This window comes from Streptomyces viridochromogenes, assembly GCF_001270495.1.
Classification (GTDB): domain Bacteria; phylum Actinomycetota; class Actinomycetes; order Streptomycetales; family Streptomycetaceae; genus Streptomyces; species Streptomyces viridochromogenes_A.
Genome location: NZ_LGUR01000002.1, coordinates 230,934 through 461,619 on the forward strand (window position 1 = coordinate 230,934; position 230,686 = coordinate 461,619).

Sequence of the window (230,686 nt, forward strand, 5' to 3'; positions counted from 1 at the left end):
ACCACAAGGTGGCCGGATCCGTGCTGTTTCCCGCGACCGGTTACGTCGAGATGGCCCTGGCCGCCGGCCGGCGGGTGCTGGACGGACCCGTGGAGCTGGACTGGCTGGAGGTGAGCCGCCCGCTGGTGGTCCCGTGGGGCAGGGCCGGGGACGTCCGCGTGCAGCTGGCGTTCTCACCCGACGACGGCATGGTGTCCGTCACCAGCACCGAGGCCGTCGACGGCACCGAAGCCGACGGCACGCTGCCCCGCCCGCACGCCCGGGGCCGGGTCCGTGAGCTGATCGGCCGCCCGCCCGCGCGGGTCGACCCGGCCCGGGTGCGCGCCCGCTGTGCCCGCCGCGGCGACGTTGCCGCCCTGTACCGCGAACTGGCCGTGAGCGGCCTGGAGTACGGGCCCGCGTTCCGGCAGCTCGTGCGGCTGCACCTCGGGGAGGCGGAGGTGCTGGCCGCCTACCGGCACACCACGGACGCGGCCGACACCGCGCGATACGTGGCGCATCCGGCGCTGCTCGACGGTGCGCTGCACGCGTGCGTGCCCCTCGCCGCCGCCCGCGCGGATGCCGGGGAAGCCTGGCTGCCCGCCTCGATCGGGGCCGTACGCGTCTGGCGGAGCCCGTCCCCGACGGGGCTGGTCCATGTCCGCGACCGCACGCGCGGCACCGCCGAGCTCTGCTTCGACATCACCGTCACCGACCCGGACGGCAGCGTCACCGTCGAACTGGACGGTGTGCGCATGCGGCGCCTGCCCGGCCCGGCCGACCGGGCTCCGCGGCGGTACGAGACGGTGCTGCGCGCCACGCCGCACCTCCACCTGCCGGCCGCGCCCTCTCCGCTGCCCGGCAACCACGACCTCGCCGACGCCGTCGCGGGCAGCGTCGACGCGGCGCGGGCAGACTCCCGCTCGGTGCGCTCCGCGGAGTTCATGGACCGGCTCAAGGAGCTGACCGCCCATGTGACCGCGGTCGCGTTCGCGGACCTGCTGCCCGCGGGCAGGGCCGGGTTCACGCCCGCCGACCTGGTCCGGCAGGGCATGCTCCCCGGACACGAGCGGTTGGCGCGGGCCCTGCTCCGGCTGACGGCCCGGCACGGCCTGGCCACCGTCGCCGAGGACGGCACGTGGCGGCTGTCCGGCACCGCGGCCCCGGCGCCCCTGCTGTCCCGGCTGCCGCTGGACTTCCCGGCCTTCACCGCCGAAGTACAGCTGGCCGTCCGTCAGTTGACGCATCTGCCTCAGGTTCTGCGCGGCGGGCAGGAGGCACTGCACCTACTCACCGACCAGGGCTCACGCGGGGCCTTCGAGCAGTTCTACGACCTCGCGCCGACCTGCCGGGGCCACAACCGGGTCCTGGCCGCGCTCATGGCGGAGGTCGTGCGGGTCTGGCCCCGGGACCGTCCCCTGCGGATCCTGGAGATCGGCGCGGGCACGGGTGGCGCCACCGGCGCCCTGCTCCCGCTGCTGCCGCCGGAGCGCGCCGTCTACCACTTCACCGATGTCTCCGCGGGCTTCTTCGCCCGCGCCCAACGCCGTTTCGGTGACCACCCCTTCGTCGACTATCGCCCGCTGGACCTGAACGCCGACCCCGGCGAGCAGGGCTTCGCCGAAGGCGCCTACGACCTGGTCGTCGCGGCCAACTCCCTGCACACCGCGGCCGACCTGCGCACGGCCCTGGGCAGGGTGCGCGGGCTGCTGGCACCCGGTGGCCGGCTGCTCGCCTTCGAGACGCACGACACGGACTATCTGCTGCCGTTCTTCGGCACGCTGGACAGCTTCTGGGACCAGGACGACGAAGTGCGGCCGGATTCGCCCTTGCTGGGCCGGGACCAGTGGCTCGACGTGCTGCGAGCGGGCGGCTTCACCGATGTCGTCTGTCTGAGGGAGATCATCGCGCCGGCCGAGGAGGTCGCCTCGGTGCTGCTGGCCTCGGCACCCGGGTACGAGACCGCTCAGCCCGTGGTCGCCGGCCCGGACAACGGCGCCCGGTGGATCGTGGCCACCGAGAGCAGTGCGGACACTCTGCTGGCCGAGCACCTCGGGGCGTTGCTGACCGGCGGCGGAACGCGATCCGTTCCGGTGCTGCCCGCTCCCGTCGACCCGGTGGCCTGGACGGCGGCGCTCGCCGAGGACGGTGACCCGGCGGTCGTACTCCTGCTCGGCGAGGCACCGGCCGCCCCGGAGCCGATGCTCGACCAGGCAGTACGCCGTGCGGCCGTACTGCGCGCCCTGGCCTCGGCCTGCCGGAGTCTGCCCGACGGCAACCGGCCGGCGCTGTGGCTGGTGACCCGGCCCAGCGGCGCGCTGCCCGCTCCCGAACGGGCCGACCAGCCGCAGGACGCCGCCGCCTGGGGCATGGCCCGCACCCTGGCCAACGAACACCCCGGCCTGCGGGTGACCCGGCTGTCCCTGGAGCGCCTCGGCGACCCGGCCGCCGACGCGCACCGGCTGGCCCGTGAACTGCTGGAGCCCCCCGCCCCGTCCGGTGACGACGCCGGCACCGCGGCACGTGAGGACGAGATCGTGCTCACCTCGGGCGGCCGTTTCGTAGCCCGGGAGCGCGAACTCCCGTCCGGTGAGCACACCGTGCCGAGCGGCGACGAGCCCTTCGCACTGGAGATCGGCGCACCCGGTCTGTCGTACGAGCCGGTCTGGGCGCGGGCCCGGCCCGTCGCCCCCGGGGTGGGCGAGGTGGTGATCGCCGTACGTGCCGCCGCGCTCAACTACCGCGACATCATGCTGGCGACCGGTCTGCTGCCCCCGGAGGCGAACGAGACGGGCCCCGGCGAGCAGGGACCAGGCATCGAATGCGCCGGAATCGTCACGGCCGTGGGCGAGGGCGTCCACGTCCTCGCCGTCGGGGACCGGGTGTGCACGGCCGCCCGGGGCTCGCTTGCCTCGCACACGGTGGCTCCCGCGGCGGCCGTGGTGCGGATTCCCGACGGTCTCGGTTTCGCGGAGGCCGCGACCCTGCCGGTGGCCTTCCTCACGGTCCACTACGCGCTGCACGACCTGGCCCGGTTGACGGCCGGGGAGACCGTGCTGGTGCACGGCGCCGCCGGCGGGGTCGGGCTGGCCGCCCTCCAGTACGCCCGCCTCGTGGGCGCCACCGTGATCGCCACCGCGGGCAGCCCGGCCAAGCGTGAACTGCTGCGGGCCCTGGGCGTCGAGCACGTACTGGACTCCCGCAGCCTCGACTTCGCCGGTCAGGCGCTGCGGATCACCGGTGGGCGCGGGGTCGACGTGGTGGTCAACTCGCTGGCCGGGCAGGCCATCGACCGGGGCCTGGAGACCCTGCGGCCCGGCGGCCGGTTCGTCGAACTCGGCAAGCGGGACATCTACGCCAACAAACCGCTGCTCATGCGGCCCTTCAGCCGCAACATCGCCTTCTTCGGCGTCGACGTCACCGCCCTGCTGTCCCACGAGGCCGGCCTCGTGGCCGGTCGGCGGCTGCTGGCGGAGGTCGCCGTACGGGTGGCGGACGGTCGCTACCGGCCGCTGCCGCACACGGTGTACCCGGCCGCACGGGTCAAGGAGGCGTTCGGGCTCCTTCAGCACTCGCGGCACGTCGGCAAGGTCGTGGTGAGCCTCGATCCGCAGGACGGCCCGATTCCGGTCCGCACCCGGCCCGAGCCGCCCCGCCTCGATCCCGACGGCAGCTTCCTGGTCACGGGCGGGCTGAGCGGGTTCGGTGCCGCCACCGCCCGCCGGCTCGCCGAACGCGGGGCCCGCCACCTGGCCCTGGTCTCCCGGCGCGGCGCCGACGGCCCCGAGGCGGCCGCGGTGTTGTCAGATCTGGCCGAGCGGGGCGTGACGGCCACGCCGTACGCCGCGGACGTCACTGACGCCGCTGCCATGGCCGAGGTGATCGGCCGTATCGACGCCACCGGGCATCGGCTCGCGGGAGTCGTCCATGCGGCCATGACGCTGGACGACGCCCCGCTCACCGAGCTGACCGACGAGCGGATCCGCGCGGTCCTGGCCCCCAAGATGGCCGGGGCGGCGGTCCTCGACGCGCTGACCCGCGAGCACGACCTGCGGCTGTTCTGGCTGTACTCCTCCGTCAGCGCGGCCGTCGGCAACGTCAAGCAGTCCGCCTACGCCGGCGGGAACCTGTTCACCGAAGCGCTGGCCCGGCAACGACACGGCCACGGGGCAGCCGTCGCCGTCGCCTGGGGTGCGCTCGGGGACTGCGGCCATGTCGCCCGTGAGAACCTGGCACCGGCCCTGGAGTCCTTCGGTATCGCCTCGCTCGGCTCCCGCGAGGCACTGGACGCCCTGGAGACGCTGACGGCGTCCGGTACCGCCGTCGCAGGCATCGGCCGCTACGACTGGTCCCGGCTGCCCACCCTGCTGCCCGCCGTCGCGGCACCCCGGTTCGCGGCGCTGCTGCCCGTCGGCGGCGACCTCGGCGGACACTCCCGGCAGGACCTCGTGACCGCCCTGGCCGGCCTCACCGCGGACGAGGCGCTGGAGGCCGTCAGCGGCACGCTCGCCGAACTGCTGGCCCGGATCCTGCAGACCGACGTCACGCGTCTCGACGCACGTCAGCCGCTCCAGGACCACGGAGTGGACTCCCTGATGGCCGCCGAGCTGCTGACCACGCTGCGGCAACGCCTCGATGTCGAGATCCCGCCGATGGAACTCCTCCAGGGCGGCATCACCCTCACCGACCTCGCCCGCCATGTGCTGCTGCGCCTCGGCGTCCGCACCACCGACACCGCCAACGGCTGAGAGAGAGGCCTGTCATGGTGACCTGTCAGGAACCGCACGGCCCGGCGACGGGCTCCGTCGAAGGCATGCTCGGCTTCGGCCCGCTCATCGGCGGCGTCTGCGTCCCCGACCACACCGAGTGGGTGTACACGATCCGCGCGAGCGCGCTGATCGACGATCCGATCGGCGCCACCTGCTACCGCAACGCGCTCAACGCCGGGCGCATGGGCCCCGACGCCCACCCCGAGACGATCCTGGGACGCTGCGCCCTCGCCGGACCGGACCACCTGGACGCCGCGCTGCGCGCCGCACGGGGCGCGGCGGCCGAGTGGGGCGGCAGCACCCAGGGCCGACGCGCGGCGCTCGCCGAGGCGTTCCGCGCGGGGCTGCGGGAACACGCGGACGCTCTGACCCGGCTGCTGGTGGAGGAAGGGCACCCGGTCCGGCTGGCCCGGACGGAGGTCGCCGACCTCCTCACCTTCTTCGGCCCTGAGACCACCGAGTGGTGTCTGGGGCAGATGGAGACCCGGCACACGGCCGACGGCCGGACGGTGGTGCTGCGCCGGGTACCGGACGGCGTGGTGTGCGTACAGCCGCCGCAGAACACCCCGGCGCTCAGTGTCGGGGCGGCCTTCCAGTCCGTGCTGGCCGGCAACGCACTGGTGGTGCGGCTGTCCCGGCACGCGCCGATCGCCGCCATGTATCTGCTGGAACGCGTCGCCGTGCCCGCGCTCGCCGAGGCCGGCGCCCCGCCCGGCGTCCTGTCGGCGCTGTGCACCGACCCGACCCAGGCGCTGGACGCGTGGCTGGCCAGTCCGCTGGTGGACGACGTGCTGTATTTCGGCGACTCGATCCGCGGCGAGCAACTCGAGAAGGCGTGCCTCGCCGCCGGGAAGAAGCCGATCCTGGAACTCGGCGGCAACGACATGGTCGTGGTGTGGCGGGACGCGCCCCTCGACCAGGCCGTGGCGGCGCTGATGGAGTCGTACCACGGCAGTGGCCAGATCTGCTGCGCGCCCAACATCGCCCTGGTGCATCCGGAGATCGCCGACGAACTCACCGACCGGCTGACCGAGCGGGTCCGGGCCCTGCGGCCCGGGTTCCCCGACGATCCCGAGGTGGTGCTGGCCGCCACGCCCAACACCGCGGGATACGACGCCACGCTCGCCGACGCCCGGCGGGCGGGCGCCCGCGTGCTGGCCGGCGGACGTCATCTGGACGTCCGGGGCCGCGAGAGCGACGTGGCCGTGTTCGCCGAGCCGGCTCTCGTGCGGGTCGACGGGCTCGGCCGGGCGCGGGAGTTGCGCTCGGTCCGGTACGAGACGTTCTTCCCCCTGCTGACCCTGGCCGTCCCCCACCCCGTCGCCGACGACGACGAACTCCTCACCGAGATGGTGTCGTTCGTCGCCACCGGTACGTACGGTCTGCGCAACTCCCTTTGGACGCAGGCCCCGGAGGTCATCGACCGGTTCGTCCGGGACGTCCGCTCGTGCGGTCAGCTGCGGGTGAACGACTCGCACCTCGCGGGGGTTCCGTTCCTGTCGAACCACGGCGGGCCGGGCCTGAGCGGCGACCGGTTCGGCGAACTCAACTACCCCATGCTGCGCACCAGCCGCCTTCAGGGCGTGTCCGTCGCACAGTCCGCGGCCCCTTCCCCGGCTGCCGCCCCGTATGTCCCGGCGCAGCCCAGGCCGAGGGTCGAGGCCGTCAGGGAGTACCCGCCCGGCTGGCCGCCCGAGGACCTGCCCGGCGGTCTGCCGGCCCCGTTCACCGAGGCGTTCCACCACGACCCCTACCCGACGCTGCACTGGCTGCGCGAGCACCGCCCGGTGAGCCGGGTCAGCAGCCCGGACGGTCCGGGCTGGCTACTGACCCGCTACGACGACGTCCGCACCGCTCACACCGACCCGCGCGTGACCTGCGACAGCAAACGCATCCCGGCCGGTCTGATGTGGCTGCGGCACTGGCCGTCCGAACTGCGGGAGCGGCTGTTCGTGCACCTGCTGGACAGCGACGACCCGCGCCACGCCGAACTGCGCGCCGTCATGCGGCCGTTCTTCACCCCCACCCGGCAGGAGCAGTGGCGCACCCGGGTGCAGCGCATCGTCGACACCCGCATCGACCGGATCGTCGGCCGGGGCAGTGGCGATCTCATGGCGGCCGTGGCGTACCCGCTGGGCGGCAACGTCCTGTTCTCGGTGCTCGGCGCCACCCCGCCCCAGATGAACCATCTGCGGGCGATGATCTGGCGTACGGCCGAGTGGAACAACGACGTCCCCTACGTCGCGGCGCTCGCCCACGAGGTCGACGCGTTCGTCCGCGCGGCGGTCGCCGAGAAGCGCCGCTCCCCGGGCGACGACCTGATCTCGCTGCTGGTCCGGGCCCGCGACCAGGACGACCTGATCAGCGAGGACGAACTGCACGGCCAGGTCATGATGATGCTCGTGGCGGGCCAGGACCCCAGCATCAACAGCGTCGGCAACAGCCTGCACGCCCTGCTCGCCCACCCCGGCCAGCTGGCCGCGCTGCGCGACGACCCCTCCCTCATGGCGACCGGCATGAACGAACTGCTCCGCTACGAGAGCCCGTTGCCGTTCACGAGTTGGCGGGGCACGCTCGAACCCGTCGACTTCGGCGAGGTGACCGTCCCGGCCGGCGACTCCCTGTTCCTGTGCCTGGGCGCGGCCAACCGGGACCCGACGCGTTTCTCCGACCCCGACCGCCTCGACCTGCACCGCCCGACACCGGGCCATCTCGCCTTCGGACACGGCGCCCACTACTGCCTGGGTGCCCATATCGGTCGTATGACGGCCGAGGCCGCCGTCACCACCGTGCTGCGCAGACTGCCCGGCCTGCGGCTGGACGGCACGCCACGGTGGCGGCCCAGCATGTTCGAGCGCGGGCTCAGCGTCCTGCCGGTCGCCTGGGACGTCCCGCGGAAGGGATGCGCCCGGTGAACCGCTCCGAGATCCTCGCCGAACTGAAGGCGATGCTCGCCGAGTTCGGTGACGTCGACCCGGAGCAGGTCGACGAGCAGACCGCGTTCATCGCGGACCTCGGTCTCGACTCGCTCGTCCTGGTACGGATGACCGTCGTCGCGGAGAAGCGGTTCGGGGTGCGCATCCCCGACGAGGTCGCCTGGGAGCTGCACACGGTCGGCGCCGTGGTCGGCCATGTCGAGCAGGCCCTGAGCGGGCGGATCGGAGCCGGCGGTGAGTGAACTCGTCCGGTTCCTGCGCGAGAAGATGTGGGTGCTCGGCGACACCCGCTGGTACGCGCGCGTGGACAGCGTCCGCGGCGACCTCGTCGAGGTGGAACGCCTCGGCTACGCCCAACTCGACGCACGGGCGCGGGCGGTGGGAGCCTGGCTGGCGGACCGTACGCCGCCCGGAGCGCGCGTCCTGCTGATGTACCCGGCGGGCCTGGAGTTCTTCGCGGTCTTCCTCGGCTGCCTGTACGCCGGGCGGGTCGCCGTCCCCGCCCCGCTGCCGGCCACCGACCGGCGGGCCCTGCAACGCGCCGAGGGCATCATCCGGGACGCGCATGTCGGCCTGGTCCTGAGCGACGCCGCGCACCAGCCCGCGCTCGGCTCCTGGCTGGCCGGCCTGGATCCGGCGCCGCGGGCCGAGTGCGTCGCCACGGACGGCCCCGGGCTGCCGGACCCGGGCGACTGGTCTCCCGCCGCACTTGACCTCTCGGCGACCGCCTACGTCCAGTACACCTCCGGATCGACCAGCGAGCCGCGCGGTGTCGTCATCACCCACCGGAACCTGCTGCACAACCTGCTGTCGATCAGGGAGACCATCCTCCCCGCGGAGGTCCTGGACGAAGTCCGCGACGATCCGTCGCCGACCGGTGCCGGATGGCTGCCGCACTACCACGACATGGGCCTGGTCGGCATGCTGCTCAGCCCGCTCGCCAGCTACGGCAATCTCGTCCTGTGCTCACCGGTGTCCTTCGTCGCCCACCCGCTGCTGTGGCTCCAGATGATCAGCCGGTACCGGGCCTTCTACACCTTCGCGCCGAACTTCGGATACGACTGGCTGCTGAGGAGTCTCAAGAACGACCGACTCACCGACCTGGACCCGGACCTGGGCCTCGACTCCCTGCGGTTCGCACTGAACGGCGCGGAGCCCGTCCGCGCCGACGTCCTGAACGCGGTCGCCCGCCGGCTCGCCCCGCTCGGCTTCCGCCCGGACATCTGGGCGCCCTGCTACGGCCTGGCCGAGGCCACCCTCATGGTCACCGGCACTGCCTGCGGCAGCGGACCGACGCTCGGGCGTTTCGACCGGGACGCGCTGGAGGCCGGCCAGGCCGTGCCCGCCCCGGACGGCGTGGACCTGGTCGGCTGCGGCCGGCCGGTGGGCGCCGACGTCCGCATCGTCGACCCCGCCACCTCACAGCCCCTCAAAGACCGCCACATCGGCGAGATCTGGGTGTCCGGGGACAGCGTCGCCGACGGCTACCTCGGCGACCCACAGGCCACCGCCGAGCACTTCGCCGCCACCACCGCCGACGGCGACGGGCCCTTCCTGCGCACCGGTGACCTCGGCTTCTTCCAGGACGGCGAACTCTTCGTCACCGGCCGCGCGAAGGACCTGATCATCGCCAACGGCCGCAATATCCACCCCCAGGACATCGAGCGCGTCAGCGAGTCGGCCGACCCCGCCACCGGCCCCAGTGCCGCCTTCACCCTGCCCGGCTCCTCGGGGCACGAGCACATCGTCCTGGTCCAGGAGGTCCGCCCCCGCCACCTCGACGGCCGCACCCCCGCAGCCCTGGCCGGCCTCATCAGGGGGCGGCTGGCCCAGGAACTGCGGCTGGCCGTCCATGTCGTCATCGTCGGCCCGATGAGCGTGCCCCGCACGACAAGCGGCAAGGTCCAGCGCTCCGGCACCCGGGACGAACTCCTCGCGGCCCGCCTCAGCCCTCTGCACTCCGACCTCTCCGACCTCCCCTCCGACGTCCGCCGGCCTTGATGCCGGTCTCAGATCCAGGTGTCGAGCCACATCCTGGCGCGCCAGTCGGCGTACGGGATCGTCTGCCCGGTGTAGACCGGGAAGAAGTAGATGAAGCTCCAGGCGATGAGCAGCACCAGCGCACCCGCCGGCACCGCACCCCACGTCCGGCGTCTCTCGCCCGCCCCCGGCGGACCCAGCAGCGCGCCCAGCATCATCGCCACGGCCAGGCACAGGTACGGCACGAAGACGACCGCGTAGAAGGAGAAGATGGTGCGGTCCTGGTACAGGAACCAGGGCAGATAGCCGGCGCCCACCCCACACAGGACGGCGCCGGCGCGCCAGTCGCGGCGCAGTGCCCATCGGTAGAGCAGATACAGCAGCGCGCAGCATGCCGACCACCACAGGAGTGGTGTGCCCAGGGCGACGATCGCCTGCGAGCAGTCGGCCGTCGTACCGCAGCCGTCCCGGCCGGCCGGCGTCGATTCGTAGTGGAACAGCACCGGGCGGCCGAGGACGAGCCAACTCCAGGGGTTGGACTCGTACTTGTGGAAGCTGTGCAGGCCCACGTTGAACTGGTAGACCCCGTACTCGTAGTGCCACAGGCTGCGGAGCGGAGCCGGGATCCACGACCAGATGCCGCCTCGGCCGTCCGCCCAGTGGCGCGCGTATCCGTTGTCGGACCGGAACCAGCCGGTCCACGTCGCCAGATACGTCACCACGGCGACCGGGAGGACGGACACCACCGACCAGCCCAGGTCCTTGCGCAGTACCGCCCGGTACGGCCGCCGCGCCCCCGCCACGCGACGGGAGCCGACGTCCCACAGCAGGGTCAGGACCATGAAGAAGGCCAGGAAGTACAAGCCGTTCCACTTGGTCGCGGCCGCGAGCCCCAGGAAGAAGCCGGCGGCGAGCCGCCATGGGCGCACTCCCGTCCCGGCGCGGTCGCCGGTGAACGCGTCCGGGCGGGCACGGCCGTCCTCGCCGACCGGCAGGGCCGCCGCGAGCCGGGCCCGTGCGTGGTCCCGGTCGATGAGCAGGCTTCCGAAGGCCGCCAGTACGAAGAACATGACGACGAGGTCCAGCAGCGCCGTACGGCTCATCACGAAGTGCAGACCGTCCAGCGCCATCAGCGTGCCGGCCAGGCAGCCCAGCGCTGTCGAGCGGAACAGCCGGCGTCCTATTCGGCACAGCATGAACACCGACAGCGTGCCCAGGACCGCCGTCATGAAGCGCCAGCCGAACGGGTCGAGGCCGAACGCCCACTCGCCGAGGGCCACCACCCACTTTCCCATCGGCGGGTGCGCGACGAAGACCCCGGTGTCGGAGAGCGGGATGACCTGAGGGTCCGCGAGGATCTGCGGGTCGGCGATCTTACGGTTCGGCCAGGTGCCCTCATAGCCGAGTTTCAGCAGGGACCAGGCGTCCTTGGCATAGTAGGTCTCGTCGAAGACGACGTCCCGCGGGCTGCCGAGGTGCCAGAAGCGGATGGCCCCGGCCAGGACGGCGACGAGTACGGGCCCCAGCCAGGCCATCATCCGGGCGGCCCCATATCCCCGTGCGGGCTGGGGAAAAGGCGGAACGAGCAGTGCGCGGGTGTCGGTCCGGGCGCCGGCGACGTGGCCGAACTGGCGCAGACGTGCTCGCCAATTGCCGGGGGCCGTCGTCGAAGGGGTGCCGTCCAGGATGTCGGCACGCGACACGCCGCTACTCGTCATCGGACGACCTTACTCGGCCGACCTGGGGCGGCGACCAGCCGCCCGCTCCTCCACGACCGCGCCCGTGAGGTCCCGGAAACGTCGCGTTCACAGCAGTCGGACGGAGCGGAAACAACCGCTTTCTAACGTGGCGGGCCGTGGGATCGGAGTCGTATACAGGCCCCTGACGGCTCAAGCCGATCCGTCGACTCCCCGTGCTGCCGACGACGCCGAGCGGGGCTCCCACGTATCCCCCCACCACCCGAACCGAGCGCCACCGGGAGGCGTGACATGAGCACCACAGAGTCACGGTCGGCAACGGCAGACCCCACACCATCCGCCGACCAGGCGGTCAAGGAGACTCTGGAGGACTACACCCTCCGCTTCGCGCCGCGCAGTTACCGCCGCTGGACCCCGATGGTGGTGGCGACGACCGCACTCGGCGGCATCGCCTACATGGCCGACTTCTCCATCGGCGCCGGCATCGGCCTGGCCCACGGCACCGGCAACGCGCTGCTCGCGATCGCCGTCGCGGCCGTCGTCATCTTCGTCACCGGCTTCCCGCTGGCCTACTACGGTGCCCGCTACAACATCGACCTGGACCTCATCACCCGCGGTTCCGGCTTCGGCTACTTCGGTTCGGTCCTCACCAGTGTCATCTTCGCCAGCTTCACCTTCATCTTCTTCGCCCTCGAAGGCTCGATCATGGCCCAGGGTCTGAAGCTCGGCCTCGGACTGCCGCTGTGGCTCGGCTACCTGGTCTCCACTCTCATGGTGATCCCGCTGGTGATCTACGGCATGAAGGCGCTGAGCAAGCTCCAGGTGTGGACGACGCCGATCTGGCTGCTACTGATGGTCGGCCCGCTGGTCTACCTGGTCGCCACCGACCCCGGCACTGTCGACCGGTTCCTCGCCTACGCCGGCACCGACGGCGAGGGCGGCGTCAACACCGCGGCCGTGCTGCTCGGCGCGGGAGTGTGTCTCTCCCTGATCGCGCAGATCGGCGAGCAGATCGACTACCTGCGCTTCATGCCGCCCAAGACCGAGGCGAACAAGCGCGCCTGGTGGACGGCCGTGGTCATGGCCGGGCCCGGCTGGGTGGTGCTGGGCGCGCTCAAGCAGGCCATCGGCGTGTTCCTCGCGGTCTACATCCTCGCCGAGGTCGGTCCCACCGCCGCGCCCGAGCCGATCCAGCAGTTCAAGCACGCCTTCGACGCGATGATGCCGTCCTGGATCGTCGTCCCGCTGGCCGTGGCGCTGGTGGTGATCAGCCAGATCAAGATCAATGTGACGAACGCCTACTCCGGCTCCCTCGCCTGGACGAACTCCTTCACCCGGGTCACCGGACGCTACCCGGGCCGGATGGTCTTCGTCCTGGTCAACCTGGCCTTCGCGCTCGCGCTGATGGAGGCCGACATGTTCAGCTTCCTCAACAGCATTCTGGGCTTCTACTCGAACTGCGCCATCGCCTGGGTCGTCACCGTCGCCACCGACATCGGCGTCAACAAGTACCTGCTGAAGCTCTCCCCGCTCCAGCCCGAGTTCCGCCGCGGCATGCTCTACGCCGTCAACCCCGTGGGCGTGGTGGCCTTCGTCGCCGCCTCCGGCCTCTCCATCGCCATGTACTTCCACGCGCTCGGCGACACGCTCCAGCCCTACTCCCCCGTCGCCGCCGCCCTCATCGCCTTCGTCCTCACTCCGCTGATGGCCGTGGTCACCAAGGGCAAGTACTACCTGCGCCGCACCGACGACGGCATCGACGAGCCGCTCCTGGACGCCGACGGCAACCCCAGCGCCGTCACCTACGACTGCCACGTCTGCCGGCAGCAGTTCGAGCGCCCCGACGTGGCCGCCTGCCAGACGCACGAAGCCGTCGTCTGCTCCCTGTGCCTGAGCACGGACAAGGTCGGCGACCACGTCCTGCCCGCGGCGCCCGCGGGAGCCTGACGACGCACCGGCCCCGAGGACACGGGGCGAAGGGCTCCCGCAAGCATCTGCCTGCGGGAGCCCTTCGCCGTGTCACACGCGGCTATGCCTCGCCGCCCTCCAGGTCACCCTCGGTCTCCAGGTACACCTGCCGCAGCGCCTCCAGCACCGCCGGGTCCGGCTTCTCCCACATGCCGCGCGACTCCGCCTCCAGCAGCCGCTCGGCGATGCCGTGCAGGGCCCAGGGGTTGGCCTCCTGGAGGAACTCGCGGTTGGCCGGGTCCAGGACGTAGGTCTCGGTGAGCTTGTCGTACATCCAGTCGGCGATCACGCCGGTCGTGGCGTCGTAGCCGAACAGGTAGTCCACCGTGGCAGCGAGTTCGAAGGCGCCCTTGTAGCCGTGGCGGCGCATCGCCTCGATCCACTTCGGGTTGACGACACGGGCCCGGAAGACGCGCGAGGTCTCCTCGACGAGCGTGCGGGTGCGGACCGTCTCGGGCCGGGTGGAGTCGCCGATGTACGCCTCGGGCGCGGTGCCGCGCAAGGCGCGGACCGTGGCCACCATGCCGCCGTGGTACTGGAAGTAGTCGTCGGAGTCGGCGATGTCGTGCTCGCGGGTGTCCGTGTTCTTCGCGGCCACCGCGATCCGCTTGTACGCCGTCTCCATCTCGTCGCGTGCCGGGCGGCCGTCGAGTTCACGGCCGTAGGCGTAGCCGCCCCAGACCGTGTAGACCTCGGCGAGGTCGGCGTCGGTGCGCCAGTCGCGGGAGTCGATGAGCTGGAGCAGTCCGGCGCCGTAGGTGCCGGGGCGGGAGCCGAAGATACGGGTGGTGGCGCGGCGTTCGTCGCCGTGGGCCGCCAGGTCGGACTGGACGTGGGCGCGTACGTGGTTGACCTCGGCGGGCTCTTCCAGCGAGGCGGCCAGCCGCACGGCGTCGTCCAGCAGCCCGATCGTGTGCGGGAAGGCGTCCCGGAAGAAGCCCGAGATGCGCAGGGTCACGTCGATGCGCGGGCGGCCCAACTCCTCGTACGGGATGGCCTCCAGGCCCGTCACCCGGCGGGAGGCGTCGTCCCAGACCGGGCGGACGCCGAGCAGGGCGAGTGCCTCGGCGACGTCGTCGCCGGCCGTGCGCATCGCGCTCGTGCCCCACAGGGAGAGGCCGACGGAGGTGGGCCAGTCGCCGTTGTCGGCGCGGTAGCGCTCCAGCAACGAGTCCGCGAGGGCCTGGCCGGTCTCCCAGGCGAGGCGGGACGGCACGGCCTTGGGGTCCACGGAGTAGAAGTTGCGGCCGGTCGGCAGGACGTTGACCAGACCGCGCAGGGGGGAGCCGGAGGGGCCGGCGGGGACGAAACCGCCGTTGAGAGCGTGCAGGGCGTGGTCGAGTTCGGCGGTGGTCGCGGCGAGGCGGGGGACGACCTCGCGGGCGGCGAACTCCAGGATCGCGGCGACCTGTTCACCGTGTTCGGCGGGTACGGCCGCCGGGTCCCAGCCCGCGTCGTCCATCGCCTGGACCAGGGCGCGGGCCTTCGCCTCGGCCTCGTCGGCGGTCGTACGGGTCGCGGCGGACTCGTCCAGGCCGAGGGCCTCGCGCAGGCCGGGCAGCGCGGTGGTGCCGCCCCAGATCTGGCGGGCGCGGAGGATGGCGAGGACGAGGTTGACGCGGTCGGCGCCGGCCGGCGGGGTGCCCAGCACGTGCAGGCCGTCGCGGATCTGGGCGTCCTTGACCTCGCACAGCCAGCCGTCGACGTGCAGGAGGAAGTCGTCGAAGCCGTCGTCGTCGGGGCGGTCGTCCAGGCCGAGGTCGTGGTCGAGCTTGGCGGCCTGGATGAGGGTCCAGATCTGGGCGCGGATGGCCGGGAGCTTGGCCGGGTCCATGGAGGAGATCTGGGCGTACTCGTCGAGGAGTTGCTCCAGGCGCGCGATGTCTCCGTAGGAGTCGGCGCGGGCCATGGGCGGGACGAGGTGGTCGATGAGGGTGGCGTGGACGCGGCGCTTGGCCTGGGTGCCCTCGCCGGGGTCGTTGACCAGGAAGGGGTAGATCAGGGGCAGGTCGCCGAGGGCGGCGTCGGGCCCGCAGGCGGCGGACAGGCCGGCGTTCTTGCCGGGCAGCCACTCCAGGTTGCCGTGCTTGCCGAGGTGGATCATCGCGTCGGCGCCGAAGCCGCCGTCCTCGGCGCGGGCCGCGATCCAGCGGTAGGCGGCCAGGTAGTGGTGCGAGGGCGGGAGGTCCGGGTCGTGGTAGATGGCGATGGGGTTCTCGCCGAAGCCGCGCGGGGGCTGGATGAGGATCAGCAGGTTGCCGAAGCGGAGGGCCGCGAGGACGATGTCGCCGTCCTCGTTGCGGCTGCGGTCCACGAACATCTCGCCGGGCGCCGGGCCCCAGTGCTCCTCGACGGCCGTCCGCAGCTCCTCCGGCAGTGTGGCGAACCAGCGCCGGTAGTCGGCCGCCGGGATCCGCACCGGGTTGCGGGCCAACTGCTCCTCGGTGAGCCAGTCCTGGTCGTGGCCGCCGGCCTCGATGAGCGCGCGGATCAGCTCGTCGCCGTCGCCGGAGACCAGGCCGGGGATGTCGGTGTCGCCGAAGTCGTAGCCCTCGGCCAGCAGCCGCCTGAGCAGCGCGACGGCGCTGGCGGGGGTGTCGAGGCCGACCGCGTTGCCGATCCGGGAGTGCTTGGTCGGGTAGGCGGACAGGACCAGGGCCACGCGCTTGTCGGCGGCCGGGATGTGGCGAAGTCGCGCGTGGCGTACGGCGATTCCGGCGACGCGCGCCGCACGCTCGGGGTCGGCGACGTACGCGGGCAGGCCGTCGGCGTCGATCTCCTTGAAGGAGAACGGCACGGTGATGAGCCGGCCGTCGAACTCGGGCACGGCGATCTGGCTGGCGGCGTCGAGCGGGGAGACGCCCTCGTCGTTCTCCTCCCAGGCGGTGCGCGAACCGGTCAGGCACAGGGCCTGCAGGATCGGCACGTCGAGGGAGGTCAGGGCGCCCGCGTCCCAGGACTCGTCGTCGCCGCCGGCGGATGCCTCGGCGGGCTTGGTGCCGCCCGCGGCGAGCACGGTGGTGACGATGGCGTCGGCTGCGCGCAGTTCGTCGATGAGTTCGGGCTCGGGAGCCCTCAGGGAAGCGACGTACAGCGGCAACGGCCGGCCGCCGGCCTCCTCGATCGCGTCGCACAGGGCGCCCACGAACGCCGTGTTGCCGCTCATGTGGTGGGCGCGGTAGTAGAGCACGGCGATCGTCGGGCCGTCGGCCCGGGACTCGCGCTCCAGCGGGCCCCAGCTCGGCGCGGGCGCCGGTGCCTCGAAGCCGTGGCCGGTCAGCAGGACCGTGTCCGACAGGAAGCGGGCGAGCTGCTCCAGGTTGGCCGGGCCGCCGTGGGCGAGGTAGGCGTGGGCCTCGGCGGCGATGCCGACGGGGACCGTGGAGGCGGCCATCAGCTGGGCGTCCGGGGCCTGTTCGCCGGTGAGGACGACGACCGGGCGGCCGTCGGCGAGCAGCAGGTCGAGGCCCTCCTGCCAGGCGCGCAGCCCACCGAGGAGGCGTACGACGACGAGGTCGACGCCGTCGAGGAGCGCGGGCAGGTCGTCGAGCGGAAGCCTGGCGGGGTTGGCGAAGCGGTACGGCACCGGGCCGTTCGCCGCGCGGGCGCTGAGCAGGTCGGTGTCGGACGTCGACAGCAGAAGGATCATGCGGCGTCGGCCTTCCTCGGGGTGTCCGCGCCCCGGGTGGTGTCTGACGGCGGGAGTTCCTGACTCACCCGACCCTGGCGGGGTGGGCTCACAGTGGCGGGACCGCGCCGGACTCGCACCGGCTTCCTCCCCTGTCGCCGTCGTGGCGATGGCGGACCGGATGATCCACCGACAAGCATAGTAAGGGGCAGGGGAAGAGGCGTCGGCCTACAGAGGCACCGCATACAGTCTGCGGTGCGGTCGGTATGCTCGCCGCCATGTCCACGCCGTCGATCCGTCCGTCGTCCCAGGCCACAGGGGTCTCACGGGGCCGGGACGACGCATGCCCGGGCGCATTGAGGCTCCACACGGCGGACGACGGCGCACTCGCCCGGATCCGGATTCCCGGGGGTGTGCTTCAGGTCGGCCAGGCGCGGGATCTCGGCCGGGCGGCGGGCGAACTCGGCGACGGAGAGCTGCATCTGACGTCGCGGGGCAACGTCCAGCTGCGCGGTCTGCCGGCCGGCTGCGGCGGGGAGTTGGCGAGCCGGCTGGAGGCCGCCGGTCTGCTGCCGTCGTGGCGGCACGAGCGCGTGCGCAACGTGGTGGCCTCGCCCCTGGCCGGGCTGGACGGGCGCGGCTGCGCCGACGTACGGCCGTGGCTGCGGGCGTTGGACGAGCTGCTGTGCGCGAGCGAGGCCGCGGCCCGGCTGTCCGGGCGGTTCCTGTTCGCGCTCGACGACGGGCGCGGGGATGTGGCAGGGCTCGGTGCGGACGTGACACTGCGGGCCGCGCCGGACGGGGAGGTGTGGCTGCGCATCGGGGCCGCCGATACCGTCGCCGTCCTGAGCGCCGAGGACGCGCCTCGGGCCGCGCTGCTGGCCGCCGAGGTGTTCCTGGAGGCGAGTGGCGGACAGGTCTGGCGGGTGTCCGAACTTCCGTCCCCTGCCGATGAGTTGGCGCACGAGGTCGTACGGCGGCTGGGGACCGGGCATGCCTCGCCGGCCTGGCCGCTCGCAAGCGAGCCCGCTCCCTCCCCTGGCATCGTCACCGGCCCGGACGGCACGACGAGCCTCTCCGTTCTCGCCCCGCTGGGCCGTCTCACCGCCGCCCAGTGGGCCGAAGTGACGGCGGCCGCGTCCGGGGAGCTGCGTCTGACACCTTGGCGCGGAGTGATCCTTCCCACAGTGCGCTCCGACCGTCTCCCCGGCCTAGACTCCGTCGGTCTGATCACGGACCCGGACTCCCCTTGGCTGGGCATCGGTGCCTGCATCGGACGGCCCGGTTGCGCCAAGTCGCGGGCGGACATCCGTACGGACGCGGCCGCGTCGCTCACCACGGGCGGCGGGCTGCCGGCGTACTGGTCCGGCTGCGAGCGCCGTTGCGGTCGCCCGCGCGGCGATCACGTGGACGTCGTCGCGGCCCCGGACGGCGGCTACCGGATCACCGTCGTCCGAGGCGGCCGGGTGGGCGCCACGACGACGACCGACAACCCATCGAAGCTCGCCGCCGACCTGGCGGCGGCCCGCACGCATGACCTGTAGGAGCACGGTGTTCGAGTACGAGAAGGACGGGGCGGCCATCTACCGCCAGTCCTTTGCCACCATCCGCGCGGAGGCGGACCTCGCGGGCCTGCCCGCCGACGTCAGTCAGGTCGCGGTGCGGATGATCCATGCCTGCGGGATGGTCGACCTCGTGCGCGACCTCGTGTACACGCCCGGGGTGGTGGCCCGTGCCCGGGAGGCCCTGCGTGCGGGCGCGCCCATCTTCACCGATGTGCAGATGGTGGCCAGCGGTGTGACCCGCAAGCGGCTGCCCGCCGACAACGACGTGCTGTGCACCCTGTCCGACCCGGCCGTCCCCGAACTGGCCGCGAAGATGGGCACCACGCGCAGTGCGGCCGCCATGGAGCTGTGGCGGGACCGTCTTGAGGGTTCCGTGGTCGCCGTCGGGAACGCGCCGACCTCGCTGTTCCGCCTTCTGGAGATGATCGAGGAGGGCGCTCCCCGCCCGGCCGCCGTCATAGGTGTGCCGGTGGGGTTCGTGGGCGCCGCCGAGTCGAAGGAGGCGCTGGCGGAGCATCCGTCGGGCCTTGAGCACCTGGTGGTGCGCGGCCGACGCGGTGGCAGTGCCATCGCCGCCGCCGCGCTCAACGCGATCGCGAGTGAGGCAGAGTGAGCGGGAAGCTGTACGGCGTCGGGCTGGGCCCCGGCGACCCGTCGTTGATGACCGTGCGCGCGGTGGAGGTCATCGCCGAGGCGGACGTGATCGCGTACCACAGCGCACGGCACGGGCGGTCCATCGCCCGTTCGATCGCGGCGAAGCACATCCAGGAACGGCACATCGAGGAGCGGCTGGTCTACCCGGTCACCACCGAGACCACCGACCATCCCGGCGGCTACCAGGGCGCCATGGACGACTTCTACGCCGAGGCCTCCGCCCGGCTCGCCGCGCATCTCGACGCCGGCCGGACGGTCGCCGTGCTCGCGGAGGGCGACCCGCTCTTCTACGGCTCCTACATGCACATGCACAAGCGGCTCGCGGACCGCTACGACACCGAGGTCATCCCCGGTGTCACCTCCGTGTCGGCCGCCGCGGCCCGCCTGGGCACGCCCCTCGCGGAGGGCGAGGAGGTGCTGACCATCCTGCCGGGCACCCTGCCCGAGGAGGAGCTGACCGCCCGGCTCGCCGCCACGGACGCGGCGGTGGTGATGAAGCTGGGCCGCACCTTCACCAAGGTCCGCAGTGCGCTGGAGAGTTCGGGGCGGCTGGACGAGGCGCGGTACGTCGAGCGGGCCACCATGAGCGGGGAGCGGCTGGCCGAACTGGCCGACGTGGAGCCGGAATCGGTGCCGTACTTCTCGGTCGCCGTGCTGCCGAGCCAGGTCGACGCCGAGCCTCCCGTGCGGGAACTGGGCGAGGTCGTCGTGGTCGGGACCGGGCCGGCCGGTCCGTTGTGGCTGACCCCTGAGACGCGGGGTGCACTCGCCGCCGCCGACGACCTGGTCGGTTACACCACCTACCTGGACCGGGTGCCGGTCCGTCCCGGCCAGCTCCGGCACGGCTCGGACAACCGGGTCGAGGCCGAGCGCGCCGAGTTCGCGCTCCAACTGGCCCGGCGGGGGCGGCGGGTGGCCGTCGTCTCCGGGGGCGATCCGGGGATCTTCGCGATGGCCACGGCCGTCCTGGAGGTCGCGTCGGCCGAGGAGTACGCGGACATTCCGGTGCGGGTGCTGCCGGGGGTGACCGCCGCCAACGCGGCCGCCGCCCGCGCGGGCGCCCCGCTCGGCCACGACTACGCGACCATCTCCCTCTCCGACCGGCTCAAGCCCTGGGAGGTGATCGCCGAGCGGCTGCGCGCGGCGGCCTCGGCGGACCTGGTGCTGGCCCTGTACAACCCGGGCTCACGCAGCCGTACCTGGCAGGTGGCCAAGGCCCGTGAGCTGCTCCTTGAGCACCGGGCTCCGGACACGCCGGTCGTGGTCGCGCGGGACGTCGGCGGCTCCGGGGAGCGGGTGCGGATCGTGCGGCTGGCCGAGCTCGATCCGGCCGAGGTCGACATGCGCACGATCCTGCTGGTCGGTTCCTCGCAGACGCGGGTCGTACGGCGCGGGGACGGCGAGGACGTTGTCTGGACGCCTCGCCGCTACCCGGACGCGTGACGCCGGGGCGCCTACTCGGCTCCTTGTTCGGCGGGGATCGGTCCCTGTTCGGCGGGGGTGGGTCCCTGGGCCATCCCCGCCGTCCACTTCTCCTCGATCCGGCCGGCCTTCCACACCAGCAGGGCGATCGCCCAGGTGGCGAAGAACAGTCCGACGACGACGTATCCGATGATGTTGAGGTCGAGCCCGGAGACCCAATCCCAGAAGGCGCCGTGCAGGTGCGCCTTCTCGGCGATCAGGCCCAGCAGTTCGACCGTGCCGATGATGAGGGCGACGGCGACGGACAGGCCGGTGACGGTGAGGTTGTAGTAGACCTTGCGGACCGGCTTGGAGAAGGCCCAGCCGTAGGCGAAGTTCATGAACGAGCCGTCGATGGTGTCCAGCAGCGCCATGCCGGCAGCGAACAGGACCGGCAGGCAGAGGATCGCGTACCAGGGCAGGCCGGAGGCTGCGCCCGAGCCGGCGAGGACCAGCAGGGCGATCTCCGTGGCCGTGTCGAAGCCGAGACCGAACAGCATGCCCAGGGGGTACATCTGCCAGGGCCTGGTGATCGACTTCATGACGCGGCCGAGGAGGCGGTTCATGAAGCCGCGGTTGTCGAGTTGTTCCTCCAGGGCGGCCTCGTCGAAGTGGCCGGAGCGCATCTGCCGGAACACCTTCCAGATACCGGCCATGATCACCAGGTTGATGATCGCGATGAGGTAGAGGAAGGCCCCGGAGACGGTGGTGCCGATCCAGCCGGTGATGTCGTGCAGTCGCGAGCCGTCGTTCGCGACCGGACCGGACAGCGCCTTCACGCCCAGGGAGAGCAGGAGGGCGAGGACGAAGACGATGGTCGAGTGGCCGAGGGAGAACCAGAAGCCGACCGAGAGCGGCCGCTGTCCCTCGCTCATCAGCTTGCGGGTGGTGTTGTCGATGGCCGCGATGTGGTCGGCGTCGAAGGCGTGCCGCATGCCCAGCGTGTACGCGGTGATGCCGATACCGATGCCGAACGACCTCTCGCCCAGGCTGTAGTGGTGCGGGGCCACGATCGCGACCAGCGTGAACCAGCCGATGACGTGCAGCGCCAGGATGAACGCGGCCATACCTCCGAGGCTCGTCCATTCCGTGCGGGTCATCGAGGTGCGGACGCGGCGCCATCGCGCTGTTCGGTTCTTTTCAGCCACACCCTTGAGCCTGCTGCACATAGGTTGCAGGTAAAAGCCGTACGCGGCAAAGCTCGGGTCAGGTTTCAGCCTGCGCTCGGGAAAGACATGCGGGTGGCCAGCCAGGCCAGTGCCTGCTCCGGTTCCGCCACGACCCGCACCCCGGCGGGGGCCGGCGGCCTGCGCACCACGACCACGGGCACCCCGGCCTCGCGCGCGGCCGTCAGCTTCGGCGCGGTGGCCGCTCCCCCGCTGTCCTTCGTCACGACCACGTCGACGCGGTGCCGGCGCAGCAGTTCGCGCTCCCCGTCGAGGGTGAAGGGGCCGCGGTCGAGCAGCACCTCCATGCGGGGCGGGTGCGGGGGTTCGGGCGCGTCCACGGACCGTACGAGGAACCAGAGGTCGGTGAGGTCCGCGAAGGCGGCCAGCCCCATGCGCCCGGTGGTGAGGAACACCCGTCTCCCGAGCCCGGGCAGCAGCTGTGCCGCCTCCTCCAGCGAGTCGGCCTCGCGCCAGTCGTCCCCCGCCACCGGGACCCAGCCGGGGCGTCGCAGCGCGAGCAGGGGAACATGGGCGGTGGCGGCGGCCCGCGCCGCGTTGAAACTGATCCTTCCGGCGAAAGGGTGCGTGGCGTCGATGAGCGCGTCCACCTCGTGCTCGCGCAGCCACGCGGCCAGCCCGTCGGCGCCGCCGAAGCCGCCGACGCGCACCTCGCCGGGCGGCAGCCGGGGCGCGGCCACCCGGCCGGCCAGCGAGTTCGTCACGCGCAGCCCGGGCACGTGGTCGGCCGCCAGGAGTTCGGCGAGGCGACGGGCCTCGGTGGTCCCGCCCAGAATCAGTACGTGCACGAAGTCCGGTTCCCTTTCGAAGAGTGAGGCATGACGAGCGAGGCCAAGGGCGGCCGCGGCGCCCAACTCAAGCACACCGGCCTACGGCACGGCTGGACGACCGGTGCCTGCGCGACGGCGGCGACGACGGCCGCGTACACCGCGCTGCTGACCGGGGAGTTCCCCGACCCGGTGACGATCACGCTGCCCAAGGGGCAGACACCGGCCTTCGCCCTGGCGGCCGAGGAGCTCGACGACGCGTATGCCATGGCAGGCATCGTGAAGGACGCGGGGGACGACCCGGACGTCACCCACGGCGCGCTGGTCCGGGCGACCGTGCGGCGGCTGCCCGCGGGGGCCGGGGTCGTCTTCAAGGCGGGCCCCGGCGTGGGGACGGTCACCCGGCCCGGCCTGCCGCTGCCCGTCGGCGAACCGGCCGTCAACCCCGTGCCCCGGCAGATGATGCGCGACCACGTCGCCCGGGTCGCGGAGCGGTACGGCGGCAGCGGCGACGTCGAGATCACCGTCTCCGTGGACCACGGCGAGGAGATCGCCCGCTCCACCTGGAACCCCCGGCTGGGCATCCTCGGCGGCCTCTCCGTCCTCGGCACCACGGGCATCGTCGTCCCGTACTCCTGCTCCGCGTGGATCGACTCCATCCGGCGCGGGGTGGACGTGGCGCGGGCGGCCGGGCGCACCCACGTGGCCGGCTGCACCGGGTCCACCTCGGAGAAGACGGTCGTCGCCGCGTATGACCTCCCTGAGGACGCCCTCCTGGACATGGGCGACTTCGCGGGCGCGGTCCTGAAGTACGTACGCCGCCACCCCGTCGACCGCCTCACGATCTGCGGGGGCTTCGCCAAGCTGTCCAAGCTGGCCGCCGGCCATCTGGACCTGCACTCCGCCCGCTCGCAGGTCGACAAGGGCTTCCTGGCCGAGCTGGCCCGGCGCGGCGGCGCGGACGAGGCGCTGGCCGCCGAGGTCGCGAACGCCAACACCGGGCTGGCCGCACTCCAGTCGTGCGCGGCGGCCGGGGTCCCGCTCGGCGACCTGGTGGCGGTCACCGCCCGCGACGAAGCCCTGGCCGTGCTGCGCGGGGCGCCCGTCGCGGTCGACGTGATCTGCATCGACCGCGCGGGAACGATCGTGGGCCGCAGCACGGTGGCCGGGCCCTCGGTCACCCGGCCCTGAACACAGCGCCGGGCGCTGCCGGATGCGCGGTGTGCGGTGTGCGATGTCCGCTCACCGGCTAGCACACATGCCGCTCACGATCCGGCGAGTACAGGTGGCTGTCGCGGAACTGCTCCGCGCCCAGCGTGCGGCCGACCATGATGACGGCCGTGCGCAGCACGCCCGCGGCCTTCACCTGGCCGGCGATCTCGTCGAGGGTGCCCCGGATGATCACCTCGTCGGGGCGGGAGGCGTAGGCGACGACGGCGGCGGGGCAGTCGGCGCCGTAGTGCGGGAGGAGCTCCTCCACCACGCGGTCGACGTACCGGGCGGCGAGGTGCAGGACGATGAGTGCGCCGCTGCGGCCGAGGGTGGCGAGGTCCTCGCCGTCGGGCATGGCGGTGGCGCGGTGGGCGATACGGGTGAGGATGACGGTCTGGCCGACCGTCGGCACGGTCAGCTCCCGCTTGAGGGAGGCCGCGGCGGCGGCGAAGGCGGGCACGCCGGGCACCACTTCGTACGGCACTCCGGTCGCGTCCAGCCGCCGCATCTGCTCGGCGACCGCGCTGAACACGGACGGGTCGCCCGAGTGCAGCCGCGCCACGTCGTGCCCTTGTCCATGTGCCCGGAGCAACTCGGCGGTGATCTCGTCGAGGTTGAGGTCCGCGGTGTCCACCAGCCGTGCGTCCGGCGGACATTCGGCGAGCAGCTCGCGAGGGACCAGGCTGCCCGCGTACAGGCAGACCTGGCAGGCGGCGAGCGTACGGGCGCCGCGCACCGTGATCAGGTCGGCGGCACCGGGGCCGGCACCGATGAAGTACACGGTCATCTGTCTGCTCCTGGAAGGGGGTTGAGGGTGTGCTGCGCTTTTTCCACGGCCCACTGGGTCACCGGCATCGCCTGACGCCAGCCGGTGAAGCCGCCCACCGGAACGGCGTGTGCCACCGCGAGCCGCACCAGCTCGCCACCGCGGCGCCGATGTGCGTCGGCGAGCAGCGCCTCCGACTCCAGCGTCACGGTGTTGGCGACCAGGCGTCCGCCGCCGGGCAGCGCCTCCCAGCAGGCGTCGAGGAGGCCGGGCGCGGTGAGCCCGCCGCCGACGAACACCGCGTCCGGCGTGGGGAGTTCCGTCAGAACGCCGGGTGCGGCGCCGGTGACGACGCGCAGGCCGGGCACCCCCAGCCGGTCGGCGTTGCGGGTGATGCGCTCGGCGCGCACCGGGTCGCGTTCGACGGTGACCGCCCGGCACGACGGGTGCGTGCGCATCCACTCGATCGCGATCGACCCGGACCCGCCGCCGACGTCCCACAGCAGCTCACCGGGCGCGGGCGCGAGCACGCCCAGCGTGGCGGCGCGGATGTGGCGTTTGGTGAGCTGGCCGTCGTGCTCGTAAGCCGTGTCGGGCAGTCCGGGTACGGCGCCGAGGCGCGGGGTGTCCGGGGCGCGGTGGCACTCGACGGCGACGATGTTGAGCGGGTCGCCGGGCTCGTCGTGCCAGTCGTCGGCGGTCGTCGAGACGGTCGTACGTTCCTTCTCGCCGCCGAGTTGTTCCAGCAGCCGCATCCGGCTGGGTCCGTAGCCGTGGTCCCGCAGCAGGGCGGCGACCTCGGCGGGGGTGGTGGCGTCGGCGCTGAGCACGAGGAGCCGTCGGCCTTCGTACAGGGCGGCGGCGATGCAGGCGGCGGGCCTGCCGACGAGGGTGACGACCTCGACGTCCTCCAGGGGCCAGCCGAGGCGGGCGCAGGCGTGGGAGACGGAGGAGGGGTGCGGCAGGACGCGCACGGCACCGGCGCCGAGGACCTCGGTGAGGGTGCGCCCGATGCCGTAGAACATGGGGTCGCCGCTGGCCAGTACGGCGATCCGGCGGCCGGCGTGGGCGGCGAGGAGGCCGGGGACCGCGGGCCGCAGGGGTGAGGGCCAGGCGATGCGTTCCGCGGCGCACTCGGGCGGCAGCAGGTCCAGTTGGCGCGGGCCGCCGATGACGACCTCGACATCGAGCAACGCGGCACGGGAGCCGTCCGGGACGCCCTCCCAGCCGTCGGCTCCGATCCCGACGACGGTCACGACGGCGGGCGGCGGGGCGGGGCGTGCGGGGGTCACTGCGCGGTACCTCGGGGCTCGAAAGGGCAACAGAGACGCACTCTACGGGGCGGTGGCCTGCGTGTCCTTCGGCGGGTACACATTCAGGAAGCTCTTATTGCACACTACTTGCAATAACTTTCAAATGGCAGAAAGGGTGAGCACATGGCTTCTCCGATCGTGCTCGGCATCGAGTCGTCCTGTGACGAGACCGGCGCCGGGTTGGTGCGAGGGGGGCGGCTGTTGGGGCATGCGGTGGCGTCGAGCATGGACGAGCACGCCCGCTTCGGCGGGGTGGTGCCCGAGATCGCCTCCCGGGCTCATCTGCACGCGCTGCGCCCCGTGGTCCGGCAGGCGCTGGCCGAGGCCGGCCTGACGCTGTCCGACATCGGCGCCGTCGCCGTCACCACCGGACCGGGCCTGTCCGGCGCGCTCCAGGTGGGCCTGGCCGGGGCGAAGGGCATCGCCTACGCGCTGGACGTGCCTCTGTACGGCGTCCACCACCTCGCCGGCCATGTCGCCGCCGACACCCTCGCACACGGGCCGCTGCCCGACCCCTGTGTGGTGCTGATCGTCTCCGGCGGCCACACCTCGCTCCTCCTCGTCCGCGACCTGGCCCGCGATCCGATCGTCCATCTCGGCGACACCCTCGACGACGCGGCCGGGGAGTGCTTCGACAAGGTGGCGCGGGTCCTCGGGCTGCCGTATCCGGGCGGTCCGGCCATCGACCGGGCGGCGCGCGAGGGGGATCCGCGCGCCGTCCCCTTCCCGCGCCCGCTGACCGGCCGCCGCGACGAGCCGTACGCCTTCTCCTTCTCGGGGCTGAAGACGGCGGCCGCCCGCTGGGCCGAGGGCCACGCGGCTGGTGAGCTGCCGGTGGGCGACGGCGCGGCTTCCCTCCAGGAAGCGGTCGCCGACGTGCTGACCCGCAAGGCGGTCGCGGCCTGTGCCGAGTACGGCGTGGGGACGCTGGTCGTGGTGGGTGGGGTCGCCGCGAACTCGCGTGTGCGGTCGCTGGCCGAGGAGCGCTGCCGGGCGGCCGGGATCGAGCTGCGGGTGCCGCCGCTGCGGCTGTGCACGGACAACGGCGCGATGATCGCCGCCGTCGGCGACCTCCTCGTCCGGGCCGGAGCCGAACCCGCCCCGCTGGCCCTGTCGATCGATCCGTCGGCGCCTCTGGAGTACGCGGCCCTGCACCCCATCGGGCTGCGTGCGGGGACGGCGGCGGTGGCGGCCTGATGAGCGTCGACATCCGTGTGTTCAAAGGCCCCGAACTCCTGGCCCATACCACCGACTTGTACTCCGTGTACGTCGATGCCTTCTGCGCCCCGCCCTGGAACGAGGACACGGAAAGGGCCGCCGACTTCACCGACCGGCTGCCAAGGGACGTGCGCCGACCGGGGTTCACCGCCGTGATCGCGGTGGAAGGCGGGGTGATGCTCGGTTTCGCCACCGCGTGGACCACCCTCGCCCCCTTCCCCACCGACCGCTGCTACCCGCAGGTCGCCGCGGGTCTCGGCCCCGATCGCACCGGCGCCTGGCTGGTCGGCGCCCGCGAGACGGACCAACTCGCCGTCCGCGCCCGCGCGCGTGGCACCGGCCTCGCCGGCGAACTCCTGGAAGCGGTCATCGCGGATGCCCCCGAGGGCCGCGCCTGGCTGCTGACCTCCGTGCGCTCCCGTCAGGCCATGTCCTTCTACCGCCGCCAGGGCTGGGTCCGGGCCACCCACCCCTCCCCCGACGGCCAGGGCATCGTCGTCTTCCTCGGCCCTCACCACCCGGCCCGTTCCCGGGCCGGGCAGCGCGTCTGGGCACCCGGGCAGGACCCAGCTCGGACGACTGGCCGTCAGCAGGTGCGGTTGACGTAGTGAGCGCCCTGGATCTTGTCGGCAGGGCCCAGCCAGGTCCGGCCGGGACCGACACACCGCTCGTAGTCGGGAGCCTGGGCCACCCGCACCTGGATGACCACGCGCGAGCCGTCGGACGTGCAGTGGTTGTAGTAGGCGTCGGAGCTGGTCTCGTAGAAGCCGCACGGGTCGGCCGCCGCGGGGCTCGCTTGGGCGGTCACCGCGCCGAGGGACGTGAGCACGAGGGCGGCGGAACCGAGAGCGCCGGTCACCATACGACGAAGACTCAAGGGGAACTCCTTGGGCAGTGGAGGCAGTTGACCCGCAAGGCCGTTGCCTGCCGATGAGTTGGACACCTGCACCAGAATCGCCACGTGGTCCGGCGTGCTGGATCGAACGGCGGGGCGTTCACCTGGTGAATCGTTCTGCCTGTCCGTCGTTCGGATGATCTCGCCTCGTTTTGGGATCATTGCCATGTGGACGTAAACGCGGATTTCGGCGCGGCCGGGCCGGGGGATGCGCTCGATGTGGCGCCGACGGCCCGGACGGCGGTGGCGTGGCTGCCGCCGAGCGAGCTCTGGCCGGTGATCCAGGCCATCCGCTGGGAGCACGATCCGCAGGTACGGCGGTGGCCGCCGCATGTGAATCTGCTCTTCGGTTTCGTACCGGAGGAGGAGTTCGCGCGGGCCGTGCCGCTGCTCCGCGCCGGGGCGGCGGCCAGCCCGGCGTTCTCGGCGCGCCTGGCCGGTGTGCGGTACTTCCGGCACCGGCACTACGCGACGGTCTGGCTCGACCCGGCCGCGGCAGGTCCGGCCCCGTGGGCCCGTCTCCAGCGGGAGCTGCGGCTGCGGTTCCCGCTGTGCCGCGGGCGCGGTGACCGCTTCACCCCGCATCTGTCCCTCGGCCGCACCCACGACCCGAAACACCTGGCAGCCGAGTGTGCCGCCCGGCTCGGCACGCTGTCTGCCGCGGTCGAGGAGGTGGTGCTGCTCTCACGTCGCGGTGAGGAGCCCATGAAGCCCCGGGCCGTGATCACCCTGGGCACGGGAGAGGTCCGCCCCGCGCCCATGTGGTGAGTGTGCGGTGGGGTCCCGTCAGTCCTCCGCCGGCATCACGCGGGTCACTTCGCCGTCGTCTGTGGTGCGCCCTCGGCCGAGGTGACCGTGATGGCGGTGGTACGGCCGTCCGGAGTGATCCGGAGGACGGGGATCGCCTTGTTCTCGGGGGCGCCGTCGTCTCCGAGGGCGATCCAGCCGCTCGCGCCCGGCAGCGGGCCCTGTTTCCGCAGGCGGGACAGCGTCCGGTAGACATCCGTGACGGTCGGGTTCGGCACCGCGGGGGTCGCGCGGACCGCCCGGGCCGCGGTGAGCAGGGCGTCGTGCATCATGATCGCCCGGCCGTCGTCCAGGTCGCTGTGCGGGAAGGCGTCGTCGAACGTGCCGTCCCGGAAGGGCTCGACGAGGTCCGGGGCGAAGGCGCCCGGCGTCACCTTCCACGCCCCCGGGTGGGCGAGGCCGGTGTAGAGCAGGTCGATCCCGCCCTTGCCGAGGGCGCGGGCCAGTGCGCGTGCGTCGAAGCCGTTCGTGTGCCGGACCATCATGGTGTCGTCGCCGGACATCACGGTGATCCGGTGGCCCCGGCAGGGGCGTGCGGCGAGGACGGTCAGGAGTTGCGGCAGCGTGGTGCCCCGGCCCGCGAAGTAGACGACGTCGGGCTTCACCTCGCACACGTCCGCGAGTCCGGCGCGGAAGTCGGTCAGGCCGGGCCGTGAGGAGTCGAACAGGGTGGGTTCCGCACGGACGAGGCGACGAGCCGGTATCCGGGTGCGGAACTGCTGGGCGAGGGTGCTGGTGTACTGGTCGCCGGGGGCGATGTCCTGCACGAAGAGAATCCGGGCGCGGGCGAGCGCGCCGGTCGACAGGTGGCGTACGGCGGCCGCCGCCTGGTCGGCGTTGGCGGGCGCGACCCGTGCCAGGCCGGGCACGGCGGCCCAGGAGTCGGCGGTGAGGACCGAACCGAACGCGGGCAGGCCGCCGGCCGTCAACTCCTCCACCATGTCCTGGCTGGCGGCGGTGCTGCCGCCCAGGCCGAGCGCCGCCACGATCCGCTGGGCGCGCCGGGCCCCGAGCACCTGCCCGACCGTGTGGTTGCGCTGTTGGGCGGTGCCTCCGGTCTGGCCGAACAGCAGCCGGATCGCGGCTCCGCCGTCCGGGCCGCCCGACTTCCGGTTGACCCTGAGCTGGGCGAAGTGGGCGCCCTCCAGATCGCGCCGCACCGCCTCCATGCCGGCGCTGCCGTCGAACTCCTCGGTGAGGGGCGTCAGATACACCATCGACACCTGTGGCCGCCCGCCCGACGCGGCCGCGGCCGCCGCGACCCGCCGGTTCTCGGCGGCGATCCGCTCCAGCACCGGTGCGATGAGCCGGCTCGACGAACGGCGCAGCAGCGCGGGCGACGCGTCCGCGTCCAGCAGTCCGACGCATCTGCGCATACCGCCCTCGCCGATGGCGCTCAGTCCGTCGGCGCAGGGCAGGACCGCCGACGGCACCGCCCGGGGCAGGTCGCCGGGCAGCAGCAGGGCCGCGAGTACGGTGAGCGCGGCGAGCGCTGTCCGGCCGGGCCGCCGGCGCCGTACCGGTGGTGGGGTGCCGTCGACGTCATCGACGCCCTGCCCGGCGCGGTTCGCCAGGCGCAGGACCTCCTCCAGGCAGGGCCGCCGTGCCGGGTCCTTGGTCAGGCAGCGGGCCACCAGCGTGCGCAGCGCGCAGGGAAGGCCGGTGAGGTCGGGTTCCTTGTGCACGACCGCGAAGGCGACCGCGATCGGTTCCAGGCCCGCCGCGCCGGGGTCCTCGAAGGGGCTGCGGCCCAGCGCGGCGTAGGCCAGTACGCCGCCGAGGGCGAACACGTCCGTCGCCGGGGAGAGGGCCTGGGCTCCGGTCAGCTGCTCCGGCGCCATGAAGGCCGGGGTGCCCACCATGGCGCCGCTGCGGGTCAGGGCCCGGCTCTGGGTGACGGAGCGGGCGATGCCGAAGTCGATGACCCGTACGCCGTCGTCGGCGAGGAGGACGTTGGCGGGTTTGAGGTCCCGGTGCACGAGTCCGTGCCGGTGGATGTCACGCAGTGCCTCCGCCAACTGCCCGGCCAGCCGGACGACTTCGGCCACGGGGAGCGGGCCGCCGGAGCGCACTCGGGCGTCCAGTGCGTCACCGACGACGTACTGCGTGGCCAGCCAGGGCGGATCGCCGTCGGGGTCGGCATCCACCACGGGTGCGGTGAAGGCCCCGCTCACCTTGCGGGCGGCGGCGACTTCGCGTCGGAACCGGGCCCGGAAGTGCGGCTCGTCGACGTACTCGGGCCGGATCACCTTCAGCGCGACCCGCCGCCCGCCGGCGCTGCGCGCCAGATACACGACCCCCATCCCGCCGGCGCCCAGGCGCCGTTCCACGGTGAACTCCCCGATCCGCCGCACCACGCCAACGTACCGACGCCGGCGGTCCTCGGATTCCGCTCTCTCGATGTACGTCCGTGCTCGTCACACCTTCAGGTGAAGTGGCGCGGATTCACGGGCGGGCCGGCCGGCAGGCCGGGCCGTCCGCCGGGGCGGCCCGGCGGACGGCGGGGGACGCGGGTCAGCGGTTCGTGCCGACCATGGCCGGGACCGGGGCGGCGGTCGCGTCGAGGCCGCGCAGGATGTCCTCGACGCGCTGCTTGGCGTCGCCGAAGAGCATCTGGCTGTTCTCGCGGAAGAACAGCGGGTTCTGTACGCCCGCGTACCCGGTCGCCATGGAGCGTTTGAAGACGACGACCTGGGCCGCCTCCCACACGTGCAGGACCGGCATCCCGGCGATGGGACTGGCCGGGTCCTCGGCGGCGGACGGGTTGACGGTGTCGTTGGCGCCGATGACCAGGACGACGGAGGTGGCGGCGAAGTCGTCGTTGATCTCGTCCATCTCCAGCACGATGTCGTACGGCACGTTGGCCTCGGCGAGCAGCACGTTCATGTGCCCGGGCAGCCGGCCGGCGACCGGGTGGATACCGAAGCGCACGTCGACCCCGCGCTCGCGCAGCTTGCGCGCCAACTCGGCGACGGGGTACTGGGCTTGGGCGACCGCCATCCCGTATCCCGGGGTGATGATCACCGAGGTGGCGTCCTGGAGGAGTTCGGCGGTCTCCTCCGCGCTGATCTCCCGGTGCTCCCCCTGGTCGGCGCCGTCGCTCGCCACCGCCGTCTCGCCCCCGAAGCCGCCCGCGATCACCGAGAGGAAGGAACGGTTCATCGCCTTGCACATGATGTACGACAGGTAGGCGCCGGAGGAGCCGACCAGTGCGCCGGTGACGATCAGCAGGTTGTTGGCGAGGAGGAAGCCGGAGGCGGCCGCGGCCCAGCCGGAGTAGCTGTTGAGCATCGAGACGACCACCGGCATGTCGCCGCCGCCGATGGAGGCGACCAGGTGGGCGCCGAGGGCCAGTGCCACCACGGTGACCGCGATGAGCAGCCCCATGTGGGGGCGCGCGACGAAGGCCGCGGTGAGCGCGACGAACGCGGCGAGCGCGCCCAGGTTGAGGGCGTGTCTGCCGGGGAGCATGAGCGGACGGGACTTGATGCGCGCCGACAGCTTCAGGTAGGCGACGACGGATCCGGTGAAGGTGACGGCGCCTATGAACACACCGATGAACACCTCGGCGTGGTGGATGCGCAGCAGCGAGCCGGTGATCTCCTGCCCGGTGTGGCCCCCGGCGTCGACGTCGAGGTAGCCGTTCCAGCCGACGAACGCGGCGGCGAGGCCGACGAGGCTGTGCATGATGGCGATCAGTTCCGGCATGCCGGTCATCTCGACGACCCGGGCGCGCCACAGTCCGATGCCCGCGCCGACGGCCGTGGCGACGGCGATCAGCACCAGACCCGTGGCGGTGGCGGACCGCGAGGCGAGACCGACGGTGGCGGCCAGGGCGATGACCATGCCCGCGATGCCCCAGACGACCCCCGAGCGGGAGGTCCGGTGTTGGGAGAGTCCGGCGAGGCTGAGGATGAACAGCAGCGCGGCGACGACGTATGCGGCCTCTGCGGCCGTGGCGGTGGTCATCCGTGATCAGCCCTTCGAGAACATGCCGAGCATGCGGCGGGTGACGGCGAATCCGCCGAAGACGTTGATGCTCGCCAGCAGGATCGCGGCGAACGACAGCACGGTGACCACGGTGTTCCCGTGCCCGATCTGCAGCAGCGCACCGACCACGACGATCCCGGAGATCGCGTTGGTGACCGACATCAGCGGGGTGTGCAGCGCGTGGTGCACATGGCCGATGACGTAGAAGCCGATGACGATCGCCAGGACGAACACCGTGAAGTGGGCGATCAGTTGGGGCGGTGAGAAGGCGGTCACCAGGAAGAGCGCGAGCGCTCCGGCGCCGACGAGGGCGTACCCGGACCGCGCGGAGCGGGCGGGCTTCGCCGCGCTGTCGGGGACCGCGGCGGGTTCCGGGCCCTGGGCCGGTGCGGGGGTGGGCGCGGCGGACACCTGCACGGGTGGCGGTGGCCAGGTCTTCTCGCCGTCACGGACCACGGTCATCGACCGCTGCACCACGTCGTCGAAGTCGAGGACGAGCCGGCCGTCCTTGCCGGGGGTGAGGAGTTTCATCAGGTGGACGAGGTTGGTGCCGTACAGCTGTGAGGCCTGGGCCGGGAGTCTGCCGGGAAGATCGGTGTAGCCGATGATCGTCACATCGTTGTCGGTGACGACCGCCTTCCCGGCGACCGTGCCCTCGACGTTGCCGCCCTGGGCGGCGGCCATGTCGACGATCACGCTGCCGGGTTTCATCCGGGCGACGTCCTGGGCGGTGACGAGCCTCGGCGCGGGCCGGCCCGGGATGAGCGCGGTGGTGATGATGATGTCGACGTCGGCGGCCTGGTCGGCGTACAGCTGCGCGGCGAGCCGGTTGTAGTCGTCCGAGGTGGCCTTGGCGTATCCGTCGCCGCTGACCTCCTGCTCGGCGTGTTCAGGCCGTACCTCCAGGAACTCCCCGCCCAGCGAGCGCACCTGCTCGGCGACCTCGGGCCGGGGGTCGGTGGCGCGGACCACGGCGCCGAGGCTGTGCGCGGCGCCGATCGCCGCGAGTCCGGCCACTCCGGCGCCGGCCACGAGCACCTTGGCCGGCGGCACCTTGCCGGCGGCGGTCACCTGGCCGGTGAAGAAGCGGCCGAAGGCGTGCGCGGCCTCGACGACGGCACGGTATCCGGCGATGTTCGCCATGGAGCTGAGGACGTCCAGGGACTGGGCGCGCGAGATGCGCGGGACGGCGTCCATGGCGAGCACGGTGATCGGCCGCCGCGCCAGCTCCTCGACCAGTTCCGGGTTCAGCGCGGGGCCGATGAGCGCGATCAGCGTCGCCCCGTCGCGCAGCCGGCCGATCTCCTCGCTCGACGGACCGTTGACCTTCAGGACGATCTCGGCCGGCCAGGGGTCGCCGAGCCGGGCGCCCGCCTCTTCGTAGGCCGGGTCGGAGAAGCGGGACAGCTCCCCCGCCCCCGGTTCCACGACCACGTGGTAGCCCAGCGCGACGAGTCGGGCCACGGTGGCCGGGGTCGCCGCCACCCTGGTCTCGCCCGCGGTGGACTCGGCGGGTATGCCGATCCGCTGGGCTTCCTGCTCCGGTTCCCGTTCCGATGGGACCATCGTCTTCCTCTCTGATCGGGTTCGCCTCCGCCGAAGGTCTGCCCCCTGGCGCCCGTCGGGAAGCCGCGTATCCGGCGCGATCAGAAAGGTGGTGCGCCTGCTCGTCTTGGGTCGGGACGTGCTCGGCGGTCGGTGACGTGCTCCGTCAGGGCACCTCCGGGCCGCGGTACTCGCTCATCGCGTCGATGAGCCAGCGCGCCAGGTAGTCCGCGAACGAGGAGCGGGGGAACAGCCGGTACGTCGGTGCGTCGTCGACCTGCCAGAGCAGTACGGCGACGGGGCCCACCGTGGTCGCGACCGCCCGGCCGGGGCCGAAGGCCCGGGGATGCAGGTCGAGCGGGCAGCCCTTCTCCAGCACCTGCCGGGCGGCCGGGCCGCTCAGGTCCAGCATGGTGCGGTTGGCGGAGACGTCCACGACGGAGCCCGGGTCTCCCCCGAGGGCCTCGTCCAGTTCGGCGGCCACGGTGGGCGCGTCGGCCTGGGACAGCACGAGCCACTCGTCGGGGCCCAGCCAGACGACCGTGTGCGGGCCGGATGCGGTGGTGTGGCCGCACCGGCGCGGGAGCGGTGCCCCCAGGGTCTTCTCGATGCGGCGGGCCGCCTCGGAGGCGGGGTCGACACGCAGGTCGACCATGGCGAGGAACGGCCACTCGCTCAGTGTGACGCCGCGGGCGCCGGTGACGCCGGCGGCGCGCATCCGCTTCTCCAGGTGGGCCACCGGGCTCCTGCGCAGGGCGGCCGGGCCGACGCCGGCGGCTGCCCCTGTGTGGATCGTCGGCTCAGCCATCTCGCTTGGTCCCTTCAGGGTCGTAGAGGACGAAGTCGGTCACCTCGACGGGCACCAGGTCATCGCCCACCGGGGCGAGCAGGGTCTGGCCCTTCCTTGCCTGACCGTCGGCGACGAGGGCGAGGGCGAAGGGGCGGCCGAGGGCCGGGCTGTGGTAGCTGGAGGTGACGTGGCCGAGCATCGGCACCGGCCCGGCCTCGGGGGTGATCGGCACGTCCGGCGCGACGAGCTGGGTGCCCTCGGGCAGCCGGGTCGTGCGGTCGCTGGGCAGCAGGCCGACCAGCTGCTTGCGGTCCGTGCGGGCGGTGTCGGCGCGGGAGTAGGACCGCTTGCCGATGAAGTCCTTCTGCTTGGACACAACCCAGCTCATGCCCGCGTCGTGCGGGGTGACGGTGCCGTCGGTGTCCTGGCCGACGATGATGTAGCCCTTCTCGGCCCGCAGGACGTGCATGGTCTCGGTGCCGTACGGGGTGATGTCGTACGGTCGGCCGATCGCGTACACCTCCTCCCAGACCGCGAGCCCGTACCAGGCGGAGACGTTGATCTCGTAGGCGAGTTCGCCGGAGAAGGAGATCCGGCAGATCCGGGCCGGGACACCGGAGGCCAGGGTGGTCTCGCGGAAGGCCATGAAGGGGAACGCCTCGGCGGACAGGTCGACGTCGGGGGCGAGATGGGCGACGACCTCGCGCGAGCGGGGTCCGACGACGGCGATCGTCGCCCACTGCTCGGTCACCGAGGTGCAGTGGACGTCGAGTTCGGGCCACTCGGTCTGCAGCCACTCCTCCAGCCAGTCCAGGACGCCCGCGGCGCCACCCGTCGTGGTGGTCATGAAGTAGCGGTTGTCGTCGAGGCGCAGGGTCACGCCGTCGTCGAAGATCATCCCGTCGGGCTTGCACATGACGCCGTAGCGGGCCATGCCGGGCTTCAGCTTCTTGAAGGCGTTGGTGTAGACGCGGTTGAGGAACTCGCCGGCGTCCGCGCCCCAGATCTCGATCTTGCCGAGGGTGGAGGCGTCCATGAACGCCACCCCCTCACGGGCCGCGCGGCACTCACGGGCCACGGCGGTGTCCATGTCCTCACCGGGCCGCGGGTAGTACCAGGGGCGCTTCCACTGCCCGACGTCCTCGAACTCCGCGCCCTGCGCCACATGCCAGCTGTGCAGGGACGTGGTCCGCTCCGGGTCGAACAGGTCCCCGCGCTCCCGGCCGGCCAGCGCCGCGAACGCCACCGGGGTGTACGGCGCCCGGTAGGCCGTGGTGCCGATCTCCCCCGGTGACGCGCCCGCGCCCAGGGCCTCGGCGATCACCCCGATCGCGTTGACGCCGGACGTCTTGCCCTGGTCGTTCGCCGTGCCGAGCGAGGTGTAGCGCTTGACGTGCTCCACGCCGCGCATGCCGGCACCGGTGGAGCGCCAGACGTCGGCGACGGTGACGTCCCGCTGGAGGTCGACGAAGTGGGTGGTCCAGTCCGCGGGTTCGCCCTCAGGGCCGGGGACCAGCCACAGGGCACGTGTCGGGCCGGCCGCGGGCCGCGGGCCGTCGGCCGGTACGGCCACCGGGAACCCGGCCTCCGTCGCGGCCAGCGCACCCGCCCGCGCCCCCTCGGCCACACAGCCGTCGAGGTCGTACGTCCCGCGCGCCGCGCCGACGACCTGCTGGTCCCGTACGGTCCCGTCGGGGACGAAGGCCACCAGGTCCTCGTCCCAGCGCAGCCGTCCCTGGCGCTGGCTGTGCAGATGCACCACCGGGCTCCAGCCGCCGGACACGGCGAGCAGGTCGCAGTCGAACGAACTGGGTTCACCGGTGGGTCGACCGCTGTCGTCGAGGGCCCGGACCGTGACGCCGGTGAGCCGGTGGTCGCCGGACGTGTCGACCACCGCGCTGCCGGTCAGCACCCGCACGCCGGTCGCGGCGGCCACCTCGGCGGCCCGGTCGGACAGTTCGGGGCGCGCGTCCACCACGGCGGCGATGTCGACCCCGGCGGCACGCAGGTCGGCGACCGTGTCGTAGGCGCTGTCGTTGGTCGTGCCCACCACGGCCCGTGAACCGGGCGCCACGGCATACCGGTTGAGGTAGGTGCGCACGGCCCCGGCGAGCATCACGCCGGGCCGGTCGTTGCCGGCAAAGGTCAGCGGACGCTCGTGCGCGCCGGTCGCCAGGACGACCCGGCGAGCCCGTATGTGCCACAGCCGCTGCCGCGAGACGCCTTCGGGCGCGGCACTTCCCAGATGGTCGGTGCGCCGCTGGAGGGCCAGCACGTAGTTGTCGTCGTACGACCCGAAGACCGTGGTGCGTCGCAGTACGACGGCCTCGGGGGCGGCGTCCAGGGCGGCGCGCAGACCGTCGACCCGGTCGAGGTCGCTCGGCGCGCCGGAGAGCAGCGAACCCCCGGGCTCGGGCTGGTCGTCGACGAGGAGCACGCGGGCGCCGGACCCGGCGGCAGCGGCGGCGGCAGCGAGCCCGGCCGGTCCGGCGCCGACGACCAGGACGTCGGTGTGGACGTACTTCTTGTCGTAGGCGGCCGGGTCGGGCGTCGGGTCGAGCCGGCCCATCCCGGACAGCGTGGTGGCGGACAGGCCGTCGTGGAGCTCCACCGTCGTGGCGGGCAGCATGCCCTCCGAGCACGGGCCGTCGAGCTGCACCAGGGCGTTGGGCTCCTCGACGCCGGCGGCGACGATGCCGCGGGGGCGGCCGCGGTAGAGGGAAGGGGCGACCTCGACGACGCCGTTCGCCAGCATGGCCGAGGCGAGGGTGTCTCCGGGGTGCCCGGTGAGTTCCCGGCCGTCGACGGTGAACCGGAGCACTGCGGTGCGGTCGACGCGGCCGCCTCGCCGGAGCCGGAATTGCTGGTCGGTCATCGGTTCCCTCCGGCCTGGGGCAGTTCGGGGCGGGGCTCGTCGAGCCGGTAGGAGGTCAGCACCTCGTTGGTCACGGTGTCGCGCAGGACGTTGAACCAGCGGCGGCAGCCGGTGCTGTGCACCCAGCGCTCGGCGAAGGGGCCCTTGGGGTTGTCGCGGTAGAAGACGTACTCGGCCCACTGCCCGTCGGTGAGGTCCGCGGGGGTCTCGGGGTAGGGGACGTGAGCCTGTCCGCCGTAGTGGTACTCGGTCTCGTCACGCGGACCGCACCAGGGGCAGCTGATCAGCAGCACGGTGTCCTTCTCTCAACAGGCATTCAACAGGCTTTCAGCGGGCTGAAAGTGGGCTCTCAGTGGGCCACGGCGGCGGCGCCGTGCTCGTCGATCAACGCGCCCGTCCTGAAGCGGTCGAGGGCGAAGGGGGCGTTCAGCGGATGCGGCTCACCCGTGGCGATGGTGTGCGCGAACGTCCAGCCGGCGGCCGGAGTGGCCTTGAAACCGCCCGTCCCCCAACCGCAGTTGACGTAGAGGTTCTCGACGGGGGTCACCCCGATGATCGGGGACGCGTCCGGGGTGACGTCGACGATGCCGCCCCAGGTGCGCAGCACGTGGGCGCGGGCGAACACGGGGAAGAGTTCGACGGCGGCGGCCATCTGCTGCTCGATGACGTGGAAGGAGCCGCGCTGCCCGTAGCCGTTGTAGGAGTCGACGCCCGCGCCCATCACCAGCTCGCCCTTGTGTGCCTGGGACACATAGACGTGCACGTGGTTGGACATGACGACCGTCGGGTGCACCGGTTCGTGCAGCTCGGAGACCAGCGCCTGGAGCGGGTGTGACTGCACCGGCAGCCGTACGCCCGCCCGCTCGGCCAGCACACTGCTGTGCCCGGCGGCCGCGAGGCCGACCCGGCCGGCGTGGATGCGGCCGCGGTTGGTCTCCACGCCCACGACCCGGTCGCCGTCCTTGAGGAAGCCGGTGACCTCGCAGCCCTGGATCAGGTCCACGCCCAGCTCGTCGGCGCGGCGGGCCAGCGCCCAGGCCACGTGGTCGTGCTTGGCGATCCCGGCCCGCGGCTGGAAGGTGCCGCCGAGGACCGGATACCGGGTGCGGGACGAGACGTTGAGGATGGGGCAGACCTCGGCGACCTCGTCCGGCTCCAGCCACTCGGCGTCGACTCCGTTGAGCCTGTTGGCGTTGACGCGGCGCACGCCCTCGCGGACGTCTTGGAGGGTGTGCGCGAGGTTGAGGACGCCGCGCTGGCTGAAGAGGAAGTCGTAGTCCAGCTCCTGCGGGAGCCCCTCCCACAGCTTCAGCGCGTGCTCGTAGATCGCCGCGCTCTCGTCCCAGAGGTAGTTGGAGCGGATGATCGTGGTGTTGCGGGCCATGTTGCCGCCGGCCAGCCAGCCCTTCTCCAGGACGGCGACCTTGGTGATCCCGTGGTTCTTGGCGAGGTAGTAGGCGGTGGCGAGGCCGTGGCCGCCCGCGCCGACGATGACGACGTCGTACGAGGAGCGCGGCTCGGGGTTGCGCCAGAGGAAGTCCGGGTGCTCCGGCAGCGGCTCGGCGGTCATGCCGCGTCTCCGTTCAGGTGGGACAGGCGGGACAGGTGCGGGTAGAGGGGAAAGGCTGAGGCGAGCTTCTCGACCCGGTCCCGCAGCGGGCCGGCGTCCTCGTCGCCGAGCTGCTCCTCCTTCAGGGCCTGGGCGATGATGTCGGCGACCTCGCGGAACTCGGCCGCGCCGAAGCCCCGGGTCGCCAGGGCGGGGGTGCCGATCCGCAGCCCGGAGGAGACCATCGGCGGGCGCGGGTCGAACGGCACCGCGTTGCGGTTGACGGTGATGCCGATGCGGTGCAGCCGGTCCTCGGCCTGCTGTCCGTCGAGCGCGGACTTCCGCAGGTCGACGAGGACCAGGTGGACTTCGGTGCCGCCGGTCAGGACGGTGATGCCCGCCTCGGCGACGTCGTCGGCCAGCAGCCGCCCGGCGAGGATGCGGGCGCCGTCCAGGGTGCGCTGCTGGCGCTCCCGGAACTCCTCCCCCGCGGCCACCTTGAAGGCCACCGCCTTCGCCGCGATGACATGCTCCAGCGGGCCGCCCTGCTGGCCGGGGAAGACCGCGGAGTTGATCTTCTTGGCGAGGTCGGCGCGGCTGAGGATCACACCGCCGCGCGGGCCGCCGAGGGTCTTGTGGGTGGTGGTCGTGACGACGTCGGCGTACGGCACCGGGCTCGGGTGGAGCCCTGCGGCCACCAGGCCGGCGAAGTGCGCCATGTCCACCATCAGGTAAGCGCCCACCGCGTCGGCGATCCGCCGGAACGCGGCGAAGTCCAGCCGTCGCGGGTACGCCGACCAGCCGGCGACGATCATCTTGGGCCGGTGCGCGAGGGCGAGCTGCTCGACCTCGTCCATGTCGATGCGCAGGTCGGACTCGCGCACGTGGTACGGCACGACGTTGTACAGCTTGCCGCTGTAGTTGATGCGCATGCCGTGGGTCAGATGACCGCCGTGCGCCAGGTCGAGGCCGAGGATCGTGTCGCCGGGCTTCAGCAGCGCGAACATCGCGGCCGCGTTGGCCTGGGCACCCGAGTGCGGCTGCACGTTCGCGGCCTCGGCGCCGAACAGCTCCTTCACCCGGTCGATGGCGAGCTGCTCGACGACGTCGACGTGTTCGCAGCCGCCGTAGTAGCGGCGGCCCGGGTAGCCCTCGGCGTACTTGTTGGTCAGCACCGAGCCCTGGGCCTCCATGACGGCGGCCGGGGCGAAGTTCTCCGAGGCGATCATCTCCAGCGTGGACTGCTGACGGTGCAGCTCGGCGCCCACCGCGGCGGCGACCTCCGGGTCGAGTTCGCCGAGCGGGCGGGCGAGAGGGGAGGTGAGTGTGCTGGTCGACGGGTTGGTTGCCATCTGTGCACCATCCTGGAAGCCAACTAATGCGCAACTGATATATTAGGCCGTGCGGTACGGTATGGGAGCTCGCCGGACAGGTCAAGGGGGCATTTCATGCAGCAGGTGGCGACCGGGCCCGCAGGCCGCGAACCCGGCGGGGAACCCGGGGTCGGGAGGCTCACGGTCGATCGGCCCGGGGGCGAGGACCTCTCCCTCGCCGAGCGCGCCTACCGTGCCATCCGCGACCGCCTCGTCATGCTCGAGATCCGCCCGGGCGCACCGATCAACGAGGAGCAGCTGGGCCAGTCCCTCGGTGTCGGCCGGACGCCGGTGCGCGAGGCGCTCAAACGGCTCCAGTACGAGCGGCTGATCACGACCTACCCCCGACGCGGCACCTTCGCCACCGAGGTCAACATCACCGACCTGGCCCATATCTCCGAGGTGCGCCAGGAGTTGGAGCCGCTCGCCGCCGCCCAGGCCGCACGGCGCGCCACGGCCGCCGACCGGGCGGCCCTGACGGACCTGCGCCGGGAGCTGGAGGGCGTGGATCCCCGCCGGGACGACGCCGCCGAGCTCATGCATCTCGACCTTCAGGTCCACCGTGCCGTCTACGCCGCCGCGCACAACCCGTACCTGGAGGACACGCTCGTCCGCCACGACAACCTGGCCACCCGGATCTGGTGCCTGTTCATCGACCGGCTGTCGGACATGGCCGGCCATGTCGAGGAGCACGGGCCGTTGATCGAGGCGATCGTCGCCGGTGAGCCCGAGAAGGCGGCACAGCTGGCCCGCAGCCATGTCGAGGACTTCGAGCGGGCCATTCGCGCGGCCATCTGACACCGCACCGCGCGAGGCCGAGCGACGACCTCTCAGTGCGCGGCGCCCCGTAGCCCTTCCCGGCCCCAGCGGGCGAGCCGCAGGTCGTCGTCGCCCAGGACGCAACACGCCCTAGCCCCAGAGGACCTGCGGAGGTCTCGCAGCGCGGCGAGCGCAGCGGCAGGCGCTCGGCGCAGGCCGCTCTCCGGCGGCTCAGCTCTGATCGCCTATCTTGGCGCCTATGCAGTCCTACACGATCGGCCAGGCGGCGCGTCTGCTCGGAGTGAGTCCCGACACCGCGCGACGGTGGGCCGACGCCGGCCGGGTCGCCACGCATCGGGACGAGAGCGGGCGACGCCTCATCGACGGGAAGGATCTGGCCGCCTTCTCCGTGGAACTGGCCAAGACCGGAGGCGGAGGAAGTGGCGGTGGTGGTGGCGAGGAGGACGTCTCGTACACGTCCGTCCGCAACGCCTTCCCCGGCATCGTCACCGCCGTGAAGCTCGGCGACATCGCCGCCCAGGTGGAGATCCAGGCCGGGCCGCACCGGCTGGTGTCGCTGCTGACGCGGGAGGCCGTGGAGGAGTTGGGGCTGGAGGTCGGCATGGAGGCCACCGCTCGGGTGAAGTCGACGAACGTGCACATCGACCGTGCCTGAGCGGGGCCGAGTCGAACCGAGCTGAGCCGGGGGTCTCCACCCGAGTAACCCGCCAACTGGCCGCTGGGCAGTGCCCGGTGATCGCCGGCTTGAGGTTCTTGGCGGCGGCCATGCGCTCCGCGGTCAGGTACGCCGGCCAGAAACGGCTGTGAGATCACGACGTCCGCGTCGGGCAGTCCACGGCCGGACACCGACCCGGCGCGGTCCTTGTCGGAGGTGACGACGACCGTGTGCCCGGCTGCCTCCAGGAAGCCGTACAGGCCGAGTTCGCGGCAGACGCTGCCGAGGAGGTGGCCCGGGGTGAAGTCCGCCGCGGACGGGGCGGGGTGGTCCGGCCGCCGGGGTAGTGGTCGATTCCGGGGCGGTCGTCGTGGGCGTACGTCGTCTGTACCCGTCGGTGGGGTCGTCATACAGGACGTAGAGCGCAGGGCCGGCGAGCAGGCACAGCGGGAGGGCGGCGTCCTGCGACCAACGGGCCGCTCGTCAGCATGTACCGCCCGCCGTGCGACCCGCGCCCGTACAAACGCACATTCCAACCGACCAGATCACAGTCACCGCTCATGCGATGTGACAGGAGACTTTCCCCTCGCATCTGCGGCACTATCATCAGCGCAATGAAGTGTGTCCGTCAGGACCAGAGGGAGTGAACCCGTGATGACCCGTACCGCGCGCCGGAACCGCCGCATGTCGCAGGTGAGCGGCGTTGGCGCAGCCGCGCTGCTGGCCCTGAGCGGCTGTTCGTCCTCCGGCTCGGACTCCTCCGTGTCGGCCTCCGACTCGGCCTCGGGCAAGATTTCCGGCGACGTGACGGTCTTCGCGGCGGCCTCGCTGAAGGAGAGCTTCACGGCGCTGGGCAAGCAGTTCGAGAAGGAGCACCCGGGTACGAAGGTCACCTTCAGCTTCGGCGGCAGCGACTCCCTCGCCGCGAGCATCACCGGCGGCGCGCCGGCCGATGTGTTCGCCTCGGCCAGTCCCAGGACGATGAAGATCGTCACGGATGCGGGGGACGCCTCCGGCGCGCCCGCGACCTTCGTCCGCAACGAGCTGGAGATCGCCACCCTGCCGGGCAACCCCGACAAGATCGGCTCCCTTGCGGACCTGACCGAGTCGGGCCTGAAGGTCGTGCTCTGCGACAAGGAGGTGCCGTGCGGCGCCGCCGCCCAGAAGGCGCTCGACGCGAGCAGGCTGAAGCTCACTCCCGTCTCCTACGAGCAGGACGTCAAGGCCGCCCTGACGAAGGTCGAGCTGAAGGAGGCCGACGCGGCGGTCGTCTACAAGACCGATGTGCGCGCGGCGGGTGACAAGGTGGAGGGCGTGGAGTTCCCCGAGTCCGCCGACGCCGTCAACGACTACCCGATCGCCCTGCTCAAGGACACGCAGAACGCCGAGGCCGCGAAGGCGTTCATCGCGCTGGTGCGGTCCGCCGAGGGGCAGAAGGTCCTGACCGAGGCCGGGTTCCTCAAGCCGTGACCTCGACCGACAGGACCGGCGCCGCGACGGACACCCTCCGGGGTGGGCCGCGGCGCCGGCGCGTCCGTACGGGCGTTCCGCTGCCCCTGCTGGTCCCCGCGCTGATCGGCCTGGCGTTCCTGATCGTGCCGCTGATCGCCCTGCTTGTACGTACCCCGTGGCACAGCCTGCCCGAGCAGCTGACCAGCCCCGACGTGTGGCAGGCACTCAGGCTGTCGCTGATCTGCGCGACCTTGGCCACCGCCGTGAGCCTGGTCATCGGCGTGCCGCTGGCCTGGCTGCTGGCCCGGGTGGAGTTCCCCGGCCGGGGCCTCGTACGGGCCCTTGTCACCCTCCCCCTCGTCCTGCCGCCGGTCGTCGGCGGTGTGGCGCTGCTGATGGCTCTCGGCCGCAACGGCATCGTCGGGCAGTGGCTGGACTCGTGGTTCGGGATCACGCTGCCGTTCACCACCACGGGGGTCGTGATCGCGGAGGCGTTCGTGGCGATGCCGTTCCTCGTGATCAGCGTCGAGGGCACCCTGCGGGCCGCCGACCCGCGGTACGAGGAGGCGGCCACCACCCTGGGCGCCTCCCGCTTCACCGCGTTCCGCCGGGTCACGCTGCCGCTCATCGCGCCCGGCATCGCGGCGGGCGCGGTGCTGGCCTGGGCGCGGGCGCTCGGCGAGTTCGGCGCGACGATCACCTTCGCGGGCAACTTCCCGGGCCGTACCCAGACCATGCCGCTGGCCGTGTACCTGGCCCTGCAGAGCGACCCGGAGGCCGCGATCGCCCTCAGTCTGGTGCTGCTTGCGGTGTCGATCGCGGTGTTGGCGGGGCTGCGTGACCGTTGGATGAGTGCCGGATGACCCGGCCCGCACGAGCGTGGGACGACCGCCGGATGACCGAGACCTACGACGTCCACGCCGACACCGCTCCGGACGGCCTCGACGCCCGCCTGGTGGTGGACCGCGGCGCCTTCCGGCTCGACGTGGCCCTGGCCGTGGCGCCCGGCGAGGTGGTCGCGCTGCTCGGTCCGAACGGCGCGGGCAAGACCACCGCCCTCCGGGCCCTCGCCGGGCTGACCCCGCTCACCGGCGGCCGTCTGCGGCTGGACGGTGCGGAGTTGGACCGTACGCCGCCGGAGTCCCGCCCGGTCGGCGTCGTCTTCCAGGACTACCTGCTCTTCCCCCACCTCACGGCCCTCGACAACGTGGCCTTCGGCCCGCGCTGCCAAGGCGCGACCAAGGCGGAGGCGCGGGCGCAGGCCGCCGAGTGGCTGGACCGGCTGGGACTCAAGGACCATGCCGGCGCCAAGCCGCGCAAGCTGTCCGGCGGGCAGGCCCAGCGCGTCGCCCTCGCCCGCGCCCTCGCCACCCGCCCGCGTCTGCTGCTCCTCGACGAACCCCTCGCGGCGCTGGACGCCCGCACCCGTCTGGAGGTGCGCGCCCAACTGCGGCGCCACCTGGCCGAGTTCGAGGCGGTCGCCGTACTCGTCACGCACGACCCGCTGGACGCCATGGTCCTGGCCGACCGCCTGGTCGTCGTCGAGCACGGCCGGGTCGTCCAGGAGGGGACCCCGTCCGACATCGCCCGCCGTCCCCGTACGGACTACATCGCCCAGCTGGTCGGCCTGAACCTCTACCGGGGCGAGGCCGAGGGCCACACCGTCCGTCTCGACGCCGGTCCGGCCGTCACCACCACGGAGGAGTTGTCCGGCCCGGTGTTCGTGGCGTTCCCGCCCAGCGCGGTCACCCTCCACCGCGAGCGCCCGACCGGCTCCAGCGCCCGCAATCTCTGGCGCTGCGAGGTGGCCGGCCTGGAGACCCACGGCGACCAGATCCGCGCCGATCTCGCGGGCGGACTCGCCCTCGCCGCGGACCTGACCACGGTCGCCGCCGCCGAGCTCGATCTGCACCCGGGCGCGGAGGTCTGGGCGACGGTGAAGGCGACGCAGACCCATGCCTACCCGGTATGAGAGCGCCGTCCGGGGAGGCGCCACCTGAGGGCACCTCCGGTCGACTCCCCGGCAGTCGCACCGAAGCGGACTGTCACTCGATGTGCCCGCTCCCGTACAGTCCGTGCCACCAGCGCTTGGCTGCGGCCGAGCCCCACGGCTGACCAGGAGAAGACGATGGACACCGAAGCCGGCCTCGGCGCCCTCCCGGACGTTCCCGGAACGGAGCGGCCGGTCCCCGAAGCCGAGCCCGGACTCGTGCAGCGGTGGCATGCGGAGGGAGGCGAACTGGTCGATCTGCTGGCCCAGGTGCGCGAGCGCGTGGGCGGCGTCGCCGCGTTCCGGGCCGGCCCGGCCCGCACCATCCTCGTCACCGATCCGACGGCGGTCCAGCATGTCCTCGCCCGGCACCCGGAGCGCTACGTCAAGCGCTCCCACCGCGCCCGGCTGCTGATCGGCGACGGAGTGATGGCCGCCACCGGCACGGCGTGGAAGCGGCAACGCCGGTTGCTGCAGTCCCAGTTCACCGGTACCGGAATGCGCCGCTACGAGCATCGGATCACCGCGGCTGCCCGCACCACCGCCGAGCGCTGGGACGGATACGCCCGCACCGGGCAGGCGCTCGACGTCGGGCAGGAGATGCACCGCTTCGCCCTGGACGCCATCTGGCGCTCCCTCACCGGGCACCCCCTCGATGACGAGACCGAGCGCGAACTGGCCGCCGTGGAAGCCGTGGCGGCGGCCATTCCGACCCTGCCCGCCGATGTCACCGAAGCCCAGGACACCGTCGCCGCCGATCTCGCCCGGATCGACGCCGTCGCCCGACGCGCCGTCGAAGCCGCCCACAGCGGTGCGGCCGGACCCGACGGCCCCGGTCTGGTGCATGTCCTGACCGACGCCTCCACCGAGCGCCCCGAATACACCGACCAGCTGATCCGCGACGAGCTGGTCACACTGCTCGCGGCCGGGCACGAGACCACCGCCACCACCCTGACCTGGCTCTATCTGCTCCTCGACCGGCACCCTGTCGCACGCGAACAGGCGCTCGCCGCCGGCGGCGAGGGTTCGCCCGAACGCCGCCAGGCGATCCAGGCCCTGGTCCACGAGACGCTCCGGCTCTACCCGTCGGCCTGGCTCCTGCCCCGCCGTGCCGCCGAGGACGACATCCTCGCGGGCTACTCCGTCGAGGCGGACACCGACATCCTCGTCTGCCCGTACCTCACGCATCGCGATCCCGAACTGTGGCCGGACCCCGAGCACTTCGACCCCCGGCGCTTCACCGCCCCGGACGGCCGGCCCGCCCACCCGGGTGCCTACTTCCCCTTCGGCATCGGCCCCCGAGCCTGCCTCGGTCTGCAGTTCGCGCTCCGCGAGTCGACCGTCCTCCTCGAACACCTGCTGCCGGCCTACACCCCCACGTTCTCCTCCACCCCCACGACGGCGGAGTACGGCATCACGGTCCGCCCCGGCGGCCCCGCCCCCGCGACCCTGGCGCCGCTGCGGGCCTGACTCGGCCGCGTATTCCTACTCCAGTAGCTTTCAGCCGGTGCAGTAGCTTTCCAACGCCCCCTGGAATCACACGTCGCCGCACGGCGGAACCACCGGAGAGTCGCCCATGCCCCGAGAGGCGCCGTACCTCGCAGTGGCCGACGTGCTGCGCGCACGGATCCTCGCGGGCGAGTGGGGTATCGGGGAGCGCCTGCCGTCCCGGGTGCGGCTCGCCGAGGAGTACGGGGTCGGACGCAACGTCGTACAGCGGGCCATGGACCGTCTGATCATCGACGGTCTCCTCGAAGGCCGCGCCGGCTCGGGCACCTACGTCCGCATGCCGCGCGAGCGCCTGCGGCTGGTGCGCTCGCGGCGCGGCGAACGCCTCGGCGGCTCCCCGTCACTCGTCGGCATGACGGAGCGGGGGAAGGCCGACGCCTGGGACGCGCACAGCCAGGTGCGCGTCCCGGCCCCCGAGGCGATCGTGCGTGTTCCGAAGCCCGCGACGGCTGAGAGATGAGGGGACCGGATGCTCGCCTCAGGACGACCGTCCGCCGAACTGCCAGTCATGGACCTCGACATCGGCGTACCGGTCCGACGTCAGCACCGCACGGGCCACCTCGGCGTCGGGAGCCCGCACCAGTGCCGCCGTGCCCAGCCAGGCGGTGCCGTCGTCGGAGAGCAGCGGCCCGTACGCGATCAGCTCCTCCCGCCCGGGCGGCACATCCTGGTCGACGGGCTCCCCGGCCTCCGGGCCGAGCCCCAGCACCAGATACCGGTTGCCGTCGGTGCTGCCGCCGGGGAAGTCCCACATGGTGCGCCCCAGCAGGTTGCGCCAGCGGCGCAGCAGCACGTCCCGGTACACGCCTGCCTGGTAGTTGGGCTCGTCGAAGGCGAACGCGCGGGCGGCGGCGGCATTCGGCAGGTCGAGGACGTGCACACTGCCGCTCGGCGTGTCACTTTCCGGGGCGAAGGTCGGCCCCCTCGCGATCATCTCCGCCGCGAAACGGTCCATGTACGACCAGTGCTCCTCCAACAGCCGGTCGCGCAACGGGAGAGAGCGGGGCCGGTCACGGTGGTAGCAGAAGAACTCCATGCCCACAGTCTTCATCACCCTCACCGGGGCCGGCGCCGAAGCCCCCACCCGCCGCCGTCGCGCCCTGCCGCCAGGGAGATGATCAACGCCCTGGGTGTCGTCGGCTGGGGCGTCGGCGGCCTCGAAGGACATGCGGCCATGCTCGGCGAACCGGTCATCATCCCCTACCCGGACGTGGTCGGCGTCCGCCTGACCGGCCGGCTGCGCCAGGGCGTCGGTGCCACGGACCACGCGCTGACGCTGACCGAACTGCTGCGCGCCACGGGCGTGGTGAACAAGTTCGTCGAGTTCTGCGGCGACGGCGTCACGACCCTCGGCCGGGCCGAGCGTGCCGCGGTCTCCAACATGGCCCCCGAGTACGGCGCCACCCGCGTCTGCTTCCCCTACGACGACGAGACCGCCGCCTGTCTGCGCCTCAGCGGCCGGGAGGAGGAGCACGTCCGCCTGGTCGACGCCTACCTCACCGCCCAGGGCCTCAAGCACACCGACGACCGCCCCGCGCCGCGCTACGACCAGGTGCTCGACCTCGATCTCGGTTCGGTCGAGCCCAGCGAGGCGGGCCCGAACCTGCCGCATCAGCGGCTGCCGCTGTCCCGCGTACCGGCGTCCTTCCGGCAGGCGGCGGGCCGCCCGACCGGCGAGGTCGACGTGTTCGGGGAGCCGCTGCCCGACGGCCCGGTCGCCATCGCCGCCATCACGAGCTGCACCAACACCGCCAACCCGGCGCTGATCGTGCAGACGGGTCTCCTCGCCCAGCGGGCGGTCCAGCGCGGGCTGATCGCCAAGCCTTGACCTGCTGATCCGGCCGGAGGACTGCCTGCTGTATCCGGCCACCGCCTGACGCGCGTCTCCCCCCCCTCGTCGAGGTGCGCGAGGGAAGCGTCCGCCCTTCTTCGGGGAGTGCGGGCGCCGGGAGCCTGCTCCGCTATGCCCCGGCGCCGCCCGGCTCCATGTGCAAGGCGGCCTTTCTCACCTGTTCCTCGACATCACTGCGCGGCTCGCCGCGCGCTCTGGCGTACTGGACCATCGCGACCTGCGCCTCCCTGGCCAGGTCCCGCCAGGCCCGCAGGGCCGTGTTGTACGTCTCGGTCTGCCGCGCGCTCCAGCCACCGCGCTGGGTCGGCGAGCCGTACATGCGCCGCAGCTCCTCCACGTGCGTGTGCGCCTGCTCGGCCGCACGCTCCTTCTCCACCAGCTCTTCGAAGATAGTCGTCACACAAATGGAGCATAGGCGGGCATATCACCTCTCGCGCGCGGAGCGTGCGGAGCGCGGGGAGGGCTCAGGTCCAGGGCGACACGGCCGCCCGCTGAGTCCACTCCCCGGTCGACAGTGCGAGCAGCGCCTCCGTCTCCCGCGGGTCGGGCAACGGGCCGTGGTCTCCCGTCACTCGGAGGGCGGAGGCGGCGGTGATGTGGCCCAGGCGGAGGGCGTGGGTCGTGCTCTCCCCCCGCAGCAGGCCCGCGAGGAAACCGGCCGCGAAGGCGTCACCGGCGCCGACGGCCTCGACCACCGTGGTGCGCGGCGTGGGCACGGTGTGCACGCCCTCGTCGCTGAACGCGGTCGCGGCGTTCGCCCCGTCCTTGACGACCAGGATGCGGGGACGCGGAAGCTGTGCTCGTATGCCCTCCGGCGTCAGGTCCTCGCCCCACAGCCCCTGTGCCTCGTCCAGGCCGACGAAGACGATGTCGGCACGGTCGGCCAGTGCGCGCAGCACGTCCGGGGCCGTCCCGTCCGGCCACAGGGCGGCGCGGTGGTTGACGTCGAAGCTCACCGCGTACGGGCGTGCGCCGGGCTCGGCGGTCAGGGCCCGCGTCACCAGCTCACGGCACGACTCGGACAGCGCGGGCGTGATGCCGGTCAGGTGCAGCAGCGAGGCGGTGCGCAGGAGCGCGCGGTCCAGTGCCTCGGGGCCCAGCGCGGAGGCGGCCGAGCCCCGCCGGTAGTAGTGCACACGGGTCCCGGCTGGGCCCGGGTCCTTCACCAGCAGGCCGGTGGGCCGGCGGGGGTCGGTCCGCACATGCGACACGTCGACGCCCGCGGCGGCGACGGTGGAGCGGACACGGTGTCCCAGCGGGTCGTCGCCGAGCGCGGAGAGCCAGGCGACCGGGATGCCGTGGTCGGCCAGGTACATGGCGACGTTCGACTCGGCCCCGGCCACCGACAGCCGCAGGTGGGCCGCGTTCAGGAGGGGGGCCGGCGGGTCGGGGGCCAGGGCCGCCATGGTCTCGCCGACGCAGACGACCGGGCCCGGGGCGGGGCGCCAGGGGCCGGTCCCGGCGGATACGCGTGCGGCGGTCATGCCGGGTCCCCGGTGGCCGCGGGCTGCCGGGCGCGGTCGAGCCGGCAGGCGGGCGTGGGGGTGCCCGGCACGTCCACGCGCGCGGTGAACAGGGCCCCGTCCTCGCGACCCGGTGCGGCCAGGCCCACGCGGGCGGACGTGATGTGCAGGACGTCATGGGCGAGGCACACCCCCGCCGGTTGCCGCGCCGGCAGCCGCGCCAGCCGGTCGACCGTGCCGTCGGGGTGGAGCAGGCAGATGCCGGTGCCCGCGACCCAGGTGCCCAGGTGACCGGCCAGGGGTGCCACGGCGCCCAGGGGGACGGGCAGTTGGGCGATGGTGCGCAGGGGTGCCGTGGGGTCGTCCGGGGCCGACAGGAGACGGCCGGCGAGGATGTCGACGAGGACGACGCCGGAGCCGGTCCAGCGGATGCCCTCGCCCGGTTCGAGGCCGTCGGGGAGGGTGGGACGCGGGGCCGCCGTCACCGCGTCGCCTCTTCCACGACCTTGCGGAAGGCTCGGGCGCGCTCCCTGAGGGCGGTGATGCTGCCGCCGTCGGCCGCGTCGCCGACGAGGGGGGAGCCGACGCCGACCGCGATGGCCCCGGCCGCGAGGCAGGCGCGGGCGAGGTCCTCGTCGACTCCGCCCACCGGGACGAACGGCGCGTCGGGGAACGGCCCGCGCAGGGCCTTCAGATAGGCCGCTCCGCCGGCCTCGGCGACGGGGAAGACCTTCAGCGCGGCCACTCCCAGTGCTCGGGCGGCGATGATCTCGGTGGGGGTCATCACTCCGGCGAGGACCGGCATGCCCAGCTCCTGCGCCGCGCCGACGCCGTCGCCGAGGCCCGGGGTGACGGCGAAGTCGGCTCCGGCGCTGTGGGCGGCTCGGGCATCCTCGGCGGTCAGGACGGTGCCGGCGCCGAGGGGCCGGTCCGGGCCGAACGCGGTCCGGGCGCGTTCGATGACGGAGAGGGCGCCGGGGGCCGCGAGTGAGACCTCGATCAGTTCGACGCCCTCCTCGGCCAGCGCCAGCACGGTGCGCAGGGCGGCGTCGGGGTCACCGCCCCGCACTATCGCGACCAGGCGGTGGGTGGCCAGCGTGGCGGTCAGGTCCACGGACGGTGCTCCTTCTGTGCGGGGGTCGAGGGGCGGCGGCAGGCCCCGGCGAGCGTAAGTCGCCAGTGGACCTCGCCGGACGCCGGTACCCGCGCGGCGTCGTCGGGGCCCGCGTCGGCGAGGTCGAAGACGCGGCCGAGCATGGGCTCCACGCCCGTGCTCCGGTACGGGTGCGGCCGGGGGTAGCCGGCGAGGTTGCGGCCCGGACGATCTCGGCCCTGCCCTCCACGACGGGTTCGCCCCAGCCGACCACGCCGTCGTCGGTCTCGACCCGGCAGAACAGCCAGCGCGGCGGAACCAGGAAGGTTTCGATACGAGTGATCTTCACTCGCCGCCGGTGCCTTTCGTGTCGTCGGAGCTCGGGGCGTCGGGACCGTCGATCCGGTCCAGGTCGCGCCCGGCCTGGGCGAGCAGGGCGCGCATCGCGGCCTCCGCGGCCTGCGGGTCCCGCTCGCGTACGGCGTCCAGGACGGCGCGGTGGGCCGGTACGGGGTCCTCGCTGTGCGGATGGCTGTGCACGATGCGGTCCCGGTGGGCGAGGCCCGGTTCGATGACCATCTCCATGCGCTGGAGGAGTTCGTTGTGGGTGGCGGACAGCAGGGCACGGTGGAAGGCGAGGTCGGCCTCCACGGCCTGTCCCGGGTCGGCGCCCTGCTCCCCCATCGCCTCCAGTGCCGCTCCCAGGGCCGCCAGGTCGGCGTCGGTGCGCCGCTCGGCGGCCAGGCGCACGGCGGCCGGTTCGACGATGGCGCGCACCTCGGCGAGGTTGCGCAGCAGGTTCCGGTCCGCGTCGACGGCGAGGTCGGCACCCTCGAACTGCCAGCGCAGCACGTCGGCGTCGAGCAGGTTCCAGTCTGCGCGGGCTCTGACGAAGGTGCCGCGTTTCTGGCGGGCGTCGACCATGCCCTTGGCGGCGAGCACCTTCAGTGACTCGCGCAGGGCCGTGAGACTGACGTCCAACTCGCTCTGCAGCGCCACCAGGTCGAGCGTGGCTCCCTCGGGGATCCGGCCGCCCAGGATGCGGCGGGCGAGGGCCTCCACGGTCTGGCCGTGCACGCCGCGGCGGGCGTAGGGCGTCATGTCGTACAGCCTTTCTGCTGTCGGAAGTGACGCGGGCCGCTCGGTGCGGGGCCGTCGACGTCACGGCGCAGACTGTGGTGCGAGGCCGAGACCCTGTCAATATTAATTACTAATTTAAAGAAACATGGTTCGCCGTCAGCGGTCGCTGGACCACCGCCGCCGCACGGGATGGAACGATGCGCTGGACCAACGCACCGGACGCCGGGATCGGACACCGAGCGTCCGAACCGGACGGGAAGACAGGAGCACCCCCCGATGACCCACCTCGCGGACCCCGAGCGCTACAACGGCACCATGCGCTACCGGCGCTGCGGACGCTCAGGGCTCGACCTGCCCGTGCTGTCGTTGGGGTACTGGCACAACTTCGGTGACGACCGGCCCTTCGAGGCCCAGCGCGAGATCGCCCTGCGCGCCTTCGACCTCGGCATCACCCACCACGACCTCGCCAACAACTACGGCCCGCCCTACGGCGCCGCCGAGATCAACTTCGGCCGTCTGATGAAGCAGGACCTAGCGCCCTACCGGGACGAACTGGTGGTCTCCACCAAGGCCGGCTGGGACATGTGGCCGGGCCCCTACGGCCAGGGCGGCGGCTCCCGCAAGTACATGCTGGCCTCGCTCGACCAGTCGCTGCGGCGGACGGGACTGGAGTACGTCGACATCTTCTACTCCCACCGGCTCGACGCCGGCACCCCGCTCGAGGAGACGATGGGCGCGCTCGACACCGCCGTCAGACAGGGCAAGGCCCTGTACGTCGGCATCTCCTCGTACGACGCGGCGCGCTCCCGGGAGGCGGTCGCCATTCTCCGGGAGCTGGGCACTCCGCTGCTCATCCACCAGCCGTCGTACAGCATGCTGAACCGCTGGATCGAGAACGAGGGCCTGCTGGACGCCGCCGAACAGGAGGGTTTCGGGGTCATCGGCTTCACCGCGCTGGCCCAGGGCCTGCTGACCGGCCGCTACCTCGACGGCGTCCCCGCCGGCTCGCGCGCCACACAGGGCAAGTCCTTCGACGAGACCTGGCTGTCGGACGACATGCTGAGCAGGCTGCGCGCCCTGGGCGACATCGCGGCCCGGCGCGGGCAGACCCTCGCCCAGCTGGCACTGGCCTGGGCGCTGCGCGACCGTCGGGTGACCTCGCTGGTCATCGGCGCCTCCCGCACCGAGCAGCTCGAGCAGAACGTCGCCGCGCTGGAGAACCTCGACTTCAGCGACGAGGAACTGGCCGAGATCGACAAGTACGCCACCGACGGCGGCGTCGACCTGTGGCGGGCGGCCCGGACCGGCAACCTGGACTGAGCATTGGTATGGACCTGACACGCCGTCATGGCTATGCTCTGCCCGACCCTGAATGAGAGCGCTCTCAGATTGCGGTTGTTCCACCCCACTTGTTGGAACGACGAAGGGCAACTCCCTTGAGACGCAGCAGACTCAAGTACGCCGGACTCGCCGTACTCCTCGCGTTCGGCAGCTGGACCGCGGGCGGCACCGGATCGGCCGCGGCCACCGGACCCGACCCCGACCCCGCCTCCGCCTCCGCAGGCGTTCTGGAGGCGATGCAGCGGGATCTCGGCCTGTCGAAACCGCGGGCCGAGGCGCGGCTGGCGGCGGAACGCACCGCCATGGACCTCACGCCGAAGGCACGCAGGGCAGCCGGATCCGCCTATGGCGGCTCCTGGTTCGACGCGGAGAGCGGGCGGCTCACCGTGGCCGTGACGTCGGACGCCCCGCCCTCGACCGTGCGGGAGGTCCGGGCCATCGGAGCGGCCGTGCGCACCGTCGCGCACAGCGCCCGGGAACTCGACGCGGCCAAGGCGCGCATCGACCGCCTCCCCGCACCGTCGGGCGTGAGCAGTTGGCACGTCGACCCGGCGGCCAACACGGTCGTCGTGAACGTCGTCCGGGACAAGCGGGCTGACAACGATGTCCGCCGCTTCGTCTCCCGCGCCCGCGCGGCCGGACCCGTCAGCGTGCAGACGGTCGCCGCCGCCCCGCGCACCTTCGCGGCGGGAACGGTCGGCGGCGACCCCTACTACACCGGCAACGTCCGCTGCTCCATAGGCTTCTCGGTGCGCGGCGGCTTCATCACCGCCGGGCACTGCGGCGGTCAGGGGGCCGCTGTCCGGGGCTGGGACGGCACCCACGTCGGAACGTTCCAGGGCTCCTCGTTCCCGGGCGACGACTACGCCTGGGTGAGCGTCGGCAGCGGCTGGTGGACGGTGCCGGTGGTTCTCGGCTGGGGCACGATCCCGGACCGCCTCGTGCGCGGCTCGGCCGAGGCACCCGTGGGCACGTCCGTCTGCCGGTCCGGCTCCACGACGCACTGGCACTGCGGCACCGTGCTGGCGAGGAACGAGACCGTGAACTACAGCCAGGGCGCGGTGCACCAGATGACGAAGACCAGCGTCTGCGCCGAACCCGGCGACTCCGGGGGCTCCTTCATCAGCGGTGACCAGGCGCAGGGGGTCACGTCGGGCGGCTGGGGCAACTGCTCCGGCGGCGGGGAGACCTGGTTCCAGCCCGTCAACGAGATCCTCGGCCGCTACGGGTTGACCCTGCACACGGCCTGACCCACGGGCGGGGGCGGTCCGGGTGGTGACCGGGGTCGGAGCCGGGCCGGACCGGACCGCCCTCGCACGAGCCGCTGCGCGTGTGCCGGCGGTCGTGCGGCAGGATGAGCACCATGAGCGTAGTCAAGATCAATGTACTGACCGTGCCCGCCGAGCAGCGCGAGACGCTGGAGAAGCGCTTCGCCTCCCGTGCGCACGCCGTGGAGGGCTCCGACGGGTTCGAGTGGTTCGAACTCCTGCGGCCGGTCGAGGGCACCGACACCTACCTCGTGTACACGCGGTGGCGTGACGAGGAGTCCTTCCAGGCATGGATGGAGGGCCCGATGAAGTCGGCCCACCAGGGCGGTGGCGAGGGCGGCGGCGAGCGTCCCAAGCCGGCGGCGAGCGGTTCCACGCTGTGGTCGTTCGAGGTCGTGCAGCAGGCCGGGCCGAAGAGCGAGTAGGAGTCAGCGGCGGGGGCTCGGCCCCCGCCCTCACTCGGTCCCGGTGCGGCGCGACCGTGCGACGGCCGCCAGGACGAAGGTGACGCTGATCAGCAGGGACCAGGCACCGAACTTCTCCACCCCCACGGGCTCCCAGCCGTCGAGTTGGTAGGGGTAGCGCCAGGCGCCCACGTAGGTGGCGAGGTTCTCCGCGACCCAGAGGAAGAAGCCGATCAGGACGAACGACAGCGCGAGGGGCATCCGTCGGCGCACACCGCGCACCGTGAAGCGCACGGACGTGCCCGCGGTGACCGCGAGGAGCAGTACCGCCAGGAGCCGGCGTGCGTCGGGGAGCCAGTGGTGGCTGAAGAAGTTCACGTAGATGGCCGCGGCGACCACGGCCGTCGACCGCGGGCGGTACCGGACCAGCTCCAGGTCGAAGAGACGCCACGCCCGGCAGACGTAGCTGCCGACAGCGGCGTAGAGGAACCCCCCGTACAGCGGGACGCCCGCGAACTTCAGTACGGCGGGCTCCGGATAGCTCCACGAGCCGAGGGAGACCTTCACCAGCTCGAAGGCCAGGCCGATGACGTGGCAGACGGCGATGACGGCGACGTCCCGCCCGTTCTCCCAGCCGCGCATCCAGAACAGCAGCGTCAGCAGCACCCCGTAGACGACGAGCAGGTCGTAGCGGGCCACGGGCAGGCCGGGCAGCAGGGTGGACGCCGCCACACCGGACATCAGGGCGATGGCGAAGGCGCAGGACCGGGTCTGTGTCCACGCGAAGTCGAGCAGCTGGCGCACTGAGGCCGCGAGGGGTCCTGGAATGCTTGCGGTGACCATGATCCCAAGGACGAGCCTGCGGCACGCCCGGTTGCCTCCGGTCCGGCCCGACCGCGAAGTGAGGGCGGATCAACGTGGCCTTCGAATGCGCGGGCCCCGTGGCTGCCACCGGAATGGGGCGCGGCCTCGGCGGTGAGCGACGTCAGCGCCACCAAGGCGGCGCCTTGGGCGGCCGGCAGGGTGGGCGAACGGTGGCGCACGGGAGCCCTCTTTCGCGGGTCGGGATGTCCTGGTCGTAGCGGCGGTGCCGGAGAAGTCTCAGGGTCCCGCCCGCATCATGACCGCGCCGTACGCCGCCGGGCCGTCAGCGACCACGGCTGCACCGACAACGAGTGCGGCCATCTGCCCGCTTCCGCGACCTGCTGAGGGCGGGGCGGTCGCGAAAATCCGTTGCGGCCGTCCGCCTCTCCCCCGGACCCTGAGCCCATGCCCTACGCCCTTCGTCCTGCCGGCCTGACCGACGCGGCCGCCATCACCGAACTGCTCAACGAGGTCGACCGCATCGAGATCGGTCGGCCGGAGACCGATCTGCACATCGTCGAGGCCGATCTGAAGCGGCCCGACATCGCCCTGGACCGCGACTCGTGGCTGGCCTTCGACGGCGAACGGCTCGTGGCGTACGGCCTGTTGTGGGACGAGTCCGGGGGTGAGCGCGTCGACGTCGACCACTATGTGCTGCCCGAGCACCAGCGGGCCGGAGAGCTCGTTCTCGACGCGATCGAGACCCGGGCCCTGGACAAGGCCCGCGGGAACGGTGCGTCCAGGGCGGTGGTGCATCTGCACCTCAACACCGAGCCCACGCTCGACACGAGGCTGATCGAGGAGCGGGGCTGGTCAATCGTACGGCGCTACCACGTGCTGCAACGGCCGCTGGATGCCGCCGTGGACCTCGCGCCGACGGTTTTGCCCGGCATACGGCTGCGGTCGTGCGCCGAGGAGGCGGACCGTGCGCGCGTCCACGCGCTGCACCAGTCCAGCTTCGCCCAGCACTTCGACTTCCAGCCCCGTGGCTACGACCAGTGGCTGCACGACGTCGACGCGGACACGCTCGACTGGTCGCTGGTGTGGATCGCCAGTACGGCGGAGCTGGGGGACGTCGGCTTCCTGCTCGCCCGCGACGATCGTGAGGCAATGGGGTGGATCCGGAGCATCGGGGTGATACGTGAGGGGCGAGGACTGGGCCTCGGCGGTCTCCTGCTGCGGCACGCGTTCGCGGCCTTCGCCGCGCGCGGCCGGGACACGGTGGGGCTCGGCGTGGACACCGCGAACGCCACGGGGGCTCCCGCCCTGTACGCCCGGCACGGCATGACGGTCCACTACGCCGTCGACACCTGGGAAGCGATTCTGAAGTGACCCGGGGCGATCTGGGGATGACACGGCAGTGACCCGGGCACGGATGTCGGCTGTGTAGTCTCCGTCGCTTCGGGTAGGCCCTTGCACTGATGGGGCCCAGGCCGGAGTCGACCGAGAGAGAAGTGTCGGGCCATGTGCCGCGAAACGGATCCCGAGTTCCCCTCGGACGTCGTCGGCCGGCAGCTCGTCGAGGCCGTGGAGAACCTGGTGGCGCACTGGTTGGCGGCCGTCGAGGACGTCCGTCCGCGCCTGCCGCCGCGCCAGATACGCGCCTTGCGGGCCGTCCGCCGCCGGCCCGCGCTCAACGTCAGCGCTCTGGCCGAGCATCTGGGCATCGGGCTGCCCACCGCCAGCCGTCTCTGTGACCGGCTCGAAGCCGGCGGGCTGCTCCGGCGGTGTGTGCAGCCCGGCGACCGGCGCGAGGTGCATCTGGAGATCACGGTCGAGGGGCAGCGGCTGCTGGCGGACGTCACCGAGCGGCTGGCCGTGCAGCTGGCCGCCGCCATCGACGACGTACCTCCCACCCAGCGCGCGCGGCTGGAACAGCTGCTGCACGCCTTTCACAAGGGTCGCTGATCCCGCGCCCCCTCGTGCACATGGCACAGCAACAGGCATACGTCGTCGTCGTGTTCGGAGTCGTGCAGCAGGGGATGCAGGAGCCGGTCGGCCGACGCTTCCAGTTCTTCGGCGAGTTCGGCAGGGCGGAAGCCGCCCAGTTCCTCGGCGAGGCGCCGGATACCGGGGTCGATCCCCTGCGCGCGGCGTTCCACCAGCCCGTCGGTGTAGAGGGCCAGCGTCGAGCCCGGCGGGAGCGGCACCGTGTGGTCGCGGATCTCCTGTTTCAGCGGGATGCCGAGCATGGCGCCGGGCTTGGCGTCGAGCGTGTGCACCTCCCCGTCGGGGGTGCGCAGCACCGGTGGCGGATGACCGGCGGCGGCCCAGGTGAGGGTGGGGTCGTCCGGGTGGAAGCGCGCGATGACGGCGGTGGCGTAGAGGTCGAGACGCAGACGGTGCAGGAACAGGTGCAGTCGCGTCAGGAGTTCACCGGGGCTGCTGCCGTCGACGGCGTAGGCGCGCAGGGCGGTGCGCAGTTGGCTCATCATCACCGCGGCGTGCAGCCCGTGCCCGGTGACGTCTCCGATGACGGTGATGAGGCTGCCGTCGGGCTGGCGGAAGGCGTCGTACCAGTCCCCGCCGATGTTCAGGCCCCGGGTGGCCGGAAGGTAGCGCGCGGCCAGGGTCAGGCCCGGTGTCGTGGGCAGGTCGGTGAGCAGGGCGCGTTGCAGGGTCTCGGCGATGTCCCGGTTGCGCTCGAAGCGTCTGGCGTTGTCCAGGGCGATGCTGGCCCGTCTGGCCAGCTCGATCAGCATGACGGCGTCGTCCGCGTCCCAGCGCTCGTCGGGCGGCGACAGGGTGAGGACGCCCTGCGATGACCGGCGGGTGAGCAGGGGGATGCAGAGGAGGGGCCGGCCGGGGTCGATGGCCGAGGGCGGCTGGTCGTCGACCCCGGGCAGGCCGCCGGGGTGGTCGGCGGCGTACTGCGGCCGGCCGCGGCGGGCCGCGAGGACGGCGGCGGCCGGGTGCGGGCCGCCGCGCAGCGCGTCGTTCACGTCGTCGAACAGCCAGACGTCGACGGTGCGCGCGTACCGCGGCACCAGCAGGGCGGGCAGCAGTCGCACGATGGCCTCGTGGTTGAGGGAGGCGGTCAGCGCGGCGCTGGCGTCGGCCAGGAAGGTCAGCCGGCCGCGGGCGTTCTCCGCCTCCTTGCGGGCCTGCTGCTCGGCGTCGAAGAGCTCGCGCTGGGCGCGGCCGGCGGCGTCCAGTTCGGCGTGGAGCGCCAGTACGCCCTGGTTGGTCTGGTGGAGTTCCTCGCGGTGGAACGCGACCAGTCCCTCCTGCTCGTCGAGCCGCTCCAGCAGCAGGGCGGCGTCCTCGTCGGCGCCGAAGAGGGCCTCGGCCAGCGTCGCCGGGTCGTCGGCGGCGGGCTCGGCGGCGGAGACGTCCACGTCGTCGGTGCAGGGGGCCGACGCCCGCCACGGTGGCCGCCGGTCGTCCGGGCGGCGCTTCACCGGAGCCACCTCGACGCTGAAGTCGCCCCCGGCGGACGACACGGTCGCCGCGACGCCGACCCGCCAGTCACCGCCCTTGGTGAGGCACTGCCGCAGCTGTGCGGTGAGCGCGGCCGCCAGGCGTGTGCGCTCGACGGGAGGTACTCCGCACGCGGCGGCCAGCCGCGCCGTGGCGATGCGGGCCTGCGCGGCGTCGGTGATGGTGCGGACGTACCAGGTGCGGGTCATGAGGGGCCGTCCGGGGGCAAGGGGCTCAGGACGGCGACGGCGGTGTCATCACGTACCGGCCGGGCGGGGCTGCTGGCGTCCCGCACGATCGTCGCGGCGATCACGGCGGGGTCGAGGGACGACGGGGCCCGGGCGGCCGGGCCGGGACTCCAGCGGCTCGGCAGGCCGTCGCTGTGCAGGACCAGGAGACAGTCGTCCGACCAGGTTTCCTGGTGCTGCGGCAGGTGGGTGGGAAGGTGTGTGCCGACGATGCCGGGGCGCGAGACGAGCCCCTGCCAGCTGTCGCCGCGGCGCAGGCGGGCGCCCACGTTACCGACCCCCGCGAAGGACAACTGCCCTACCTGGAGGTCGAGTTGGGCAACGGCGACAGCCGCTCCCCTGGTGTCGCGCAGGGCGCTGTTCAGCCGCCGCAGCAGGTCCGCCGGGGGCAGGTGGGGGGTGCGGCGCAGTTCCTCCACCGCCGCGGAGGAGGCACGGGACGCGAGAGGGCCGTGGCCGAGGCCGTCGGCCAGCATCAGCGTCACGCGGTCGGCCGTCCGCACGCACACCCAGGCGTCGCCGGAGAACTCCCCGCCCGCGAGGGGGATGTTGACTCCGCCCGACCACGCCGGGAGCGGGACGGGATGCGGGCCGTCGCTGCCGCGGTGCGGGCGGGAGGCGATCCTGGCCATGACGATCGTGCCCCGCCCGGGTGTGCTGTGCAGGCCGAAGTCGTCGGCCGTGCGCAGGCAGGTGCCGAGGCCGGCACCGAGGGAGGCGGTGGTCGAGTAGCCGTCGCGCAGCGCCGCGGCGGGGTCGTGCATGCCGGGCCCGTGGTCGACGGCCATGATCTGCACCCTGGAGACCCGCTCGTCGCCGTAGGCCGGAACCGGTGGGCCGACCAGGTCGAGGAGGATCCGCCCGCCACCGGCGTGCTTCAGCAGATTGGTGGCGAGTTCGGTGGCCACGAGCTCGGCGGCGGCGACCCGGTCCTCGGCCAGCCCGGCATGGCGGGCCGCGGCCCCGGCCGCCACACGGACGTCACGGACCCGGGTCGAGTCGTGCACCGGCACCTCCCAGACGCGCGGCATCAGAATGCCTCGCGCGGACCGGGCGGCCGGGAGATCCATGACGTCACCGTAACGGTGGTGCCGCTGCCCCGGTGGCTGTCGACGGAGAAATCGTGGACCAGGCGCCGGGCGCCGCCCAGGCCCATCCCCAGTCCCTCACCGGACGTGTAGCCGTCGCTGAGGGCCAGATCCAGGTCCGCGATGCCGGGGCCCTGGTCGCTGAAGACGAGACGCAGTCCCTTCATCCCGCCACTGGTCACCGCGGTGCACTCCATCTGTCCCCCGCCGCCGTGGACGAGGGCGTTGCGGGCCAGCTCGCTGGCCGCGGTGACGAGTTTGGTCTGCTCCACCAGACCGAACCCGAGTCGGGCGGTCATCTCCCGTACATGCTGTCGCACCCGCACCAGATCGAGGTCCGAGTGGATCGGCAGGCAGGCGGAGACGCTGCCTGTGCTGTGGGTCACGGGCGCTCCCGGCGGGCACGCCCGGCGCGGGGCAGGACCGACACCTCGGCCCCGAGCAGGTGCAGGGCGTCCTCGGTGGTGAGGGCGGTGCGCAGGCCCGGCAGGGTCAGGCCGAGTTCCACCAGGGTGATGGCCACCGCCGGGCGCATCCCCGCGACCACGGTCTGCGCCGCCAGCAGGCGGGTCATGGCCGCGACGTCGCTGAGGACGCGGCCCATGAACGAGTCGACGATCTCGACACCGGAGAGGTCGATGACCACGCCGCTGACCGCGCTGTCGGAGACGGTCTCGCCGATGTCCTGCCGGAGCTGCTCCGCCGTGCTGTCGTACAGGTCGCCCTGGAGGGTGACCAGAAGGACCCCGCCGAGCCTGAGGACGGGGACGTGCCCTTCGTAAGGGAAGGTGGAGGCGCTGGTCACCGGGGCTCCGCAGCCGAGGAGGGGTTCGCGACGATGTGGGCGCCCTGCTGCTGAAGAGCGTAGGCCAGGGCGTCCGCGAGGCTGGCGCGGGTGAGCACCGAGCTGAGGTCGATGCCGAGGTGGACGATGGTCTGCGCGATGGCAGGCCGGATCCCGGAGACTATGCACTCCGCGCCCATCAGCCGCGCCGCCGCCACGGTCTTCATCAGGTGCTGCGCCACCAGGGAGTCGACCGTCGGGACTCCGGTGATGTCCAGGATCGCGATGCGGGCGTGCTGCTCGACGACGGCGTCCAGGAGGGTCTCCATCACCACCTGACTGCGGGCGCTGTCGAGGGTGCCGATCAGCGGTACGGCGACGATGCCCTCCCACAACTTGATCACGGGGGTGGCGATTTCGAGCAGTTCGAGCCGCTGACGGTTGATGAGTTCCTGCCCGGCGCTCATCGCCGTCTCCATCATGACCAGGCGCAGTGTGCCCATCAGCACGGTCAGCCCCGTGGTGCACTCCCGCAGGTGCTCGGCGGGTGCCTCGGAGAGCTCGTCGAGCAGAAGGTCGTTGACGGCCGGCCGCAGCGCGTCCATCTCGGCCGAGATCTGCGCGATGGTGGCGCCGGCGCGCGCCCGGGAGTGGGCCGTACGCGCCAACTGCTCGCGGACGACCGCGAAACCGTCCGCCTCCGCGTCCTCCAGGCGTCCGGCGGCGGCCACCGCGGCCAGCGCCTCCACCACGGCCCGGCCGGCTTCCACCGCCTCGTCCCGGGACACGGTGAACACGGTGCGGAACAGCGCCGCGTCGGCCCAGCGCTGGGCGATCTGCTCCCGGCGCTGCCGCAGGAAGATCCCGACCTCCTCCGCCGGGTTGGTGTGCTCTTCTGCCGTTTGCTGCTCCGGCACGTACTTCCCTCCTCATACGGTGTGCGCCGCCCCGACCCTACGGGGAGCGCCGGACGGTTCGGTCAGGTCGCCCGCCGCGGCCCGAACCAGTCGAGGCAGACCACGAGGGCGTCGTCGTCGGGTACGGGCGTGCCGCGGTGACCGGCCAGTTCCCGCAGGACGGCACGGGGGACCTCGGCCGCGGGCAGCAGGCTGGTGGACACGATGGCGCGGGCGAGTGCGCGCTCCCCGTACCGCTCGCCGCCGGGCGCGGCGACGGCGTACACCCCGTCGCTGGCGAAGACGAGCCGGTCGCCGGGTTCGAGGTCGACGTCGAGTACCTGGGCGACGTAGTCCGTCTCCTCGAACATGCCCAGGGGAAGCTGCGCGTCGAACTCGAAGGCGGTGACGGTACGGCCGCGCAGCCGCAGCATCTGCGGGGAGCCGGCGTCGACGACCTGGAGCCGGCCCGTGCGCAGGTCGAGGTCGAGCAGCAGCACGGCCAGGTGGGCGTCTCCCCGGTGCTGGGCGTAGACGGCCTGGTCGGCGAGGGCGGCCTGGTCCGCGATGGACAGACCCGCGCGCCGTGCGTTGCGCAGCGCGTTGATGCCCAGGTTGGTCAGGAGGGACGCCTCGATGCCCTCGCCCATGCCGTTGGTGATGTAGAGCATCAGACGGTCGGCGTCCGCGGACCAGTCGAAGTTGTCGCCGAAGATCGCGTAGGCGGGTTCGAGCTGGGCGCCGAGCGCGTACTCGGCACGGCTGCAGGAGCGGCCCGGCAGGAGTTGCCACTGCATCTCCGCGGCCAGGGTGAGGCGGTCGGTACGGCGGGCCCGCAGGTACAGGTCGGTGTCCCGGTCGGCGACGATCACCTCGTGCCCCAGCACCTGTGCCACGTCGGCCAGTTCGTCCAGGCACTCCTCGGCCCGGTCGGCGGAGGGCATCGTGACGGCCAGCACGCCGAGCCGGTCGCCGCGTACGGTCACCGGCAGGTGCAGGCGCACCCGGCCGTCGGTCAGCTTCTCGACGAAGGGTTCCTGGGACCCGAAGGCACGTCCGGCCGGGCTGCCGTGCGCCGGCATCGGGTCGGGCAGGCTGGGCGCCGGGTGGCCGGGCCGGCTCCTGCCGGTGCCGTGGCCGGCGGGGACGGGCCGGAGCGTGGCGAGGCCGTAGTCGGCCAGGAAGAGCTGAACGGTCGTCGCCGCGTACTCGTCGCACAGTACTTCGCGGACCGCGTCCACCAGTTGGTGCGGGGCGGCTGAGCGAAGTGCCCGCTCGGCTGCCACGAATCTGTTCACGATGTCGGATACGCCAATCTTGTCACGGTGCCGGCGCTGGACCCGCGGTTCCGCGGACGCCGCCCATCGGTCCTTCTTGTCCGTATCTAGTGCTCTGTACCTATTGCCCGAAGCGGTGGGCTGACAGTGTCCGGGAAGCCTGGAAGAGTGGGACCGTGACTTCCTCCCACTCGCATCCGCGGCCGGACGAGGTGGCGCGTGTGACCTCCGAGGCCGCCGAGTTGCTGGAGGTCCTGTGGAGCCGGGCTTCGACGGCACCGGTGTCCGCCTCCCAGATCCGCGTGCTGTTCATCCTGGAGCACAGCGCCGGCATCAACCTGCGCATGCTGGCCGAGGCCCTCGGCTCCACGCCGCCCTCGACCAGTCGGCTCTGCGACCGCCTCCAGGCGGTGGGCTTCGTCGAGCGGGCACCCAGCGCCTCCAGCCGCCGGGAACTGCGCCTGCACCTGAGCCGCCGCGGACGGACCTTTCTGGCGGAGCTGCGCGCGCGGCGCGAGGCCGCGCTGCAGTCCGTGCTGGAGCAGATGCCCGTCACGCAGCGCACCGCTCTGCTGGAGGGCCTGGAGGCGTTCTGCGCGGCGGCTTCCGCGGAGATCCACGAGGGTGACGAAGCCTCCGACGCCAGAAGCGCGTGAGGCCCGGCAACGTGGGCCGTCCTCGTTGCTGACCGGCACGTTCCACACCCCTCCCGCGCTTGACCCGCTCACTCTGTTGCCTCATGGCCATAGTTGTCAAACAGCAACTGTTGATGCTGTGGATGCGGCGCGCGATCGTTGAACTGCCGCTCCGGGAAGCGGTCTTCCGAGCGGTCTTCGAAGCGGACTTCACCGCTCCGGCGAGGGCGAGGGAGGCGGGCCCGGCTCGGATTCCGGTCCGGCGTGCGGTTCCGCGTCCGGCGGGGAGTCCGGCCTGGAGTCCGCGGTGGCGAGCGCCTCCTCGGCGCTCCCCACGATCGGGACGGTGATGCTGACACCGGTGAGATCCATGATCCGGCGGACGGCCGGCGTCGGAGAGATGACGTACACACCCCCCGGAATCTCCCGCACCTCCTGATAGGCCCGCAGGACGATGTTCATGCCGGACGAGTCCATGAAGGGAACGCCGGCGATGTCGAGCAGGAAGTGCCGTCGGCCGTGGTGGAGCTGGTTGGCGAGGTGATGCTGCAACTCGGTGGCCGTGTCCATGTCCAGGTCACCCTCGACCGTGAGCAACACGGCGTCTTCCCGGGGCACTTCCACCTTGATCGACAGGGGATTCTGGGCAACGGACACAAGTACCTCCCACAGGCGTTGACGACCGGGACGGGTGCCCCGACGAACGGTTTTGATGCATCGCGTACCGCACTGACCGGTGACGGTCGTCGATGCGTCCGCCCGCCTACCCCCGAATCCCCCCAGCACACAAGGCCCGTGCGAGGGAACGGCTTGCGTCACACTTCTGGCTGCTTTTGCGCGCACGGGCCCCGGAGAACGGTTTGGCGGTCGGTCATCCGGTGACGCGACTAGAGAGAAACATCACCCGATGTGGAGGAGAAAGGGGCTCGGGCCCTGCGCGGGTTCTCCGCCTCCTCGCCTCTGTGAGTCAGGGAGCGAAAGGATGAGTGAGAAGTACCGGACCGGCACCACCAGGCCCCCGGCGGGCGCGGGCCGTCCGCGCCCCGGGCCGCGGAGTCCGGCCGAGGCACGCGGAGCCGTGCGGCGGGTTCTGTCCGAACAGTCGTGCGCCCGGGGCACCGCCTGCGCGCCGGACACGCTGTCGGACGCGCTGCTGGTGGCATCGGAACTGACGACCAACGCGATCCTGCACGGCGGCGGCGTCACCGGCTTCGACGTCGAGGTCGTCGACCAGAACCTGTACCTGTCCGTCAGCGACCGTGAGCGACGACGACCGATCACTCTGCCCCCGCTCGACCCCCACGGCCGCCACCGCTGCGGCGGCCGCGGCTGGCCGATCGTCTGCAGGCTCTCCCGCACCGTCCAAGTAACAGACCTCCCGTCCGGCGGCAAGCGCGTCACCGCGGTGATCCCGCTGTCGGTTGCGGCGGAGCGCGGGCGTCCGGTCGATGTGGAGAGGGCTTGATGCGGACAGGGCCTGATGCGGGGGGCCTGGAGGAGCTGGCAGGACTGGAGGGGGCAGGGTCGGGGGGGAAGCCGGGCGGTGGGGCCGGCACCGGACAGCCGGGACACGGACCGGTCGGGACTGGGACGGGGCAGGACTTCAACAGGCCGCGACGCGACAGGGCCGGGACACGGACGGGGCGGCGCGCAGCAAGGCCGGGGCCGGACAGGCGGGGACACGCGGGGCCTGGCTAGGCGGGCAGAAACTCGGCGAGGCCGGGACTCAGACAGAGCGCGATGTGGAGGGGCCGGCACACCCACAGGACAGAACACGAACAGGTCGGTTCTCGGCCAGTGCGGGCAGACGAGCCAGGACTTGACCCGGTCGGGACGCGAACGGGGCGGCACGCAGACAGGTCGGCACGGGGAGGGCGAGCCAACCCGTGGACAACCTGGCCTCAGACAGCCCACGCCCAAGGGCCGCGACCTGACAACCCCCGGACGCGCGGACGGGGCTTGGCCCGTGCTCAGGTCAACACGAGAAGAAGCGGGCTCGGCCAGACCAGGCGAACCGACCATGGCCCGACCAGCCCGGACGCCAACAAGGCAGCACGCACACAGATCGGCACGAGGACGAGCCAACCCGTGGACAACCTGGCCTCAGACAGCCCACGCCCAAGGGCCACGACCCGACAACCCCCGGACGCGGAACAGACCGACACCCCCACACGCCGGCACTCGGACAGGCCGAAGCTCGCCCCGTGCGGGCGGACCTGCCAGGACTTGACGAGGCCAGGACGCCAACGACCGAGCGGGTGGGCCCAGTAAGCGGACAGATCGGCGCGCCTACCGCCGAGCGGATGTGCCCGCACGGGGAGGCGACGGGACTCGCACGGCCGCGCCGCCAGGCCGACGGGCGGCCGACAGACCCGGTGCGCCAGGCCGACGGGCGGTCGACAGACCCGGTGGCGGGCCGACGGGCCGCAACTATGTGGCCGCGGCCCACATGCGTCGACTCCATACGGGACCGTGCCGACCGCAGCCGGGCCTGTGCCCTTCGCGCGAGCCGTCAGGCGACCCCCCGGTTACAGCAGGCTTCCGCGCCGCCGGCCCGCCTGCGGGCCAACGGGCGGGCCGACCCCGTTCAGGCTGTCTGCGCCGCTGGCGCGAGGCGACAGGCGGCAGGTGGCCGTCAGGCCACCCCCGGCTCCAGCAGTCCGACGCGCAGTTGCTTGATGATGCGGCTGATGAGGCGCGAGACGTGCATCTGGGAGACGCCGATCCGGTCGGCGATCTGCGCCTGGGTGAGTTCCTCGACGAAGCGCAGATGGATGATCCGGCGCTCGCGGTCGCCCAGTTCGGCGATCAGGGGTGCCAACGAGTGGAAGTCCTCGACGAGTTCCAGCGAGGGATCCTCCTCACCGAGGAACGCGGCAAGCACGGACTCGCTGTTCTCGGAATCGGGCGTGACGGCCGCGTCGAGGGAGGCGGACTGGTAGCAGTTGGCGGCCTTGCGGGCCTCGATGACCTCTTCCTCCGACAGGGACATCAGCTGGGAGAGCTCACGCGTGGTCGGCGTGCGGCCCAGCCGGGAACTGAGTTCCTCCGTCGCCTTGGCCAGCTCCGCACGCGCCTCCTGAAGCCGGCGCGGCACATGGACCGCCCAGCTCGTGTCACGGAAGAAACGCTTGATCTCACCGACGATGTACGGGACGGCGAAGGTCGTGAACTCGACCTCCCGGGACACCTCGAAACGGTCGATGGCCTTGATCAGCCCGATGGTTCCGACCTGGACGATGTCCTCCAGCGAGTCCCCACGGGCACGGAAGCGCGACGCCGCGTACCGCACCAGCGACAGGTTCATCTCGATCAGCGTGTTGCGCACGTACTGGTACGCCTCGGTGCCCTCTTGCAGCATGACCAGTCGGTCGAAGAACTGACGCGACAACTCGCGTGCGTCCTGCGGGCTCACCCTCGTCGGATCCTCGATGAGCGGCAGCGCCGCCCCGTCCGTCGTGACCGTCTCCTGTGCCGTGGCCGTTGCCTGCGCCACCGTCACGGCTGCCATGCCGCCCTCCCCATCTCAGGAACCAGTTGTCCATCCCCGCGTGCCCGAACTCGCGCGTCTCATGCCCCTTCCCGCAACTTCTCTCCTCCACCTCTCCCGCCCGCGTGCCGACTTCTCGACTTCTCCCCTCGACTTCTTCCCTCGGCCTGTCCTCCTCTGGGCTTCCCTCGCCGCGATCACGGCGTGGAGGTGAGTTCCGGCGTGAACCCGCCCCTTGGCGGGATCCGATCCGGACACGCCGTCCGCGCGTGCCCCCTCGCTCGTTTGCGTGGGGAGTTGCGGGGCATGCGGGATTTCGTGCTTCGGACCAGAGGCGCCCCGGTGCGACAGATGTGACCACTCCAGGGCTTTCGCGCCCCGAACACCACGCACCGTTTCCCACGGAGATTCCCGCAGAACGCCGTTCAGGAGCTGTTCCGCATGCTGGTTGAGACGTCCGCACAAGGTTCCGCCCCATCCACCCGTCCCCGCGTGTCCGGTGGACGCGTCCACAACGACGCCCCCGACACCGCGGCCGACTTCGCCCGGCTCGCCACTCTGCCCGAAGGGCCCGAGCGAGACCTGATCCGCGACGAACTGACCAAGGTGTGGCTGCCCATGGCCCACCGCATCGCCGGGCGATTCCGCAACCGTGGTGAGTCGCTGGAGGATCTGCGTCAGGTCGCGGCCCTCGGACTGGTGAAGGCGATCGACCGCTACGAGCCCGGACGCGGAGCCTTCGAGAGCTACGCCGTGCCGACCATCACCGGCGAGATCAAGCGGCACTTCCGCGACCGGATGTGGGCCCTCAGGGTCCCCCGGCGCGTCCAGGAGCTGCGCAACAAGGTTCGGATCGCGCGGCGCGACCTCGCCGAGAGCGCGGCCGGCGCCAACCCCTCGGTCGCCGAGATCGCCGCCCACACGGGGCTCACCGAGGAGGAGGTCAACACGGGGTTGGAGGCTCTGGAGAGCTTCAGCACCCTGTCCCTCGACGCCGAGATGTCCTCGAGCGACGACGGGTTCAGCCTCGCCGACACGATCGGCGGCTGCGACGAGGCGTACGACGTCGTCATCGACCGGGAGGCGGCGAAGGAGGGACTGCGGCGCCTGCCCGAGCGTGAGCGCGCCATCCTGTACATGCGCTTCTTCGAGGACATGACACAGAGCCGTATCGCCGATCAACTGGGCATCTCCCAGATGCATGTCTCCCGCCTCATCAGCCGGTGCTGCGCCCGGATCCGGGACGAGGCACTCGACCAGGGGTCGCGGCCGGAGCACTGCTGCGACGAGGGCGGCAGCGGCCGGACGACCGTGTGACGCGGGACCCCTATGACGCGGGAACCGTATGACGGGGACTGGTCCGAGTCCCGGCATTCAGGAGATCACCTCATCCAGGAGCGCAGACACATGCTGATGCCCCATCCGACGATGCTGCGCAGGCTCGTCGAGGAGTACGAGACGCTCATGTCCCACCCGGGCGGCGGGGACATGGAGGGCAGCGACGACGGCACGGGCCGGCGCGTCCTGCGCGCGCAGGACCTGGCCTACACGCTGTGCGTGTCGACCGGAACACGCGAGGTGGGGCGGGCCCTGGAAGCGGCCCGCCGCCTGCTCGCGGCCGCGCACGACCCCGTCGCGGCCCGCTACCTCGCTCCGCCCCATGATTCGGCCGTGCCCGGGTAGACGGAGCTCCATGGACCCGGGGACGGACGACGAGGAGCGGAGACGACAGCGTGCGAGGAATGGTGAAGTGACGGAAGCCGCAATCCCCTTGGCGCGAGCCTGCCATGCTCAGGGAGTGATGAGCATTCCGCGGGCCGCGAACGAGCGACCGTGAAGCCGATGGAGCGTCGTCCGGCCGGGGACAGCCGGACGACGCGTCCCCGGTCGGTCCCGATCACCAGCGCGGCGGCGGCACGGAGCTATGTGCGGTCGGTCGTGGAGAAGCACCGGCGTGTCCCGTCCGGCCCGACGGGTGAGCGAGCCGTCATGGATCTCCTGCTCGTCGTGTCGGAGGTGGTCACCAACGCCATCCGGCACGGCGGCGGCCTCGCGGGGTTCGAGGTGGCCCTGCTGCCCGAGGGAGTGAGACTGAGCGTGCACGACTACAGCGAGGCCGTCCCCTCCGCCGCCTACGGGCCCGGCACGCTCCCCCACACGCATGAGGGCAGCGGCTACGGATGGCCTCTGATCATCCGTCTGTCCCGCGAGATCCACATCGAGCGCCGCCGCGCGGGCGGCAAGACGGTCACCGTGCTGGTGCCGCTGGCCTGAGCGCCCCGATCGGGCCTCAGTGCCCAGCGCCCGCTCCGGCCCGAGTCCCGCTCGTCGGGCGGGCCGGCGGGCTACTTCACCAGGGCAGGAACGCGTGCACGTCCTTGCCGTCCTCCCGCACCACCACGCTGACCTGGTCGCACAGTGTATGGATCAGATACCAGCCGATGCCGCCGCCGCTGCCGTCGCCGGGGTGGAAGGGGCGCGGCGCCGGCGGGGTGGTGTTCGTGTCGCTGAGCGTCACGTGCACGCCGTCGAACGCCCTGCGCATGGTCAGCCCGAACGGCCCCGGGGCGTACTGGATCGCGTTGGCGGCCAGCTCGGTGACCACCAGCACGATGTCGTCCCGGTACTCGGGAGTCTCCGGCGGTGCTGACCGTTCGAGCGTGGTCAGATACTTCTCCGCGCTGAGGCGGGCTCTTGTCACATCACCGAATCCTCCGTCAAACCTGACCTCGCAGTCCTGTATCTCTCCGGAAGGCGGTTTGCCGCCTCCCCGCGATTCCGTCGCCATCACACCTTCTCCGGCCCGTCTGCCGTCGGCCGCGGTGACTTGTCCTGGTGCTTCCATCGCTGCTGGTTCCCAGGCAGAGCGCGGCTACGCGTCCGGAATGGTAGGAACCCGCGGGACATCACGGAAGAGAGAGGCCACAGGGCCTGCTGTGCCCTGCTCCCAAGCGCCACCGACCTGGGAGGCCGGACCGGAAAACGCTTGGACGTCCCGGCCACCGTCGCGGGACACTGCGTACTCGGATCGCTACCACACGTAACAATCGCGGCGTTGCCCCTGCCCTCCGGTCGCGCGAGGCGGGCTGCCGCAGAACAGCACAGGGGTGGGATGGGAACGCCTGAATCACGCCGGGTCCTGCCGGGCAAACGCTCGGTACTTCTCGCACTTCGTTACTACGGACGGGAGTTGGCCCGCCTTCGGTGGCTGACGTTACCCGCGATGCTGCTCTCGGCGTTGGGCAACATCGGAATCAACTACATCGCGCCGCTGATCGTCGCCAAACTCGTCGGGGACATCGCGGGTGACACGGAGGTCACCCTCGACTCGACACTGCCGTACGTCCTCGGCTTCGTCGGTGTCCTGCTGCTCGCCGAGACCCTGTGGCGCATCGCGCTGCACTGCCTGAACCGCCTCGACGCCCTGGGCATCGAGCACCTGTACGTGATCGGGATGGACGAGCTGTTCGCCAAGGACGCGGCGTTCTTCCACGACAACTTCGCCGGATCGCTGACCAAGCGGGTCCTGAGCTTCGCCTCCCGTTTCGAGCAGTTCGTCGACACGCTGACGTTCCAGATCGTGGGCAGTTTCGTGCCGCTGGTGTTCGGGGCGGTGGTGCTGTGGCGCTACGAACCGCTGCTCGTCGTCGGGCTCCTGACGATGATCGCGGTGACCGCGCTGTGCGTGGTGCCCCTCATCCGGCGCCGCCAGGCTCTGGTCGACGAGCGGGAGGAGGCGATCGCCCGGGTCTCGGGCCACGTCGCCGACAGTCTGATGAACATGGACACGGTGCGGGCGTTCGCCGCCGAGGAGCGCGAGGCCGCCGAGCACCGCTCCCGCGTCGCGGCCTCGCGCCGGCTCACGCTGCGGTCATGGGACTACGGCAATCTGCGCATCGACACGCTGGTCGCGCCGATGTCGGTGCTGACCAACGCGCTGGGCCTGCTGCTGGCCGTCACGCTCGGCGGGGGCGCGGCGGGCGTGGAGGCGATCGTGGTCGCGTTCACGTACTACACCAACGCGACGCGGATCATGTTCGAGTTCAACCAGATCTACCGTCGGCTGGAGAGCTCGATGACGGAGGCCGCGCAGTTCACCGAGCTGCTGCTGACGCCGCCGACCGTGCTCGATCCGCCGTCGCCGGAGCCGCTGCTGCCCGCTCCCGCCGATGTCCGCTTCGAGCGGGTGACCTTCGCCCACGCCGGTGGCCGGCCGCTGTTCGAGGGCCTCGACCTGGATGTGCCGGCCGGGTCGAAGATCGGCCTCGTGGGCCGGTCCGGCGGCGGCAAGACCACCCTCACCCGGCTGCTGCTGCGGATGACGGACATCGACACCGGCCGGATCCTGGTCGGCGGTCAGGACATCAGCAGGCTGCGTCAGGCCGAGCTGCGCGGTCTGATGGCCTATGTGCCGCAGGACCCGGCGATGTTCCACCGCACCCTGCGGGACAACATCGCGTTCGCCCGGCCGGACGCCACCGATGCCGAGATCCGCCGCGCGGCGGAGGCGGCGCACGTCATGGAGTTCGCCGACGCGCTCCCGAACGGCTTCGACACCATGGTGGGCGAGCGCGGCATCAAGCTGTCCGGCGGGCAGCGTCAGCGGGTCGCCCTCGCCCGGGCGATCCTGCGCGACGCGCCGATCCTGCTGCTCGACGAGGCGACCAGCGCCCTGGACTCCGAGAGCGAGCTCCTGGTCCAGGAGGCGCTGTGGCGGCTCATGGACGGGCGGACGGCACTGGTGGTGGCGCACCGGCTGAGCACGGTCGCCGGCATGGACCAGCTGGTGGTCCTCGACCGTGGACAGATCGTCGAGCAGGGCACGCACGACGGTCTACTGGCGTTGGACGGTGCCTACGCGAAGCTGTGGAAGCACCAGTCGGGCGGCTTCCTCGACGACAGCCCCGCGGAGGCCGAGTTGCCCTGAACCCGCAATCTCTCCTGGGCCGTTACCGGCCTGCGGCGCGGCGTCGGCGTACGACCAGAACAGCGCCGGCGCCGATGCCGACGGCGGCGACCGCGGCGCCCGCGAGGGGCAGCGTCGAACCGGAACCGGTGCTCGCCAGGTCGCCGGTGGTGGCGGAGTTCGTGGCACCGGTCGTCGACGCGCCGGTGGTGGAGGAACCGCCGCCGGTCGAGGAGCCGTCCGTGGTACCGGAACCGCCGGTGACCCCCGTCCCGCCGGTGGACGGGGAGCCGGCGCCGCCGCCGGAGGTCGTAGTGCCACCGCCGCCCGTCGATCCGCCGTCGGCGCCGGCTACGTCGAGCGTGATGTCGGCGGCGTCGTTGGCCTTGTCGCGGTCGAACGGCCGGGGCTTCGCTTCGAGCGCCACCGAGCCCTTGGCGCCCGGCACCGCCTTGTCGATCCTCAGCTTGAAGGTGTAGGTCTCGCCGTCGCCCTCGTCGACCCAGGCCTGGCTGGTGCCGCACTCGTAGGTGCCGGAGGGCAGCTTGTCGCAGTAGCCGTGGCCCTTGGTGACCGTCGTTCCGGCGGGCATCTTGATCAGGACCTGGGTGGCCGGAGTACCGACCGTCCCCCGGTACATCCAACCCGGCCCGGCGTTGGTGAACTTGACCGTCAGGTCGACGGTGTCTCCGACGCGGCCCTTCAACCGGGCCCCCGTCACCTGGAAGTCGGCGGTGTTCGCGGCGTTCACCGCCACCTTCTGCGCGTCCCAGTCCTCGTTCTCGGCGGAGCCGGGGGCGGCCGGGGTGGCGTCGGGCTGCTCGGCCAGCTTCAGCACGGGGCCGGTTCCCCGGACGGGCCCCGAAGATGCCTCGTCCCCGGGAGAGTTGTCCTGAGCGCTTGCTACGACATTGACGCTGTCGTACAGAGCGCTGTCCAGCACGCCGACCGTCAGCGCCTTCTCGGGCGCGTAGACGACACCGGGCTTCACCGTCTGGTCGAACGCGCAGACCGCCTTGGTGCTGACCGGGATCTCGTCGAACCCACCGACCTTCCAGGCAAGGCAGTTGGAGGGCAGTTCGGTGTGGCTCAGTCCGTGACTGACCTCGTACGACAGCCACACCTTGGCGAGCGCCTCGGAGCCCGTGTTCGTGAAACTCGCGGGCACCGCGAAGGTGCTGCCCGGCTTCACCCCCTCGAACGGGGCCATCTCGCCCAGGACCAGTCCGGGGGTGGCGTCTTCGGCGGCCACGGGCGAGGCGCCCAGCGCGATCAGAGCGACGGCGCCGACCGCGCCGGCGGTCTGTCGGGACACACGCGAGCCGGGGGCGGGAGGGAACATGGGGTCCTCTGGTCGATCGACGGTGACGGACGAATGAACTGCGGGGGAACACCCGTCCCCTTACACAGCAGACGCCCCTCGCGGCCCAAGGGTTGCAGGAGGGCCTCAACGGCTGCCGGAAGGCTCGAAAACGTGGTGCGGCACACTCGTTTCGGCCCGCGTGTACGCGATCAACTCGCCTAATATGAGCCGGACTTGACGGTTCCAGATCAAGGGTGAGGTGGCCGGACATGTCCCACACGCCGTCACGACGTACCGTTCTGCGTGGACTCACAGCCGGCGGGCTCACCGCCACCGGCGCGGCGGTGATCGGCTTCACCCCTGCCACCCGCAGCTGGGCCACGACCGCATCCGCGGCCGGACCGGGCGCACTGGTCGGGACTCCCCCGCTGGACGGGTCGCTGACCACGGACGAGTCGTCGCTCGCGGCCGCCTCCGACGACTTCGGCCACATCGTGCACCGCCGTCCCGCCGCCGTGCTGCGCCCGGGGTCGGTCGGCGACGTCGTGGCCATGGTCCGGTTCTGCCGGACCCATCGCCTGCCGGTGGCGCCGCGCGGCCAGGGTCACGCCACCAACGGCCAGGCGCAGGTGGCGGGCGGGCTGGTGATCGAGACCGCGCCCCTCGCGGACATCGGCCCCGTCGGGCCGGACAGCACCACCGTCACCGTCGGCGCCGGCGTCAGATGGAGTGAAGTGGCCAAGGCGACGATCCCCCATGGCCTCACCCCGCCCGTCTTCACCGACTACCTCGAACTGTCCGTCGGCGGCACCCTCTCCGTCGGCGGCCTGGGCGGCCAGACGCACCGGCACGGCGCCCAGGTCGACAACGTCACCGAACTCCAGGTCGTCACCGGCGCCGGCGAGTTCGTGCGCTGCTCCCGGTCCCGGCGCCCCGACCTGTTCCACGCCGTCCTGGCCGGGCTCGGCCAGTGCGCCGTCATCGTCGGCGCCACCGTCCGTCTGGTGCCCGCGCCGGAGACCGTACGCCACTACCTGCTGCCCTACGACGACCTGGAGACCTTCCTCGACGACCAGCGCACCCTGGTGCGGGAGGGCCGCTTCGACTACGTCGAGGGCCAGGTCGCGGCGGACGCCGACGGCGCGTTCCGCGTCCCCACCCTGGAGGCGGTGGCCTACGGCCCGCCGGTCGGCCCGGCGCCGGACGACACGGTCCTGCTCCGGGGCCTGCGCCACAACGCCTCCGGCGTCCAGCGCGCCGACCTCTCCTACTACGACTTCCTCGACCGGCTGGCCCCCGCCGTCGCCGCCCTGAAGGAGGCCGGTCTCTGGTCGTACGCCCACCCCTGGCTCAACCTGCTGCTCCCCGGGAGGTCGGCCGCCGCGCTCGCGTCGCGGATGCTGGACACACTCACCCCCGCCGACCTGGGCGGCCCCGGTCTCGTCCTCGTCTACCCGCTCCTGCGGGACCGCCTCACCACCCCGCTCCTGCGTACCCCCGACGACCCGGTGCCGTACCTGTTCGCCCTGCTGCGCGCCACCCCGCCCGAGGACACCGCCACCGTCGACCGTCTCCTGACCGCCAACCGCTCCGCATACGAGCTCACCACGGCGGCGGGCGGCACCCGCTATCCGGTCGGCAGCATCCCCGTCAGCCGAGCGGACTGGCGTGCCCACTTCGGCCCGGAGTGGCGACGGCTGGAGCGGGCGAAGCGCGCGTACGACCCACAAGGGATCCTGGTCCCGGGCCAGGGCGTCTTCTGAGCCCACGCGGTCGGATGCCTACGGCCGCGGCGGGGTGAGGCCGGCATGCCTGTCTCGTTTGGAGAAAATGCCCCATAATGCCTGAGAGGAGAAGCCTTGTGAGCAATCCTGCCGACGAACTCGACCACGGGACCCTACGGCCCGACCGCACAGGTCAGGCGGAGGCCTTCGACGCCATCGGCGAGCGCTATGACGATGCCTTCCCGCACAAGGAAGGACAGGTCTCGGCCGTCGAGTGGCTCATCGGGGCGCTGCCGGCCGGGTCCCGGGTGCTGGACCTGGGCTGCGGCACCGGGCTTCCGACCGCGGGCCAGCTGGCGGCGGCGGGCGTCGAGGTCGTCGGTGTGGACCTGTCGGACGGGATGGTCGCGCTGGCCCGCGCCAATGTGCCCGACGGGGTGTTCCACCAGGCCGACATCGCGGATCTGCGCCCCGGCGGGCCCTTGGACCTCGGCCGCTTCGACGCGGTGACCGCCTTCTTCTCCCTGCTGATGCTGCCGCGCGCGGAAATTCCCCGCACCCTTCGGACCATCCGCCACCTGCTGGTTCCGGAGGGCCTGTTCGCGCTGTCGATGGTGGAGGCCGATGTGGACGACTTCGAGATCCCGTTCATCGGCACGAGCATCCGCGTCTCCGGCTATCTGCGGGACGAGCTGCGCGAAGTGGTCGAGGCGGCGGACTTCGAGATCATCGGGGAGTCCTCGTACACCTATGCTCCGGCAGCCGCCGACATCCAACCCGAGGTGCAGATCTTCCTGCGGTGCAGGCGGCACGCCTGACGACACCTGATCCGCTCGGAAGGGCGCAGCGCGGCGCGGCCGCACGGCCGGAAGGACAGGCATGACGAAGCAGCCCGGAGCCGGTGAGGACGTCCGGGGCCAGGCGCCCGGTGTGCGGGAACGTGCCGCCCTCGCGTGTCGGCCGCAGCCGCCCGGTGTCGCCGAGCCGCAGACCGACCGGCTCCGGTACCTCGACGCGGCGACCCGCCAGATCGCCCGCGGCATGGATCTCGACGAGACCCTGTACGAGCTGTGCCGGGCGGCCGTCCCCGCCTTCGCCGACACGGCGTTCGTTCATCTGTACGCGCCATTGCCGGTCGGCGACGAGACCGGCGCCGCCCCTGGGGTCCTGCGGCTGCACGCCGTGGACCGGTCCCCACCCGGGGCCTCCGGCACCCTCGACCCCGGAGCGCCCCCGTCCGGCCCGCGTCCGAGCCGGGCGGCAGAGGTCGTGCACCCGGCGCCCGGCGGCCCCCTCGCCGCGCTGCTTCGGGACGGGCGGCCGGTGCTCGGGGACACGCGGGGCGCCGCCTCCGCGGCGGCGGACCTGCTGGGAACGGCGGACGATCCGTCGACGGTGGCGCCCGGACGTCGGCTCATCATCGCCCCGCTGCACGGCCGCAGCCATGTCCTGGGCAGCGTCGTCCTCGTCCGCGGCCCCGGCCGGCCGGACTTCACCGGCGACGACCTGCTCGTCGCCTCCCAGCTCGCCACCCACACCGCTCTCGGGCTGGAAAAGGCGATGTTGTACGAGCGCGAGGCGTCCATCGCCGACGCGCTGCAACGCACCATGCTCCCGCCGTCGCTCCCGGAGCCGCCCGGTGTCCGACTGGCCAGCCGTTATCTGCCGTCCTCGCGGACCGCGCAGGTCGGCGGCGACTGGTACGACGCGATTCCGCTGCCCGGCAACCGTGTCGCGCTGGTGATCGGCGATGTGATGGGCCATTCCATGACCTCGGCAGCGATCATGGGTCAGCTGCGCACCAGCGTGCAGACCCTGGCCGGGCTCGATCTGCCCCCGGACGAGGTGCTGCACCACCTCGACGAACAGGCGGGCCGTCTGGGCAGCGAGCACACGGCGACCTGCCTGTACGCCATGTACGACCCGGTGCTGCACCGGCTGCTGGTGTCCAACGCCGGCCACCTGCCGCCGGTGCTGCTGCATCCGGACGGCACCACGGAGGTCCTCCAGGTCCCGCCCGGCGCGCCGATCGGCGTCGGCGGCGGCGGATTCGAGTCCGTCGAGACGCACGCGCCGGCCGGGGCCGCCCTGCTGCTGTACACCGACGGCCTGGTCGAGTCCCGCGACTCGGACGTGCTGACCGGGGTGGAGCGGCTGTGCGCACGCCTGCGCGCGGCCGCCGCCGGATCCGAGCCTGAGGCGCTGGAGAAGCTGTGCGACGCGGCGCTCGGCGCGCTGGGATCGGGGGACCGGGACGACGACATCGCGCTGCTCGCCGCCCGGTTCGAGGGCATCCTGCCGGAGACCGTCGCGTACTGGTACCTGGCGCCCCGCCCGCAGACAGCGGGCCAGGCCCGGCGGCTGACCCGCAGGACGCTCGGCCACTGGGGGCTCGACTCCCTGGTGGAGACCACCGAGCTGATGGTCAGCGAGGTGGTGGCGAACGCCGTACGTTTCGCGTCCCGGCCGATCACCCTGCGGCTGCTCTGCACGGACGTACTGCGCTGCGAGGTGGGTGACGACTCCCCGGTGGTGCCGAGGATGCGGCACGCCCGGCTGAGCGACGAGGGCGGCCGAGGGCTGTTCCTGGTCGACCAGCTGTCCCAGCGCTGGGGCGCGACGAGGGTGAGCACGGGCAAGGTGGTCTGGTTCGAGCAGCCCCTGCCCGGCAGACCCGCGGAGGACTGACTCAGTCGGCGCAGCAGTCGCTCTCGGCGGGCGCCGGGGCGGTCGTGTCGAGTCGGCAGAAGCAGGAGGCCTCGATCGGTACGTCCGCCAGCGCGGCGGCGAGGCGCAACTGCTGGGCCACCATCTGCGCCTGACCGGTGCGGCCCAGTCGCATCAGGCACTCGTGGAGGCCGTGCAGGGACCAGACGTTGCCCGGGTGCTGCAACGCGCGCGGGAGCGTGCCGTCCAGGCCGAGGTCGGCCCGGTAGACCGCTTCCGCCTCCTCGACCCGTCCCTGTTCGAGGAGGAGTGCGCCGTAGGCGTGCCGGGTGGGCTGCATCCAGCCCCACGGCTCGTCGTAGGGGAGGTTGTCGTCCAGTTCGATGGAGCGTTCCAGGGCGGCGAAGGCGACGTCGTGGTTGCCCTTGCGGTACTCCAGTTCGCCGTCGAGCATCGCCGAGGCGATCGCGAGGATGTCGGCGCAGGTGTTGTTGAAGAGCATGCGGGTCTCGGGGACCCGGGCCGCGGCCTCCCGGAAGAGCCGGCGTTCCGCCTCCGCCTCGGCGACGCGGTGGGTGGAGGAGAGGGCGACGCCTCGCGCGTAGTGGCGCATCGCCGTGGACATCGCGTACAGCTCGGGGTCGGCGGGCACCGGCAGGGCCAGGATGTCGTCCCAGCGGCCGAAGCGGATCAGCACGTGGACCCGCATGGCGAGGAATGCCTCCAGCCAGTCGGCCATGGGCGGGCTCTGCACGCGCAGCAGCTCTTCCGGGATGGACGCCTCCAGCTCGGCCGCGGCCCTGAGGGCGACCTCGCTCTGGCCGAGGAACATCGCGCCGTAGATCTTGAAGTGGTAGTTGTGCGAGCGGTACAGGGTGTAGAAGTTCATCGCCCCGGCACGGGCGTGGTACTTCTCGTCGGCCGCGATCGCCGCGGTGTTGTCGGAGACCACTCGCCGGTAGTCGCCGCACAGCACCTCCAGGTGCGAGGGCATGTGCAGGAGGTGCCCGGCGTCCGGCACCAGGCCGCGCAGCCGGTCCGCGACGGTCAGCGCCGCCTCGGGTGTCGGGGACATCTCCATCAGGTGGACGTACATGTGGACCACCCCCGTGTGCTCGCGTCCGGCGTCGGTGGCGAGGGCGGCGTCGAGGACGGCCTTGGCCTCCGACGTGCGGGCGCCTTCGGCCGGTTCGCCCGTCCTCAGGTCCCACAGCTGCCAGGGCGTGAGGTTCATCAGGGCGTCCGCGTACAGGGTGGCGATGTCCGGGTCGTCCGGGGCGAGCTCGTACACCGTGCGCATGCTGTCGGCGTAGGGGGCGTTCCACACCGAGCAGTCCTCGACGGCCTTCGCCTGCGGGTAGCGGGCGCGCAGTGCGGCGATCAGCGCCTGCTCGACGGGAGTGGCGCCACTCGCCTTCCGGTGCGCGAGCTCGACGGCCGCGTGGGTCCGGTCGACGGTGCGGACCAGGTCCTGGTCGTCGAAGAACTCCCAGGGCTTGTTGTAGTTCGGGCCGAGCGCGTAGGCGATGCCCCAGTGGGCCATGGCGCAGTCGGGGTCGGCCTCGGCGGCCGCCTCGAAGCAGGCGACGGCCTCCTCGTGGTGGAAGGCGTACGTCCACGTCAGGCCGCGGTCGAACCAGCGTTGCGCGTCGGCGGAGGACGTGGTCACGGAGCGGGTGTAGGTGCCGAGGTCGTAGTACTCCATGGTCTGTCTCCTGCCTGTGCTGCGCCGGCGGACCGTTCCCGAGTCTTGCGGAGAGCCTCGGGTCTCGCACCGACAACGCGGGGAGCGGTGGTGCGGTTGCGGGTCGGCCGAAGGGTCCCGTCGCGGCGTCGGTCCTAGCCGCGTGGGTACCCGGGCCTGCGGCGCCGTGACGCCCCGGTGCCGGGGCCGTGGGGCGCCGGGTCGTGCCGCCCAGGTGCGGGCGGGGGCGCTCGTGGCGCATTCTTGCTGTGTCGCACGCGTGATGGCGTACGGACGAGGTAGGGCCGATGACTGGGAGCGCCGAGGGCGCAGAGCGCACGCCCGGCATGCTGGCGGCGCTGCTGATCGATGCCTCGGCGGAGGCGATCAGCGCGGCCGGTGGCCACGCCGGAGGGGTCTATCTGCGCTCCCGCACGCCCGGGCTGCTGCGGCTGGCGGTGCTGGAAGGGCTGCCGGGGCCGTTGTTCCGGCCGTGGTGGCGGCTGCATGTGGACCGGCCGTTCCCCGTCGCGGACGCCTACCGGCTCGGGGTCGAGGTCGTGCTGCCGAACGCGACGGAGGCGATGCGCCGCTATCCGCAGTACGCGGCCGGCCTGCCGTTCCCGTTCGGGTCCGTGTACGTCCCCGTCGTGGGCAGGTCCGGCGTCTTCGGCGTGCTGAGCGTGCTGCGGCCGTCGGCGGCGGATGCCACGGAGCTGCTGCCGGCGCGCGAGCGCATGGCTCGGCTGGCCGAGGAACTGGGGGCGGCGCTGGACAAGCTGGAGGACCAGGACGCGTCGGCGGTGTCCTGGGAGGGCGGGCCCCTGTGTGTGCGGCCGCCGGCCAGCCGCCCGCCCTCCGCGCACCTGGGACGGTTCGCCTGGGACCCGGCGACGGGTCTGCTGACGGCGGACGAACGGCTGAACGTCGTCCTGGGTTCGGCCGCGGCACAAGCCCACGGCACCGCGGAGGCGTTCGCGGACGCGGTCTCTCCTGGGGACGCGGAGCGGATCCTGGCGGCGCTGCGGGAGGCGGCCGGTGGCCGGCCCCCGGCCCTGCCGCTGTTCGTGCGCGGCCCGGACGGTGCGCCCCGGCTGGTCGAGGTGTGGGGGCCGTACGACGACACGGCTCGCACCCGGGCCACGACGGTTCGGGGTGTCGTCCTGGATCCGGGGCCGGGCACGGTGGCGGACGCGGCGGCCGACCTGCTGCCGGACGGCGTGCTGTGCCTGGACCGGCTGGGGACGATCGTCTACGCGAATCCGCATGCGGCCCGGCTGCTGCGCCGGCCGCGCACCGAGCTGCTGGGCCGGCCTCTCTGGGAGGGCGTTCCGTGGCTCAACCAGCCCACCGTCGAGGACCATCTGCGCGGGGCGCTGCTCTCTCCTGACCCGGTGCACTTCCATGTCCGAAGACCGTCCGCCCACGGGCGCGAGCCCCACGCGGCCGAGGGGGACTGGCTCGCCCTGTCCGTCTATCCCGGCCCGGACCTGCTGACCTGCACGATCCGGCTGGGGCACCGGGTGACGGACAGCCCGTCCGCTCTCCCGGACGTGCTCGGCGCGCCGGAGAAGCCCGGTGCTCCGTCGCTCTCCCCGCTGTACCGCCCCATCGTGCTCGCCATCGCCCTCACCGAGGCGGTCACCGCCCGTCAGGTGTCCGCGGTGGTGATGCGGGAGCTGCTGCCCGCGTTCGGCGGCCGCCGGCTGGCCATCTACCTGCTTCAGGAACGACATCTGTACCTGGCCTGGGAGACCGGCTTCCCCAAGGGGTTCCTCGCCCCGTTCGACGGTGTGGGGCTGGACGCGCGGCTGCCCGGGGTCGAGACGCTGACCAGCGGGCGCCCGCTGTTCTTCGACTCGATGCAGCAGCTCGCCGACGCCTACCCGGGCATCGCGCTGGACGCGACGGAGGGGGCGCGCGCCTTCCTGCCGCTGATCGCCTCCGGGCGGCCCGTCGGCTCCTGCATCCTCGGCTTCGACCGGCCGCGCAGCTTCAGCACCGAGGAACGCACGGTCCTGACCGCGATGGCCGGACTGATCGCCCACGCGATGGAGAAGGCGCAGCGCTACGAGAGCGAGGCCGCGCTGGCCCGTGGGCTCCAGCAGGCGCTGCTCCCCCGCCGGCTGTCGCAACACCCGCTGGTGGAGACCGCCGGACGCTATCTGCCCGGCACCCAGGGCATGGAGGTGGGCGGTGACTGGTACGACGTCGTCGCCGCCGGTGACGGTCTGGCCCTGGTCATCGGCGATGTGCAGGGGCACGGCGTGCAGGCGGCGGCCACCATGGGCCAGCTGCGCAGCGCGGTGCGGGCCTTCGCCCTCGGTGACCGGCCGCCCGACGAGGTCATGAGCGGCACCAACCACCTGCTCATCGACCTGGACGCCGGCCTGTTCGCGAGCTGCTGCTACATCCGGCTCGACCCCGTGACCGGCGTCGCCCAGGCGGCGGTTGCAGGCCACCCGCGGCCGCTGCTGCGCCGCCCGGACGGCCGTACGCAGGTCCTGGAACTGCCCGGCGGTGTGGTGCTCGGCGTGGACCCGCAGGCGACGTATCCGGTGGCGGAGCTGCGGATGGAGCCGGGCGCCGTGCTGGCGTTGTACACGGACGGGCTGGTCGAGCGGCCCGGTGTCGACATCGACGACGGCATCAGCGCGCTGCGTGTGGCGCTGGCCAAGGCCGGTGCCCCCGGCGCCCGTCCGGGCGGGCGTTCGCTGGCGGGCATGGCCGACCGGCTCACCGCGACCGCCCGGCACACGGCGGACCGCCCCGACGACATCGCGCTGCTGCTGGCCACGCGACGGGCCGCGCCCCGCACCGGAGGTGAGGGCACGCGCCGGCGGCGTCCGGGCGGGTAACCCTGTGGCGGGGACGGGAGTTGCCCGGTCCGGCACTTCACACCTGTGGCCGATGTGTGGGGGACGCGGCGGGCCTTGTCACGGTCTGTTACGTCTCTCGCCTCCTGAGGCCCGGCAGTGTAGACATGGGCACATGGTCCGACTGTGGGGTCGCTCCGGGGCCCGGTCGGCCCGTCGTCCGAGCGGTGAGCGCACACGGGGTGCGCCCGACCGTGTCCGGGGTGTGCCCGAAGCGGGGCTGCCGCGCGAGGCTCCGGCCGAGGGGCGGCGCCAGGGGCGGTTCTCCGCGGTGTGGGCGACGCTGGGCGGGCGCAGCCTCGCCGGTCAGGTGTTCCTGCTGCAAGTGGTGATCGTGCTGCTGCTGGTCGTCGCCGCGGTGGCGGCGCTGGTGCTCCAGGTGCGCTATGACACCACGCAGGAGGCCCGTCATCGTTCGGTGGCGGTCGCCGAGGCGTTCGCGAACGCGCCGGGCACCCGGGAGGCGCTGGACAGCCCGGACCCCACCGCCGTGCTGCAACCGCGGGCCGAGGCGGCGCGCGAGGCCACGGACGTGGACTTCCTCGTCGTCATGAACACCGACGGCGTCCGCTACACCCATCCCAAGACGGACCGCATCGGCAAGACGTTCGTCGGGAACATCGCGCCCGCGCTGGCCGGGCAGGTCGTGACCGAGGAGATCACGGGCACCATCGGGCCGCTCGTGCAGGCGGTGGTGCCGATCAAGGATCCCGACGGCAAGGTCGTCGGGCTGGTGTCGGCCGGGGTGACGAAGGCGACCGTGGGCGGTACGGCGGACCGGCAGCTACCGCTCCTGCTGACCGCGGCCGCGGCGGCGCTCGCCCTGTCCACGGCGGGCACCGCGCTGGTCAGCAAGCGGCTGCTGCGGCAGACACACGGCCTCGGGCCGGACGAGATGACCCGGATGTACGAGCACCACGACGCCGTCCTGCACGCCGTCCGGGAGGGCGTGATCATCGTCGGCGCCGAGGGTCGGCTGCTGCTCGCCAACGACGAGGCGCACCGCCTCCTCGACCTGCCCGAGGACGCCGAGGGACACCGGGTGCTGCACCTCGGCCTCGCCCCCGACACGGCCGAGCTGCTGGACTCCGGCCGGATGGCCACGGACGAGGTGCACCTGGTCAAGGACCGGCTGCTGGCGGTCAACCAGCGCCCCACCACCCTCAGGGGCCGCCCGTCCGGCAGCGTCGCCACGCTCCGCGACTCGACCGAGCTGCGGGCCCTGTCCGGCCGCGCCGAGGAGGCCCGGGAGCGCCTCAACATGCTGTACGACGCCGGTGTGGGCATCGGCACCAGCCTGGACGTCACCCGCACAGCCGAGGAACTGGCGGAGCTGGCGGTGCCCCGGTTCGCGGACTTCGCCACCGTCGACCTGTTCGAGGCCGTGCTGGGCGGCGGGCAGCCGGAGGGGGCGACCGGGCTGCGCCGCACGGCGTGCGGCGGGATACGCGAGGACGCGCCGCTGTACCCGGTGGGCGAGAAGATCCGGCTCGTGGACTCCTCGCCGCAGGCCCGCGCGCTCAAGGAGGGGCGGGCCGTCATCGAGCCGCGGCTGGACGAGGCGCCGGGCTGGCGTGCCCAGGATCAGGAGCGGTCGGCGCAGGTCGTGGACTTCGGGATCCACTCGCTGGTCGCGGTGCCGCTCAGGACGGGGTCCCTGGTGCTGGGCGTGGTCAGCTTCTGGCGGTCGCGCAAGGCCGGGCCGTTCGACGCCGACGAGGTGGCGCTCGCGGAGGAGCTGGTCGCCAGGGCCGCGGTGTCCATCGACAACGCCCGCCGGTACACGCGCGAGCACAGCATGGCCGTCACCCTCCAGCGCAGCCTGCTGCCCCGCAGCCTGCCGGAGCAGAACGCGCTGGACATCGCCTACCGGTATCTGCCGGCGCAGGCCGGTGTGGGCGGGGACTGGTTCGACGTGCTGCCGCTGTCCGGTGCGCGGGTCGCGCTGGTGGTGGGGGACGTCGTCGGCCACGGGCTGCACGCGGCGGCCACGATGGGCCGGCTGCGTACGGCGGTGCACAACTTCTCCGCCCTGGACCTGCCGCCCGACGAACTGCTCGCGCTCCTCGACGAACTGGTCGCCCGGATCGACCAGGACGAGACGGAGGAGGAGGGCGACAGCGCCCCGGTGACCGGTGCGACCTGTCTGTACGCGGTCTACGACCCGGTGTCCCAGCGGTGCACGGTCGCCCGCGCGGGCCATCCGCCGCCGGCCCTGATCCAGCCGGACGGCTCGGTCGACTTCCCGGACGTGCCCGCCGGTCCCCCGCTGGGTCTGGGCGGGCTGCCGTTCGAGACGGCCGAGCTGGAGCTGGCGGAGGACAGCCGGCTCGTGCTCTACACCGACGGGCTCGTGGAGGACCGCGAGCGGGACATCGACGAGGGTCTGGAGCTGCTGCGTGCCGCGCTGGCCGGGGCCGGCCGGTCGCCGGAGGAGACCTGCCAGGCCGTACTGGACGCCCGGCAGCCGGGCGTCCGGGCGAGCGACGACATCGCGCTGATCGTGGCGCGCACCCGGGCGCTCGGGGCCGACCTGGTCGCCGAGTGGCAGGTGCCGTCCGATCCGGCGGCCGTGGCCGAGGTGCGGTCCGCCGTGACGCGGACGCTGGAGGCGTGGGGGCTGGAGGAGCTGTCGTTCACCACGGAGCTCATCCTGAGCGAGCTGGTCACCAACGCGATCCGGTACGGCGGTGAGCCGATCCGGGTGCGCATGCTGCGCGATCGCAGTCTGATCTGCGAGGTCTTCGACAGCAGCAGCACCTCGCCGCATCTGCGCTACGCGACCATGACGGACGAGGGCGGGCGCGGCCTGTTCCTGGTCGCGCAGCTCGCGGACCGCTGGGGCACGCGGTACCTGCCCGCGGGCAAGGTGATCTGGGCGGAGCAGCCGCTGCCGTAGGCGGCGGCTGTTTGTGCATAGGTACGAACCTTTGACGCGACCGGTGCCTCTCTCGCCCGGCTTCTGGTAGGAAACTTTCCTACCAGTATCGGTTACGGCCCAACTCCCCACCCCCCACCATCACTTGGAGCCGCCGTGAAGCACCCCGCGCGCACGTCGCGCCGCACTCTCCTCGCCCTGTTCGGCGCGTCCCTGGCGTCGGCCCCCTACCTCAACCCGCCTGGCGCCGCCGCGCTCCGCGCCGCGGCGGGACTCGACGACCCGGCGAAGAAGGAGATCGCCATGCAGCTGGTGTCGAGCGCGGAGAACTCCTCGCTCGACTGGAAGGCGCAGTACAAGTACATCGAGGACATCGGTGACGGCCGCGGTTACACGGCCGGGATCATCGGCTTCTGCTCCGGCACGGGCGACATGCTCGACCTGGTCGAGCTGTACGCCGACCGCCGCCCCGGCAACGTCCTCGCCCCCTACCTCCCGGCGCTGCGCCGGGTGAACGGCACCGACTCGCACGACGGACTGGACCCGGACTTCCCCCGCGACTGGGCCCGGGCCGCGCGGGACCAGGAGTTCCGGCGGGCGCAGGACAACGAACGCGACCGGGTGTACTTCAACCCGGCCGTGCGGCAGGGCAGGACGGACGGGCTGCGCATGCTGGGCCAGTTCGCGTACTACGACGCCATCGTCATGCACGGCGACGGCACCGACCCGACCAGCTTCCGCAACATCCGCAGGCGCGCCCTGAACCGGGCCCGGCCGCCGGCGCAGGGCGGCGACGAAGTCACCTATCTGCACGCCTTCCTGGACGCGCGGGTGTGGGCGATGAAGCAGGAGGAGGCCCACAGCGACACCAGCCGGGTCGACACGGCCCAGCGGGTCTTCCTGCGCGAGGGCAACCTCGACCTCGATCCGCCGCTCGACTGGAAGGTCTACGGGGACAGTTACCACATCGGCTGAACGGCGTCCGGCGCCCCGGCAACGGGGCGCCGGACCTCGCCGTACACACCTCTCGCCCGGCATGAGAGAGTGACCGGCGCGGCCCGGATGCCTCATAAAGCTGGTTTATGAGCTCATAGAATGGACCCGCGTACCGACTTAGGCTTGCCTTAGCTTAGGCTTCCCGACGAGATCGCTTGTCACCGCTCGAAGGGACCCTGATCATGCCCCGCCCCCTGCGGGTAGCCATCGTCGGAGCCGGCCCCGCCGGGATCTACGCCGCCGACGCCCTGCTCAAGTCCGACGTGGCCGCCGAACCCGGCGTGTCCATCGACCTCTTCGAGCGCATGCCGGCGCCGTTCGGCCTGATCCGTTACGGCGTGGCGCCCGACCACCCCCGCATCAAGGGCATCATCACGGCCCTCCACCAGGTGCTCGACAAGCCGCAGATCCGCCTCTTCGGCAACGTCGACTACCCGACCGACCTGAGCCTGGACGACCTGCGCGCGTTCTACGACGCCGTGATCTTCTCGACCGGCGCGACGGCCGACCGCGCGCTGCCGATCCCGGGCATCGAGCTCGACGGGTCGTACGGCGCCGCGGACTTCGTCTCCTGGTACGACGGCCACCCGGACGTGCCGCGCACCTGGCCGCTTCAGGCGGAGAAGGTCGCCGTCCTCGGCGTCGGCAACGTCGCCCTCGACGTGGCCCGCATCCTGGCCAAGACGGCGGACGAGCTGCTGCCGACGGAGATCCCGGCGAACGTCTACGACGGTCTGAAGGCCAACAAGGCCGTCGAGATCCACGTGTTCGGCCGCCGCGGCCCGGCGCAGGCGAAGTTCTCGCCGATGGAGCTGCGGGAGCTGGACCACTCCCCCAACATCGAGGTCATCGTCGACCCCGAGGACATCGACTACGACGAGGGCTCGATCGAGACCCGGCGCGGCAACAAGCAGGCCGACATGGTCGCCAAGACCCTGGAGAACTGGGCGATCCGCGACGTCGGCGACCGGCCGCACAAGCTGTTCCTGCACTTCTTCGAGTCGCCGACCGAGATCCTCGGCGAGGACGGCAAGGTCGTCGGTCTGCGCACCGAGCGCACCGCCCTCGACGGCACCGGCAACGTCAAGGGCACCGGCGAGTTCAAGGACTGGGACGTCACCGGGATCTACCGTGCCGTCGGCTACCTCTCCGACAAACTCCCCAAGCTGCCCTGGGACATCGACTCGGGCACGGTCCCGGACGAGGGCGGCCGCGTCATACAGGAGAGCGGCGAGCACCTGCAGTCGACGTACGTCACCGGCTGGATCCGGCGCGGTCCGGTCGGCCTGATCGGCCACACCAAGGGCGACGCCAACGAGACGGTGTCGAACCTCCTGGACGACTTCGCGAACGGTCGTCTGCAGACGCCGGACTCGCCCGAGCCGGAGGCCGTGGAGGCGTTCCTCGCCGAACGCGAGATCCGCTTCACCACCTGGGACGGCTGGTACAAGCTCGACGCCGCCGAGAAGGCGCTGGGCGAGCCGCAGGGCCGCGAGCGCGTGAAGATCGTCGAGCGCGAGGACATGCTCCGGGAGAGCGGCGCCTGAGTCGCCGACGGTGACACGTCGACGGAGAGGGCCGGGGGTTCGTCCCCCGGCCCTCTCCGGCTTTCGCGGCTCCGGGATGATCGCCGCCTGTTAACGTCCCCCGGTGTTCTCACTACTGGAGCCCCCTTTCTTCACCCGGCTGCGCGCTGCGCGCCGGGTGCTCGTCGCCGGTGCGGGCGGCGGTTTCGACGTGTACGCCGGCGTGCCACTGGCCCTCGCCCTGCGGGCGGCCGGCAAGGAGGTCCAGCTGGCCAGTCTGTCCTTCTCGGAGCTGTACGGGCTGGATCCCGACGTGTGGGTGGACCACGACATCGCGGCGATACGCCCGGACACCACGATCCGCGGCGACTACTTCCCAGAACGGGCTCTCGCGCGCTGGCTCGCCCTCCAGGACCTGCCCGACACGGTGTACGCCTTCCCCCGCACGGGCGTCCAGCCGCTCAGGGACGCCTACCGGGCCCTCCTGGAGCACCTGGGCGGCGTGGACGCCATCGTGCTGGTGGACGGCGGGACCGACATCCTGATGCGCGGCGACGAGCACGGACTGGGCACACCGGAGGAGGACATGGCCAGCCTCGCGGCCGTGGCCGGGCTCGACGAGGTTCCGGTGCGGCTCGTGGCGTGTCTCGGGTTCGGGGTGGACTCCTACCACGGGGTCAACCACTCCCTGGTGCTGGAGAATCTCGCCGCGCTGGACCGGGAGGGCGGCTACCTCGGCACGTTCTCGCTGCCGCGCGAGAGCCGCGAGGGGAGCCTGTTCCTCGACGCGGTCGAGCACGCCCAGCGGGCCACACCGGACCATCCGAGCATCGTCCAGGGTTCCGTCGCCGCCGCCGTACGCGGTGACTTCGGCGATGTCCGGTTCACCGAGCGCACCAAGGACAGCGAGCTGTTCATCAACCCGCTCATGGCCCTGTACTTCTGCGTCGACGCGCCCGCCCTCGCCCGGCGCAACCTCTATCTCGACCGGCTGGAGAACACCGCGCTGATGCGCCAGATCAGCTCGGTCATCGCGGAGTTCCGCGACGAGCTGCCGCGTCAGCGGCCACCGCGGGCCTACCCGCACTGAAGCGCTTTTGTCTCACGTTCCGGTGAAGTCGCCCCGGCAGGCACCTGAGCTGCATACACTCCTGATCTTCACAGAAGCTCCATACAGGGGGGACGTTTCTCCATGCGTATACGCATCATCGCCACAACCGCCGTCGCGGCCGGCGCGCTCGCCGCACTGTCCGCCGCGCCCGCCCAGGCCACCGAGTACTCGTCCGCGCTGAAGATCAAGGGCATCCAGTACGACGCACCCGGCCGCGACTCCAACAGCTGCTCCACCGGCAACACCGACGAGGAGTACCTGACGATCAAGAACTACTCGTCGAGTGCCACGGTCAACCTCAAGGGCTACCTCGTGAAGGACAAGACCGGCAACCGGTTCAAGTTCACCGCGAACCACTACCTCCAGCCCGGCGACCACGTCAAGCTCCGGGGCGGCAACGGCACCGACTCCGACACCCACAACGTCGTCTACCGCGACAACTGCAACTTCATGTGGAACAACGACAAGGACTCGATCTACCTGTACAAGCCCTCGGGCGCCGGGGCGGATTCACACTCCTACACCAAGAGCGCGAACGACCGGGACGGCAACGGGTACATCACGTACCACAACTGAGCGGGCACACCGCGACGAGCAGGACCCGCCCCAATGCGGATGGTGGGCGGGTCCCGCTCAACGAGTCATTGTCATGGCCGGACGCGGTGCGGGCCACGAGTGCGCACCGGTCGGCCGGTGCGGAGCGCGCACACCCCGTGTGCGGACCCCACCTGGTGGGTAGCTACCTGCGGCGACGATACTGGTACGCACCCGTGCACCCGCCCAGCAGATGGACTCATGCCCAGCTCTTCCAGCACCCGCCCCACCACTCCGCCTTCGGTGTGGCAGGCCCGTGGCCGCCATGCCGGGACCGCCGCGGACGACGTACTCCGGCTCAGTCTGCGGCAGCTCAAGGACAGCGGGGCCATTGACGACTATCTGGAGCTGCCCGAGGACGAGGCCGCCCAGGAGTGGATCTTCGAGGCCCGATGGCGCGTCGCCGGGTCGGTGACCGTCCGCGCGCGGCTGACCGTCGAGCACGGCACCGGCAGTGGGCAGGAGTGGGTGCTGGTCGCGGAGGCGGAGGCCCCGTGGGACCCCCGGTGGCCGTCGCCCGCCGAGATGTTCTGGCCACGGGAGCCGGACGCGGCCTGGGACCACGACGCGGTCACAGGTCTGCGCCTGACGGACATCAACCCGCTTCCCGCGGACGACAAGGCCGTACGGCGCGTCCTGCGGGACTCCGCGCGCGACGGCTGGAGCATCCATGTCGTGGTCCACGAGGCCATGACGACGGACCAGCGCGGCCGCGTGCCGCTGGCCGGGATGCTGCCGCCGAGCCTGCGGCACCGGGTGGTCGAGCATCGTGCCGCCCCCAGCCAGTTGCGCGTCGTGAACTGGGCGCTGCGGGAGTTCGGCGTGGAGGTGCCGCGGGGTGGTGCCGTGGTGCTGCCCGGGTCTCCGGCACCGGCGGGCTACGACGCGGACGACTTCGCCGTACGCAGTGTCTTCCTGGACGGCTCCGAGCCGGCCGAGCTCATCCACGCCGTGACACGCTTCGCCGCGCTGCCGCGCCCGGTGCCGGAGGGCGCCGAGGAGGCGGTCACCGCCCTGCGTGAGGACTGGCGGCTGCTGACCCTGGAGGAGGAACTCGACCGGGAACGCAAGCTCGTGGCGATGTACGCCGAGGCGCTCGACGCGATGACGAAGTCCCGCGACCTGTACCGGGAGGCCGCCGAGCAGGCGCACGCCGCGCTGGCCGCCTTCCGGGAGTCCGCCGACGCCGTACCCGAGCCCCGCCCCCAGCCGGCCTCCTCCCCGGCGACGTCCCCGCTCCAGCAGTTGACCCGCACCTTCGAACGCCTCAAGGGCTCCGCCCGCACCCGCAAGCCTTCCTCCGACCCGGGTGACCCGCAGGAGAGCGAGGCCGCCGAAGAGCAGCGGGAGTCGGCGGACCGCTAGGCACCGCGTGCCGTGGGGCGTGGACGTAGGGCGCCTGCGACGGATCCGCGGTGGGGCGTACTGCGTCGGGCGGGCTCGCTTCGGAGCGTGGGTGGACGGGCCGTGCGCCCGCCCGAGCAGGTGACCGGGCCGATTGTGCGTCTTCCGTCCTGACGAGTGATGGTGTGCGGCCGAGTGACGGCCGCCATGCAATGCACCTGCCGCTTGGGGGAATCCGACCGGCAGGTGCGCATTGGTGCGCGCCGTCGGCAGGAGGAGGGTCCGTGGGGTCGACCACCGAGGTGATCGTCGTCGCCGTGGTCCTGGCGGCCGTGGTGCTCGCCGTGGCCGTCCGGTTGCTGGTGCGTCTCGTGCGGACCCGGCGCCTGATGCGGCGCGCCGGGCTGCCGACCGGACCGCGCTGGGTGTTCTGGGGCGCCGTCCTGTACTTCGTACTGCCCGCCGATCTGATGCCCGATCCGGTGTATCTGGACGACATCGGCGTGCTCTTGCTGGCACTGCGTACCCTGCGCCGCTCTCCCGAGGCGGGACCGCCGGACGCCGTTGATTACAGAAAGTAAGGAAACCAACCACTCGTTCGATTCGTTTAAGTAAGAGGGAGCCTCAGTGCGTCGGCGGGCCGAGTGACGCCACTGGGTGACCAGGCTCGATCGGAGCAGCACCTGTGAGGGAGAGACGATGCAACCGTTCGCGCTCAACTATGCACGGCCGGCAGCGGAGTTGGAGGTCACCGCTGCGTACGTCTACGACTCCGGTCTGCAGTTGAACGTGCTGCGTGACGGGCGGATAGCCGCCGGTGATCACGCGCTCTTGCGGGAGTTGGGGACCACGACATCCACGGCGGGCTCCAAGACCCACTTCGACGACTGAACGCAGATCGCCGACGATGACCGTCTTGATTGTGACGAACGAAGAAGACGTGACGGCGGACATGGTGGTCGTACATCTGAACGCGTCCGGCGTTCCGGTGGTCCGGCTGGATCCCGCCGACCTGACCGGCGGGGTCGCCCTGTCGGGCGAGTATGTGCACGGTGCCTTCCGCGGCCATCTGTCGTCAGCTGGACGCCTGGTGAGCATCAACGGGCTGCGGTCGATATGGATGCGCAGGCCGGGGGCCGCGGCGGCGCGGGCGGCCACGCCCTCCGCCTGGCTGACGGAGGAGGCCGGGCAGGCGCTGTACGGCATGCTGCGCGGCTGTGACGTGCGCTGGATGAACCACCCCGACGCGGCGCGCCGGGCGCGCTACAAGCCGTGGCAGTTGCGGCTGGCCCAGCGGTGCGGTCTGCCCGTGCCCGCCACCTTGATCACGTCCTTCCCGCAGGCCGCCCGCGAGTTCGCCGAGCGCTATCCGGATCTGGTGGTCAAGCCGGTGTCCGGCACGCATCCGCAGGATCCGCCCCGGGCGGTGCCGACCAGCAGGGTGGCCCCGGACGCGGACTTCTCCGCCGTCGCGTTGGGGCCCACCCTGCTGCAACGGCGGGTGGACAAGCGGGCCGACATCCGGGTCACCGTGGTGGGCGACCAATTGCTGGCGGCCGCGAAGGTTACGACCGCGGCCGAGGCCGAGGTGGACGTCCGCTTCGCCACGTCCGATGCGCCGTGGTACCCCGTCGAGGTCGCACCGCGCGTCGCCGAGGCGGTCCGCGGCTATATGCGGGAGGCCGAACTCGCCTACGGAGCCTTCGACTTCGTCGAGGACGCCGACGGGACGTGGTGGTTCCTGGAGTGCAACCAGTCGGGTCAGTTCGGGTTCATCGAGGTGGACACGGGCCAGCCGATATCGCTGAGCATCGCCGAGTGGCTCGCCCGGCCCGCCACCGGGGAGCAGCCGCACGCCAACGGGGCGAGCGCGAAGGTCCCCTGACCGGGCTCAGCGCTGCTGCGGCCCGGGCGGCAAGGCGCTCCGCTGCCAGGTCGGGGCCGGCGGCGTCGGGCGTCCGGGCGCCGGTGCGTGGCCTCCGCCGGACTGCAGCAGCGACTGGCCGGACTGCAGCAGCGGCTGCATCGCGAACTCGACTTCCCTGCTGACGCGTTCGGCCTCCCTGCGCACCTGGAGGGGGATGTCGCCGCGCTCCGCGATGAGCCGGTCGTAGATGGGGGAATCCTGGAACACCCGTCACGCGCCTTTCATGTCGTGGCCCTGTGTGCATTTGGGCACGGCTGTCGAGTCTAGGCGCCGACGCACACTGAAGTACGAATTCTGCCAGAGCGCTTGACGGCCGACGCACGGGCACTACGGCACCGGCCGCCGACCGGGTCAGGCGCCCGTCGTCGAGCCGGGCCGGACGATCATCAGGACGGTGACGGTCGCCCACAGGAGGTTGAAGATGCCGGTGAACATGGCGAGTCGTACCGTGGCCGCGTGCTCGACGGCCTGCTGGGCGCCCAGTTGGTCGAGGAGTTCCTCCTGGCGGGGCAGGACGAAGGCGATCAGGATCCCGGCGGCCGCGGCGGTCAGGGCGATGGACGTGATGAGCCATCCGCTGCCCAGGACGCCCATCGCCAGGGCCGTGGCCAGGCCGAGCACGGGCACCGACACCCCGATGGCCGCGTAGACGCGGCAGATGCGGTGCAGGAGCTGGACGGTGCCCACGGCCACCGCCCCGTCCGTCGCCGGGACGCGGCGCGCGGCCGGCGGGAACATGCTGGCCGCGACGCTGACGGGGCCGACGGCGACGATGGCGGCCAGGACATGGAGAGTGAGGAGGATCTTGGTCACCCGCCCCACGCTAGGGATCTCGTGGATGCTCGGACAGAGGCTGAAATGACAGCTTCCAACGGGTTCCCGCCAACTGCTCTGCCCGCCCTTCCCTCGTCGGCCACCGGCACGACCTGGCCTTATGGTGCTGGCGGGAATCCGCCTAGGGTGTCGTTCATGCACACCGTGGCGATCCTGGTTCTCGACAACGTGGTGCCGTTCGACATGGCGACGCCCTTCCAGATGTTCGGCTGGACCCGGCTGCCGGACGGCCGCAGCCCCTACCGGGTCCGGCTGTGTGCCGAGTCGCCGGAGGTACGCACGGAGGGTTTCGCCCTGCGCGTCGACCGAGGGCTCGACGGGCTGGCGGACGCGGACACGATCATCGTGCCGGGCTGCGACGAGACCGGGCCGCCCTCCCCTCAGGTGGTGACGGCCCTGCGGCAGGCGGCACAGGCCGGCACACGCATCGCGTCCGTGTGCGTGGGCGCCTTCGTCCTGGCCGAGGCCGGACTGCTGGACGGACTGCGCGCCACCACCCACTGGATGGCCACCGACGAGCTGGCGCGGCGCTTCCCGGACGTCCGGGTGGAGCCGGACGTGCTGTACGTCGACAACGGTCAGATCCTCACCTCCGCCGGAGCCGCCGCGGGACTGGACCTGTGCCTGCACATGATCCGACGGGACCTGGGCTCGGCCGTGGCCGCGCACACGGCGCGCGTGTCCGTCGTACCGCTGGAACGGGAGGGCGGGCAGGCGCAGTTCATCGTGCACGCGCGCCCGCCCGTACCGCGTGGCTCGGCGCTCGAACCCCTGCTGGAGTGGATCGAGGACAACCTGGCCGGGGAGATCACCCTGGGGGCGATGGCGGTGCGCTCGGGGATGAGTGAGCGCACCTTCAGCCGCCGGTTCCGCGAGCAGACCGGTACCACTCCCCTGCAGTGGCTGCTGCGGGCGCGGGTGCGGCGGGCGCAGTACCTGCTGGAGAACAGCGACCACCCGATCGAACGGATCGCCCGGCAGGCGGGGTTCGGGTCACCGACGGCGTTCCGCGAACGCTTCCGCCGGGTGGTCGGCACCACGCCGCACGCCTACCGGGCCGCGTTCAAGGGGACGTCGTCAGTCACGGTGGGATAAATCACCCGAGTCCACACGGGCCGTTAGCAGTTGGACAAGGGGTATCGATCCTCCCCAAGGACGGTGTACTCCCATGAACTGCTCCAGCCGTTTCCTCTGCGCCCTCTACATCGCCACGAGCGCGGGGCTCGCCTGGACCTCGGTCCTCGAGGTCCGGTACGGCCCCGCATGGGCCGCGTGTCTGTTCGCCGCCGCCAGCATCGTGCCGGTCATCGCCGTCGTACGGGAGACCGTGATCGGCGAACAGCGGCGCTGGCTCCTGGAGTTGGTCGCGCGGGCCGGGCGCGGGAGCGAGGGCGGGGGTGACGCCGCCGAGGCGATCGTCCGTGCGGAGCTCGACTCCGCGTGCTGCGAACGATGGTGGACGAGCCTCGGCAGCGAGCACGACGTGACGTGCCGGCACGGGATGCCCCGGAGCAGCAGCGCCGCGTGAGCGTCAACGCCCGAGAGCCCGGTCGACCTCCTCCTTCAGGAGGGCGACGTAGTCGCGGGTCCAGCCCTCGATCGTGCCGCGGTCCCACAGGTCGGCCGAGTACTCCACGAATCCCCTCAGTTCGTCGCCGGCCGGGATGAGTCCGAAGGAGAGTTCCGCACGGGCCGCGGCCGGGGCGAGGTCCTCGATCGCCGTGGTCAGCCCGGGCAGTTCCACCTCCGCCTCCAGAGAACTCTGGTAGGCGAAGCCGACGTCCAGCCGGTCCGGCACCTCGACGCCCGTGCGCTCCCGCATCGCGGGGGCGATCCGGCGTATCGGCAGGGCCCGGTCCATGCACTCCACGGCCGTACGGGCGACCTGGTCCGTCAGTTCGGCGAAGGAACCGGCGGCGCCGTCCCGCACCGGCAGCGCGAAACCGGTGATCGTGCAGGCCAGGAGGGACTCGAACGCGCGGCGCTCGCGGTTGGCGTAGGAGATGTTGAACACGACGTCGTCCTGCCCGGCCTTCCGCGCGAGCATCCGCCCCAGGGCCGCCGCCGTGACCACGAAGGGCGTCGTACCCCGCTCCTTCGCCAGCCGCTCCACGGCGGCCCGCGCCTCGGCCGGGACGGTGAACATCACGGCGCCGCCCCGTCCGCTCGCGGTCTTCGGCCGGGGCCGGTCCAGCGGCAGGTCGACGGTGAACGGCACTCCGTCGAGCTCACGCAGCCAGAACCGCAGCTTCCGTTCGTCGGCGGCTCCGTCGTCCTGCTCCCGCTGCCACCGGGCGTACGCCACGGGCTGGCACCGAACCGGCGGCAGGGAGTGGGGTTCGCCGGTGACGGCCGAGCCGTAGAGCGCGGCCAGTTCCTTCAGCAGCAGGCTGACGGACCAGCCGTCGCAGGCGGAGTGGTGCAGGACGAGGAGCAGGATCCAGGTGCTGTCGCCGGTGCGCAGGAGGCGCAGTGTCATCGGCTGCCCGCCGGTGGGATCGATCGGTGTCTCGGCCGCCTCGGCACTGGCCCGTTCCAGGGCGGGCTGCCGCTCCTCGGGCGGCCGTACGGTGAGGTCCTCGACGGGCAGTTCCACCGGCCCGGGCCGCAGTACCTGCTGCTCCCAGCCGTCCCCGCTGCGGGCCAGGCGGGTCCGCAGGCCCTCGTGCCGCTCGACGAGCCGGGTCAGGGCGGTGCGCAGGGCCGCCACGTCCAGGTCACCGGTAAGGGTGATCCGCAGGGCGACGTTGAAGACCTGCGGGAGGAGGTGGTCGGCGTGCACGGTGGCGAAGCGGGCCTGCTGCGCGGTGGCGGGTGCGCGGCGTTCGACGGTGCCCGGACGGTCATCGGCGCCGGTGGGCCGACTTGACGTCGTTTCACCAGCTTCCGCCGCCAGATGTGCCGTCATGGCTCGCAGGGTCGGGGCCTGGTAGAAGCCCAGCATCGGATACTCGGTGTCGAACTCCTCGCGGACGCGGTTGACCAGCCGCATCGCGGTGATCGAGTGACCGCCCAGGTCGAAGAAGGAGGCATCGTCCGCGATGCCGTCGGCATCGATCCCGAACTCGGCCGCCCACAGCTGCCGCACCCGCCGCTCGACGTCGGTGCGCGGGCCTGCGTCCGGCTCCTCACCGCTCGGCCCGCGGCTCGGCCCCGTGGTGACGAGGTCCGGGGCGGGCAGCGCGGAGCGGTCCAGCTTGCCGTTGCCCGTCAGGGGAAGCGAGGGCAGGACGCGCCAGGCGCGCGGGACGAGGTACTCCGGCAGCCGGGCGGCGAGTTCCTCCGCCAGGAGGTCGGCGAGGGCCTGCCGGTCGTCGGGCGCCTGGGCGGCGGAAACGGCGTAGGCCGCGAGGTACGCCTCGCCGTGGTCGTTGCGCCGTGCCAGTACGACCGCCTCGGCCACGCCGTCGAGGGCGTTGAGCACCCGGGACACCTCCTCGGGCTCGACCCGGAAACCCCTGATCTTCACCTGGTCGTCGGCCCGGCCGCAGAACTCCAGCTTGCCGTCGGCGGTCCAGCGCACGATGTCGCCGGTACGGTACCGGCGGGCATCGGGATCGTCGCACGGGTCCGGCAGGAACCGTTCCGCCGTGAGTTCGGAGCGGTGCAGGTACCCGAGGGCCACGCCGGGGCCGCCGACGTACAACTCCCCCGCCGCGCCGACGGGAACCGGTTCACCCGACTCGTCGAGCACGCTCAGCCGTACGTTGTCGACCGGGCGCCCGATCGCGACCGGCGCAGCGGGGTCCTGGCCCTGCGGGGCGACATTCTCCGTCGTGCACAGCACGGTGATCTCGGTGGGCCCATACACGTTCACGGTCTCGTACGGCGCCTCGGGGCGCGGGCGGGCGCGCAGTGCGTCCCCGCCCAGCAGCAGATGACGCAGCGGCGGCTGGTCGCCCGCCGGCAGCCGCAGCAGTTGTTCGCCCAGCGCCGTGGGCAGGAACGAGAAGGTGACGCCCTGCTCGGCATACCACCGGGCCAGGGCGAGCGGATCCCTGCGAACCTCTTCGTCGCCGATGGTGATCGACGCGCCCGCGGTCAGCGCCGGCCAGATCTCCAGGAGCGAGGCGTCGAAACTCTGGCTGCACACGACGGCGGCGCGGTCGGCCGGGCTGAAGGAGAAGCGCCGGTGGTGCCACGCGCACAGGTCGACGACGCCGCGGTGCGCGAGGACGACGCCCTTGGGTGTGCCGGTGCTGCCGGAGGTGTAGAGGACGCAGCACGGTGAGTCGTGGCCGGTGTCCGACGCGGCGCGTGGTGAGTGGCGCGCGGTCGCGTCCGGTGCCACGACGGTCACGCCCGCCGGCAGCTTCAGCGCGGCCGCCTCCTCGCGGGTCGACACCAGGGTTCGGGCCCCGCACTCGGCGACGATCTGCTCGGCGCGTACCCGGCCGAGGGACGGATCCAGCGGCACATAGGCGCGGCCCGTCTTGAGCACGGCGAGCATGGCGACGACGAGGTCGGCGCAGCGCGGCAGCCAGAGGGCGACCACCTCCGCGTCGCCGTCCTGCGTGGGGTGCTGCTCCCGCAGGGCTGCGGCCAGCCGTTCGGCACGGTCGTCCAGTTCGCGGTAGGTCAGCCGGGTGTCTCCGCTGATCACGGCGGTGCTGTGCGGCAGGGCGGCCGCTTGCCGGGCGACGAGTTCGTGGACGGTGGTGTCCGCGGGCGGGCGGGACGGGCCGCGCTGCCAGGAGAGCGGTACGGGATCCCCGTCGGCGGCGGTGTCGACGGTCGCCGTGGCGAGCCGGGACAGCGGTGTCTCGGGGCTGTCGACCGCCGCCGCGAGCAGGTCCCGGAAGGTGGCGAAGAACCGGTCGACGGTCTCGTGGTCGAACAGGTCGGTGTTGTACTCCAGATGACAGCGAACGCCGTGCGGCTGGTCGGTGAAGTAGACGGTGAGATCCGTCAGCGACTTGTCCGGCCCCGCGTCCATCGGTGTGGCCTCGATGCCGGGCAGGTCGAAGCGGAACGGCTCGGCGCGCTGGTACTCGGCGAACGCCTGGAACACCGGCGTCCGGTCCACCGCCCTGGGCGGGGCGAGCTCGCGCACCACCGTCTCGAAGGGCACCCGCGCATGGTCGTAAGCGTCGAGGGCGACCGAGCGCACGCGGTCGAGCAGCGTGCCGAAGGCGGGATCACCGGACAGGTCGAGGCGCAGCGCGAGGGTGTTCACGAAGAATCCGAGCAGGTTCTCGGCCCGCTCGGGGCGGTCCGAGATCGGGGTGCCGACCACGAGGTCCGTCTGGCCGGTGACCCGGTGCAGCATCGCGGCGTACCCGGTGAGCAGGGTCATGAACAGCGTGCTGCGGCGGGCGCGGCTCAACTCGCGCAGCCGTCGGGAGAGTTCCGGGTCGAGGGTGTGGAAGACGGCCCGGCCGTTGGAGGTCATCGTCGACGGGCGGGGCCGGTCGGTGGGCAGGGCGAGGACGGGCAGGTCGCCGCCGAGGGTACGGCGCCAGTAGGCCAGGTCCTCGTCGGCCTCGGGGCTGTTCGCGGACGCCGCCCGTTCCCTGGCGTGGTCGGCGTAGCTCCAGGTGAGCTCGGGCAGTTCGGGTGGCGTGCCATCGCGTTCGCCGCGGTAGAGCGCGGAGAGGTCCCGGGCGAGGACGGTCGCGGAGGCCGCGTCGACCACGATGTGGTGCAGTGACAGCACGAGGACGTGCTCCGCCTCGGCGAGCCTCACCAGTCGCGTCACGAACAGCGGGCCGTCCGCCAGGTCGAAGCGGCGTGCGCTCTCGGCCGCGAGGACGTCCTGGAGCGTGGTGCCAGGGCGTGTGGCGAAAGTCGCGTCGTCCGCCCGGAGGGCGGGCCGGGCGGCGTCTGGTGCGTGCTCTCGGCGTGCCGGGCGGAAGCCCGCCCCAGGGCTGCCGGTGCCGTCGATCACCGCGAAGTCGGGCTCGGCGGCTGCCCGCACCACTTGGCGTGGCTCGCCTCCGATCTCCCGGAAGACGGTCCGCAGGCCCTCGTGCCGGGCGACGAGTCCGCGCAGCGCCGCGCGCAGGGCGGATACGTCCAGTGGACCGTCGAGGCGGATCGCCTTGATCTCGTTGTAGGCGGTACGGCCGGGCAGCAGGCGCTCCAGGAACCAGATCCGTTCCTGGCCGGGTGACAAGGGGGCGTCCGCGGGGGCCGGTTCGGCAGGTGCGGGGGCCGGCGCACGGCCCACGGCGGGTGCCGGTGCGGCGGCGGACCGCTGCCTGTGGTGGCGGCGCAGCGCGTCCAGGCGCGGCAGGCCCGCGCGCAGGTCGTCCGGTGCGACACCGAAGTCGACGAGGGCGACGATCTCGTCGGCACCCGCCGCCGTCACGGCGTCCACCACCGGGCTGACGCTGTCCACCGTCCCGATCAGGGCCCGCTGGTCGCAGTAGCGGCCGTAGGCACGCCGGAACACCGTCTCCAGGTCGTCCTCGCTCAGGGCGGCCAGGTCGATGCTGTGTCCGAGGCTGTTGGTGACGCCGCTGAACACGGACAGGGACGCGCGCATGTAGCGGGACAGCGGTGCGTACGCCTCGGTACGCGCGGTGTCGTGGTCGTCCGCGAGGTAGGTGTGCAGCAGGACGGCGACCCGTCCGGCGTCCGGGTCCAGGCCGTGCCGGGCCCGGGTACGCCGGTAGCGGGCGATGTTCTCGCCGAGCTGTTCGACGCTCTGGGTCATCAGGTTGGTGACGATGCCCAGGTCGTGGCGGGCGGCGAGTTCGTACGACGCGGGGTTGCCGACGACCGCGGTGTACATCGGCGGGGCGGCCTGCACCGGACGCGGGAAGAGCCGCACCTCGGCCTCGCCGTCACCACTGGCCCGGCGCATGCTGTCCCCGCGCCAGAACTTCCGCACCTCCTCCAGCTGTTCGTACATCAGCTCCTTGTGCCGGCCGAACCGGTCGGGGAAGAAGACGAAGTCGTTGGCGCTCCAGCCGCTGGCGACGCCGATACCGACGCGCCCGCCGGAGAGGTTGTCGACCATCGACCACTCCTCGGCGACCCGGATGGGGTCGTGCAGCGGCAGGACGACGGAGCCCGCGTTGAGGCGGATGCGCTCGGTCTCACGGGACAGCGCGGCGGCGAGCACCGCCGGGTTGGGGAAGAGGCCGCCGAAGGAGTGGAAGTGGCGCTCGGGCATCCAGAGCGCGTGAAAGTCGTGCCGGTCGGCGAAACGGGCGACATCCATGAGGAGTTCGTACGGGCCGTCGTGCCGAGGCGCCGCCGCGTCCTGGGGGTAGTCGCCGAAGAAGTAGACGCTGAAGTCGGGGGTGCGCGGGGCGGTTTCACCGGTGGGTGCCGTACGGGATCGCGTGACGGCCGCGGCGTTCCACGCCATGGAGGCCACCGGGGCGGGTGCGGGGGCGGGTGCGGCCGGAACCGGATTCGGGGGCGTGGCCGGCGCGGCCCTCGGCGCCACCGGCCGCCGGCCGGGGAAGAAGCCCGCCGTCCGCAGCTCGCGCAGCGAATCCCGTACGGCGTCCGCCACGAACTCGATGTCGCCGTCCGAGTGGGCGGTGGACAGGAAGAAGTTGCGCCACTCCCAGACGTGCACGCCGCGGAGCATCAGGTGGTGGTACAGGAGCTCCATGTCGGCGCGGTGCTCGAAGCGGAACTGGGAGCCGAAGTGGCTCATCCGCAGCGGGTACTCCTCGGCTTCGAAGAAGCCGTTGAGCGTGGCGGCCAGTTCGGCGGTGCGCGCGTTGAGCCGCTCCTGGAGGCGTGGGCTGTGTTCCTTGAGGTGGGTCAGTACGGCGCGCGCGGCGACCATCGACACCGGGTGCTGGATGTACGTACCGCCGAAGAACGTGGTGTCGGCGGGCGGATAGCTGTCGTCGCCGTACGACCAGTGACCGCCGTCCACGCCGTCCATGATGTCGGCGCGGCCGGCGATGGCCCCGATGGGGAAGCCGCCGCCGAGCAGCTTGCCGTAGGTGGCGAGGTCCGGTGTGACGCCGTACAGCTCCTGTGCGCCGCGCGGGGCGGGGCGGAAACCGGTCAGCATCTCGTCGAAGAGCAGCACGATGCCGTGGCGGCGGGTCAGCTCCCGCAGCCGGCGTACGAACTCGACCGGCTGGAGCTGGGGGTGCCTGCTCTGCACCGGCTCCACGACGACCGCGGCGATGTCGCCGGCGTGCCGGGCGATCGTCTCCAGGGCGGTGTCGCTGCCGTAGTCGAGCACCAGCAGATCGGAGACGGATGCCTGTGGGATGCCTCGGGAGACGGGCACGGTGAGCTGGTCGGCGCCGGTGCCGGAGCTGCGGCCGAGGACGTTGTCGGCGTGGCCGTGGTAGGCGCCCAGGAAGGTGACGATCTTGTCGCGGCCGGTGGCGGCGCGGGCGAGACGGATGGCCGCGGAGTTCGCCTCGGTACCGGAGTTGGCGAAGGCCACGCGCTCCAGGCCGGTCAGTTCGGCGAGGAGCTCGGCCGCCTCGCCGGTCTCGACGTTGCGCGGGCCGAGTTGGATGCCGCGGGAGAGGTGCTCGCGGACGGCCTCGGTGACGAAGTCGGGCTCATGGCCGAAGAGGAGGACGCCGAAGCCCATCGTGATGTCGACGTACTCGTTGCCGTCGACGTCCTGGAGTCGTGCCCCGCTCGCCCGGTGGCCCGCGATCGGGTACAGCATCTCCTTGGTGCCGCTGCGGAAGCCGACGACGGCTCGGCTGTCGGCCAGGACGCGGCGGTAGCGCTGGGCGATGCGTTTGGAAGTCGGCGTCCTGGCCGTGTAGCGGCGCACCAGGTCGGCCAGGTGGTCCTGCTGGGTGTGCGGTGAGGCGTCCCGCACCATGCCGGCGTTCCTCGCGACCGTCACCCGGGGGCCGTGGACGCGGGGCGGTTCCGGGGCCGGCGTTGCGGCTCCGCCCATCTGCTCGGTGATGTGCTGCGCGAGTTCGGTCATCGCCGCCAGGTCCTGGTCCAGTGCGGCGGATATGCCGTTCAGCCCGGTCACTTGGCCACCTTGCCGTTGAGCCGCTCCGTGACCGAGGCGGTCTGGAGCGCCAGCAACTGGGAGAGCTGGGACATCATCTGGAGCTGTATCTGGGACATCTGCTGGATCTTGTGGGCGAGATCCTCCAGCTCCTCACGGGTCGCGTACTCGGGAAGGGATGCGGATGCGGGGGCGGCGGGCGCGGGCTCGAAAACAGGCGCCGGTGCGGGTACCTGAGCCGGTGCCGGAGCCGGAGCCGGTGAGGTCGCGGGTGGTGTGAGGCGGGGCGCGGCCGGATCCGCCAACTCGTCCCGCTCGACCGGGACTTCGGCGGACGCCGACCCGCTCGGCGCGCCCGGCATGCGGGCGACGATGAACTCCGCGAGCCGCCGCGGCGTACCCGTCTCCTCGAACAGCTGCCGCATCGTGACGTTGACCTGGTGCTCCTGCTCCAGCTCCCGCAGCACGCTGATCATCAGCAGCGAGTCGGCGCCGAGGTCGAAGAAGGAAGCGTCTCCGGCGATCAACGACGGATCCTCGCCGAGGTGCCGAGCCGTCGCCTCGACGATGCTGTGGAGTACGCGCCCGACCGCTGCCTCTTGCTGAACCACTTCGGCTCCCTTGCTCGCTGGTGTTCCTGTGCTGAGGGCCGTCAACTCGGGCCCTGTCCAGTGGTGCTTGTGCTGGAATCGGTATCCGGGCAGGGGGATGCGCCGGCCCCCGGTGCCGGCCAGCAGCGCCGGCCAGCCGACGTCCGCCCCCGCGCAGTGCAGCCCCGCGGCCGCGCCCCAGAGGGAGCCGAGGCCGGTGCCGCGCCGCAGGGACGGCAGCGACGGCACGGCGGGCAGCGCACGGCGGGCCAGACCGCTGAGGGTGGTGTGCGGTCCGATCTCCAGCAGGACGTCGGGCTGTTGGGCGCCGATGCCGCGCAGGGCCTCGTCGAAGCGGACGGGCCGGCGGGTGTGCCGGAGGAAGTAGTCGGCGTCCGGGGTCCAGCCGGGCGGCCGGGTCACCCCGTCCACGGCGCTGACGAACGGGATCCGCACCGGCCGGAAGGCCACGTCGTCGAGGATCTTCCGGAACTCGTCCAGCATGGGTTCCATGAGGGCGGTGTGGAAGGCGCGGGTCACCGCCAGCCGCTGCCCCGGTGTGCCGCGCCGGTCCAGCAGGGCGCACGCCCGGTCCACGGCCTCGACCGTCCCGGCGAGCACCTGGGCGTGCTCCCCGTTGGTCACGGCGACTTCCAGGCCGGGCACCTCGTCGGCCAGGGCGAGGGCGCTCTCCCGGTCGAGCGTCGCCGCCACCATCGCGCCGCGCGCGCAGCGCTGCCGCATCAGCCGGCCGCGCTCGGTGGTGAGGCGGAGGCCGTCGTCGAGCGTCAGGGCCCCGGCCGCGTACAGCGCGGCGTACTCCCCGACGCTGTGCCCGGTCACGGCGTACGGTTCGATGCCCGCGTCGCGCCACAGCCGGACGAGGGCGCATTGCAGGGCGAACAGCGCGGGCTGTGCGGTGTCCGTGCCCCAGGGCGGCTCCTCCTCCGGCGGCCGCCCGCCCGCCGGCCCTGCCTCCGGTTCGTCGTCCACGCGCAGGGCGGCGAGCAGTGAGTCTCCGGTGAGTTCGCGGTAGTGGTGCTCGCAGGCGTCGAGCATCTCGCGCACGGCGGGAAAGCGCTCGTGGAGAGGGCCGGCCATCCCCGGGTACTGGCTGCCCTGCCCGGTGAACTGGAGGGCGATGCGGGCCGGGCCCTCCTGGGGTGCCGTTCCCGTGGTGACCGTCGCCCCCGCGGTTCCGACGAGCCAGGCGTCGAGGACGTCGGCGAGGGCGGCCGGGGTGGAGCCGCGGGCCGCGAGCCGGTGGCGGCCGTGGGCGCGGCCGAGGGCGGCGGTGGTGACGAGGTCCGCCAGGTGCGGTGCGGGCGGCTGCCGCAACCGGTCGCGGAAGGCGCGGGCGTTGTCCGCGAGCGCGCCCTCGCTGCTCGCGGAGACCAGGAGCACGTCCGCGGGAGCGACGGCGTCGGGCCGGGGCGCGGCGTCGGGAGCCTGTTCCAGGATCAGGTGGACGTTGGTGCCGCCGACGCCGAGTGAGGTCAGGCCCGCGCGGCGGGGTACGTCGCTCTCGGGCCAGGGCCGGGCGGTCCGGGGGATGTAGAACGGGCTGTTGTCAAGGTCGAGACGCGGGTTGGGCTCGCTGAAGTTCGCCATCGGCGGGATGACGCCGTGCTTGAGGACCAGCAGGGTCTTGACGAGTCCGGCGAGTCCGGAGGCCACATCGAGATGGCCGATGTTGGCCTTGGTCGAGCCGAGGGCGCAGTAGCCGGTGCGGTCGGTGTCCTCGCGGTAGGCGTCGGTGGCACCGTCGAACTCGATCGGATCGCCCTTGAGTGTGCCCGTGCCGTGGGTCTCCAGGTACCCGATGGTGTCCGCGCCGACGCCGGCGCGCCGCAGGGCCTGACGGATGGCCACGCGCTGGCCCTGTGCGCTGGGGGCGGTGAAGGCCGTCTTGTCGGCGCCGTCGTTGTTGATGCCCCAGCCGCGGACGACGCCGTGGATCGTGTCGCCGTCGGCGACCGCCCGGGCCAGCCGCTTCAGTACGACGGCCAGCACGCCGGTGCCACCCACGGTGCCGTCGGCTCGGGCGTCGAAGGCCCTCAGGCGGCCGGACTTGGAGAGGATCGAGCCCTTGACGTAGCGGTATCCGAGGACCTGGGGCACATGGACGGCGGTGGCGCCGACGAGGGCGATGTCGCAGTCGCCCATGAGCAGGGACTGTGCGGCGGCCTGCACACCGACCAGCGAACTGGAGCAGCCCGTCTGGAGGTTGACGGCGGGTCCGGTCAGGCCCAGCCGGTAGGCGACCCGGGTGGCCGTGAAGTCGGTGTGGTTGGCGACCGTGACCTGCATGCCCGCCATCCAGTCGGCGGGGGGCTCGTTGGGCAGGACGTTGTTGAGCAGGTAGTTCTGGAGCGTGTACAGGTGGTATCCGGTGCTGGCGTACACGCCGACGCGGGTGCCGTCCCGTTCGCCCGGATAGCCGGCGTTCTCCAGGGCGTGCTGGGCGCATTGCAGGAACATGCGGTGCTGGGGGTCGGTGAGACGGGCTTCGCGGGCGCTCATCGCGAAGTGCTGGGCGTCGAAGCCCGCGATGTCGTCGACAACCCCGGAGGCTCCGACGAAGTCGTCGGCCCGGTACTCCTCGGCGGGGACGCCTGCGGCGGACAGCTCCTCGTCCGTGAAGCGGGTGACGCAGTCCGTGCCCTCATGGATGACCCGCCAGAACTCCTCGGGCGTGTCGCCGCCGGGCAGCCGGAAGGCCATGCCGATGACGGCCATCCGCGGGTCGGGTTCGCTCGTGGTCATCAGCCGCGTCCCTCCGGCACCGTGGATGCGTCCCGGCCAATCGTTTCCTCGGCGTCGCGGTCACGTGGGCCGCGCCGGCTGAGGAGCAGCAGGAGCAGGGCCGTGCAGAGGACGATCGCCAGGCCGTGGAAGGAGGCCACCACCTGGATCGGCGAGAACGTCTCCAGCAGGGCGCCGCTCACGAGCATGCCGAGTCCGAAGCCGGTGTTCTCGGCCGAGGCGGAGAGCCCGAAGAGGCGGCCGCGCTGGTCGTCCGGGGCTGCCTGCAGCCTCGACACGTACACGATCTCGGTGAACCCGTCGGCGGCTCCGGCCACGAGCGCGGCGATGACCGCGGGAACGGTCGGCAGTCCGCTGAAGACCACGATGAACCCGGCCGACATCACACAGGCGCCGAGTGCGAAGGCCCGCTCCCCCGGGGTCCGCCCGGTCTTCTTGGTGACCCGGCCGATCACCTGCTGGGCGACGATGCTGCCGATGGCCCAGGTGGCCCAGAACTGGCTGATGAACGTGGCCGGATGGTCGGGGTCCAGGCTGCTGGAGTAGATGGGCAGGGCGACGTTGTGGGACGAGGAGCCCAGCCCGTCCACCGCCCGGATCGCGATCATCGCCATCAGCAGCGGGGCCGTACCCAGCATCACCCGGACCGTCCAGCGCGTGGCGCCGGAGGATTCCGCGGAGCCGCCGGGAGCGTCCTTGGCCGCCCTGGTGCGGACGGGCAGCAGGAACAGCACCGTCGCGGAGACCAGGAAGGTCGCGGCGTCCAGCGCGAACGCCGCGGAGTAGCCGAGCTCCGCCACCACCACGCCCGACGAGGCGAACCCGGCGATCATGGCGAGGGAACGCCCCGTCACCAGCAGCCCGTTGGCGCGCACGCGGTGCTCCGCGCCGACGATCTCCGGGATGCTGCTGCGCAGGGCCACCTGGGAGAGCGTCGAGCAGCCGCCGGTGACGACCGCGAGCACGTAGAGCAACCCGGTGCGTGTGCCGTCCGGAGCGAGCAGCAAGGTCAGCAGCGCCACGGCCTGGCACAGGTCGGCGCCGACCATCAGACGCTTGCGGTCGTAGACCGAGACGAGCCGGCCGCTCACCCAGCCCGACACGACGTTCGTCGCCAGGCGTACGGCCATGAAGAGGCCGGCGGCCAGCGCGCTGCCGGTGGCGTCGTAGACGAAGACGTTCAGCGCCACCATGTTCAGGTAACTGCCGTACGCCGAGATGCCGTTGCCCAGGACGAGCAGACGGAAGTACCTCATGCACCTTCCCCTGGTCTGCATGAAGGGTGTGAATGATGTGCGGCCGGCATCGCCTGGCCCGCCTGCCCGGTCAGTGGCGGCGCGGAGTCCAGCCGGAGGGCTCGCCGTCGCGGTACGGTCGCCGGTCGCGTCCACCGCACGCGAGGCGATGCCCCGATGTCCGGTCCCCCGTCATCGGCCCCGACCGCCCACGGCGCGTCGGAGCACACCGCTGTCGCAGGGCACGTTCGTTCCCCCGTTGCCGGCCCAGCACAAAAACCATTCCCCCTACAGGCCGCCGGACGGCGGCCATTGGTCCGTCACCCAAGCAGACCCGGACAGGCGGGTTCAAGACTTCTGAGAGGTCCAGACGACTTCCGGACCGGATTTGGCGAGTTCGGGACGCTTCTCGGACAAACGTGAGCGCCCGTGCGCCCCGGGCGTCCTGGCAGCATGCGAGAACGAGCCCACAGGCAACCGGGCGCCCGGCCGACGTGGCTACGGTCCGTGCAGGTCAGACGGCATCGCGGCGAGGCTCGTGGTCGGTGCCGACGACATCGGCGGGGCCGTCGCGGTCGCCGTCCACGGCACGCGTGGGAGGGCGGGGGCTACGGCGTGGCGGCTCCACGAGACCGTGCCGTGAAGGCGTCCGCATGCGCCCCGGCCCACTGGCCGAAGGTGCGGGCCGGGCGGCCGGTGACCTTCTCCACGGTGTCGACGACCGTACGGCCGACCTCCGGGGTGTTCCCGTACGCCTCCAGCAGGAAGCCGATCACGTCCTCCGGGTGGCCGCCCGCCCGCCACCGCGCGACGGCCTGCTCCTCTGTCAGCTCGACCAGGGTGATCTCCCGGCCACGGGCGGCGGCGATCGCGGCCACCTTGTCGGTCACGGTGAGCAGTTCGGGCCCGGTGATCACGTACTCCTGGCCCCCGTGCCCCTCCTCGGTGAGCGCGACCGCGGCGACGGCACCGATGTCGCCCTCGTGGACCATGGCGCTCAGCCGCGAGACGAACGGCTCGCGTACCTCACCCGAGGTCACGATGGAGTCCGCCCACTCCAGGGCGTTGGCCATGAACTCGACCGGCATGAGGACGGTCCAGGCCACACCCTCGTCCGCCCGCACGGCGTCCTCCAGGAGGGACGGCCCGCCGCCGTGCAGCACGGTGACGCGGCGCACGCCGGCCTCGCGGGCCAGCTCCAGGATGCGCGGTCCGGTCTCCAGCGGGGCGAAGTAGGCCCCGCCGAAGGTGATCAGATGGAGGCCGCTCACGCCGTCGAGGGCCGGGACCAGGCTGTCGGGCTCGGTCAGGTCGCCCTGGACGACCTCGACGCCGGCCGGGAAGTCGGCCCCCGTGGCATCGCGGGTGAGGGCGCGGACCGCGTGGCCGCGGGCGAGGAGTTCGGCGACGACCTGACGGCCGACGGTTCCGGTGGCGCCGGTGACAAGGATCTTCTGCGTCTGTGTCATGGAACGACCGTAGGGAGGCTTGCGGTCAGCTTCTGTCCGCAAGCCCGCGCCGACGCGACGGAACTCGACGGACTCAGACGCGGGTCACCTCCACCGACAGGTCGTTGTCCACCGTGTAGTAGGGACGCACGACGGCAGTGCCGACCACAGCCGTCGGATAGACGAAGATCTCCTTGCGGTCCGCCACGTCGTCCAACAGACGACCGAGCCGGATCGGGGCCGGTCCCCCGTCGGATCGGGTCCGTACGCTCACGTCCCATACGCCAGGGCGGGTGGCGTCGTCGGCGACCAGGTCCGGGTAGTCCACGACGAAGGAGAACGCCCGGCCATCGCTCCCGCCCCGCAACTCCGGGTTCCGTACGGTGCCGTCACCGCCCCGCAGCCGCAGCCGTACCGCGGCGCCCTCGGCGAGGGAGGCACCGTGCAGCCGGGCCCTGACCGTCATCGACCGGTCGGTGACGTCGATGCCCTCGACCTCCGCGTGAGCGGTGCGCAGCCAGGCCCGCACCGCGAGGTAGCCGTCCTTGGTGACGTACGGGACCCGCACGGCCACCGGCGAGGGCCGGTCGCGAAGGCGGCCGTCGACGAGGGCCCGCAGGTCACGCAGGCCGGGGCGCAGGCGTCGGCGCGGTGCGCCGGGCTCGGGGAGGAGGTACAGGTCCCACCGGCCCTCGGTGAGTGCGGGCTGCGGCTCCAGGACGGCGAGGAGGCGGCCGTCGTGCGCGGGTTCCAGGTCGAGGACGTGGACGGTCTTCTCCGGTTGGCCCTTCTTGGGGCGCAGCCGCAGCAGCAGCTGGGGCGACGGGGGGCCGTCGGTCGCCGTCGACGGAAGGTCGAAGACGATCCGGCCGTCCGCGTCGGCCGTGCAGTCGACCCGAAGGTGCGTACCCCTCGTCGTGTCGGGTTTCGTGTTCAACGCCGTCCCCTCCGTACGGTGCGCAGCGCGCCGGAGGCCACGGCGTACGCGGCGTCGCGTGCGGCGAAGCCCTGGCTGACCAGGGCGCGTTGTATTCGGCCGCCTTCGGGTGGCAGCGCTCGCCCGGTCCCGCGCGGCGACCTGGCCTCGTCGATCAGGCGCTCGGCCTGCTGCACGACGGGGGCCGGGGCGAACCGCCGGGCGTTCTCCATGGCCGTACGGCCCATCCGCCGGCGTCGTTCGTCGTCGCGGACGAGGTCGAGGAGCGCGGAGCCCAGCGCGTCAGGGTCCCCGACCGGGACCAGCCGGCCGTCGACGCCGTCCTCGATGATCTCGCCGGGCCCGTGGGGGCAGTCGGTGCTCACCACGGGCAGGCCGCAGCGCATGGCCTCGACGATGGTCATGCCGAACGGCTCGAAGTTGGACGCGCACGCGGCGATCGAGCCCTTGACCCACTCGGCCTCCATGGGGGCCGCCGCGCCCATCAGGAGAGCGTGCTCGGACAGGCCGAGGCGCTGGATGAGCTGCCGCAGCCGTGCCTGCTCCTCCCCCTTGCCGTAGATACGCAGCTGCCAGTCCGGGTGTGCGGCGGCGACCGGGGCGAACGCCTCGATGAGCAGGTCGTAGCGCTTGACCGGGACCAGCCGGCCGGCCGCGACCACCACCTTCGCGGTGCCGTCGGCCGCGGGCAGGACCGGATCGGGCACGCTGTTCGGGAGTGCTTCCACCCGGACACCGGGCAGCCGCATCTTGCGCCGGTAGGCGGCGGCGTCCGCCTCCGTGACCGTGGTGAGCACGTCGAGTCGGCGGTAGGCCCGGCGCAGCGTGGTGCGCAGCCGGGGCGGATGGTTGTCGAGGGTGAGGTGTTCCTGCCCGATGCGGACGACGTGTTCCGGCGCCTGGAGGGCGAGGTGCACATTGAGGCCCGGCCGGGTTCCGATGACGACGTCGGCGTCGGTCGCCGCCAGGCACTCGCCGATCCGTCGGTCGGTCAGCTCGCTGTACTGCCCGTAGCGGTATTCGGCGGTGGGGAACACCTTGGCCGGTCTGCGGTGCAGGGGGTGTTCCTTCTCGTGCCGCAGGTCCACCAGCGGTCTTAAGGCCACTCTCGGGTCCAGGGCGAAGTTCGGGTGTTCGCGGTGCCGCAGCACCGAGACGATCTCCACTTCGTGCCGCTCGGCGAGTGCCTGCGCCAGGTTGAAGGTGGTGGTGATCGTGCCTCCGATCCCGTAGGCGTTGTGCAGCAGGAAAGAGATCTTCATGGCGGACTAGACCGCGGCAAGCCCCCTTTAGTTGCCTGTTGTTATATCTCTGTTGCCTTGCAGGTCACGCCCGCTTGGCGCTCACGTACGGAGACGGACCAGCACAACGGCGGGCGTGCGCGGCAGCGACACCCGCAGCCCGTCCCCGTCCCAGACCGCCGAACCGGCCGCCGCACCCGGCGCGGGCGTCGGATGCAGGATCTCCGCGCGGACCTCCCGGCCCGCCAAGTGCCCCACTGGCAGCCGCAGTTCGGGCTCGCCGCCGCGCCGCCAGACCGTGAGATACGACGTATGGCCGTCGGACGACCGCATCCCCAGCGCCAGCCACTCGTCCGTCCACCCGGGCAGCCCCAGCGGCCAGAACGGCACGGCCCGCGCCAGGTCCGGGCGGATCGTCTTGTACGTGGTCACCGCGTCCCCCACGAGGGCGAGTTGACGCGGCGTCATCCGGTCCAGATGGCCCGACAGATGGATCCGCCCGAGCAGTGCGCCGCCCAGCGTGAAGGCGATCAGGTCGTCGTCGAAGCCGGGCTGCGGGTAGGCCCAGACGGCGCCCTGTTCCGGCGGTACGGCGGTCGGTGCGGCGGCGGCGATGGGCGGGTAGCGCAGGGGGTCCTGCTGGTCGCTGGTGGACTGGAGCTGGGCGACGGCCAGTGTGGCTCCGTCCATCCTCATCCCGCCCGAGGCGCAGTTCTCGATCACCAGGTGCGGGTGCCGGTCCAGTGCCTCGGAGAGCCAGTCCAGGTAGGCCTGGGCGTGGCCGAGCAGCCCGGCTCCGGGTCCGAGGTCGCCGGGAGCGAGGGTGCCGGGATCGATCACGATGTTGTAGTCGAGCTTGAGGTAGCCCACGCCCCAGTCGCCGACGATCCGGTCCACCGCCTTGTCGAGGTGGGCGCGGGCGGCCGGGTGGCGCAGGTCGAGCTGGTGGCGGCCCTGCTCGGTGAGGCGTACGCCGTCGCGCTGGAAGAAGGCGTCCGGCGGGAGCGCGGCGGCGACCGGGCTGCGCGCGCCGACGACCTCCGGCTCCAGCCACAGCCCGGGCACCATGCCGCGCTCCCGGATCCGCTCCAGGACCGTCCGGATGCCGCCGTCGGGGAAGCGGCGCGCCGAGGGCAGCCAGGCGCCGACGCTGTCCCACCAGCCACCGTCCGCCGAGTCGTCGTACCAGCCGGCGTCCACGCAGAAGTACTCCGCGCCCGCCCGGGCGGCCGCGTCGATCAGGGGCAGCAGCTTCTCGGTGGTCGGGTCGCCCATGAGTGTGTTCATGTAGTCGTTGAAGACGACCGGGAGCGCGGTGTGGTCCGGGTGCGGACGGCGTACGGCGCGGCGGTACGAGGTCAGCGCGTCCATGGCCGCGTCGAACCCGGCTCCGAGGGCCAGGACTCCCGCCACGGTGGTGAACTCCTCCCCCGGCGCGAGCCGGACCCGCCACTGGTGCTCCGCGTCCGTGGGGCCGTTCAGCGCCAGGTAGCTGCCGTGCGCGCGTTCGCCCAGGTCCCAGCGCCAGCCGGCCGGGGACTCGATCTGCCACAGCCAGGTCCGGCCGCTCCCCCGCTCCGTCAGCGCCCCCATCGGCAGGTGACCGTCGGTGGGCCAGCTGCCGCGCCCGGCGAGGACGAGCGCGGCCCGGCTGTCGTGCTGATGGGCGTCGACGTGGATGTCGGCGACCGTCTCGCGCAGCGGCTCGGTGTACCAACGGCACTCCGCGAGCCAGTCGTTGCGGGCCCGGAGCACGTCGAGGGCGTCCGGTGCGGGCAGGCCGCCGAGGAGCAGGCTGCTGACGGACTGGACGACGAGGGGCTCGGGGCCGTCGTTGCGGAGCCGGACGCGGGAGCTGAGGACCGGCAGTCCGCCGGGGGACGTCAGCTCGGCGAACGCGGTCAGCCCGGTGTCCGGGTCGTGGAGTTCGACGGTCAGCCACTCCTGGTCGCCCCGGCTGCCGGTGCGGTGGTCCCGGTACCTCAGGCGTGTACCGAGGGCCGTTCCGGTGAAGCGCGGGCCGGACCAGCCGCTGCCGTGCCCGAGGGCGGTGAGTTCGACGAGCGGGAGGGCGGATTCCGGGTGGACGGGTACGGCGGGCACAGCGCCGCTGTCACCGAGCCGGACCAGCCGCGGCGTCCCGTCGGGGCCGACGACGAACTCGGTCTCCAGGGCGCTATGCCCCCAAGTGAACGTGGACTGCGTGCCGTTGAGATCCGCGTCGGCCGTACCGGTCAAGGTGCTCCCCCTGGTGAATCCCTCGTTACGGTCTCTTGACGACCCCTATGTGACCGGTCACAATCCTGGCATGAATGTGACCGGTCACACAAGGCGCCCCGCGAGCATCAGAGACGTCGCGACCGCCGCCGGCGTCTCGTACCAGACCGTGTCCCGGGTGATCAACGGCCATCCCAGCGTGAAGCCGACCACCCGGGAGCGGGTGCTCGCCGCCATCGACGAGCTGGGCTTCCGGCGCAGCGCCACCGCGCTCGCCCTGGCCAGCGGGCGCAGCAGGGCCGTGACCGTGCTCACCGCGAACACCACGCACTACGGCTACGCCTCGATCCTCCAGGGCATCGAGGAGGCCGCCCGCGCCGAGTCCTACGCGGTCGGGATCGGCGTCCTGGAGTCGGCGGACGAGGCGGCCATCGCCGCCGAGGTGCGGCGGGCGGCGGACACGGGCGGCGGACTGATCGTGATCGCGTACGACCCGGCCGGGGTGAGGGCGCTCGGTGCCGTCCCCGCCGAACTCCCGGTCGTCGGCGTGGTCGAGACGCCGGCGAGCCCGCCCGACCCGGGCCACCCCTGGGTGTGGGCCGACGACCGCGAGGCCGCCTACCAGGCGACCCGCCATCTGCTCTCCCTGGGGCACGAGACCGTGCACTACGTCGCCATCCCGTCCAGCACCCGGCGCACCAGCGCCCGCACCAGCGGCTGGAGGCAGGCGCTGCGCGAGGCCGGCGCGCCCGAATCCCGGCCGGTGCAGGGCAGTTGGGGCCCGGCGGGCGGCCACGCGGCGGGCCGCAAGCTGGCCCGGGACCCGGCCGTCACGGCGATCCTGTGCGGCAACGACGACCTGGCGCTCGGCGTGCTGCGCGCCCTCCACGAGGCCGGGCGCTCCGTCCCCGGCGAGGTCAGCGTGGCCGGGTTCGACGACGCCCCGCACTCCGCCTATCTGACCCCGTCCCTCACGACCGTACGCCTGGACTTCACCGGACTCGGCCGGTCCGCGTTCGCCCTGCTGCACGGGGTCCTGGAGGAGTCCGCGCGGGTCGACCCGCATCCCGTGTCGGTGCCGGAGCTGGTGGTGCGGGAGAGCTCGGGGCCGCCGCCCGCCACCGTCTGAACGCGCGCACGTCCTCCTGGCGCGCCACACGGTCGCTCAACGCACCGCACGAGCATGCGCAGCACCGCACGAGCACCGCCGTTCTGATTCCTGCTTCCTGAACCACCCGTTCGCGAAAGGCACGTGATGAAGACAAAAGCTCTCCCCGCCCTGGCGCTGATATGTGCCATCGGCCTCGCCGCCACCGCGTGCAGTGACCCCACGGCAGGCGGTTCCGGCGGCTCCGGCACGGACGGGAAGCAGACCGCGGTCGATCCGACGGCCCGGCTGGACGGCGTGCGGCTGACGATGTGGACCGCCCAGAACACGGTCAACGCGCCCAAGCAGGTCATCGACGCCTTCGAGAAGGCCACCGGCGCGACGGTGGAGACCCAGGCGATCCCGGACCTGTACGAGCAGAACGTGCCGACGAAGCTGGCCTCCGGCGACCGTCCGGACCTGATGTTCTGGCAGCCGTCCATCTCCACCCTGCCGTTCATCCAGCCGCAGCAGAACCTCCTCACCCTCGACGGGGAGCCGTGGGAGGCCAGGCTCGGCGACACCGAGAAGTCGCTCGGCATGATCGACGGCAAGCGGTACGCGGCGATCGTCACCAGCCCCGCCATGCTCGGCGTCTATTACAACAAGGACGTCTTCAAGCAGGCCGGGCTGAGCGAGAAGGACTTCCCGAAGTCCTACGACGAGCTCCTGGCGCTCGGCCACAAGGTCGTCGACAAGTCGAACGCGGCCGCCTTCTACGAGGCCGGCGGCGACAAGTGGCCCCTGCAGTGGCAGATGCAGGTCCAGCTCACCGACCTCGACCAGCAGTGGTGGGACGGGCTCAACAAGAACCAGGAGAAATGGACCGACCCGGTCGTCGTCGGCGCGATCAAGAAGTACAAGGAGAAGCTGCTCGACGCCGGGCTCGCCCAGAGGAACTACCGCACCGGCACCTTCACCGGACAGGCCGACGCGCTGTGGAAGGGCGAGGCCGGCATGGTCCTCAACGTCACCTCCTTCCAGAGCCAGTTGCAGGCCAAGTACTCCACCGCCGAGATCGACAGGAAGATCGGCTGGTTCCCGATCGCCAACTCGGCCGCCACCGGCATGTACTCGCCCGACCAGACCAACGGTGTGGTCGCGTTCAAGACCGGTGACGAGAAGCGGCAGAACGCGGCCCGGCAGTTCCTGGCCTTCTGGCTCGGGCCGGACTACGCCGACTACATCAAGGCGATGAAGATCCCGTCCGTGCAGCCGTCCGTCCCCACTCCCGACGGGCTGCCGCAGACGTCCAAGGCACAGGTCGCCGCCCTGCCCACCGCCATCGGCGTCTTCCAGGCCAAGGCGATCGTCGCGCCGGACACCCACCTCTACCTGGCCGACATGATCTTCGACAAGAAGAACCCGCAGCAGGTCGCCCAGGCCATCCAGGACCAGTTCGCGCAGGTGGCCAAGGCCCAGGGCGCGTCCGGATTCTGACGATGACTCACACAGTCGTACGGACCGAGACCGCCACGGTGGCGGGCCCGCCGAGGAAGGCGGGGCGGCTGCCGCGCGCCGCCGTGCACCACCCGTGGTGGTTCGCGCTCCCCGCGATCGCCGTCTTCGCGGGCTTCTTCCTGGTGCCGAACCTGCTGAACTTCTACTACCCGTTCACCAACTGGTCCTCGTACCACGCGGACATCGCCTTCACCGGCCTGGACAACTTCAGGACGATCGCCGACGACGGTTCACTGCTCCGCGCGATCCGCACGACCCTGCTGTACGCACTGCTGGCGGCGCTGTTCCAGAACGGCTTCGGACTCGGGCTCGCGCTCCTCCTCGAGGCCGACAGCCGCTTCAACCGGTTCTTCCGCGCGGTGTTCTTCCTGCCGGTGCTGATCTCGGCGCTCGCCACGGGTTACGTCTTCCAGGCCCTGCTCGACCAGGACGGAGCCGTCAACTCCGTGCTCGGCACGGACATTCCGTGGCTGGGCTCGACGACCTGGACCCTGGTCGTCGTCACCCTCATCCACGGCTGGAAGTGGATGGGCCTTTCGATGCTGATCTATCTGGCCGGGCTCAAGGGCATCCCCGGCGACATGCTCGAAGCCGCCCGGATGGACGGCGCCGGACCGTGGCGGACCTTCTGGTCGGTGCGCTGGCCGATGCTCGCGCCGGCCGTCACCTTCAACGTCACCACCGCGCTGATCGGCTCGATGAACACCTTCGACATCGTGCAGGCCACCACCGGCGGCGGGCCGGCGGCCTCGACGGAGGTCTTCAACATCTACATGTTCCGGATCTTCGGACAGGGTCTGTACGCCCAGGCCTCCGCGATGAGCCTCGTCCTCTTTCTGGTCGTAGTCGCGGTCGCGATCCCGCTGGTCGTCGGGTTGCGGCGAAGGGAGCAGCTGCTGTGAACCCGTCCGTCGCCTGGCGGTTCGGCCGCCCCGCCCTCGTCCTGCTGCTCGCCGGCCTGTCCGTCGGTGTACCGCTGTGGCTGGTCGCCGTCACCTCCGCCAAGCCGCAGGCGGAGGCCATCAAACCCAACCTCGCCCTGCCGCACAGCTGGCAACCCGGCGACAACTACGCGGACGCGGTCAGCCAGGGTGAGATGCTGCGCGGCTTCTTCAACTCCCTGCTGGTCGTGCTGCCTTCGGTCGTCCTGGTCCTGCTCCTCGGGGCGGGCGCCGCCTGGGTCTTCGCCCGCCGCAAGTCGAAGCTGGTGTCGACGGCGTACGCGCTCTGCATCAGCGGTCTGCTCCTGCCGCCCGCGGTCATCACCATCGTGATGGAGCTGCGGCAGCTGGGCCTGTCGAACACCCGGCCCGGGATGATCGCCGTGTACACCGGCATGTACCTGTCCACGTCGATCTTCTTCATGACCGGCTTCATCCGCGCCATTCCGCTGGAGCTGGAGGAGGCGGCCCGGATGGACGGGGCGACGCCGTCGCGGATCTTCTGGCGGATCGTCCTGCCGCTGCTGCGCCCGGTGATCGCCACCGCGACGATCATGGTGATGCTCTACGCCTGGAGCGACGTCTTCTACGCCTTCTTCGTCCTGGGCGGTGGCGAGCGGGCCACCCTCCCGCTGAACCTCTACCAGGTCGCCAGCGCCCAGCTCTATCTCAACAACTGGCATCTCGTCTTCGCGTACGTCGTGGTGATGAGCCTGCCCATGGTCGCCGTGTTCCTCGTCGGCCAGCGAAAGATCGTGTCCGGAATCACCAGTGGAGCCGTCAAGTGACCGGAGGTCCAGCAGCGTGATCACCCCCACCCGCGCAAGATTCCGTTTCAGAACAGCCCTTGTCATCACCGCACTTGGAGCAGCCACCATGGCAGCCACTCTCCCCGCCGCGGGCCCCGCGGCCGCTGCCGACCCACAGCGCCTCACCGTCGACCTGTCAGCCTCCGAGGGGCCGGTGATGCTCGGCGCCAACGGCGCGCTGTACGGGCTCAGCGACGACGGGGTGCCCAGCGACGCCGCGCTGGCACCCCTGAAGGTCACCAGCATCTCGCAGAAGCCGGAGGGCGGCGCCCAGCATCCCAACGGCGACGCGCTCACCGTCTCGAAGTCGTTCTTCCGCAACGGCGGCGGCGAGATCAACGTGATGATGCAGGACATCTACGCCAAGTGGCCGTACGAGGATCTCGGCATCGACGACTACCTCCCCAAGGTCGACAAGATCGCCAAGGAGGTGGCGGCGGACCCGAACAGCGAGCGGTTCGTCTACATCCCGTTCAACGAGCCCGACCAGATCTGGTACAAGCTCGGGGTCACCGACCAGGCCCAGTACGAGGCCAACCGGGACCGGTTCTTCAAGGACTGGAAGACGGTGTACCAGCGCATCCGCTCGATCGACCCGGACGCGAGGATCGCGGGCCCGAACGAGGCCGCGTACCACTCCCGTCTGCTGAAGGACTTCCTGGCCTTCGCCAAGCGGGAGAACGTGCTGCCGCAGGTGATGACCTGGCACGAGCTGGGCTCCGGCTCACTGCGCGACTTCCAGGCGCACTACGACGACTATCGCAAGCTCGAACGCGAGGCGGGCATCGCCCCGCTGAAGATCAACATCGACGAGTACGCCAATCGCCGCGATCTCTCCGTTCCGGGCCAACTCGTGCAGTGGGTCTCGATGTTCGAGCGGAACAAGGTGTACGCGAACATGGCGTACTGGGACGCGGCCGGCAATCTCAGCGGCCATGTCGTGCGCTCCAACATCCCGAACGGCGGCTGGTGGTTCTTCCGCTGGTACGCCGGGATGACCGGTGACACGGTCAAGGTGAGTCCCGCGCAGCCGAACACCATCGACACCCTCCAGGGCCTGGCCTCCCTGGACACCTCCCGCCGCCAGGCCCAGGTCCTCCTCGGCGGCTCGGCGGGCGACTCCGACGTGGTGGTGCGAGGCGTCCCCCGTTCCGTTTTCGGCCGCACGGTCACCGCGACCGTCGCCGAGGCCGCCTGGTCCGGCTACGAAGGGCAGCACGCGACGCCGCAGGTCCTCGCCCGTACGAAGGTGAAGGTGGCGGACGACGGTTCGGTGACCGTCCCGCTGCGCGGCATGCGGAAGATGTCCGCTTACCGGATCGTCCTGACCCCCGGCGGTACGGGCACCCCCTCCCCCGCCTCCGTCCCCTGGTCGGCGTCGTACGAGGCCGAGGCCGCCGCCCTCACCGACGGCAAGGTCTACACCCAGGGCACGGTCGAGAACGCCAACGGCTACGCGGCCTCCGGCACGAAGGACGTCGGCTCGCTCAACCAGGCCACCAGCAAGGTCGACTTCACGGTGACGGTCCCGGCGGACGGCAGCTACGACCTGGCGATCCTGTACGGCAACCAGTCCGGCGGCCCGGCCACCCAGAAGCTGTCCATCGACGGCGCCGCGGCGGCCACGGTCACCTATCCCTCCACGGAGAACTGGACCTACCGCGCCAAGCAGGACGTCACCGTGCGGCTGTCCGCGGGCACCCATGTCCTGACGCTCGCGAAGGGCGACGCAGAGGTCACTCTCGACCGCGTCGACCTGACCGGCCGTACGGGCGCGGCCTCCGCGTCGTACGAGGCCACGCTGGCGGACATCAGCGGGAAGCCGTCGTACGACTACACGTCGTCGGACGGCGTGGGCACCGGTTCTCTCGTCCTGCGCTCGGGGGACAAAGCGGTGTTCGACGTCTACGCCCCGCGTGACGGCTTCTACACGGTGGTGCCGCGGGCCTCGGCGCCCGTGCGTCTCGCACTGCACGGCGAAACGGTGACGGCGGCGCCCGGACGCGCCCTGCGGCTCTACCTGGTGGCGGGCAACAACCGCGTCGCGGTGACGGCGGGACACGCCTCCGTCCGCTCCCTCGACGTCTCGGGCGACGGATCGACGTCCGGCACGCTCTCCTACGAGGCCGCCTCGGCCACCCTCTCCGGCGGGGCCGAACTCGTCGACTCGGCGTACGCCTCCAGCGGTTCCTACATCGGCAAGCTCGGCAACAGCCCGTCCAGCACCGCCGAGTTCACGGTGCGGGCGCCCAGCTCGGGCCGCTATCTGCTGGTCGTCCACTACGCGCACAACGACCGGCGGGACAACGGCCACGCCTACAACACGGACATCATGTCCCGTACGGCGGACATCACCGTAGGGAACGCGGCACCGGTGAAGGTCACCTTCAAGAACACCTGGAGCTCGGCCGACTACTGGACCCAGGGCGTCCCCGTCGAGCTGCGGAAGGGCTCGAACAAGGTGACGTTCGGCAACGCGACGGCGTGGGCGCCGGACATCGACCGGATCGAGCTGGGCCGCGTGGTCGACCGGTCGTAGCCCGGCTGTGGTCCAGGCGTAGTCCGGCTGTTCCCGCCCGTTCCACCAGAGCTCGCAGGTGGAACGGGCGGGAACAGCGCGTCAGGCGACCTGTCCGCTGTGCAGGGCCGTGTACGCCCCGTTGCGGCGCAGGAGTTCCTCGTGAGTGCCGATCTCCTCGATCCGGCCGTCCCCCATCACCACGATGCGGTCCGCGCCGCGCACGGTGGACAGCCGGTGGGCCACCACGAAGGTGGTACGGCCGTGCAGCAGGCGGGCCAACGCCTGCTGCACGAGCGCCTCCGACCGGGTGTCCAGGGCCGAGGTCGCCTCATCGAGGACCAGCACTTTCGGGTCCCGGATCAGGGCGCGCGCGATCGCCAGGCGCTGCCGCTGTCCGCCGGACAGCCGGGCCCCGCGCTCGCCGACCAGGGTGTCGAGGCCCTGCGGCAGCCGGTCGACGAACTCCAGCGCGTTGGCGTCACGCAGCGCCGCGCGCACCGTCTCCTCGTCGGCGTCGTCCATGCCGTAGGCCACGTTCTCGCGGATCGTGCCGTCGAAGAGGATCGACTCCTGCGGCACGACCGAGACGAAGCGGCGGTAGGTGCGCAGGTCGAGGGTGTTCATGTCGGTGCCGTCGAGGAGCAGTCGGCCGGAGTTCGGGCGGATGAAGCCGATGACGAGGTTCAGCACGGTGGACTTGCCCGCCCCGGAGGCGCCGACGAGGGCGACGGTCTCCCCCGGCGTGACGGAGAGACTGAAGTCCCGTACGGCGGGTCGGCCACCCTCCTCGTACGCGTACCCGACCTTGTCGAAGGCCACCGCACCGCGCAGCGAGGTGAGTTCGGCCTTGCCCTCGTTGTCCTCCAGCTCGGGCACCTGGAGCACCTCCCCGACGGAACGGACCGACTCCAGGCCCTTGGTGATGACCGGGGCCAGCCCTGCCAACGTTGTCGTGGAGTTGGTGAGGGTGGTCAGGAAGGCGCTCAGCATGACGACGTCACCGGCACTCACGCCCCAGACGCCGTAGTACGAGATCAGTGCCGCGCCGGCGAGGACGAGCACGCCGACGACGTTCAGCACGACCCAGGCGAGCGAGCCGAAGCGGCCGTTGACGAGGTCGAGGCGCATACCGGAGGCCAGCAGACGGTGCAGGGTGCCGTCCATGCGGCGCAGCGCCTTGCCCTCCAGGCCGTGGGCGCGGGTGACCGGGATCAGGCGGGTCATCTCCGTCACCCGGGAGGACAGAGTCTCCACCTCGTGGCGGAAGTGCTCGTTGTGGGTGCGCAGGCGAGCCCGAAGGCGCGCGACGACGAGTGCGGCGGCGGGCACGATCACGAGGAATACGGGCACGAACTCCGGTGTGCGGATGGCGATGATGACGAGGCCGCCGATGAGCACGGTGCCCGCGCCGAGCCCCGTCTCGGCGGTCTGCTGCACCATCTGCTCGACGGTCTCCACGTCCCGCACGACCTTGGCCTGGAGCACACCGGCGCTGACGCGCGAGTGGTAGCCGATGGAGAGCTGCTGCATGCGGGTGCACAGCGCGGAGCGCAGGCTGGTGCCCATCCGGCGCACGCTGCCGTACAGCAGGCGGACGTACAGCACGTGCAGGGGGTAGTTGACCAGCAGGATGAACATGATGACGCCGGTGCTCAGCCAGAGCCGGCTGATCGGCTGGTGCTGGACGACGGTGTCGATGATGGAAGCGGTGATCAGCGGCAGCAGCCAGACCGGGCTGTGCTTGACGGTGAACACGCCGACCGCCCCGGCGATGCGGTAGCGGTCGGCGCGGAACAGATAGGCGAGGGTGCGGACGGGGTGTTCGCCGCGGTAGCGGTGGTCGAGCGGTCTCTCGTGCGACGACGCCATCGGCGTTGTCCTTCCCAGGGTTCCGGATGAGTTGCGGCCACCTGCATGGCAAGCGCTTTCCTACCCCGTCCCGAGAGGGAGTACAAACGGGTTTCGGAACGGATCCCGGGAGTCGTTCAGACGGCGTCCAGCTCCGCGAGTTCCTCGGCGGTCAGCACGAGGTCGGCCGCGGCGAGCGAGTCCAGGATCGTCTCCGGGCGACTCGATCCGGGGATCGGTACGACGACCGGCGACTTGGCGAGCATCCAGGCCAGGCACACGCGCTGCGGGCTCACCCCGTGCGCCTCGGCGACCAGCGCGAACGGGGCGTAGGCGGAGCCCAGTTCACGGGCCCGGGAGATGCCGCCGAGCGGGCTCCAGGGCAGGAACGCGACGCCGAGTTCGTCGCACAGGCTCAGTTCGGGCTCGCTGGAGCGGAAGGCCGGGGAGAACTGGTTCTGCACGGAGACCAGCCGGCCGCCGAGGATGTCGTTCGCCTGCCGGATCTGGTCCGGGTTCGCGTTGGAGATCCCGGCCATCCGGATCTTGCCCTCGTCGAGCAGATCGCGTACGGCGCCGACCGACTCGGCGTACGGCACCCTCGGGTCGGGGCGGTGGAACTGGTAGAGCCCGATGGCCTCGACGCCGAGCCGGCGCAGGGATGCCTCGCAGGCGTCCTTGAGGTACCGAGGGCTGCCGTCCAGCGTCCAGCTTCCGTCGCCGGGGCGCAGATGGCCGCCCTTCGTGGCGACCAGGACGTCCTTGCCCAGGTCGTGGGAGGCGAGGGCCTTGGCGATCAGGGTCTCGTTGTGACCGACCTCGGCGGCGTCCCGGTGGTAGGCGTCCGCGGTGTCGATCAACGTGACGCCGGCGTCGAGCGCGGCGTGGATCGTGGCGAGGGATCGCGCCTCGTCCGGGCGTCCCTCGATGGACATGGGCATGGCGCCCAGGCCGATCGCGCTGACCTCGACGTTCCCGATGCGGCGGGTGTGCATGGGTGTGTGACCCCTTTTCTCGGCTGTCGTGCGGGAACCGGACCTGCACCAGCCTGGTCGTCCCGTCGCGCAAGGTCCAATAGAAGAAAGAGAACGCATTCAGCGACGACGCCGCTGAATCGCCGCCGCCGCTCCGCCGCGTTCCGGTCGCGTCTCTGCTGCTGAGATCGGCCGCCCGACCGCTTGCGCGGGCTCCTGGTCGGTGTGACACGCTCACCCTCGACCGGCCGACCACGTGCCGATCCGCCGGCCGGGCTCGGCGTCGGTCGCGGGTGTTTCGGCACAAGTAGGCCCAAGTGGGCACAGGTCAGCGCGGGTCGGCAGAGCTCGACACAGCTCGGCAGAGTGAGAGGCGGCAGCATGCGTATCGGACTGCTCGGCACCGGCCCGTGGGCCCGGATGGCCCACGCTCCCGCCCTGAGCCGGCACGGCGAACTGGACTTCGTGGGGGTCTGGGGCCGCCGTACAGCCCCCACCAAGGAGCTGGCCGACAGCTACGGCGTGCGCGCCTACGACGATGTCGACGCGCTGTTCGCCGACGTGGACGCGGTGGCCGTCGCCCTGCCGCCGACCGTTCAGGCCGACCTGGCGGTGCGTGCCGCACGGGCGGGCTGCCATCTGCTGCTGGACAAGCCGCTCGCGCCGACGGTGGAGCAGGCGCGGGCGGTCGCCGAGGCCGCCGAGGAGAGTGGCGTGGCCTCGGTCGTCTTCTTCACCACCCGTTTCCAGCCGGAGACCGCGGCGTGGATCACCGAACAGGCGGCCGTGGAGGGCTGGTTCACGGGGCGGGCGGAGTGGCTGGGCGCGGTGTTCAGCGGTGACGGCAACCCGTTCGCGGACTCGCCGTGGCGGCAGGAGAAGGGCGCGCTGTGGGACGTGGGGCCCCACGCCCTGTCCGTGCTGCTGCCGGTCCTGGGTGACGCACGGCGGGTGACGGCGGCGGCCCACGGGCCCGGTGACACCGTCCACTTGGTGCTCGACCATGTCGGCGGCGCGTCGAGCACCTTGGCCCTGAGCCTCACGGCACCGCCCGCGGCGGCGGGGGCCGCGGTGGAGTTGCGGGGCGCGGCCGGTGTGAGGCGGCTGCCGGAGAGCACCGAGAGCGCGGTGTCCGCCCTGATCCGGGCCGCGGACGCCCTGCTGGCCGCCTCCCGCACGGGACAGCCGCACGCGTGCGACGCCGCGTTCGGTCTCCGGGTCACCGAGATTCTGGCGGTGGCGGAAGGGCTGTTGGACGGCGAGGACCGCGAGAGCGGCGAGGCCTGACCCAGGATGCGGGGTGAAGGCGCGCTAGATGTGCTGTCCGGGGACGTTGGTGGCGGGCGCCACGCTTGAGCGGTCCTTGAACGGGGCGAGGGCCTCTGGGTTCGGTGTGGGTTGCGAGATCTGCAACCGGCTCCCAGAAGGCCCTCGTTGTTCCACCGTATTGCCCCGCTGACTGCAACCGGCAGGCTGCGTCTGGCCCGGTGTGTCGTCGACGACGGCTGGCCGCTGCGCAGGGCCGCGGGAACGCTTCCAGGTCAGCCACACCACCGCCGCCCGCTGGGCAGACCGCTACCGGCAGCTGGGAGCCGACCCGAGCGGGGTCTGGTGCGTGCAGCTGCAAGGCGGAGGAGGGAGTCGACGCGATGGGCGTGCCCCCGAGCGAGCCGGGCGAGGCCGGTTCGAGTGTGAGGAGCCGGCGAGTGACGACAACGCGGCTGGGGGCACCTCCCACGCCCTTAAGGCAGTGGGGGAGCGCGTGCCGGGGCCCGCGACGCCGACTGAATCAAACGACAGGCCCTAGCCCTCGTCCTCGAACTGCTCCTCGCTCCACCGGAACCAGGCCCGGTCGCCCTCGATGTGCAGCAGGAACTCCGCGACAGGGCCGTCCGGCGAGGACAGGGAGACGCGTCTTCGGATCTCGTCGTAGGCCGCCTCCCAGGCTTCCCACACCTCGTCGTAGTCCCGCTCCAGCAGGGCCAGTTCACGGGCGAACAGGTCGCGGACCGCGTCGTACCCCGGACCGGGCGTGAAGCGGCCCGACAGCCAGGGGAAGTCGGCCTCGTCGATCAGGATGTCCCCCACCGGCTCGTCGCCGCTGCGCACCTGCCAGACCCCGCCGTCGAATCCCATGCCGCCTCCGTCGCCCAACGCCTGGCCCGCCCGTCGATCACATCGCCGACCAGCATGCCACCCGCCACTGACAGGCGGCCCGGACCCGCGGTCGGACCGGGCCGCCTCTCGGCTGCCGCCTCTCAGCTACTGCTCGTCAGCCGCAGCGCTGCGGCTCCACACCTCGCTACGCCGACTGCGCCGCATGGAAGTTCATGCGCTCGCTGACGACGGGGAAGCCCGCCTTGGCGAAGTTCGCGGCCATGGGGAAGTTGCCCTGGTCCGTCGCTCCGCTGACGAACTCCGCGCCCTGCTCGACGAGGAAGTGGGTGCACTCCGCGAGGAGGTCGTACGCGTAGCCGTTCCCCCGCTGCTCCGGGACGACTCCGATGAAGCCGACGGTCGGCCCGGAGGGGTTGTGTGCCGGGATGTGGATGCCGGCCAGCTCGCCTTCCGGGGTGCGCGCGATCTGCCACCACTCCCGTGGGGACGGGCACCAGTGGAAGAAGTCGAGTTCCTCCTGGGCGGCTCGGTCGAGGCCGCCCTCCTCGATGGCCCGCAGCGAGTGCGCGTCCAGGGTGACGGAGTGGATGCGGCGCAGCGCGTCGAAGAAGACCGCGTCATCGGGTTCGGCGCTGAAGCGCAGCCGTCCGGGCCGTTCGGGCAGGCCGAGTTCCGGGGTCCAGCGGTACAGGAAGCGTTCGACCAGGAGTTCGTAGCCGGCCGCGCGTGCGGCGCCGAAGCGGGCCTCTGCGGCCGCTTTGAGGCCGGGCTCGTCCCGCCAGCCGCCGGGCAGGTTGATCTCGAGTTCGACCTGCCAGGGAGCGGAGCGCAGGAGTTCGGCGCCGGCCTCCTCCTGGCCCTCGGCCACGTCGAACCAGTTGATGTTGATGGGCTCCGAGTCGTCGGGGCCGCCCCACCAGGCACCGCGGGCGACGACCGTGCCGTCGCGCAGGGCGACTCGCTTCCACTCGGGGCGGAACCGGGTCCGCCGGTGTCCCTCACGGGCGCCCAGCGGGTCGGGGTGTGCGTCGAAGAGATGGGCGTCGCTCGCGGTGAGCGCGCGGATGACCAGATCGGTCACGGATTCCTCCGGGATAAAGGCTGCTTGGAGCGCTCCCGGTCAGATCTGACGCGACACGCCGGGGCAGCGGAAAAGGGAGCGCTGGAAAGGTGTGAACCGCACGGCACTCGCCTCCTTCCGTCCGTCTCAGGGCGTGGACCCACACCGTACGTGATCTCCATCGGCCCGTCCAAGGGTTTTTCGCGGGTCCGAGTGCGACTCCGTCAAGGATGAGAGAGCGCTCTCAGGAGTCTTGCGCGACTTAAGTGGGCCTTAGGAGAGGGTTAAGCAGTCGTGGGCATTCCGTGGTCTTTCAAGTTCCCGCAGCTGAGCGGAGTTTGGGACCGCCGCACACCCATTGGCCGATGCGGGGGTCGTGCGTAGCATCGGGGCCCATCGGCGGCTTCGGCGCCTGGTTCGAGAGCGCTCTCAAGACTTCCAGGAGACTCTCGGGCGGACGGTGCGCGGCGCCGCCGCGGCCCAAGTACCCCCACAAGTACCCCACAAGTACTCCGGGAGACCCCCCACATGACTTCCCGTCATCAGCGCCATGAGCGCCATCTCGGTCGACGCAGGCTCCTCCTCGCCCTCGGCGGCACGGCGGTGGCCGTCCCCACCGTCGCCACCGTGGCCCCCTACGCCCTCGCGGACACACCCGCGACCGGCGACGCGCGTGCCGCGGCGGCCACGCTGCCGCTGACGCTCGTCAACGACAGCGGTTCCTTCGGCAACGCGAACGTCCACGTCTACATCGTCGGCAACCAGGACGGCCGCCAGGTGCGCGTCACGCCCGACGGCACCCTCGCGCCGATCGCGCTGTCGGACAACGGCCCCGACGGCTTCACCGACTACGCGATCAGCCTGGCCGGCAGCGGCGAGACCCGGCTGTCACTCCCCCAGATGTCCGGCCGGATCTATGTGTCACTCGGCCAGAAGCTCAAGTTCAAGGCCGTCACGGACGGCAACGGCAACGCCGCGCTCCAGTACCCGGCGGGCTGGGTGACGTCGGACCCGAACTACCCGGTGCTGCACGATTGTGCCGAGTTCACGTACAACGCCGCCGGAATGTTCTGCAACACCACCATGGTCGACATGTTCAGCGTGCCGCTGAGCATCCGGCTCACCGGCGCAAAAGACCAGACGACGGGCAGACTGCGCGCCGGGGGACGCGCGGCCGCGTTCGCCGCGGTCGGCCAGGCCGAGGCGTTCGCGCGGCTCGTCGTGGACGACACGCGCGTCATCGCCCCGGGGCACGGCCTGGACGCGGGACTGTTCGCCAAGGACCACCTCGCGCCGTACATCGACGAGGTGTGGAGCACGTACACCGGGCGGGACCTCACCGTCACCACCAACGCGGGGACGTTCACCGGGCGGGTGCGGGGCGACCGGTTCACCTTCGACGGGCCCGCGCAGGTGTCCTTCGCCAAGCCGTCGACCCGGGACGTGCTGTTCTGCGACGGCGCTCTCGCCGCCCCCAACGACGGCACGACCGGCCCGGTCGCCGCCGTCCTCGGCGCCGGCTTCAACCGCTCGACGCTGCTCAGCCATCCCGCCCAGCCGACCACCGACGCCGCCACCTTCTACCGGACCGCCCTGACCAACCACTACGCCAAGGCGATGCACACGGCCACCGAGGACGGCAAGGCGTACGGCTTCGCCTTCGACGACGTGGCCGACTTCGCCTCGTACATCCAGGACACGGCGCCGACGGGGATACGGCTGACGCTCACACCCTTCGGCGACTGACTCCCCGCCCTTCGGGAACAGCCCCCGGCCCTTCGAGGGCTGACGCGGCCCGAGCGGGCGCTCAGTCCTCGGGGACGGGCGGTTTCGTCCCGGACGGAGGGGCGCTTTCGGCGCCTCCGGATGCAGGGTCCGCTCCGGCGTTGAATGGTGTTAACAGACCCGATGACCGCACCGGGCCCGAAGGAAGTCACCCGGATCCGAGGAGCAGAGATGATGCCGACGTCCCAGCCCGAAGCGTCCGGGCCGTCCGAGGAGCGCGTCACCCCGGACGACCTGCTCCACGCCCGCACCGGCACCGATGTGTCGCCCGAGGACATTGTGCTTGCCTCAGGCAAGGACCTCACCCCGCGCAATCTGGAATGGGCCAAGCGCAAGCTGGCGGCCGAGGGCCCCTCCGCCCTCGACAAGCTGCTGCCCTAGCCTCAACCTCACCGTCCAGGATGTGCACGAGTCGCCCCGGGGTGCGTGTCGGCACCCGGGGCGGCCGTGTGCGCGTCGGGACACAGCACCGGCACCCGCTGTACGAGGTTGTTGGCGAAGCCCCCGCGGTTCCAGGGCGGCTCCAGGGGCTGTGTGTGCCCCTCGGCGTCGGTGGCCCGGGCGCTCAGGACGTGCTCGCCGGGGAGCGCCGTCCAGCTGTGCCGCCAGCGGCGCCACGCCCACCGGTGCCCGTCGTCCGGCTCCAGCTCGGCCGCCTGCCAGCCGCGCCCCGCGTCCGTGCTGACCTCGACCCGCGTCACCGGTGCGTACCCGGACCAGGCGCGCCCCTCCAGGGTCACCGGCCCTGGCGGGACCAGTCGGGCCCGGGACATGAAGTCGGGGAAGCCCGGCGGCACGATCAGGGCGCGGGGGGCGATGCGGGTGACCGGCTCACCCTCGTCCTCGGGATTCCGGCGCAGCCGGTACGCCACGGCCTGCTGGAACCCCCGGAACGGCTCGTCGGCGACGGTGATCTCGCGCAGCCACTTCACGTGCGCCATGCCGTACCAGCCGGGCACGATCAGCCGTAGCGGCCGGCCGTGCTGCGGCGGCAGCGGGGTGCCGTTCATCGCGTACGCCACCAGCACCTCGGGGTCGCCGCCCGTGGCCACATCGACGGGCAGTGCGCGCCGGTAGTCCTGCTCGACGCCGCGCTCGACCCCGTGGTCGGCGCCGGTGAAGACCACGTCGACCGCGTCTGTGCCGACCCCGGCCTCGGCGAGCAGCAGGCGCAGCGGTACGCCCGTCCACTCGGCGGTGCCGACCGCCTCGACGAGCCAGGGCTGGCTCACCGGCCGGGGCGTCAGCAGAGCCCGGCCGTTGCCCGCGCACTCCAGCGTGACCCGGGTGGTGACCTGCGGGAACGCCCGGAGCTCGGCCAGGTTCAGGCGCAGCGGGCGGCGGACTCGGCCGCCGAGCGTCAGATGCCAGGGGGTGTCGTCGGGGACGTACGGGATGTCGTAGTGGGTCAGGACGTAGTGCAGGCCGGGTGGGGTGAGGTCGTAGCGCAGGGCTTCGAGCGGCAGGCCGTGGTTGCGGGTCGCGAGCGCCAGTTCGTCCCGGCCGATGCCCTCCTCGGGGGCGGCCAGCCGGGCCGGTGCGCTCGCGTCGACGAGTCGATGCCCCATACCGGCATTATCGACCCAAACGCACAGGTCCGCGCAGGCCCGCGCGGGTCGGCCGCGGCCTGTCCGGCAGACGGCACAACTTCCGCTCCCTCCGCGGCACTTCGGCCGCGCGATGGTTTCCGGCTCACCCTTTCGGAAGGGGGCTCACGACTGTCAGACTCCTGAAGGTGCCCGACTTCGACATGCTCGTCATCGGATCCGGCCCGGGTGGCCAGAAGGCCGCCATCGCCGCGGCCAAGCTGGGCCGCCGGGTCGCCGTCGTCGACCGCCCCGACATGGTGGGCGGCGTCTCCATCCACACCGGGACCATCCCCTCCAAGACCCTGCGCGAGGCGGTGCTGTATCTGACCGGCCTCACCCAGCGCGATCTGTACGGCCAGAGCTACCGGCTCAAGGAGGACATCACCGTCGCCGACCTGACCGCTCGCACCCAGCATGTGGTCGGCCGTGAGGTGGACGTCATCCGCAGCCAGCTGTCCCGCAACCACGTCGCCCTGTACGCCGGGACCGGCCGCTTCGTCGACCCCCACACGATCGCGCTGCGCGAGGTCACCGGCCATGAACGGCTGCTGACCGCCGACCACGTGGTCATCGCCACCGGCACCCGGCCGGCGCGGCCGGGGAGTGTGGAGTTCGACGGGCGGACGATCATGGACTCGGACAATGTCCTGGCGCTGGAGCGGGTGCCGCGCTCCATGGTCATCGTGGGTGCCGGTGTCATCGGCATGGAGTACGCCTCGATGTTCGCCGCGATCGGCAGCAAGATCACCGTGGTGGAGAAGCGCGCCGGGATGCTCGACATGTGCGACGTCGAGGTGATCGAGTCACTCAAGTACCACCTGCGGGACCTCGCCGTGACGTTCCGCTTCGGGGAGACGGTGGCCGCCGTCGAGCGGCATCCCCGGAGCACGCTGACCCTCCTGGAGAGCGGCAAGAAGATCCCCGCCGAGGCGGTGATGTACTCGGCGGGCCGGCAGGGGCTCACCGACGAGCTGGACCTGGACAGGGCCGGGCTCACGGCGGACGCACGCGGCCGGATCACGGTCGACGAGCACTACCGCACCGAGGTGCCGCACATCTACGCCGTCGGTGACGTCATCGGCTTCCCGGCGCTGGCCGCGACCTCGATGGAGCAGGGGCGGGCGGCGGCGTACCACGCCTTCGGGGAGCCCGTCGGCCGGATGCACAAGCTCCAGCCGATCGGCATCTACACCATCCCCGAGATCAGTTTCGTGGGCCGGACCGAGGACCAGCTCACCGAGGACCGGGTGCCGTTCGAGGTGGGCATCTCCCGCTACCGCGAGCTGGCCCGTGGGCAGATCATCGGTGACTCGCACGGCATGCTGAAGCTGCTGGTCTCTCCCGAGGACCGCACGCTGCTCGGTGTGCACTGCTTCGGTACGGGGGCGACGGAACTCATCCATATCGGTCAGTCGGTGATGGGCTGCGGTGGCACGGTCGACTATCTGGTCGACGCGGTGTTCAACTACCCGACGCTCGCGGAGTCGTACAAGGTCGCCGCGCTGGACGCCACGAACCGGCTGCGGCAGATCGACCACATCGGGGACTGAGCTTGTTCTTCATGGTCTGGCCTGGTCGCGTTCGATCAGTGTCTCGGGACGTTTGACGGTTTTGCCTACGTCGTAGCGGGGCGCCAGCCTGCGGTTCTTCGAGCCGAGTGGCCTGCCGGGGCAGGGCCGGTCGGGTTTCGGCGCACGGGCCGGGCAGGGCAAGTGCGCGCGGAGGTTCCGCAACCCCCGGCGGACGCGGGCCGGGGTAAGCCGGGTCGGCTCGGCGGGCTTCTCCCAGGGGCGACGAATGTCCTCGGCGAGCGTACTGGCGCGCCGCCGCGATTGAGCGCGTCGTACAGTGCGCCGTGACCACGGCGGTGCTCGGGCAGCGGTGTCAGGTCCACCGGCGTTGTCACAGCACCGTCAACACACAACAAGGCATCGGTGAGCTAGAACAGTTCGTCACGCCGGGCGGTCAGGCACGCGTAGAAGTCATCCCGGATTCCTAATGGTGTTTGTCAAGCCGCCAAAAGTGAACGGCTCCCGCCGGGCATCGTGATGCAGCAGATTCACCCCCACGGCCTTCGTGCTGGTCAGGTGTGTCCTTGGTCGGAGCACAGGATCAGCCGAAGGCCGCCTTCGTGTCCGGCGATTGCTCGTCCGGGCGATCATCTTCGGGACATCGTCCGGAGCATGAAGAACAAGCTGAGGCCCGCGGTGTCACGCCGCGCGCATCAGGTCGTCTCCTGGTCTCCGTCCGGCAGGCGGGAGTCGTCCTCGACCACGTGCATCGCGGCCTCCTCCGCGCCGGCCGCGCCGCCGTCGATGCCCTGGTCGAAGGCGATCTCCTCCTTCGTGGTGTCGGGGCCGGTTCCCTCGTCCGGGGCGACCAGGCGGCCGGCGCGCTCGGTGCCCGCCTCGGGGTCGACGGGTTCGCCGTCGCCGCCCGGCAGGTCACCGACGTCGTCGCCGACGGGCTCGGTCACGTCGGGGACTTCCTGGGCGAGCCGTTGGTCGAGGGTCTCGCCGTCGTGCTGTTCGGCGGCCGTGGTGCCGTGCCTGGTCACGCCGAGCGGCTTCTCCGGCGGGGAGTAGCCCTCGTCGAGGGTGTCGTCGTAGGTGCGCTCGTCCACGGCGTCCTGCAGGTCGAGCGGCGCGGCGTCCTGCTGTTCCTCGTTGCCTCCGGTGGGCTGGTACGCGTCGTCGGCCATCGGCTCTGCGGGCGTGTGTTCGGTGCCCATGGCTGCCTCCCTCGCTCGCGCGGTCGGCTGGTTCTCGCTGGTGCATGTCCCGAACCGCGTTTCCCGTTGCGCGCTCTCCAACCCCCGGAAGTTCGCAGGGCTCTTGAAGCATCAAGAATGTGGCTATCATCACTCGCACACACGGCGTGACCGCACGACAACGCAACGGCGTACAGTGTCCGCCACCCCGTTCCGCCGCCTCTGACCCGAGGTCATCCCTCCCCGGTTCGTGGCGTTGTTCCACCCCCCACCCCCCATACGCCGTCGGGGCCGGTCCGCCCTCTCGTCGTGCAAGACGGAAAGCAGCGCATCCATGAACAACAACAGGGGCAGAGGGCTGCAGGCCAACGCCCTCGGTACGTTCGACACGGTGGTGATGGCGGTCGCGGGCAGCGCCCCCGCGTACTCGATCGCCACGACCACGGCGGTGCTCGTCTCGGCGGTCGGGCTGGCCAGTCCGGCCGCGCTGCTCTACTGCGCGATACCGATGCTGGGCATCGCACTGGCCTTCAGCTATCTCAGCCGGATCGACGTGACCGCGGGCGCCAGTTACTCCTGGGTGGGGCGTACGCTGCACCCCTTTCTGGGGTTCATCAGCGGCTGGGCGCTGGTGATCTCGGCGACCATCTTCATGGTGGCGGGCTCCCTGCCGGCCGGATCGATGACGCTCGCTCTCTTCGACTCGGAACTCGCGGACGACACCGCGCTGTCCACGCTGGTCGGCGCCGGCTGGTTCCTGCTCATGCTGTGCGTGGTGCTGGGCGGCGCGCGGCTCACCGTCCGGGCGCAGCTGGTGATGTCCGGTGTCGAGCTGGCGATACTGGCCCTGTTCGCCGTACTCGCCCTGCTCCACTCGGACAAGGCCCGGGCCTTCGACTGGTCCTGGCTCGGTCTCGGGCACTTCGACGGGGTCACGGGGTTCGCGTCGGGGGCGCTGATCGCGGCGTTCTACTACTGGGGCTGGGACGTCACCAGCAACCTCAGTGAGGAGACCCGCGACAGCCGTCGTACGACCGGCCTCGCGGGGCTGATCGGGGTGGGCGTCGTCTTCCTGCTGTTCGAGGTGTTCACCATCGCGGTGAACGTCATCCTCTCCTCGCGGCAGATCCAGGACAACGACGCCAACGTGCTCGCCGTGCTCGGGGAGGAGGTCTGGCCGGGCTGGGGCGGCAAGTTGCTGATCGTGGCGGTGATGCTGTCCACCATCGCCACCCTGGAGACGACGCTCATCCAGGTCACGCGCTCGCTGTTCGCGATGGGCCGGGACCGTACGATGCCGTCCGCGCTGGGCCGGGTGCACCGCAGGTGGAACACGCCGTGGGTGGCGATCTCGGTCGTCGGCGTGGTGGCGCTGGCGATGTTCGTCGCCTCCAACTTCCTGGGCACGGTGGGCGAAATCCTTTCCGACGCCATCTCCGCGATGGGGCTGCAGATCGCCCTCTACTACGGGCTGACAGGGCTGGCGGCGGTGTTCGCCTACCGCAAGTTGCTGCTGAAGTCGGTGGGCAACCTGGTCTTCGGCGGCCTGTGGCCGTTGTTCGGGGCCCTGTTCATGTTCTGGATCTTCGTCGAGTCGCTGGGTGAGCTGAGCCGTTCCGCGATCGCGATCGGCATCGGCGGTCTCGCGGCCGGGCTGATCCCGATGCTCTGGTACTGGCGGCAGGGCAGCGACTACTACCGGCCGGCCAAGCTGGACGCCGCGCGGACCGTCGAGGCGGACTACGTCCCCGCCGGCGGTGGCGGCGACAACTCCCTTGTCCACGAGGGTCTTCCCACCGACTTCTGAGGGAGCCCTCGATGGCGAAAGACCGCTTCGCTCCCGACTTCGACCCCGACTGCGGGGACACCGCCCTCACCCGCGGCCGCCAGGACATCGTCATCGGCCGCTGGCAGGGACTGCGGGAGCTGCTGCGGGTCACCGGTCGCGACTGGCTGGTCCGCGGCCATCGGACCCGGCTGCTCGCCCAGGCCTGTGCGGGCAGTTCGACCGTGGAGTCATGGCTGGCCGCCGAGCCGCACAGCGCCGACGCGCTGGTGCTGCGGGCGGCGACGGACACGACCCGGGCGTTCAACCTGGCGATCGCCGCGGGCCGGGGCGTGCCGATCGACCGGCGGCGCATCGACAGCGCGGTGCTGTCGTGCCTCAGGGCCGCCGACGCCTACCCGGAGGATCCGACCCCGTGGGTCTCGCTGATGTCCGTCGCCCGGCTGTATCCGTCGGGCGTACGACGGCAGGAACTGGCCCGCTGGTGGGACGAGTTGCACCAACGCGACCCGTACAGCGTGGAGGGCCATCTCCAGGTGCTGCACTACTACTCCTCGCGCTGGCACGGCACCCACGGCCTGATGTACGACTTCGCCCGCGACGCGGCCGGCGTGGCGCCGTCCGGCTGTCCGCTGCCGGTGCTCGTGCAGTACGCGCGCGTCGAGGAGTTCCGCTACGCCCTGGACGCGGCCCGGGGGCAGCATGCCTCCATGGGGCTGGGGCAGCACTGGAGCAACGACGGCGCCGTCAGTGACGTGCGCCGCACCTGGGAGCGCTGGATCATGGGCCGCACCGGCAACGGCATCGCCCCCGGCGAGCTGCGCGACGTGAACTACCTGGCCCACGCGGCCTGTCACGCGGGGGCCCACGACATCGCCGCGGCCCTGTTCCGGATGCTGGAGCGCCGGGCCACGCGGGCTCCGTGGGCGTACACCGGCGATCCGGAGAAGCAGTTCGTCAAGTGGCGCAAGGAGGTGGGGGTTCGCGGGTGACCCGGACGGCTCGCGCCCGTCGCGCTCACAGCGCCCCGCGCCGGACGAGGACCCCGAGCACGACCAGCCCGGGAAGCAGCGGCAGCCACACCGTCAGCAGTCGGTAGCCGAGCACGGCGGAGGCGGCCGCGGTGGCCGGGGCGCCTGCCGCGGTGAGCGCGAGGGCGAGCACGGCGTCGAAGGAGCCGAGGCCGCCGGGGGTGGGCAGCAGGGCGGCCACGGTGCTCGCGGCGACGTAGAGCAGGGCGACCCGGGCCGGCGGGAGAGGCAGGGCGACCGCTCGGGTGACGGTGATCAGGACGAGGCAGTGCAGCGCCACGAAGGCCAGCGATCCGCCCCACAGGCCCGCCGCCCGCGCCGGGCGGGCGTGGACGACGCCGACGTACGCCCGTACCGCCACCAGGGCCCGTCGGCACCAGCGCCTCAACGGGCCGGCCGACACCACCATCGCGCCGCCCGCCAGCACGCAGACGGTGAGCAGGAGTTCCCCGCTGAAGTGCGGGAGGTTCGGGAGGTGCGGCCTGCCGGGGCAGGCCGCGAAGAGTACGGCGACCAGGGCGCCGCGCACGAGCGCACCGGCCGTGCCCTTGACCACGATCGCGGTGGCCGCGTCGGCGATCGGTATGCCGCAGCGCATGAGCAGCCGCAGGGTCACCGCGCACCCGCCCAGTCCGGCGGGCAGGAAGTGGTTGGCGGTGGAGGCGGCGAACTGCCCTGCCACGAGCCGCCCCGGGGGGAGCCTGCGGGGCACCGCGCCCTGCAGCGCGAGCGCCGCGCAGGGCGCGGTGGCCAGGGTGGCCAGTGCGGCGACGAGCAGCCAGCCCTGGTCGGCGACGGCGAGCCGCACCGCGCCGGTCTCCAGCACCGGCCAGTGGCGCCGGGCCAGGCAGACCACGGCTGTCAGGACGACGAGGGTGAGGGCGGCGTGCCAGTACGCCCGTCTCCGCCGGGGTGCGGAGAGGAGTCGCTCCGACGTCATGCCGGTCCGCCCGCGCCCGGCGCCGGGGCGATGCGGACCTCCAGGCCGTCGAGGCGGTGGAGTTCCCAGTCACGGGCGTACCGGGCCGGTTCGCCGCCGGGGTCGGTGAGGGCGCCGACCGGGATGTCGCGGGAGGTGCGCAGGATGTCGGCCGTGGTGGTGTTGGCGTTGTGGCCGCGGGTCGCCCCGGAGGCGCAGCCGGTGTAGTAGGCGACGGGGATGGCCTCGTGCCCGGTGAGCAGACAGGGCGGGCGGACGCCGAGCCGGTGGAGCGCGGCGGCGGAGCGCGCCCAGGCCGCGCGGTCGGCGGTGGTGCGGTCCACGGTGCGGTCCAGGACGACGTACTGCACGGCCAGATGTCCGGCCAGTCCGAGCGCGATCACGGCGGCGGCCGCCGGACGCCACCGGCCGTTCGGCTTGGTGGCCAGATGGAGCAGCGCGTCGGCGACCGGGAGCGCGAGCAGTGCGTAGGTGGGAAGGAGGAAGCGGGGGGCCGCGTATCCGATCATGAACAGGTACGGGAAGGCGGCCGTCGCGGCGCAGGCCAGCGGGACCAGGGTGCGGGTGGTGCGGCCGGCCAGGACCGCGACCGCCAGTCCGTAGGCGGCGAGGAGGGGCAGGACGAACCACCAGGCGTAGACGACCGGGGTGGGCATCTCGCCGTTGCAGGGCCGGCACAGGGTGCTGCCGACCAGGCTGCGCAACTGGTCGTCGACGGCGAGGTTCCAGCCGAGGTCGCCCTGGATGCGGGAGGCCTGGTTCAGCCGCTCGCGCAGGCCGCCGTAGCTGACGATCGCCTCGATCACCCACTGGGCGCCACCGGCCACCAGGCCCGCCGTGAGGGCGCCGCCGAGCCGCCAGTGCCGTCCCGCCACCGCGAGTACGAGCAGCGGCAGCGCGACCCAGACGGCGTCGGTGGGCCGCATCCAGGCCATCAGCGCGGCGCCCGCCAGGATGCCCCACAGGGCGCGTCGGTCGGTGCGGTCCGCGCGGGCCCGCAGGAAGCAGGCGACGCAGATCAGGGCGCCGAAGGCGACCCAGAGGTTGGGCATGGCCTGCGGGCCGTAGAAGAGGGTCACCCACAGGGTGGCGAAGAGGGCTGCCGCGCCGGCCAGTACGCGGGGCGGGAACAGTCCGCGCCAGGCGCGCAGCGCCAGGTACAGGCCGAGTCCGGACAGGACGGCGAGATAGCCGCGCAGCAGCGGCGTGGACGACGACCAGGAGGCGACGGGCCACACCAGCAGGGGGACGCCACGCGCGCGTGGTGCGCTGAAGAAGGCGGCCGGAGCGTCGGTGCCGACCTGGCTGACGTACACCACCTCGTCCCAGCCGAGGCCGATCGAGGGCCGCACGAGCAGGAGTTGGGCGAGAGTGAAGGCGGCGGCCACGACCGCGAGCAGGCCGTGGCCGCGCGTCTGCCAGGACCTGCCGGACATGAACGCCTCGTCGCGTCGTCCCATGCTCACGACCATGGGCTTCGTGCCGTGCGCCATCGTCCGCCCCTCCCCCTACGCGCCGTAGGGTTTCTGAGCCCCGTAGCCAGGCGAGTGGGACAACGGGGAGCCGGAGAAACACCAGAAACACGGACAAACTAACCCGCAATGGACAGGTGTGCAGGGTGATGTTCGGCCAGGCGCCTGACCGGCCGGGTGACACACTCTGCTGTGTGGCCCCGACTTTCGACGATCTCCTCGCCCGCGCCCGGTCCCTCCCCCGCGACGGCCGCCGCGCCGTCCTCGGCATCGCCGGGAGCCCCGGGGCGGGCAAGACGACGCTGGCCGAGCATCTGGTGCGGGAGCTGAACGGCTCCGGTGCCCCGTGGGTCGCGCACGTGCCCATGGACGGCTTCCATCTCGCCGACGTCGAGTTGGACCGGCTCGGGCGACGGGACCGCAAGGGGGCGCCGGACACCTTCGACGCGGCGGGGTACGCGGCGCTGCTGCGGCGTCTGCGCGAGGAGGCCGACGGTGGGACCGTGTACGCGCCCGGCTTCGAGCGGGTTCTGGAGCAGCCGATCGCGGGTGCCGTTCCGGTGGAGCCGTCGGCCCGGCTGGTGGTGACCGAGGGGAACTATCTCCTGCTGGACACGGGGGCGTGGGCCCGGGTGCGGCCGCAGCTTGACGAGGTGTGGTTCTGCGAGGCCGACGAACCGGAGCGGATCCGGCGGCTGATCGCCCGGCACGAGGAGTTCGGCAAGCCGCACGAGCGGGCGGTGGCCTGGGTGCTGGGCTCGGATCAGCGCAACGCCGAGCTGGTCGCCGCGACCCGGGACCGGGCCGACCTGGTGGTACCGGGCACGGCACTGCCCGTCCCGCGGGGGCCGCGGCCCGCCCGCGCCGAGGTCTGACCCGGTGGGCCTCTAGGACGCCTTGAGCGTGAGCTCCGGCTCTCCGTGGGCGTCGCCCGCCGCCTCGCCGATCAAGGCGGTGAAGGCGTCGGTGCGGACCTTCAGGCCCGAACCGTCGCGTTCGCAGGAGAGTGCGCCGAACGGGCCCGACGGACCGTAGCGCACGGCGAAGACGTGCAGCTCCTCCGGGGCGCCGGGGGCCGGTTCGGCCTCCAGGGCCGTCGAGCTGACCAGGTGCCGCCAGCCCTCGTCGGGGTTGCCGTAGCCGCGGGGGTCGGCCGCCAGCGCGAAGGCCGCCTCCTCCTGGGTCCGGTCCGCGCGGGCGTCGAAGTGGTCCACGCCGTCCGACTGGGGGTGCGTCAGGCGCAGCGCGCCGGCCGACGTGACATCGCCGTCCGCCGTCCTGCGCACCCGGTCACCGTCGTCGGTGGCGTACGGCAGGCCGGCGAGCAGATACGGCGTCCCGGGGAGCTGCTCCACCGCGACGGTCACCCACAGGCTCGTGCCGTCGGTGACGTACAGGGACCGCACATGGCGCAGGACGTGGTCGCGGCCGACGACCGGCTTGGTGACCAGCTTGGCCGTGAGGCCGCCGGCGCGGACGTCCCGGACGCGTACCTCGCCCATCGGGCGGCAGAACAGGAAGCCGTCCGTCACCGGGCCGAAGCCGTGCTGCCGGTTCACCGCCGCCGGGAGGTAGTACGTGCCCGCCGCCTCGACCAGCGACGGGGTCATACGGTCGTCGAAGGCCACCGAGACCGTGCCCGCACGCAGTTGGTGGCGGGCCGGGAGCGGCGACGGGCTCCGGTGCCAGCGCGTGGTGTCCTGGATCTGCCAGACGAGCATCCAGGCGAAGTGGCCGTCGACTCCGCCGTCCGCCTGGACCGCGTGCCGGCCCCACCGGGAGTCGCCCCGGTAGCGGCCGAGGTCGGAACCGATACGCCGGCTGAAGTAGCGCAGGCCGAGGACCGACTCGAAGGCGCTGTGCTGCTCGCTGTAGCGCGGGCCGCCGTTGTCGAAGCCACCGTTGGTGAGGCGGGCGTCGATGTAGCGGGCCAGCGCGTCGCCGTCCTCGGCGAAGACCCTCTCGCCGCTGACCCGATGGGCCTGGGCGAGGAAGGACAGGGAGATCGGGCCGTAGTTGTTGTCGTATGCCCCGCCGTGCTCGGGAGGCAGCAGCGCGCCCCGGTCGGCCACCCGGTGGTCGCGGATCTTGCTGACGTACAGGGCGATCGCCCGCGCACGCACCTGCTCGCCCTGGCCCGGCGGGAGATGGCGGGCCAGCATCAGCCCGCCGACGACGCAACCGATGGCCTGGTTGCCGGCCTCCTGCGGATTGAAGAAGGTCGCCTCGGTCAGCCAGCGCCAGTAGCCGTGCGCCACGTCGAGGAGTTCGGCGCGCTGCTCGCCCTCGACGAGGCCCTCCGCCAGCTCCAGCACGTTGACGGTCTGGAGGAGCGCCCACACCGTGCTCGGCCAGTCTCCGATGGGGTGGGCGCCGGAGGCCAGGGTGTAGCGGGCGTAGGGCAGGGCGGAGGCGCGGGCCTTCAGATTGGGGTAGCCGGGGTTGTCCTCGGTGTACACCCGCTCGCGCAGATGGAAGGCGAGGCTGCGGCGCACGGCCTCCGGCAGGCGTGGGTCCCTGCCGCGCTGCCAGGCGAGGGCGAGGAGTGAGGTGATGCCGAGGGACGTGTCGCCGATGTCGTCGACGCGGTCCGGGTGCTCCAGGCTGCCCTCCGGCGTCAGCCGGGCCAGTGCCTCCTCCACGACACCGGCGAGGACCGCGTCGTACGCCTCGGGGCTGTCCGGCAGGTCGTGCAGCGGGCCGAGCTGCCGCGGGAGGTGCACGGGAGGGGACGGGTGGTGCACGGGGATCAGCCCTTCATGCCTGAGACGGCCATGGCGTGGTTCGTCGGGGTCACGCGACGGGTGCGGACCGGCGGGCGCGCAGTGCGACGGTCAGGGTGTGCGAGCCGAGTCCACCGATGTACACGCGGTTCCCGGTCGTCGCGTCGGTGCCGCCCACCACGGTGTAGTCCTGCCCGGGGTCGTACCGCAGTACGTCGCTCCGGTCCGGCCCGGCAAGCGGTTCGCCCGCCTCGACGTCGGCCTCTACCCGGATCTCGTCGTCACCCACCCGGTAGGTCATCGGCCCGGTCGTCAGGCACCAACGTCCGTCGCCGATCGGAACGGCGCCCTCTGTCACGCCGCCCGGCCGGAAGGTCAGTTCGAGGGCCCAGGGCACCCGTGGTCCGCTGATGTCGAACCGCAGGTCGGCACCGTCCTCCCTCAGGTCCACGTCGACGCGGGTCGTGTGGGAGACCTCGTCCCGGGGCCGGTCCGGGAAGGCCATCGCGGCCGAGAAGCGTCCCTCGTCCACCAGCCGGTAGACGCCGTCGTCGCGCCGCTGGTCCGGTGGGAGCGGTTGGTAGTACGCGGCCGTGAGGGTTTCGGTGAGCCGGTACCGGTTGTCGGCGAGCTGTCGCATGTCGGCGGCGCGGAACGGCCCCAGGTCGAAGAACCCCCGCGTCAGACGGACCGCGTCGAGGACGGCGTGGCCTGCGAACAGGCGCAGGAAGGTGGGGTTGCAGGCGAGGCCCGAGCGGATGCGCCGGTGCTGGGGCACGTCCGAGCCGCCGTACACCACCGTGTGCGCGTCGGCCGAGGCGCGTGCGGCGAGGCGTGCGGTGGTGATGTACCGGGTGCGCGGAAGTGTCTCCGCGTCCGGGGTCGGCAGGGCGCGGCACAGGTCCGGGGTGAGGAGGGTCTGGGCGAGCAGGTCGGGGTCGTCGATGCCGCCGGCGGCCGCCAGCCGCGCCGCCCGGCCGAAGTCGCCCCGGCCGGTGCGGATCGCGAGCAGCCGGTAGTGCGGCAGGTAGGGCGCCAGGTGGAACGGGTGTTTCTGGTCCTGTCGTCGCGAGTGGACGGTCTCCACCGTGCCGTCCGGCCTGATCAGGTCCAGGGTCGTGGCGAGATTGCGTTCGACGGCGTCCAGCAGGTCGGCGCGGCCGAGCACATCGGCCAGGAGCAGCAGCGAAGGGTTGGACACGTGGGCCGCGTAGTTGGCGCTCCGTTCCGAGTACAGGCCCTCCGCGTCGATGTCGACGCCCTCGGAGAGCCACTCCTCGACGCGGTCGAGCAGCCGGTAGTCGGGGAACGACCGGTGCAGCCGGGCCAGCGCCGCGCACAGCTCCCAGCGGTGGTTCGGGGTGTGCACCCCACCGGTCAGGAGAGCGCCGGAGGCGGCGCCGGCGATCTCGGCGAGCGCGGCCGTGACGTCGTGCAGTTCCGGCCCCGCGCCGGCGGCGAGGACGTGCGCGTCGCACACGTCGTTGACGGTGAACGCGGAGTCCGGTGGTGACTGCACGTTGTCGCCGCCGGCGAAGAGGCCGGTGGTGGTCTGCGCGGCCCGCAGGGCGCGGAGTTGGGTCATCGCGGCGGCGACGGCCTGCTTGCCGCCGTGCAGTTCCGAGTCCGGGGAACGGTATGTCGCGACCAGAGTCTTCACCCGCCGCGCCAGGCCGCGGTGCGGCACACCGGCGGGTTCCTCTTCGGGGTCGGCCGCCAGCGGCGCGGCCAGCCGGTCGGCGGCGCGGGCCGCCGACCGGACGAACTCGTGGTCGAGCGGGGTGGGCAAGGTCAGTCCTTCAGTCCGGCATTGATGTCTGCGTTCATGACGTACTTCTGGAACACCAGGAAGACGACGATCAGCGGGACCATGGAGATGACCGATCCGCCGAGCAGCACCGACCAGTTGATGTTCTGCGCGCCGACGAGGCTCTGGATGCCGATCTGCACCGTGAACTTCTCGGGGTCGTTCAGCATCAGCAGCGGCCAGATGTAGTCGTTCCACCGCCACTGGAACGACAGGATGGCGAGCGTCAGCATGATGGGCCGGGAGAGCGGCACCATGATCCTCAGGAAAATCGACAGCTCCCGCGCGCCGTCGATGCGGGCGGCCTCGATGAGCTCGTCGGGGACCGTCAGGAAGAACTGGCGGAACATGAAGCACCCGGTCGCGGTGAGCAGAGCCGGGAGGATGATGCCGGCGAGCGAGTTGTAGAAGCCGAGGTCACGGACCACCAGGAACAGCGGGGCGAGCATGACCTCGGCCGGCAGCATCGTGGTGGCCAGGATGCAGACGAAGAAGGCCTTGAGCCATTTGTTGTCGTACTTGGCCAGCGCGTACCCGGTGCAGCAGCTGACTCCCACCGTGAGGATCGTCGCGATCACACACACGAGGGTCGTGTTGATGAAGTACTGGGAGAAGTTGGCGCTTGCCCACGCTTCCTTGTAACCCGACACGGTGGGGTCGTCCGGGAACAGCGTCAGCGGAAGGGCGAACAGGTCTCCCGCCCGCTTGAAGGAGCTGAGGACGAACCACAGCACCGGAATCCCGTAGAGGGCCGCCAGGACCCACAGCAGTGTCGTCGCGGGAATCGCGCGCCGAAGCCCGCCGGTTGCCGAGCCACGGGGCCTCTTCTTGGAGACGGCCCGTACGGAGTCGGCGTCGACCTTGCGCGGCATGTCTGTGGTTGTCATCGGTTCTCCACCCGCCGGTTGACCATCATCTGGATGATCGCGACGGCCATCAGGATGAGCATGAGCACGAACGACGCGGCGCTCGCGTAGCCGATCTGGCCTGCCTTGAACCCCGTCTGGTAGATGTACTGGACAAGCAGGTTGTTCGACGTTCCAGGTCCGCCGTTGTTGAGGGAGGCGAACACCGCGTATTCCTTCATCGCGTGGATCGTGTTGAGCAGGACGACGATGAAGGAGGTGGGCGCGATGCTCGGCAGTGTGATGCTGATGAACTGGCGCCACGGACCGGCGCCGTCGAGCGCGGCCGCCTCGTAGTACGACGTCGGTACGTTCTTGATCGCCGCGATGAACAGCAGCATGGAGAAGCCCGTCCAGGCCCAGGCCGCCGCCACCACGACCACGATCAGTGACAGGTCCGCGTTCGACTGCCAAGGAACGGCGCTTCCGCCGACCTTCTCGATGAGGTAGTTGACCAGTCCGAAGTTCTCACCGAACAGCCATCGCCACAGGACACCCACGATGATGGGCGACAGAAGCCACGGGATGAAGAAGAAGAGGCGGGCGACCGACGCGCCCTTGGCGTGCTTGCTCACCAGCACGTTGGCGATGAGCAGCGACAACACGAAGTTCAGCGGAACGAAGAGCACGGTGTACAGCAGCGTGCGGGTCGTCGCGGCGTAGAAGGTCGAGTCCCCGAGCAGCTTCTGGTAGTTGTCCAGTCCGACGAACTGGAACGCCCCCACGCCCGTGTAGTTCGTGAAGGAGTAGACGAGCCCGATCACCGCCGGCCAGACGAAGAACAGCGCGAAGAGCACGACATTGCCCGCGATGAGGACGAGCGGCGCGAGGGTGTACTTGCTTCGTCTCCTGGGCGGGCTCACGGACACGTCCGAAGCGTCCGAGGCGCGTTTTGTCATCTTCCTGACTCCGTGCTGGTGAAATGGGTTCCTGGGGCAGGTTCAGGCCATGAGCCGGCATCACGTGGAGTGGAGTCCGCGGGCCCGGGCGGCGGGGTCGAGACACCGCCGCCCGGGCCTGCCGGCCTACGCTCAGCCGCCGACCTGCTGGTTGTAGCCGGCCACGATGTTCTGCAGGGCCTTGTCGGCCGACTGCTCGCCGTTGATCGCCTTGCCGAGTTCCGCCTTGGTCGGGTCCTCGGTGAGGCTCTTGCCCTTCAGCACCCAGTTCGTCTGCGCGCTGTTGAAGTAGCCGGAGATCGGGTCGTAGAGCGGGATCGACTCGTTGTACAGCTTGAACGCCGCCTGCGCCGCCTCGGACTCGAAGGGGTACTTCGGGTTCAGACCGCTCTCGACCGGCAGGAACCCGGACGCCTCGCACAGCGCCTGGTAGTGGGCCGGCTCGTACAGCCAGGACAGGAACTTGCTCGCGGCCGTGGCCGCGTCGGCGTTGTTGTTGAAGCCCACCGTCATGCCGCCGCTGTTGACGTCGCTGGCCTGCACCGGCTGGGCGGGAGTCGGGACGCTCGCCCACTCGAACTTCTTGATGCTCTCCGCGAAGGCGGGAACCTGCCACACGCCGGACCAGTAGGCGACGACGTCACCGCTCTGGAACATGGCGGACGGGTCGGCGCCGCTGGTCCACACCGACTTCGGCATGGTCTTGTCGTCGTTCCATCCGACGAAGGTGTTCACGGCCTTCTTGGTCGCCGCGTCCACCGAGAACTTGCCGGAGTCGTCGGCGTGGACGTACTTCCCGCCCATCTCGTACACCATGGCGCGCAGCCGGGACGGCGACTGGTCGAAGGTCAGGGAGTACTTGGCGTCGGTCTTCTCCCGGACCTCGTTGGCCGCCTTGATGAACTCGGTCCAGGTCCAGGTCTTCTGGGGCGAGGTCGGGAAGGAGACGCCGGCCTTCTCGAAGAGCGACTTGTTGATGAACATGCCGGACGCGGTGACGTCCGAGGGGATGGACAGCACCTTCCCGGACGAGTCCTTGGCGACGAAGTTGCCGTTGATCTTGTTGGTCTTGTTGTTGGCGATGTCCTTGAGGTCGATCAGCTTGTTCGACCAGATCGGGTCCAGCTTCGGCACCGCCGCCACGTCGGGCAGGGAGTTCGCCTGCGCGGCGTTGCGCAGCTTGGCGTCGTAGCCGTCGTAGGGGATGTTGACGAGCTTGACCTTGACGCCGGTCTCCTTCTCGTACTGCGCCACCATCTTCTTCCAGCCCGCGTCCTGCCCCGGAACCGTGGAGATCCAGAACGTCAGCGACTTGGAGGTTCCGCCCGACTCGGATCCCCCGCCGCAGGCGGAGAGCAGCAGGGCACCTGCCGTGGCCACGGCAGCGAGGGGGACCAGGCGGCCTATGCCGCCGCGGCCGAGTCGGCGGGAGCGCCGCACACCCACAGTGGTCATCTTCGATCCCTTTTCGTCGTAGGGGACGGAGCACGGCGCCGACCGAGGCGGCACGGGTGCATTTTGCAGGAAAGTTCGCTTTCCGGGGGCGCGGCCTCGCCCGGCCGCGTCATCCACGCGGGGCGATGTCCCCGGCCGTCCTGGCCGTCACCGCACGGGCACGCCCTCGTGCGGTTGCCGTACGTCGAGTACGGGCGGGACGCTCGCCCCAAGTCGGCGTCCCGGCCGACTTAGAAAGCGCTTGTCCGGACATTGGCAGACCGAGTCCGAAACCGTCAATCCTTCATCCGTGCTCCCTCGGTCACGGTTTGGACTCCTCGGGCGACCGCGAGGCGGGCGGCGCCCACGACGGTGCCGAGATCACCGACCTGGCTGCTGACCACTTCGGTGGGCCAGCTCAGCCGCTCCAGCTCGGCCCGCACACCGGGCAGGAGCTGCGGAAACGAGCCGGTGCTGCCGCCCAGGACGAGCAGCCCGGGGTCCAGTACGGCGGTCACGGCGGCGGCCAGCCGGCCCACGTCCACGGCGTGCCGGTCGACGACCGCGCGGGCCGTGGCGCTGCCCTGTCCGGCCAGCGAGAACAGCCGTTCGGCGGTACGGGGGCACGAGCCGTCGGATTCCGGCCAGGCCTCGGCGGCCCGGCGCAGCAGGGAGCGGGCGCCGATGTACTCCTCCAGGGCCTCGTGGCGGGGCTGCAGGCCGTCGTCCCAGGGGTAGGGCAGCCGGGCAAGCTCTCCGGCCGCCCCGTTGGCCCCGGCCAGCACCTGGCCCCCTACGACGATGCCGAGACCGATACCGACGCCGATCCGCAGGTAGCCGAAGGTGTTCCGGCCGCGCGCCGCGCCCTCGTGCAGTTCGGCGAGCGCGGCGCAGTTGACGTTGTTCTCGAGGTGGACGGGCACCCCGGGCGGCAGTGCCACGGCCACCGCGTCGAAGACCGGGCCGGCCTTGGCGGTCGCCGGGCGCATGCCCTCCTCGGCCCGGGCGGTGACGTCACCGACGGCCACGACGATGCTGCGGAGCGGGGCGTCGGCGGGCAGCGCGGACAGCGCGTCGCGGACCACGTCGGCGGCCTCGGCGCGGGGCCCGGAGGCCTCGGCGAGCAGGGTGCCGTCCAGGGCGCAGGCGCGGACCCGGGTGACGGCGGGGCCGAGGTCGACGGCGAGCACGGCGCCCGCGGCCGGACCGAGACGGTATACGGCGGCGCTACGGCCCGTACCGCCCGAGGAGGTACCGGAGTGGGCCGCGAGGTGGACGCCCTCCAGTTCGGCGACGGCTGCGGAGACCGTCGGCTTGGACAACCGCGCAAGGCTCGCCAACTGCGGCCGCGTCGCGGCGCCGGCCTGGGCCAGCACGGTGAACACAGCGCTGGCGCTTTCGGTCAGTCGGGGGGCTCTTACCACGTCATCATCCACAGTTCCCCCAGGTCACAGGCCGCTCTCCCGGGCCGATCGGCTCGGCGGGAGGCGGCGATGGGTTGCTCCGGCGGCATGCGTTCCCGACCCGGACGGGGGGCCCGGGAAGTCGGGTGCGTGACGCCTATTGACACGCACTGTACTTCGTTAGTTAACTTCCTAACGAACGTCACGGTACTCGCCTGCCGTGGTCCGTCCAGAGGCCCGTCCCGGGGCTTCCCTAGTTCTCCAACCGGCTTGCCCTCCGGCACGGTTCGCCCGCCGTCGCAGCACACAGCGCATCGACGAAAGAGGATCCGTGCAGGACACCCCTTGGTCCGGCCCTCTGGTGGTCGGCATCGACGTGGGCGGCACCAAGACGCATCTCCGCGCGCTCACGGGCGACGCTCTCGTGGCCGATCACGTACGTCCCAGCAGCGGCTGGCGGCCCCGCGACCCCGTGGCCGCCGCCGGCTGGCTGGCCACGCTGCTCACCGAGGCCCTTCCCCGGGGCGTACGCCCGTCCGCTCTGGCTGTCGGCGCCCATGCCTGCGAGACCGCGCGCCAGTGCACGCAGATCCGCACCGCTCTCCAACTCCACTTCGACATTCCCGCCCTGATCGTGGGCGACGCCGAACTCCTCGTGCCCGCCGCGGGCCTGGACAAGGGGGTCGGCCTGGTCGCCGGCACCGGGTCCGTCGCGGTGGGCCGCCTCCCCGACGGCACGGCCGTCCAGGTCGGCGGCTGGGGCGCGCTCCTCGGCGACGAGGGCGGCGCCGCCGGTCTCGTCCGCGAGGCCGTGCGCGCCGTATGGGCGGCGCACGACCGCGGTGAACAGCCGGACGCGCTCGCGCTCGGCCTGCTCGCCGCCTTCGACGTCCCCGAAGTACCCGGGCTCGGCGCGGCCCTGGAGGCCGCCACCGCTCCCTCCGCCGAATGGGGCCGGCACGCCCCGGCCGTGTTCGCCGCCGCCGAGGCCGGTTCGGATCTCGCCCGCACGGTCGTGGCCGATGCCGGGCGCGCACTGGCCGCGCTGGTCGGACGGCTCGCCGCCCGCGGGGTGGCGGTCGACGACGTCGTCGTCGCGGGGGGCACGGTCCTCGCCCAGTCCTCGCTGTACGACGCCTTCACGTCGGCGCTCGCCGAAAGCGTTCCCACAGCACGCACACAGCCTCTGCGGGCGGCGCCCGTCGAGGGGGCCGTGGCCATGGCCCGTTCACTCGTGTGACATTCACCGGCCGTCGAGTCTCCCCCGTTCCGACATGACTCGCCCGTAGATCTTCGCTCGTACGACTCCCGGCCGCACGGCCGCAGAACTCGAGAGAGGCCCCACTCATGCCGTCATCCGCCGGGCAGCACACCGCCGTACCCACCATGAGACGACGGGGGTTCCTGAAAACCTCCCTCGGCGCCTCGGCCGGCGTCCTGGCCGCCCCCACGTTCGCCTCCTGGCTGGCCGCCGCGGACGCGAAGGCCGCGACCGCCCCCGCCGCGTTCGTGGACGACTACAAGTCGAACGTCCTGACCAACCTGACGCCCGAGACCAACGCCGTGGTGCGGGTCCTCGGCGGCATGGCCGAGGTGTGGAAGACCGGCGCCGCCTGGAACACCGGCACGCCGCTGCGGCCCGACGTCCTGCGCGCCAACATGCGCTACTGCGCCTGCGTCACCCAGGCGCGTACCGAGGCGCAGGCCAAGGATGCCTTCGTCTACGACCGTCAGCACCAGAGCTACGCCATGATCGGCGGCCTGGGCCCGCTGGCCGCCCCCTACCGCTCGGGCGCCAAGGCGGTCACCTCGATCACCAGCGCCCCGGACACCACCCCGGCCACCACGATCAGCGACGCCGTCCCGGCCGGCGCCCCCGCCGGTTCCGCGATCGGCGCGGGCTCGTACGACTCGGAGCTCGGCAAGGTGGCCAAGCTGGTCGACACCGTGCGCGGTCCGTTCGCCTCCGGCAACCCGGGCAAGTACGCCTTCCAGTACCCGCGTCCGTGGCGCATGAACGAGAACAGCGAGGTCGTCGACACCGGCAGGACCGACGCGCTCGGCTTCCCGGTGTACGACTCGGAGGTCGTGGTCGTCACCCAGTTGCTGCGGCAGCGGAACACCTCACCGACCGACGACGGCGGCTTCCCCAGCGGCCACACCAACGCCTTCCACCTGGCCGCGCTGGCCTTCGCCTACGCCGTGCCGGAGCGCTTCCAGGAGCTGGTGACCCGGGCCTTCGAGCTCAGCCACACCCGGATCATGTCGGGCATGCACTCCACGGTCGACGTCATCGGCGGCCGGATCATGGCGACCGCGCTGGCCGCCGCCACCCTGGCCGACCCGGCGAACGCGGACCTCAAGGCCGCCGCCCGCGCCCAGGCGCTGGCGTACTTCACCCAGCAGACCGGCACCACGCCCGACACCCTCTTCGCCTACGCCCACTCGGACGCCTCCGACGCCTACGCGGACCGGGACGCCAACGAGCGGGCCCTGACGCCCCGGCTGACCTACGTGCTCGAACGCGAGGGCCGCGGCAAGCCGTTCACCGTGCCGAAGGGCGCGGAGGTGCTGCTGGAGACGCGGCAGCCGTACCTGAGCGCCGACCAGCGCCGTGAGGTGCTGCGCACCACCGCGCTGCCCTCCGGGTACGTCCTCCTCGACGGCTTCGAGCAGTGGGGCCGGCTCAACCTCTTCGTCGCGGCGGACGGTTACGGCGCCTTCGACACCGACGTCACCGTGACGCTCGACGCGGCGGCCGGCGGCTTCGGCGCGGCGGACAGCTGGCGCAACGACATCCGCGGCGAGGGCGGTCTGACCAAGCGCGGCACCGGCACGCTCACGCTGACCGGGCACAACCGGTACCACGGCGGCACGGTCGTCGAGGCGGGTGTGCTGGTCGCGGGGTCCGCGAACGCCCTCGGGCAGGGCGACGTACAGGTCAAGGGCGGCACGCTCCGCGCGGACAAGGTGCTGCGGGTGCGCGGCTCCTACGTCCAGGACGGCGACACGACCCTGGAGTTGCCGCTCCGCAAGAACCACGGTCCGGCCCTCGAGGTGTCCCGGCGGGTCGTGCTGGGGCGGGGCAGCGTGCTGTCGCTGCGCCTCGACGCCGAGCGGCCGCCGGTCGCGGGGACCACGGTTCCCGTCATCGAGGCGTCGCAGCTGCGTGGCCAGTTCGACCGGATCGAGCTGAACTCCGACAAGCTGCGCGCCGTACCCGTCTACACGGCGGAAGGTCTGTCGGTACGACTTCTGAAGCGGTAACGCCGTCCCCGGCGGGGGCTGGTGCAGAGTGGGCCCATGGCCGGCTCCGGATCAGCTCCCGCAGCCGCGGGCCCGACGGTGCCGCGGAGCGGATGATGGCGCTCGAACAGCACTCGACCTCGGCGCCGGAGGCGCGCGCCGACCCGCCCGACGCGCTGTCCTCGCGGTCTCCTTGGCGGCGCCGGCTCGTCCCGCTCCTGGTGGTCCTGCTGCTGGGCCAGATGGCCGTCGCGATGGTGACGGCCGCCGTGCAGCAGACTCCGACGATCGACGAGCCCGTGTATGTGGGCACCGCGGCCGAGTATCTGCACGAGCGCCGACTGGTGCACAACCCCGAGCATCCGCCGCTGGGAAAGCTGGTCATCGGCGTCGGCGTCGCGCTGGCCGATCCGCAGGTCGACCGCTCCTTCACCGGCGACCAGGGCCGGTTGGGGCGGCATCTGCTGTACGAGTCCGGGAACGACCCCTGGCGGCTGATGCTGTTCGCCCGGCTCCCCGTGATCGTCCTGACCCTTTCGTTCGGGTTGATCGTTTTCGCCTTCGCCCGTGAACTGGCCGGTGCGGCGGGCGCTTTGACGGCCCTCGGCCTGTACACCTTCTCCCCCGACGTCATCGCCCACGGCTCGCTCGCCACCTTGGACGTCCCGGCGGCCGGGTTCGTGCTGGCGTCGGTCTGGCTGCTGTGGCGGGCCCGTCGCCGGCCGCGGTGGTACGTCCCGTTCGCCGGAGTGGCGCTCGGTGCGGCTCTGGCGACGAAGATGAGCGCGTTGGCGGTGGTCCCGGTGGTACTGGCGCTCACCGCCCTGTCGGTGTGGTGCGCGAGGCCGTCGGCCGAGCCCCGCCACAGGGCGCTGGTACGGGCGGTCGCGGGCGCCGGCGTCGTGGCCCTGGCCGCCGTCGCCGTCGTATGGGCGTCGTATCTGGTGGTCGATCCGCGCCTGCGCTGGGCGCCGCAGCAACATGTACCCGTCGTGCACGGGCTACGGGGACTCGTGGTGGATCTGCTGCCGTTCCCGGAGGCGTACCGGGACGGGATGCGCGTCCAGTTCGGCTTCGAGAACCACCCGTGGCAGGGCTTCCTGTTCGGCCGGCTCTACACGGGCTCCTTCTGGTACTACCTGCCGGCCGCGCTGCTGGTGAAGACGCCGCTCGGCATGCTCGCCCTGTGGGCGGCGGGTGCCGTCGCGCTGGTGGCCGTACGGCGGCTGCGGCCCGCGGCGCCGTATCTGCTGGTGCCGGCCGCCGTGCTGCTCGCCTCGGCCATGCTCGGATCGCGGGACTTCGGCACGCGGTACGCCGTCTTCGTGCCGATGTTCCTGGCGGTGGCGGCGGGCTGCGTGCTCACGGTGCGCCGGCGGGGGGCGCCGGTCGCGGTGGGGGCCCTGGTGCTGTTCGTCGCGGTCAGCTCGCTGCGGACGTACCCGTACTACCTGCCGTACTCCAACGAGGCGTTCGGCGGTCCGGCGAGGACGCATCTGCGGTTGCACGACTCGAACGTGGACTGGGGTCAGGACCTGGGCCGGCTCTCGGACCGGCTGCGCGAGCGGTACCCGGACGAGCGGATCTGGCTCGTGTACAAGGGCAGCGGAGTGCCGTCCTTCTACGGCATCCACGCCGCCGATCCGCGCGAGGTGCCCGCACGTGAGGTGCGTGGACTGCTCGTCGTGTCCGATTCCTCCGTGGCCAAGGCGACCGGACGGCTGGCCGAATTGATCGACAGCAGTCGTCCGATCGACACGGTCGGCCATTCGATCACCGTCTATCGGCGCTGATCACGGACCTCGCGGACCTCGCACCATCCCTGGTCGCCACGGTGTGTGAGCTATGTTGAAGCACTGTGGAAGACAAAGGAGGCGCCCTGCCATCGCCGCAGCAGGCACGCGCACAGGCATCCGCGATCACTTCGGGAAAGACGGCTCCGGAAGCGGAGGCATCCCCGACTTCCCAGCTCAGGACGCTCTTCGACCAGCCCCGTCTGTCCCCCGGACAGCGACGCATCGCCCAGTACCTGATCGAGCACATCACCGAAGCGGCGTTCCTTTCGATCACCGATCTCGCCGAGCGGGTCGGTGTCAGCCAGCCCTCGGTGACGCGTTTCGCCGGTGCGGTGGGGTTCAGCGGTTACCCCGCGCTACGGGAGAGGCTCCAGGCGATCGCCCTGGCCGGCCTCGCCGGGGGCCCCGCGGCGGCCGAGGAGAACGGCGCCAACGAACTCCAGTCCGCCGTGGACGCCGAGATCGAGAACCTGGAGAACCTGCGGCGTGACTTCGCCGACCCCGACCAGGTGATCGACATCGGCCGCAAACTGTCGCAGTCGACCCCGCTGACCATCCTCGGGCTGCGCATCTCGGCCTCCCTCGCCGAGTACTTCGCCTACGCGGCGCGCCGCGTCCACCCCGATGTGCGGCTGGTGACCCACGGCGGCAGCGTCGCGTACGACGCGCTGCTCCAGTCGCGTGAGGCCGGCGGCACCTGGGTGCTGGCGTTCTCCATGCCCCGGCACGCCCAGGAGACCCTGACCGCCGTACGGGTCGCGCGCAGCGCCGGTCTGAAGGTGGCCCTGATCACCGACCTGGCGCTCGGCCCGGTGGCCGACACCGCCGACATCGTCTTCGCCACCGGCACCGGCTCCCGGCTGGTCTTCGACTCCTACGCCGCGCCCGGTGTGATGGCCGCCGCGCTCCTCCAGGCCATGACCGACGCCGACCCGGAGCGGACGCAGGCGCGGCTGGAGGACTACGAGCACATCTCCGACCAGCACCAGTTCTTCCTGCGGGACTGATCACCCCGCGACCGGTCCTTCGGACCGCCTGCCCTCACGGGCGAGCACGGCGCACCCCACTCCAGCCGAACCACCACACCATGGGGCTATTCCTTTCAAATCACGCATGAATGTTTTCATGCGCCTTGAAAAGCGGACGGCATATATAAATACTTCACACGCACGCAACATCCGCCCGCCGAAAGCAGCCGGTCCGCTCATGCGCACGTCACCCCATCCGTCGTGCGACCGCCGTCCGCTTTCCGGGCTCCTCAACGAACACCCCGTTGCCGCCGTCTCCTACCCGCGTCGGCGCTCGGGACGTTCGGTCGGGCATCGCCTGCGCGAGCGCCCGTGGCGGCGGCCCCGGTCATCCCCTAGGCCGGGGCCGCCCCGACTCCGTCGGACACCCCAGACGACGCCGCACACCCGGAAGCGATGACCATGACCCTGACGACGACGCGCATCAGCTCGGACTGGCCGTGCCAGGTCAAGACCCCCGGTTCCTACGACTGGGAACGCTCGGCGGCCAAGTGGCTGCGTGAGCTGGTGCCGGCCCGCTACGCCAGCTACCCGGCGCTGATCCGCCACCCCGTGCTGCTCGCCCGCCATGCGCAGATCCAGGTCCAGAACGAGATCCGGGTCGCGCGCACCGCGCTCCAGACCGCACGCGCCGACCTGCCCGCCCTCGGCATGCCCGAGTCGGTCATCGAGCACACCATCAAGATGTACGCGGCGGAGGTCATGCAGCTCCAGCACATCGCCCGCAGCGTGCGCGCGGTGTCCCAGGCCCTGGTCGACCGCGGGCGCTGACCGGTCGTCACCGTTCGCCACCGGGCGGGCCGGTAGTCAGGACGCGCCGGCCGTCGCCGCACAGGTGACCTCCGCCGAGGGGGTACCGGACTCCGAGGTGTCGGCGATGAACCCGAACGTGACGCTCGCACCGGGCGCCAGCCTTCCGTTCCACGAGGCGTTGGCGACGGTTGCGGCGCCGTCCCCCGTCGTGGTGAGGGTGCCGTCCCAGACCTGGGTGAGGCGGGCGCCGTTGTCCGGTACGACGGTCGCGGTCCAGCCGGAGACGGGCGAGGCGGGCGCGTTGGTCACGGTCACCTCGCCCTGATAGCCGCCCTGCCAGCTGTTGACGGTCCGAAAGGACGCGGTGCAGGCGGAGGAGCCCCCGGGTCCGCCCGAGTCGCCGGCGCCGGGTGGGCCAGGTGCGCCCGGGGTGGGCTCGGCCGATGTGGAGGCGGTGACCGACGGGGCCGGATCCTGAGCCTCGGCCGCCGCGCCGTCGCCGCGGCCGGAGAGCAGCAGCGCCCCGCCGAAGCCGACGACGGCTGCCGCCGTCACGGTGACCGCCAGGGCGGCGCGCCGAAATCCGGGGCCGGACCCGGCCGGACCGGAGCCGACGCCGCCGCCTGAACCGCTGCCTCTGCCGCTGCGGCGCGGTGCGATCCTCGTCTCCTCGACGACGGGCGGGAGTTCCTGTGTCGCGTCCTCGGCGCCGGGCAGGGACCGGGGCACGGCCACACTCTCGTAGCCGTTGCTGTCCTGCTCCATCTCCTTGAACAGCTCCGCGAGGGCGTCGGTGCGGCGTGGGCGCAGGACACGGATCGGTTCCAGGGCCGAGCCTTCGTCGGGTTGCGCGGGGTCGGGCCTTGTGGACACGCCGATCTCCTTCCGTCCCGTCTTCACGGGCTTCACCATTCCCCGGGAAGGGATACGCGGTTGCCGTCCCGCCGGTTCAGCGAGAGCGCCCGGCGCCTCCCTGATCCGCCGCCCGCAAACGATCGATACGGTCAACTCGGTATCGCCCGTTCCGTACCGGCCGTCAGGCCCCCGTGGCGAGGAACCGGCGAAGAGACTCCTTCATCGCGGCCACGAAGGCGTCCCTTCGCGTGTCGTCCAGGGCGTCCAGGGACAGATAGGGGTTGAGGTCCTCCAGCTCGACCAGCAGCAGCTCGCCGCCCGGCGCGCGGCAGGCGTCGACGCGCTGGATGCCATGCCCGAGGCCGTTCCACTCGATGAAGCCCCGGGCGAACTCCACGTCACCGTCGGTGGGTTCGTACGGCTCCAGCTGCCAGCGCCGGTCGGTGTGCGGCGCGTACAGGGCGTACTGGAAGTCGTGGTCGACGAAGTAGAAGGAGACCTCGTACGTGAAGTCGACGCGGGGCTGGACCAGCACGTCCCCGTCGACCAGCTCGCGCACGCCCTCCGCGGAGACGATCCGCAGCCCGATCGAGTCGGCGCCCAGCTTGGGCTTGACCACATATCGCTCGGTGTCGGGCAGAAGGTGCAGGTCCTCGGCGCGGTCCACGGTGGGGATGACAGGGTGACCCGCGGCGGTCAGGTCGAGCAGGTACTGCTTGCCGGCCATGTCCGCCTTGCCGGACAGCGGGTTGTACACGCGTGTCCCGCCGGCGATCGCGCGGCGGCGGAAGTCGTCGTACACGTCCTGGTAGGCCAGCACCGGGCCGCTGTTGCGCACGACGACCACGTCGAAGGCGGCCATGAGCGCGGCCGCGTGCCGGGGGTGGCACAGGGCGACGTCGAAGTCGTCGCGCAGCCGGGAGGTGAGGAGGATGTCCTCGTCGCAGTAGCGGCGCCCGCGTGCCGGGTAGGCCAGGTCGGTGACGTACAGGACGCGAGATCGGGCGGGCGGCATGCGGGGCTCCTCGGCTGCGGCGGCAGCAGATCGTATGCAGACCGCAGCTCACCGAACAAACGTCGGATCAGTCGAGGTCACAGGCCCGCCGGCCACGAGCTCCCGCCCGCCGATTCCCTCCAGGCGGCGGTCACCTTGCCCATCCGCGCAACCCGCGGACAGCACTGAGTACCCTGCGAGCAGCGCACTGAGTGCCATGGGCCTCGCTCTGGTGCTACGTTCGCGTTCATGAGCTCCAGCAGTGCGGCGCCCGGTCGCGGTGAGAAGGCGGAGGCCGTGGCGGCGAAGCCCCCGATGCGGGAGGCGCTTGTCGCGGCTGCCTTCCAGCTGTTCCTGGAGCGTGGCTACGAGCAGACGACGGTCGACGACATCGTGGCGTTGGCCGGTGTCGGGCGGCGGTCGTTCTTCCGCTACTTCCCGTCCAAGGAGGACGTGGTCTTCCCGGACCACGAGCGGTGTCTGGCAGACATGACGGCGTTCCTCGGCGCGAGCGGCGAGGAGCACGAGCCGGTGCAGCGGGTGTGCGACGCGGCCCGGCTGGTGCTGCGCATGTACGCGGAGAATCCGACCTTCTCGGTGCAGCGCTATCGGCTCACCAAGCAGGTGCCGGGGCTGCGCGCCTACGAGCTGTCGGTGGTGTGGCGGTACGAGCGCGCCCTCGCCGAGTATCTGCGCCGGCGTTTCGCGGGCCGGCGCGACGGGACTCTGCGGGCCGATGTGATCGCCGCCGCCGTGGTCGCGGCGCACAACAACGCGCTGCGCTCCTGGCTGCGCTCGGACGGCCAGGGCGATGCGACCGCCGCGGTGGATCACGCCCTGGGGTATGCGCAGTCCTCCTTCGGCGTCGCCCCTGCCCCGCGTTCGGCCGACGAAGCCGCGGACGATCAGGCCGAGGACGTGGTGGTCGTGGTGTCCCGGCGCGGTGCGCCGCTGTGGCGGGTGGTGCAGGAGATCGAGACCACGCTCGGGCGCGACTGACCCGTATTCCCTCTCCACTCATATTCAGGGTACGCAGTGCCTTTACGAGTGGCACTGAGTGCCATACGCTGAGGCCGTGCACGGTTGCACGGTGAACCGGGCACGTGCGTGCTCGGGTGACCCGCGCACGTGGGATTCCGGCCCAGCGCAGGGAGTTGACCAGCGTGTACCACCCCTCAGGAAGCGTTGTTCGTCAGACGGTCGGCTCCGCGACCGGCGTGCTCGACGCCACGGCCGCCGACCGGGAGGCCATCCATTTCCAGCGCTGCACCTGGTGCGGCACCGCCATGTACCACCGGCTGCTCTGTCCGGTCTGCCAGGGCAGCGATCTGCGGACGGAGCGCAGCGAGGGCGTGGGTACCGTCCGGCACTCCACCGTCGTCCACCGCAACACCCCCGCCGCGCGCAATGTGTCCCTCATCGAGATGGCCGAGGGTTTCGTCGTGCGCGGCCGTGTCATGGGCCCGCCCATCGGCATCCACAGCGGGGACCGGGTCCGGCTGTCCACGGCGAAGGACCCGGTCCGCAGCGAGCCGGTGTTCCAGCTGGTCGACGAGCCCTACCGGGCCTGGACCTGAGTCCCCTGACCGCCCGGCCCCTCCCGGAGCGCGGGGATCAGCTCCCGTACGCCGACGGGCCGTCCCGTCTCGAAGCACCGGTTGGCGGCGAGCCCGACCGCCAGGGCCAGCGCGCCGTCGCGTTCGGTGGCCGTGGGGTGCGCCGCCGTGCGGGCTGCCGTCGCCGTGCCGGCCGGCCGCGCGGGCTCGACGGGGCCGAACAGGGCGTCGAGCATGCGCGGGTCTCCCCCGCCGTGCGCCTCGTGGGCGGTCACGAGCGGAATGTCCACCGGGGGCTGCCACAGCGCGCGCAGCGTGAGCCGTGCGCCGCCCGCGTGCTCCGCGGCCGTGTCCCCGTGCAGCGCGCCGCTGCCTGAGCCGATCCTCGTCCGGGGCCGCTGCCATCGGCTCTCCTCGACCTCGAGTTCGAGGCGTCCGGCGCTGCCGTTGAACATGACCCGGTATCCCTCCCAAGGTGAGTACGCGGTGAGGTGGTACGTCATCGTCGCGCCCCCGGCGTAGCGCACGAGGACGGCCATGTCGTCCTCGATGGTGACGGGGCCGCCGAAGACGTTGCGGTCGCGGAGGTAGCCGTTGTCCGGCTCGGCGTCGAGGTAGAGGGCGCGCAGGGTGTCGTTGGCCGCCAGGTCCAGGGCGAAGGGGTCGTCGGCGGCCTGGTCGGCGCCGTGGGCGCGGTCGTAGTCCCGGCGCAGTCCGTGGCGTTCGCCCGCCTCACGGCCGTAGAAGGCGAGCCGTCCGTAGCCGAAGACATCCCTCGGCTCGTCCGCGAGCCACCAGTTGACCAGGTCGAAGTGGTGGCTCGACTTGTGCACCATCAGGCCGCCGCTGTGCCGCTTCTCCCGGTGCCAGCGGCGGAAGTAGTCGGCGCCGTGGCGTACGTCGAGCAGCCACTCGAAGTGGACAGAGAGGATCTCGCCGATCGCGCCGTCGGCGAGCAGGGCGCGAACCGTCTCGTGGACGGGGTTGAAGCGGTAGTTGAAGGCGACGGTGAGGGAGTTCCCGGTGGCCCTGACCGTGTCGAGGATGCGGTCGCAGCGGTCCGCGTCGATGGTCATCGGTTTCTCCGTGACCACGCGGCAGCCCGCCTTGAGGGCGGGGACGATGTAGCGGTCGTGTTCGGCGTCGACGGTGGTGACGACGACCTCGTCGATGTCCTCCTGGGTGAGCATGTCGGTGAAGCGGTCCGGCTCCCACTGGGTGGCGGTGGGTGCGCCGCGGTCGGCCAGCAGCCGGTTGTGGAAGGCCATGCGGGTGGGGCTGGGGTCGCAGAGGGCGGCGACGTGGTGGCCGGGGCGTTCGGCGAGCGCCCGGGTGAACGTCTGGGCACGGTGGCCGGTGCCGACAACGGCGGCGCGGCGTTGGGGAGTTCGGCTCATCGTGGTGGCCTTTCCCGTCGGTCGCCCGCCCACTCCTCCACATCGCTCTTCCCTCGCCGCACAGGCAACGCACAGGCACCTCCTTCCGTCCTCCCCGGGTGAAGGGCCCGGGGCCGTCCCGGTGCGAACGGAAGGAGGGGCACGTGATCCGTGCCCGGCGAATATGGGGCACCGCTCTGGCGGTGCTCACGGTGGTGGGGGCGTCGCCAGGGTGGGCGCAGGCTCAACAGGCGTCCGACGTACGGCTGTTGGCGAACAGGGACGACGGTGGTGGCGGTCTGCCGGCCGACTGGAGCATCACCGGTGAGGGGGCCGCGCGCAAGCTGGTGTGGCGGTCCGACGAACGGGTCCCGATGGGGGACGCCCGGGTCGAGTTCTACGCCGGTGACCGGCTGCTCGGCCGTCCGGCGCCGGCGAAGGACGGGCGTACGTTCCGGCTGGGCCTCGACGGGGTCCCGCTGGACTCGGTGCGGGACCTTCAAGTCCGTTCCTCCGGGCGCCGGTTGGACGCGCCGGAGGCGACTTCCGGCGGTGGGCGCTCGGCGGTGACCGTTCCGCGGCGGCTGCCGGCGAACCAGGTCGACCCCGGCGAGCCGGGCGCGTACCGGACCGTCACGGGCGAGTACGACCTCGCCCCGGTACGGCTGCCCGGGTTCGCCGAGCCGGTCGAGATGAAGGCGGTGGTGGTGGCGCCCAAGGGTGCGCAGGGCCGCCGTCCGCTCGCCCTGTTCCTCCACGGGCGCCACTTCACCTGCTACACCCCGCAGGGCGAGATCGGCGGCGAGTGGCCCTGCCCCGCCGGCACCAAGCCGGTGCCGAGCCACCGGGGCTATCTGCGCGACCAGCGGCTCCTGGCCTCCCAGGGCTATGTGACGGTGTCGGTCTCCGCCAACGGCATCAACGGGCAGGACTGGAACGCCGAGGACGGCGGCGCGCAGGCCCGTTCCTCACTCGTACGGCAGCATCTCGCCCGCTGGGCCGGCTGGTCCGCCCACCCGGGCACGGCGCCGGCGGTCGTACGCGAGGCGCCCAGGGCCGATCTGTCCCGGGTGCTGCTGGTGGGCCACTCACGGGGCGGTGAGGGCGTCAACCGGGCGGCGATGGACAGCCTCTACCCGCCGCCCGCGCCGCAGGACGGCTATCGCGGCCCGGTGCGCTGGCACATTCGCGGCACCGTGCTCATCGGCCCGACGGTCTTCGGCCAGAACCCGGTGGCGGACGTGCCGTCCATGACGATCCTGCCGGGCTGCGACGGCGACGTCTCCGATCTCCAGGGCGAGGTGTACGTCGACGGCACCCGCGGGGTCAGCCGGGGTGCCGCGCTGCACAGCGCCGTGTACGTGGTGGGCGCCAACCACAACTACTTCAACAGCGAGTGGACGCCGGGGCAGGCCGTGTCGCCCGCCGACGACGACTTCTGGCACGACGAGGAGCAGCCCGACCCGGTCTGCTCCCCCGGCGCCCGCACCCGGCTGACCGCCGACCAGCAGCACAAGGCCGGCGCCACCTACATCGCGGCGGCGGCACGGCTGTTCGTCGCCGGCGACGACCGGGTCCGCCCGCTGCTCGACGGCTCGGGCTGGCGCGCGCCCTCGGCCGATCCCGCGCACGTCCTCACCCACGCGGTGGGCGCGCGGCGCGGCGCCGGGTTCCTGCCGGACGGCGAGGTCACCGTGAGCGGAGGCCGGCTGTGCTCGGCGGTGCATCCCTCTTCGGCCACCGCCTGTCTCGCGTCGGAGACGGCCGGTGCCTCACCGCACTTCGCGCGCTGGGAGACCGGCCGCGAGCCCGGCCGCCGCGCGGTAGCGCTGCGCTGGTCCGCGCCGGGTTCCGCCGTACGGGTACGTCCCGACCGGCCGCTGTCCCTGACCGGTGCCAAGGCACTGGCGCTGCGCGTCATCGTGCCCCCGAACAGCACCGGAACGCGGTTGGACGTCTCCGTCACCGACACCACCGGGCGGCAGCGCACCCTCGGCCGCGTCAAGGTCGACGGGCTGCCGGGGACGGGCCGGACCGCTTCGTACTGGGCGCGCGAGGTACGGGTCCCGATCGGCGCCGACGACGCGGCCGCGCTCGACCTGCGGCACGTCACGTCGCTGGAGCTGACGCCGCGCACGAGGTCCGGGCGGGCCTGGCTGATGGACGCCTGGGCCTGGCGGCCGGGCACGCCCGAGGTGCGGGAGGCTCCGCTGGCCCGCGTCGACGTCGGTCGGCTGACCGTCAAGGAGGGGGACTCGGGCGAGCGTACGTACCGGGTACCGGTCCTGGTGTCGGGGCGGGGCGCCGGGCAGGTGCGGCTGTTCGTCTCCGACCCGGTCACGGGCAGGGTCACGCACCGGGTCGTGACGGTGCGGCCCGGTGCGCATGACATCGACGTCCCGGTGAGGGTCACGGGCAACACCCGCTACGGCGACGACCTCGCGCACGACGTCTTCGTGAAGGCGGTCCGCGCCGCCGTGGTCGGCTCGCACCGGGGCGGGGTGAGCGCGGAGAACGACGACCCGCTGCCCACGATCGGGGTGACGCCGGTCACGGACCGGGTGGCCGAGGGGAAGCCGCTGAAGTGGCGGGTGACCTTGTCCGCGGCGGCCGATGCCGAGGTGAGCGGCATGTTCACCGTGGTTCCGGTCGACGGCGGCAAGGAGCTGTCCACCAAGGACGTCGATCCCGCCTGGCTCCAGGACTCCTCCGGCGCCTCGCCGGATCCGGAGCGCCCCCTGTCCAAGGTGGAGGGTCTGTCTCTGTGGGTGTCCGTCCCCGCGGGCGGGACGGGCACGGAGTTGTCCGTCCCGACCCGCACGGACGGGGTGGCCGAGCCGGCCGAGTCGGTGCGCCTGCGGTTGACCGACGACTCCGGCGAACCGGTGCCCGGCGGTGCGGAGGCCACGGGCACGGTGGTCGACGCCTCGTGAGACACGCCTCGCGGGCGGGTGCCGGACACCCGCCCGCGAGGGCCCGTTCGCGTACTCGTCCGGTCGTGTCAGTGCGGCCCGTGGTCCGGCGCAGGCGGGTCGTCCTCCATCAGGTCCAGGTCCGGCGGGACGAGTGTCGTGGACTCCACCAGACCCCGCAGCAGGTTGTGCAGCAGGCGGTTGTCGCCGGGGCGGCCCTGCGACTTGTCGTGCAGCAGGGGGTAGCGGAAGCCGGTGCGGTCCAGCCGGCGGCGTACGTCCTCGATCCGGTACTCGATCCTGCGCTCGTTCCAGCCCGCGTCGGGGCGCAGATGGGCGAGTTGGCGGGCGGCCACGGCGTAGCTCAGGGGGCGCGGGTCCTCCTCGTACAGCAGGTAGCGCTGGCCGAGGACGACCAGCAGCAGCCGTTCGTCGTCGTCCAGCGGCCACATCTCCGGCCGCACCGTCTCCGCCCTGCGCCGCGCGACCGGGCCCTGGTCGTCATGGCCCGCCACATACAACTCGACCAGATGTTCCCGGTAGCCGGAGCCCTTCACGAACAGCGGGGTGTAGCCGGTGGCGAGCGGCATCGGCTCGGTCGCCGTGTGCATCATCCGTCCGCGCGGCAGCCGGACGAGTTGCTGCCCGATGTTGCGCAGCCACCACTGCCCCTGCTGATACGTCAGCTCACCGTGCCGTCGGCTCACCCGCAGATCGTCCACGCCGACCCCGAGATCCACGTCCGGCCGCTCGCCCCGCCCGAAGCGCACCGTCAGGCCCGGCCGCGGCGGGGCCGTGAGATCCCCGGTCACCGTGCGGGCGTGGAGCGTTCCGGGCGCCGTGGGCGCGACACCGCGCGCGAGGCTGGACGACAGAGGCATCGCTGGTCTCCCTCGGTGGTTCGTGGGCTTCCCGGCACGTACGGGTGGGCTCACCAGGATCCCGCACCCACGGCGGGACCCCTCCCCACGCCGGTCAGCCGGCCGGCGTGAGGGTCACGCGGATGCCGACCGTGCCGTTCGCGCCTCGGCGCAGTCGGCTGCCAAGGAGGGTGAGGCGGCCGGTGATGCCGTACTTGCGGGCGATGAGCCTGCGGTAGTGGGCGCTGGTGGGCCGGTCGCAGACCTCGGCGGTGGCGGGGACCTGTTCGCCGGTCGGCTTCCCCCGCAGGTCACAGGGGCCGACGAGGACGTCGCCGCGGGCGCGGATGCGCTTGACCTTCCACGAGTCGGCGACCGTCCAGACACCCAGCGCGTCTCCGTCGCGGACCACCCAGACCGGGGTGGCGACGCCGGTGCCGTTCTTGCGGTAGCTGGTGACGAGCAGGTACTTGCCCGCGCCGAGCGACTCCAGCGTCTCCGCCACTTCCGGCTTCTGCGGCTTCTCCGGCTTCTCCGGCTTCTCCGGCTTCTCCTGCGACGAATCGTCCATGGCCGGAAGTGTAGGCAGCGGGGGTGGGGACGCCGAGGAGCGCCCCCACCCCACCCCGCTCCCGCCGCACGCCTCAGTCGAGGGCCGCCGCCATCCGCCGTACGCCTTCCGTGATCAGCTCCGGTGATGTCGCCAGGTTCAGCCGCACGTGTCCCGCTCCCCCGGTGCCGAACGGGATCCCGGAGTTGAGCGCGACCCGTCCGCGCCGCAGGAAGACGTCCGCGGGGTCGTCGCCGAGGCCGAGCGCGCGGCAGTCGAGCCAGGCGAGGTACGTGGCCTCGCCCGGGCGGTAGGTGATCGCGGGGAGGTGCTCGGCCAGGAGGTCCGCGCACAGGCGCCGGTTGTCGTCCAGGCCGGCCAGCAGGGCGTCGAGCCAGGCGGTGCCGTCGCGCAGGGCGGCACTGTGGGCGATGATGCCGAGGTGACTGGGCCCGTGACTGACCTCTTCGGGCAGCCGGGCCAGGTCGGCGGCGGCCGCGGGGCCCGCGACGGCCAGTGCCGCCTTGAGGCCGGCCAGGTTCCAGGCCTTCGACGCCGACATCAGCGACAGCCCGCTCTCACCGCCCGGGACGCTCAGATACGGCACGAAGTCGACGCCGCCGGCGGTGATCGGGGCGTGGATCTCGTCGGCGACGACCCGTACTCCGTGGCGGTCGGCGAGCGCGGCCACGGCGGCCAGCTCACCGGCGGTGTGCACGGTGCCGGTCGGGTTGTGCGGGCTGCACAGCAGGAAGGCGGCGCGCCGGCCGGCCGTGGTCGCCCGCCGGAAGGTCTCGTCCAGGGTGTCCAGGTCGATGCGCAGGTCGGCACCCAGCGGCGCCTCGATCACCCGGCGGTCCATGTGCTCGACGAACTGGTAGAACGGCGGATAGACCGGTGAGTTCACCACGACCGAATCGCCCGGTCCGGTGATCAGTTTGAGCATTTCGACCACACCGAGCATCACGTCGGGCACGATCGCCGTCCGTTCCACGGCGAGCCCGTCCCAGCCCCACCGCTTCTCCGCGAATCCGGCGAGCGCTTCGGCGTAGCCGGTGCCCGCCGGATAGCCGGTGTCGCCGAGCGCGAGGGCCTCGGTGAGCGCGTGCACGACGGGTTCGGCCAGCGGCACGTCCATCTCGGCCACCCACAGCGGCAGCACGTCGTCGGGGTAGGCGCGCCACTTCATGCTCGTACGACATCGGAGACGGTCGAGGGTGAGGGTGCGAAGGGGGTTCGGTTCACCGGACGTTTCGTGCGGGATCCTGGTCATGGGGCACAAGATAGGGGGCTGTGCGGGGACCGTGAACTGCTGACGCGGGTGCCGACGCGGGAACGATCACCCGGGCGGTGAACACGGACGGGCCCGGCCACGTATGGAGAGAGGGTGCTCAACTACGGGAGGGCCCCGCGGCGTTGCCGCCGCGCTGTACTGGTTCGGGAGCCCTGCATGAGGCACGCACGACGACGTCTCGTCCGGCGAGTGACACGGCTGGCGGCCGTCGGCGGACTCCTCCTCGGAGGAACGATGGTCACACGCGCCGTGGCGAGCGAACCTCCGGACGCGTCGGCCGTCCCGCGCACCTACGCCGCTTCGGTCGCCGGCACCGGCAGCGACCTGGTCGCACGGCTGGGCGCGTCCCGTACGGCGGGCAGTTGGATCGGTGCCGACGGGAAGCCGGTGGTCGCGGTCACCGACGAGGCTGCGGCGGCCGAGGTGCGCAGGGCGGGCGCCGAGGCGAAGATGGTCGACCACAGCATGGACGAGCTGAATTCGGCGACGTCGACGCTGCGTTCGGCACCCCGGGTGGCCGGTACGGCGTGGGTCATGGACTACCGGTCCAACGAGATCGTGGTACGGGGCGACAGCACCGTTTCGGCGGACGACTGGTCCCGGATGACGGATCTCGCGGGCGACATCGGCGGCTTCGTCCGCATGGAGCGCACCGAGGGCACGTTCACGACGCGGCTCAACGGCGCGCTGCCGCTGCTGTCGACCGCCGGGCGCTGTTCGGCCGGTTTCAACGTCACGGACGGGCAGCGTGACTTCATCCTCACGGCGGGGCACTGCGGGCCCGACGGTTCCGTGTGGTTCTCCGACACCCGGGGCACCCAGCAGATCGGCCAGACGATCAAGCAGAACTTTCCCGGCGGCGACTTCTCCCTGGTCCAGTACGCGAGCGGGGATGCCGGCGCCGGGGCGGACGTCGTGTCGATCGGTGAGGGCAAGGGCGTACGGATCACGGGTGCGGCCGATCCCGCCGTCGGGCAGCGGGTGTTCCGCAGCGGCAGCACGAGCGGGTTGCGTGACGGTGAGGTGACGGCGCTCAACGCCACGGTCAACTACCCGGAGGGCACGGTCACGGGGCTCATCGAGACGAACGTGTGCGCCGAACCCGGCGACAGCGGCGGTCCGATGTTCTCGGAGGGCGTCGCGCTGGGTGTGACCTCGGGGGGCAGCGGTGACTGCAACGCCGGTGGTACGACGTTCTTCCAGCCCGTGACCAAGGCGCTGGCCGCGCTCGACATGAAGCTGATCGTGGCGGCGCAGAACGGATCGGGTCAGCAGGGCGCCTCGCCCGCGCCGTCCGCGTCAGCGCCGCAGGGCGCGGTCTCGCCCGGTGACGCGTCGCCCGGGTCGTCGGCCCCGGTGACCGGCGCGGACGCCGCGACGCTGCTGTCCCGGCTGGCGGACCCGAAGAACGTCGGCCCGGGTCTGCTGGTCATCGCGGGCAGCCTGGTCGCCCTGGCGGCGACCCGGTTCATCCGCGCGGAGCAGGACCGCAAGGCGTACCGGCGTTACTACTCGGCGACCTGGGGGTGACGGGGCCGGGCCGTCGACCCCGGCGACGCCCGAGAGGGGTGTTCCGATGCGTGGGGAGGTACGTCGAGGAGGAGGGGGACGGGTCTCGGGTCTGCACCGAGGCGCGTGCTCAGGCCGCCTTCACCGGCTGCGGGGCCGCGGCGGCCCACTCCAGGACCAGACGCTGGTATTCCTCGCGCTGCTCGACGCTCAGTGTCCCGCCCGACCGGCGCCACAGCGCCCGGATCTCCTCGTTGACCTCGTCAGCCGATCGCTCGGAGGCGAATTCAACAGTGGTGGACATGCTGTGAAGCATACGGCTCCAGAGGTGAAGGCGACGTGAGTAAGCGAGGGCAATACGGACATACCGGACCGTGTTGCTGATCACGTCCATCTGTCCACGGAGATCGCGGAGTTCAGGCGTCCGCCGCCCCCAGGACCAGCACCTGGATCGCGAGAACGGCGGCGCCACGCGCCCAGTCGTGAAAGTCGGACACCTTGGTCTCAAGTTCGACCGGCGCGGCCAGCGGATGCCGAAGCGCGCGGATGGTGTCCGCCACAGTCTTGCCGGCGATGTCCATGAGGCCCACCCCCTCGCCGGCGAGCAGGATCTTCTGCGGCAGTACGAAGTTGGCGATCTGGGCGACCAGGGTGCCCAGCGCCCGGGCCGCCTCCTCGATCACGCGGGCGGGCATCGGCTCGCCCGCCGCGGCGAGCTCCAGGATCTCCTCGTACGTCCGGTCACGGCCGGTGGCGGCCTGGACCTGGTAGCGGATGTTGGGGATGGTCAGCAGCGAGACGGCGCTGCCGCGCGCCCCGTCGGGGGTGAGCGGCCCGTTGGGGTCGATGATCCAGTGACGGCCGAAGCCGCGGTCCTCTTCGGCGTAGGGCACCCGCTTGCCGCCCAGGACCAGCCCGTAGCCGATGCCGGCGCCGATGGTGAGGACGACGAAGCGGTCGAGGCCGCGCCCGGCGCCGAACCAGGTCTCCGCCTCGACGAGGGCGGCGACGTCGTTCTCCACGACGACCGGCAACCCCGTGCGCCCCTCGACCAGTTCGGCGAGCGGGACGTCACGCCAGCCCAGGAACGGTGACTCCCCCACCACGGCCCGGTCCTCGACGAGGCCGCCCACGCCGATGCCGATGCCCGCGAGGCGGGGGTGGTCGGCGGTGAGCGCGTCGGTCATCTCCCCCAGCACCTCCACCACTTCGGCGGGTTCGCGGCTGGTGAGCGGGCGGTCGTAGCGGGCGACGATCTCACTTCTGAGGGTGGTGACGACGCCGTAGACCATGTCCTCGGTGATCTTGAAGCCGATGAAGGAGCGGGATTCGGCGACGACGTCCAGCGGCTGCGACGGGCGGCCCTGCCGCACCTCCGCCGGGGCCCCCGCCTCGGGGACCTCGACGAGGAGGCCCGACTCGATCAGCGGTTTGGTCAGCCGGGTGAGGCTGCCCGCGGACAGGTCGAGCCGCCGGGCGAGTTCGGTGCGGGACAGGGGGCCACCGAGGAGCACCTCGATCGCCACCGAGCGCTCACCGGGGCTGAGCGGAAGCCAGCTTGCGGCTACTGGGGTCATGGTCGTCAGACTCCCACATGATTTTTTTCTCCATGAAATCAACACCTCCATTCTAGAGCCGTCAGACCGGCCTGCAGGAGATGCCCGCACAGCTCTTGACGGCTTGATTCTTCCGCGACGAAAGTAAGTGACGCCGAGGACGAGCCGCCGCAGACGAGGGAGTCTCCCGATGACCATCGCCTCCAGCAGCCCTCCGTCGCGTCTGCCCCTGGGCAGCGCGCAGGGGGCAGGGACCAAGTCGAGGACGCGGCGGGCACGCTCCCGCGAGAGTCAGGGGGACGGGCGGCTCGCCGCGGTGTTCATCGCTCCGGCGCTGCTGGGCTTCCTGGTCTTCCTGCTCTGGCCGACGCTGCGCGGCATCTACCTGAGCTTCACCCGGTTCAACCTGCTCACCCCGGCGGAGTGGGTGGGGTTCGACAACTACGTCCGCATGGTCAACGACCCGATCTTCTGGAGCTCGTTGACGGTCACCGTCGAGTACGTCTTCATCAACATCGGCGTCCAGACGGTGGCGGCGCTCGCCATCGCCGTCCTGCTCCAGCGGCTGACCCAGTCGGCGCTGCTGCGGGGCATCGTGCTCACCCCGTACCTGATGTCGAACGTCGTCGCCGGCCTGGTGTGGCTGTGGATCCTCGACACCCAGCTCGGCATCGGGAACGAGATCATCAGTGCCGTCGGCGTGGACCGCATACCGTTCCTCGCCGACGAGACCTGGGCGATCCCCACCATCGCGCTGATCAACGTCTGGCGGCACGTCGGATACACCGCCCTCCTGCTGTTCGCCGGTCTCCAGGCGATCCCGAACGACATGTACGAGGCCGCGAAGGTGGACGGCGCGAGCGAGTGGCGCATGTTCTGGCGGATCACGATGCCGCTGCTGCGTCCGGTCCTGGCGGTCGTTCTGATCATGACGGTGATCGGTTCGTTCCAGGTGTTCGACACGGTCGCCGTGACGACCGCGGGCGGTCCGGCGAACGCGACGAACGTGCTCCAGTACTACATCTACGGATCCGCGTTCGGCCGCTTCCAGTTCGGCTACGCCTCGGCGATGTCCGTCGCCCTCCTCGTCGTGCTCAGCGCGATCACCGTCCTCCAGTACCGGCTCACCCGGGCCGGCCGGACCGACCTCGGCTGACGGAAGGAGACCCCGACATGACTGCCGTGACAACGACCACGCCGACCGTACGGCCGGCCAAACGCAGGTTCTCCCTCGGCCGGGCCACCGCCTGGGCCGTGCTGGGCCTCGTCGTCCTGATCACCCTGCTGCCCTTCTACTGGATCCTGCGCACCGCGCTCTCCACCAACGCGGGCCTCAACGCCGACCCCACCAGTCCGCTCCCCGTCGACCTCACCGGCACCGGCTTCCAGCGGGCTCTCGGTCTGCAGTCGGCCGAGGAGGCGGTCGCGCAGGGCGGGGCGGGTGGCGGGCTCGACTTCTGGCGCTATCTGCTCAACTCGGTGATCGTCTCGACACTGATCACCGGCTGCCAGATCTTCTTCTCCGCGATGGCCGCGTACGCCTTCTCGCGGCTGCGCTGGCGCGGGAGGGACAAGGTGTTCGGGCTGTTCCTGGGCGGGCTGATGGTGCCGACCATCTTCACGCTGCTGCCCAACTTCGTGCTCATCAAGCAACTCCACCTGGTGGACACGCTCCTGGGCATCGCGCTGCCCAGCCTCTTCATGACCCCGTTCGCGGTGTTCTTCCTGCGGCAGTTCTTCATGAACATCCCCCGGGAGGTCGAGGAGGCCGCGCTGCTCGACGGCGCCGGGAAGGTCAAGGTCTTCTTCCGGGTCGTCCTGCCGATGGCGTCCACACCGGTCATCACGCTGGGCGTGCTGACGTACATCACCTCCTGGAACGACTACTTCTGGCCGCTGATGGTGTCCTACAGCGACAGCTCGCGCGTTCTGACGGTGGCGCTGGCGGTCTTCCGGGCGCAGACCCCGGCGACCGGCGTCGACTGGTCGGGGCTGATGGCGGCGACGCTGATCGCCGCGCTGCCGATGCTGGTGCTGTTCGCCTGCTTCGCCCGCCGCATCGTCAGCTCCATCGGCTTCACCGGGATCAAGTGAGGGAACGCGCATGCGCATTCGTAACCTGACCGCGCTCGCCGGAGCGCTGGCCCTGTCCCTGGTGGCCGGCTGCGCGAGCGGAGGCTCCGCCGGATCGTCCGCGAACACGGTGACGTACTGGCTGTGGGACGCCAACCAGCTGCCCGCCTACCAGGCCTGTGCCAAGGGGTTCGAGAAGGAGAACCCCGGACTAAAGGTCAAGATCACCCAGTTGGGCTGGAGCGACTACTGGACCAAGCTCACCGCCGGCTTCATCGCGGGCACCCAGCCGGACGTGTTCACCGACCACATCCAGTACTTCGGCCAGTTCGCCGACCTGAAGGTCCTCGAACCGCTCGACGACCTCGGCATGAAGGACTCCGACTACCAGCCGGGGCTCGCCGCCAACTGGATCGGCCAGGACGGCCACCGGTACGGCGCCCCCAAGGACTGGGATACGGTCGCGCTCTTCTACAACGAGAAGATGGCCAAGGACGCCGGACTGACCGCGGAGCAGCTGAACAACCTGGCCTGGAACCCCGAGGACGGCGGCACCTTCGAGAAGGCCGTCGCCCGTCTGACGATCGACAGGAACGGCAGGCGCGGCGACGAGCCGGGCTTCGACAAGGACAACGTCAAGGTGTACGGCCTGGCCACCAACGGCGGCGGCTTCGGCGACGGCCAGACGCAGTGGAGCAACTTCGCGGCCTCCGCCGGATGGGACTACCTGGACAAGCCGCGCTGGGGCAAGAAGTACCAGTACGGCAGCAAGACCTTCCAGTCCGTCATCAAGTGGTACTTCGGTCTCGCGAAGAAGGGCTACATGCCCCCGCTCTCCGACTACAACGTCCAGTCCAACCAGGCGAACACCCAGGTCGCCGCGGGGAAGGCCGCCGCCGCCTTCGACGGTGCGTGGATGATCTCCACCTACGCGGGCTTCAAGGGCATGGACATGAGGACCGCGCTCACACCGGTCGGCCCGACCGGCAAACGCGCCACCATGATGAACGGTCTCGCCGACTCGATCACCAAGGCCGCCAAGAACAAGGAAGGCGCCCGCAAGTGGGTGGCGTATCTGGCCTCCGACGAGTGCCAGACCGTCGTCGGCAGGTACGGCGTCGTCTTCCCCGCCACTCCGGCCGGGACCAGGGCCGCGATCGCCGCGTACGACAAGAAGGGCCTCGACGTCTCGGCCTTCACCGAGCCCGTGGCCGACAAGAAGCACTTCCGGACCTTCTCGTATCCGATCGCCAACTACTCCGCGGACATGACAGCCCTCATGACACCCGCGATGGAGGACATCTACGGCAACGGAAAGCCCGTGAGCAGCCTCGACGAGACCAACGACCAGATCAATCTCATCCTCGGCCAGTGAAAGGCACCCACTCCATGACGTTCTCCCTCGGCATCGTCGGCGCCGGCCAGTTCTCCGGCCAGTTCGCCACGCTGTTCCAGGCCCACCCCGGTGTCAGCGACGTGTACGTCACCGATCTGCTGCCCGAGCGGGCCGAGCAGCTCGCCGACGCTCAGGGACTGGCCGGCACCTTCCCGTCGTACGAGGCGATGCTGGAGTCGAAGGCCGTCGACGCCGTCGCGATCTTCACCCAGCGCTGGACCCACGGCCCGCTGGTGCTCCAGGGCCTGAACGCCGGCAAGCACGTGTACTCCGCGGTCCCCATGGCGATCACCACGGAGGAGATCGCGGCGATCATCGACGCCGTCAAGGCGACCGGTCTGACCTACATGATGGGCGAGACCAGCGAGTACAACCCGGCGACGGTGCACGCCCGCAACCAGATCGCGGAGGGCGCCTTCGGACGGCTCTTCTACGCCGAGGGCGACTACGTCCACGACATGGACCTGGGGTTCTACGAGGCGTACCAGTACAGCGGCGGCGAGAACTGGAAGGCGACCGCCTCCTATCCCCCGCTGCTGTACCCGACGCACGCGGTGGGCGGTGTGCTGGGGGCCTGGCGGACGCACGCGGTGAGCGTGTCGGCGATCGGGGTCGTGGACGACCGCGGCGACGGCGTCTTCGACAAGTCCGTCAGCCAGTTCGGCAACGACGTCTCCAACGCGACCGCGCTGTTCGAGGTCGCGGGCGGCGGCTCGTTCCGTACGAACGAGTTCCGGCGGGTCGGCTACCCCTCGCACATACGGGAGTCACGCTTCCGCTTCTTCGGCACCGAGGCGAGCATGGAGCAGCTCGCCACCGTGGCCTTCTGGCAGGACAAGAAGGGCGTCAAGGACATCAGTGAGCTGCTGGAGCCCAAGCCCACCATGGCTCCTGACGACCCGTCGCTCCAGCACATCGCGCCGGAGCTGCGGGCCGCCTTCACCTCGGGGTCGGCGCCGGTGCACGACCGGGCGCGGCTGCCCCGGGAGTTCGACAACCTGCACAACGGCCACGAAGGCAGCCACCACTTCCTGGTGGACGACTTCGTGACCGCGGTGAACGGCCGCACCCTGCCGTCCGTGAACGCGTGGGTGGCGGCCCGCTACACCCTGCCGGGCATCGTCGCGCACGAGTCGGCGCGGCAGGGCGGGGTCAGGCTGGAGATCCCGGACTTCGGGGACGCCCCGGAGGTGTGACGCTTCTCCGGGGGCCGTTAGCCGGGTGCCTGCGCGTGTCTTTCTGTGTGTCAGGTGCCCGGCTTGCGGCCGTACACGTAGACGTCGTCGCCGTTCTTCAACAGCGACCAGTACTTCTTCGCGTCGGTCTTGGTCATGTTGACGCAGCCGTGCGAGCCCGGCGGGTTCCACATGCTGACACCGACCGAGTGGAAGGCCTGGCCGCCGTCGAAGAACTGGGAGTACGGCATCGGCACGTTGTAGATGCTCGACACGTGGTCGATGTTGCGCCAGTAGATCTTCTTCAGGCCGGTGCGCGTCTCGTAGCCGTCGCGGCCGGTGCGGACCGGCACCGGGCCGTACACCAGCTTCCTGCCGTCCTGGATCCAGCTCAGCTGGAGCGTGAGGTTCACACAGGCGATGCGACCCTTGTTGACAGGGCACTTGCCGTCCTTGTTGGGGTTGTTGCCGACGGCCTTCTGCTTGTTCATGAGGTCCATCACGCCCCAGGTGACGGAACCCGCGTAGCCCGCGTTCGGGGTGATGCCGTGCTTGGTCTGGAAGGCCTGGATGGCCTTGCAGTCGGCGGTGGACTGCTTGCCGTCGACCGGCCGGCCGAGGAATTTCTCCACCTTCTTCTGATACGGCCCGGTCTGGGTCGTGCAGCTCGGGGCCGCCTGCGCCGGTGCGGCGGCGAGCGTCAGCGCGAGCGGTGCGACGAGTCCTCCGGTGATGCCGAGTGCGACGGCGCGCCGTCTGCGTATGTCCCCCATGGCCGGGCCTCTCCCTTGCGTGGTCCTGTGGACTTCTGCCTGGTAGACCCGTGTGCGGGGGTGTCGGTTGTGGCCCGGGACGGGCTGTGACCAAACGGTGAAACTACGCCGGCCGCCTCAGGCGTCGCCCGAGCGCCGCACCGCGGCACGGAAGCCGGTGCTGACCGCGGTGAGGCCGCCGTCGACGGTGAGGGTGGTGCCGGTGATCCAGGCGGCGTCGCGGGAGGCCAGGAAGGTGATCGCGGCCGCGATGTCCTCGGGTTCGCCGACCCGGCCCAGGGGGTAGAGCGGGCGGAGCGCGTCGAGTTCCGCGTCCCGCCCCTCCCACGCCGAGGTGCGTACCGTCCCCGGCGTCACCAGGTTCACGCGGACACCGCGGGCGGCGGCGTGCCCGGCGAGGGTGCGGGTGAGGGAGCCGAGGCCGGCCTTGGCGGCGCTGTAGGCGTGGTTGCCGAAGTCCTGGAGGGCGTTGACGGAGCCGATGTTCACGATGGCGCCGTGGCCGGTGGCCGCCAGGTGTGGGAGGGCGGCGCGGCAGCAGCGGTAGGTGCCGGTCAGCGTGATGTCGAGGTCACGGGCCCACGCGCCGTCGGGACCGTCCTCGAAGAGCGGGGTGTCGGGTGTGCAGCAGGCGGCGCCGTTGACGAGGACGTCGAGGGAGCCGAAGGTGTCGACGGCGTGGGCGACGGCCGCCTCGATGGAGGCACGGTCGGCTACGTCACACGCGAGCCCCTCCGCCGCGAGTCCCTGTCCGCGCAGCTCCGCGGCCGCCCGCTCGGCCTCGGGGCCGTCCCGGTCGGTCAGCAGGACACGCGCTCCCTCCTCGGCGAACCGGCGTGCGGTGGCCGCGCCGATGCCGCGGGCCGCGCCGGTGATCAGGACTCCGTACCCTGCGAAGCGCGTTGTGTCCGTCATGGACCGAACCGTAGTGCCGGGACGATCATCCGGGCAGATACCGTGCGTCCATGTCCGTGTTCATTCAGCAACTCCCCGCGCTCATCGGCGTCGTGATCGGCGCACTCGGTTCGTATGTGGCGGTCGTGCGGGGCGACCGGGTGAGGTTCCGGCGGGAGCAGGCGGCGCGTTGGGAGGAGCGGCGGCTGGCGGTGTACGCCGACTACGCGCAGTCGGTGAAGAAGACGGTCACGGTGACGTACCGGGTCGCCGCCAGGCTCGGCAACGACCCGCACCCGGACCCGCTGACCCTTGAGGACGCCAAGCCACTGCTGGCCGACGCGACCACCCGCCGGGATCCCTCGGGTGAAGCGCTGATCATGCTGGGCAGCACCGCCGTGGTGGACAAGGCGCGGGACTGGGTCCTGACGGCGTTGGAGATGGAGCGGTTCGTGCGCGAGGGCAGGCAGGATCCGGCAGCCTGGCAGGCGCTGCTGGAACGCCAGCGCGCGGGACGTGAGGGCTACTACACGGCCGTACGGGACGACCTGGGTCTGCCGCCGGGTCACTCCGCGCGCTGGCCGATCCGCTCGGTCGGCCCGGTGCCGCCTCAGCGGTAGCCGTCGGTGTCCGCCGGCTTCCCCGCGTCCTGGACCTCCACGAGGTAGCGCCAGGCGTCGGGGCGGCTGCCGTCGAGGTCGGTGAATCCGTAGATCGGCGCGAGCTGCCCGCTGGAGAGGGACTCGCCGTTCCAGCGCGCCACGTCGGGGTCGGCGGCGAGGGCGGCGACGGCGCGGCCCACATAGCGCGGGGTCTCGGAGATGGCGAAGTGCGGGACGCGTTCGAGGGCGTCGCGCCAGTTGTCCTCGCGTACCTCGTACGTGTCGAGCATCATCTCCGAGCGCAGCCAGCCGGGCGTCAGGGCGACGGCGGTGGCTCCGCGTGGTCCGAGTTCATGGCCGAGGGAGAAGGCCATGCGCAGGACGGATACCTTGGCGAGGTCATAGAAGAAGGAGCTCCGGTAGTTGTCGCGGTTGTAGTCCGCCGTGCCGTCGGTCATCTCCACCACCAGTCCGCCCGGCCGGCGCAGGAGCAGGGGCAGGGCGTAGTGGCTGGTGATCGCGTGGGTCTCGACGGCGAGGCGGAGCAGCCGCAGGCCCTTGTCGAGGTCGTGCTCCCAGATGGGGCTGTCCCAGGCGAAGAGCTTCTCGCCGCCCCAGACGTCGTTGACGAGGACGTCCAGGCGGCCTTGTTCGTCCGCGATGCGGTCGACGAGGGTGCGGACCTGGGCCGGGTCGAGATGGTCGGTGGGTACGGCGATGCCGTGGCCGCCCGCCTCGGTGACCAGGTCGGCGGTGTCCTCGATCGTCTCGGGGCGGTCGTACTCCGAGCGCTTGGCGCGTGTGCTGCGTCCCGTCACGTAGACGGTGGCGCCGGCCGCGCCGAGTTCCACGGCGATGCCGCGTCCGGCCCCCCGTGTCGCCCCGGCGACCAGTGCGACCTTGTCCTTGAGCGGCTGTGACATGTGCGGCCTCCCGACCCTTGCGAGCGCTGTCGCTTTTGAGGGTGCCGGGTAAGCCGGACATCTTCTGTCGTCTTTTACGGGCGAGTGTGGCCTGTCACGGGCGGGTCACCCGGCCGGGCGCAGTCGCGCGTCGAGGGCGTCGTGTGTCGGCAGGAACCAGATGTGGCCGCCGTTGTTGGTCTCGTGGACGAAGTCGCGCAGGGCCGTGCTCTCGGCGATGTGGTGGGAGACGTCGCCGACCACGGCCAGGCGCACCCGGTAGTTCACGAACTTCTGCATGACCGCGCCCGCGACGCCCGACCGCAGCCGGAAGAACTCGTCGGCGATCCGCTCGACGGGCACCGCGACCAGCTCGGCCTCCTGCCCGAAGGCGTCACCGAGGAGATCGAGCGCCGCGCTCTCGCCGTCCAGGAGTGGGCCGTCGGGAGCGCAGCGCAGGACGCGTACGTCATGCAGGGTCACGAGCGTGTTGGTGGTCATGGGGCGCGATCGTACGGTCGCTCCCTGCCTCTGACCACGGGTTTTCCGGTCGGACCGGTTCCGGCCTCAATGGCCGCGGTCGATCCACTCCGTCAGGTGGGGTGCCTCCGCGCCGATGGTGGTCGCGTCGCCGTGGCCGGTGAGGACCCTGGTTTCGGGCGGGAGGGCGAGCAGGCGGGTGCGGATCGAGTCGATGATCGTCGGGAAGTGGGAGTAGGAGCGGCCGGTGGCGCCGGGGCCGCCCTGGAAGAGGGTGTCGCCGGTGAAGACGACGCCCAGTCCGGGGTCGTACAGGCACACCGCGCCCGGCGCGTGTCCCGGGGTGTGCAGGACGGTCAGGTCGGCGCCCGCGGCCTCGATGATCTGCCCGTCCACGAGATGGGCGTCGGGGTCGCGGGCCGGGTGGGTCTGCTTCCACAGCGGCAGGTCGTCCGGGTGGAGCCAGATCGTGGCGCCGGTGCGGTCGGCCAGGGCGGGCGCGGCGTCGATGTGGTCGTTGTGGGCGTGAGTGCAGACGATCGCGGTGAGGCGCCGGTCGCCGACGGCCTCGGCGATGGCGTCGGCGTCATGGGCGGCGTCGATGACGACCACCTCGTGGTCGTCGCCGACGAGCCACACGTTGTTGTCGACGTCCCAGGTGCCGCCGTCGAGGCTGAACTGGCCGGAGGTGACGAGGCGTTCGATGCGGGGGGCCATCAGAGCACCACCACCGAGCGCAGGACGTCGCCGTGGTGCATGCGCTCGAACGCCTTCTCCACGTCGGTGAGTTCGATGGTCTCGGTGACGAACGCGCCCAGGTCCAGGCGGCCTTGCAGATGCAGGTCGATCAGCACCGGGAAGTCCCTGCTCGGCAGGCAGTCGCCGTACCAGGAGGACTTCAGCGAGCCGCCGCGGCCGAAGACGTCCAGCAGCGGCAGTTCGAGCTTCATCTCCGGGGTCGGTACGCCGACCAGGACGACGGTGCCGGCGAGGTCGCGGGCGTAGAACGCCTGCTTGTACGTCTCGGGGCGGCCGACCGCCTCGATCACGACGTCGGCGCCGTGGCCGCCGGTCAGCTCGCGGATCGCCTCGACCGGGTCGGTCTCACGCGAGTTGACCGTGTGCGTGGCGCCCATCGAGCGGGCCTTCTCCAGCTTCCGGTCGTCGATGTCCACGGCGATGATCTTCGCGGCGCCGGCCAGGTTCGCCCCGGCGACGGCCGCGTCACCGACCCCGCCGCAGCCGATGACGGCGACCGAGTCGCCGCGCCCCACGTTTCCGGTGTTGATGGCGGCGCCGATGCCCGCCATCACCCCGCAGCCCAGCAGTCCGGCCACCGCCGGTGCGACCGACGGGTCGACCTTGGTGCACTGTCCCGCCGCGACGAGCGTCTTCTCGGCGAAGGCGCCGATACCGAGCGCCGGGGAGAGCTCCTGGCCGGTGGCGGCGAGGGTCATCCTCTGCGCGGCGTTGTGCGTGTTGAAGCAGTACCAGGGGCGGCCGCGCAGACAGGCGCGACAGTTCCCGCACACCGCACGCCAGTTGAGGATGACGAAGTCACCGGGTTCGACGTCCGTGACGCCGGCACCGACCGCCTCCACCACACCGGCCGCCTCGTGCCCCAGCAGGAAGGGGAAGTCGTCGCTGATGCCGCCCTGCTTGTAGTGCAGGTCGGTGTGACAGACCCCGCAGGCCTGGATCCGTACGACGGCCTCGCCGGGCCCGGGATCGGGCACGACGATCGTCTCCACCCGCACCGGCTCGTCCTTGCCCGGTGCGATCACGCCGCGTACTTCCTGCGCCATGGTGCTTCACCCTTCCCTCGGCGGCTCTGCGTCCACCTCCGACCCTAGTTGTGACTGATCGGTAAAGGCACGCGGTGAAGTCCTTCACGCCGGCTTCCCGTCACGCGATCGTCGTGATCTGCCGGCACTCCCAGGCGAGCGCGCCGGTCGGCCGTGCCCGCCCTGGTCCACCTGCTGGGCTCCCGCCCGCCGCGGTCGGCGGCGCACTGTCCGGGCGGCTGCCTCCCGGGCTGCTCACCGGGGCGTTCGCGGGGAGCGCCGCGCTCGCCGCGCCGCGCATGCTCCGGCAGTCGGCCTCCGTACGGCACGACGACGTGCCGGTGCACCGGGGTCGGGGCGTCCGGGTCGGGGCCGGCCTCGGCGCCGTGACCGGGGTGCTGGGCGTGGGCGGCGGATTCCTCGCCGTACCGGCGCTGGTGAACGTGGTGGGCCCGCGTGTGCGGGCAGGCGCCGGTCACCTGAGGAAGTCCCGGACGGCCCGGGCGATGACGTCCTCGTCCAGGCCGTCCGCACCACCCAGCGGCAGCAACCGGTGCGGTACATGGACCAGGGTCTCGGCGACGTGCCGGGCCGACAGGCCGGGCTGCCCGGGCTCGACGAGCACGATGTCCGCGTGGTCGGCAGCCAGCACGGCGGTGCGCAGGCCGACCTCGTCGAAGGGCCGGACGGTGGCCGCGTAGAGCACGGCCACGTCCAGGCCGGCCGTGGCGCGCAGTACCGGGTCGAGGGTGGCGCCGACCGCGAGGACGACACCGTCGAGGCCCTCGCGGACGAGTTCGAAGCCTTCGGTCAGGCCGTGCGGTTCGGTGTTGGACTCGCCGGAGAGGTGCACGAACGCCCGTTCGCCGCGGCTCACGGCGGACCGGATCACGCGGCGCACCTCGTCCGGATGGCCGGGGACGTGGACGGTCCAGCGCGGGTCGGCGGCGAAGCGCGCCAGTTCCTCCTCGGCGCCGTAGCCGACGAGGACGGCGCCGCGCTCGGCGGGCCCGTCGACACGGTCGGCGGGCAGGGACTCGGTGACGGCCCGGAGCATGTCGGGGTGCATGGAAATTCTCCTCGGGACGGGTTCCCGCGACACGTCATGAATTCGTTAAGAATTAGTTCGACGGTCGCTCATATGGCCCTGGATTCCCAGGAATTACCTCTTCCAGCGGACTGTGCGCGAATCTTTAACAATCGCAAAGGAATGTAGCCTTCTCTTTGCCCGGTCCGGGCGTTCCGCAGGGTGTTCCCGCTCGCCGTGCTGCGTAACTTGGCAGTGGTCTTTCCCGTAGCCGAAGCGGAAGGGGACAACCCGCCATGGTCAAGAACGAAACGTCTCTCGCGGTCCGCCCGTTCGTCCATCTGATCGCGGGCCCGACGGGCGTCGGGAAGAGCGCGGCGGCGACCGAGCTGGCCCGGGCGACCGGCGCCCCGATCGTCGTCGCCGACCGCTTGCAATGCTTCACCGACCTCGCCACCACGAGCGCCCGTGCCGGGGCGGACGTGCCGGGGGTGCGCCGCCACTGGCTCGGTGACCGGACGTTCGCCGACGGCGACCTGTCCGCGGCCGAGGCGGCGGACGCGCTCGTGGAACTTGTCGAACAGCTCGCGGTCCAGCACGATTTGGTCATCATCGAGGGTGGCTCGATCTCGCTGCTGCGGGTGCTGTGCACCCGCTGGGAGCAACTCGACTGGCGGCTGACGGTCCGTCTTCTTCCGCTGCCCGCCTACGACACGTACCTCGCCGCCCTCACCGGCCGGGCCCGCGCGATGCTCACACCGGGTGCCTGCGGCCCGGGGCTGCTCCAGGAGCTGGCCGCGCTCTGGCGGGATCCGCGGCGGCGGCGGCTGGCCGCGTCCGTCAACGGTTTCGAGGCCGTGCTCGAATGCTGCGCGAAGTACTCGATTGATGCGGAGGTTATCGACCAGCAGGAAATTCCCGAACACGTCCTGCACCGGATCGCCGCTCTCATCGCCCTACGCCATGCCGAACACGGCATTCTCCAGCAGCGTGTGTTCACCGAGATTTTCGAGAGCGCAACGACGGCCCCCGCATTCGACTCCGGCATGCTGGCGGCCGTGGCATGACGGGCGTGTCGGGGGTCAGGGAAGCCTCCACGGATTTCGGCCATATCGTCGGGTCCTCCCCGCTCGGCGTGGTCACGGCCCGCTCCGCCGCCGACGTCCAGGAACTCGTCTCCTTCGCCGGGCCGCACGGGCTGCCGGTCTCCGCGCGCGGCGCCGGACAGGCCCTGTACGGGCAGGGGCAGGCGCACGGCGGCTACGTCGTCGACATGGCCGCCCTCGCCGACGTGCGCTGTGTACCGGGCGAGCGGACGCTGACCGCCGGGGCCGGCGCACTGTGGCGCGACGTCGTACGAGCCGCGCTCGCCGAGGGACTCACACCCCCGGTGCTGCCCGACCACCTGGGCGGCAGCGTCGGCGGGCTGCTGAGCACGGGTGGCTTCGGCGGCTCCAGTCATCGGTACGGCCTGGTGGCGGACTGGGTGAGGGAGTTGGAGGTCGTCACCGGCACCGGTGAACGGCTGGTCTGCGCCCCCGACCGGCGCCCCGACCTCTTTCACGCGGTCCTGGCAGGACTCGGCCAGTGCGCACTGATCGTCCGCGCCACCCTGGCCCTGGTGCCCGCGCCGAGCCACGTGCGCCGCTATCGCCTCTATCACGACGCCCCGGGCACGTATCTCACCGATCAGCGTCGCCTGGCCGGCGACAGCCGCTTCAGCCATGTCGCGGGCCAGGCGCGGCCGGCGCTCGGCGGGGGCTGGCGCTACATGATCGAGGCGGTCGTTCCGCACGAGGGCGGACCGCCCGCCGACGACGCGCTGTCGACCGGCGACCTGGACCACGACCGGGACACCGAGGAGATCGCGGATGTGTCGTTCGCCGAGTACACGCACCGCCTGGACCGCGACGAGCGTCTGCTGCGCGCCACGGGCGAATGGGACCGCCCCCACCCCTGGCTCACCCTGCTGCTGCCGGAGGAGGCCGCGGGCTCCTTCGTCCCGGCCGTGCTGGCCGACGGCGCTCAGCAGGGTCTGCGCTACTGCGGGACCGTCCAGCTCCGTCCGCTGACGGGCCGTACGCTGCACGCCCCGCTGCTGCGCAGGCCCGCGGGCGAACATCTCTGCCTGCTCGCCCTGATGCGCACGGCGCCGCCGACCGCGCCGGACGTCGTACGGCGCATGGTCGCCGCCAACCGGGCCCTGTACGAGCGGGCCAGGACCGCCGGCGGTGTCCTCCACCCGGTCGGCGCGCTGCCGATGGCGCCCGGCGACTGGGCCGCCCACTTCGGCCCCCTCTGGCCCGAACTGGTCCGCGCCAAGGACGAATACGACCCGCATCACGTCCTGACCAGGGGGTACGGCCTGTGGACCTGACCGGCGTGACCGCCGTGACCGTCTTCTGCGGTGCCTCCCCCGGCCGCGACCCCGCACATCTGCGCACCGCCGCCGACCTCGGCCGCGCAATGGCCGGAGCGGGCCTGCGGCTGGTCTACGGCGGTGCGCGCACCGGTCTCATGGGGGCCGTCGCGGACGGGGCGCTGGCCTCCGGCGGCGCGGTGACCGGAGTCGTGCCGCGCGGCATGCTGCCGTACGAGATCACCCACACGGGGCTCACCGATCTGGTCGTGGTCGGTGACATGCATGAGCGCAAGGCGCGGATGGCCGCGGCGGGCGATGCCTTCGTGGCGCTGCCGGGCGGTCGGCGCGCTGGCCCGGCTCGCGGACGCGCTGCCCAGGACGGGGTGCATGGCGGCCGTGGAGGCGTCCCCCGCAGAGCTGAGCCTCGGGCCGGGTGCGGTGATCGCGGCGGTCAACGGCCCACGGTCGGTGGTCGTGTCCGGAGACCGCGCGGCGGTGCGGCGGATCTGCGAGGAGTGGTCGGCCCGCGGTCGCCGTACCCATGTGCTCCGCCTGGACGTGGCACCCCACTCCCCCCATTTCGACGCCCTGCTGGACGACTACCGCCGTGCCCTGGAGCCGCTCGGCCTGCGTGCCCCGCGGCTGCCTCTCCTCTCCGACACGACCGGGGAACCGGTCGGCGCGGAGGCGGCCACGCCGGACTTCTGGGTGCGGGCGGTGCGCGCACCGGTCCTTTTCACGGACGCCGTCGGCCGGCTGCACCGCGACGGTGTGACGGTCTGTGTCGAGATCGGACCGGCCGACGTCCTGGCCTGCATGCTGGACGGCTGTCTGCCCGACGGCGCCGAACGGCCCCTGGTGCTCGCCGTGGCACGAAACTGGCAGGCCGCGCGGGCGGAGGCCGACATAGCCTGAAGCCTCCGCACCACTCCGGAGGAGCCCCGTGAGCATCGCAGCGACCGAACCCGCCCCGCCCACCTGGCGGCTACTCCTGGGCTATGTGCGCCCGCACCGGTGGACCCTGCTCATGGGCGCCGCGCTCTCGCTGGTCACGGGCGCCACGGGGTTGCTGCTGCCGCTGGTGGCACGGGAGTTGATCGACGACCTGTCCCACGACCGGGCCATCACCGGGGCGCTGCTGATCATGTCCGGGCTGGTCGTGGCCAACGCGGCGCTCGGCGCGCTGGGTTCGTACGTGCTGCGGCGCACCGCCGAGTCGGTGGTGCTCGGCGCGCGGCGCGCCCTGTCGTCGTACCTTCTGCGGCTGCGCATCACCGCCGTGGACCGCAGCGAGCCGGGCGATCTGATGGCCCGCATCACCTCGGACACGACGCTGCTGCGCGAGGTCACCACCGACTCGCTCGTGGGGCTCGGCACCGGAGGACTCACCCTCGTGGCGACGGTGGCCATGATGGGGCTGGTGGACCCGGTGCTGCTGCTGGTCACGCTCGGCGTGATCCTGGCCGCCGGCACGATCCTCGGCGTGATCGTGCCGCGCATCAACCGGGCCAGCCGGCAGGCGCAGGACGCGGTCGGGGTGATGGGGGCCTCGCTGGAGCGGATCCTCGGCGCGCTGCGCACCGTGAAGGCGTCGGGTGCCGAGCACCGGGAGGAACGGACGCTGCACGAGGCCGCGGAGGAGTCGTGGCGGCAGAGCGTACGGGCCGCCAAGTGGTCGGCCGCGGCGGGCAACACGGCCGGACTCGCCATGCAGATCGCGTTCATCACGGTGCTCGCGGTGGGCGGGGCGCGGGTGGCGACCGGGGCGATCGACGTCGGCACGCTGGTCGCGTTCCTGCTGTACGTCTTCTATCTGATGTCGCCGATCCAGCAGGTCGTCGGCGCGATCACGCAGTACCAGACCGGCTCCGCGGCGCTCGCGAGGATCCAGGAGGCACTGCGGCTGCCTGCCGAACCGGCCGCCGCGCCCGCGCCGTTGCCCGCCGCCGGGGCGGAGCCGGCGGCGCTGGCCTTCGAGGACGTGCGCTTCCGGTACGCCGACGATCTCCCGTACGTCCACCACGGGGTGACGTTCGCCGTGCCCGCGCAGGGCATGACCGCGTTCGTCGGCCCCTCGGGGGCGGGCAAGACCACCGTCTTCTCCCTCATCGAGCGGTTCTACGACCCGGAGGCCGGGTCCATCACCCTCGACGGGCGGGATCTGACGGACTGGGAGCTGCCGCGGCTGCGGTCCGCGATCGGCTATGTGGAGCAGGACGCCCCGGTCCTGTCGGGTTCGCTGCGGGACAACCTGCTGCTCGGCAACCCCGACGCGGACGACGCCGCCCTCACCCGTGTGCTGAAGACGACCCGCCTCGACGGTCTGGTCGCGCGGCTGCCCGGCGGTCTGGACACGCTCGTCGGGCATCGCGGCACCAAGCTGTCCGGCGGCGAACGTCAGCGTGTCGCGATCGCCCGCGCCCTGCTGCGCCGTCCCCGGCTGCTGCTCCTCGACGAGGCCACCTCGCAGCTGGACGCGGTGAACGAGGCGGCGCTGCGCGACACCGTCGCCGACGTCGCCCGTACGACGACGGTTCTGGTCGTCGCGCACCGGCTGTCGACGGTGACGATGGCCGACCGGATCGTGGTGATGGACGCGGGCCGGGTGCGCGCGGTGGGCACGCATCGCGAACTCGTGGCGTCCGACCCGCTGTACGCGGAGCTGGCGGCGACTCAGTTCCTGGCGACTGCCGAGTGATCCGTCGTCACCGGCGGTGCGGGGGCGCTCAGCCCTGGAGCCTGCGCAGCCGTTCCGCGTCGCAGGTGCGGGGGCAGGTGGAGCACGCCTCGGCCGGGCGGATCGTGTAGTACATGCAGCATCCGGCGCGGGTGCGGGTCGGGTGCCGGCGCCCGTCGTCGGTCGTCAGGTGCCGGAAGTCGGCGCCGCCCGGGTACTGGGTCACGGCGGTGGGCAGCAGCCGGGTGGCCGCCGCCACGGCGTCGTCCTCGCGGCCGAGCGTGCGGCCGAGGTACCAGATGCCGGAGACCAGGTCGTCGGAGACCATGCCCCACAGGGCACGTGAGCGGCGTCGCGTGAGGGGGCCGATCGCGTCCAGGAGGGGACCCATGTGATCGGCCACCGCGGCACGCAACTCCGCGCGCAGGGCCTCTTCGTGAGGGGCCGTCAGCACACCGGGGAGCGTGGCCGCCGGGTCGTCGGCCAGGCAGGTGAGGTCGCTCCCGGGCGTGAGGGTGAACTCGGCCGAGGCGAGGTCCAGTCGCAGGTCCTCGGGCCGGATCCGGGGCACGCGGCGTGCCAGGTACCAGGGTCCGCTCATGAGGAGCGCGACGGACCAGGCGTAGTCGTGCAGCGCGCGGGAGGCGGCGACGTCCCGGCGTGGAACGACCCCGTGGCGATCGTGAATCCGGGCCGCCTCCGCCGCCACGAAGGCGTCGAGCACGGCCTCGTCCTTCACCAGTTCCCCGGCCGACACTCCCGCCCGGGTCTCGTCGGCACCGGGAACGGCGATCCGCACGCTCAGGACTTCGCACAACTCGGTCAGCCGCGCGAAGTCCTGACGGAGCGTACGCGCGACGGCGCCGGACGGCGGGATCGTCGGGGCCACGGACATCGGCGCTCCAGTAGAGGGTTTACATGCAAGCCAACTAGGTAAGGCTTACCTTACACTCGCGATCATGCAGAAATGCCAGGTGGATCCGGTCCGGGTGATCGACTATCGCGCACATCACAGTGATCTCATAGCAGTTGAAACGTAAAGCAAGCCTAACCTAAGCTCACGGCTTGTGATTGCGACCCAACGGGGCGCACCGACCGGTGTACCCTTCCGTGCCTTCAGGCACATACCGCTCTTCCTCGCCGGCCTCGCCGCCCTGACCCTCTGCACCGCGCTGAGTCTCGCCCTCGGTGCCCGCTCCGTGCCCCTGGGCACGGTGGCCGACGCGCTGCTCGGGAATGTTCACGGTCGCGAGGCCCTGGTGGTGACCGGGCTGCGCCTGCCGCGGACCGTCATCGGGCTCGCGGTCGGCGCCGCACTCGGGGTCGCCGGGGCCGTCGCCCAGGGCATCACCCGCAATCCACTCGCCTCGCCGACCACCCTCGGCATCAACGCGGGCGCCGGTTTCGCGGTCGTCGTCGCCATCTTCGCGCTGGGGCTCAACAGCCCCGCCCAGTACGTGTGGTTCGCGTTCGCCGGCGCGGCCGGAGCCGCCCTGTTCGCGCAGGCGCTGGCCCGCCGCGCCGGGGACATCGACCCCGTACGGCTTGCGCTGGGCGGCACCGTGCTCCAACTCGTGCTGCTGTCCTGGACGTCGGCCGTCATGCTGATGAACCAGCGCACCCTGGACGAGGCCCGCTTCTGGCTGGCCGGATCACTGTCCGGGCGCACCCTCGACGTCCTGTGGCCGGTCCTGCCGACCCTGCTGCTCGGCCTGGTCCTCGCGCTGGCCGTCTCCCCCGCCCTCAACGCCCTTGCCCTGGGCGACGATTCCGCCCAGGCACTCGGCGTGCCGGTGGCCCGGATCCGGCTGGCGGGCGGCATCGCGGTCGTCCTGCTCGCCGGGTCGGCGGTCGCGGTGGCCGGTCCGGTCGCCTTCATCGGACTCGCCGCACCCCATCTCGTACGGCCCCTGCTCGGCGGCGACCACCGGGTGCTGGTCCCCGGCTGTCTGATCGCGGGTCCCCTGCTGCTGCTCTCGGCGGATGTACTCGGCCGGATGGTGATCCGGCCCTCGGAGCTGGAGGTCGGCATCGTCACCGCGTTCCTGGGCGCCCCGCTGCTGGCGCTGCTGGCCCGGAGGGTGGCCCGATGAGCGCGGCGGCACTGTCCGTACGGACGAAGTCCACGGCCCGGGCCCGGGTCCGGCGCCGCGTCCTGCTGTTCGCCGCGACCGGTGTGGCCCTGCTGTTCGTGCTGCTCACCGTGTCCCTGACGACCGGTGAGATGCCGATGCCCGCCTCGACGGCGCTGCGCGCGCTGGTCGGGCTCGGGGATCCGGGGGACGTCCTGGTCATCCAGCAGTTCCGGGCGCCGCGATCGGTGGCGGCGATCGTCGCCGGCGCCGGGCTCGGGGCGGCGGGATGCGTGCTGCAACGCCTGTTCCGCAATCCCCTGGCCTCCCCCGACGTCATGGGCGTGACCGGCGGGGCCTCGCTGGGCGCGGTCGCCCTCATCGCGGCCGGTGCCTCGCAGGCGCTGATCCCCGTCGGAGCACTGGGCGGCGGATTGCTCGCCGCCCTGCTGCTGGGCGTGTTCGCCTGGCGTTCGGGGCTCGCGGTCACCCGGCTCGTGCTCACCGGGCTCGCCGTCCAGGCGGGTCTGGCGGCCGCCGTGAACCTGATGATCGTGCGGTTTCCCGCGGAACTCGCCGGGTCGGCGTTGCAGTGGACCACGGGTTCCGTGTACGGGCGGACGTGGACCGAGGTGTGGGGTGCCGGCGGTGCCCTGGTGCTCGCGTTCACCGCCGCACTCGTCATGCATCGGCGGCTGGCTGTGCTCGACCTCGGGGACGACTCCGCCGGCGCGCTCGGCCTGCGCACCTCCGCCGCCCGGCTCCAACTGCTCTTCGTCGCCGTCGCGTTGGCCTCGCTGGCCGCCGCGCTCGCCGGTCCCGTGACCTTCGTGGCGCTCGCCGTGCCGCACATCGTGCGGTTCGTCACCGGCCCGCCGACCGCCGCCTCGCTGGCGCTGGCCGGGCTCACCGGTGCGGTGCTGTTGCTTGCCTCCGATCTGGTGGTGCAGCACCTGTTGCCGATCGAAGGGCTGCCGGTCGGGGCGGTCACGGCCACGCTCGGCGCGCCCTGGCTCCTGGTGCTGATGCTGCGGCAGAGCTCGCCTGTTCAGAGGAGCCGCGGATGACGACGCGCTCCGCCGGCGGTGCCGCGATGTGTCGTCCGGCGGGTGCGGCGCCGTCGTGGCTTGTCGCGCCCGCGCGGCGGAAGCCGCGTGTTCCACCCAGCCCCGCGCCCCTTGGCGGCGTTGCCCGACCGCCGCGGACTTCGCCCGGCCCGCCCAGCGCCCCGCACGAAAACTCCACCGGCCTTCAGGAGCCGCACATGCCCGCGACCGCCAACCAGCTCTCCACCCAGGGCCTCGACCTGCGCTACGGCGACCGTCTCGTGGTCGGTGGGCTCGATCTGACGTTGCCCGGCGGGGCCGTCACCGCGATCGTCGGGCCCAACGCCTGTGGAAAGTCGACCCTGTTGCGCGGGCTGAGCCGGCTGCTGGCGCCGGCTGCCGGCAGTGTGACCCTCGACGGTGCCGACGTCCACCGGATGTCCGCCCGAGGGCTCGCCCTGCGGATGGGGCTGCTGCCTCAGCAGCCCGTGACGCCGGAGGCGATCACCGTCGAGGCGCTGGTCCGGCTGGGCCGGTATCCGCACCAGCGGCTGCTGAGCCCCTGGTCGGCCGCCGACCAGAAGGCGGTCGACGAGGCCCTGGAGCGCACCGGCACCGCCGCGCTGCGCGACCAGCCCGTCGACCAGCTCTCCGGCGGTCAGCGGCAACGCGCCTGGATCGCGCTCGCGTTGGCGCAGGACACCGAGCTGCTGCTGCTCGACGAGCCCACCACCTTCCTCGATCTGCGGCACCAGCTCGACGTGCTCGACCTGGTCGCCGCCCTGCACGCCGAGGCGGGCCGCACCGTGGTGATGGTGCTGCACGACCTCGGACAGGCCGCCCGCTACGCGGACCACATGGTGGTCCTCAAGGACGGCCGCCTCGCCGCGGCCGGCGCCCCGGCCGACGTCCTCGACGCGGAGCTGGTCAAGTCCGTGTTCGACGTGGACTGCCGGGTGATCCCCGACCCGGAGACCGGCACCCCGCTGGTCGTCCCCAAGAGCAGCGCGGTCCGGCGGCCATCCGCCGCGACCGCCTGATCAGTCCCCTCTCACAGAAAGACCCCTCATGTTCAACCGATCTCCCCTGCGCGGAATCGGCCGGCTGATCGCCGTGCTGCTCGCCGTCGTCCTCGGTACGGCCGTCCTGGCCGCCTGCGGCGGCGCGGACTCCTCCTCCGACGCCGACGACACGGCCAAGGCCGCGGGCGACAGCTCCGCCTTCCCGCGCACCCTGAAGACCGTGATGGGCGACGTGAAGATCCCGTCCCAGCCGAAGCGGGTCGTCGTGCTCGACACCGGTGAGCTGGACGACGTCACCCTGCTCGGCCTCGACCCGGTCGGCGCGGTCGCCCCGCACTTCAAGACTTCCGGCGGCTTCCCGACGTACCTGGACGGCGAGTTGAAGAACACCGTCGACGTCGGCCCGCTCCTGGAGCCGAACCTGGAGAAGATCGCCTCCCTCAAGCCCGATCTGATCCTGTCCTCCAAGGTCCGGCACGAGAAGGTCTACGACAAGCTCAGCGCCATCGCCCCGACCGTCTTCACCGAGACCACCGGCGGTGTCTGGAAGGAGAACCTCAAGGTCCACGCCGAGGCGCTGGGTCTGGAGAAGGAGGCCGCGGCCAAGCTCAAGGAGTACGAGACGCAGGCCGCGGCGCTCGGTGCCGCCATCAAGAAGAAGGACGGCGGCACCATGCCGACCGCGTCCGTGGTCCGCTTCATCGCCGGTCCGACCCGCCTGTACCAGACCAACTCCTACAGCGGTGTCGTGCTGAACGACATCGGCTTCCAGCGGCCCAAGTCCCAGATCTCGAACGACCCCGAGGTCACCATGAAGGACGTCAGCCCGGAGGAGATCGACCAGGCCGACGCCGACCTCATCTTCGTCACCGCCGCCGACGCCGAGGACAAGACCCAGAAGAAGCAGGTCGTCTCCAACCCGGTGTGGAAGGACCTCCCGGCCGTGAAGGACGGCAAGGTCTTCGAGGTCCCGGACGAGACGTGGATGTCCGGCATCGGCGTCCAGGCCGCCGAGGAGATGCTCAAGGACGTGGCGAAGGCCACCGGCGTGGAGCTCCCGGCGAAGTGACCCGCCGCTGATCATCCGAGGGCGGGCCGGGCCCGACCAGCTCAGCCCGCCCCACAACCCCCCACCCGCTAGCGGAAGTTAGTGAACCGGCATGCGCCTGTACCTGCTCGCCCTCAACCCGACCGATGCCGTCAGCGAGGGCTTCCTGCCCGCCGCGGCCCGGCTGGGTCTGGACGTCACCGTCCTCACCGACCAGCCCGACGCCCACCGTCTCGCCCACCCGGACGTCGAGGTCCTGGAGTGCGACGTCCGTGACTTCCGGGCCGTGATCACCCGCGTCTCGAGCCACCACGCGCCCGACGCCGTCTTCACCAACAGCGACCACCTCCAGACCCAGGCCGCCCTGGCCGCCGCCTACTTCGGCCTCCCCGGCAAGGACTGGCGGGCCACCCTGCGCTGCAAGGACAAGGCCGAGATGCGCCGTCGGCTCGCCGCGGCCGGCGTGGACACCGTGTGGTCGGCCGAACTGACCGAACCGGTCGCGCCCGGCGACGCGCCGTACCCGTGTGTCGTCAAGCCGCGCGAGGGCGTGGCCAGCGAGGACGTCGTCCTCGTCCACGGCCCCGAAGAGCTGGTGACCCACACCAAGGAGATCCTGGACCGCCGCCCGGGCGCCGTCCTGGTCGTCGAGGAGTACCTCCCCGGCGACCTGTTCACCCTGGAGACCCTCGGCGACGGGCATGTCCGCCATGTCCTGGGCGGCTTCCACACCGAGCTGTCGCCGCCCCCGTACTTCATCGAGGAACGCCTCACCTTCGTCCCCGCCCACCCCGAGCCGGTCGTCGCGCAGGTCCTGGAGCAACTGGACGCGCTGGGTGTCGGGTTCGGCGCCTGCCACACCGAGTTCGTGGTGCACGAGGGGCGGGCCCGGATCATCGAGGTCAACTACCGCGCCATCGGCGACCAGTGCGACCTGCTGCTGGCCCGCCTCCTTGAGATCCCGCTCTTCGAGCACATCCTGCGCACCCACCTCGGCGAGCCGCTCCCGGCCGGCCTGGGCGCCCGCAAGGACGGCGCGGCCCGCCTGGAGTACCCGTGCGCCGAGCGCGCCGGCACTCTCGTGGGCGCCCCCGAGGCCACGGACCTCGACGTCGACGGCGTCCATCTGACGTACCGTCCGCTCCGCGCGGTGGGCGAGCGGCACGAGCTGTACCGCACCAACCGCGACTACCTCGGCGTCCTGCGGGCCACCGGCACCGACCAGCCGACCGTGGACCGCGTGGCGGCCGACTTCCTGGCCCAGCGGCACTGGGAGATCCAGCCGTGACCGCCACGGACATCTCCGAGGCGGAACTCCTCACCCGTGTGCTGAGCGCTCTCCTGCGCGAGGACGTGGTCGGCCTGCGCACCCAGAGCACGACGGTCCACGAGCAGGACGGCAGCTGGCTGCGACTCCCCACGGGAGGGGACGCCCTGCTGCTGCCGGTCACCGAGGACGGCTTCCAGTGCCTGTACGCCGCCCGGCGGCCCGTCCTGGTACGCGAGTCGGACGGCGCGGAGCTGACCGGGTACGAGAGCGTGCTCGGAGCACTGCGTGAGCTCGCCGATCCCGAGGACCGGGGCGGCTTCGACGCGTTCACCGAGGAGTGCCGTCAGACACTGGCGACCATGCGGCTGCACGCGGCGACCCGGGCGGAGGTCATGGCCCGGCTCACGGACGAGCCCGGCCTCGGCGGCAGCCTGGCGTACGACACACTCGCCGCCCGCCACGACCACCCCGTCTACCCGACGGCACGTGGCCGCTCGGGGCTTACGGAAGAGCAACTGCGCGCGTACGCCCCGGAGTTCCGCCCGCGCTTCGCACTGCGCTGGCTCGCCGTGCCCCGGGACGAGGTCGTCCTGGCGGGGAAGCTGCCCGAGTTCTGGCCGACACCCGACACGCTGGGCCTGCCCGGCCTGCGGGACACGCATGTGACGCTGCCCGTGCATCCGCTCACCGTCGACGCCCTGCCCGGCGGCACCGTACTGGCCGACCGCGCCTGCCTGGACGTCGTACCGACCCTGTCCATGCGGACCGTGGCCACGGTCGCCGACCCTTCCGTGCACCTCAAACTCCCGCTGGCCACCGCGACGCTGGGGCTGCGCAACAAGCGGACCATCAAGCCCGGCACGCTGGTCGACGGAGCGGTGGGCCAGCGACTGCTGGAAGCGGTCATCGCCCGCGAACCCCGCTTCCAGGAGACGGTCCTGCACGCCGACGAGACGACGTACGCCCACGCCGGGCACGAGCTGCTGGCCGTGCTGTGCCGCCGCTACCCGGCCGGGCTCGACGACTCCACGGTGGTGCCGCTGGCGGCGCTGCTGGCCGAGGCGCCGGACGGACGCCTGGTGATCGACGGGATCGCCGACCGCTACTACGACGGTGATCCGCTCGCCCTGCTGGACGCGGCCCTCACCCTGCTGTTCGACTGGCAGACCACGCTGTTCGGCTACGGCATCGCCCTGGAGTCGCACCAGCAGAACGTCTCGCTGGTGCTGCGGCCGGGCAGCCTGCGGCTGCTGTTCAAGGACAACGACGGGCCGCGCGTCAACGCCGAACGGCTGGACGCCGTACTGCCGGGGCCGTGGGACTTCGACGACGCGCGGATCCTCGGCACGGACGACGGTCCGGTCGCCGACGTGTTCGCCACGATCACCCTGCATCTGTGCGCGGCCTCGTACGCGTTCGGACTTCCCCGGTACCGCCGTGCCCTGCTGGACCTCGTCCGGGCCCGGCTGGCGGAGGCCGTCGACCGGCTCGGCGGCGATGCTGCGGACGTGCTGCGTGCCCGCCTGCTGGACGCGCCGGAGCTGCCGGTGAAGGCGATGGTGTCGGCCGGGACGCTGCTGTCCAAGGAACGGTCGGGTGCGGCCGACATCAACAAGCACTACACGACCGGGCCCAACTACCTGCGGCGTATGGAGGGTTCCGCATGAGCGCGGAGGTGCTACGGGTGCCGAGGCGGGAGTTCGGGCGCGGACATGTGCACGCGGTGGCGGGCTGCTACTTCGTGGCGTCGTTCGCCGCGCTGGGGCTGCCGCCGTATCTCACGGAGATCCTGCCGGAGTTGGGCGACCGTGGCGCACGCTGGGCCGGGGTGCTCTATATCGTGCCGACCGTGTTCGGCGCGCTCGGGGCGCCACTGTGGGGGCGACTCGCGGACCGCTTCGGCCGTAAACGACTGCTGCTGCGGGCCCAGTTGGGGCTCGCCGTGTCGTTCCTGCTCGCGGGCTGGGCGGATTCGCTGGCCACGTTCACGGTGGCGCTGGTGCTCCAGGGCATCCTGGGTGGCACGTTCGCCGCGTCCAACGGCTATCTCGGTACGGCCCTGGAGGGTCCGGCCCTGTCCAAGGCGCTCACCCTGATGCAGGGCAGCGCACGGGCCGCGCTGGTCGCCGCGCCGATCGTGGTCGGCTCCCTGTCGGGCTGGCTGTCCCCGCACCGGCAGTACGCCCTGCTCGCCGTACTGCCGCTGACGGCGGCCCTGCTGCTGGCGGCGCTGCCGGAACCGGTGCCGGCCGAGAAGCCGCCGCGCCGGGCCGAGGCCGAGGTGGCCGAGGCGCCCCCGTCGATGTCGCTCAGGACCCTGTTCGCCCTGGAGTTCGCCTTCGTGTTCTCCACCGTCATCTCCTTCCCCTATCTCATCGAACTCGTCGACGACCGGCTCCCCGGCACCTCGCCGGCGCTGACCGGCGTCCTCTTCGCCCTGCCTCACCTGTGCTACCTGGTGTCCGCGCTGGCGGTGCACGCCGCCTTCCGGGACCGTCCGCGGGCCGGGCTCGCGCTGGGCTTCGCCTGTATCGCGCTCGGACTCGCCGGACACGGCATCGCCGACTCGCTGCCCACGCTCGTCGCCGTACGACTGCTGCTGGGCGTGGGGCTCACCCTCGGTCTGGTCTGTCTGTCGGTGCTGGCCGCCGACTGCGCCAAGGGCCGGGCACCCGGCCGGATGTTCGGTTCGCTGGAGTTCTTCTCCAAGGCCGGCGCGGTCGCCGCCGGGGTGACCGCGGCCGCGGGCACCGCCCGCTACGGGCCGGCCGCCCCCGTGCTGATCGGCGGTGCGGCCGCCGCCGTCACAGCCGCCCTTCTCCCCACACTGCACCTGCGCACCCGCTGGAGCCACTGATGCCCTCCCTGACCGACTCGCTCCCCGAGCAGGGCCGTCTCCCCGTCGCCCGCGCCGACCTGCCCACCGCCGACGACGCGGTGGCCCACACCCTCCTCAACTGCCTGCTGCGCGAGGTGTCGGCACCCGAGCACCAGTCCGTCGTCGCGGACGGCCACCTGCTGCTGCGGCTACCCCGCCGCGGGGTCCTGCTGCGCGTCGCCCTGCGCCGCACGTCGCTGCTCGGCGCGCACCGCTTCACCGGGCCGGTGAGCGAGCAGCGGGGCGAGGCGTGGGCCGAGGTGGACTGGCGTCGCCTCGCCGAGTACACCCACGACGAGCTGGCGCTGCGGACGGGCGTGCGCAACGAGGAGTTCCTGGAGCAGATCGTCTCCAGCCACGAGGCCGTCGGGACGGCGCTCGCCGACACGCGTGCGGCCCGCCCCGCGGACGACCGGCTCTCCACCTACGTGCGGTCCGAGCAGTCCCTCCTCTTCGGCCACCGCTTCCACCCCACGCCGAAGGCCCGCACCGGCGACCCGCGCGCCTGGTCCGCGTACGCGCCCGAGGCCGGTGCCTCCTTCCCGCTGCGGCACCTCGCCGTCCGCGCCGGCCTGATCGCCGAGGAGCACGCCGATCCGGCGGCCGCCGCCACGCTGGACCGGCACCGCACGGACGTCCCGGACGGCTACCGCCTGCTCCCCACCCACCCCTGGCAGTACGAGACGCTGCGCGAGCACCCCCTGCTGCGCGCCGCCCTCGACCGCGGCGACATCCTGGACCTCGGCCCGGGCGGACAGCCGTTCGCCGCCACCGCGTCGGTGCGCACGCTGTACGACGGGGAGACGTTCCTGAAGTTCAGCCTGAACGTGCGGATCACCAACTGCCTGCGCAAGAACAGCAGTTACGAGCTGTCCGGCGCCGTCGCCCTCACCCGCGTCCTGGCCCCGGCACTCGCCGATCTGGCCGAGCGCTTCCCCGGCAGTGACGTGCTCCGCGAGCCCGCCTATCGCACGCTGGCCCTGCCCGGCCCCGACGGCACCCCGGACCGCGCGCTGTTCGAGGGCTTCGGCGTCATCGTCCGCGAGGGCCTGCCCCCGCGGCTGGCACCGGGCACCACTCCCCTGCTGGCGGCGGCCGTCGCCGACGAGTACCCGACCGGCCCCGCTCACATATCGCATCTCCTCGCCGGGGCGGACGAACAGACGGCCCTCGACTGGTGGTCGACGTACCTCGGCCTTCTCCTGCCGCCCGTCCTGGCCGCCTACTTCGACCACGGGCTGGTCCTGGAACCCCACCTCCAGAACGTCCTGATCTGCGTCGACGGTGACGGCCGGCCCGCCCAGGTCCTCTTCCGCGACCTGGAGGGCACCAAGCTGGTCCCCGACCACCACGAGGACACCCTCGCCGCGCTGCCGCCCGAGGTCGCGGGCCCCATGACGTACGACGCCCAGCGCGGCTGGGACCGCGTCGTGTACTGCCTGCTGGTCAACCATGTCGCCGAGCTGCTGGCCGCGCTCGCCGATCTGCACCCACGGGCGGAGGCCGCGCTGTGGGGACGGGTGCGCGACACGCTCCGGGCGTACTCCGACCGGTTCGGCTGCCCGCCCCGGCTGGCCGCCCTCCTCGCCGGGGTGCCGCTGCCGGCGAAGGCCAATCTCCTCACCCGCTGGGAGCGCAAGGCCGACCGGGAGGCAGGCTATGTCCGGCTGCCGTCGCCGCTCGCCGAGGACATCCTGCGTGACACGACCGGAGGTATCCGATGAGCCGGCCGACGCCCGCGGTCCGCGACCGGGCCCTGTCCCTCCTCTCCACCGAACTGCCTGCCTACATCTACGACTTGGCGGCCCTGCGCGGTCACGCGTCCGCCGTGCGGGACGCCCTGCCCGAACGGGTCGAGCTGTACTACGCCGCCAAGGCCAACCCGGAGCCGGAGATCCTCGCCGCCCTCGGCCCGTACGTCGACGGCTACGAGGTCTCCTCGGGCGGCGAACTCGCCCATGTGGCCAAGGCGGTGCCGGGACGCCCGCTCGCCTTCGGCGGTCCGGGCAAGACACCGGACGAGGTGACGGCCGCGCTGGAGGCGGGGGCCGAGCGCTTTCACGTCGAGAGCGCGTACGAGCTGAGGATGCTGGCCGAGCTGGCGCGGCGGGTGGCGCCGGGGCGGCCGGTGGCGGTGCTGCCGCGCGTCAACCTGCCGGTGGCCGATGGGTCGTTGGCGGGCAGCTCGCTCGCGATGGGCGGCCGGCCGACCCCGTTCGGTATGGATCCCGGGCAGGCCGAGGCGGTGGTCGGAGCGCTGGCCGACGGCACCTACCCGCAGCTCCAACTGCGCGGTGTGCACGCCCACTTGGCGAGCGGGCTGGAGGCCGCCGAGCAGCTGTCGGTGACGGAGACCATCGTGGCCTGGGCGACGGGCCTCGGGGTCCGGCTCGGCGAGGTGAACGTCGGCGGCGGCATGCACGTCGACTACGCCGATCCGGAGCGCCGCTTCGACTGGGCGGCCTACGGCGAGGGACTCGCCCGGCTCACCGAGAGGCACCCGGAGCTGACCCTGCGCATCGAGCCCGGCCGGGCGCTCACCGCGTACTGCGGCTGGTACGCCACCGAGGTGCTGGACGTGAAGCACAGCCACGGCGAGGAGTTCGCCGTCGTCCGGGGCGGCACCCACCATCTGCGGACCCCGGCGACCAAGGGGCACGACCAGCCGTGTTCCGTCCTGCCGGTGGACGCCTGGCCACACCCTTGGCCGCGGCCGGCCGCCGAAGGTGACCGTGTCACCCTGGCCGGACAGCTGTGCACCCCGAAGGACGTCCTGGCCCGCCGGGTGCCGGCGCCCGGACTGCGGGCCGGGGACCGGGTGGCGTTCGCGCTGGCGGGGGCGTACGCGTGGAACATCTCGCACCACGACTTCCTCATGCACCCCCGGCCCGGCTTCCACTTCCTGGACGACGCCGGGTAGCGGACGTGTCACTCCAGGCACACGGCAAGGGCCGTCGGATCGATCCGACGGCCCTTGCGGGAGGGTGACCCGACCGGTCGGCCTAACCGAGCCGGCTCAGGCCCTTGACCTGGTCGAGGTGGTTCAGGTGCTGGGAGACCGGGGGGACCCGGTGCTTGTGCCGCTCGGGAATGCCGGTCGCGGCGAGCGAGTCGAGCGTGGTGACCGGATCGATCCGGCCGGCGATCGGGGAATCCACGCCGGCCGCGTCCACCGTGGGCGCGGTGAGTGCGGTGAGGCCGGCCGCCAGGCCAACGGCCGCGACGATACGTCGTGTTGAGATCATGCCTTCAGCAACGCGGGCGTCCGCCGCGGGACACGGCTGTACGGCGGCGCTCACCCGGCAGGCCCAGCGCTCGGGCTGCGCTTGCCGGGTCCGGCGAGGCGGAGGACGCTCAGAGGTGAGGCACTCGCGGCCGCCCCTCTCCCTGCCGCGGGCCTCGGAGGAGGTCACCATGGGCACTGCCGCACGCCCCTCGTTCGACACCGACGTACTGCGCCGGGCCGTGGAAGGACGCACCCCGGAGACGCTTCTGTCGCTGTACACGGACGACGCGGAGATCCGCGTCGTGAACCGCAACGCCCAGCCCAGCCACCCGAAGGTGCTGCACGGCCGCGACGAGATCGCCGACATGCTCACCGATGTCTACAGCCGCGACATGACGCACAAGCTGGAGGGATGCGTGATCCAGGGTGACCGCGCGGCCTACAGCGAGTCCTGCCAGTACGCGGACGGGGTGCGGGTCATGTCGGAGTCGATGATCACGCTGCGCGACGGCAAGATCTCCCGGCAGATCATCATCGAGGCATGGGACGAGTAGGAAAGGACAAGCAGGCCAGGACGACGACCAGCACGGCGAGCAGCCGGGAGGTGCGGGCCGGCCGACGGCCGACCCGCACCTCCGGTCGTCAGGGGGTACGCAGCGTCGTGACGAGGTCGCGCGGCAGTCCGTGGGTGTCGTGGAGGTACCGGTAGTCCTCGTCGCTCAGCGGACCCTCGAACCGCGGCCTGCCCAGCACGCGCCGCCCCCGCTCCAGGAGCCGGCCGAACCGCCGTTCCTCGTCGACCAGCACCCCGCGCACCCGGCCTGTGTCACCGGGTTGCCGGAAATGGTCCAGGGTGTGCCCGAGGAGCTCGGTCGGCAGGTCGGACAGAGTGCGCGAGGGGTCGTCGCGCCACAGGGTGGTGAGAACGCGGCGGGTCAGCCGGCGCAGGACGTAGCCGCGTCCGGTGTTGGACGGCCGTACGCCGTCGCCGATCACGGCGATGCCGGAGCGCAGGTGGTCGCAGACCAGACGCGTCGACGGCTCGTCCAGGTCCCACAGCGGTGGCAGGAGCCTCGTCCAGGGTTCGAACAGGTCGCTGTCGTAGACGGAGTCGTGGCCCTGGAGGACCGTGGCCAGACGCTCGAGTCCCATGCCCGTGTCGACGTTGGGCTGTTGGAGGAGTTGGAGGCCGCCGTCCTCAAGGCGGCGGTAGCGCATGCTCACGTGGTTCCACACCTCCACCCACCGTGGATCGGTGGTCGGGCTGCCCTGGGGCGGGGTGCCGGGGTCGCCGGTCCAGACGAAGATCTCCGAATCGGGGCCGCACAGGCCGACGGGGCCGTGGGACCACCAGTTCTCGTCGCTGGTCAGCTCCACGGGCAGGCCCAACTCCCGCCAGGTGCCGAGCGACTCGTCGTCGGGGCCCACCTCGTCGTCGCCGCCGAAGACGGTGACGTGCATCCGCTCCGGCGGGACGCCGAATCCGTCGCGCAGCAGCTCGTGTCCCCAACGCAGGCTCTGTGAATGGCCGTAGTCGCCCAGGGACCAGGAGCCGAGCATCTCGAACACCGTCAGATGGGTGCGGTCGCCGACCTCGTCGAGGTCGGTCGTGCGCAGACAGCGCTGGACGCTGGTCAGGCGTCGTCCCTGTGGATGCGGGCGGCCTTCCAGATGGGGCGTGAGCGGGTGCATGCCGGAGGTGGTGAACAGGACGGGGTCGGACGGCGGTGGCAGGAGGGTGCCGCCGGTGACGAGCTCGTGTCCGTGCTCGCGGAAGTAGTCGGTGAAGGTGCTGACGATCCGGTCGGTGTTCATCGGGGTTCCTTCGGTCGTGGGGACCGGAAAGAGCCGCGGAACAGGGTGCGACCGGGAAGGGAGAAGGCGCACGTACACCGGCGGACCGTTTCCGGCCGCCGTAAGGGGTGGGATCAGGCGTGGGCAGCCGTCGAGCGGGGCGCTCGCGCGGCTGCGGTGTCGGTGTGCCTGATGACCTTCATGGGATCGACGGTAACAGTCCGCATCGGAACAGTCCCGGGATTTTCGCCGCCCCTGGCGGGGGCGTCGGTTCGGGCGTGCGAAGTGTGCTTGAGCTTCGCGGGGCCGGATACCCGGGGGCCATGACCCGACTACTCAGGTCCAGGCACAAGGATCACCGGGAGCGGCAGGATCCGTCCCCGAGCCCGGCGAGGGATGCACAGGTGGACCCGGGGCCGGATCCGCGGGTGGAGCGGCGGGCGCCCGACACGCCCACCGAACTGCCCCGGCGATCGTGGTGGGCGGCGCTGAAGGGCACCCTGCGGGAGTTCAAGGACGACGAGCTGACCGACCGCGCGGCGGCCCTGACCTACTACAGCGTGCTGTCGCTGTTCCCGGCCCTGCTGGTGCTGGTGTCCCTGCTCGGGCTGGTCGGCAGGTCGGCCACCGACAAGGTGCTGGAGAACATCAACGAGCTCGCGCCCGGCTCGGCCCGGGACATCCTCACCCGTGCGGTCGAACAGTTGCAGGGCAACGGCGGTCTCGGCTCCGTCATGGCCGTCGTCGGCCTCGTCCTCGCGGTGTGGTCGGCCTCCGGCTATGTCGCGGCCTTCATCCGCACCTCGAACGCGGTCTACGACATGCCCGAGGGGCGCCCGGTGTGGAAGATCCTCCCGATCCGGCTCGCGGTGACCGTCGTCCTCATGGTGATGGCCGTGCTCAGCGCCCTGATCGTCGTCTTCACCGGCTCCCTGGCCCGGCAGGTCGGCTCCACGCTGGGCGTCGGCGACACGGCCCTGACCGTCTGGTCCATCGCCAAGTGGCCCGTCCTGGCCGTCCTCGTGACCACCATGATCGCGATCCTGTACTGGGCGGCCCCCAACGCCAAGGTGCGCGGCTTCCGGTGGATCACCCCGGGCAGCTTCCTCGCCCTGGTGATCTGGCTGGTCGCCTCCGCCGGCTTCGCGTTCTACGTCGCCAACTTCGCCTCCTACAACAAGACCTACGGCACCATGGCGGGCGTGATCGTCTTCCTGATCTGGCTGTGGGTCGGCAACCTGGCCATACTGCTCGGCCTGGAATTCGACGCGGAGGCCGTACGACAGCGCGCGATCGCCGGCGGCCACCCACCCGACGAGGAGCCGTACACGGCGCCGCGCGACACCCGCACATGGGACGAACAGGACCGGCGACGCCTGCGCGGTCCCTGACGGCCCGCGCACGGACGCGCTGTCCGGTCCTTGTGCCGCCTCCGTTAGGGTGGGCCGTGGGCCGTGACTGGCGCTGAGGTGGAGCACCACCGGGGAGCGGCCCCTGGAGAAGTCGACGCGGAGTCGATGCCGTGCGCCTGGGCGAACCGGACCACCAGCCCAGGAGTGGATCATGTCTCAGGCCCGTCTCATGGACGGCACCTCGGTCGCCCGGCGGATCGTCGAGGAGACCGCGAAGAAGGCCGCCGACCTCACCGAACGCACCGGCACCGCGCCCTGCCTCGCGACCGTGCTGGTCGGCGAGGACCCCGCGTCCGTGACGTACGTCCGCATGAAGCAGAACCGCTGCCGCGAGGCCGGCATCACCTCGCGCCACGTGCCGCTGCCCGCCGACACCACCACGGAACGACTGGTCGGCACCCTGCGCGACCTGTCGACCGACCCCGCCGTACACGGCATCCTGCTCCAGCACCCGATGGGCCCGCACATCGACGAGCGGGCGGCGTTCGAGGCGATCGCGCCGGAGAAGGACGTCGACGGTGTCACCTTCGCCTCGTTCGCGACGATGAGCTTCGGGCTCCCGGGGTTCGTCTCGTGCACGCCCGGCGGGATCATGCGGCTGCTCGACGAGTACGGCGTCGAGCCGGCCGGCAGGCGTGCCGTGGTCGTCGGCCGCAGCGCGATCCTCGGCAAGCCCGCCGGCATGCTGCTCCTGGCCCGCGACGCGACGGTGACGTACTGCCACTCCCGTACGGCGGATCTGTCCGCGGCGGTGCGTGAGGCGGACATCGTCGTCGCCGCCGTGGGCCGCCCGCGGCTGATCCGGGGGCAGGACATCAAGCCCGGCGCCGTCGTGATCGACGCCGGCTACAACGCGGGGAACGTGGGCGACGTCGACTTCGACTCCGCCGTCGAGCGGGCCTCCCTCATCACCCCGGTGCCGGGCGGCGTCGGTCCGATGACCATCGCCACGCTGCTGGAGCAGACGGTGGACGCGGCCGCCCGGCAGCTCGGCGTCGCGTGATGCCCGGGTCCGGTGCCCGGCTTGATGCCCGGGTGTGATGCCCGGGGTCAGCGCATCCAGGCGCTGTACGACATCACGTCACCGGCCTTGACGCCGTACTCCGGTTCCGCCTTCGTGAAGGTGGTCTCCAGCCCGAGCACGGCACCGGTGACCGGGTCCATGATCAGCATTCGGCGGGCGCCGGGCCCGTCGTACACGTACGCCTGTCCGCGCCGTCCGAGCCGGTCCGTCACCTGCCCGAGCGGTCTGAGCCCCTCGGTGTCCGCGAGGAGCCGCGCGAGCGTCGCCGACTCGCGGGCGCCGAGGGTCCAGGTGTCGAGCAGCGAGGCGACGGCGTCGAGGAGTTCACCGATGTTCAGCGGGGTCTTGCTGTACCCGGCCTCCTGGAGGTACGCACGCAGGCGTGTGACGTCGGTCGGAGGCGGCGACTGCGGCGGTGCGTCGCTCCAACTGGGCGGATAGGTCTGCCTGCTGAGGACATGGCCGTCCTCGACGAGTTCCCCTTCGCCGCTGAGGACCGGCCGGCCGGGGTGGCGCGGGTCGGTGGCCACGACGATCTCCGTGTGGCTGTCGTCGGCGTGCCACCGCACGATGCGCTCCTCGGGAAGCGTGATCGGCGGCTTGTCGTCGCTCATGCCCATGCTCCACGCCTGCACATGCGTGCCCTTCCGGAGCTTCGGCGCACCGTCGGCCGCGGCCGCCCGTGCCCGCTCGGCCAGGGTTTCCAGGGATACGGGGGTGGAGTCGGCCCGCACCAGCAGCGGGCGGGGTGCCGCGATTGCCGGGGCCGTCGTCTGGCCGGTGAACAGCAGAGCCGACACGAGTGCGGCGACGACGGTCGTGGCCGCGAGGCCCCAGGCGAGCCGGGTACGGCGACGGACAGGGGACGGGCGTTCGTGCAGCAGCCGGTTGAGGTGCCGTTCGGCGTGGTGGTCCAGTGGCCCGTCGCCGAAGTGCGGACCGTCGACCGGTACCGGGTTGGCTCGGCGCAGCAGTTCGAGTTCGTCAGCCATGGCTTCGTTCCTTGGACACGGTCGGCGGGGACATACGGTCGATCTCGGCTCTGAGCCGGCGCCGGGCCCGGTGCAGCCGCATGGCCGCGGCCCGTCTGCCGCAGCCGAGGGCCACGGCGACCTCCTCGACCGCCAGTTCCTCCCACGCCGTCAGTCGCAGCACTTCCCGGTCGGCCGGGGACAGCCGGTTCAGTGCCTCGTGCACCCAGGCGCCCGGCGCCTCCGTGTCCGGGCTGTCCACGATCTGCCGGCCGTGCGCTGTCTCGTCGTTGCCGAGCCGGTCGACCAGTCGCCTGCGTCGCCCGTAGCCGCGTACCGCGTTCGCCAGGCAGTTGCGTGCCACGCCGTACAGCCAGGGCAGCGGGGCGGCCGGCAGGTCCGCCCGGCGTCGCCAGGCGACGGTGAACACCTCCGCCACCACTTCCTCGACCTCACTCGTACGCCCGTCCAGTCGCCGCGCGACATAGCGGCTGACCGCCCAGTAGTGCTCGCGATAGGCAGCGGCGAAGATCTCGTCGTTGCTCATGTTCCGTTCGTGTCCGGCACCCGCCGGATCGTCACACCCGTTTCCGTGATTCTTGTCGCGTCCGTCGAGTGTGACGTGCGGGTGGGGCGCGGACACAGGCGGGGCGTGAAGAGGATCAGAAACATCAAGAGCGTCCGAGCCGTGCGGTGGCTGACGACCACGGATCACAAGACGATCGGGACGCTCTATTTGGTCACGTCGTTCGCGTTCTTCTGCGTCGGCGGCGTGATGGCGCTGTTCATGCGCGCCGAGCTCGCCCGGCCCGGTCTGCAGATCATGTCGAACGAACAGTTCAACCAGGCGTTCACGATGCACGGCACGATCATGCTGCTGATGTTCGCGACACCGCTGTTCGCCGGCTTCGCGAACTGGATCATGCCGCTGCAGATCGGCGCGCCGGACGTGGCGTTCCCGCGGCTGAACATGTTCGCCTACTGGCTGTACCTGTTCGGCTCGCTCATCGCGGTGGGCGGCTTCCTCACCCCGCAGGGTGCGGCCGACTTCGGCTGGTTCGCCTACGCCCCGCTGTCCGATGCCGTGCGCAGCCCAGGTATCGGCGCCGACATGTGGATCATGGGCTTGGCGCTCTCCGGCTTCGGCACCATCCTCGGCTCGGTCAACTTCATCACCACGGTCATCTGCATGCGTGCGCCCGGCATGACCATGTTCCGGATGCCGATCTTCACCTGGAACGTGCTTCTGACGGGTGTGCTGGTGCTGCTGGCCTTCCCCGTGCTGGCGGCAGCACTGTTCGCCCTGGAGGCGGACCGCAAGTTCGGGGCGCACGTCTTCGACGCGGCCAACGGCGGAGCGCTGCTGTGGCAACACCTCTTCTGGTTCTTCGGCCACCCGGAGGTGTACATCATCGCGTTGCCGTTCTTCGGCATCATTTCCGAGGTCATCCCGGTCTTCTCCCGCAAGCCGATGTTCGGCTACCTGGGTCTGATCGCGGCGACCATCGCGATCGCGGGCCTGTCCGTGACGGTGTGGGCGCACCACATGTACGTCACGGGCGGTGTGCTGTTGCCGTTCTTCTCCTTCATGACGTTCCTCATCGCCGTACCGACCGGTGTGAAGTTCTTCAACTGGATCGGCACGATGTGGAACGGTTCGCTGAGCTTCGAGACGCCCATGCTCTGGGCGCTGGGATTCCTCGTCACGTTCGTCTTCGGCGGCCTCACGGGAGTCATGCTGGCCTCACCACCACTGGACTTCCCGACCTCCGACACCTATTTCGTGGTGGCCCACTTCCACTACGTCATCTTCGGCACGGTGGTGTTCGCGATGTTCTCCGGATTCCACTTCTGGTGGCCGAAGTTCACGGGCAGGATGCTCGACGAGCGCCTGGGCAAGATGACGTTCTGGACACTGTTCATCGGCTTCCACGGCACGTTCCTGGTCCAGCACTGGCTCGGTGTGAACGGAATGCAGCGCCGCATCCCCGACTATCTGGCGGTGGAGGGGCTGACGACGCTCAATTCCCTGTCGACCGTCTTCTCGTTCGTGCTCGGCGCGTCGCTGCTGCCGTTCTTCTACAACGTCTGGAAGACCGCTAAGTACGGCGAAAAGGTCGAGGCCGACGACCCGTGGGGATACGGCCGCTCGCTGGAATGGGCCACTTCCTGCCCTCCCCCGCGCCACAACTTCGTCACTCTGCCCCGGATCCGGTCCGAATCCCCGGCCTTCGACCTGCGGCACGCTCCCACGCCGGAGAAGGAGTTGACGTCTCGGTGAGCATCACGGACAGGTTCCTGAACGACGTCGAGGGGCATCTGCTGCTCGCCGCGACCCGCGAGGAAGGCCGTACGGCCGCCGCCCGGTTCAGCGCGCCCCTGCACTGGCTGACGGAGGGGCAGCGGGACGAGGTGGAGCGGCGGTTCGAGGCGGAGTACCTCGCACTCGCCCGGGCCTCCTGGCAGCACACGGCGGCGCGTGCCGGAGGACTGCGGGACGCGTACGAGGCGAGATACCGCGACCTGCGGCGCAGGCTGCTGGCAGGCTGGTTGCTGACCTGCGTCCTGGCTCTCGGTGTCCTTGTCGTGTGCCTCGCCTAGGAACGTGTCGACCTGTTTCACAGGCATAGTTGGCCCTGACGGCAGCCCTCACCGCCATACTGGGCGATGTGCGCGTAGCGATCATGACGGCGGGCTCCCGGGGCGATGTCGCCCCCTACACCGGACTCGGGCACGCCCTGTCCCGGGCGGGGCACGAGGTCACTCTGGTCACACACGGTTGCTTCGAGCGGCTGGTCGCGGGATCGGGCGTGCGCTTCCATCCGCTGCCGTTGGATCCCCGGGCGGAACTGGAGTCCGCGCGCGGCCGGAGTCTGCACCGCAGTGCGACCGGCCTGGGCAAGCTCGTGCGTGTGGTGGGGATGGCGCGGGCCCTGGCCGGGCAGATGACGGACGACATGCTGGCCGCGGCGCGCGACAGTGACGTCCTGCTCCTGGCCGGCTCCACCGCACCACTGGGGCACGCCATCGCCGAGGGCCTGTCGCTCCCGAGCATCGAGGTTCCGCTGCAACCCCTCGCCCCCACCCGGGAGTTCGGGCCGCCGATGCTCGGAGGCGGGTCCTGGGGAGCCGTCGGGAACCGGGTCGCCGGGCACGGCGTGAGCCTCGCCATCGACCGTGTCTTCTCGGCGGCCGTACCGGAGGTACGGACACGCCTGGGGCTGTCCCGCACCAAGCCCCGCACCACCCGCAGGGGCCGCGCACTGCACGGCTACAGCTCTCTGGTGGTGCCCCGGCCGAGCGACTGGCCACCGCACCTGGAGGTGACGGGCTACTGGTGGCCGTACGACGGTGCGGCCCAGCTCCCCGACGAGCTGCGGGAGTTCCTGGACGCGGGCCCGCCGCCGGTCTTCGTGGGTCTGGGCAGCGCGACCGTGCCCGATCCCGCGCGGCTGAGCGCCGAGGTCGTGCGCGCCCTGCGCCGGGCAGGGCAGCGCGCGGTGATCCAGCGGGGCTGGGGCGGTCTGGAGGCCGCCGGGGACGACGTACTGACCATCGGCGAGGTGCCGCACTCCGCGCTGTTCCCGCGGATGGCCGCCGTGATCCACCACTGCGGCGCCGGCACGACGGGGGCCGGGCTGCGCGCCGGGGTGCCCGCCGTGCCCGTGCCGGTCCAGTTCGACGAGGGCTTCTGGGCCGGCCGTCTGGTCGCGCTCGGCGTGGCGCCGCGAGCCGTGCCGCTGCGGAGGTTCACGGCCGAGGCGCTGGCGGACGCCGTGCGGCGGGCGACCTCCGAGCCGTCCTTCGGCCGGCGCGCCCGCGAACTCGCCGACGGGCTGCGGGGCGAGGACGGCTTCGCTCCCGTCCTCGACGCGGTGAACCGGATCGGCGGCTGAACCGGACGAGCCGGTGACATCACCGGCTCGTCGTCTCAGGACCCGGCGAGCCGGGCGTCCGTCGGCTGGAGGATGCCGAGAAGGATGCGGACCAGTTCGTCGACGACCTCGTCGAGGGTCGCGTCCACCCATCCCGCGCTCCAGTCGTGCAGCAGCCCGTTGACGCTGCCGATGAACGCGGTCACGGCGAGGCGGTAGTCGCGCGGCGCCGCCTCGCCGCGCGCGACGGCGGACGCCACCTCGGCGCAGACGAGCTCGACCCAGCGGGCGCGGCGCGCGAGGCGCTGTTCCTCCAGACGGGGGCTGACGCCGATGATCTCGACGAAGGTGATGCGGATACGGCGCGGGTCGGCGGTGACGTTCGCGGCGTACGCACGGAAGATCGCGGTGGCGCGTTCGGCGAGCGGGAGGTGTTCCGCGCCGGCCACCGCGGTCAGGGTGGCCTCCTCGGCCCACGCGTTGACCTGGAGGTGGAGGGCGGCCAGGACGTCCTCAAGGGTGCGGAACTCCTCGTAGAACTGACGGGTCGACAGGCCCGCCGCCTCGCTCAGTGCGGCGACGGTCGTGCCCCGGAAACCGGGGCTGCCGCCGAACAGCTGAAGCGCCGCGTCCAGGAAGCGTCGGCGCCGCTCGGCCTGTCGCTCCTCGGCCGACTTGCCGCCGTAGCGGCCGGTGGGCGCCTTGATCCTGCCCGTCACGCTGTCCTCCCGCGGCCTCGCCGACCCGACGGCCAATTTTGTCGTGTACGCAGTCTTGTGGAGAAGGGCACCCCCTCCTTACTTTTCAGTAAGTTGATTCTGAAAGCACGTGTGTTCAGATTCGCCCCTCCCACCTCAGAGGAAGAGAGCAGTCATGCCTGCCATCAGTCCCAGGCACCTGTGCTCCGTAGCCGCCGCCCTCGCCCTGACCGTCGCCGCCCCCGCGACCACCGCCACCGCCGCCGACTCCTCCGCCGCAGCCCTGCGTGAGGTGATGTTCGTCGGCAACAACTGGGACGGCACCGCCGATGTCATCAGGTCCGCCGGGGACTTCGGGAAGATCGGCCGGATCAACGTCATCCCCGACAAGGACGAACGGATGGCGGAGATCAACGCCGATCCGATCAAGTGGATCTATTTCATGGCGATCCGCAACAGCGTGGGTGAGGGCCACGACCAGTTCGTCGACGACATGTACTCGACGCCGGACGGCAGGTCCGTGGTCGTCTCGCGCCCGAGCTTCGCCGACGTGGTGTCCCTGGACCTGGCCACGGGGGACGTCAACTGGCGCTTCCCCGTGTCCGGTTACCGGGCCGACCACATGGCGGTCTCCCCCGACGGCAAGCGGGTGGCCGTGTCGGCGTCGACCTCCAACACCGTGCATGTGCTGGACATCGACTCGGGCCGGGAGCTGGGCAAGTTCGCCACCGGCGACAAGCCGCACGAGAACATCTTCACCCAGGACGGCAAGTACATCTACAACATGGCGATCGGCGACGTGAACACGCAGACCGACGCCCCCTGGCTGGACTGGACGAAGGGCGACCGGCGCATCACGGTCGTCGACGCGACCACGTACCAGCAGGTCAAGGTCATCGACATGCGCCCCAAGCTGGACGCGCTCGGTCTGACGGACTACTCCGACGCGGTCCGGCCCGCGGTGTTCTCGCCGGACGAGTCGAAGCTGTACTTCCAGGTGTCGTTCTTCAACGGCTTCTTCGAGTACGACCTGGGCACCGACAAGATCACCCGCACGAAGACCCTGCCGAAGAACCCGGCGACCAGCGACGACCGCACCACCTTCGTCAACGACTCACGCCACCACGGCATCTCGATGAGCCCCGACGGCAGCAAGCTCTGTGTCGCGGGCACGATGGACGACTACGCGGTCGTCGTCGACCGCGCCACCCTCCAGGAGGGTCCGCTCGTCACCGCCTCCAAGCCCTACTGGGCCACGGTCAGCGGTGACGGCAAGTCCTGTGTGGTCTCCGAGAGCGGCACCGACCAGGTCACCGCCATCGACTTCGCCACCGGCCGCAAGCAGGTGTCCGTCCCGGTCGGCGACCATCCGCAGCGGGTCCGGCTGGGCCATGTGGAGGCCGGCTGGACCGGCCCGACGGCCGACTGACCGGCCCAGCTCCTCGAGCACCACGCCCACCCCGTCCTCGTTCGCCATGTGGCGCGGCGACCGAGGACGGGGTGGGCGTATGTCTGCGAGGGCGGTTCCGCCCGGTCGCGGTTTCCCGTCCGGTTCTCGCCCGTCCTAGCCGACGGTCCGCGCGGCCCACGCGGAGAGCTCGGACCGTGCGGCGTTCAGCAGGGCGGCCGAGGGAGCGCTCGCCCCGTTCGTCACCAGCGCGTAGTGCAGCACGCCGGAGTCCGAGTCGGTCAGCAGCAGGCGACGGCTTCCCGTGCCGCCCGCTTCCGCGGCCACGCCGACGGGGGCGCCCGAGGTGTACGACGCAGGCGCGTACGCCATGCCCAGGTCGGAGACCACCGTGGTGGAGCCGGTCGGGAAGGACGCCGGAAGATGCAGTTCGGTGGGTGCCGTGCCGCTGTTCGAGCGCCACACCTGGAGCGCGTACTGTCCCGATCCCACGAGCTGCGCCACGTTCGGCAGCGAGCTGGGCACCGGGTTCCAGGTCAGGGTCGTGTCGCCGTCCCGCGAGCGGTCCTCGTAGGTGAAGGCGACGGTCGTACCGGACGTGGCGCTCGGGTAGATCCGGTCCAGCAGCCGGGCGTCCTGCCGCAGCACCGGCGTTCCCGAGTCGTCGAGGCGTACGGCGGACAGGTCCTCGTCGTTCCAGGCGTCACCGGCGGTGAGGACCTTGTCGGGGTTGTCGTTCATCAGCTCGCGGTGGCGTCCGTTGTAGATGTCCCACTGCCACTGCGAACCGGAGAGCACCGGGCCGGAGCCGGCCGGGTTCGACCACCAGCTCCTGCCCGGGACACGGGAGTCGAGGGCCTGGTACATCGCCTTGAGCACGGTCGGCGCCTTGTCGGAGACCGATCCGGCCAGCGGGTGGCCGAACTCGCTGATGATGGCGGGCGTGTTCGTGGCCGAGGCCCGGTCGCGGACCGTGCCGAAGTCGCCGACGTACTGGCCGTCCTGCGCCTTGCCCCACATGAAGACGCCCGAGATGGCCTTCTGGTCGTAGAAGTGGGTGTTGAAGACGTACCGCGGCCCGAGCGTGCCCGCGTCGAGCAGTCCGCCCTCCTGCTTCTGGAAGTCGATGTTGGCGTTCCAGAAGAGGTTCGGCTCGGCGAAAAGCGGTTTGCCCTGCCAGCCGGCCGCGTCCATGCGGGAGCGGAACTTCTCGTAGAAGGGCCACAGCACGTCACGTTCCCAGGTGCGGCTGGTCTGGCCGGAGTCGTAGGTACCGGCGTGCGGCTCGTTGTAGGGGTCGAAGCCGACGACGCCCGCGAACTCGGCGGCGGAGACGTTCTGTTTCACGTACGCCATGGTCTTCTGGGCGGTGGCCAGGAAGGCGTCCTGAAGGCCGTGCGCGTTGTGCCAGAAGTCGTACGACGCCTGCTTCACGGCCTCGTTCTGGGTGATGTTCTGGCCCCAGAAGAGGCAGATCCCGCAGGACTCGTCGGGGTAGTCCCCGGCGTCCACGGCCCACTTGGGGGCCCCGTCGCCCGTGTACCAGCTGTCGCTGTCGAACAGGTGCCGGGAGTACAGGTCCTGGTGGAAGTCGGGGTACACGCGGATGCCCGCGTCGAGGAAGGCGCGCATCTGGGCGGTGGCGGCGGCCAGATACGTGGTGTCGACCTGGCCCCGTACGGGTTCGGCGTAGGCCCAGGACAGCAGGAAGCGGATCGAGTTGCCGCCGCCGAGGGCGCGCAGCGCGGTCGCGGACTTCTTCGCGTCGGCGACCGAGGCGAAGGGCAGGCCGTGGTTCTCGGCCAGTTTGGTCTCGCCGGAGACGTTGTAGCCGCGCAGTACGACCTCGCGGCCGTTTCCGTCGGTGAAGCGGCCGTTGTGGACGGTGAGGGGCGTTTCGTCGAACCAGAGGGAGTCGGGGAGGGTGGCGGCGGCGGTGGCGGGAGAGGGGCCCGCCACCGTCAGGGATCCGAAGAGGACGACCAGGACAACGAGCAGACGCGTCCGGATGTTCGGCATTCCACTACAGTCCGGTGAGATCAGGGCACCGTCAACACCCCTGACTCATCAGTAAGTTCCTTCTCACTCAGCTCAGTTGCCCACTCTGCGCGTCAGGTTCAACAGGTACTCCTTCCGGTTCAGCGGGTTGAGGTCGGTGCGCCGGCGTTCCGGGGCCGTGCCGGGTGCGGCGGGCGCGTAGTGGTCGAAGGCGCTCTCCAGCTCGCCCTCGCCGCGCGTCAGCCCTGGCAGATGCTGCTCCAACTCGTGCACATGGGCCGCGGGCACCGCCCCCTCCAGCACACAGGAGGCGCCGCGGGTCTCCGTGGTCTGCGGCACCGCGCGCAGGCGGGCCAGCACCGGCAGCAGCGCGGCCAGGGTGTCGCTCGGGGCCTCGACGCGGAAACGGTGCATCGGCTCGTGCACCCGGGTTCCCGCCCGGCGCAGCGCCTCGACCAGGACCAGCGGGGTGAGACCGCGGAAGTCGTAACCGGTGCTGGACATGCTCTTGTCGAAGCCCTGGTGGGCGTGGCTCTGCCGGGGCGAGTAGCCGGAGTGGGTCATGGTGACGGTGCAGTCGGGTACCTGCCAGCCGCGCAGGCCCTGGCCGAGGGTCTCGCGGACGGTGTCCTCGACGGCCTTGAAGAAGGCGAACGGCATGGAGCCGAGCTCCACCTCCAGCCGGAAGGCCACGCCGGAACCGACCGGCGCCGGGTCCACACGCAGGCCGATCGTCGCGAGGAAGGGGTTGCCGTCCTTCTTGTTGAACTCGACCGCCGCACCCGAGCCGACCGGCCGCTCGACGCACAGCGGTGTCGTCTCACGGAAGGTGACGTCAAGGCCGAACTCGTCGGCGAGCGTGGCCTGGACGACCTCCTTCTGCACCTCGCCGTAGAGGGAGACGAAGGTCTCCTGCCGTACCTCGTCGTGGCGCAGGTCGATCAGCGGGTCCTGTTCGGCGAGCAGGGTGAGCGCCCGGTGCAGGTCCCGCCGGTCCGCGCCGTCGGCCGGGACGACGACCGTTTCCAGGGTGGGCGGGGCGAAGAAGTGCCCGGCCGCCTTGCGGGGTTCGCCGAAGGCGTCGCCGATCCTGATGTCGGCCAGGCCCCACAGCTTGGCGATCCGGCCCGCCGCCACCAGGTCGTCCCTGCGGTCCGCGCCCCGGTCGAAGACGCTGATCGCGGTGATCCGGCCCTCGGCGCGGGTGTCGTCGGGTTCGCCCGCGTCGCTCGATGCGCCGACCGCGCCGAAGCGGATCCGGTCGCGGATGCGCACGGTTCCGGAGAACATCCGCGCGTACGCGACCTTCTCCCCCGCCGGTCCCCGCTCGACCTTGAAGACCGAGCCCGAGACCGGCCCTTCCGGGTCGCCGTCGGCCGCAGGCAGCAGTTGCCCGATGCCCTCGGCGAGTGCGCCGACGCCGGCGCCCGTGATGGCGGAGCCGAAGTACACGGGGTGGACGAGGGCCTGCCGGGTCTGGTCGGCCAGGGCGGTGCGGAGGCGGTCGTAGGAGACCGTTTCCTCGATGTACGCCGTGAGCAGTTCGTCGTCGTGGTCGGCGAGGGCGTCGAGCGCCGACGAGGTGAGGCCGGGGCGGAAGCGCGCGGCACGCGTGCCCAGGCCGTCGGCCGTCCCCATCGGCACGACGGACGCGGTCAGCCGCTCGGAGAGGGCCCGCAGGACGGCGTCGTACCGTGCGCCGCGTCGGTCGATCTTGTTGACGAAGACGAGGGTGGGGATGCGCAACCGCTGCAGGGTGCGCATCAGGACGCGGGTCTGCGGCTGGACGCCCTCGACAGCCGATACGACCAGCACGGCGCCGTCGAGGACGCCGAGCACCCGTTCCACCTCGGCGATGAAGTCCGGGTGGCCGGGGGTGTCGATGAGGTTCACCGTCACGTCGTCGAGGGCGAAGGAGACGACGGCGGACTTGATGGTGATGCCGCGCTGCCGCTCCAGCGCGAGGGAATCGGTCTGTGTGTTCCCGGCGTCGACGCTGCCGATCTCGTCGATCACGCCCGCCGTGTGCAGCAGGCGTTCGGTCAGGCTGGTCTTACCGGCGTCGACATGGGCGAGGATCCCGAGGTTGAGCAGGTGCACGAAGCGTCATGTCCTTGAGTGAGGGGGTCATTCCTTCCGGGGTGGACATGAACGCAGTGCGCATCGCTGCTCCTCTTCGCGTGACGGCGGATCCTGTGCAGTGCAGCAGGACCGGACCCGCCGAGGCAATGGATTAATGCTCAACAAAACCTGCTGGAGGCGGCGCCCCGCCTCACTGGTCGCCCTTCGTCGTTCGTGCGTCGATCCAGGCGCGGATCGCCGACACGGTGGTCTCCGCGTGTTCCTGCATCATCGTCAGGTGGTCGCCGGGAACGTCCACCACGTCGTGATCCGTCGGCCAGGACGTCCGCCAGTCGTCGGCGTGCGCGGAGGCCGCCATGGCGGGCGTGGGCCGCAGCGCGCGCACGAGGAGCGTGGGCGTGGCGAGCGGCTCGGGGTCCCAGCCGAGGAAGATCCTGTTGTAGGCCCCCATCGCGGCCAGGACGGTGTCGTCGTCCCCGGTGAGGACGAGTTGCCCGGTGGGTGCGGTGGGCCGGGTGTCCCGCGGTGCCGGGGCGGCCAGGGACAGCAGCCAGTCCGTACCGCTGTTGTCCGGCGTGATGTGGTACGTGTCCAGCAGCACCAGGCCCTCGGGCGCCCGGCCCGTGCTTTCCAGCCGGTGGGTCACCAGATGCGCCACGTTGCCGCCCGCCGACCGTCCTACGACCACGAAGGGCCCGTCCCCGACGTGCCGCAGCACGCTCTCGGCCTGCGTACGCGCCAGCGCGGCGCGGTCCTCCGGTACGGCGGCACCGGCGCCGATACCCGGGTGCGGAAACTCCAGGACGTCCAGCTCGTCCTGGAAGGCGCGGTGGAAGCGAGGGAAGTCTCCGCCGTCCGACGGGAGCGAGGGACGGTAGGCCGGGAAGTAGACGATCGTCGGCCTGTCGCGACCCGAACCGGAGGCGGAGCCGGAACCGGAGCCCGAGCCGGAGCGGCCGTGGGAGCGGCGGACCGGGGGCAGAGCGTGCTCGCGGCCGTGGGCGGCCTCGAAGGTGGGCAGTGCCCAGGACGCGGTGACGAGCAGGTGCATCGCCGCCACCGGCTGCCCGGCGGCGCTGACTGTCCGGAACAGCGAGGAAAGGCTGTACGAGGGCCGCCCGGTCACACCGGCCTCGGGGGCGGCCCCGGCGGCCGGTTCGCCCTCCACCAGGCCGAGCAGATGGCGGGCCAGCTCCTGGGCCGTGCGGTGCTCGAACACGACCGCCGCCGACAGCCGGAGCCCCAGCACTGTGCTCAGCCGGTTGCGGATCTGCACGGCGGTCAGGGAGTCGAACCCCAGGTCGGCCATGGCCCTCCCGGCCGGGAGCGCGTCGCCGTCCGGATATCCGAGCACCGCGGCCACGTCGGCCCGCAGCAGCGCCACGAGCGCAGCCTCCCGCTCTCCCGAGGGTATGAGGGCCAGCCGCTTGCGCCAGGCTCCCGGCTCCGGCGACTGCCCGGGCGAACCGGCGGAACCGAAGGCGGAGGTCGCGGCGGCCGGCCGGCTCTGCCGGACGAGTCCGCGCAGCGGTGGAGGCAGGTGCCCCGCACCGGACCTGAGCGCCGCCCGGTCCAGCAGGATCGGCGCCAGGACCGGCTCCGTCGAGCGCACCGCGGCGTCGAACAGGGCCAGGCCCTGCTGCGTGGACAACGGCACGAGCACGTCGCGTGACGGTGGGCGCTGCCCGGGCTGTCCCGCCGCCATCCCGCCGGCATGCTCCCACGGGCCCCACGCCAGCGAGAGCGCCGGCAGTCCTTCGGCGGCGCGGCGGTGGGCGAGGGCGTCGAGGAACGCGTTCGCGGCCGCGTAGTTGCCCTGGCCCGCCCGGCCCAGCAGACCCGAGACGGAGGAGAACACGACGAACGCCGACAGCCCCATGTCCCGGGTCAGTTCGTGCAGATGCCAGGCCGCGTCGGCCTTCGGCCGCAGCACCGCCGCCATTCGCCCGGGGGTGAGCGAGTCCAGTACACCGTCGTCGAGAACCCCGGCGGCGTGCACCACTGCGGTCAGCGGCGGCTCGCAGCGCCGGACCACGTCGGCCAGCGCGGCACGGTCGGCCGCGTCACAGGCGACGACGGCGGCCTGCGCGCCCGACTCCGCCAGCTCGCGGCGCAGTTCCTCGGCGCCGGGCGCGTGCGGCCCACGGCGTCCGGTCAGCAGCAGATGCCGTACGCCGTGGTCGGCGACCAGGTGACGTGCCAGTTCCGCGCCCAGCGCGCCGGTGCCTCCGGTGATCAGTACGGTGCCTTCCGCGTCGAAGGCGGCCCCCGGGTCCGAGGCGACACCGGCCGCCGCAAGTCGCGGAACCGCCACCTGCCCCTCCCGCACCCGGAGTTGGGGCTCCCCGGTGGCGACCGCCGACGGCAGCATCCGCAGTGACTCGGGCCGCCCGTCCACATCCACCAGGACGACACGGCCGGGCAGCTCCGACTGCGCCGCACGCACCAGCCCCCAGACCGCGGCACCCGCCAGATCCGGCACCGGCCCGGTGGCGTCCCGCGTCACCACGACCAGCCTTGAGCCCGCCGTACCCGGATCGTCCTGCCAGTCCTGGAGCGTGGTGAGTACCCTGCCGGCCACCTCGTGCACGTCCGGCAGCGGATCGCAGCCGCTCGCAGCGCCGAGGGCCGTGACGGCGACGAAATCGGGGTTCGGGTTCGCCGGGCGGGGCACGAACGCGGCAAGGTCCAGCTCGTCCTGCCCGCGCACCGCCCAGGTGCCCTCATCGACGTCGCCGGGAAGGCCGAGGGCGACCCATTCGGGGCGCAGCAGAGCCCTTCGTACGATGTCGTCCATCGTGCTTTCCGTCGTCTGGTCCGTCATGTCGGCCTGGTCGGCCGGGAGTTCCCTCATGGCCAGTGACTCCACGCGCGCCACGAGCCGGCCCGACGGATCGGCGAGGGTCAGCGACACCGTGTCCGGGCCCGTCGACGTGACACCGACCCGCAACTCTGTTGCTCCCGAGGCGTGCAGACTCACCCCGCTCCACGCGAACGGCACCCGCACCCCGCCCGGGCCGGAGGCGGGCGCGGCCAGCAGCGGCGCGTGCGACGCGGCGTCGAACAGCGCCGGGTGGAGCCCGAAGCGACCCGCCTCCGAGGCGTGCGGGGCGGGCAGCCGGACCTCCGCGAAGATGTCGTCGCCGCGCCTCCAGAGCGCGCCGACCCCCTGGAAGGCCGGGCCGTAGGCGAGCCCGGCATCGGCGAGGGCGGCGTACGCGTCGGTGAGATCCAGCGCCTCGGCGTCCTGGGGCGGCCACGGAGCCGGCTCGCTCTCCGCCGCATGTGCGCGGCCCAGTTGACCGGTGACGTTCCGGGTCCACGGGGCGTCCTCGGTGGACTGCTCCGGCCGGGAGTAGATGTCGACCGGCCGCCGGCCCGCGCCGTCCCGCGCGCCCACCACGACCTGCACCCGCACGGCCGCGGAACCTGGCAGGGCGAGCGGCGACAGCATCACGAGGTCGTCGACGGCGTCGCAGCCGACCTCGTCGCCCGCCCGCACGGCCATCTCCACGAACACCGTCGCCGGCACGATCACCCTCCCGGCGACGACATGGTCCGCCAGCCACGGGTGGGCCGCGAGGGACAGCAGCCCGGTCAGCACCGTCCGTTCGGTGTCCGGGACCGGGAACGCCGGGCTCAGCAGCGGCTGCGCGTCGACCTCGGCGGGGCCCGGTGCGTCCAGCCAGTAGCGCTGCCGCTGGAAGGCGTACGTCGGCAGATCCACGCGCCGCGTGCCGGAACCCGCGTACACCGCCGTCCAGTCGACGGCGGCCCCGGCCACGTGCAGCCGCGCCACGGCCGCCAGGAGCGTCTCCGGTTCGTACGCGCCGCCTCGTGTGGCCACGGCGAGAACGGCGCCGGTCGTGGACGTCTCGGCCAGAGAGTCCGGGGCCGCCGCGGTGAGTGCGGGCCCGGGACCGAGTTCCAGGTAGGCCGAGACCCCGTCGTCCGCGAGGCGGCGCACGGCGTCGGCGAAGCGCACGGGCAGCCGGGCGTGCCGCGCCCAGTACTCGGGCGAGCACAGCTCCGCGGGCTCGGCGGGCCGGCCCGTCACAGTGGAGACGATCGGGATGCGCGGCGGCCGGAAGGTCAACTCCCTTGCGGTATCCAGAAATTCGTCGAGCATCGGCTCCATCAGGGGCGAGTGGAAGGCGTGACTCACCCGCAGCGGTACGGCCCTGCGGCCGCGCGCCTCGAAGCGGGCCGCGACCGCGCGCACCGCGTCCCGCTCGCCCGAGATCACCACCGAACGGGGCCCGTTGACGCAGGCGACGGCCGCCCGCGCCCCGGACTCCGCGAGCGCGGCGACGACTTCCTCCTCGGTCGCGTCCAGGGCCACCATCGTGCCGCCCTCGGGCAGCGCCCGCATCAACCGTCCGCGAGCGGCGACGAGTGCCGCCGCGTCGGGCAGGTCGAGCACGCCGGCGACATGCGCGGCGGACAGTTCGCCGACGGAGTGGCCCACCAGGCGGTCGGCTCGCACACCCCACGACGCGAGCAGCCGGAACAGCGCCACCTCGAAGGCGAACAGTCCGGCCTGCGCGAAGTCCGTACGGTCCACGAGGGCCGCTTGCGGTGACCCCGGCCCGGCGGACAGCACCGCGCTCAGGGGCTGTGGGAGACGGTCGTCCAGGTACCCGCAGACCTCGTCGAAGGCTTCGGCGAACGCGGGGAAGGCGGCGCGCAGTTCCGCGCCCATCCGGGGACGCTGGGCACCTTGGCCGGTGAACAGGAAGGCCGTACGGATCTCCGGGTCCGCCAGTCCTCGTACGACTCCGGGTGCGTCCCGGCCCTGCGCGAACGCGCTGAGCGCGTCCAGCATCCGCGCCCGCTCACCGACCGGCACGAGCGCCCGGTGGGTGAGGGCGGAGCGCGACACGGCGAGGGAGTAGCCGATGTCGGCGGACGCCAGGCCCGGCCGGGCCGCCGCTTCGGCCGCGAGCCGTCGGGCCTGGGCGCGCAGGGCGGTTTCGTCGGCGGCGGAGAGCAGCCAGGGAACGGGCGGCGACAGGACCGGGTCCGGAGAGTCCGCCGCCCCTTGAGCGTCAGCCGTCTCGCCCTGCGGCGCCTCCTCCAGGATCACGTGCGCGTTGGTCCCGCCGATCCCGAAGGCCGAGACCCCCGCCCGCCGCGGGCGGTCCGAGGCCGGCCAGGGCCGGGGCGCGGTCAGCAGTTCCACCCGGCCGGAGGCCCAGTCGACGTGCGGTGTGGGCGAGTCGGCGTACAGGGTGCGGGGCAGTTCGCCGTGCCGCATGGCCTGGACCATCTTGATGACGCCGGCGATTCCGGCCGCCGCCTGCGTGTGCCCGAGGTTGGACTTGACCGACCCGAGCCACAGCGGCTCCTCGCGGCCCTGTCCATAGGTGGCGAGGATGGCCTGCGCCTCGATGGGGTCGCCCAGCCGGGTGCCCGTACCGTGGGCCTCCACCGCGTCCACGTCGGCGCCGCGCAGCCCCGCGTCCGCCAGCGCCTGGGTGACCAGCCGCCGCTGGGCCGGGCCGTGGGGCGCGGTGAGCCCGTTGGACGCGCCGTCGGAGTTGACGGCGGAGCCGCGGAGTACGGCCAGGACCGGATGGCCGTTGCGCCGTGCGTCGGACAACCGCTCCAGCAGGACGAGTCCCACGCCCTCGCCCCAGGCCGTGCCGTCGGCCGACGCCGCGAACGACTTGCAGCGCCCGTCCGGCGACAGCCCGCGCTGCCGGCTGAAGACCAGGAACGGCTTGGGTGTCGCCATGACCGTGACCCCGCCCGCCAGCGCCATCGAGCACTCGCCCGAGCGCAGCGCCCGCGCCGCCCAGTGCAGCGCCGCGAGCGAGGACGAGCACGCGGTGTCGACCGTGATCGCGGGTCCGCGCAGACCGTAGACGTAGGAGATGCGTCCGGAGGCCACGCTGCCGGTCGAGCCCAGGCCCAGGTGCGCCTCCAGTTCGTGGGGGCGGGTGAGGCGGGTGGCGTAGTCGCCGTACATCACGCCGACGAAGACGCCGGTGTCGCTCTCGCGCAGCGACCCCGGGGCGATCCCGGCCCGCTCCCACACCTCCCAGGACGTCTCCAGGAGCAGCCGCTGCTGCGGATCCATCGCCAGCGCCTCGCGCGGCGAGATCCCGAACAGCCCGGCGTCGAACTCCCCGGCCCGGTGCAGGAATCCGCCATGTCGCGTGTACGACGTGCCGACCCGGTCGGGATCGGGGTCGTACAGGGCGTCCAGGTCCCAGCCGCGGTCGGTGGGGAACTCCGAGACGGCGTCCCGGCCCTGTGCCACCAACTCCCAGAGTTCTTCGGGCGAGGTGACGTCGCCGGGAAACCGGCAGCCCATGGCCACGATCGCGATGGGATCGTCCTCGGGCGACGGCCGGTTCTGTGCGTCGGACGCGTGCGGCTGCCCCACGGGCTCGTTCTCGAGGAGTGCGGCACGCAGGTACCGGGCCACCGCGGCCGGCGTCGGGCGGTCGAAGACGAGCGTCGGCGGCAGGCTCAGCCCGGTCAGCGCACCGAGCCGGTCCACCAGCTCGACCACGCCGACGGACGTCAGACCGAGATCGACGAACGGGCTGTCCGCGTCCGGCAGGTCGCCCGGCGCGCGCCGGCAGACCTCGGCCGTCTCGGTGAGCACCGTCTCGCGTAACGCGCGCTCCTGGTCGTCGCGGGAGAGGGGCAGGAGCCTCTCCCGCAGGGCGGTGGGGAGCGTTGGGGCAGCGTGCGGGATCTCGCCCGCGACCGAGGGGACCGCAGCGGGAACGACGAGCTCGTGCCGGGCGATCTTGCCGGACGCGGTGCGCGGGACGGCGGCGATCTCGCGGATCTCGGTCGGCACCTTGTAGTCGGCCAGCAGGGCGCGGCACTGGGCGAGCACCCGCCGTGTGTCGACACCGCCCGGACCCGGTACGACGAAGGCGACCGGCACCTCGCCGAGCACGTCGTGCGGCACTCCCACGACCACGGCGTCGGCCACTCCGGGACACTGTGCCAGGGCCTGTTCGATCTCCGTCGGGTGGATGTTCTCGCCGCCGCGGATGATCAGCTCGCTGACCCTGCCGGTGAGCCGGAGATGGCCGTGCTCGACGCGGCGGCCGAGATCTCCGGTGCGGTACCAGCCGTCCCACAGCGCGGCGGCCGTCGCCTCGGGCTGTTCGTGGTAGCCGGTCATCAGGCCCGGGCTGCGCACCCAGACCTCGCCCTCGGCCCCGTCCGGGACGTCCGCGCCGCTGCCCGGATCGACGAGGCGTACGTCAACGCCCGGCACCGGCAGCCCGCAGGAGCCGTCGACCCGGGGCCCTTCCGGCCGGTTCACCGTGATCATGCCGCAGGTCTCGGTGCTGCCGTAGGCGTCGAGCAGCGGCGTCCCCAGGGTGTCCGCCACGGCGGCGCGCAGCGCGGGACCGCTCGGCGCGCCGGCCACGACGCACATCCGCGGCGCCTGCGGGGCCTCGCCGGCCGAGTCGACCAGCCGGTGATACGTCGCGGGCACGCCGGCCAGCATGGTGAAGGGCCCGCCGAGCCCCTCGTACCCCGTGACCAGTTCCTGCCACAGCCCGCCGGGCGGCAGCAGCTCACCGGCGATCCGGGCGCTCGCGCCCACGGCCGTCACGCCCAGGATCGCCAGGGAGTGGCTGAAGCTGTGGAACAGCGGAAGCGGCCAGAGCAGTCGGTCGTCGGGCGAGAGGCCGAGGATCGGGGCGTAGCAGGCGGCCACGGTCCACAGCGCGGCCCGCTGCGTGGACAGTACGCCCTTGGGCCGGTGGGTGGTGCCGGACGTGTACAGCATCCAGGCCGGATCGTCGAGCCCGAGCATGTCGATCTCCGCGGCCCCGTCGCCCTCGGCCGCGCTCTCGAACGGCTGGGCGCCACCCGGTGCTACCGGTCCGCTCCCGGTGACCAGGGCGCCCAGGCCGTCGTACGGCGGCCCCAGGCGCCGCAGTTGGGCGAGGTGCGCGGCGTCGGTGATGACGAAGGCGGCGCCGCTGTCCCGGAGGAAGTGGGCCAGCTCGGCGTCGGAGGACCGTGGGTTGAGCGGGACGCCGACCATCCCGGCCCGCAGCACCGCCAGGCAACTCTCCACCGTCTCCACGCGGTTGCCGAGGCAGAGGGCGACGCGGTCGCCGCGCCGCAGCCCCGTCCGGGTGAGACAGGCCCCCAGCGCACGCGTGCGGCGCTCCAGCTCGGCGTAGGTGACGCTGCGCGAGGAGTCGGCGTAGGCGATCCGCAGCGGTGCCCGCGCGGCGTGCTCCTTCAACAGTTCCGGCACCGGCCTGATCAGGTCGTCACGCCTCATGTCCCCGCCCTTTCAAGTCCCTCGCGCTGCAACGATGTTGAGCCTACGTGGACGGGCGGCCGAGGCCGGAGCGACTCAGGACACCTCGGCGCGGGGCGCCTCCGGGTGCCTCTCGCGCAGCCGTTGGGCCTGCTGGAAGAGGTGGTCGGTGTGATCCGCGAGTACACCGCCGAGGAGTAGCTCCGGGGTGTAGAAGGACCGCGCGGCGGCGGCCACCTCCCGTGCGGACAGGGCGATCTGGATGACCCCGGTGCGGCGGATCTCGTCGATCGAGCTCGCCCAGACGACGCGCCGCAGATTCGCCCACGCCATCGCGCTCATGCACATCGAGCAGGGCTCACCCGTGGTGTAGAGGGTGGTGTCGGCCCAGCCCTGGTTGCCGTGCCGCCGCACGTAGTCGTTCATGGCGACCACCTCGCCGTGCAGCAACGGGCTGTCCGCCCCGGTGTTGACCCCGCTCCCCAGGACGTCGCCGGTGCGGGTGTGGACGATCACCGCGCCGAACGGCCACCGGGGGTTCCTTCGGGCCTGCTCGACGGCCAGCCGCATGAACCGCTCGTGACCGGTGCCGGTCCGCTGGTCCGTCGCGGTGCTCGCACCGGCACCGACGTCCGTGGCCGCGTGGCTTTCGGGGAGCGCCGGCCGGGGAAGGGCGAACGGCGCCGCGACTCCCGTCATCACGGCTGTGCACCTGCCGAGGAACCGACGCCTGCCCGAGTCCATGCGCTTGCCCTCACCTTTCGCCGACGACTCCGGAACGAAGTCGAATCGTCGCAGATCGTGTCCGGCGCGACCCTGACTCACGCGGCGCGTCGGCTTCCACGTCCGTCACCTCGGACCGGGCGCCCGCCCGGGAGCGTCGGCGCACATGACCTCCGCCGCCGCGAGGTCGATACTGCTGGAAGCGGCCATGCGCCCGTCGGCCGAGATCGCGAGGAGGTACCCACGGCCATGCGTGACATCCTCCCGGTGATCGGCCCCTGGTACACGGCCCGGGTGCCGTTCGGGCTCGCCACGGTGGTCGCCACCAGCCGCAGCGCGCCGCGCGACCCGGGGGCCGCGATGGCGGTGGGCCCGGACGACGAGGTCGTGGGCAGCGTGTCCGGCGGCTGTGTCGAGGGGGCCGTGTTCGAGCTCGCCCAGGAGGTCGTGGCGAGCGGCGAGGCGCGGCTGGAGACCTTCGGGTACAGCGACGAGGACGCGTTCGCAGTGGGGCTCACCTGCGGCGGCGAGATCACACTGCTGGTGCGTCCCGTCACGGCGGCCTCGGATCCCTCCTTCGGCGAGGTCGCGGAGTCGGTCGCGGCGGGTAGCCCGGCCACCGTGGCGACAGTCACCGACGGGCCCGCACCGCGCGGAGCGACGCTCGCCGTGTGGCCCGACCGGATCGCCGGCACGCTCGGCGCCCCCGGCCTGGACGCGGCGGTCACGGCCGACGCACGCGGCGAACTCGCCCTCGGCGCCACGGGTCTGCGGCACTACGGCCCGCACGGCGAACGCCGCGAGGACGCGGTCACCGTCTTCCTGCACTCCTTCGCGCCGCCGCCGCGCATGCTGGTGTTCGGCGCGATCGACTACGCGGCCGCGGTCGCCCGCATCGGCGACTTCCTCGGCTACCGGGTCACGGTGTGCGACGCCCGCCCGGTCTTCGCCACCCCGAAACGCTTCCCGGCGGGCGTCGAGGTGATCGTGGACTGGCCGCACCGCTACCTGAGCGGTACCGAAACCGACGAACGCACCGTGATCTGCGTGCTCACCCACGACCCGAAGTTCGACGTACCGCTCCTCGATGAGGCACTGCGCCGCCCGGCGGCGTACATCGGGGCGATGGGCAGCCGCCGTACGCACGACGACCGGATGCGGCGGCTGGCCGAAGCCGGGCTCGGCGAGCGCGAGTTGGCCCGGCTGCGCTCCCCGGTCGGGCTCGACCTCGGCGCCCGTACGCCCGAGGAGGTCGCCGTGTCCGTCGCCGCCGAGATCGTCGCCCTGCGCTGGGGCGGCAGCGGTGCCCCGCTGACGGCGACCGCCGGCGCGATCCATCCGCGTTGACGCCGGCCGTCAGCGTGGCGGCAACCGGTGCAGTTCCACGTCCGTGAGGCGCCCCTCGGTCACGGTCGCGGTCAGGTAGGTGCAGTGGGGCTGGCGGCGGCGGTCGGTCGGGGAACCGGGGTTGAGCAGACGCAGGCCGGTGGGGGCCGTGGTGTCCCAGGGGATGTGGCTGTGGCCGAACACCAGCACGTCGACGTCGGGGAAACGGGCCGCGCAGCGCGCCTCACGCCCCTGGGCCGGCCCGGTCTCGTGGACCACGCCGAAGCGCAGGCCACCGAGCTCGACGTACGCCACCTCGGGGAGCCGGGCGCGCAGCTCCGGTCCGTCGTTGTTGCCGTAGACCGCGACCAGTCGGGCGCTTCGGCTCTCCAGCAGGTCGAGCGTGGCCGCGTCGACCCAGTCCCCGGCGTGGAACACCACGTCGGCGCGCGGGAGTTCGGCGAGCAGCTCCTCGGGCAACGCCTTGGCGCGCTTGGGCAGGTGGGTGTCGGACATCAGCAGCAGGCGCACGCCGTCAGGCTACCGGCGTGGACGATCTTCCGGCCGGTTCCCCACGCCCGGGCATCGGTTGTTGAGCGGTGGACAAAAGGCGTGACAGGGTTAGGATTTGGCCACGAACGCCGGAATCCGCCGTAAACACCCGGCGCAAACGCCCAGCGACCCCTAGGGGGCTCGGAGACCGATGCCGGTCAAGGTCAGCGTGGTCGTCCCCGTGTACAACCCCGGGGCCTATGTCGAGGACTGCATCGCGTCGCTGCTCCGGCAGTCGCTGCCCCCGGACGAGTACGAAGTGATCTTCGTCGACGACGGTTCCACCGACGGCACGCCCGCCCGGCTCGACGCGCTCGCCGCCGCGGAACCCCGGGTGACCGTCATCCACCAGGAGAACTCGGGCTGGTCGGGCAAGCCCCGCAACGTCGGCATCGCCGCCGCCCGGGGCGAGTACGTGATGTTCGTGGACAACGACGACCACCTCGGTGACGAGGCCCTTCAGCGGATGTACGACTACGGCGTGGCCAACGGCGCCGACGTCGTGGTCGGCAAGATGGCCGGCAAGGGCCGCGGCGTGCCGGTGGAGCTGTTCCGCCGCAACCACCCCCGCGCCACCGTCGCCGACACACCACTGATCGACAGCCTCACCCCGCACAAGATGTTCCGCCGCGCCTTCCTCGACGACATCGGTCTGCGTTTCCCCGAGGGCAGACGGCGGCTGGAGGACCACGTCTTCGTCACGGAGGCGTATCTGCGTGCGAGCAACGTCTCGGTACTCAGCGACTACGTCTGCTACTTCCACGTCCGCCGGGACGACGCCTCGAACGCCGGATTCCAGCGCTTCGACCCCGGCGGCTATTTCAAGAACCTCCGGGAGGCCCTGGACGTCGTCGAGCGGTACACCGAGCCGGGCGCGCTGCGTGACCGGCTCTTCCGGCGCTGGCTGCGGGTGGAGATGGTCGAGCGGATGCGCGGTCGGCGGCTTCTCGCCCTGCCGGCGGACTACCGCCGGGAACTGTTCGAGGAGATCCACCAGGTCGTCGTCGAGCGCTTCGGGCCCGGCGTCGCGGCCGGGCTCCAGCCGACACAGCAGGTCGTCGCCGCGCTGGTCGCCGCCGACCGGTACGACGACGTCGTGGGCTTCGCCGAGTGGGAGGCCGGTATCGCCCCCACGGCCGTCCCCGAGCGCGTGGTGTGGGAGGACGGCACGCTGCGGGTCGGTTTCACCGCCGAGTACTCCGCCGCCGGTGAGCCGATGACCTTCGCCGCAGGCACGGCCCGTACGCCACTCGACGGCCCGCCCGAGGACCTGGCCGCGGCCGTCGCCTGGGTGGCCGCCGACACCGTGGCCCGGTTCGGCCGGGCCACCGCGGACCTGCTGGTGCGCGAGCGCGCCAGTGGCGCCTCGTACTTCCAGCCGGTGGAGTTCACCCGGGAGGAGGTGCCGGCCGGCGACGACGGCCGGGTCCGGCTGGTGCTGCGCGCGACCGCCACCGTCGACCCCGCCGCCCTCACCCGTGCCGGCCTGTGGGACGCCTTCGTCCGCGTCAAGCTGGGCGGCTGGACCAAGGAGTGCCGCCTGGGCCCCGCCCCGCGGGCGAACCGCCCCGCACCGTACGCCGCCGTGTCCGGCGGCCACGTCGTCCTGCCGTACTGGACCTCACCGCAGGCCCATCTCGCCCTGGACGTCGACCGCGCGACCCACCGCGTCGGGCTGGGCGCCCTCGCGCCGGACGACATCACGGTCTCGGGCGACCGGCTGCGGGCGCCGCTCCCCCTGCACGTCCCCGACGAGGGCACCGAGGGGTCGCTCCGTCTCATCTCGTCCGGCACCACCCATGACGTGCCGGCCGCCCTGTCCCCGCACGGGTCCGGGGCGCTGCTGGAGGCCGTGCTGCCCCTCGGTGAACTGCGGGGAGCGGCCTGGCGGGCGGCGCTCGGCACGCCGGGGCCGCGCTACCTCGCCCTGCCGTTCACCCTGCGCGCGGGCGCGGGCGGAGTGCGCGTGGGACGGACTCCCCGCCCCGGTGCGCTGCGACGGCTGGTCCGCGGGGCGCGGCGCAGGCTCGCTACGGCCCTGGGGCGAACAGCGGCCCGGCTGCGGGGCCGGGCCCGGAGGGGGTGACGGCATGCGGGCGCTCCGTATCGAGGGAGCCTGGGCGCTGGAGCCCAGGGTCTTCCCGGACGACCGGGGCAGTTTCCACGAGTGGTACCGCGGTGCGGAGTTCCGCGAGGCCACCGGCTACGACCTGTCCCTGGCACAGGCCAACTGCTCGGTCTCCCGCCGGGGCGTGCTGCGTGGCGTGCACTTCTCGGACGTGCCGCCCGGGCAGGCCAAGTACGTGACCTGTCTGCGCGGCGCCGTCCTCGACGTGGTGGTCGACCTTCGCGTCGGCTCCCCCGCCTTCGCCCACTGGGAGGCGCTGCGCCTCGACGCCGACAACCGGCACGCGGTGTTCCTCGCGGAGGGCCTCGGCCACGCCTTCATGGCCCTCACCGACGACGCCACCGTGGCCTACCTGTGCTCGACGGGCTACGCCCCGGAGCGCGAGCACGGCATCCACCCGCTCGACCCCGACCTGGCCATCGCCTGGCCCGAGGACCTCCCACCGGTCCTGTCCCCCAAGGACGCGCAGGCACCGACGCTGGCAGAGGCGCAGAGGGCGGGGCTGCTGCCGTCGTACGCGGCTTGCAACGCCCACTACGAGCAGGTGCGAAACGGTCACGTCTGACGCTCGACAACCCCTTCGACCGCGGCACGCAACGGCTCCCATCCCCGAGACCGTCCCAACCCCATGGCCCGAGCCCGCCGCAGCGCCCGCCAGAACCCCGCCCCGACCAGCACCTCGGGCGCCACCGCCCCCGCCCGGTCCAGGATCGTCTCAGGGACCTTCTGCGGATCGGGAACGTCGTACTCGGCGACGATCTCGTCATACCGGTCACGCAACACCCTGTTACGAGGATCCGCCCCGAAGACGACCAACTGCCCCGTGGGCTGGGTGTCGACGAGTACGGTCACCAGGTCAGGGCGGTAACGGCCCAGGATCTCGGCAATCTTGTACACGTCACCGGTCCACGCACCCGTGTGCCGGTCGCGGGCCGCCTCGTCGACGTTGCGCGGCAGCATGTCGTCGAAGACGATCACGCTGGTCCAGTCGGAGTGCCGCTCGATGTTCATGAAGTCCCGCAGCGCGTACTCGAACAGGTGCATGCCGTCGATGAACGACAGGTCGAGCACGGCACGCCGCCAGTACCCGAGCGGGCTGCGGCCCCGGCGCAGATTGCGCAGCGGGTGACGGCCGCCCTTGAGATGGATGAGCGGGTTGTCGCGGGCGAAGAAGTCGTCGCTGGTGGCCTTGACCAGATGAACGTCGCAGCGGATCTCCGTGACGACCTTGAACGCGGGGTCGACGGCGATGGTGGGGACGCGGGAGAGCTTGAGGCTGCGGCCGTCGTTGACGCCGATCTCCAGGTAGTTGCGGTTCCCGCCGACCTTGTGCAGTTCCCGCAGGAACTCATGGCGTTTCACGCAGGGCCTCCTTGCGGATCCGGGGCAGTGCTTCGTGCAGAACGGTGCGCCAGTCCCGTGGCCGCGCGAGTCCCAGCCGCTGCCGACGGCTGTGCGCGAGGACGCTGTACGCGGGGCGCGGGGCGGGCCGGGGGAAGGCCTCGCTGGTGACGGGGCGCACCCGGTCGGGGTCGGCGCCGAGGTGCGTGAACACCTCGCGGGCCAGGTCGTACCAGCTCGCCTCGCCGGCGTTGGTGGCGTGGAAGACGCCGGTCGCGTCGCGGCCGACGCGCGGGCCGAGGTCGGCGATCGTCGCGGCGACGTCGGCGCTCCAGGTGGGCTGGCCGCGCTGGTCGTCGACGACGTCGACGGTGTCCCGGCGGGCCTCCAGTTCGATCATCGTCCGGACGAAGCTGCGGCCGTGGACGCCGTAGAGCCAGGCGGTGCGCACGACGGCACTCGTGGCCGGGAGTTCGTCCAGCACGGCCCGCTCGCCGGCGAGTTTGGTGCGGCCGTAGGCGGTGCGCGGGGCGGTGGGGTGGTTCTCGGGGTAGGGGGCTTTGGCGTCGCCGGCGAAGACGTAGTCGGTGGAGACCTGGATCAGGCGGGCCCCGTACGCGGCGCAGACGTGGGCCAGGAGGCCCGGGCCGTCGCCGTTGACGCGCAGGGCCCGGCCCTCGTCCTTCTCGGCGTCGTCGACGGCCGTGTACGCGGCGCAGTTGACGACCACGTCGGGGTGGTACGCGGCGAGGGCGCGGTCGACGGACTCGGGGCTGGTGACGTCGAGGGCGGCGTGGTCGAGGCCGGCCACCTGCTCGCCGCGCGCGCGGAGTTCCCCGACCACGTCGTGGCCGAGCATGCCGCCCGCGCCGGTGACCAGCCACCTCATCCGTGCTCCCCGTCGAGGCGCCGCTTGAGGGGTTCCCACCAGGACCGTCGGTCGCGGTACCAGGCGACGGTGGCGGCGAGGCCGGAGGCGAAGTCGTGGCGGGGCCGGTAGCCGAGTTCGGTGCGGGCCTTGGTCCAGTCGACGGAGTAGCGCAGGTCGTGGCCCTTGCGGTCCTCGACGTGCCGGACCTTGTCCCAGTCGGCGCCGCACGCGTGCAGCAGCAGCGCGGTGAGGTCCCTGTTGCTCAACTCGGTGCCGCCGCCGATGTTGTAGACCTCGCCGGGGCGGCCCTTGGTGCGGACGAGTTCGACGCCGTGGCAGTGGTCGTCGACGTGCAGCCAGTCGCGGACGTTGAGACCCTCGCCGTAGAGGGGCACCTGCTCCCCGTCGAGGAGGTTGGTGATGAACAACGGGACGACCTTCTCGGGGAACTGGTGGGGGCCGTAGTTGTTGGAGCAGCGGGTGACGCGGACGTCCAGGCCGTGGGTGCGGTGGTAGGCGAGGGCGAGCAGGTCGGAGGATGCCTTGGAGGCGGAGTAGGGCGAACTGGGGCGCAGGGGGTCCTCCTCGGTGGCCGAGCCGGTCTCGACGGAGCCGTAGACCTCGTCCGTCGAGATGTGCACGAAGGGGGCGACGCGGTAGCGCAGGGCGGCGTCAAGCAGGGTCTGGGTGCCGAGCACGTTGGTGAGGACGAAGTCGGCGGCGCCGGTGATCGAACGGTCCACATGGGACTCGGCGGCGAAGTGCACCACCTGGTCGGCCTCGGCCATCAGCTTGTCGACCAGTTCGGCGTCCCGGATGTCGCCGTGCACGAACTCCAGCCGGGGGTGGTCGAGTTCGAGGTTGTCCAGGGTGGCGGCGTAGGTGAGCTTGTCCAGCACCGTGACGCGCGGCGCCTCGGGTGCGTCGGGTGCGTCGCGGGCGAGCAGTGTGCGGACGTAGGCCGAGCCGATGAAGCCGGCGGCGCCGGTGACGAGAAGGTTCATGTGTGGATCTGCACCTTGCTGTGGTCTCCGAGGACGAGGCGGTGGGCGCTGGGGACACTGGGCGCGGGCGTGACCTCGACGTGCCGGCCGATGAGCGAGGACTCGATCCGGCCCACCCCGTCGATCGAGGAGTCCCGCAGCACGATGGAGAACTCCAACTCGCTGTCGGTGATACGGCAGTTCTCCGCAATGGAGGTGAAGGGGCCCACGTAGGAGTCCTCGACGACGGTGCCGGTGCCGACGACGGCGGGGCCGACGATGCGCGAGTTGACGATGCGCGCCCCCTCCTCGACGATGACGCGTCCGACGGTCTCCGACGCCTCGTCGACGTCGCCGTCGATGCGGCGCGTAAGGCCCTCCAGGACGGTCCGGTTGACCTCCAGCATGTCGGCGACGTTCCCGGTGTCCTTCCAGTAGCCCTTGATGACCGTGCAGCGCACGTCGGCGCGGGCGTCGATCAGGTGCTGGATGGCGTGGGTGATCTCCAACTCACCGCGCCAGGACGGTGTGACGGCGCGGACCGCGTCGTGGATCACCGGCGTGAACAGATAGACGCCGACCAGGGCGAGGTCGCTCTTGGGGTGCTCGGGCTTCTCCTCCAGGCCGATGACCTGGCCCGCGTCGTCGAGTTCGGCGACGCCGAAGGAGCGCGGGTCCTGAACGCGGGTGAGCAGGATCTGGGCGTCGGGGCGGTTGCGGCGGAACTCCTCGACGAGGCCGGTGATTCCGCCGACGATGAAGTTGTCGCCGAGGTACATCACGAAGTCGTCGTCGCCCAGGTAGTCACGCGCGACGAGCACGGCGTGGGCCAGGCCCAGGGGGCGTTCCTGAGGTATGTAGGTGATCCGCAGACCGAACTTGGCACCGTCACCGACGGCGTCCTGGATCTCCGCGGCGGTGTCCCCGACGATCACACCGACCTCGGTGATGCCGGCCGCGGCGATGGATTCCAGCCCGTAGAAGAGCACGGCCTTGTTGGCCACCGGGACGAGCTGTTTGGCCGAAGTGTGCGTGATCGGCCTCAAGCGCGTACCGGCGCCGCCGGACAGCACGAGAGCCTTCATCGGTTCACCTTAGCCCCGATTCCGCCGATTTGACGGTCCCGGGACGGGCTCGTTCGTGACGGCCGTGGCTGCGGTCGTCGATCGGGATCCGCCTTCAGCCGCCGAGCGCGATCTCGCACCACACCTGTTTTCCGCCACTGACCGGCACCGTTCCCCACTCCGCCGCCATGGCCTCGACGAGGAGGATGCCGCGGCCGCCGGTGGCCTCCCAGCTGATGCTGGCCGGCTTGACCGGCGTGCGGGGCGAGAAGTCGGCGACCGCCACGCGCAACCGGTGGTTGACGAGGATGAGGTCGAGGCGGACCCTGCCGTCGGTGTGCACCAGGGCGTTGGTGACGAGTTCGGAGACGACGAGCAGTACGGCGTCCAGGCCCGGCGGCGGCACGCCCCAGGTGCGCAGGGTGCGCCGGGTGAAGCGGCGGGCGTGGCCGACGGCCTCGGGAACACGCCACACCGTCCAGCTCTCCCGGAGCGGGCGTACGGCCATGCCGTCGTAGCGCATCAGGAGCAGGGCGATGTCGTCGCTGCGGCGCGCGTCCACGAGCAGGGCGTCGGCGACGAGGCCGAGGTGGGCGGGGTCGGAGCGGGCGAGGTCGCGGGCGAGCCGGTCCATGCCGGTGTCGATGTCGGCGTCGGCGGACTCGACGAGGCCGTCGGTGGTGAGGGTGACCACGGTGCCGGGGCGGAGCCCGATCGGGCTCATCGGGAAGTCGGCCTCGCGCAGCACGCCGAGCGGTGGGCCGCCCTCGGCCTCGGCGATCTCGGTGGTTCCGTCCGGGTGCCGCAGCACCGGCGGGAGATGACCGGCGCGCACGCACCAGGCGGTGCCCTCCTCCAGGTCGACGTCGACGTAGCAGCAGGTGGCGAAGAGGTCGGTCTCCATGTCCATGAGGAGGCGGTTGGCGTGGTGGACCACCACGTCCGGCGGGTGCCCCTCGGCGGCGTAGGCGCGCAGCGCGGTGCGCATCTGGCCCATGAGGGTGGCGGCGGCCGCGCTGTGCCCCTGGACGTCGCCGATGACGAGGGCCACGTGGTTGTCGGGCAGCGGGATCACGTCGTACCAGTCGCCGCCGACCTCCAGCCCCGCCGTGGTGGGCAGATAGCGGGCGACGGCCTCCGCGCCGGGCAGCCGGGGCAGGCGGCGCGGCAGCAGCTGGCGCTGGAGCATGCCGACGAGTTCGTGCTCGGCGTCGAAGGCGTGGGCGCGGGAGAGGGCCTGGCCGGCGAGGCCGGCGGAGGCGGTGAGCAGGGCGCGCTCGTCGGGGCCGAACTCGTGCGGGGCGTCCCAGCCGATCAGACAGGCGCCGGCCATACGGCCCCCGGCGGGCAGCGGCAGGACGGCCAGGCCGCCGGGGCCGACGTCGGCGAGGGCCGGTTCCAGCGGGGTGCCGGCGGGCCAGATCTGGGCGCGGCCCTCGCGCAGGGCGGCGGCGAGGGTGGGCATGGCGCGCACGGGCGCGTCGGGCCATTCCGTACGCCACTCCAGGCGCCACAGCTCCGGCCAGGACTCGGGTTCGGGCGGGTCGAGGACGGTGACGACGAGACGGTCGTTCTCCAGCTCGGCGAGGGCGATGCGGTCGG

The 230,686-nt window shown here is 71.9% G+C and carries 182 protein-coding genes, 7 pseudogenes and 2 riboswitches (2 of these 191 only partly in view); of the genes and pseudogenes, 98 read left to right on the forward strand and 91 right to left on the reverse strand.

Annotation, left to right across the window (positions count from 1 at the left end):
- The 4 genes in view from ADK36_RS01015 to ADK36_RS01030 are tightly spaced (at most 14 nt apart) and all read left to right on the forward strand, a layout consistent with a single transcriptional unit that may run on beyond the window.
- A protein-coding gene (locus ADK36_RS01015; RefSeq protein ID WP_234329611.1) for a type I polyketide synthase crosses the window boundary here: on the forward strand, positions 1-4,727 show its 3' portion. Its footprint begins 2,896 nt before the window's first position; the window shows 4,727 of its 7,623 coding nt (coding positions 2,897-7,623); its start codon lies off the left edge, out of view; its stop codon occupies positions 4,725-4,727.
- A 14-nt stretch (positions 4,728-4,741) separates the two neighbouring features.
- Positions 4,742-7,663: an aldehyde dehydrogenase family protein gene (locus tag ADK36_RS01020; RefSeq protein WP_048579700.1), complete on the forward strand. Its 2,922-nt coding sequence runs from the start codon at positions 4,742-4,744 to the stop codon at positions 7,661-7,663.
- Positions 7,660-7,926 (forward strand): acyl carrier protein, encoded by a 267-nt coding sequence (locus tag ADK36_RS01025; RefSeq protein ID WP_063784514.1) that lies wholly within the window; start codon positions 7,660-7,662, stop codon positions 7,924-7,926. The genes ADK36_RS01020 and ADK36_RS01025 overlap by 4 nt, the downstream gene beginning before the upstream one ends.
- On the forward strand, positions 7,919-9,685 hold the full coding sequence (locus ADK36_RS01030; protein WP_048579698.1) for a fatty acyl-AMP ligase: 1,767 nt from the start codon (positions 7,919-7,921) through the stop codon (positions 9,683-9,685). The genes ADK36_RS01025 and ADK36_RS01030 overlap by 8 nt, the downstream gene beginning before the upstream one ends.
- An 8-nt stretch (positions 9,686-9,693) precedes the next feature.
- On the opposite strand, the gene ADK36_RS01035 is transcribed toward ADK36_RS01030, so the two are convergent.
- Positions 9,694-11,382 (reverse strand): dolichyl-phosphate-mannose--protein mannosyltransferase, encoded by a 1,689-nt coding sequence (locus ADK36_RS01035; RefSeq protein ID WP_199830070.1) that lies wholly within the window; start codon positions 11,380-11,382, stop codon positions 9,694-9,696.
- Positions 11,383-11,652: 270 nt separating this feature from the next.
- On the opposite strand from ADK36_RS01035, the gene ADK36_RS01040 reads away from it, so the two are divergent.
- Positions 11,653-13,308 (forward strand): purine-cytosine permease family protein, encoded by a 1,656-nt coding sequence (locus tag ADK36_RS01040; RefSeq protein WP_048579697.1) that lies wholly within the window; start codon positions 11,653-11,655, stop codon positions 13,306-13,308.
- Between the two features lie 82 nt (positions 13,309-13,390).
- On the opposite strand, the gene cobN is transcribed toward ADK36_RS01040, so the two are convergent.
- The gene (gene cobN / locus ADK36_RS01045; protein ID WP_053195925.1) at positions 13,391-16,978 is read right to left on the reverse strand and encodes a cobaltochelatase subunit CobN; all 3,588 of its coding nucleotides are present in this window, start codon (positions 16,976-16,978) and stop codon (positions 13,391-13,393) included.
- Between the two features lie 34 nt (positions 16,979-17,012).
- A riboswitch (cobalamin riboswitch) is annotated at positions 17,013-17,163 on the reverse strand.
- Between the two features lie 72 nt (positions 17,164-17,235).
- Here cobN and cobG point away from each other — a divergent pair.
- The 3 genes from cobG to ADK36_RS01060 are packed head-to-tail and all read left to right on the forward strand — an operon-like array spanning position 17,236 to position 20,619.
- On the forward strand, positions 17,236-18,501 hold the full coding sequence (gene cobG / locus ADK36_RS01050) for a precorrin-3B synthase (protein WP_234329612.1): 1,266 nt from the start codon (positions 17,236-17,238) through the stop codon (positions 18,499-18,501).
- Positions 18,491-19,135, forward strand: a complete 645-nt coding sequence (locus tag ADK36_RS01055; protein WP_053195929.1) for a precorrin-8X methylmutase — start codon at positions 18,491-18,493, stop codon at positions 19,133-19,135. Before cobG ends, ADK36_RS01055 begins: the two co-directional genes overlap by 11 nt.
- A complete protein-coding gene (locus tag ADK36_RS01060; protein WP_048579693.1) occupies positions 19,132-20,619 on the forward strand; it encodes a precorrin-2 C(20)-methyltransferase in 1,488 nt (495 codons plus the stop codon). The genes ADK36_RS01055 and ADK36_RS01060 overlap by 4 nt, the downstream gene beginning before the upstream one ends.
- Before the next feature lie 11 nt (positions 20,620-20,630).
- On the opposite strand, the gene ADK36_RS01065 is transcribed toward ADK36_RS01060, so the two are convergent.
- Both ADK36_RS01065 and ADK36_RS01070 read right to left on the reverse strand, forming a co-directional pair.
- Positions 20,631-21,806, reverse strand: a complete 1,176-nt coding sequence (locus ADK36_RS01065) for a HoxN/HupN/NixA family nickel/cobalt transporter (protein ID WP_234329613.1) — start codon at positions 21,804-21,806, stop codon at positions 20,631-20,633.
- Positions 21,807-21,850: 44 nt separating this feature from the next.
- Positions 21,851-22,612 (reverse strand): cobalt-precorrin-6A reductase, encoded by a 762-nt coding sequence (locus ADK36_RS01070; protein WP_053196023.1) that lies wholly within the window; start codon positions 22,610-22,612, stop codon positions 21,851-21,853.
- Between the two features lie 30 nt (positions 22,613-22,642).
- On the opposite strand from ADK36_RS01070, the gene ADK36_RS01075 reads away from it, so the two are divergent.
- A complete protein-coding gene (locus tag ADK36_RS01075) occupies positions 22,643-23,782 on the forward strand; it encodes a cobalt-precorrin-5B (C(1))-methyltransferase (protein WP_048579690.1) in 1,140 nt (379 codons plus the stop codon).
- A 58-nt stretch (positions 23,783-23,840) separates the two neighbouring features.
- On the opposite strand, the gene cobM is transcribed toward ADK36_RS01075, so the two are convergent.
- Both cobM and ADK36_RS01085 read right to left on the reverse strand, forming a co-directional pair.
- Complete coding sequence (cobM, locus tag ADK36_RS01080; protein WP_048579689.1) at positions 23,841-24,590, reverse strand: precorrin-4 C(11)-methyltransferase; 750 nt, start codon at positions 24,588-24,590, stop codon at positions 23,841-23,843.
- Positions 24,587-25,861 carry a bifunctional cobalt-precorrin-7 (C(5))-methyltransferase/cobalt-precorrin-6B (C(15))-methyltransferase gene (locus ADK36_RS01085; protein ID WP_053195931.1) on the reverse strand — a complete coding sequence of 425 codons (1,275 nt, stop codon included), beginning with the start codon at positions 25,859-25,861 and terminating at the stop codon, positions 24,587-24,589. The genes cobM and ADK36_RS01085 overlap by 4 nt, the downstream gene beginning before the upstream one ends.
- A gap of 144 nt (positions 25,862-26,005) precedes the next feature.
- Between ADK36_RS01085 and tsaD the strand changes: the two genes are divergently transcribed.
- Positions 26,006-27,079, forward strand: coding sequence for a tRNA (adenosine(37)-N6)-threonylcarbamoyltransferase complex transferase subunit TsaD (tsaD, locus tag ADK36_RS01090; protein ID WP_053195932.1), 1,074 nt, complete (start codon positions 26,006-26,008; stop codon positions 27,077-27,079).
- Positions 27,079-27,708: a GNAT family N-acetyltransferase gene (locus ADK36_RS01095; protein WP_048579686.1), complete on the forward strand. Its 630-nt coding sequence runs from the start codon at positions 27,079-27,081 to the stop codon at positions 27,706-27,708. Before tsaD ends, ADK36_RS01095 begins: the two co-directional genes overlap by 1 nt.
- Here ADK36_RS01095 and ADK36_RS01100 read toward each other — a convergent pair.
- Positions 27,687-27,959 carry a DUF6355 family natural product biosynthesis protein gene (locus ADK36_RS01100; protein WP_199830075.1) on the reverse strand — a complete coding sequence of 91 codons (273 nt, stop codon included), beginning with the start codon at positions 27,957-27,959 and terminating at the stop codon, positions 27,687-27,689. The genes ADK36_RS01095 and ADK36_RS01100 overlap by 22 nt on opposite strands.
- A gap of 204 nt (positions 27,960-28,163) precedes the next feature.
- Here ADK36_RS01100 and ADK36_RS01105 point away from each other — a divergent pair, with 204 nt between their 5' ends.
- Positions 28,164-28,763, forward strand: a complete 600-nt coding sequence (locus tag ADK36_RS01105) for a 2'-5' RNA ligase family protein (protein WP_053195934.1) — start codon at positions 28,164-28,166, stop codon at positions 28,761-28,763.
- 44 nt (positions 28,764-28,807) lie between these two features.
- Here the strand turns inward: ADK36_RS01105 and ADK36_RS49870 are convergent, their stop codons facing one another.
- From ADK36_RS49870 to glyA, 8 genes are all read right to left on the reverse strand, one after another.
- A complete protein-coding gene (locus ADK36_RS49870; protein WP_234329614.1) occupies positions 28,808-31,156 on the reverse strand; it encodes a serine/threonine-protein kinase in 2,349 nt (782 codons plus the stop codon).
- Positions 31,157-31,316: 160 nt separating this feature from the next.
- A complete protein-coding gene (gene pntB / locus ADK36_RS01115; RefSeq protein WP_048579683.1) occupies positions 31,317-32,771 on the reverse strand; it encodes a Re/Si-specific NAD(P)(+) transhydrogenase subunit beta in 1,455 nt (484 codons plus the stop codon).
- A gap of 6 nt (positions 32,772-32,777) precedes the next feature.
- Positions 32,778-34,358 carry a Re/Si-specific NAD(P)(+) transhydrogenase subunit alpha gene (locus ADK36_RS01120; RefSeq protein ID WP_048579682.1) on the reverse strand — a complete coding sequence of 527 codons (1,581 nt, stop codon included), beginning with the start codon at positions 34,356-34,358 and terminating at the stop codon, positions 32,778-32,780.
- 145 nt (positions 34,359-34,503) lie between these two features.
- Positions 34,504-35,145 (reverse strand): sarcosine oxidase subunit gamma, encoded by a 642-nt coding sequence (locus ADK36_RS01125; protein ID WP_048579681.1) that lies wholly within the window; start codon positions 35,143-35,145, stop codon positions 34,504-34,506.
- Complete coding sequence (locus ADK36_RS01130; RefSeq protein ID WP_053195936.1) at positions 35,138-38,002, reverse strand: sarcosine oxidase subunit alpha family protein; 2,865 nt, start codon at positions 38,000-38,002, stop codon at positions 35,138-35,140. The genes ADK36_RS01125 and ADK36_RS01130 overlap by 8 nt, the downstream gene beginning before the upstream one ends.
- Complete coding sequence (locus tag ADK36_RS01135) at positions 37,999-38,295, reverse strand: sarcosine oxidase subunit delta (RefSeq protein WP_048579679.1); 297 nt, start codon at positions 38,293-38,295, stop codon at positions 37,999-38,001. The genes ADK36_RS01130 and ADK36_RS01135 overlap by 4 nt, the downstream gene beginning before the upstream one ends.
- Positions 38,296-38,351: 56 nt before the next feature.
- The gene (locus ADK36_RS01140) at positions 38,352-39,572 is read right to left on the reverse strand and encodes a sarcosine oxidase subunit beta family protein (RefSeq protein WP_053195939.1); all 1,221 of its coding nucleotides are present in this window, start codon (positions 39,570-39,572) and stop codon (positions 38,352-38,354) included.
- Positions 39,569-40,903 (reverse strand): serine hydroxymethyltransferase, encoded by a 1,335-nt coding sequence (gene glyA / locus ADK36_RS01145; protein ID WP_048579677.1) that lies wholly within the window; start codon positions 40,901-40,903, stop codon positions 39,569-39,571. The genes ADK36_RS01140 and glyA overlap by 4 nt, the downstream gene beginning before the upstream one ends.
- A 96-nt stretch (positions 40,904-40,999) precedes the next feature.
- Between glyA and ADK36_RS01150 the strand changes: the two genes are divergently transcribed.
- The gene (locus ADK36_RS01150) at positions 41,000-41,722 is read left to right on the forward strand and encodes a GntR family transcriptional regulator (protein ID WP_078916032.1); all 723 of its coding nucleotides are present in this window, start codon (positions 41,000-41,002) and stop codon (positions 41,720-41,722) included.
- A gap of 220 nt (positions 41,723-41,942) precedes the next feature.
- Positions 41,943-42,359 (forward strand): TOBE domain-containing protein, encoded by a 417-nt coding sequence (locus tag ADK36_RS01155; RefSeq protein WP_048579676.1) that lies wholly within the window; start codon positions 41,943-41,945, stop codon positions 42,357-42,359.
- Between the two features lie 76 nt (positions 42,360-42,435).
- Here the strand turns inward: ADK36_RS01155 and ADK36_RS49875 are convergent.
- Positions 42,436-42,800 (reverse strand): annotated as a pseudogene (locus ADK36_RS49875) (NAD-dependent formate dehydrogenase); the annotation flags it as partial.
- A gap of 213 nt (positions 42,801-43,013) precedes the next feature.
- On the opposite strand from ADK36_RS49875, the gene modA reads away from it, so the two are divergent.
- From modA to ADK36_RS01180, 5 genes and pseudogenes are all read left to right on the forward strand, one after another.
- The gene (gene modA, locus ADK36_RS01160; RefSeq protein WP_048579675.1) at positions 43,014-43,829 is read left to right on the forward strand and encodes a molybdate ABC transporter substrate-binding protein; all 816 of its coding nucleotides are present in this window, start codon (positions 43,014-43,016) and stop codon (positions 43,827-43,829) included.
- Positions 43,826-44,674 carry a molybdate ABC transporter permease subunit gene (modB, locus tag ADK36_RS01165; protein WP_053195941.1) on the forward strand — a complete coding sequence of 283 codons (849 nt, stop codon included), beginning with the start codon at positions 43,826-43,828 and terminating at the stop codon, positions 44,672-44,674. Before modA ends, modB begins: the two co-directional genes overlap by 4 nt.
- 32 nt (positions 44,675-44,706) lie before the next feature.
- Positions 44,707-45,783: an ABC transporter ATP-binding protein gene (locus ADK36_RS01170; RefSeq protein ID WP_048579867.1), complete on the forward strand. Its 1,077-nt coding sequence runs from the start codon at positions 44,707-44,709 to the stop codon at positions 45,781-45,783.
- Between the two features lie 156 nt (positions 45,784-45,939).
- Complete coding sequence (locus ADK36_RS01175; protein ID WP_048579673.1) at positions 45,940-47,271, forward strand: cytochrome P450; 1,332 nt, start codon at positions 45,940-45,942, stop codon at positions 47,269-47,271.
- 106 nt (positions 47,272-47,377) lie between these two features.
- Positions 47,378-47,633 (forward strand): annotated as a pseudogene (locus ADK36_RS01180) (winged helix-turn-helix domain-containing protein); the annotation flags it as partial.
- Positions 47,634-47,788: 155 nt separating this feature from the next.
- Here ADK36_RS01180 and ADK36_RS01185 read toward each other — a convergent pair.
- On the reverse strand, positions 47,789-48,346 hold the full coding sequence (locus ADK36_RS01185) for a YciI family protein (protein ID WP_048579672.1): 558 nt from the start codon (positions 48,344-48,346) through the stop codon (positions 47,789-47,791).
- 78 nt (positions 48,347-48,424) lie between these two features.
- Here ADK36_RS01185 and ADK36_RS01190 point away from each other — a divergent pair, with 78 nt between their 5' ends.
- Positions 48,425-49,138, forward strand: a complete 714-nt coding sequence (locus ADK36_RS01190) for an aconitase family protein (protein ID WP_053195943.1) — start codon at positions 48,425-48,427, stop codon at positions 49,136-49,138.
- 133 nt (positions 49,139-49,271) lie between these two features.
- Here ADK36_RS01190 and ADK36_RS01195 read toward each other — a convergent pair whose 3' ends face one another.
- The 7 genes and pseudogenes from ADK36_RS01195 to ADK36_RS01215 all read right to left on the reverse strand — a co-directional run bounded on the left by ADK36_RS01195 (position 49,272) and on the right by ADK36_RS01215 (position 52,819).
- Entirely contained in the window at positions 49,272-49,562 is a 291-nt protein-coding gene (locus tag ADK36_RS01195) for a hypothetical protein (RefSeq protein ID WP_048579670.1), read from the reverse strand.
- A 64-nt stretch (positions 49,563-49,626) separates the two neighbouring features.
- The gene (locus ADK36_RS01200) at positions 49,627-50,646 is read right to left on the reverse strand and encodes a sugar kinase (RefSeq protein ID WP_048579669.1); all 1,020 of its coding nucleotides are present in this window, start codon (positions 50,644-50,646) and stop codon (positions 49,627-49,629) included.
- Positions 50,643-51,110 (reverse strand): hypothetical protein, encoded by a 468-nt coding sequence (locus tag ADK36_RS01205; protein ID WP_048579668.1) that lies wholly within the window; start codon positions 51,108-51,110, stop codon positions 50,643-50,645. The genes ADK36_RS01200 and ADK36_RS01205 overlap by 4 nt, the downstream gene beginning before the upstream one ends.
- Positions 51,107-51,739, reverse strand: coding sequence for a bifunctional 4-hydroxy-2-oxoglutarate aldolase/2-dehydro-3-deoxy-phosphogluconate aldolase (locus ADK36_RS01210; protein ID WP_048579667.1), 633 nt, complete (start codon positions 51,737-51,739; stop codon positions 51,107-51,109). The genes ADK36_RS01205 and ADK36_RS01210 overlap by 4 nt, the downstream gene beginning before the upstream one ends.
- The gene (locus ADK36_RS45685) at positions 51,730-51,891 is read right to left on the reverse strand and encodes a hypothetical protein (protein WP_425315283.1); all 162 of its coding nucleotides are present in this window, start codon (positions 51,889-51,891) and stop codon (positions 51,730-51,732) included. The genes ADK36_RS01210 and ADK36_RS45685 overlap by 10 nt, the downstream gene beginning before the upstream one ends.
- A 44-nt stretch (positions 51,892-51,935) precedes the next feature.
- Positions 51,936-52,067: pseudogene (locus ADK36_RS49880) on the reverse strand (galactonate dehydratase); the annotation flags it as partial.
- Positions 52,064-52,819 (reverse strand): FadR/GntR family transcriptional regulator, encoded by a 756-nt coding sequence (locus ADK36_RS01215; protein WP_048579666.1) that lies wholly within the window; start codon positions 52,817-52,819, stop codon positions 52,064-52,066. The pseudogene ADK36_RS49880 and the gene ADK36_RS01215, both read right to left, overlap by 4 nt.
- Before the next feature lie 255 nt (positions 52,820-53,074).
- On the opposite strand from ADK36_RS01215, the gene mgrA reads away from it, so the two are divergent.
- From mgrA to ADK36_RS01230, 3 genes are all read left to right on the forward strand, one after another.
- Positions 53,075-54,118: an L-glyceraldehyde 3-phosphate reductase gene (mgrA, locus tag ADK36_RS01220; protein ID WP_048579665.1), complete on the forward strand. Its 1,044-nt coding sequence runs from the start codon at positions 53,075-53,077 to the stop codon at positions 54,116-54,118.
- Positions 54,119-54,234: 116 nt separating this feature from the next.
- Entirely contained in the window at positions 54,235-55,389 is a 1,155-nt protein-coding gene (locus tag ADK36_RS01225) for a S1 family peptidase (protein ID WP_048579664.1), read from the forward strand.
- A gap of 113 nt (positions 55,390-55,502) precedes the next feature.
- The gene (locus tag ADK36_RS01230) at positions 55,503-55,832 is read left to right on the forward strand and encodes an antibiotic biosynthesis monooxygenase family protein (RefSeq protein ID WP_048579663.1); all 330 of its coding nucleotides are present in this window, start codon (positions 55,503-55,505) and stop codon (positions 55,830-55,832) included.
- Positions 55,833-55,862: 30 nt separating this feature from the next.
- Here the strand turns inward: ADK36_RS01230 and ADK36_RS01235 are convergent, their stop codons facing one another.
- Positions 55,863-56,654, reverse strand: coding sequence for a DUF817 domain-containing protein (locus ADK36_RS01235; RefSeq protein WP_048579662.1), 792 nt, complete (start codon positions 56,652-56,654; stop codon positions 55,863-55,865).
- A 426-nt stretch (positions 56,655-57,080) separates the two neighbouring features.
- Between ADK36_RS01235 and ADK36_RS01240 the strand changes: the two genes are divergently transcribed.
- Both ADK36_RS01240 and ADK36_RS01245 read left to right on the forward strand, forming a co-directional pair.
- Positions 57,081-58,007, forward strand: coding sequence for a GNAT family N-acetyltransferase (locus tag ADK36_RS01240; RefSeq protein WP_048579661.1), 927 nt, complete (start codon positions 57,081-57,083; stop codon positions 58,005-58,007).
- 132 nt (positions 58,008-58,139) lie between these two features.
- Positions 58,140-58,583 carry a MarR family winged helix-turn-helix transcriptional regulator gene (locus ADK36_RS01245; protein WP_048579660.1) on the forward strand — a complete coding sequence of 148 codons (444 nt, stop codon included), beginning with the start codon at positions 58,140-58,142 and terminating at the stop codon, positions 58,581-58,583.
- Here the strand turns inward: ADK36_RS01245 and ADK36_RS01250 are convergent.
- From ADK36_RS01250 to ADK36_RS01275, 6 genes are all read right to left on the reverse strand, one after another.
- Positions 58,568-60,304, reverse strand: coding sequence for a PP2C family protein-serine/threonine phosphatase (locus ADK36_RS01250; protein WP_048579659.1), 1,737 nt, complete (start codon positions 60,302-60,304; stop codon positions 58,568-58,570). The two genes, ADK36_RS01245 and ADK36_RS01250, sit on opposite strands and share 16 nt — an antisense overlap.
- Positions 60,301-61,374: an ATP-binding SpoIIE family protein phosphatase gene (locus ADK36_RS01255; protein WP_053196025.1), complete on the reverse strand. Its 1,074-nt coding sequence runs from the start codon at positions 61,372-61,374 to the stop codon at positions 60,301-60,303. The genes ADK36_RS01250 and ADK36_RS01255 overlap by 4 nt, the downstream gene beginning before the upstream one ends.
- Positions 61,374-61,817: an anti-sigma regulatory factor gene (locus ADK36_RS01260; protein WP_048579657.1), complete on the reverse strand. Its 444-nt coding sequence runs from the start codon at positions 61,815-61,817 to the stop codon at positions 61,374-61,376. Before ADK36_RS01260 ends, ADK36_RS01255 begins: the two co-directional genes overlap by 1 nt.
- Entirely contained in the window at positions 61,814-62,236 is a 423-nt protein-coding gene (locus ADK36_RS01265) for an STAS domain-containing protein (protein ID WP_048579656.1), read from the reverse strand. The genes ADK36_RS01260 and ADK36_RS01265 overlap by 4 nt, the downstream gene beginning before the upstream one ends.
- On the reverse strand, positions 62,233-63,132 hold the full coding sequence (locus ADK36_RS01270) for an STAS domain-containing protein (RefSeq protein WP_048579655.1): 900 nt from the start codon (positions 63,130-63,132) through the stop codon (positions 62,233-62,235). Before ADK36_RS01270 ends, ADK36_RS01265 begins: the two co-directional genes overlap by 4 nt.
- A gap of 62 nt (positions 63,133-63,194) precedes the next feature.
- Complete coding sequence (locus ADK36_RS01275; RefSeq protein ID WP_048579654.1) at positions 63,195-64,409, reverse strand: PP2C family protein-serine/threonine phosphatase; 1,215 nt, start codon at positions 64,407-64,409, stop codon at positions 63,195-63,197.
- Between the two features lie 155 nt (positions 64,410-64,564).
- Here ADK36_RS01275 and ADK36_RS01280 point away from each other — a divergent pair, with 155 nt between their 5' ends.
- A complete protein-coding gene (locus tag ADK36_RS01280) occupies positions 64,565-65,044 on the forward strand; it encodes a MarR family winged helix-turn-helix transcriptional regulator (RefSeq protein WP_199830071.1) in 480 nt (159 codons plus the stop codon).
- Between the two features lie 189 nt (positions 65,045-65,233).
- Here the strand turns inward: ADK36_RS01280 and ADK36_RS01285 are convergent, their stop codons facing one another.
- Positions 65,234-65,680 (reverse strand): STAS domain-containing protein, encoded by a 447-nt coding sequence (locus ADK36_RS01285; protein ID WP_234329615.1) that lies wholly within the window; start codon positions 65,678-65,680, stop codon positions 65,234-65,236.
- A 325-nt stretch (positions 65,681-66,005) separates the two neighbouring features.
- On the opposite strand from ADK36_RS01285, the gene ADK36_RS01290 reads away from it, so the two are divergent.
- Positions 66,006-66,488: an ATP-binding protein gene (locus tag ADK36_RS01290; protein WP_048579653.1), complete on the forward strand. Its 483-nt coding sequence runs from the start codon at positions 66,006-66,008 to the stop codon at positions 66,486-66,488.
- Positions 66,489-67,658: 1,170 nt separating this feature from the next.
- On the opposite strand, the gene ADK36_RS01295 is transcribed toward ADK36_RS01290, so the two are convergent.
- Positions 67,659-68,534, reverse strand: a complete 876-nt coding sequence (locus ADK36_RS01295; protein WP_048578868.1) for an RNA polymerase sigma factor SigF — start codon at positions 68,532-68,534, stop codon at positions 67,659-67,661.
- Positions 68,535-68,954: 420 nt separating this feature from the next.
- On the opposite strand from ADK36_RS01295, the gene ADK36_RS01300 reads away from it, so the two are divergent.
- The 3 genes from ADK36_RS01300 to ADK36_RS01310 all read left to right on the forward strand — a co-directional run bounded on the left by ADK36_RS01300 (position 68,955) and on the right by ADK36_RS01310 (position 70,787).
- Positions 68,955-69,830 (forward strand): SigB/SigF/SigG family RNA polymerase sigma factor, encoded by an 876-nt coding sequence (locus ADK36_RS01300; RefSeq protein WP_048578869.1) that lies wholly within the window; start codon positions 68,955-68,957, stop codon positions 69,828-69,830.
- A 90-nt stretch (positions 69,831-69,920) separates the two neighbouring features.
- Positions 69,921-70,196, forward strand: coding sequence for a DUF5133 domain-containing protein (locus tag ADK36_RS01305; protein WP_053195946.1), 276 nt, complete (start codon positions 69,921-69,923; stop codon positions 70,194-70,196).
- 159 nt (positions 70,197-70,355) lie between these two features.
- Entirely contained in the window at positions 70,356-70,787 is a 432-nt protein-coding gene (locus tag ADK36_RS01310) for an ATP-binding protein (protein ID WP_048579210.1), read from the forward strand.
- A gap of 76 nt (positions 70,788-70,863) precedes the next feature.
- Here ADK36_RS01310 and ADK36_RS01315 read toward each other — a convergent pair whose 3' ends face one another.
- Positions 70,864-71,301, reverse strand: coding sequence for an ATP-binding protein (locus ADK36_RS01315; RefSeq protein ID WP_048578871.1), 438 nt, complete (start codon positions 71,299-71,301; stop codon positions 70,864-70,866).
- A 435-nt stretch (positions 71,302-71,736) separates the two neighbouring features.
- Between ADK36_RS01315 and ADK36_RS01320 the strand changes: the two genes are divergently transcribed.
- Entirely contained in the window at positions 71,737-73,440 is a 1,704-nt protein-coding gene (locus ADK36_RS01320; protein ID WP_048578872.1) for an ABC transporter ATP-binding protein, read from the forward strand.
- A 22-nt stretch (positions 73,441-73,462) separates the two neighbouring features.
- Here ADK36_RS01320 and ADK36_RS01325 read toward each other — a convergent pair whose 3' ends face one another.
- On the reverse strand, positions 73,463-74,734 hold the full coding sequence (locus tag ADK36_RS01325; protein WP_234329617.1) for a hypothetical protein: 1,272 nt from the start codon (positions 74,732-74,734) through the stop codon (positions 73,463-73,465).
- Between the two features lie 257 nt (positions 74,735-74,991).
- Here ADK36_RS01325 and ADK36_RS01330 point away from each other — a divergent pair, with 257 nt between their 5' ends.
- The 3 genes from ADK36_RS01330 (at position 74,992) to ADK36_RS01340 (ending at position 79,134) form a co-directional block, all read left to right on the forward strand.
- Positions 74,992-76,485, forward strand: coding sequence for an FAD-binding protein (locus ADK36_RS01330; RefSeq protein ID WP_048578874.1), 1,494 nt, complete (start codon positions 74,992-74,994; stop codon positions 76,483-76,485).
- A gap of 77 nt (positions 76,486-76,562) precedes the next feature.
- A complete protein-coding gene (locus tag ADK36_RS01335) occupies positions 76,563-77,264 on the forward strand; it encodes a class I SAM-dependent DNA methyltransferase (RefSeq protein ID WP_048578875.1) in 702 nt (233 codons plus the stop codon).
- Positions 77,265-77,325: 61 nt separating this feature from the next.
- Positions 77,326-79,134, forward strand: a complete 1,809-nt coding sequence (locus ADK36_RS01340; RefSeq protein WP_063776787.1) for a SpoIIE family protein phosphatase — start codon at positions 77,326-77,328, stop codon at positions 79,132-79,134.
- A gap of 1 nt (position 79,135) precedes the next feature.
- Here ADK36_RS01340 and ADK36_RS01345 read toward each other — a convergent pair whose 3' ends face one another.
- Positions 79,136-80,818, reverse strand: coding sequence for a hypothetical protein (locus ADK36_RS01345; RefSeq protein WP_048578876.1), 1,683 nt, complete (start codon positions 80,816-80,818; stop codon positions 79,136-79,138).
- Positions 80,819-81,105: 287 nt separating this feature from the next.
- Between ADK36_RS01345 and ADK36_RS01350 the strand changes: the two genes are divergently transcribed.
- The 10 genes from ADK36_RS01350 (at position 81,106) to tgmB (ending at position 94,007) form a co-directional block, all read left to right on the forward strand.
- Positions 81,106-83,655, forward strand: coding sequence for a SpoIIE family protein phosphatase (locus ADK36_RS01350; protein ID WP_048578877.1), 2,550 nt, complete (start codon positions 81,106-81,108; stop codon positions 83,653-83,655).
- Between the two features lie 133 nt (positions 83,656-83,788).
- Complete coding sequence (locus ADK36_RS01355) at positions 83,789-86,572, forward strand: SpoIIE family protein phosphatase (RefSeq protein ID WP_078942828.1); 2,784 nt, start codon at positions 83,789-83,791, stop codon at positions 86,570-86,572.
- A 135-nt stretch (positions 86,573-86,707) separates the two neighbouring features.
- Entirely contained in the window at positions 86,708-87,526 is an 819-nt protein-coding gene (locus ADK36_RS01360) for a chitosanase (RefSeq protein WP_053195950.1), read from the forward strand.
- Between the two features lie 203 nt (positions 87,527-87,729).
- On the forward strand, positions 87,730-89,094 hold the full coding sequence (locus tag ADK36_RS01365) for an FAD-dependent oxidoreductase (protein WP_048579212.1): 1,365 nt from the start codon (positions 87,730-87,732) through the stop codon (positions 89,092-89,094).
- 103 nt (positions 89,095-89,197) lie between these two features.
- Positions 89,198-90,163 (forward strand): DUF1152 domain-containing protein, encoded by a 966-nt coding sequence (locus ADK36_RS01370; RefSeq protein ID WP_048578880.1) that lies wholly within the window; start codon positions 89,198-89,200, stop codon positions 90,161-90,163.
- A 102-nt stretch (positions 90,164-90,265) separates the two neighbouring features.
- On the forward strand, positions 90,266-90,760 hold the full coding sequence (locus ADK36_RS01375) for a lamin tail domain-containing protein (protein WP_048578881.1): 495 nt from the start codon (positions 90,266-90,268) through the stop codon (positions 90,758-90,760).
- A gap of 219 nt (positions 90,761-90,979) precedes the next feature.
- On the forward strand, positions 90,980-92,143 hold the full coding sequence (locus tag ADK36_RS01380) for a hypothetical protein (RefSeq protein WP_053084605.1): 1,164 nt from the start codon (positions 90,980-90,982) through the stop codon (positions 92,141-92,143).
- A gap of 263 nt (positions 92,144-92,406) precedes the next feature.
- A complete protein-coding gene (locus tag ADK36_RS01385; RefSeq protein WP_053195953.1) occupies positions 92,407-92,703 on the forward strand; it encodes a DUF1232 domain-containing protein in 297 nt (98 codons plus the stop codon).
- Between the two features lie 118 nt (positions 92,704-92,821).
- Entirely contained in the window at positions 92,822-93,013 is a 192-nt protein-coding gene (tgmA, locus tag ADK36_RS01390) for a putative ATP-grasp-modified RiPP (protein ID WP_030052559.1), read from the forward strand.
- Between the two features lie 16 nt (positions 93,014-93,029).
- Entirely contained in the window at positions 93,030-94,007 is a 978-nt protein-coding gene (tgmB, locus tag ADK36_RS01395) for an ATP-grasp ribosomal peptide maturase (protein WP_048578883.1), read from the forward strand.
- Between the two features lie 6 nt (positions 94,008-94,013).
- On the opposite strand, the gene ADK36_RS01400 is transcribed toward tgmB, so the two are convergent.
- Positions 94,014-94,256 (reverse strand): hypothetical protein, encoded by a 243-nt coding sequence (locus tag ADK36_RS01400; protein ID WP_048578884.1) that lies wholly within the window; start codon positions 94,254-94,256, stop codon positions 94,014-94,016.
- A gap of 144 nt (positions 94,257-94,400) precedes the next feature.
- Positions 94,401-94,862: a DUF2269 family protein gene (locus ADK36_RS01405; protein WP_048579214.1), complete on the reverse strand. Its 462-nt coding sequence runs from the start codon at positions 94,860-94,862 to the stop codon at positions 94,401-94,403.
- Positions 94,863-95,018: 156 nt separating this feature from the next.
- Here ADK36_RS01405 and ADK36_RS01410 point away from each other — a divergent pair, with 156 nt between their 5' ends.
- Positions 95,019-95,978, forward strand: coding sequence for a GlxA family transcriptional regulator (locus ADK36_RS01410; protein WP_048579215.1), 960 nt, complete (start codon positions 95,019-95,021; stop codon positions 95,976-95,978).
- 73 nt (positions 95,979-96,051) lie between these two features.
- The gene (locus ADK36_RS01415) at positions 96,052-96,411 is read left to right on the forward strand and encodes a hypothetical protein (RefSeq protein ID WP_048578885.1); all 360 of its coding nucleotides are present in this window, start codon (positions 96,052-96,054) and stop codon (positions 96,409-96,411) included.
- A gap of 3 nt (positions 96,412-96,414) precedes the next feature.
- Here the strand turns inward: ADK36_RS01415 and ADK36_RS01420 are convergent, their stop codons facing one another.
- The 7 genes from ADK36_RS01420 to ADK36_RS01450 all read right to left on the reverse strand — a co-directional run bounded on the left by ADK36_RS01420 (position 96,415) and on the right by ADK36_RS01450 (position 114,246).
- A complete protein-coding gene (locus ADK36_RS01420; RefSeq protein WP_234329619.1) occupies positions 96,415-103,812 on the reverse strand; it encodes a non-ribosomal peptide synthetase in 7,398 nt (2,465 codons plus the stop codon).
- Positions 103,809-107,147, reverse strand: coding sequence for a type I polyketide synthase (locus ADK36_RS01425; protein ID WP_053195955.1), 3,339 nt, complete (start codon positions 107,145-107,147; stop codon positions 103,809-103,811). Before ADK36_RS01425 ends, ADK36_RS01420 begins: the two co-directional genes overlap by 4 nt.
- On the reverse strand, positions 107,147-108,403 hold the full coding sequence (locus ADK36_RS01430; RefSeq protein ID WP_048578887.1) for an MFS transporter: 1,257 nt from the start codon (positions 108,401-108,403) through the stop codon (positions 107,147-107,149). The genes ADK36_RS01425 and ADK36_RS01430 overlap by 1 nt, the downstream gene beginning before the upstream one ends.
- Before the next feature lie 587 nt (positions 108,404-108,990).
- Positions 108,991-109,851, reverse strand: a complete 861-nt coding sequence (locus ADK36_RS01435) for an NmrA family NAD(P)-binding protein (protein WP_048578888.1) — start codon at positions 109,849-109,851, stop codon at positions 108,991-108,993.
- Between the two features lie 73 nt (positions 109,852-109,924).
- Positions 109,925-110,767, reverse strand: a complete 843-nt coding sequence (locus tag ADK36_RS01440; protein ID WP_048578889.1) for a hypothetical protein — start codon at positions 110,765-110,767, stop codon at positions 109,925-109,927.
- On the reverse strand, positions 110,764-112,029 hold the full coding sequence (locus ADK36_RS01445; RefSeq protein WP_048578890.1) for a glycosyltransferase family 4 protein: 1,266 nt from the start codon (positions 112,027-112,029) through the stop codon (positions 110,764-110,766). The genes ADK36_RS01440 and ADK36_RS01445 overlap by 4 nt, the downstream gene beginning before the upstream one ends.
- Positions 112,030-112,110: 81 nt before the next feature.
- Complete coding sequence (locus ADK36_RS01450; RefSeq protein ID WP_048578891.1) at positions 112,111-114,246, reverse strand: glycoside hydrolase family 36 protein; 2,136 nt, start codon at positions 114,244-114,246, stop codon at positions 112,111-112,113.
- A 70-nt stretch (positions 114,247-114,316) separates the two neighbouring features.
- Between ADK36_RS01450 and ADK36_RS01455 the strand changes: the two genes are divergently transcribed.
- The 5 genes from ADK36_RS01455 to ADK36_RS01475 all read left to right on the forward strand — a co-directional run bounded on the left by ADK36_RS01455 (position 114,317) and on the right by ADK36_RS01475 (position 121,122).
- On the forward strand, positions 114,317-115,354 hold the full coding sequence (locus tag ADK36_RS01455) for a LacI family DNA-binding transcriptional regulator (RefSeq protein ID WP_048578892.1): 1,038 nt from the start codon (positions 114,317-114,319) through the stop codon (positions 115,352-115,354).
- 126 nt (positions 115,355-115,480) lie between these two features.
- Positions 115,481-116,812, forward strand: a complete 1,332-nt coding sequence (locus tag ADK36_RS01460) for an ABC transporter substrate-binding protein (protein ID WP_048578893.1) — start codon at positions 115,481-115,483, stop codon at positions 116,810-116,812.
- A 2-nt stretch (positions 116,813-116,814) separates the two neighbouring features.
- Positions 116,815-117,735: a carbohydrate ABC transporter permease gene (locus tag ADK36_RS01465; RefSeq protein ID WP_048578894.1), complete on the forward strand. Its 921-nt coding sequence runs from the start codon at positions 116,815-116,817 to the stop codon at positions 117,733-117,735.
- Positions 117,732-118,562: a carbohydrate ABC transporter permease gene (locus tag ADK36_RS01470; protein WP_048578895.1), complete on the forward strand. Its 831-nt coding sequence runs from the start codon at positions 117,732-117,734 to the stop codon at positions 118,560-118,562. The genes ADK36_RS01465 and ADK36_RS01470 overlap by 4 nt, the downstream gene beginning before the upstream one ends.
- 88 nt (positions 118,563-118,650) lie before the next feature.
- Positions 118,651-121,122, forward strand: a complete 2,472-nt coding sequence (locus ADK36_RS01475) for a CBM35 domain-containing protein (protein WP_053195957.1) — start codon at positions 118,651-118,653, stop codon at positions 121,120-121,122.
- Positions 121,123-121,203: 81 nt separating this feature from the next.
- On the opposite strand, the gene ADK36_RS01480 is transcribed toward ADK36_RS01475, so the two are convergent.
- On the reverse strand, positions 121,204-122,973 hold the full coding sequence (locus ADK36_RS01480) for an ABC transporter ATP-binding protein (RefSeq protein WP_053195959.1): 1,770 nt from the start codon (positions 122,971-122,973) through the stop codon (positions 121,204-121,206).
- A 116-nt stretch (positions 122,974-123,089) separates the two neighbouring features.
- Positions 123,090-123,947, reverse strand: coding sequence for an aldo/keto reductase (locus tag ADK36_RS01485; protein WP_053195961.1), 858 nt, complete (start codon positions 123,945-123,947; stop codon positions 123,090-123,092).
- A gap of 360 nt (positions 123,948-124,307) precedes the next feature.
- Here ADK36_RS01485 and ADK36_RS01490 point away from each other — a divergent pair, with 360 nt between their 5' ends.
- Together ADK36_RS01490 and ADK36_RS45690 are read left to right on the forward strand one after the other, a co-directional pair.
- The gene (locus tag ADK36_RS01490; RefSeq protein ID WP_053195963.1) at positions 124,308-125,213 is read left to right on the forward strand and encodes a Gfo/Idh/MocA family protein; all 906 of its coding nucleotides are present in this window, start codon (positions 124,308-124,310) and stop codon (positions 125,211-125,213) included.
- Between the two features lie 147 nt (positions 125,214-125,360).
- Positions 125,361-125,517 (forward strand): annotated as a pseudogene (locus tag ADK36_RS45690) (helix-turn-helix domain-containing protein); the annotation flags it as partial.
- Positions 125,518-125,729: 212 nt separating this feature from the next.
- On the opposite strand, the gene ADK36_RS01495 reads toward ADK36_RS45690, so the two are convergent.
- Together ADK36_RS01495 and ADK36_RS01500 are read right to left on the reverse strand one after the other, a co-directional pair.
- Complete coding sequence (locus ADK36_RS01495) at positions 125,730-126,062, reverse strand: hypothetical protein (RefSeq protein WP_048578900.1); 333 nt, start codon at positions 126,060-126,062, stop codon at positions 125,730-125,732.
- Positions 126,063-126,228: 166 nt separating this feature from the next.
- A complete protein-coding gene (locus tag ADK36_RS01500) occupies positions 126,229-127,125 on the reverse strand; it encodes a GNAT family N-acetyltransferase (RefSeq protein ID WP_048578901.1) in 897 nt (298 codons plus the stop codon).
- A 507-nt stretch (positions 127,126-127,632) separates the two neighbouring features.
- Between ADK36_RS01500 and ADK36_RS01505 the strand changes: the two genes are divergently transcribed.
- Both ADK36_RS01505 and ADK36_RS01510 read left to right on the forward strand, forming a co-directional pair.
- Entirely contained in the window at positions 127,633-128,850 is a 1,218-nt protein-coding gene (locus ADK36_RS01505) for a beta-1,3-glucanase family protein (RefSeq protein WP_053195964.1), read from the forward strand.
- A 213-nt stretch (positions 128,851-129,063) separates the two neighbouring features.
- Positions 129,064-129,270 (forward strand): hypothetical protein, encoded by a 207-nt coding sequence (locus tag ADK36_RS01510; protein WP_030052537.1) that lies wholly within the window; start codon positions 129,064-129,066, stop codon positions 129,268-129,270.
- 8 nt (positions 129,271-129,278) lie between these two features.
- Here ADK36_RS01510 and ADK36_RS01515 read toward each other — a convergent pair whose 3' ends face one another.
- Positions 129,279-130,457, reverse strand: a complete 1,179-nt coding sequence (locus ADK36_RS01515; RefSeq protein WP_078942829.1) for a sulfite oxidase — start codon at positions 130,455-130,457, stop codon at positions 129,279-129,281.
- Between the two features lie 167 nt (positions 130,458-130,624).
- Here ADK36_RS01515 and sthA point away from each other — a divergent pair, with 167 nt between their 5' ends.
- Positions 130,625-132,028: a Si-specific NAD(P)(+) transhydrogenase gene (gene sthA / locus ADK36_RS01520; RefSeq protein ID WP_053195966.1), complete on the forward strand. Its 1,404-nt coding sequence runs from the start codon at positions 130,625-130,627 to the stop codon at positions 132,026-132,028.
- A 9-nt stretch (positions 132,029-132,037) separates the two neighbouring features.
- On the opposite strand, the pseudogene ADK36_RS49885 reads toward sthA, so the two are convergent.
- Positions 132,038-132,286, reverse strand: a pseudogene (locus tag ADK36_RS49885) (NF041680 family putative transposase); the annotation flags it as partial.
- A 416-nt stretch (positions 132,287-132,702) separates the two neighbouring features.
- Positions 132,703-133,209: a DUF5709 domain-containing protein gene (locus ADK36_RS01525; protein WP_048578904.1), complete on the reverse strand. Its 507-nt coding sequence runs from the start codon at positions 133,207-133,209 to the stop codon at positions 132,703-132,705.
- A 313-nt stretch (positions 133,210-133,522) separates the two neighbouring features.
- Between ADK36_RS01525 and ADK36_RS01530 the strand changes: the two genes are divergently transcribed.
- Together ADK36_RS01530 and ADK36_RS01535 are read left to right on the forward strand one after the other, a co-directional pair.
- Positions 133,523-134,995 carry an APC family permease gene (locus tag ADK36_RS01530; RefSeq protein WP_048578905.1) on the forward strand — a complete coding sequence of 491 codons (1,473 nt, stop codon included), beginning with the start codon at positions 133,523-133,525 and terminating at the stop codon, positions 134,993-134,995.
- 11 nt (positions 134,996-135,006) lie between these two features.
- Positions 135,007-135,966, forward strand: a complete 960-nt coding sequence (locus ADK36_RS01535) for a hypothetical protein (protein WP_048578906.1) — start codon at positions 135,007-135,009, stop codon at positions 135,964-135,966.
- Positions 135,967-135,991: 25 nt separating this feature from the next.
- Here ADK36_RS01535 and ADK36_RS01540 read toward each other — a convergent pair whose 3' ends face one another.
- Both ADK36_RS01540 and ADK36_RS01545 read right to left on the reverse strand, forming a co-directional pair.
- Complete coding sequence (locus ADK36_RS01540; protein WP_048578907.1) at positions 135,992-136,945, reverse strand: lysylphosphatidylglycerol synthase transmembrane domain-containing protein; 954 nt, start codon at positions 136,943-136,945, stop codon at positions 135,992-135,994.
- Complete coding sequence (locus ADK36_RS01545) at positions 136,942-138,405, reverse strand: hypothetical protein (protein ID WP_107086812.1); 1,464 nt, start codon at positions 138,403-138,405, stop codon at positions 136,942-136,944. The genes ADK36_RS01540 and ADK36_RS01545 overlap by 4 nt, the downstream gene beginning before the upstream one ends.
- Positions 138,406-138,611: 206 nt before the next feature.
- Here ADK36_RS01545 and ADK36_RS01550 point away from each other — a divergent pair, with 206 nt between their 5' ends.
- On the forward strand, positions 138,612-139,292 hold the full coding sequence (locus tag ADK36_RS01550; protein ID WP_107083592.1) for a nucleoside/nucleotide kinase family protein: 681 nt from the start codon (positions 138,612-138,614) through the stop codon (positions 139,290-139,292).
- 12 nt (positions 139,293-139,304) lie between these two features.
- On the opposite strand, the gene ADK36_RS01555 is transcribed toward ADK36_RS01550, so the two are convergent.
- The 6 genes from ADK36_RS01555 to ADK36_RS01580 all read right to left on the reverse strand — a co-directional run bounded on the left by ADK36_RS01555 (position 139,305) and on the right by ADK36_RS01580 (position 147,609).
- Entirely contained in the window at positions 139,305-141,140 is a 1,836-nt protein-coding gene (locus tag ADK36_RS01555) for a hypothetical protein (RefSeq protein ID WP_048578909.1), read from the reverse strand.
- A 70-nt stretch (positions 141,141-141,210) separates the two neighbouring features.
- Positions 141,211-142,929 carry a hypothetical protein gene (locus tag ADK36_RS01560; RefSeq protein WP_048578910.1) on the reverse strand — a complete coding sequence of 573 codons (1,719 nt, stop codon included), beginning with the start codon at positions 142,927-142,929 and terminating at the stop codon, positions 141,211-141,213.
- Between the two features lie 2 nt (positions 142,930-142,931).
- Complete coding sequence (locus ADK36_RS01565; RefSeq protein ID WP_048578911.1) at positions 142,932-143,834, reverse strand: carbohydrate ABC transporter permease; 903 nt, start codon at positions 143,832-143,834, stop codon at positions 142,932-142,934.
- Entirely contained in the window at positions 143,831-144,751 is a 921-nt protein-coding gene (locus ADK36_RS01570) for a carbohydrate ABC transporter permease (RefSeq protein WP_048578912.1), read from the reverse strand. The genes ADK36_RS01565 and ADK36_RS01570 overlap by 4 nt, the downstream gene beginning before the upstream one ends.
- 132 nt (positions 144,752-144,883) lie before the next feature.
- A complete protein-coding gene (locus ADK36_RS01575) occupies positions 144,884-146,206 on the reverse strand; it encodes an extracellular solute-binding protein (RefSeq protein ID WP_048578913.1) in 1,323 nt (440 codons plus the stop codon).
- A gap of 275 nt (positions 146,207-146,481) precedes the next feature.
- Positions 146,482-147,609 (reverse strand): ROK family protein, encoded by a 1,128-nt coding sequence (locus ADK36_RS01580; RefSeq protein ID WP_234329620.1) that lies wholly within the window; start codon positions 147,607-147,609, stop codon positions 146,482-146,484.
- A 310-nt stretch (positions 147,610-147,919) separates the two neighbouring features.
- Between ADK36_RS01580 and ADK36_RS01585 the strand changes: the two genes are divergently transcribed.
- From ADK36_RS01585 to ADK36_RS01605, 5 genes are all read left to right on the forward strand, one after another.
- A complete protein-coding gene (locus ADK36_RS01585) occupies positions 147,920-148,828 on the forward strand; it encodes a BadF/BadG/BcrA/BcrD ATPase family protein (protein ID WP_048578915.1) in 909 nt (302 codons plus the stop codon).
- A 107-nt stretch (positions 148,829-148,935) separates the two neighbouring features.
- Complete coding sequence (locus ADK36_RS01590) at positions 148,936-150,855, forward strand: phosphatase PAP2 family protein (protein WP_048578916.1); 1,920 nt, start codon at positions 148,936-148,938, stop codon at positions 150,853-150,855.
- A 92-nt stretch (positions 150,856-150,947) separates the two neighbouring features.
- A complete protein-coding gene (locus ADK36_RS01595) occupies positions 150,948-152,627 on the forward strand; it encodes a phospholipid carrier-dependent glycosyltransferase (protein WP_107083575.1) in 1,680 nt (559 codons plus the stop codon).
- 86 nt (positions 152,628-152,713) lie between these two features.
- On the forward strand, positions 152,714-153,637 hold the full coding sequence (locus tag ADK36_RS01600; RefSeq protein ID WP_048579220.1) for a MurR/RpiR family transcriptional regulator: 924 nt from the start codon (positions 152,714-152,716) through the stop codon (positions 153,635-153,637).
- A gap of 417 nt (positions 153,638-154,054) precedes the next feature.
- Positions 154,055-154,429, forward strand: a complete 375-nt coding sequence (locus ADK36_RS01605; RefSeq protein ID WP_048578917.1) for a hypothetical protein — start codon at positions 154,055-154,057, stop codon at positions 154,427-154,429.
- A gap of 36 nt (positions 154,430-154,465) precedes the next feature.
- On the opposite strand, the gene ADK36_RS51190 is transcribed toward ADK36_RS01605, so the two are convergent.
- Both ADK36_RS51190 and ADK36_RS01615 read right to left on the reverse strand, forming a co-directional pair.
- Entirely contained in the window at positions 154,466-155,284 is an 819-nt protein-coding gene (locus ADK36_RS51190) for a cellulose binding domain-containing protein (protein ID WP_338060769.1), read from the reverse strand.
- A gap of 163 nt (positions 155,285-155,447) precedes the next feature.
- Positions 155,448-156,281, reverse strand: a complete 834-nt coding sequence (locus tag ADK36_RS01615; protein ID WP_048578918.1) for a hypothetical protein — start codon at positions 156,279-156,281, stop codon at positions 155,448-155,450.
- Positions 156,282-156,509: 228 nt separating this feature from the next.
- Between ADK36_RS01615 and ADK36_RS01620 the strand changes: the two genes are divergently transcribed.
- Both ADK36_RS01620 and ADK36_RS01625 read left to right on the forward strand, forming a co-directional pair.
- The gene (locus tag ADK36_RS01620; RefSeq protein WP_048578919.1) at positions 156,510-157,259 is read left to right on the forward strand and encodes a TetR family transcriptional regulator; all 750 of its coding nucleotides are present in this window, start codon (positions 156,510-156,512) and stop codon (positions 157,257-157,259) included.
- Positions 157,260-157,423: 164 nt separating this feature from the next.
- On the forward strand, positions 157,424-157,837 hold the full coding sequence (locus tag ADK36_RS01625; RefSeq protein ID WP_048578920.1) for a Zn-ribbon domain-containing OB-fold protein: 414 nt from the start codon (positions 157,424-157,426) through the stop codon (positions 157,835-157,837).
- Here the strand turns inward: ADK36_RS01625 and ADK36_RS01630 are convergent.
- Positions 157,819-159,213, reverse strand: coding sequence for a Gfo/Idh/MocA family protein (locus ADK36_RS01630; RefSeq protein ID WP_048578921.1), 1,395 nt, complete (start codon positions 159,211-159,213; stop codon positions 157,819-157,821). The two genes, ADK36_RS01625 and ADK36_RS01630, sit on opposite strands and share 19 nt — an antisense overlap.
- Positions 159,214-159,356: 143 nt before the next feature.
- Between ADK36_RS01630 and ADK36_RS01635 the strand changes: the two genes are divergently transcribed.
- On the forward strand, positions 159,357-162,125 hold the full coding sequence (locus ADK36_RS01635; RefSeq protein ID WP_053195968.1) for a hypothetical protein: 2,769 nt from the start codon (positions 159,357-159,359) through the stop codon (positions 162,123-162,125).
- Positions 162,126-162,193: 68 nt separating this feature from the next.
- Here ADK36_RS01635 and ADK36_RS01640 read toward each other — a convergent pair whose 3' ends face one another.
- The 3 genes from ADK36_RS01640 to ADK36_RS01650 all read right to left on the reverse strand — a co-directional run bounded on the left by ADK36_RS01640 (position 162,194) and on the right by ADK36_RS01650 (position 164,787).
- Positions 162,194-162,985 (reverse strand): FHA domain-containing protein, encoded by a 792-nt coding sequence (locus ADK36_RS01640; protein ID WP_048578923.1) that lies wholly within the window; start codon positions 162,983-162,985, stop codon positions 162,194-162,196.
- A 94-nt stretch (positions 162,986-163,079) separates the two neighbouring features.
- A complete protein-coding gene (locus ADK36_RS01645; protein WP_078942830.1) occupies positions 163,080-163,535 on the reverse strand; it encodes a PPOX class F420-dependent oxidoreductase in 456 nt (151 codons plus the stop codon).
- A 73-nt stretch (positions 163,536-163,608) separates the two neighbouring features.
- Positions 163,609-164,787 (reverse strand): MalY/PatB family protein, encoded by a 1,179-nt coding sequence (locus tag ADK36_RS01650; protein WP_053195970.1) that lies wholly within the window; start codon positions 164,785-164,787, stop codon positions 163,609-163,611.
- A gap of 177 nt (positions 164,788-164,964) precedes the next feature.
- Here ADK36_RS01650 and ADK36_RS01655 point away from each other — a divergent pair, with 177 nt between their 5' ends.
- Complete coding sequence (locus ADK36_RS01655) at positions 164,965-166,338, forward strand: S1 family peptidase (protein WP_053195972.1); 1,374 nt, start codon at positions 164,965-164,967, stop codon at positions 166,336-166,338.
- Positions 166,339-166,447: 109 nt separating this feature from the next.
- Here the strand turns inward: ADK36_RS01655 and ADK36_RS01660 are convergent, their stop codons facing one another.
- Together ADK36_RS01660 and ADK36_RS01665 are read right to left on the reverse strand one after the other, a co-directional pair.
- Positions 166,448-166,633: a hypothetical protein gene (locus ADK36_RS01660; RefSeq protein WP_048578926.1), complete on the reverse strand. Its 186-nt coding sequence runs from the start codon at positions 166,631-166,633 to the stop codon at positions 166,448-166,450.
- Between the two features lie 100 nt (positions 166,634-166,733).
- Positions 166,734-167,894 (reverse strand): ROK family transcriptional regulator, encoded by a 1,161-nt coding sequence (locus tag ADK36_RS01665; protein ID WP_048578927.1) that lies wholly within the window; start codon positions 167,892-167,894, stop codon positions 166,734-166,736.
- A gap of 169 nt (positions 167,895-168,063) precedes the next feature.
- On the opposite strand from ADK36_RS01665, the gene ADK36_RS01670 reads away from it, so the two are divergent.
- From ADK36_RS01670 to ADK36_RS01685, 4 genes are read left to right on the forward strand one after another with little or no spacing between them, the layout of a single operon-like run.
- The gene (locus tag ADK36_RS01670) at positions 168,064-169,029 is read left to right on the forward strand and encodes a carbohydrate ABC transporter permease (RefSeq protein WP_048578928.1); all 966 of its coding nucleotides are present in this window, start codon (positions 168,064-168,066) and stop codon (positions 169,027-169,029) included.
- A gap of 17 nt (positions 169,030-169,046) precedes the next feature.
- Positions 169,047-169,967 (forward strand): carbohydrate ABC transporter permease, encoded by a 921-nt coding sequence (locus ADK36_RS01675; RefSeq protein ID WP_048578929.1) that lies wholly within the window; start codon positions 169,047-169,049, stop codon positions 169,965-169,967.
- A gap of 10 nt (positions 169,968-169,977) precedes the next feature.
- Complete coding sequence (locus ADK36_RS01680) at positions 169,978-171,321, forward strand: ABC transporter substrate-binding protein (RefSeq protein ID WP_048578930.1); 1,344 nt, start codon at positions 169,978-169,980, stop codon at positions 171,319-171,321.
- Between the two features lie 14 nt (positions 171,322-171,335).
- Positions 171,336-172,538, forward strand: a complete 1,203-nt coding sequence (locus tag ADK36_RS01685) for a Gfo/Idh/MocA family protein (RefSeq protein ID WP_048578931.1) — start codon at positions 171,336-171,338, stop codon at positions 172,536-172,538.
- Between the two features lie 50 nt (positions 172,539-172,588).
- Here the strand turns inward: ADK36_RS01685 and ADK36_RS01690 are convergent, their stop codons facing one another.
- Both ADK36_RS01690 and ADK36_RS01695 read right to left on the reverse strand, forming a co-directional pair.
- Complete coding sequence (locus ADK36_RS01690; RefSeq protein ID WP_048578932.1) at positions 172,589-173,290, reverse strand: L,D-transpeptidase family protein; 702 nt, start codon at positions 173,288-173,290, stop codon at positions 172,589-172,591.
- Positions 173,291-173,407: 117 nt separating this feature from the next.
- Positions 173,408-174,205, reverse strand: a complete 798-nt coding sequence (locus ADK36_RS01695; RefSeq protein ID WP_053195973.1) for an SDR family NAD(P)-dependent oxidoreductase — start codon at positions 174,203-174,205, stop codon at positions 173,408-173,410.
- Between the two features lie 50 nt (positions 174,206-174,255).
- Here ADK36_RS01695 and ADK36_RS01700 point away from each other — a divergent pair, with 50 nt between their 5' ends.
- The gene (locus ADK36_RS01700) at positions 174,256-174,804 is read left to right on the forward strand and encodes a hypothetical protein (RefSeq protein ID WP_053195975.1); all 549 of its coding nucleotides are present in this window, start codon (positions 174,256-174,258) and stop codon (positions 174,802-174,804) included.
- Here the strand turns inward: ADK36_RS01700 and ADK36_RS01705 are convergent.
- The 4 genes from ADK36_RS01705 to ADK36_RS01720 all read right to left on the reverse strand — a co-directional run bounded on the left by ADK36_RS01705 (position 174,795) and on the right by ADK36_RS01720 (position 177,973).
- Positions 174,795-175,709, reverse strand: a complete 915-nt coding sequence (locus ADK36_RS01705) for an SDR family oxidoreductase (protein WP_053195977.1) — start codon at positions 175,707-175,709, stop codon at positions 174,795-174,797. The genes ADK36_RS01700 and ADK36_RS01705 overlap by 10 nt on opposite strands.
- Positions 175,710-175,814: 105 nt before the next feature.
- Positions 175,815-176,189 (reverse strand): DUF4180 domain-containing protein, encoded by a 375-nt coding sequence (locus ADK36_RS01710; RefSeq protein WP_048578936.1) that lies wholly within the window; start codon positions 176,187-176,189, stop codon positions 175,815-175,817.
- Positions 176,190-176,255: 66 nt separating this feature from the next.
- Complete coding sequence (locus tag ADK36_RS01715) at positions 176,256-176,885, reverse strand: MBL fold metallo-hydrolase (protein ID WP_048578937.1); 630 nt, start codon at positions 176,883-176,885, stop codon at positions 176,256-176,258.
- A complete protein-coding gene (locus tag ADK36_RS01720; protein ID WP_053195979.1) occupies positions 176,885-177,973 on the reverse strand; it encodes an S-(hydroxymethyl)mycothiol dehydrogenase in 1,089 nt (362 codons plus the stop codon). The genes ADK36_RS01715 and ADK36_RS01720 overlap by 1 nt, the downstream gene beginning before the upstream one ends.
- Before the next feature lie 113 nt (positions 177,974-178,086).
- Between ADK36_RS01720 and ADK36_RS45700 the strand changes: the two are divergent.
- Positions 178,087-178,344 (forward strand): annotated as a pseudogene (locus ADK36_RS45700) (sulfite exporter TauE/SafE family protein); the annotation flags it as partial.
- Positions 178,345-178,427: 83 nt separating this feature from the next.
- Here ADK36_RS45700 and ADK36_RS01725 read toward each other — a convergent pair.
- On the reverse strand, positions 178,428-179,021 hold the full coding sequence (locus tag ADK36_RS01725; RefSeq protein ID WP_048578939.1) for a hypothetical protein: 594 nt from the start codon (positions 179,019-179,021) through the stop codon (positions 178,428-178,430).
- A 254-nt stretch (positions 179,022-179,275) separates the two neighbouring features.
- On the opposite strand from ADK36_RS01725, the gene ADK36_RS01730 reads away from it, so the two are divergent.
- The 5 genes and pseudogenes from ADK36_RS01730 (at position 179,276) to ADK36_RS01750 (ending at position 184,039) form a co-directional block, all read left to right on the forward strand.
- Positions 179,276-180,046 carry an isopentenyl transferase family protein gene (locus ADK36_RS01730; RefSeq protein WP_053195981.1) on the forward strand — a complete coding sequence of 257 codons (771 nt, stop codon included), beginning with the start codon at positions 179,276-179,278 and terminating at the stop codon, positions 180,044-180,046.
- Between the two features lie 5 nt (positions 180,047-180,051).
- Positions 180,052-181,356, forward strand: a complete 1,305-nt coding sequence (locus ADK36_RS01735; protein ID WP_234329621.1) for an FAD-binding protein — start codon at positions 180,052-180,054, stop codon at positions 181,354-181,356.
- 14 nt (positions 181,357-181,370) lie between these two features.
- A pseudogene (locus ADK36_RS49895) lies at positions 181,371-181,622 on the forward strand (LOG family protein); the annotation flags it as partial.
- A gap of 106 nt (positions 181,623-181,728) precedes the next feature.
- On the forward strand, positions 181,729-182,256 hold the full coding sequence (locus tag ADK36_RS01745; RefSeq protein WP_053195986.1) for an acyltransferase domain-containing protein: 528 nt from the start codon (positions 181,729-181,731) through the stop codon (positions 182,254-182,256).
- Between the two features lie 28 nt (positions 182,257-182,284).
- Positions 182,285-184,039, forward strand: coding sequence for an ABC transporter ATP-binding protein (locus ADK36_RS01750; protein ID WP_053195987.1), 1,755 nt, complete (start codon positions 182,285-182,287; stop codon positions 184,037-184,039).
- Between the two features lie 28 nt (positions 184,040-184,067).
- On the opposite strand, the gene ADK36_RS01755 is transcribed toward ADK36_RS01750, so the two are convergent.
- Positions 184,068-184,913: a (2Fe-2S)-binding protein gene (locus tag ADK36_RS01755; RefSeq protein WP_053195989.1), complete on the reverse strand. Its 846-nt coding sequence runs from the start codon at positions 184,911-184,913 to the stop codon at positions 184,068-184,070.
- A 172-nt stretch (positions 184,914-185,085) separates the two neighbouring features.
- Here ADK36_RS01755 and ADK36_RS01760 point away from each other — a divergent pair, with 172 nt between their 5' ends.
- The 9 genes from ADK36_RS01760 to ADK36_RS01800 all read left to right on the forward strand — a co-directional run bounded on the left by ADK36_RS01760 (position 185,086) and on the right by ADK36_RS01800 (position 196,274).
- The gene (locus ADK36_RS01760; RefSeq protein WP_048578946.1) at positions 185,086-186,111 is read left to right on the forward strand and encodes a FecCD family ABC transporter permease; all 1,026 of its coding nucleotides are present in this window, start codon (positions 185,086-185,088) and stop codon (positions 186,109-186,111) included.
- Positions 186,108-187,157, forward strand: coding sequence for a FecCD family ABC transporter permease (locus tag ADK36_RS01765; protein ID WP_048578947.1), 1,050 nt, complete (start codon positions 186,108-186,110; stop codon positions 187,155-187,157). The genes ADK36_RS01760 and ADK36_RS01765 overlap by 4 nt, the downstream gene beginning before the upstream one ends.
- A 197-nt stretch (positions 187,158-187,354) precedes the next feature.
- On the forward strand, positions 187,355-188,176 hold the full coding sequence (locus ADK36_RS01770; RefSeq protein ID WP_053195991.1) for an ABC transporter ATP-binding protein: 822 nt from the start codon (positions 187,355-187,357) through the stop codon (positions 188,174-188,176).
- Positions 188,177-188,204: 28 nt separating this feature from the next.
- Positions 188,205-189,227 carry an ABC transporter substrate-binding protein gene (locus tag ADK36_RS01775; RefSeq protein WP_048578949.1) on the forward strand — a complete coding sequence of 341 codons (1,023 nt, stop codon included), beginning with the start codon at positions 188,205-188,207 and terminating at the stop codon, positions 189,225-189,227.
- A 91-nt stretch (positions 189,228-189,318) separates the two neighbouring features.
- Positions 189,319-190,494: an ATP-grasp domain-containing protein gene (locus tag ADK36_RS01780; protein WP_053195993.1), complete on the forward strand. Its 1,176-nt coding sequence runs from the start codon at positions 189,319-189,321 to the stop codon at positions 190,492-190,494.
- On the forward strand, positions 190,491-192,143 hold the full coding sequence (locus tag ADK36_RS01785) for an IucA/IucC family protein (RefSeq protein WP_053195995.1): 1,653 nt from the start codon (positions 190,491-190,493) through the stop codon (positions 192,141-192,143). Before ADK36_RS01780 ends, ADK36_RS01785 begins: the two co-directional genes overlap by 4 nt.
- The gene (locus tag ADK36_RS01790; protein ID WP_048578950.1) at positions 192,140-193,333 is read left to right on the forward strand and encodes an MFS transporter; all 1,194 of its coding nucleotides are present in this window, start codon (positions 192,140-192,142) and stop codon (positions 193,331-193,333) included. The genes ADK36_RS01785 and ADK36_RS01790 overlap by 4 nt, the downstream gene beginning before the upstream one ends.
- The gene (locus ADK36_RS01795; RefSeq protein WP_048578951.1) at positions 193,333-195,078 is read left to right on the forward strand and encodes an IucA/IucC family protein; all 1,746 of its coding nucleotides are present in this window, start codon (positions 193,333-193,335) and stop codon (positions 195,076-195,078) included. Before ADK36_RS01790 ends, ADK36_RS01795 begins: the two co-directional genes overlap by 1 nt.
- A complete protein-coding gene (locus ADK36_RS01800; protein ID WP_048578952.1) occupies positions 195,075-196,274 on the forward strand; it encodes a type III PLP-dependent enzyme in 1,200 nt (399 codons plus the stop codon). The genes ADK36_RS01795 and ADK36_RS01800 overlap by 4 nt, the downstream gene beginning before the upstream one ends.
- Positions 196,275-196,356: 82 nt before the next feature.
- Here ADK36_RS01800 and ADK36_RS01805 read toward each other — a convergent pair whose 3' ends face one another.
- The gene (locus tag ADK36_RS01805; RefSeq protein WP_048578953.1) at positions 196,357-196,599 is read right to left on the reverse strand and encodes a hypothetical protein; all 243 of its coding nucleotides are present in this window, start codon (positions 196,597-196,599) and stop codon (positions 196,357-196,359) included.
- A gap of 169 nt (positions 196,600-196,768) precedes the next feature.
- Here ADK36_RS01805 and ADK36_RS01810 point away from each other — a divergent pair, with 169 nt between their 5' ends.
- Positions 196,769-197,134 (forward strand): nuclear transport factor 2 family protein, encoded by a 366-nt coding sequence (locus tag ADK36_RS01810; protein WP_048579225.1) that lies wholly within the window; start codon positions 196,769-196,771, stop codon positions 197,132-197,134.
- Between the two features lie 88 nt (positions 197,135-197,222).
- Here the strand turns inward: ADK36_RS01810 and ADK36_RS01815 are convergent, their stop codons facing one another.
- Positions 197,223-198,395: an alanine--tRNA ligase-related protein gene (locus tag ADK36_RS01815; protein WP_053195997.1), complete on the reverse strand. Its 1,173-nt coding sequence runs from the start codon at positions 198,393-198,395 to the stop codon at positions 197,223-197,225.
- 302 nt (positions 198,396-198,697) lie between these two features.
- Between ADK36_RS01815 and ADK36_RS01820 the strand changes: the two genes are divergently transcribed.
- Both ADK36_RS01820 and ADK36_RS01825 read left to right on the forward strand, forming a co-directional pair.
- Complete coding sequence (locus ADK36_RS01820) at positions 198,698-199,765, forward strand: YihY/virulence factor BrkB family protein (protein WP_107083579.1); 1,068 nt, start codon at positions 198,698-198,700, stop codon at positions 199,763-199,765.
- A gap of 53 nt (positions 199,766-199,818) precedes the next feature.
- A riboswitch (ZMP/ZTP riboswitch) is annotated at positions 199,819-199,915 on the forward strand.
- 22 nt (positions 199,916-199,937) lie between these two features.
- A complete protein-coding gene (locus ADK36_RS01825) occupies positions 199,938-200,789 on the forward strand; it encodes a bifunctional 5,10-methylenetetrahydrofolate dehydrogenase/5,10-methenyltetrahydrofolate cyclohydrolase (protein WP_048578955.1) in 852 nt (283 codons plus the stop codon).
- Positions 200,790-200,836: 47 nt separating this feature from the next.
- Here ADK36_RS01825 and ADK36_RS01830 read toward each other — a convergent pair whose 3' ends face one another.
- Positions 200,837-201,802 carry a CU044_5270 family protein gene (locus ADK36_RS01830; RefSeq protein ID WP_053195999.1) on the reverse strand — a complete coding sequence of 322 codons (966 nt, stop codon included), beginning with the start codon at positions 201,800-201,802 and terminating at the stop codon, positions 200,837-200,839.
- Positions 201,795-202,328 carry an RNA polymerase sigma factor gene (locus tag ADK36_RS01835; RefSeq protein WP_048579227.1) on the reverse strand — a complete coding sequence of 178 codons (534 nt, stop codon included), beginning with the start codon at positions 202,326-202,328 and terminating at the stop codon, positions 201,795-201,797. The genes ADK36_RS01830 and ADK36_RS01835 overlap by 8 nt, the downstream gene beginning before the upstream one ends.
- An 81-nt stretch (positions 202,329-202,409) precedes the next feature.
- On the opposite strand from ADK36_RS01835, the gene ctaD reads away from it, so the two are divergent.
- The 3 genes from ctaD (at position 202,410) to ADK36_RS01850 (ending at position 205,677) form a co-directional block, all read left to right on the forward strand.
- On the forward strand, positions 202,410-204,062 hold the full coding sequence (gene ctaD / locus ADK36_RS01840) for a cytochrome c oxidase subunit I (protein WP_048579228.1): 1,653 nt from the start codon (positions 202,410-202,412) through the stop codon (positions 204,060-204,062).
- Entirely contained in the window at positions 204,059-204,382 is a 324-nt protein-coding gene (locus tag ADK36_RS01845) for a hypothetical protein (RefSeq protein ID WP_048578957.1), read from the forward strand. Before ctaD ends, ADK36_RS01845 begins: the two co-directional genes overlap by 4 nt.
- A gap of 83 nt (positions 204,383-204,465) precedes the next feature.
- Entirely contained in the window at positions 204,466-205,677 is a 1,212-nt protein-coding gene (locus ADK36_RS01850; protein WP_053196031.1) for a glycosyltransferase, read from the forward strand.
- Between the two features lie 35 nt (positions 205,678-205,712).
- Here the strand turns inward: ADK36_RS01850 and ADK36_RS01855 are convergent, their stop codons facing one another.
- Complete coding sequence (locus ADK36_RS01855; protein ID WP_048578958.1) at positions 205,713-206,375, reverse strand: TetR/AcrR family transcriptional regulator; 663 nt, start codon at positions 206,373-206,375, stop codon at positions 205,713-205,715.
- 154 nt (positions 206,376-206,529) lie between these two features.
- Between ADK36_RS01855 and ADK36_RS01860 the strand changes: the two genes are divergently transcribed.
- Positions 206,530-207,783 carry a YncE family protein gene (locus tag ADK36_RS01860; RefSeq protein ID WP_048578959.1) on the forward strand — a complete coding sequence of 418 codons (1,254 nt, stop codon included), beginning with the start codon at positions 206,530-206,532 and terminating at the stop codon, positions 207,781-207,783.
- Positions 207,784-207,918: 135 nt separating this feature from the next.
- Here the strand turns inward: ADK36_RS01860 and ADK36_RS01865 are convergent, their stop codons facing one another.
- The 4 genes from ADK36_RS01865 to ADK36_RS01880 form a co-directional block, all read right to left on the reverse strand.
- Entirely contained in the window at positions 207,919-209,781 is a 1,863-nt protein-coding gene (locus tag ADK36_RS01865; RefSeq protein ID WP_048578960.1) for a cellulase family glycosylhydrolase, read from the reverse strand.
- Between the two features lie 72 nt (positions 209,782-209,853).
- Positions 209,854-211,860, reverse strand: coding sequence for an elongation factor G (locus ADK36_RS01870; protein ID WP_053196001.1), 2,007 nt, complete (start codon positions 211,858-211,860; stop codon positions 209,854-209,856).
- Positions 211,861-212,032: 172 nt separating this feature from the next.
- Positions 212,033-220,117: a type I polyketide synthase gene (locus ADK36_RS01875; RefSeq protein ID WP_053196003.1), complete on the reverse strand. Its 8,085-nt coding sequence runs from the start codon at positions 220,115-220,117 to the stop codon at positions 212,033-212,035.
- A gap of 75 nt (positions 220,118-220,192) precedes the next feature.
- Positions 220,193-220,795 (reverse strand): nucleoside deaminase, encoded by a 603-nt coding sequence (locus ADK36_RS01880; RefSeq protein ID WP_234329622.1) that lies wholly within the window; start codon positions 220,793-220,795, stop codon positions 220,193-220,195.
- 273 nt (positions 220,796-221,068) lie between these two features.
- Between ADK36_RS01880 and ADK36_RS01885 the strand changes: the two genes are divergently transcribed.
- Positions 221,069-222,166, forward strand: coding sequence for an XdhC family protein (locus ADK36_RS01885; RefSeq protein ID WP_053196005.1), 1,098 nt, complete (start codon positions 221,069-221,071; stop codon positions 222,164-222,166).
- 9 nt (positions 222,167-222,175) lie between these two features.
- Here the strand turns inward: ADK36_RS01885 and ADK36_RS01890 are convergent, their stop codons facing one another.
- Positions 222,176-222,676 carry a metallophosphoesterase family protein gene (locus tag ADK36_RS01890; protein WP_048578964.1) on the reverse strand — a complete coding sequence of 167 codons (501 nt, stop codon included), beginning with the start codon at positions 222,674-222,676 and terminating at the stop codon, positions 222,176-222,178.
- Positions 222,677-222,848: 172 nt separating this feature from the next.
- Here ADK36_RS01890 and ADK36_RS01895 point away from each other — a divergent pair, with 172 nt between their 5' ends.
- Both ADK36_RS01895 and rfbC read left to right on the forward strand, forming a co-directional pair.
- Entirely contained in the window at positions 222,849-224,783 is a 1,935-nt protein-coding gene (locus ADK36_RS01895; RefSeq protein WP_048578965.1) for a glycosyltransferase family 2 protein, read from the forward strand.
- Positions 224,784-224,787: 4 nt separating this feature from the next.
- Positions 224,788-225,390 carry a dTDP-4-dehydrorhamnose 3,5-epimerase gene (gene rfbC, locus ADK36_RS01900; RefSeq protein ID WP_048578966.1) on the forward strand — a complete coding sequence of 201 codons (603 nt, stop codon included), beginning with the start codon at positions 224,788-224,790 and terminating at the stop codon, positions 225,388-225,390.
- Here rfbC and ADK36_RS01905 read toward each other — a convergent pair.
- The 5 genes from ADK36_RS01905 to ADK36_RS01925 all read right to left on the reverse strand — a co-directional run.
- Positions 225,381-226,187: a methyltransferase type 11 gene (locus ADK36_RS01905; RefSeq protein WP_048578967.1), complete on the reverse strand. Its 807-nt coding sequence runs from the start codon at positions 226,185-226,187 to the stop codon at positions 225,381-225,383. The genes rfbC and ADK36_RS01905 overlap by 10 nt on opposite strands.
- Positions 226,174-227,055 (reverse strand): dTDP-4-dehydrorhamnose reductase, encoded by an 882-nt coding sequence (gene rfbD, locus ADK36_RS01910; protein WP_053196007.1) that lies wholly within the window; start codon positions 227,053-227,055, stop codon positions 226,174-226,176. The genes ADK36_RS01905 and rfbD overlap by 14 nt, the downstream gene beginning before the upstream one ends.
- Positions 227,052-228,041, reverse strand: coding sequence for a dTDP-glucose 4,6-dehydratase (gene rfbB, locus ADK36_RS01915; protein WP_048578969.1), 990 nt, complete (start codon positions 228,039-228,041; stop codon positions 227,052-227,054). The genes rfbD and rfbB overlap by 4 nt, the downstream gene beginning before the upstream one ends.
- Positions 228,038-229,105 (reverse strand): glucose-1-phosphate thymidylyltransferase, encoded by a 1,068-nt coding sequence (locus tag ADK36_RS01920; RefSeq protein WP_048578970.1) that lies wholly within the window; start codon positions 229,103-229,105, stop codon positions 228,038-228,040. Before ADK36_RS01920 ends, rfbB begins: the two co-directional genes overlap by 4 nt.
- Positions 229,106-229,199: 94 nt before the next feature.
- Positions 229,200-230,686, reverse strand: partial view of a SpoIIE family protein phosphatase gene (locus ADK36_RS01925; protein WP_048578971.1) — the 3' portion only. Its footprint extends 970 nt past the window's final position; the window shows 1,487 of its 2,457 coding nt (coding positions 971-2,457); its start codon lies off the right edge, out of view — the gene reads right to left on this strand; its stop codon occupies positions 229,200-229,202.

Excerpts from the sequence above, each read along its gene's own strand:
- ADK36_RS01020 (WP_048579700.1), top strand. The coding sequence starts at position 4,742 with ATGGTGACCTGTCAGGAACCGCACGGCCCGGCGACGGGCTCCGTCGAA.
- ADK36_RS01035 (WP_199830070.1), bottom strand. The coding sequence starts at position 11,382 with ATGACGAGTAGCGGCGTGTCGCGTGCCGACATCCTGGACGGCACCCCT.
- ADK36_RS01040 (WP_048579697.1), top strand. The coding sequence starts at position 11,653 with ATGAGCACCACAGAGTCACGGTCGGCAACGGCAGACCCCACACCATCC.
- cobN (WP_053195925.1), bottom strand. The coding sequence starts at position 16,978 with ATGATCCTTCTGCTGTCGACGTCCGACACCGACCTGCTCAGCGCCCGC.
- cobG (WP_234329612.1), top strand. The coding sequence starts at position 17,236 with ATGTCCACGCCGTCGATCCGTCCGTCGTCCCAGGCCACAGGGGTCTCA.
- ADK36_RS01055 (WP_053195929.1), top strand. The coding sequence starts at position 18,491 with ATGACCTGTAGGAGCACGGTGTTCGAGTACGAGAAGGACGGGGCGGCC.
- ADK36_RS01065 (WP_234329613.1), bottom strand. The coding sequence starts at position 21,806 with ATGTGCAGCAGGCTCAAGGGTGTGGCTGAAAAGAACCGAACAGCGCGA.
- ADK36_RS01075 (WP_048579690.1), top strand. The coding sequence starts at position 22,643 with ATGACGAGCGAGGCCAAGGGCGGCCGCGGCGCCCAACTCAAGCACACC.
- cobM (WP_048579689.1), bottom strand. The coding sequence starts at position 24,590 with ATGACCGTGTACTTCATCGGTGCCGGCCCCGGTGCCGCCGACCTGATC.
- tsaD (WP_053195932.1), top strand. The coding sequence starts at position 26,006 with ATGGCTTCTCCGATCGTGCTCGGCATCGAGTCGTCCTGTGACGAGACC.
- ADK36_RS01095 (WP_048579686.1), top strand. The coding sequence starts at position 27,079 with ATGAGCGTCGACATCCGTGTGTTCAAAGGCCCCGAACTCCTGGCCCAT.
- pntB (WP_048579683.1), bottom strand. The coding sequence starts at position 32,771 with ATGACCACCGCCACGGCCGCAGAGGCCGCATACGTCGTCGCCGCGCTG.
- ADK36_RS01120 (WP_048579682.1), bottom strand. The coding sequence starts at position 34,358 with ATGGTCCCATCGGAACGGGAACCGGAGCAGGAAGCCCAGCGGATCGGC.
- ADK36_RS01125 (WP_048579681.1), bottom strand. The coding sequence starts at position 35,145 with ATGGCTGAGCCGACGATCCACACAGGGGCAGCCGCCGGCGTCGGCCCG.
- ADK36_RS01130 (WP_053195936.1), bottom strand. The coding sequence starts at position 38,002 with ATGACCGACCAGCAATTCCGGCTCCGGCGAGGCGGCCGCGTCGACCGC.
- ADK36_RS01140 (WP_053195939.1), bottom strand. The coding sequence starts at position 39,572 with ATGACCGCCGAGCCGCTGCCGGAGCACCCGGACTTCCTCTGGCGCAAC.
- glyA (WP_048579677.1), bottom strand. The coding sequence starts at position 40,903 with ATGGCAACCAACCCGTCGACCAGCACACTCACCTCCCCTCTCGCCCGC.
- ADK36_RS01150 (WP_078916032.1), top strand. The coding sequence starts at position 41,000 with ATGCAGCAGGTGGCGACCGGGCCCGCAGGCCGCGAACCCGGCGGGGAA.
- ADK36_RS01155 (WP_048579676.1), top strand. The coding sequence starts at position 41,943 with ATGCAGTCCTACACGATCGGCCAGGCGGCGCGTCTGCTCGGAGTGAGT.
- modA (WP_048579675.1), top strand. The coding sequence starts at position 43,014 with ATGACCCGTACCGCGCGCCGGAACCGCCGCATGTCGCAGGTGAGCGGC.
- ADK36_RS01170 (WP_048579867.1), top strand. The coding sequence starts at position 44,707 with ATGACCGAGACCTACGACGTCCACGCCGACACCGCTCCGGACGGCCTC.
- ADK36_RS01175 (WP_048579673.1), top strand. The coding sequence starts at position 45,940 with ATGGACACCGAAGCCGGCCTCGGCGCCCTCCCGGACGTTCCCGGAACG.
- ADK36_RS01185 (WP_048579672.1), bottom strand. The coding sequence starts at position 48,346 with ATGGAGTTCTTCTGCTACCACCGTGACCGGCCCCGCTCTCTCCCGTTG.
- ADK36_RS01190 (WP_053195943.1), top strand. The coding sequence starts at position 48,425 with ATGATCAACGCCCTGGGTGTCGTCGGCTGGGGCGTCGGCGGCCTCGAA.
- ADK36_RS01200 (WP_048579669.1), bottom strand. The coding sequence starts at position 50,646 with ATGACCGCCGCACGCGTATCCGCCGGGACCGGCCCCTGGCGCCCCGCC.
- ADK36_RS01215 (WP_048579666.1), bottom strand. The coding sequence starts at position 52,819 with ATGACGCCCTACGCCCGCCGCGGCGTGCACGGCCAGACCGTGGAGGCC.
- mgrA (WP_048579665.1), top strand. The coding sequence starts at position 53,075 with ATGACCCACCTCGCGGACCCCGAGCGCTACAACGGCACCATGCGCTAC.
- ADK36_RS01230 (WP_048579663.1), top strand. The coding sequence starts at position 55,503 with ATGAGCGTAGTCAAGATCAATGTACTGACCGTGCCCGCCGAGCAGCGC.
- ADK36_RS01235 (WP_048579662.1), bottom strand. The coding sequence starts at position 56,654 with ATGGTCACCGCAAGCATTCCAGGACCCCTCGCGGCCTCAGTGCGCCAG.
- ADK36_RS01240 (WP_048579661.1), top strand. The coding sequence starts at position 57,081 with ATGCCCTACGCCCTTCGTCCTGCCGGCCTGACCGACGCGGCCGCCATC.
- ADK36_RS01245 (WP_048579660.1), top strand. The coding sequence starts at position 58,140 with ATGTGCCGCGAAACGGATCCCGAGTTCCCCTCGGACGTCGTCGGCCGG.
- ADK36_RS01250 (WP_048579659.1), bottom strand. The coding sequence starts at position 60,304 with ATGACCCGCACCTGGTACGTCCGCACCATCACCGACGCCGCGCAGGCC.
- ADK36_RS01255 (WP_053196025.1), bottom strand. The coding sequence starts at position 61,374 with ATGCCGCGCGTCTGGGAGGTGCCGGTGCACGACTCGACCCGGGTCCGT.
- ADK36_RS01290 (WP_048579653.1), top strand. The coding sequence starts at position 66,006 with ATGAGTGAGAAGTACCGGACCGGCACCACCAGGCCCCCGGCGGGCGCG.
- ADK36_RS01295 (WP_048578868.1), bottom strand. The coding sequence starts at position 68,534 with ATGGCAGCCGTGACGGTGGCGCAGGCAACGGCCACGGCACAGGAGACG.
- ADK36_RS01300 (WP_048578869.1), top strand. The coding sequence starts at position 68,955 with ATGCTGGTTGAGACGTCCGCACAAGGTTCCGCCCCATCCACCCGTCCC.
- ADK36_RS01305 (WP_053195946.1), top strand. The coding sequence starts at position 69,921 with ATGCTGATGCCCCATCCGACGATGCTGCGCAGGCTCGTCGAGGAGTAC.
- ADK36_RS01310 (WP_048579210.1), top strand. The coding sequence starts at position 70,356 with ATGGAGCGTCGTCCGGCCGGGGACAGCCGGACGACGCGTCCCCGGTCG.
- ADK36_RS01315 (WP_048578871.1), bottom strand. The coding sequence starts at position 71,301 with ATGGCGACGGAATCGCGGGGAGGCGGCAAACCGCCTTCCGGAGAGATA.
- ADK36_RS01320 (WP_048578872.1), top strand. The coding sequence starts at position 71,737 with ATGCTGCTCTCGGCGTTGGGCAACATCGGAATCAACTACATCGCGCCG.
- ADK36_RS01330 (WP_048578874.1), top strand. The coding sequence starts at position 74,992 with ATGTCCCACACGCCGTCACGACGTACCGTTCTGCGTGGACTCACAGCC.
- ADK36_RS01335 (WP_048578875.1), top strand. The coding sequence starts at position 76,563 with ATGCCTGAGAGGAGAAGCCTTGTGAGCAATCCTGCCGACGAACTCGAC.
- ADK36_RS01340 (WP_063776787.1), top strand. The coding sequence starts at position 77,326 with ATGACGAAGCAGCCCGGAGCCGGTGAGGACGTCCGGGGCCAGGCGCCC.
- ADK36_RS01345 (WP_048578876.1), bottom strand. The coding sequence starts at position 80,818 with ATGGAGTACTACGACCTCGGCACCTACACCCGCTCCGTGACCACGTCC.
- ADK36_RS01350 (WP_048578877.1), top strand. The coding sequence starts at position 81,106 with ATGACTGGGAGCGCCGAGGGCGCAGAGCGCACGCCCGGCATGCTGGCG.
- ADK36_RS01355 (WP_078942828.1), top strand. The coding sequence starts at position 83,789 with ATGGTCCGACTGTGGGGTCGCTCCGGGGCCCGGTCGGCCCGTCGTCCG.
- ADK36_RS01365 (WP_048579212.1), top strand. The coding sequence starts at position 87,730 with ATGCCCCGCCCCCTGCGGGTAGCCATCGTCGGAGCCGGCCCCGCCGGG.
- ADK36_RS01375 (WP_048578881.1), top strand. The coding sequence starts at position 90,266 with ATGCGTATACGCATCATCGCCACAACCGCCGTCGCGGCCGGCGCGCTC.
- ADK36_RS01380 (WP_053084605.1), top strand. The coding sequence starts at position 90,980 with ATGCCCAGCTCTTCCAGCACCCGCCCCACCACTCCGCCTTCGGTGTGG.
- tgmA (WP_030052559.1), top strand. The coding sequence starts at position 92,822 with ATGCAACCGTTCGCGCTCAACTATGCACGGCCGGCAGCGGAGTTGGAG.
- tgmB (WP_048578883.1), top strand. The coding sequence starts at position 93,030 with ATGACCGTCTTGATTGTGACGAACGAAGAAGACGTGACGGCGGACATG.
- ADK36_RS01410 (WP_048579215.1), top strand. The coding sequence starts at position 95,019 with ATGCACACCGTGGCGATCCTGGTTCTCGACAACGTGGTGCCGTTCGAC.
- ADK36_RS01415 (WP_048578885.1), top strand. The coding sequence starts at position 96,052 with ATGAACTGCTCCAGCCGTTTCCTCTGCGCCCTCTACATCGCCACGAGC.
- ADK36_RS01425 (WP_053195955.1), bottom strand. The coding sequence starts at position 107,147 with ATGACCACGAGCGAACCCGACCCGCGGATGGCCGTCATCGGCATGGCC.
- ADK36_RS01430 (WP_048578887.1), bottom strand. The coding sequence starts at position 108,403 with ATGAGGTACTTCCGTCTGCTCGTCCTGGGCAACGGCATCTCGGCGTAC.
- ADK36_RS01435 (WP_048578888.1), bottom strand. The coding sequence starts at position 109,851 with ATGACACAGACGCAGAAGATCCTTGTCACCGGCGCCACCGGAACCGTC.
- ADK36_RS01445 (WP_048578890.1), bottom strand. The coding sequence starts at position 112,029 with ATGAAGATCTCTTTCCTGCTGCACAACGCCTACGGGATCGGAGGCACG.
- ADK36_RS01455 (WP_048578892.1), top strand. The coding sequence starts at position 114,317 with ATGAATGTGACCGGTCACACAAGGCGCCCCGCGAGCATCAGAGACGTC.
- ADK36_RS01460 (WP_048578893.1), top strand. The coding sequence starts at position 115,481 with ATGAAGACAAAAGCTCTCCCCGCCCTGGCGCTGATATGTGCCATCGGC.
- ADK36_RS01465 (WP_048578894.1), top strand. The coding sequence starts at position 116,815 with ATGACTCACACAGTCGTACGGACCGAGACCGCCACGGTGGCGGGCCCG.
- ADK36_RS01475 (WP_053195957.1), top strand. The coding sequence starts at position 118,651 with ATGGCAGCCACTCTCCCCGCCGCGGGCCCCGCGGCCGCTGCCGACCCA.
- ADK36_RS01480 (WP_053195959.1), bottom strand. The coding sequence starts at position 122,973 with ATGGCGTCGTCGCACGAGAGACCGCTCGACCACCGCTACCGCGGCGAA.
- ADK36_RS01485 (WP_053195961.1), bottom strand. The coding sequence starts at position 123,947 with ATGCACACCCGCCGCATCGGGAACGTCGAGGTCAGCGCGATCGGCCTG.
- ADK36_RS01490 (WP_053195963.1), top strand. The coding sequence starts at position 124,308 with ATGCGTATCGGACTGCTCGGCACCGGCCCGTGGGCCCGGATGGCCCAC.
- ADK36_RS01495 (WP_048578900.1), bottom strand. The coding sequence starts at position 126,062 with ATGGGATTCGACGGCGGGGTCTGGCAGGTGCGCAGCGGCGACGAGCCG.
- ADK36_RS01505 (WP_053195964.1), top strand. The coding sequence starts at position 127,633 with ATGACTTCCCGTCATCAGCGCCATGAGCGCCATCTCGGTCGACGCAGG.
- ADK36_RS01510 (WP_030052537.1), top strand. The coding sequence starts at position 129,064 with ATGCCGACGTCCCAGCCCGAAGCGTCCGGGCCGTCCGAGGAGCGCGTC.
- ADK36_RS01515 (WP_078942829.1), bottom strand. The coding sequence starts at position 130,457 with ATGGGGCATCGACTCGTCGACGCGAGCGCACCGGCCCGGCTGGCCGCC.
- ADK36_RS01525 (WP_048578904.1), bottom strand. The coding sequence starts at position 133,209 with ATGGGCACCGAACACACGCCCGCAGAGCCGATGGCCGACGACGCGTAC.
- ADK36_RS01530 (WP_048578905.1), top strand. The coding sequence starts at position 133,523 with ATGAACAACAACAGGGGCAGAGGGCTGCAGGCCAACGCCCTCGGTACG.
- ADK36_RS01535 (WP_048578906.1), top strand. The coding sequence starts at position 135,007 with ATGGCGAAAGACCGCTTCGCTCCCGACTTCGACCCCGACTGCGGGGAC.
- ADK36_RS01540 (WP_048578907.1), bottom strand. The coding sequence starts at position 136,945 with ATGACGTCGGAGCGACTCCTCTCCGCACCCCGGCGGAGACGGGCGTAC.
- ADK36_RS01545 (WP_107086812.1), bottom strand. The coding sequence starts at position 138,405 with ATGGGACGACGCGACGAGGCGTTCATGTCCGGCAGGTCCTGGCAGACG.
- ADK36_RS01565 (WP_048578911.1), bottom strand. The coding sequence starts at position 143,834 with ATGACAACCACAGACATGCCGCGCAAGGTCGACGCCGACTCCGTACGG.
- ADK36_RS01570 (WP_048578912.1), bottom strand. The coding sequence starts at position 144,751 with ATGACAAAACGCGCCTCGGACGCTTCGGACGTGTCCGTGAGCCCGCCC.
- ADK36_RS01575 (WP_048578913.1), bottom strand. The coding sequence starts at position 146,206 with ATGACCACTGTGGGTGTGCGGCGCTCCCGCCGACTCGGCCGCGGCGGC.
- ADK36_RS01590 (WP_048578916.1), top strand. The coding sequence starts at position 148,936 with ATGCCGTCATCCGCCGGGCAGCACACCGCCGTACCCACCATGAGACGA.
- ADK36_RS01595 (WP_107083575.1), top strand. The coding sequence starts at position 150,948 with ATGATGGCGCTCGAACAGCACTCGACCTCGGCGCCGGAGGCGCGCGCC.
- ADK36_RS01605 (WP_048578917.1), top strand. The coding sequence starts at position 154,055 with ATGACCATGACCCTGACGACGACGCGCATCAGCTCGGACTGGCCGTGC.
- ADK36_RS01615 (WP_048578918.1), bottom strand. The coding sequence starts at position 156,281 with ATGCCGCCCGCCCGATCTCGCGTCCTGTACGTCACCGACCTGGCCTAC.
- ADK36_RS01620 (WP_048578919.1), top strand. The coding sequence starts at position 156,510 with ATGAGCTCCAGCAGTGCGGCGCCCGGTCGCGGTGAGAAGGCGGAGGCC.
- ADK36_RS01630 (WP_048578921.1), bottom strand. The coding sequence starts at position 159,213 with ATGAGCCGAACTCCCCAACGCCGCGCCGCCGTTGTCGGCACCGGCCAC.
- ADK36_RS01640 (WP_048578923.1), bottom strand. The coding sequence starts at position 162,985 with ATGCCTCTGTCGTCCAGCCTCGCGCGCGGTGTCGCGCCCACGGCGCCC.
- ADK36_RS01645 (WP_078942830.1), bottom strand. The coding sequence starts at position 163,535 with ATGGACGATTCGTCGCAGGAGAAGCCGGAGAAGCCGGAGAAGCCGGAG.
- ADK36_RS01650 (WP_053195970.1), bottom strand. The coding sequence starts at position 164,787 with ATGACCAGGATCCCGCACGAAACGTCCGGTGAACCGAACCCCCTTCGC.
- ADK36_RS01655 (WP_053195972.1), top strand. The coding sequence starts at position 164,965 with ATGAGGCACGCACGACGACGTCTCGTCCGGCGAGTGACACGGCTGGCG.
- ADK36_RS01660 (WP_048578926.1), bottom strand. The coding sequence starts at position 166,633 with ATGCTTCACAGCATGTCCACCACTGTTGAATTCGCCTCCGAGCGATCG.
- ADK36_RS01665 (WP_048578927.1), bottom strand. The coding sequence starts at position 167,894 with ATGACCCCAGTAGCCGCAAGCTGGCTTCCGCTCAGCCCCGGTGAGCGC.
- ADK36_RS01670 (WP_048578928.1), top strand. The coding sequence starts at position 168,064 with ATGACCATCGCCTCCAGCAGCCCTCCGTCGCGTCTGCCCCTGGGCAGC.
- ADK36_RS01675 (WP_048578929.1), top strand. The coding sequence starts at position 169,047 with ATGACTGCCGTGACAACGACCACGCCGACCGTACGGCCGGCCAAACGC.
- ADK36_RS01680 (WP_048578930.1), top strand. The coding sequence starts at position 169,978 with ATGCGCATTCGTAACCTGACCGCGCTCGCCGGAGCGCTGGCCCTGTCC.
- ADK36_RS01685 (WP_048578931.1), top strand. The coding sequence starts at position 171,336 with ATGACGTTCTCCCTCGGCATCGTCGGCGCCGGCCAGTTCTCCGGCCAG.
- ADK36_RS01690 (WP_048578932.1), bottom strand. The coding sequence starts at position 173,290 with ATGGGGGACATACGCAGACGGCGCGCCGTCGCACTCGGCATCACCGGA.
- ADK36_RS01695 (WP_053195973.1), bottom strand. The coding sequence starts at position 174,205 with ATGACGGACACAACGCGCTTCGCAGGGTACGGAGTCCTGATCACCGGC.
- ADK36_RS01700 (WP_053195975.1), top strand. The coding sequence starts at position 174,256 with ATGTCCGTGTTCATTCAGCAACTCCCCGCGCTCATCGGCGTCGTGATC.
- ADK36_RS01705 (WP_053195977.1), bottom strand. The coding sequence starts at position 175,709 with ATGTCACAGCCGCTCAAGGACAAGGTCGCACTGGTCGCCGGGGCGACA.
- ADK36_RS01710 (WP_048578936.1), bottom strand. The coding sequence starts at position 176,189 with ATGACCACCAACACGCTCGTGACCCTGCATGACGTACGCGTCCTGCGC.
- ADK36_RS01715 (WP_048578937.1), bottom strand. The coding sequence starts at position 176,885 with ATGGCCCCCCGCATCGAACGCCTCGTCACCTCCGGCCAGTTCAGCCTC.
- ADK36_RS01720 (WP_053195979.1), bottom strand. The coding sequence starts at position 177,973 with ATGGCGCAGGAAGTACGCGGCGTGATCGCACCGGGCAAGGACGAGCCG.
- ADK36_RS01725 (WP_048578939.1), bottom strand. The coding sequence starts at position 179,021 with ATGCACCCCGACATGCTCCGGGCCGTCACCGAGTCCCTGCCCGCCGAC.
- ADK36_RS01730 (WP_053195981.1), top strand. The coding sequence starts at position 179,276 with ATGGTCAAGAACGAAACGTCTCTCGCGGTCCGCCCGTTCGTCCATCTG.
- ADK36_RS01745 (WP_053195986.1), top strand. The coding sequence starts at position 181,729 with ATGGCGGCCGTGGAGGCGTCCCCCGCAGAGCTGAGCCTCGGGCCGGGT.
- ADK36_RS01755 (WP_053195989.1), bottom strand. The coding sequence starts at position 184,913 with ATGTCCGTGGCCCCGACGATCCCGCCGTCCGGCGCCGTCGCGCGTACG.
- ADK36_RS01765 (WP_048578947.1), top strand. The coding sequence starts at position 186,108 with ATGAGCGCGGCGGCACTGTCCGTACGGACGAAGTCCACGGCCCGGGCC.
- ADK36_RS01770 (WP_053195991.1), top strand. The coding sequence starts at position 187,355 with ATGCCCGCGACCGCCAACCAGCTCTCCACCCAGGGCCTCGACCTGCGC.
- ADK36_RS01775 (WP_048578949.1), top strand. The coding sequence starts at position 188,205 with ATGTTCAACCGATCTCCCCTGCGCGGAATCGGCCGGCTGATCGCCGTG.
- ADK36_RS01780 (WP_053195993.1), top strand. The coding sequence starts at position 189,319 with ATGCGCCTGTACCTGCTCGCCCTCAACCCGACCGATGCCGTCAGCGAG.
- ADK36_RS01790 (WP_048578950.1), top strand. The coding sequence starts at position 192,140 with ATGAGCGCGGAGGTGCTACGGGTGCCGAGGCGGGAGTTCGGGCGCGGA.
- ADK36_RS01795 (WP_048578951.1), top strand. The coding sequence starts at position 193,333 with ATGCCCTCCCTGACCGACTCGCTCCCCGAGCAGGGCCGTCTCCCCGTC.
- ADK36_RS01800 (WP_048578952.1), top strand. The coding sequence starts at position 195,075 with ATGAGCCGGCCGACGCCCGCGGTCCGCGACCGGGCCCTGTCCCTCCTC.
- ADK36_RS01805 (WP_048578953.1), bottom strand. The coding sequence starts at position 196,599 with ATGATCTCAACACGACGTATCGTCGCGGCCGTTGGCCTGGCGGCCGGC.
- ADK36_RS01810 (WP_048579225.1), top strand. The coding sequence starts at position 196,769 with ATGGGCACTGCCGCACGCCCCTCGTTCGACACCGACGTACTGCGCCGG.
- ADK36_RS01815 (WP_053195997.1), bottom strand. The coding sequence starts at position 198,395 with ATGAACACCGACCGGATCGTCAGCACCTTCACCGACTACTTCCGCGAG.
- ADK36_RS01820 (WP_107083579.1), top strand. The coding sequence starts at position 198,698 with ATGACCCGACTACTCAGGTCCAGGCACAAGGATCACCGGGAGCGGCAG.
- ADK36_RS01825 (WP_048578955.1), top strand. The coding sequence starts at position 199,938 with ATGTCTCAGGCCCGTCTCATGGACGGCACCTCGGTCGCCCGGCGGATC.
- ADK36_RS01830 (WP_053195999.1), bottom strand. The coding sequence starts at position 201,802 with ATGGCTGACGAACTCGAACTGCTGCGCCGAGCCAACCCGGTACCGGTC.
- ADK36_RS01835 (WP_048579227.1), bottom strand. The coding sequence starts at position 202,328 with ATGAGCAACGACGAGATCTTCGCCGCTGCCTATCGCGAGCACTACTGG.
- ADK36_RS01850 (WP_053196031.1), top strand. The coding sequence starts at position 204,466 with ATGACGGCGGGCTCCCGGGGCGATGTCGCCCCCTACACCGGACTCGGG.
- ADK36_RS01860 (WP_048578959.1), top strand. The coding sequence starts at position 206,530 with ATGCCTGCCATCAGTCCCAGGCACCTGTGCTCCGTAGCCGCCGCCCTC.
- ADK36_RS01865 (WP_048578960.1), bottom strand. The coding sequence starts at position 209,781 with ATGCCGAACATCCGGACGCGTCTGCTCGTTGTCCTGGTCGTCCTCTTC.
- ADK36_RS01875 (WP_053196003.1), bottom strand. The coding sequence starts at position 220,117 with ATGAGGCGTGACGACCTGATCAGGCCGGTGCCGGAACTGTTGAAGGAG.
- ADK36_RS01880 (WP_234329622.1), bottom strand. The coding sequence starts at position 220,795 with ATGACGGGAGTCGCGGCGCCGTTCGCCCTTCCCCGGCCGGCGCTCCCC.
- ADK36_RS01885 (WP_053196005.1), top strand. The coding sequence starts at position 221,069 with ATGCGTGACATCCTCCCGGTGATCGGCCCCTGGTACACGGCCCGGGTG.
- ADK36_RS01895 (WP_048578965.1), top strand. The coding sequence starts at position 222,849 with ATGCCGGTCAAGGTCAGCGTGGTCGTCCCCGTGTACAACCCCGGGGCC.
- rfbC (WP_048578966.1), top strand. The coding sequence starts at position 224,788 with ATGCGGGCGCTCCGTATCGAGGGAGCCTGGGCGCTGGAGCCCAGGGTC.
- rfbD (WP_053196007.1), bottom strand. The coding sequence starts at position 227,055 with ATGAGGTGGCTGGTCACCGGCGCGGGCGGCATGCTCGGCCACGACGTG.
- rfbB (WP_048578969.1), bottom strand. The coding sequence starts at position 228,041 with ATGAACCTTCTCGTCACCGGCGCCGCCGGCTTCATCGGCTCGGCCTAC.
- ADK36_RS01920 (WP_048578970.1), bottom strand. The coding sequence starts at position 229,105 with ATGAAGGCTCTCGTGCTGTCCGGCGGCGCCGGTACGCGCTTGAGGCCG.